General features: G+C 39.5%; 204 protein-coding genes, 1 tRNA gene, 5 pseudogenes and 1 riboswitch (1 of these 211 cut by a window edge). Of the genes and pseudogenes, 91 read left to right on the forward strand and 119 right to left on the reverse strand.

The genetic code is table 11. From position 1 onward, the window contains the following. Positions 1-50 precede the first annotated feature (50 nt). The 4 genes from J690_RS24810 to J690_RS12090 all read left to right on the forward strand — a co-directional run bounded on the left by J690_RS24810 (position 51) and on the right by J690_RS12090 (position 4,049). The gene (locus tag J690_RS24810) at positions 51-560 is read left to right on the forward strand and encodes a helix-turn-helix domain-containing protein (protein ID WP_002120495.1); all 510 of its coding nucleotides are present in this window, start codon (positions 51-53) and stop codon (positions 558-560) included. 32 nt (positions 561-592) lie between these two features. Continuing rightward, positions 593-1,435: an IS3 family transposase gene (locus J690_RS24815; RefSeq protein ID WP_230445321.1), complete on the forward strand. Its 843-nt coding sequence runs from the start codon at positions 593-595 to the stop codon at positions 1,433-1,435. A gap of 598 nt (positions 1,436-2,033) precedes the next feature. Then, positions 2,034-2,936, forward strand: coding sequence for a helix-turn-helix domain-containing protein (locus tag J690_RS12085; RefSeq protein ID WP_032036066.1), 903 nt, complete (start codon positions 2,034-2,036; stop codon positions 2,934-2,936). A gap of 111 nt (positions 2,937-3,047) precedes the next feature. Then, a complete protein-coding gene (locus J690_RS12090; protein WP_006580866.1) occupies positions 3,048-4,049 on the forward strand; it encodes an aldo/keto reductase in 1,002 nt (333 codons plus the stop codon). Positions 4,050-4,096: 47 nt separating this feature from the next. Here J690_RS12090 and J690_RS12095 read toward each other — a convergent pair whose 3' ends face one another. Both J690_RS12095 and J690_RS12100 read right to left on the reverse strand, forming a co-directional pair. Continuing rightward, on the reverse strand, positions 4,097-4,489 hold the full coding sequence (locus J690_RS12095; RefSeq protein ID WP_032036068.1) for a hypothetical protein: 393 nt from the start codon (positions 4,487-4,489) through the stop codon (positions 4,097-4,099). A 19-nt stretch (positions 4,490-4,508) separates the two neighbouring features. Beyond that, a complete protein-coding gene (locus J690_RS12100; protein ID WP_032036069.1) occupies positions 4,509-5,252 on the reverse strand; it encodes a hypothetical protein in 744 nt (247 codons plus the stop codon). A 229-nt stretch (positions 5,253-5,481) separates the two neighbouring features. On the opposite strand from J690_RS12100, the gene J690_RS12105 reads away from it, so the two are divergent. After that, positions 5,482-6,369 carry a DMT family transporter gene (locus J690_RS12105; RefSeq protein WP_032036071.1) on the forward strand — a complete coding sequence of 296 codons (888 nt, stop codon included), beginning with the start codon at positions 5,482-5,484 and terminating at the stop codon, positions 6,367-6,369. On the opposite strand, the gene sxtR is transcribed toward J690_RS12105, so the two are convergent. Next, positions 6,366-7,286, reverse strand: coding sequence for a multidrug efflux pump transcriptional activator SxtR (sxtR, locus tag J690_RS12110; protein WP_032036073.1), 921 nt, complete (start codon positions 7,284-7,286; stop codon positions 6,366-6,368). The genes J690_RS12105 and sxtR overlap by 4 nt on opposite strands. 140 nt (positions 7,287-7,426) lie before the next feature. Between sxtR and sxtP the strand changes: the two genes are divergently transcribed. Together sxtP and J690_RS12120 are read left to right on the forward strand one after the other, a co-directional pair. Beyond that, positions 7,427-8,671, forward strand: a complete 1,245-nt coding sequence (gene sxtP / locus J690_RS12115; RefSeq protein WP_032036074.1) for a multidrug efflux MFS transporter SxtP — start codon at positions 7,427-7,429, stop codon at positions 8,669-8,671. Positions 8,672-8,795: 124 nt separating this feature from the next. Then, a tRNA-Thr gene (locus J690_RS12120) sits at positions 8,796-8,871 on the forward strand. A 3-nt stretch (positions 8,872-8,874) separates the two neighbouring features. Here J690_RS12120 and J690_RS24275 read toward each other — a convergent pair. After that, positions 8,875-9,015, reverse strand: coding sequence for a hypothetical protein (locus J690_RS24275; protein ID WP_155762596.1), 141 nt, complete (start codon positions 9,013-9,015; stop codon positions 8,875-8,877). A 165-nt stretch (positions 9,016-9,180) separates the two neighbouring features. Here J690_RS24275 and J690_RS12125 point away from each other — a divergent pair, with 165 nt between their 5' ends. Continuing rightward, positions 9,181-9,564 carry a hypothetical protein gene (locus J690_RS12125; RefSeq protein ID WP_017387536.1) on the forward strand — a complete coding sequence of 128 codons (384 nt, stop codon included), beginning with the start codon at positions 9,181-9,183 and terminating at the stop codon, positions 9,562-9,564. Positions 9,565-10,098: 534 nt separating this feature from the next. On the opposite strand, the gene J690_RS12130 is transcribed toward J690_RS12125, so the two are convergent. The 4 genes from J690_RS12130 to J690_RS12145 form a co-directional block, all read right to left on the reverse strand. After that, positions 10,099-10,521, reverse strand: a complete 423-nt coding sequence (locus J690_RS12130) for a GFA family protein (RefSeq protein ID WP_032036076.1) — start codon at positions 10,519-10,521, stop codon at positions 10,099-10,101. Between the two features lie 8 nt (positions 10,522-10,529). Then, the gene (locus J690_RS12135) at positions 10,530-11,357 is read right to left on the reverse strand and encodes an SAM-dependent methyltransferase (protein WP_032036077.1); all 828 of its coding nucleotides are present in this window, start codon (positions 11,355-11,357) and stop codon (positions 10,530-10,532) included. 4 nt (positions 11,358-11,361) lie between these two features. Continuing rightward, positions 11,362-12,660: an FAD-dependent oxidoreductase gene (locus tag J690_RS12140; RefSeq protein WP_050598812.1), complete on the reverse strand. Its 1,299-nt coding sequence runs from the start codon at positions 12,658-12,660 to the stop codon at positions 11,362-11,364. 440 nt (positions 12,661-13,100) lie between these two features. After that, positions 13,101-13,973: a pirin family protein gene (locus J690_RS12145; protein ID WP_032036080.1), complete on the reverse strand. Its 873-nt coding sequence runs from the start codon at positions 13,971-13,973 to the stop codon at positions 13,101-13,103. 277 nt (positions 13,974-14,250) lie between these two features. Here J690_RS12145 and ycaC point away from each other — a divergent pair, with 277 nt between their 5' ends. Then, positions 14,251-14,877 carry an isochorismate family cysteine hydrolase YcaC gene (gene ycaC, locus J690_RS12150; protein WP_002052204.1) on the forward strand — a complete coding sequence of 209 codons (627 nt, stop codon included), beginning with the start codon at positions 14,251-14,253 and terminating at the stop codon, positions 14,875-14,877. 6 nt (positions 14,878-14,883) lie between these two features. Further along, on the forward strand, positions 14,884-15,873 hold the full coding sequence (locus J690_RS12155) for a LysR substrate-binding domain-containing protein (protein WP_032036081.1): 990 nt from the start codon (positions 14,884-14,886) through the stop codon (positions 15,871-15,873). A 104-nt stretch (positions 15,874-15,977) separates the two neighbouring features. On the opposite strand, the gene J690_RS12160 is transcribed toward J690_RS12155, so the two are convergent. Beyond that, positions 15,978-17,426, reverse strand: coding sequence for an NAD-dependent succinate-semialdehyde dehydrogenase (locus J690_RS12160; RefSeq protein ID WP_032036083.1), 1,449 nt, complete (start codon positions 17,424-17,426; stop codon positions 15,978-15,980). Continuing rightward, positions 17,423-18,715: a 4-aminobutyrate--2-oxoglutarate transaminase gene (gene gabT / locus J690_RS12165; RefSeq protein WP_000369968.1), complete on the reverse strand. Its 1,293-nt coding sequence runs from the start codon at positions 18,713-18,715 to the stop codon at positions 17,423-17,425. The genes J690_RS12160 and gabT overlap by 4 nt, the downstream gene beginning before the upstream one ends. A gap of 156 nt (positions 18,716-18,871) precedes the next feature. Between gabT and pdxR the strand changes: the two genes are divergently transcribed. Then, a complete protein-coding gene (pdxR, locus tag J690_RS12170; protein WP_032036086.1) occupies positions 18,872-20,371 on the forward strand; it encodes a MocR-like pyridoxine biosynthesis transcription factor PdxR in 1,500 nt (499 codons plus the stop codon). 66 nt (positions 20,372-20,437) lie between these two features. Here pdxR and J690_RS12175 read toward each other — a convergent pair whose 3' ends face one another. Together J690_RS12175 and J690_RS12180 are read right to left on the reverse strand one after the other, a co-directional pair. After that, positions 20,438-21,880, reverse strand: a complete 1,443-nt coding sequence (locus J690_RS12175) for an amino acid permease (protein WP_002117418.1) — start codon at positions 21,878-21,880, stop codon at positions 20,438-20,440. 305 nt (positions 21,881-22,185) lie between these two features. Further along, positions 22,186-22,734: a helix-turn-helix domain-containing protein gene (locus J690_RS12180; protein WP_002117406.1), complete on the reverse strand. Its 549-nt coding sequence runs from the start codon at positions 22,732-22,734 to the stop codon at positions 22,186-22,188. Positions 22,735-22,802: 68 nt separating this feature from the next. Here J690_RS12180 and J690_RS12185 point away from each other — a divergent pair, with 68 nt between their 5' ends. Further along, complete coding sequence (locus J690_RS12185; protein WP_005804464.1) at positions 22,803-23,498, forward strand: AzlC family ABC transporter permease; 696 nt, start codon at positions 22,803-22,805, stop codon at positions 23,496-23,498. Beyond that, complete coding sequence (locus J690_RS12190) at positions 23,495-23,818, forward strand: AzlD domain-containing protein (RefSeq protein ID WP_002117414.1); 324 nt, start codon at positions 23,495-23,497, stop codon at positions 23,816-23,818. The genes J690_RS12185 and J690_RS12190 overlap by 4 nt, the downstream gene beginning before the upstream one ends. Before the next feature lie 41 nt (positions 23,819-23,859). Here the strand turns inward: J690_RS12190 and ssb are convergent, their stop codons facing one another. The 3 genes from ssb to J690_RS12205 form a co-directional block, all read right to left on the reverse strand. After that, the gene (ssb, locus tag J690_RS12195) at positions 23,860-24,447 is read right to left on the reverse strand and encodes a single-stranded DNA-binding protein (RefSeq protein WP_005066890.1); all 588 of its coding nucleotides are present in this window, start codon (positions 24,445-24,447) and stop codon (positions 23,860-23,862) included. 51 nt (positions 24,448-24,498) lie between these two features. After that, complete coding sequence (locus J690_RS12200; RefSeq protein ID WP_032036088.1) at positions 24,499-25,863, reverse strand: MFS transporter; 1,365 nt, start codon at positions 25,861-25,863, stop codon at positions 24,499-24,501. A gap of 146 nt (positions 25,864-26,009) precedes the next feature. Next, positions 26,010-27,092 carry a DUF475 domain-containing protein gene (locus J690_RS12205; RefSeq protein ID WP_005066886.1) on the reverse strand — a complete coding sequence of 361 codons (1,083 nt, stop codon included), beginning with the start codon at positions 27,090-27,092 and terminating at the stop codon, positions 26,010-26,012. Between the two features lie 262 nt (positions 27,093-27,354). On the opposite strand from J690_RS12205, the gene tenA reads away from it, so the two are divergent. The 3 genes from tenA to J690_RS12220 all read left to right on the forward strand — a co-directional run bounded on the left by tenA (position 27,355) and on the right by J690_RS12220 (position 29,377). Next, a complete protein-coding gene (tenA, locus tag J690_RS12210; protein ID WP_032036090.1) occupies positions 27,355-28,029 on the forward strand; it encodes a thiaminase II in 675 nt (224 codons plus the stop codon). A gap of 66 nt (positions 28,030-28,095) precedes the next feature. Beyond that, positions 28,096-28,467, forward strand: coding sequence for a MerR family transcriptional regulator (locus tag J690_RS12215; RefSeq protein ID WP_017481792.1), 372 nt, complete (start codon positions 28,096-28,098; stop codon positions 28,465-28,467). Between the two features lie 103 nt (positions 28,468-28,570). Then, positions 28,571-29,377, forward strand: a complete 807-nt coding sequence (locus J690_RS12220; RefSeq protein ID WP_032036092.1) for an SDR family NAD(P)-dependent oxidoreductase — start codon at positions 28,571-28,573, stop codon at positions 29,375-29,377. A 42-nt stretch (positions 29,378-29,419) separates the two neighbouring features. Here the strand turns inward: J690_RS12220 and J690_RS12225 are convergent, their stop codons facing one another. The 4 genes from J690_RS12225 to J690_RS12240 all read right to left on the reverse strand — a co-directional run bounded on the left by J690_RS12225 (position 29,420) and on the right by J690_RS12240 (position 31,816). Continuing rightward, a complete protein-coding gene (locus tag J690_RS12225) occupies positions 29,420-29,761 on the reverse strand; it encodes a GlpM family protein (RefSeq protein ID WP_004789991.1) in 342 nt (113 codons plus the stop codon). Positions 29,762-29,813: 52 nt separating this feature from the next. Then, the gene (locus J690_RS12230; RefSeq protein ID WP_032036095.1) at positions 29,814-30,167 is read right to left on the reverse strand and encodes a DUF1304 domain-containing protein; all 354 of its coding nucleotides are present in this window, start codon (positions 30,165-30,167) and stop codon (positions 29,814-29,816) included. A gap of 65 nt (positions 30,168-30,232) precedes the next feature. After that, complete coding sequence (locus tag J690_RS12235) at positions 30,233-31,210, reverse strand: zinc-binding dehydrogenase (RefSeq protein ID WP_032036096.1); 978 nt, start codon at positions 31,208-31,210, stop codon at positions 30,233-30,235. Positions 31,211-31,213: 3 nt separating this feature from the next. Then, entirely contained in the window at positions 31,214-31,816 is a 603-nt protein-coding gene (locus J690_RS12240; protein ID WP_005804456.1) for a TetR/AcrR family transcriptional regulator, read from the reverse strand. 296 nt (positions 31,817-32,112) lie between these two features. On the opposite strand from J690_RS12240, the gene uvrA reads away from it, so the two are divergent. After that, positions 32,113-34,944 (forward strand): excinuclease ABC subunit UvrA, encoded by a 2,832-nt coding sequence (gene uvrA, locus J690_RS12245; protein WP_032036097.1) that lies wholly within the window; start codon positions 32,113-32,115, stop codon positions 34,942-34,944. Between the two features lie 71 nt (positions 34,945-35,015). Here uvrA and J690_RS12250 read toward each other — a convergent pair whose 3' ends face one another. Both J690_RS12250 and J690_RS12255 read right to left on the reverse strand, forming a co-directional pair. After that, positions 35,016-36,689, reverse strand: a complete 1,674-nt coding sequence (locus J690_RS12250) for a P-loop NTPase fold protein (protein ID WP_032036098.1) — start codon at positions 36,687-36,689, stop codon at positions 35,016-35,018. Positions 36,690-36,772: 83 nt separating this feature from the next. Beyond that, positions 36,773-38,482: a GGDEF domain-containing protein gene (locus J690_RS12255; RefSeq protein ID WP_032036100.1), complete on the reverse strand. Its 1,710-nt coding sequence runs from the start codon at positions 38,480-38,482 to the stop codon at positions 36,773-36,775. 1,009 nt (positions 38,483-39,491) lie between these two features. Between J690_RS12255 and omp33-36 the strand changes: the two genes are divergently transcribed. Further along, positions 39,492-40,391, forward strand: coding sequence for a porin Omp33-36 (gene omp33-36 / locus J690_RS12260; protein ID WP_032036102.1), 900 nt, complete (start codon positions 39,492-39,494; stop codon positions 40,389-40,391). Positions 40,392-40,450: 59 nt separating this feature from the next. Here omp33-36 and J690_RS12265 read toward each other — a convergent pair whose 3' ends face one another. The 4 genes from J690_RS12265 to J690_RS12280 all read right to left on the reverse strand — a co-directional run bounded on the left by J690_RS12265 (position 40,451) and on the right by J690_RS12280 (position 45,500). Then, entirely contained in the window at positions 40,451-42,418 is a 1,968-nt protein-coding gene (locus tag J690_RS12265) for a BCCT family transporter (protein ID WP_032036104.1), read from the reverse strand. A 166-nt stretch (positions 42,419-42,584) separates the two neighbouring features. Beyond that, positions 42,585-43,277, reverse strand: coding sequence for an ion channel (locus J690_RS12270; protein WP_032036105.1), 693 nt, complete (start codon positions 43,275-43,277; stop codon positions 42,585-42,587). Between the two features lie 173 nt (positions 43,278-43,450). Beyond that, the gene (locus J690_RS12275) at positions 43,451-45,166 is read right to left on the reverse strand and encodes a cation acetate symporter (RefSeq protein WP_032004976.1); all 1,716 of its coding nucleotides are present in this window, start codon (positions 45,164-45,166) and stop codon (positions 43,451-43,453) included. A gap of 1 nt (position 45,167) precedes the next feature. Beyond that, entirely contained in the window at positions 45,168-45,500 is a 333-nt protein-coding gene (locus J690_RS12280; protein WP_000372818.1) for a DUF485 domain-containing protein, read from the reverse strand. A gap of 181 nt (positions 45,501-45,681) precedes the next feature. Between J690_RS12280 and J690_RS12285 the strand changes: the two genes are divergently transcribed. Both J690_RS12285 and J690_RS12290 read left to right on the forward strand, forming a co-directional pair. Continuing rightward, positions 45,682-49,179, forward strand: coding sequence for a hybrid sensor histidine kinase/response regulator (locus J690_RS12285; protein WP_032036107.1), 3,498 nt, complete (start codon positions 45,682-45,684; stop codon positions 49,177-49,179). 389 nt (positions 49,180-49,568) lie between these two features. Next, a complete protein-coding gene (locus J690_RS12290; RefSeq protein WP_032006609.1) occupies positions 49,569-50,336 on the forward strand; it encodes a hypothetical protein in 768 nt (255 codons plus the stop codon). Between the two features lie 43 nt (positions 50,337-50,379). Here J690_RS12290 and J690_RS12295 read toward each other — a convergent pair whose 3' ends face one another. Then, positions 50,380-51,030: a response regulator gene (locus J690_RS12295; protein ID WP_032036108.1), complete on the reverse strand. Its 651-nt coding sequence runs from the start codon at positions 51,028-51,030 to the stop codon at positions 50,380-50,382. Between the two features lie 376 nt (positions 51,031-51,406). On the opposite strand from J690_RS12295, the gene msuE reads away from it, so the two are divergent. Continuing rightward, the gene (msuE, locus tag J690_RS12300; protein ID WP_032036111.1) at positions 51,407-52,144 is read left to right on the forward strand and encodes an FMN reductase; all 738 of its coding nucleotides are present in this window, start codon (positions 51,407-51,409) and stop codon (positions 52,142-52,144) included. 44 nt (positions 52,145-52,188) lie between these two features. Next, complete coding sequence (gene sfnG / locus J690_RS12305) at positions 52,189-53,301, forward strand: dimethylsulfone monooxygenase SfnG (RefSeq protein ID WP_032036113.1); 1,113 nt, start codon at positions 52,189-52,191, stop codon at positions 53,299-53,301. A gap of 94 nt (positions 53,302-53,395) precedes the next feature. On the opposite strand, the gene J690_RS12310 is transcribed toward sfnG, so the two are convergent. Then, positions 53,396-53,809, reverse strand: a complete 414-nt coding sequence (locus J690_RS12310; protein WP_005066843.1) for an Lrp/AsnC family transcriptional regulator — start codon at positions 53,807-53,809, stop codon at positions 53,396-53,398. Positions 53,810-53,914: 105 nt separating this feature from the next. Here J690_RS12310 and J690_RS12315 point away from each other — a divergent pair, with 105 nt between their 5' ends. After that, positions 53,915-54,457: a cysteine hydrolase family protein gene (locus tag J690_RS12315; RefSeq protein ID WP_032036114.1), complete on the forward strand. Its 543-nt coding sequence runs from the start codon at positions 53,915-53,917 to the stop codon at positions 54,455-54,457. Between the two features lie 41 nt (positions 54,458-54,498). On the opposite strand, the gene acs is transcribed toward J690_RS12315, so the two are convergent. Then, positions 54,499-56,448, reverse strand: coding sequence for an acetate--CoA ligase (gene acs, locus J690_RS12320; protein WP_032036116.1), 1,950 nt, complete (start codon positions 56,446-56,448; stop codon positions 54,499-54,501). A 294-nt stretch (positions 56,449-56,742) separates the two neighbouring features. Between acs and J690_RS12325 the strand changes: the two genes are divergently transcribed. Next, positions 56,743-57,318 carry a DUF805 domain-containing protein gene (locus J690_RS12325; protein ID WP_032036118.1) on the forward strand — a complete coding sequence of 192 codons (576 nt, stop codon included), beginning with the start codon at positions 56,743-56,745 and terminating at the stop codon, positions 57,316-57,318. Positions 57,319-57,431: 113 nt separating this feature from the next. Then, the gene (locus J690_RS12330; protein ID WP_002121934.1) at positions 57,432-58,412 is read left to right on the forward strand and encodes a mechanosensitive ion channel family protein; all 981 of its coding nucleotides are present in this window, start codon (positions 57,432-57,434) and stop codon (positions 58,410-58,412) included. Here J690_RS12330 and J690_RS12335 read toward each other — a convergent pair. The 5 genes from J690_RS12335 to prfB all read right to left on the reverse strand — a co-directional run bounded on the left by J690_RS12335 (position 58,392) and on the right by prfB (position 63,251). Next, complete coding sequence (locus tag J690_RS12335) at positions 58,392-59,099, reverse strand: 16S rRNA (uracil(1498)-N(3))-methyltransferase (protein WP_032036120.1); 708 nt, start codon at positions 59,097-59,099, stop codon at positions 58,392-58,394. The genes J690_RS12330 and J690_RS12335 overlap by 21 nt on opposite strands. Further along, the gene (locus tag J690_RS12340) at positions 59,096-60,388 is read right to left on the reverse strand and encodes a 3-deoxy-D-manno-octulosonic acid transferase (protein ID WP_032036122.1); all 1,293 of its coding nucleotides are present in this window, start codon (positions 60,386-60,388) and stop codon (positions 59,096-59,098) included. Before J690_RS12340 ends, J690_RS12335 begins: the two co-directional genes overlap by 4 nt. Positions 60,389-60,544: 156 nt before the next feature. After that, complete coding sequence (locus J690_RS12345; protein WP_005078650.1) at positions 60,545-61,603, reverse strand: alkene reductase; 1,059 nt, start codon at positions 61,601-61,603, stop codon at positions 60,545-60,547. Positions 61,604-61,631: 28 nt separating this feature from the next. Beyond that, positions 61,632-61,934, reverse strand: a complete 303-nt coding sequence (locus tag J690_RS12350; RefSeq protein WP_002121891.1) for an ArsR/SmtB family transcription factor — start codon at positions 61,932-61,934, stop codon at positions 61,632-61,634. Between the two features lie 221 nt (positions 61,935-62,155). Continuing rightward, positions 62,156-63,251 (reverse strand): peptide chain release factor 2 gene (prfB, locus tag J690_RS12355; protein WP_099475557.1). Its coding sequence is split into 2 segments (ribosomal slippage): positions 62,156-63,178 and positions 63,180-63,251, totalling 1,095 coding nucleotides; the frame shifts between segments, so codons are not numbered across the junction. 392 nt (positions 63,252-63,643) lie between these two features. Between prfB and J690_RS12360 the strand changes: the two genes are divergently transcribed. Continuing rightward, positions 63,644-64,411 (forward strand): putative porin, encoded by a 768-nt coding sequence (locus J690_RS12360; protein ID WP_005078653.1) that lies wholly within the window; start codon positions 63,644-63,646, stop codon positions 64,409-64,411. A 45-nt stretch (positions 64,412-64,456) separates the two neighbouring features. Here J690_RS12360 and recJ read toward each other — a convergent pair whose 3' ends face one another. The 5 genes from recJ to J690_RS12385 all read right to left on the reverse strand — a co-directional run bounded on the left by recJ (position 64,457) and on the right by J690_RS12385 (position 70,770). Further along, positions 64,457-66,157, reverse strand: coding sequence for a single-stranded-DNA-specific exonuclease RecJ (gene recJ / locus J690_RS12365; RefSeq protein WP_032036123.1), 1,701 nt, complete (start codon positions 66,155-66,157; stop codon positions 64,457-64,459). Continuing rightward, on the reverse strand, positions 66,158-66,814 hold the full coding sequence (gene pdxH / locus J690_RS12370) for a pyridoxamine 5'-phosphate oxidase (RefSeq protein WP_032004988.1): 657 nt from the start codon (positions 66,812-66,814) through the stop codon (positions 66,158-66,160). It abuts the gene before it with no gap. A gap of 10 nt (positions 66,815-66,824) precedes the next feature. Further along, the gene (glmM, locus tag J690_RS12375; RefSeq protein WP_032036125.1) at positions 66,825-68,162 is read right to left on the reverse strand and encodes a phosphoglucosamine mutase; all 1,338 of its coding nucleotides are present in this window, start codon (positions 68,160-68,162) and stop codon (positions 66,825-66,827) included. A gap of 149 nt (positions 68,163-68,311) precedes the next feature. Then, positions 68,312-69,778 carry an IMP dehydrogenase gene (guaB, locus tag J690_RS12380; RefSeq protein ID WP_032036126.1) on the reverse strand — a complete coding sequence of 489 codons (1,467 nt, stop codon included), beginning with the start codon at positions 69,776-69,778 and terminating at the stop codon, positions 68,312-68,314. Between the two features lie 194 nt (positions 69,779-69,972). Beyond that, on the reverse strand, positions 69,973-70,770 hold the full coding sequence (locus J690_RS12385) for an oxygen-binding di-iron domain-containing protein (RefSeq protein ID WP_017387567.1): 798 nt from the start codon (positions 70,768-70,770) through the stop codon (positions 69,973-69,975). 227 nt (positions 70,771-70,997) lie between these two features. Here J690_RS12385 and J690_RS12390 point away from each other — a divergent pair, with 227 nt between their 5' ends. Continuing rightward, a complete protein-coding gene (locus J690_RS12390) occupies positions 70,998-73,154 on the forward strand; it encodes a TonB-dependent siderophore receptor (RefSeq protein ID WP_032036127.1) in 2,157 nt (718 codons plus the stop codon). 59 nt (positions 73,155-73,213) lie between these two features. Here J690_RS12390 and J690_RS12395 read toward each other — a convergent pair whose 3' ends face one another. The 5 genes from J690_RS12395 to J690_RS12415 all read right to left on the reverse strand — a co-directional run bounded on the left by J690_RS12395 (position 73,214) and on the right by J690_RS12415 (position 80,096). Further along, complete coding sequence (locus J690_RS12395; RefSeq protein WP_005804434.1) at positions 73,214-73,789, reverse strand: TMEM165/GDT1 family protein; 576 nt, start codon at positions 73,787-73,789, stop codon at positions 73,214-73,216. Positions 73,790-73,804: 15 nt separating this feature from the next. Beyond that, positions 73,805-73,990, reverse strand: a riboswitch (yybP-ykoY riboswitch). 36 nt (positions 73,991-74,026) lie between these two features. Continuing rightward, positions 74,027-74,305 (reverse strand): hypothetical protein, encoded by a 279-nt coding sequence (locus J690_RS12400; RefSeq protein WP_032036129.1) that lies wholly within the window; start codon positions 74,303-74,305, stop codon positions 74,027-74,029. A 146-nt stretch (positions 74,306-74,451) separates the two neighbouring features. Next, positions 74,452-76,434: a 2-oxo acid dehydrogenase subunit E2 gene (locus J690_RS12405; RefSeq protein ID WP_032036131.1), complete on the reverse strand. Its 1,983-nt coding sequence runs from the start codon at positions 76,432-76,434 to the stop codon at positions 74,452-74,454. A gap of 2 nt (positions 76,435-76,436) precedes the next feature. Then, positions 76,437-79,154 (reverse strand): pyruvate dehydrogenase (acetyl-transferring), homodimeric type, encoded by a 2,718-nt coding sequence (aceE, locus tag J690_RS12410; protein WP_002121885.1) that lies wholly within the window; start codon positions 79,152-79,154, stop codon positions 76,437-76,439. A 249-nt stretch (positions 79,155-79,403) separates the two neighbouring features. Continuing rightward, positions 79,404-80,096 (reverse strand): M23 family metallopeptidase, encoded by a 693-nt coding sequence (locus J690_RS12415; RefSeq protein ID WP_002121983.1) that lies wholly within the window; start codon positions 80,094-80,096, stop codon positions 79,404-79,406. 100 nt (positions 80,097-80,196) lie between these two features. Between J690_RS12415 and J690_RS12420 the strand changes: the two genes are divergently transcribed. Beyond that, a complete protein-coding gene (locus J690_RS12420; RefSeq protein ID WP_002121887.1) occupies positions 80,197-80,643 on the forward strand; it encodes a DciA family protein in 447 nt (148 codons plus the stop codon). Positions 80,644-80,740: 97 nt separating this feature from the next. Here J690_RS12420 and lpxC read toward each other — a convergent pair whose 3' ends face one another. From lpxC to gshB, 8 genes are all read right to left on the reverse strand, one after another. After that, the gene (gene lpxC / locus J690_RS12425) at positions 80,741-81,643 is read right to left on the reverse strand and encodes a UDP-3-O-acyl-N-acetylglucosamine deacetylase (protein ID WP_032036133.1); all 903 of its coding nucleotides are present in this window, start codon (positions 81,641-81,643) and stop codon (positions 80,741-80,743) included. A gap of 110 nt (positions 81,644-81,753) precedes the next feature. After that, complete coding sequence (gene ftsZ / locus J690_RS12430) at positions 81,754-82,929, reverse strand: cell division protein FtsZ (protein WP_002121912.1); 1,176 nt, start codon at positions 82,927-82,929, stop codon at positions 81,754-81,756. A gap of 164 nt (positions 82,930-83,093) precedes the next feature. Next, complete coding sequence (gene ftsA, locus J690_RS12435) at positions 83,094-84,356, reverse strand: cell division protein FtsA (protein WP_002122057.1); 1,263 nt, start codon at positions 84,354-84,356, stop codon at positions 83,094-83,096. A gap of 60 nt (positions 84,357-84,416) precedes the next feature. After that, entirely contained in the window at positions 84,417-85,271 is an 855-nt protein-coding gene (locus tag J690_RS12440) for a cell division protein FtsQ/DivIB (protein WP_014207933.1), read from the reverse strand. 2 nt (positions 85,272-85,273) lie between these two features. Next, entirely contained in the window at positions 85,274-86,200 is a 927-nt protein-coding gene (locus J690_RS12445; RefSeq protein WP_032036135.1) for a D-alanine--D-alanine ligase, read from the reverse strand. A gap of 37 nt (positions 86,201-86,237) precedes the next feature. Continuing rightward, positions 86,238-87,686, reverse strand: coding sequence for a UDP-N-acetylmuramate--L-alanine ligase (gene murC / locus J690_RS12450; protein ID WP_032036136.1), 1,449 nt, complete (start codon positions 87,684-87,686; stop codon positions 86,238-86,240). Between the two features lie 11 nt (positions 87,687-87,697). Next, entirely contained in the window at positions 87,698-88,795 is a 1,098-nt protein-coding gene (gene murG, locus J690_RS12455; protein WP_032036138.1) for an undecaprenyldiphospho-muramoylpentapeptide beta-N-acetylglucosaminyltransferase, read from the reverse strand. A 237-nt stretch (positions 88,796-89,032) separates the two neighbouring features. Beyond that, entirely contained in the window at positions 89,033-89,977 is a 945-nt protein-coding gene (gene gshB / locus J690_RS12460) for a glutathione synthase (RefSeq protein WP_032036139.1), read from the reverse strand. Between the two features lie 160 nt (positions 89,978-90,137). Here gshB and J690_RS0104350 point away from each other — a divergent pair. Both J690_RS0104350 and J690_RS12465 read left to right on the forward strand, forming a co-directional pair. Further along, positions 90,138-90,348: pseudogene (locus J690_RS0104350) on the forward strand (DUF1737 domain-containing protein). A 230-nt stretch (positions 90,349-90,578) separates the two neighbouring features. Further along, positions 90,579-92,768 (forward strand): TonB-dependent receptor, encoded by a 2,190-nt coding sequence (locus J690_RS12465; protein ID WP_032036140.1) that lies wholly within the window; start codon positions 90,579-90,581, stop codon positions 92,766-92,768. Positions 92,769-93,202: 434 nt separating this feature from the next. Here J690_RS12465 and J690_RS12470 read toward each other — a convergent pair whose 3' ends face one another. From J690_RS12470 to pyrE, 3 genes are all read right to left on the reverse strand, one after another. Beyond that, entirely contained in the window at positions 93,203-94,042 is an 840-nt protein-coding gene (locus J690_RS12470) for a sterol desaturase family protein (RefSeq protein WP_032036143.1), read from the reverse strand. Positions 94,043-94,139: 97 nt separating this feature from the next. Beyond that, positions 94,140-94,907, reverse strand: a complete 768-nt coding sequence (locus tag J690_RS12475; RefSeq protein WP_050688050.1) for a helix-turn-helix domain-containing protein — start codon at positions 94,905-94,907, stop codon at positions 94,140-94,142. Positions 94,908-95,274: 367 nt separating this feature from the next. Next, positions 95,275-95,925 carry an orotate phosphoribosyltransferase gene (gene pyrE, locus J690_RS12480; protein WP_000211305.1) on the reverse strand — a complete coding sequence of 217 codons (651 nt, stop codon included), beginning with the start codon at positions 95,923-95,925 and terminating at the stop codon, positions 95,275-95,277. Positions 95,926-95,963: 38 nt separating this feature from the next. Here pyrE and J690_RS12485 point away from each other — a divergent pair, with 38 nt between their 5' ends. Continuing rightward, positions 95,964-96,788, forward strand: a complete 825-nt coding sequence (locus J690_RS12485; protein ID WP_002122009.1) for an exodeoxyribonuclease III — start codon at positions 95,964-95,966, stop codon at positions 96,786-96,788. A gap of 451 nt (positions 96,789-97,239) precedes the next feature. Then, the gene (locus tag J690_RS12490; RefSeq protein ID WP_032036146.1) at positions 97,240-97,590 is read left to right on the forward strand and encodes an arsenate reductase; all 351 of its coding nucleotides are present in this window, start codon (positions 97,240-97,242) and stop codon (positions 97,588-97,590) included. A gap of 38 nt (positions 97,591-97,628) precedes the next feature. Here the strand turns inward: J690_RS12490 and J690_RS12495 are convergent, their stop codons facing one another. Beyond that, entirely contained in the window at positions 97,629-98,066 is a 438-nt protein-coding gene (locus J690_RS12495) for a DUF2147 domain-containing protein (protein WP_002121971.1), read from the reverse strand. Between the two features lie 152 nt (positions 98,067-98,218). Between J690_RS12495 and J690_RS12500 the strand changes: the two genes are divergently transcribed. Beyond that, positions 98,219-99,130 carry an alpha/beta hydrolase gene (locus J690_RS12500; protein ID WP_032036148.1) on the forward strand — a complete coding sequence of 304 codons (912 nt, stop codon included), beginning with the start codon at positions 98,219-98,221 and terminating at the stop codon, positions 99,128-99,130. Between the two features lie 174 nt (positions 99,131-99,304). Next, entirely contained in the window at positions 99,305-100,498 is a 1,194-nt protein-coding gene (locus J690_RS12505) for a GGDEF domain-containing protein (protein ID WP_032036150.1), read from the forward strand. Here the strand turns inward: J690_RS12505 and dsbD are convergent. The 4 genes from dsbD to J690_RS12525 form a co-directional block, all read right to left on the reverse strand. Continuing rightward, a complete protein-coding gene (gene dsbD, locus J690_RS12510; RefSeq protein WP_032036152.1) occupies positions 100,493-102,319 on the reverse strand; it encodes a protein-disulfide reductase DsbD in 1,827 nt (608 codons plus the stop codon). The two genes, J690_RS12505 and dsbD, sit on opposite strands and share 6 nt — an antisense overlap. A gap of 18 nt (positions 102,320-102,337) precedes the next feature. Continuing rightward, positions 102,338-103,105 (reverse strand): transporter, encoded by a 768-nt coding sequence (locus J690_RS12515; RefSeq protein ID WP_032036153.1) that lies wholly within the window; start codon positions 103,103-103,105, stop codon positions 102,338-102,340. Between the two features lie 12 nt (positions 103,106-103,117). After that, entirely contained in the window at positions 103,118-103,663 is a 546-nt protein-coding gene (locus tag J690_RS12520; RefSeq protein ID WP_005066773.1) for an ankyrin repeat domain-containing protein, read from the reverse strand. A gap of 153 nt (positions 103,664-103,816) precedes the next feature. Next, positions 103,817-104,167 (reverse strand): HPF/RaiA family ribosome-associated protein, encoded by a 351-nt coding sequence (locus J690_RS12525; RefSeq protein ID WP_001019316.1) that lies wholly within the window; start codon positions 104,165-104,167, stop codon positions 103,817-103,819. A gap of 252 nt (positions 104,168-104,419) precedes the next feature. On the opposite strand from J690_RS12525, the gene puuE reads away from it, so the two are divergent. From puuE to J690_RS12550, 5 genes are all read left to right on the forward strand, one after another. Further along, positions 104,420-105,385: an allantoinase PuuE gene (puuE, locus tag J690_RS12530; RefSeq protein WP_032036155.1), complete on the forward strand. Its 966-nt coding sequence runs from the start codon at positions 104,420-104,422 to the stop codon at positions 105,383-105,385. A 99-nt stretch (positions 105,386-105,484) separates the two neighbouring features. Then, complete coding sequence (uraD, locus tag J690_RS12535; RefSeq protein ID WP_032036157.1) at positions 105,485-105,988, forward strand: 2-oxo-4-hydroxy-4-carboxy-5-ureidoimidazoline decarboxylase; 504 nt, start codon at positions 105,485-105,487, stop codon at positions 105,986-105,988. Next, positions 105,985-106,308 carry a hydroxyisourate hydrolase gene (uraH, locus tag J690_RS12540; protein WP_005066767.1) on the forward strand — a complete coding sequence of 108 codons (324 nt, stop codon included), beginning with the start codon at positions 105,985-105,987 and terminating at the stop codon, positions 106,306-106,308. Before uraD ends, uraH begins: the two co-directional genes overlap by 4 nt. Positions 106,309-106,332: 24 nt before the next feature. After that, complete coding sequence (locus tag J690_RS12545; RefSeq protein ID WP_032036159.1) at positions 106,333-107,700, forward strand: nucleobase:cation symporter-2 family protein; 1,368 nt, start codon at positions 106,333-106,335, stop codon at positions 107,698-107,700. 121 nt (positions 107,701-107,821) lie between these two features. Beyond that, the gene (locus J690_RS12550; protein ID WP_032036160.1) at positions 107,822-108,547 is read left to right on the forward strand and encodes an outer membrane protein OmpK; all 726 of its coding nucleotides are present in this window, start codon (positions 107,822-107,824) and stop codon (positions 108,545-108,547) included. 53 nt (positions 108,548-108,600) lie between these two features. Here J690_RS12550 and hpxO read toward each other — a convergent pair whose 3' ends face one another. Then, a complete protein-coding gene (gene hpxO, locus J690_RS12555) occupies positions 108,601-109,758 on the reverse strand; it encodes an FAD-dependent urate hydroxylase HpxO (RefSeq protein ID WP_005078689.1) in 1,158 nt (385 codons plus the stop codon). Positions 109,759-109,957: 199 nt separating this feature from the next. Here hpxO and alc point away from each other — a divergent pair, with 199 nt between their 5' ends. Together alc and J690_RS12565 are read left to right on the forward strand one after the other, a co-directional pair. Further along, positions 109,958-110,968, forward strand: a complete 1,011-nt coding sequence (alc, locus tag J690_RS12560; protein ID WP_002121874.1) for an allantoicase — start codon at positions 109,958-109,960, stop codon at positions 110,966-110,968. Further along, on the forward strand, positions 110,965-111,468 hold the full coding sequence (locus tag J690_RS12565) for an ureidoglycolate lyase (protein WP_032036161.1): 504 nt from the start codon (positions 110,965-110,967) through the stop codon (positions 111,466-111,468). The genes alc and J690_RS12565 overlap by 4 nt, the downstream gene beginning before the upstream one ends. Positions 111,469-111,729: 261 nt before the next feature. On the opposite strand, the gene J690_RS12570 is transcribed toward J690_RS12565, so the two are convergent. From J690_RS12570 to J690_RS12615, 10 genes are all read right to left on the reverse strand, one after another. Continuing rightward, a complete protein-coding gene (locus tag J690_RS12570; RefSeq protein WP_032036162.1) occupies positions 111,730-112,194 on the reverse strand; it encodes a 3'-5' exonuclease family protein in 465 nt (154 codons plus the stop codon). 109 nt (positions 112,195-112,303) lie between these two features. Beyond that, the gene (locus J690_RS12575; protein ID WP_081405153.1) at positions 112,304-114,250 is read right to left on the reverse strand and encodes an ATP-binding protein; all 1,947 of its coding nucleotides are present in this window, start codon (positions 114,248-114,250) and stop codon (positions 112,304-112,306) included. After that, entirely contained in the window at positions 114,250-115,506 is a 1,257-nt protein-coding gene (locus tag J690_RS12580) for a DNA cytosine methyltransferase (RefSeq protein WP_032036167.1), read from the reverse strand. The genes J690_RS12575 and J690_RS12580 overlap by 1 nt, the downstream gene beginning before the upstream one ends. A gap of 157 nt (positions 115,507-115,663) precedes the next feature. After that, entirely contained in the window at positions 115,664-117,121 is a 1,458-nt protein-coding gene (locus tag J690_RS12585) for a TniQ family protein (protein ID WP_032036168.1), read from the reverse strand. A 67-nt stretch (positions 117,122-117,188) separates the two neighbouring features. Beyond that, entirely contained in the window at positions 117,189-117,707 is a 519-nt protein-coding gene (locus J690_RS12590; protein WP_032036169.1) for a hypothetical protein, read from the reverse strand. Between the two features lie 28 nt (positions 117,708-117,735). Continuing rightward, a complete protein-coding gene (locus J690_RS12595; protein WP_171073732.1) occupies positions 117,736-118,731 on the reverse strand; it encodes a TniB family NTP-binding protein in 996 nt (331 codons plus the stop codon). Continuing rightward, positions 118,731-120,647 (reverse strand): Mu transposase C-terminal domain-containing protein, encoded by a 1,917-nt coding sequence (locus J690_RS12600; RefSeq protein ID WP_032036172.1) that lies wholly within the window; start codon positions 120,645-120,647, stop codon positions 118,731-118,733. Before J690_RS12600 ends, J690_RS12595 begins: the two co-directional genes overlap by 1 nt. Further along, positions 120,637-121,272, reverse strand: a complete 636-nt coding sequence (locus J690_RS12605; RefSeq protein ID WP_050688049.1) for a TnsA endonuclease N-terminal domain-containing protein — start codon at positions 121,270-121,272, stop codon at positions 120,637-120,639. Before J690_RS12605 ends, J690_RS12600 begins: the two co-directional genes overlap by 11 nt. A gap of 113 nt (positions 121,273-121,385) precedes the next feature. Beyond that, positions 121,386-123,269 carry a DNA topoisomerase IV subunit B gene (gene parE / locus J690_RS12610; RefSeq protein ID WP_032036175.1) on the reverse strand — a complete coding sequence of 628 codons (1,884 nt, stop codon included), beginning with the start codon at positions 123,267-123,269 and terminating at the stop codon, positions 121,386-121,388. A gap of 14 nt (positions 123,270-123,283) precedes the next feature. Further along, positions 123,284-123,865, reverse strand: a complete 582-nt coding sequence (locus J690_RS12615) for a YqiA/YcfP family alpha/beta fold hydrolase (protein WP_017387585.1) — start codon at positions 123,863-123,865, stop codon at positions 123,284-123,286. 211 nt (positions 123,866-124,076) lie between these two features. On the opposite strand from J690_RS12615, the gene J690_RS12620 reads away from it, so the two are divergent. Further along, a complete protein-coding gene (locus J690_RS12620; RefSeq protein WP_032036178.1) occupies positions 124,077-125,420 on the forward strand; it encodes a PGAP1-like alpha/beta domain-containing protein in 1,344 nt (447 codons plus the stop codon). Between the two features lie 32 nt (positions 125,421-125,452). Here J690_RS12620 and J690_RS0104360 read toward each other — a convergent pair. Continuing rightward, positions 125,453-126,116 (reverse strand): annotated as a pseudogene (locus J690_RS0104360) (hypothetical protein). Positions 126,117-126,274: 158 nt separating this feature from the next. Between J690_RS0104360 and J690_RS12625 the strand changes: the two are divergent. After that, a pseudogene (locus tag J690_RS12625) lies at positions 126,275-126,930 on the forward strand (haloacid dehalogenase-like hydrolase). Positions 126,931-127,067: 137 nt separating this feature from the next. Here J690_RS12625 and J690_RS23835 read toward each other — a convergent pair. The 6 genes from J690_RS23835 to gshA all read right to left on the reverse strand — a co-directional run bounded on the left by J690_RS23835 (position 127,068) and on the right by gshA (position 136,295). After that, the gene (locus J690_RS23835) at positions 127,068-127,757 is read right to left on the reverse strand and encodes a hypothetical protein (RefSeq protein ID WP_081405154.1); all 690 of its coding nucleotides are present in this window, start codon (positions 127,755-127,757) and stop codon (positions 127,068-127,070) included. Positions 127,758-127,760: 3 nt separating this feature from the next. Beyond that, positions 127,761-130,121, reverse strand: a complete 2,361-nt coding sequence (locus J690_RS12630; protein ID WP_032036180.1) for a hypothetical protein — start codon at positions 130,119-130,121, stop codon at positions 127,761-127,763. Next, on the reverse strand, positions 130,118-130,681 hold the full coding sequence (locus J690_RS12635; protein ID WP_000482373.1) for a hypothetical protein: 564 nt from the start codon (positions 130,679-130,681) through the stop codon (positions 130,118-130,120). The genes J690_RS12630 and J690_RS12635 overlap by 4 nt, the downstream gene beginning before the upstream one ends. A gap of 11 nt (positions 130,682-130,692) precedes the next feature. After that, on the reverse strand, positions 130,693-134,022 hold the full coding sequence (locus J690_RS12640; protein ID WP_032036183.1) for a type VI secretion system Vgr family protein: 3,330 nt from the start codon (positions 134,020-134,022) through the stop codon (positions 130,693-130,695). Positions 134,023-134,179: 157 nt separating this feature from the next. Beyond that, on the reverse strand, positions 134,180-134,701 hold the full coding sequence (locus J690_RS12645; RefSeq protein ID WP_032036185.1) for a disulfide bond formation protein B: 522 nt from the start codon (positions 134,699-134,701) through the stop codon (positions 134,180-134,182). Between the two features lie 16 nt (positions 134,702-134,717). Further along, positions 134,718-136,295, reverse strand: a complete 1,578-nt coding sequence (gene gshA / locus J690_RS12650) for a glutamate--cysteine ligase (protein ID WP_032036187.1) — start codon at positions 136,293-136,295, stop codon at positions 134,718-134,720. 168 nt (positions 136,296-136,463) lie between these two features. Here gshA and J690_RS12655 point away from each other — a divergent pair, with 168 nt between their 5' ends. The 5 genes from J690_RS12655 (at position 136,464) to J690_RS12675 (ending at position 141,607) form a co-directional block, all read left to right on the forward strand. After that, positions 136,464-137,003, forward strand: coding sequence for a DUF924 family protein (locus J690_RS12655; RefSeq protein ID WP_032036190.1), 540 nt, complete (start codon positions 136,464-136,466; stop codon positions 137,001-137,003). 59 nt (positions 137,004-137,062) lie between these two features. Beyond that, complete coding sequence (locus J690_RS12660) at positions 137,063-137,626, forward strand: CC0125/CC1285 family lipoprotein (RefSeq protein ID WP_032036192.1); 564 nt, start codon at positions 137,063-137,065, stop codon at positions 137,624-137,626. A gap of 13 nt (positions 137,627-137,639) precedes the next feature. Continuing rightward, positions 137,640-138,950 carry a DUF445 domain-containing protein gene (locus tag J690_RS12665; protein ID WP_017387594.1) on the forward strand — a complete coding sequence of 437 codons (1,311 nt, stop codon included), beginning with the start codon at positions 137,640-137,642 and terminating at the stop codon, positions 138,948-138,950. Between the two features lie 28 nt (positions 138,951-138,978). After that, positions 138,979-140,133, forward strand: coding sequence for a pyridoxal phosphate-dependent aminotransferase (locus J690_RS12670; protein ID WP_032036194.1), 1,155 nt, complete (start codon positions 138,979-138,981; stop codon positions 140,131-140,133). A 106-nt stretch (positions 140,134-140,239) separates the two neighbouring features. Beyond that, positions 140,240-141,607, forward strand: coding sequence for an MATE family efflux transporter (locus J690_RS12675; protein ID WP_032005022.1), 1,368 nt, complete (start codon positions 140,240-140,242; stop codon positions 141,605-141,607). A 57-nt stretch (positions 141,608-141,664) separates the two neighbouring features. Here the strand turns inward: J690_RS12675 and J690_RS12680 are convergent, their stop codons facing one another. After that, on the reverse strand, positions 141,665-142,498 hold the full coding sequence (locus J690_RS12680) for an SDR family NAD(P)-dependent oxidoreductase (RefSeq protein ID WP_002121857.1): 834 nt from the start codon (positions 142,496-142,498) through the stop codon (positions 141,665-141,667). Between the two features lie 212 nt (positions 142,499-142,710). On the opposite strand from J690_RS12680, the gene J690_RS12685 reads away from it, so the two are divergent. From J690_RS12685 to phoR, 3 genes are all read left to right on the forward strand, one after another. Continuing rightward, positions 142,711-143,382, forward strand: a complete 672-nt coding sequence (locus tag J690_RS12685) for a TetR/AcrR family transcriptional regulator (RefSeq protein WP_031949648.1) — start codon at positions 142,711-142,713, stop codon at positions 143,380-143,382. A 254-nt stretch (positions 143,383-143,636) separates the two neighbouring features. Then, the gene (gene phoB / locus J690_RS12690; RefSeq protein ID WP_000650776.1) at positions 143,637-144,347 is read left to right on the forward strand and encodes a phosphate regulon transcriptional regulator PhoB; all 711 of its coding nucleotides are present in this window, start codon (positions 143,637-143,639) and stop codon (positions 144,345-144,347) included. A 9-nt stretch (positions 144,348-144,356) separates the two neighbouring features. Then, positions 144,357-145,715, forward strand: a complete 1,359-nt coding sequence (gene phoR, locus J690_RS12695; RefSeq protein ID WP_032036195.1) for a phosphate regulon sensor histidine kinase PhoR — start codon at positions 144,357-144,359, stop codon at positions 145,713-145,715. 68 nt (positions 145,716-145,783) lie between these two features. On the opposite strand, the gene J690_RS12700 is transcribed toward phoR, so the two are convergent. Next, positions 145,784-146,980 carry an alpha/beta fold hydrolase gene (locus J690_RS12700; RefSeq protein WP_032036197.1) on the reverse strand — a complete coding sequence of 399 codons (1,197 nt, stop codon included), beginning with the start codon at positions 146,978-146,980 and terminating at the stop codon, positions 145,784-145,786. Positions 146,981-147,221: 241 nt separating this feature from the next. On the opposite strand from J690_RS12700, the gene J690_RS12705 reads away from it, so the two are divergent. Next, on the forward strand, positions 147,222-147,980 hold the full coding sequence (locus J690_RS12705) for an AcfC family putative adhesin (RefSeq protein WP_032036199.1): 759 nt from the start codon (positions 147,222-147,224) through the stop codon (positions 147,978-147,980). Positions 147,981-148,051: 71 nt separating this feature from the next. Here J690_RS12705 and J690_RS0104375 read toward each other — a convergent pair whose 3' ends face one another. The 5 genes and pseudogenes from J690_RS0104375 to pncB form a co-directional block, all read right to left on the reverse strand. Next, the gene (locus tag J690_RS0104375; RefSeq protein ID WP_032036202.1) at positions 148,052-148,471 is read right to left on the reverse strand and encodes a hypothetical protein; all 420 of its coding nucleotides are present in this window, start codon (positions 148,469-148,471) and stop codon (positions 148,052-148,054) included. Positions 148,472-148,601: 130 nt separating this feature from the next. Then, positions 148,602-149,823 (reverse strand): annotated as a pseudogene (locus tag J690_RS0104380) (acetamidase/formamidase family protein). 428 nt (positions 149,824-150,251) lie between these two features. Further along, positions 150,252-151,103, reverse strand: coding sequence for an archaetidylserine decarboxylase (asd, locus tag J690_RS12710; RefSeq protein WP_014207963.1), 852 nt, complete (start codon positions 151,101-151,103; stop codon positions 150,252-150,254). Further along, on the reverse strand, positions 151,100-151,948 hold the full coding sequence (locus J690_RS12715) for a sulfurtransferase (RefSeq protein WP_032036203.1): 849 nt from the start codon (positions 151,946-151,948) through the stop codon (positions 151,100-151,102). Before J690_RS12715 ends, asd begins: the two co-directional genes overlap by 4 nt. A gap of 148 nt (positions 151,949-152,096) precedes the next feature. Continuing rightward, positions 152,097-153,311 carry a nicotinate phosphoribosyltransferase gene (pncB, locus tag J690_RS12720; protein WP_017481841.1) on the reverse strand — a complete coding sequence of 405 codons (1,215 nt, stop codon included), beginning with the start codon at positions 153,309-153,311 and terminating at the stop codon, positions 152,097-152,099. Positions 153,312-153,479: 168 nt separating this feature from the next. Here pncB and dtd point away from each other — a divergent pair, with 168 nt between their 5' ends. Continuing rightward, on the forward strand, positions 153,480-153,923 hold the full coding sequence (gene dtd / locus J690_RS12725) for a D-aminoacyl-tRNA deacylase (RefSeq protein WP_002119296.1): 444 nt from the start codon (positions 153,480-153,482) through the stop codon (positions 153,921-153,923). A 44-nt stretch (positions 153,924-153,967) separates the two neighbouring features. Here the strand turns inward: dtd and J690_RS12730 are convergent, their stop codons facing one another. Further along, positions 153,968-154,447 (reverse strand): hypothetical protein, encoded by a 480-nt coding sequence (locus J690_RS12730; protein WP_002119134.1) that lies wholly within the window; start codon positions 154,445-154,447, stop codon positions 153,968-153,970. A 251-nt stretch (positions 154,448-154,698) separates the two neighbouring features. Beyond that, on the reverse strand, positions 154,699-155,034 hold the full coding sequence (aciT, locus tag J690_RS12735; protein WP_002119105.1) for a ciprofloxacin tolerance protein AciT: 336 nt from the start codon (positions 155,032-155,034) through the stop codon (positions 154,699-154,701). A 113-nt stretch (positions 155,035-155,147) separates the two neighbouring features. On the opposite strand from aciT, the gene J690_RS24700 reads away from it, so the two are divergent. Continuing rightward, the gene (locus tag J690_RS24700) at positions 155,148-155,420 is read left to right on the forward strand and encodes a hypothetical protein (RefSeq protein ID WP_025465982.1); all 273 of its coding nucleotides are present in this window, start codon (positions 155,148-155,150) and stop codon (positions 155,418-155,420) included. Between the two features lie 23 nt (positions 155,421-155,443). Here J690_RS24700 and serB read toward each other — a convergent pair whose 3' ends face one another. Then, positions 155,444-156,667, reverse strand: a complete 1,224-nt coding sequence (gene serB, locus J690_RS12740) for a phosphoserine phosphatase SerB (protein ID WP_032036206.1) — start codon at positions 156,665-156,667, stop codon at positions 155,444-155,446. Positions 156,668-156,726: 59 nt separating this feature from the next. Here serB and J690_RS12745 point away from each other — a divergent pair, with 59 nt between their 5' ends. The 8 genes from J690_RS12745 (at position 156,727) to glmS (ending at position 164,989) form a co-directional block, all read left to right on the forward strand. Next, positions 156,727-158,034: a hypothetical protein gene (locus J690_RS12745; RefSeq protein ID WP_081405155.1), complete on the forward strand. Its 1,308-nt coding sequence runs from the start codon at positions 156,727-156,729 to the stop codon at positions 158,032-158,034. 239 nt (positions 158,035-158,273) lie between these two features. Further along, positions 158,274-159,395 (forward strand): bifunctional 3,4-dihydroxy-2-butanone-4-phosphate synthase/GTP cyclohydrolase II, encoded by a 1,122-nt coding sequence (ribBA, locus tag J690_RS12750; protein ID WP_032036211.1) that lies wholly within the window; start codon positions 158,274-158,276, stop codon positions 159,393-159,395. A gap of 11 nt (positions 159,396-159,406) precedes the next feature. Continuing rightward, the gene (ribH, locus tag J690_RS12755) at positions 159,407-159,877 is read left to right on the forward strand and encodes a 6,7-dimethyl-8-ribityllumazine synthase (RefSeq protein WP_002119264.1); all 471 of its coding nucleotides are present in this window, start codon (positions 159,407-159,409) and stop codon (positions 159,875-159,877) included. A 3-nt stretch (positions 159,878-159,880) separates the two neighbouring features. Then, positions 159,881-160,330: a transcription antitermination factor NusB gene (nusB, locus tag J690_RS12760; protein ID WP_002119137.1), complete on the forward strand. Its 450-nt coding sequence runs from the start codon at positions 159,881-159,883 to the stop codon at positions 160,328-160,330. Between the two features lie 16 nt (positions 160,331-160,346). Next, a complete protein-coding gene (gene thiL, locus J690_RS12765) occupies positions 160,347-161,264 on the forward strand; it encodes a thiamine-phosphate kinase (protein WP_017481844.1) in 918 nt (305 codons plus the stop codon). Continuing rightward, positions 161,242-161,757 carry a phosphatidylglycerophosphatase A family protein gene (locus J690_RS12770; RefSeq protein WP_032036213.1) on the forward strand — a complete coding sequence of 172 codons (516 nt, stop codon included), beginning with the start codon at positions 161,242-161,244 and terminating at the stop codon, positions 161,755-161,757. The genes thiL and J690_RS12770 overlap by 23 nt, the downstream gene beginning before the upstream one ends. Before the next feature lie 16 nt (positions 161,758-161,773). Continuing rightward, complete coding sequence (glmU, locus tag J690_RS12775) at positions 161,774-163,138, forward strand: bifunctional UDP-N-acetylglucosamine diphosphorylase/glucosamine-1-phosphate N-acetyltransferase GlmU (RefSeq protein WP_032036215.1); 1,365 nt, start codon at positions 161,774-161,776, stop codon at positions 163,136-163,138. Positions 163,139-163,150: 12 nt separating this feature from the next. Then, complete coding sequence (glmS, locus tag J690_RS12780; RefSeq protein WP_032036216.1) at positions 163,151-164,989, forward strand: glutamine--fructose-6-phosphate transaminase (isomerizing); 1,839 nt, start codon at positions 163,151-163,153, stop codon at positions 164,987-164,989. A 239-nt stretch (positions 164,990-165,228) separates the two neighbouring features. On the opposite strand, the pseudogene J690_RS23845 reads toward glmS, so the two are convergent. Beyond that, a pseudogene (locus J690_RS23845) lies at positions 165,229-165,527 on the reverse strand (hypothetical protein). Positions 165,528-166,425: 898 nt separating this feature from the next. On the opposite strand from J690_RS23845, the gene J690_RS12785 reads away from it, so the two are divergent. Then, positions 166,426-167,049: a LysE family translocator gene (locus tag J690_RS12785; protein ID WP_032036218.1), complete on the forward strand. Its 624-nt coding sequence runs from the start codon at positions 166,426-166,428 to the stop codon at positions 167,047-167,049. Here the strand turns inward: J690_RS12785 and murI are convergent. The 10 genes from murI to hutC form a co-directional block, all read right to left on the reverse strand. Further along, positions 167,036-167,836, reverse strand: a complete 801-nt coding sequence (murI, locus tag J690_RS12790; RefSeq protein WP_032036220.1) for a glutamate racemase — start codon at positions 167,834-167,836, stop codon at positions 167,036-167,038. The genes J690_RS12785 and murI overlap by 14 nt on opposite strands. A 23-nt stretch (positions 167,837-167,859) precedes the next feature. After that, positions 167,860-168,498: an HAD family hydrolase gene (locus J690_RS12795; RefSeq protein ID WP_005804362.1), complete on the reverse strand. Its 639-nt coding sequence runs from the start codon at positions 168,496-168,498 to the stop codon at positions 167,860-167,862. 104 nt (positions 168,499-168,602) lie between these two features. Next, positions 168,603-170,429 carry a DUF885 domain-containing protein gene (locus J690_RS12800; protein ID WP_032036221.1) on the reverse strand — a complete coding sequence of 609 codons (1,827 nt, stop codon included), beginning with the start codon at positions 170,427-170,429 and terminating at the stop codon, positions 168,603-168,605. A 254-nt stretch (positions 170,430-170,683) separates the two neighbouring features. Further along, positions 170,684-171,604, reverse strand: a complete 921-nt coding sequence (gene hutG, locus J690_RS12805) for a formimidoylglutamase (RefSeq protein WP_032036222.1) — start codon at positions 171,602-171,604, stop codon at positions 170,684-170,686. 10 nt (positions 171,605-171,614) lie between these two features. Then, complete coding sequence (gene hutI, locus J690_RS12810) at positions 171,615-172,820, reverse strand: imidazolonepropionase (protein ID WP_032036224.1); 1,206 nt, start codon at positions 172,818-172,820, stop codon at positions 171,615-171,617. 51 nt (positions 172,821-172,871) lie between these two features. Then, a complete protein-coding gene (locus J690_RS12815; protein WP_032036226.1) occupies positions 172,872-174,284 on the reverse strand; it encodes an amino acid permease in 1,413 nt (470 codons plus the stop codon). Between the two features lie 64 nt (positions 174,285-174,348). Then, the gene (hutH, locus tag J690_RS12820; protein ID WP_032036229.1) at positions 174,349-175,887 is read right to left on the reverse strand and encodes a histidine ammonia-lyase; all 1,539 of its coding nucleotides are present in this window, start codon (positions 175,885-175,887) and stop codon (positions 174,349-174,351) included. 87 nt (positions 175,888-175,974) lie between these two features. Beyond that, positions 175,975-177,642: a urocanate hydratase gene (gene hutU / locus J690_RS12825; protein WP_014207979.1), complete on the reverse strand. Its 1,668-nt coding sequence runs from the start codon at positions 177,640-177,642 to the stop codon at positions 175,975-175,977. 260 nt (positions 177,643-177,902) lie between these two features. Then, positions 177,903-178,478 carry a HutD/Ves family protein gene (locus J690_RS12830; RefSeq protein WP_032036231.1) on the reverse strand — a complete coding sequence of 192 codons (576 nt, stop codon included), beginning with the start codon at positions 178,476-178,478 and terminating at the stop codon, positions 177,903-177,905. Continuing rightward, positions 178,475-179,227 (reverse strand): histidine utilization repressor, encoded by a 753-nt coding sequence (gene hutC / locus J690_RS12835; protein ID WP_032036233.1) that lies wholly within the window; start codon positions 179,225-179,227, stop codon positions 178,475-178,477. The genes J690_RS12830 and hutC overlap by 4 nt, the downstream gene beginning before the upstream one ends. Before the next feature lie 353 nt (positions 179,228-179,580). On the opposite strand from hutC, the gene J690_RS12840 reads away from it, so the two are divergent. Beyond that, on the forward strand, positions 179,581-180,693 hold the full coding sequence (locus J690_RS12840) for an acyltransferase family protein (RefSeq protein ID WP_032036234.1): 1,113 nt from the start codon (positions 179,581-179,583) through the stop codon (positions 180,691-180,693). Positions 180,694-180,726: 33 nt separating this feature from the next. On the opposite strand, the gene zigA is transcribed toward J690_RS12840, so the two are convergent. The 3 genes from zigA to J690_RS12855 form a co-directional block, all read right to left on the reverse strand. Beyond that, positions 180,727-181,992: a zinc metallochaperone GTPase ZigA gene (gene zigA / locus J690_RS12845; RefSeq protein ID WP_081405156.1), complete on the reverse strand. Its 1,266-nt coding sequence runs from the start codon at positions 181,990-181,992 to the stop codon at positions 180,727-180,729. 142 nt (positions 181,993-182,134) lie between these two features. Continuing rightward, positions 182,135-182,821, reverse strand: a complete 687-nt coding sequence (gene zrlA, locus J690_RS12850; protein WP_032036239.1) for a D-Ala-D-Ala carboxypeptidase ZrlA — start codon at positions 182,819-182,821, stop codon at positions 182,135-182,137. A 164-nt stretch (positions 182,822-182,985) separates the two neighbouring features. Then, positions 182,986-184,374: an amino acid permease gene (locus J690_RS12855; protein ID WP_002119258.1), complete on the reverse strand. Its 1,389-nt coding sequence runs from the start codon at positions 184,372-184,374 to the stop codon at positions 182,986-182,988. Between the two features lie 356 nt (positions 184,375-184,730). Between J690_RS12855 and fahA the strand changes: the two genes are divergently transcribed. From fahA to J690_RS12875, 4 genes are all read left to right on the forward strand, one after another. Beyond that, entirely contained in the window at positions 184,731-186,038 is a 1,308-nt protein-coding gene (fahA, locus tag J690_RS12860; protein WP_032036241.1) for a fumarylacetoacetase, read from the forward strand. Further along, complete coding sequence (maiA, locus tag J690_RS12865; RefSeq protein ID WP_032036244.1) at positions 186,025-186,657, forward strand: maleylacetoacetate isomerase; 633 nt, start codon at positions 186,025-186,027, stop codon at positions 186,655-186,657. Before fahA ends, maiA begins: the two co-directional genes overlap by 14 nt. 17 nt (positions 186,658-186,674) lie before the next feature. After that, complete coding sequence (locus tag J690_RS12870) at positions 186,675-187,223, forward strand: VOC family protein (protein WP_032036246.1); 549 nt, start codon at positions 186,675-186,677, stop codon at positions 187,221-187,223. A 294-nt stretch (positions 187,224-187,517) separates the two neighbouring features. Then, positions 187,518-188,297: an IclR family transcriptional regulator gene (locus J690_RS12875; protein WP_032036248.1), complete on the forward strand. Its 780-nt coding sequence runs from the start codon at positions 187,518-187,520 to the stop codon at positions 188,295-188,297. Positions 188,298-188,367: 70 nt separating this feature from the next. Here the strand turns inward: J690_RS12875 and hppD are convergent, their stop codons facing one another. Then, positions 188,368-189,423, reverse strand: a complete 1,056-nt coding sequence (hppD, locus tag J690_RS12880) for a 4-hydroxyphenylpyruvate dioxygenase (RefSeq protein WP_032036250.1) — start codon at positions 189,421-189,423, stop codon at positions 188,368-188,370. Positions 189,424-189,950: 527 nt separating this feature from the next. Between hppD and J690_RS12885 the strand changes: the two genes are divergently transcribed. Continuing rightward, a complete protein-coding gene (locus J690_RS12885) occupies positions 189,951-190,421 on the forward strand; it encodes a 2-thiouracil desulfurase family protein (protein ID WP_032036252.1) in 471 nt (156 codons plus the stop codon). A gap of 20 nt (positions 190,422-190,441) precedes the next feature. Here J690_RS12885 and J690_RS12890 read toward each other — a convergent pair whose 3' ends face one another. From J690_RS12890 to pncA, 3 genes are all read right to left on the reverse strand, one after another. Next, positions 190,442-191,785: an MATE family efflux transporter gene (locus J690_RS12890; RefSeq protein ID WP_032036253.1), complete on the reverse strand. Its 1,344-nt coding sequence runs from the start codon at positions 191,783-191,785 to the stop codon at positions 190,442-190,444. A gap of 176 nt (positions 191,786-191,961) precedes the next feature. Further along, the gene (locus J690_RS12895; protein WP_032036255.1) at positions 191,962-192,900 is read right to left on the reverse strand and encodes a bile acid:sodium symporter family protein; all 939 of its coding nucleotides are present in this window, start codon (positions 192,898-192,900) and stop codon (positions 191,962-191,964) included. A 40-nt stretch (positions 192,901-192,940) separates the two neighbouring features. After that, the gene (gene pncA, locus J690_RS12900) at positions 192,941-193,585 is read right to left on the reverse strand and encodes a bifunctional nicotinamidase/pyrazinamidase (protein ID WP_032036257.1); all 645 of its coding nucleotides are present in this window, start codon (positions 193,583-193,585) and stop codon (positions 192,941-192,943) included. A 328-nt stretch (positions 193,586-193,913) separates the two neighbouring features. On the opposite strand from pncA, the gene dapA reads away from it, so the two are divergent. The 5 genes from dapA to J690_RS12925 all read left to right on the forward strand — a co-directional run bounded on the left by dapA (position 193,914) and on the right by J690_RS12925 (position 197,563). Beyond that, positions 193,914-194,807, forward strand: coding sequence for a 4-hydroxy-tetrahydrodipicolinate synthase (gene dapA / locus J690_RS12905; RefSeq protein ID WP_005804343.1), 894 nt, complete (start codon positions 193,914-193,916; stop codon positions 194,805-194,807). Positions 194,808-194,822: 15 nt separating this feature from the next. Then, positions 194,823-195,425: a hypothetical protein gene (locus J690_RS12910; RefSeq protein WP_002119179.1), complete on the forward strand. Its 603-nt coding sequence runs from the start codon at positions 194,823-194,825 to the stop codon at positions 195,423-195,425. A 36-nt stretch (positions 195,426-195,461) separates the two neighbouring features. After that, on the forward strand, positions 195,462-196,181 hold the full coding sequence (purC, locus tag J690_RS12915) for a phosphoribosylaminoimidazolesuccinocarboxamide synthase (RefSeq protein WP_002119240.1): 720 nt from the start codon (positions 195,462-195,464) through the stop codon (positions 196,179-196,181). A 192-nt stretch (positions 196,182-196,373) separates the two neighbouring features. Further along, the gene (locus J690_RS12920) at positions 196,374-196,577 is read left to right on the forward strand and encodes a hypothetical protein (RefSeq protein WP_032036259.1); all 204 of its coding nucleotides are present in this window, start codon (positions 196,374-196,376) and stop codon (positions 196,575-196,577) included. 149 nt (positions 196,578-196,726) lie between these two features. Further along, the gene (locus J690_RS12925; RefSeq protein ID WP_032036261.1) at positions 196,727-197,563 is read left to right on the forward strand and encodes a formate/nitrite transporter family protein; all 837 of its coding nucleotides are present in this window, start codon (positions 196,727-196,729) and stop codon (positions 197,561-197,563) included. A 13-nt stretch (positions 197,564-197,576) separates the two neighbouring features. Here J690_RS12925 and J690_RS12930 read toward each other — a convergent pair whose 3' ends face one another. The 3 genes from J690_RS12930 to J690_RS12940 all read right to left on the reverse strand — a co-directional run bounded on the left by J690_RS12930 (position 197,577) and on the right by J690_RS12940 (position 200,688). Next, the gene (locus J690_RS12930; RefSeq protein WP_017481876.1) at positions 197,577-198,842 is read right to left on the reverse strand and encodes a replication-associated recombination protein A; all 1,266 of its coding nucleotides are present in this window, start codon (positions 198,840-198,842) and stop codon (positions 197,577-197,579) included. 105 nt (positions 198,843-198,947) lie between these two features. Then, positions 198,948-200,120 carry a PQQ-dependent sugar dehydrogenase gene (locus tag J690_RS12935; RefSeq protein WP_032036262.1) on the reverse strand — a complete coding sequence of 391 codons (1,173 nt, stop codon included), beginning with the start codon at positions 200,118-200,120 and terminating at the stop codon, positions 198,948-198,950. 109 nt (positions 200,121-200,229) lie between these two features. After that, entirely contained in the window at positions 200,230-200,688 is a 459-nt protein-coding gene (locus J690_RS12940; protein ID WP_002119281.1) for a YcgN family cysteine cluster protein, read from the reverse strand. Positions 200,689-200,881: 193 nt separating this feature from the next. Here J690_RS12940 and J690_RS12945 point away from each other — a divergent pair, with 193 nt between their 5' ends. The 8 genes from J690_RS12945 (at position 200,882) to ahr (ending at position 206,168) form a co-directional block, all read left to right on the forward strand. Continuing rightward, positions 200,882-201,040 carry a DUF1328 domain-containing protein gene (locus tag J690_RS12945; protein WP_002053759.1) on the forward strand — a complete coding sequence of 53 codons (159 nt, stop codon included), beginning with the start codon at positions 200,882-200,884 and terminating at the stop codon, positions 201,038-201,040. Positions 201,041-201,211: 171 nt separating this feature from the next. Further along, complete coding sequence (locus J690_RS12950; protein ID WP_002119163.1) at positions 201,212-201,949, forward strand: dienelactone hydrolase family protein; 738 nt, start codon at positions 201,212-201,214, stop codon at positions 201,947-201,949. A 184-nt stretch (positions 201,950-202,133) separates the two neighbouring features. Then, on the forward strand, positions 202,134-202,445 hold the full coding sequence (locus J690_RS12955) for an HIT family protein (protein WP_032036264.1): 312 nt from the start codon (positions 202,134-202,136) through the stop codon (positions 202,443-202,445). Between the two features lie 191 nt (positions 202,446-202,636). Then, positions 202,637-203,671, forward strand: coding sequence for an A/G-specific adenine glycosylase (mutY, locus tag J690_RS12960; RefSeq protein ID WP_032036265.1), 1,035 nt, complete (start codon positions 202,637-202,639; stop codon positions 203,669-203,671). A 47-nt stretch (positions 203,672-203,718) separates the two neighbouring features. After that, positions 203,719-204,255, forward strand: a complete 537-nt coding sequence (locus J690_RS12965) for a M23 family metallopeptidase (RefSeq protein ID WP_002119177.1) — start codon at positions 203,719-203,721, stop codon at positions 204,253-204,255. A gap of 9 nt (positions 204,256-204,264) precedes the next feature. Next, positions 204,265-204,510 (forward strand): hypothetical protein, encoded by a 246-nt coding sequence (locus J690_RS12970; protein ID WP_005066589.1) that lies wholly within the window; start codon positions 204,265-204,267, stop codon positions 204,508-204,510. A gap of 30 nt (positions 204,511-204,540) precedes the next feature. Next, positions 204,541-205,101 carry a DNA-3-methyladenine glycosylase I gene (locus J690_RS12975; RefSeq protein ID WP_032036267.1) on the forward strand — a complete coding sequence of 187 codons (561 nt, stop codon included), beginning with the start codon at positions 204,541-204,543 and terminating at the stop codon, positions 205,099-205,101. A gap of 38 nt (positions 205,102-205,139) precedes the next feature. After that, positions 205,140-206,168, forward strand: a complete 1,029-nt coding sequence (gene ahr / locus J690_RS12980) for an NADPH-dependent aldehyde reductase Ahr (RefSeq protein ID WP_032036269.1) — start codon at positions 205,140-205,142, stop codon at positions 206,166-206,168. A gap of 2 nt (positions 206,169-206,170) precedes the next feature. Here ahr and J690_RS12985 read toward each other — a convergent pair whose 3' ends face one another. Beyond that, the gene (locus tag J690_RS12985) at positions 206,171-207,595 is read right to left on the reverse strand and encodes an aminotransferase-like domain-containing protein (RefSeq protein ID WP_032036271.1); all 1,425 of its coding nucleotides are present in this window, start codon (positions 207,593-207,595) and stop codon (positions 206,171-206,173) included. 90 nt (positions 207,596-207,685) lie between these two features. Here J690_RS12985 and J690_RS12990 point away from each other — a divergent pair, with 90 nt between their 5' ends. Further along, on the forward strand, positions 207,686-208,060 hold the full coding sequence (locus tag J690_RS12990) for a hypothetical protein (protein WP_032036274.1): 375 nt from the start codon (positions 207,686-207,688) through the stop codon (positions 208,058-208,060). Here the strand turns inward: J690_RS12990 and J690_RS12995 are convergent. Then, entirely contained in the window at positions 208,044-208,946 is a 903-nt protein-coding gene (locus J690_RS12995) for a LysR family transcriptional regulator (protein ID WP_017386200.1), read from the reverse strand. The two genes, J690_RS12990 and J690_RS12995, sit on opposite strands and share 17 nt — an antisense overlap. A gap of 120 nt (positions 208,947-209,066) precedes the next feature. Here J690_RS12995 and dkgB point away from each other — a divergent pair, with 120 nt between their 5' ends. Both dkgB and J690_RS13005 read left to right on the forward strand, forming a co-directional pair. After that, positions 209,067-209,870: a 2,5-didehydrogluconate reductase DkgB gene (gene dkgB / locus J690_RS13000; RefSeq protein WP_032036277.1), complete on the forward strand. Its 804-nt coding sequence runs from the start codon at positions 209,067-209,069 to the stop codon at positions 209,868-209,870. A 4-nt stretch (positions 209,871-209,874) separates the two neighbouring features. Next, the gene (locus tag J690_RS13005) at positions 209,875-211,065 is read left to right on the forward strand and encodes an MFS transporter (protein WP_032036280.1); all 1,191 of its coding nucleotides are present in this window, start codon (positions 209,875-209,877) and stop codon (positions 211,063-211,065) included. 40 nt (positions 211,066-211,105) lie between these two features. Here the strand turns inward: J690_RS13005 and J690_RS13010 are convergent, their stop codons facing one another. Then, positions 211,106-211,759, reverse strand: a complete 654-nt coding sequence (locus J690_RS13010; RefSeq protein WP_002119284.1) for an START domain-containing protein — start codon at positions 211,757-211,759, stop codon at positions 211,106-211,108. 50 nt (positions 211,760-211,809) lie between these two features. Continuing rightward, positions 211,810-212,631, reverse strand: coding sequence for a 4-hydroxy-tetrahydrodipicolinate reductase (dapB, locus tag J690_RS13015; RefSeq protein WP_002119175.1), 822 nt, complete (start codon positions 212,629-212,631; stop codon positions 211,810-211,812). 183 nt (positions 212,632-212,814) lie between these two features. Here dapB and J690_RS13020 point away from each other — a divergent pair, with 183 nt between their 5' ends. Further along, entirely contained in the window at positions 212,815-213,168 is a 354-nt protein-coding gene (locus J690_RS13020; RefSeq protein ID WP_014208005.1) for a hypothetical protein, read from the forward strand. Positions 213,169-213,282: 114 nt separating this feature from the next. On the opposite strand, the gene dnaJ is transcribed toward J690_RS13020, so the two are convergent. The 4 genes from dnaJ to J690_RS13040 all read right to left on the reverse strand — a co-directional run bounded on the left by dnaJ (position 213,283) and on the right by J690_RS13040 (position 219,244). Beyond that, a complete protein-coding gene (gene dnaJ, locus J690_RS13025; protein WP_002119101.1) occupies positions 213,283-214,395 on the reverse strand; it encodes a molecular chaperone DnaJ in 1,113 nt (370 codons plus the stop codon). Positions 214,396-214,498: 103 nt separating this feature from the next. Then, complete coding sequence (locus J690_RS13030; RefSeq protein WP_002119294.1) at positions 214,499-214,876, reverse strand: membrane protein; 378 nt, start codon at positions 214,874-214,876, stop codon at positions 214,499-214,501. 139 nt (positions 214,877-215,015) lie between these two features. Continuing rightward, the gene (locus J690_RS13035; RefSeq protein WP_032036283.1) at positions 215,016-218,141 is read right to left on the reverse strand and encodes an efflux RND transporter permease subunit; all 3,126 of its coding nucleotides are present in this window, start codon (positions 218,139-218,141) and stop codon (positions 215,016-215,018) included. Continuing rightward, positions 218,138-219,244, reverse strand: a complete 1,107-nt coding sequence (locus J690_RS13040) for an efflux RND transporter periplasmic adaptor subunit (protein ID WP_032036286.1) — start codon at positions 219,242-219,244, stop codon at positions 218,138-218,140. Before J690_RS13040 ends, J690_RS13035 begins: the two co-directional genes overlap by 4 nt. A gap of 149 nt (positions 219,245-219,393) precedes the next feature. On the opposite strand from J690_RS13040, the gene J690_RS13045 reads away from it, so the two are divergent. From J690_RS13045 to J690_RS13060, 4 genes are all read left to right on the forward strand, one after another. After that, a complete protein-coding gene (locus J690_RS13045) occupies positions 219,394-220,017 on the forward strand; it encodes a TetR/AcrR family transcriptional regulator (protein WP_032036289.1) in 624 nt (207 codons plus the stop codon). A gap of 170 nt (positions 220,018-220,187) precedes the next feature. Next, a complete protein-coding gene (gene ppc / locus J690_RS13050) occupies positions 220,188-222,872 on the forward strand; it encodes a phosphoenolpyruvate carboxylase (protein ID WP_032036292.1) in 2,685 nt (894 codons plus the stop codon). A gap of 297 nt (positions 222,873-223,169) precedes the next feature. Continuing rightward, complete coding sequence (locus J690_RS13055) at positions 223,170-224,465, forward strand: solute carrier family 23 protein (protein WP_002119102.1); 1,296 nt, start codon at positions 223,170-223,172, stop codon at positions 224,463-224,465. Positions 224,466-224,545: 80 nt separating this feature from the next. After that, the gene (locus J690_RS13060; protein WP_032005068.1) at positions 224,546-225,436 is read left to right on the forward strand and encodes a LysR family transcriptional regulator; all 891 of its coding nucleotides are present in this window, start codon (positions 224,546-224,548) and stop codon (positions 225,434-225,436) included. A gap of 8 nt (positions 225,437-225,444) precedes the next feature. Here J690_RS13060 and J690_RS13065 read toward each other — a convergent pair whose 3' ends face one another. The 3 genes from J690_RS13065 to ilvD all read right to left on the reverse strand — a co-directional run bounded on the left by J690_RS13065 (position 225,445) and on the right by ilvD (position 229,686). Then, positions 225,445-226,176, reverse strand: coding sequence for a sulfite exporter TauE/SafE family protein (locus J690_RS13065; protein WP_032036294.1), 732 nt, complete (start codon positions 226,174-226,176; stop codon positions 225,445-225,447). A 77-nt stretch (positions 226,177-226,253) separates the two neighbouring features. Continuing rightward, entirely contained in the window at positions 226,254-227,543 is a 1,290-nt protein-coding gene (locus tag J690_RS13070) for a hypothetical protein (protein ID WP_032036295.1), read from the reverse strand. 313 nt (positions 227,544-227,856) lie between these two features. Continuing rightward, a complete protein-coding gene (ilvD, locus tag J690_RS13075) occupies positions 227,857-229,686 on the reverse strand; it encodes a dihydroxy-acid dehydratase (RefSeq protein ID WP_013196516.1) in 1,830 nt (609 codons plus the stop codon). Between the two features lie 347 nt (positions 229,687-230,033). Between ilvD and fmt the strand changes: the two genes are divergently transcribed. Beyond that, positions 230,034-230,686, forward strand: partial view of a methionyl-tRNA formyltransferase gene (gene fmt / locus J690_RS13080; RefSeq protein ID WP_032036296.1) — the 5' portion only. It continues 310 nt past the right edge of the window; the window shows 653 of its 963 coding nt (coding positions 1-653); its start codon is at positions 230,034-230,036; its stop codon lies beyond the right edge, outside the window.

The raw sequence follows: 230,686 nt of genomic DNA on the forward strand, positions 1-230,686 counted from the left end.
CTGAACTGCACCCCATAAGTTAGACTTTTAAAACTTATGAGGTGTGCTCTATGCCAATTCCGAAGCATTCAAAAGAGTTAAAATTAAAAGTCATTCAAGCTTATTTAGAGGGAAGTAAAGGATATAAAATCCTTTCACAAGAATTTAATGTAGATCTCCAAACCATCCGCTTATGGATTGAAAACTATAAGGCACAAGGTGAAGATGGCCTGAATGTTAAAACTAAAAAAACCTACTACTCTTCCGAATTTAAAATCAAGGCTGTACAAATGCTTCTTGATAAGATACCGGTAAGAGAAGTTAGAAGACGGTTAAATCTGAGCGGGACGTCAATTTTAAGAAGGTGGCTAGCTCAGTATCATAAAGAAGGGATTGCTGGGTTTAATACCACGAGGATTTATACCAATATGCTTAAACAAGATAAAACTAAAATAACCAAGTCTGTAAAAGATGACAAAGATAAATCTCAGCAGGAGCTCATTGATGAAGTGACCGCTTTACGAGCAGAGGTTGCCTTTTTAAAAAAGCTAAAAGCCTTAAAACTGAAGCAACGTACCTAAATTCAATTTCTACTGCAGACAGTGTTCAAGTTATTTCAGAATTAAGGCAAATTTATCCATTAAAGCTCTTACTCAGTATTGCCAAGATCGCTCGTAGTACTTATTTCTATCACATGAAAGCTGTACGCTCTAAGGATAAATATACTGAGTTAAAACAGCAGATCAAGTCCATATATCACAAGCATAAGGGATGCTATGGCTATCGTAGAATTACTCTTGCTCTGAAAAGTACAGGAATAATAATCAACCATAAATGTGTATATCGTCTTATGAAAACTATGGGACTTAAATCACGTATCAGAGCACTAAAATATCGCTCATATAAAAGTGGTTGTGTCGGGATGGTGGCCGATAACATTATGCAACGGCAATTTAAAGCGAACCGTCCCAACCAGAAATGGGCAACTGATGTGACGGAATTTAATGTTAACGGTGAAAAACTTTATCTATCACCAATTATAGATTTATTTAATGGGGAAATTATTACCTTCCGGATCCAACGTAAACTCAATTATGAGTTAGTGAAAGATATGCTCATTCATGCTTTAGCTAAACTTAAGCGACATGAGAAACCAATTCTCCATTCAGATCAAGGATGGCAATATCAAATGGCTCATTATCAACAGCAATTAAAGCAACATGGTTTAATTCAAAGTATGTCTCGTAAAGGAAATTGCTTAGATAATGCTGTAATAGAAAGCTTCTTTGGAATATTAAAATCGGAGTGCTTTCATGGTGAAAAATTTCAATCAACTGATGAGTTAGAGAAAACTATACGAGAGTACATTCATTATTATAATCATGAGAGAATCAAGGTGAAGCTACAAGGTTTATCCCCTGTACAATATAGAAACCAGTTTTTAAAAACTGCTTAACTAACTGTCCAACTTTATGGGGTCAGATCACCCTACCGCAACATGAGGGGGACGAACGAGTTCGCCACCAAAAAGAGAACTTTTTGATGTCTTGTGTGTTATATCGATCTGTCAAAATCGACTGGCAATGTGGCCAGCAGGCAAAGGATAATCCGCGTGTTTTGGAGTGTCAATGTAAGGTTGAATAGAAATTGGTTAAATAATTATTGTTGTTTATTCAATTAGATATTTAAGCTAAAAAGACCTTCAACTTAAATTTAACGATATCATCATAATAGTAAAATTGGTGGCAGAACGAAAAGAGGTTAGCAGACTGGACACACAGAACCAGTACACTCGAAAGTGTCCCCTTATCGCTCTACCCTAGAGTAGTTTGCAGACAAAGAATAATTCTCAAGTTTTCAAGTGTCAACGTTCATATATTATTAATTTATAAAATATTTTTATTTCTATTGGCTCATTTTTTCATTGTTAATTTATCATTCATTTTCAAAACTGCTGAAATGACCTGATTGATCACGCTATAAATAAAAGCTACAGTAAATAAAGTTTGAATTTTATAACTTTAAATAAATTGATAATGCATGCAGGCAAAGACATGGAAACCATACATGATTTTTATCGCCGCTTTTCTTTAACCAGAGATAGCGATTACTCGGTTCCATCGACGTCGTTTGGACATTTCAACGTGTTCCAACGCGATGCCTGCTCGTTTCTCACACCTTATAGCCGCCGCGATTATTATAAAATTTCACTGGTTTTAGGCACAGGTGAACTTCACTATGCTAACCGCTGGATACGAGTCGACCGCCCTGCTTTGCTGTTTTCAAACCCGATGGTGCCCTACGCATGGGAAATTAATTCGCCTGAACAGGCAGGCTGGTTTTGTCTATTTACCGAAGAGTTTGTAAACCAAGAATCGCGACAAAGCTTTTTAAAAGACTCACCGCTATTTAAAGTCGACGGCGACCCGCTATATTTTTTAAACGACCAACAAGTTGAAGAAATTTCATTTATTTTCAAAAAGATGATGAATGAAATAAATTCAGACTATATTCATAAATACAACGTTTTAAGAAACTATTTGCACCTGATTGTGCATGAAGCCATGAAAATGCAACCAACCCAACAGTTTGAAAAACATAGCAATGCTGCGGTTCGGATTTGCCACTTATTCTTTGAATTATTAGAACGCCAGTTCCCGATCGACTCACCCCATTTTCAGCTTAAACTCAAAACGGCAAATGACTATGCATATGGTCTGTCGGTGCATGTGAACCATTTAAACCGCGCTGTAAAAGAAGCCACAGGTAAAACTACGTCTGAGCATATTAGCTCGCGTATTACGCAAGAAGCCAAAGCACTGCTGCAACACACCAGTTGGAATATTTCCGAAATTGCTTATAGCTTAGGCTTTGAATATTCAGCGTATTTCACTAATTTCTTTAAGAAAAATACGGGCTTTTCACCTAAAAAGTTCCGCGCAGACTGTGTGGCCTAAAAACAGATTGTTTGAATTTTATAATTATTGGTTTGAATGTTATACGTTAGTTTGAGCTAAAGCATTTTATAGTTTTTCTACTCAAGTGATTCTGCAAAAAGAGTGTGAAAAATGAAATATAGAACTTTAGGACAAACAGGCGAAAAAGTATCAGCACTTGGTTTAGGTTGCATGGGAATGAGCTTTGCCTATGGTGCCTCAGACGACACACAAAGCATTGCAACTCTAGAAAAGGCCTTAGACCTCGGTATTAACTTTTGGGACACCGCCGACATGTACGGCAACGGCGCAAATGAAGTATTGCTCTCAAAAGTTTTAGAAAAACACCGCGACAAAGTGTTTTTGGCGACCAAATTTGGCTTCCGCTATAAAGAAGACAACCTCAACCCCCAAAACTCTTTAGAGTCTTATATCGACGGCTCACCTGAGTGGATTAAAGTTGCGGTCGAAAACAGTTTAAGACGCTTAAATACAGACGTGATTGATTTGTATTATGCGCACCGCATTGACCCAAATGTTCCGGTTGAAGATACTATTGGCGCAATGGCTGACTTGGTCAAACAAGGTAAAGTTCGTTACCTAGGGCTCAGTGAAGCGTCGGCTGAAACCATTCGTAAAGCACATGCGATTCATCCGATTGCAGCAGTTCAACATGAATATTCGCTACTTACCCGTGAGTTTGAGCAAACCCATTTACAGACCATTCGCGAGTTAGGCATTAGCCTTGTGCCGTATTCACCGCTGTCACGTGGTTTAATCACCAATACGCTTGATGTGGGTAGCCTAGACGAAAACGATTTCCGTCGTCAGTTGCCACGCTATCAAGGCGATAACTGGAAAAATAACCAAAGCTTAGCGCAGGCATTTAGCGAATTTGCTCAAAGCAAAAACGCGACAGCCGCTCAACTGGCTTTGGCTTGGATTTTGGCGCAAGGTGATGACATTATTCCAATTCCGGGTACGCGTAAAATTGAGCGACTTGTGGAAAATGCCGGTGCTGTAGACCTTCATTTAACAGCGGCAGACTTGGCAGAAATTGAAGCGATTATCGCGAGATATCCAAACATGGGCGCACGCTATAACGCTCAGCAACTTGCTGCGGTCAATCATTAAAATCTAAGCTATAAAAAAAGTCCGACTTAGTGTCGGACTTTTTTAATTTAGTCTTTGCTATATGTGCCTTGCTGGCGTCCACCTTCCCAGATCGCATCTAAGGATTTATCCGAAATCGTTAGGCTTTCAGGGAATATACTTAAATCCTTTTTAAATTTAGAGTCTGGTTTTAAACCAATACAGTCCCTGTTTTTCCACCATGTGCCTTCAGCATATTGATCTAAAGCACCAACAGCGAGCATCCATTGAAACTTGCCGTTTGGTTGAAGTAAAAGTTCCGAACCAACTTCCATCACGCCATTTAAATAATAGTGCCCACTCCAAGCCTCGTCAGCTTTTTGGAATTTCACTTCTTTACAGGTGCTGGTTGGCTCTGCATAAATTTGAGCAGAAAAAATAACCGTTGAAAGAAGAAGTAGAGGCGCAAATATATTTTTCATTATTGTGTTCCTATAGTTTTTATTTTCCAGACTCAACTTTTAAATAAGTTCCGTCTGCATATACGTTATGCCCAAAGCCACAACCTGACTCGCCTTCGCTTTGTTTGACCTGAATATAATTTCCTAATTTCGCGTTAGATTTAAAATCGAGCTGAATGCGGCAGTCTTCATTTTTATAAACCGTTTGCTTTTTATTAGTCGGCATTTTGGTGTCGAACTCACCCATGTTTGGGCCATAAATTAAGCTTCTAAGTCCCATATATAAACCGGCATAGCTGATTGCATATTGGCCCTGCTTACGACTTACCGTGATGTGATCCCACTCACCAAAACCTGAGTAACGCACATATTCACCTGATAGGTCATTTGAGGCTTTAGGCGCAGGTAATTGCTTAAGATTAAACTGACTAGATTTTGATTTTTCATCAAGCATAAACCATGCTCTTGCCCAAAGTGGCTGACCCAATTTGGCATAGGCTAAGCCCACGTTATTGTTGGCAACTTCAATATCTCGGTCAGTAAATTTAACTGTGGCTTCATCTTCATTGGCCTTACAAAAAGCAGTCCAAGAGGCTTGATTCTGGAAATTTTCGAGCGCTTTTTTATATTGTTTTTGGTCGTAGAATTTCTTACCTAAACTCGCGTATTGCTTCACTTTATTACAGCTTTGTTGTAGCTCTTGTTCATAAGAAAACTCTGCATGCGTGACCGCCAAAGCCGAAAGTGTAAGAACCGCGCAGCCTGTAATAATTGATTTAATCATTTTTAAAATTCTTTAATAATTAACTAATTATATAATATGAGCTGGCGCTCTAAATCACAATTATTTGAAACAAAAGTCTATAGAATGCCTTTAGTCTTGAGTAAGAATTTATTAAATCAATTCAAAATAAATCATTGAAAATATTAAGCGTTAATTGGTTATTTATGTTGAATATTCATCCAAAAAATATTGTAGACTGCATCCGTAAAACTTAGGAAGAATTATAAGAGTGAATAATCTAATTATTGGAAGCCTATTTGCGCTTTGTGCAGCTGCACTCAATGCCTCTATTGGTGTAATTAGTAAATTACTCATGCACAGTGGTTTAAACCCACAAGACATTGCCTTTTTAAAAACCATTATCGCCTTTTTCTTTTTAAGTGTGTTTTTATTTAAAGTGCCAGTCAGCCAAAAGCTTGCCTTTATTAGCAGCACACCAAGTAAACTCAGCGTTTTTACTCAAATTGCCATATGTGCTTTTTTAGGGATTTTCTCTTTATTCTTTTTCGAAACCATTGCCTATAACCACGGTGCAGCAGCCAATGTGGTGGTGGTCCTCATGGCTTCGGCTGCCATCTCCGCCCTATTTTTTGGTCGATTCATTTTAAAAGAAAGCATCTACATTCATTCGCTTATTGGAACATTATTGGCTGTCGCGGGGATTAGTATCATTTCGTGGAAAGGTGAAAATAGCCTTTTAATGCTGATTAACGCTTCTATTGCCGGTACAGGTTATGGCCTATTTTCGGTTTTAGTTAAAAAGTTCAAATTAAATGGCGGGCTGTTTCTTACCAAGTATTTATTGTTATTTGGCAGTGTTTATCTTGCCGTTCCGTTTTTAATTAATTTTCACAGTATTAATTTTAATAGTGACATTGTTTTAGGCTTGATTGGTTTAGCTGTTCTACCAACCATCCTCGGCTTTTTCTGTACAACCAAAGCGTTGTCTTATATGAGTGCCGCAAAGGTACAAGTGACCGAACTTTCTGAACCGATTTTTGCAGCACTGATGGCTTGGGTTTTCATTCATGAACAACCGACTTTATCGTCTTTATATGGCGCGATTTTTATTATTTTCGGCATCTTTTTAATGAACAGAACGCCAAAATCAAACTAGCCGATTTCATCTATTTTGCTGGCGTGGTGACAAGCCACTTGCACCACACTGGCAAAATTAATTGCCATTTGCGAAGGGTTATGTTTCTTATAAGCAAGCCCTAAGCCCACCGTAGGGACAGGGGCTTTAAAAGAGCGATAAGCAACACCCTGTATTTGCAATTGTTTGGTCGATTCAGGAACCAAAGACACTCCTAAATTTGCAGATACCAACGATAAAATCGACACAATTTGCGGGGCATTTTGTCCAATTTTTGGTTCAAAACCACGCTCATGGCAGGCTTGTTTAATCGCATCAAAAAGCCCTGCACTAATGGAAGGTGGCGAGACAATAAAATCAAGCTCTCGTAGCGCTGTTAAATCAATTTCTGATGATGCATCGTCGAGTTGAAAAGTCTCGGAAGGCAAAGCAGCAATGAGAGATTCTGCTAATAATTCTTGAATAATTAAACTATCTGGAATATTTCGTGGCGAACGAATAATTGCGACATCTAAGCGGTCTTCGAGCAATAAATCGATGAGAAGTAAGGTGTTGGCTTCTTCAAGCTTTAAATTCACTTTCGGATATTGCTGCTGAAAATAGCGAACGCATTTAGGAATTAAAGGGTTCAACATTGAAGTACCTGTAAAGCCTAATCGCAATTGGCCCACTTCTCCATTTGCCACTTGTTTAACTAAGCTCGCTGCATCTTCTACACGCTGCTGTACAGGCTGAATGGCATTTAAAAAGGCAAGCCCTGCTTCGGTCAGCTCCACCCCATGAGGTGATCGAATAAATAAATCTGCACCCAGCTCTTCTTCTAAGTCTCGTATTTGCATGCTTAAAGGCGGCTGGCTCATGTTTAAGCGTTGCGCAGTTTTGGTAAAGTTTTTTTCTTCTGCTACCGCTAAAAAGTAGCGTATATGTCTTAGTTCCATTGCTATATATAAAACATATCATGATCCATTGTTAAATATATTAGAAAAATACCACTCAAATTGCTAATTTTAATTTATCGAATTTTCTCGATGCAGTATGCCCCCAAAGCACTGCACTTTCTTTCTGTCATGGTCATGATATGAGTTCTTCATCTACACCCAGTACTTTAAGTACTGAGGCAACTTCTGTTCTTTCCCGTGAGTGGATTCACAAAGGGACTAAAGCCTATAAACACGCAGGATTTGCTTTATTCCTCGTAGGTTTTGCCAGTTTCTCACTGATTTATTGTGTACAGCCACTCTTACCTGCATTTAGCCAAAGCTTCCAGATTAGTCCTGCGAGTAGCTCTTTAGCACTGTCATTAACGACTGCCTTTTTGGCGATTTCGATTGTGCTATCGAGTGCTTTTTCACAAGCCCTTGGCCGCCGCGGCGTGATCTTTACGTCAATGCTGTGTGCCGCAATTTTAAATATTGTCTCGATGTTTACACCGAACTGGCACAGTTTACTGATAGCACGCGCTTTAGAAGGTTTACTGCTCGGCGGCGTGCCAGCAGTGACAATGGCTTGGATTGCCGAAGAAATTGCACCTGAGCACCTAGGTAAAACTATGGGTTTATATATTGCAGGTACGGCTTTTGGTGGCATGATGGGCCGTGTCGGCATGGGTATTTTGGTTGAATATTTTTCGTGGCGCACTGCCTTAGGCTTACTTGGGGCAATCTGTTTTATTTGCTCAATTGCTTTTTTAAAACTACTTCCTGCTTCGCGTAATTTTGTGCAGAAAAAAGGGCTGAATTTAGGGTTTCACATGCAAATGTGGCGTGCTCATTTAAGCAATACAAAATTATTACGCCTGTTTGCCATTGGGTTCTTGCTCACTAGTGTGTTTGTGACCTTGTTTAACTATGCCACTTTCCGTTTAAGCGGCGCGCCTTATTTACTGAGCCAAACACAAATTAGCCTTATTTTCTTGTCGTATAGCTTTGGTATGATGTCTTCATCGTTGGCAGGTAGCTTAGCCGATCGCTTTGGCAAAAAAACCATGATGATGAGTAGTTTTGCGCTCATGATTGTGGGTAGCCTTATGACCCTGCTCACTTCTCTTTTCGGCATTATTATTGGTATTGCATTTATTACTACGGGTTTCTTTATTACCCACTCACTTACAAGTAGTTCTGTGGGAGCCGAAAGCAAACAAGCTAAAGCACATGCTAGTTCACTGTACTTACTGTTTTACTATATGGGTTCAAGTATTGTTGGTTCGGCAGGTGGTTGGTTCTGGCTGCACGGTGGCTGGAGTGCGATTGTTGGCTTAACCGTTGTACTGTCGTTACTTGGGATATTTTTAGTCATTTATACAAAACACGCGAAAGCGAATTAATGTGTTGAAACCCTAACTTTTTCAGGCTAAACCATATGAGAATTTAAAAATGATATGAAAAAATTTAAATGCTCATTTTTTGGCTTGTAATTTTTTTAAGAAACTGTAAAATTCACTCCACGTTGCCGGCATAGCTCAGTTGGTAGAGCAACTGACTTGTAATCAGTAGGTCCACAGTTCGAATCCGTGTGCCGGCACCATCATCAAACCTCATGAATATTTGATTTATGGGGTTTTTTGTTGTCTGTGGTTTTAGGCATAGTATCTTCATACTGTTTTGAATGAAGGTATTTACCTAAAATTTTATTATAAACTCGAGCTTCAAAATATTTTTCTAAAACCAATTTATTGTTTTAACAGAAAAATATGCGTTCTTAATTTATAAAAAAATATAATTTTAAAATAAGAAATATGAAAAAGATAAGATTATAATGCGCCACCAAATAAGGTCATATAAATAAGACCTATTTTATAAACTTTAATTCATTAAGATACCAATACGGAAAAGTATGAAACTTCGCTTTATTTTACCTGCTTTATTTCTAGCATTCCCTTTAACAACATATGCTCAAGAAACTACATCTCAACCTCAAATTCAAACCATTGCAAACCCACCTATTTGCTTAATTGAGGGGACTCCTTCAGCAGAGCACTATAAATCTATTAAACGTATTAAAGCCGCGAAAGGAACTTATGGTGGCTTTGAAGAAGTAAAACCTAAATTAGCTAACGTTGCCCGTAAATATGGTGCAGATGTCGTAATTAATTATCACCAAAGCCAAAGATTTGGTTTCTGGCCTTGGCGTATTGTTCGCCCAGTACTCACAGGTACTGCTGTGAAATGGAATACACCATTTAACTGTGCTGCCTTAGGTGGTAAAGAAATTCGTTAATAAGAAATGAAAAAAGCCCAACATCCTGTTGGGCTTTTTTCGTATTTCGTTACTAGGTACACTTCCTGTAATACCTCACGTCCTGATGCTTAAACTTATTATTGTTGTTTTACGTTTCGAAACTTCCTGTTCCTGACGAACTCATCATAGGCAATTCATCACGTCATAAAAAGACGCCAATTTCCCGAATGTATGTACGAAAAAGCGTACATGGTTCTTTTAAATTTAAAACTTGATTTACTATCATTGAAATAAAAATATGAATTTATAAACAAGTTCTGTTCGTCAATTAAATAAGAAGACGATATAATGAGATTATTACTTTATTTCTAAAATAAATTTAAAATAACAAGGAACGAGATGTTTACTTTGCCATCAAATATTTTTCAGCCCTTAGCGCTCATACTCGCCTGCCTTATTTTCATTGTAAGTAAAATGCCGCAGCTAAAATATAGAAAAACTATATTATTTCTAGCTATTGGTAACCTTACTTTAGTGATTATTTTAGGGATATTTGGCTTTTTTAATTAAGCTTTATTTCTTGCTCTTCTCTATCATTTTTTCAAAGTGTTTAAGGTTTGGGTTCAGTGTATCCCATTCATAGGCTTGGCTCACAAACACCTCTGCTCTAGGCTGATACAGGCTCGGGTCATCCAAAGTACCTGCACGTATTGAAATCATTTCAGGCGCAATTTCAGGTAAGCCAAAAAGCTGAGAACCACACGTCGGGCAAAACGCTCTTTTAATAGGTCGGCCAGAAGATCCCAAAGTCTCAAAATATTTAAGCTCACCATTCACTTTTAATTCAGACTGGTGAAAAAAAGCGATTGGTGCATATGCTGAACCTGTGGCCTTTTGGCAATCTCGACAGTGGCAATTAAAGCTATAACGTGGCTCTGCTTCACTTTGGTAGCTCACAGCTCCACATAAACACGATCCTTGATATTTGGCTGACATAGCTCATCCTATTTTTTTATTGCTGTGATTTGAATATAACGTACATATCCATTTTGGTAGAGTTGTTGGCATAACTTTGCAGTCATTTGAATTTTAAAATTTGCCAATCCTCGGCTTTGCTTTTGTCCTTGTTGATTTTGAATATATTGCGAAAAACCGAGTAACACTTGCTCAGATAAATCTTCAATTTGAATATCGACAAAACCTTGTTGTTCCAAGGTAGTTCTCAGCATTTTTTCATTTGGCACAGCATCCCAAGCGACATTTGCTGCTTTGAGTAAATAACGATGCTTTTGTTCTTGTAGAGCGGTCATGTTTTGACATGAATCGGCACGCATTAGATAGTGAAAACCTAATCGTCCTTTTGAATTTAAAACTGGAGCGATGGAATCTAGAAATGAATTTAAATTGCTGTGATAAGCGGCATCAATACACATCACCACATCGAAGCATTGTTTAAATTCAAATTGTTTTAAATTTAAAAATGAACCACAAAAAATCTGGCTTATTTCAGGAATAAGTTTTTGAATTTTATGAACACATTGGGCTTGTAAGTCAACTGCACTGAGGCTTTTAGGCTGATAATGCTGTAACCAGTGCAACAAACTTGCACCCTGTCCGCATCCTAAATCTAAGAGATAATCTTTTGAATTTAAATTGACAGCTTGTGCCAAATGGTCAGCCAATTGGCAACAAGCTTCACGGTAGTTTTGAGTGTTTTTCCAAAAACCCAAATTTGTCCAAGCAAGCTCTTGATCATCCCCTAAGCTTGATGCATCAATTGCATATTTATGGGGAATGAATTGAGAGAGAGCTACTCGAACTTTTGTTTTCACAATTTTAGTAGCCGAGTTCTGGGGCAACTTCCACCTTAGGTTTTAAGCCTACAAATGGTAAAGGTGCACCTAAAATTTCAGCAATATGCATGGCAGAAGTAACTGCTGACTCTAAAATTGGCAAGCCATCACACGACCATGAACCACAGTAGAATACTTTACGGCTTGGGTCTAAATGACGTTGTTGCAATTCTTTGTTTAAAGCAACCGTTTGTGAGTCTACAACCGCACGCGTTAAAGTCACTTTTGAAATAACTTTTTTAGGGTCAATATCAACCACTGGACGCCAAGTTTGGAATACAGGATTTTTACCCACGAGTGTTGGCTCAACCGCATTCATCCAAACTGTAAATTGCTGACGCGTAAACTTACGGTCCATCATATAGCTCAGCACTGACCAGTCCTTACGGCGTGGCGGCATGACTGTCGCATCGGTATGAATCACAAGATCGCCTTGTTCAAAGCGGAATTGCTTAAGCAAGTTCATATCTTCTGCAAACTGTTCAGGATTTAAAAACTCATCGATTTTAGACGTTGGCGTTGCAACAATCACTCGATCAAATAAGTTTTGTTCACCTTGGCTGTTTTCAACCAGTACTTTTTCGCCTTGTTGCTCAACTTTCTTAATTGCCGATCCGCTATGAATATCGATGTCTTTAATCAAGCTATCTACAAATGCAGGTGTACCACCCTTCATGCGCAATAACATGTCGCCATCAGTTAAGTGACGTAAAAACTCAAGTAAGTTTTTTGCAGGCCAATCGCCAATTGTTTTCGGATTACACGTACAGATTGTATAGAGCACTGGCATAACCACACCATGCCAGAATACTTCCTCAATATCGTTCTGATTAATAAATTCAGCGAGGGTAATATCTTGATTTTTAGATTTGAAAAACTGGTGAATCGCAGTTTTTAATTGCAACATCCCTTTCACAAGACGCCAGCCATATTGCTGGATGCCTTTACGGTTATTGATAATCGGGAAATTACCAATACGGCTACGAGATGTCGTTAACCATGTTTCCGTACGATCTTCGAATAACCAGCTACATGACATATAAGTACGAACTGGAAAGGTTTTAATGCCTAAATGAGCAGCAAGGCTGAGTGTATTTTTCCATAAGTGAGGATTCATCACACGTAGCGGTGCATCAATAATTCCACCATCGAACTCAATGCTATGGCTATCCATTCCCCGGCCAGGAAGTGCTTCAAATATCGTGATCGTATGCCCTGCATCTTTCAGAATTCTTGCTGCCGCAAGACCTGCCATTCCACTGCCAATAATTGCGATATTCAAAATGATGTCCCATTTTTCGAGAATTTTTTTGATTATCACTCATACCCCAAAAAAACACCGTATTAAAAACTACCAGATTTTTATTTTTTGCATCAATTTATATAGAAAATATTTAGCTGCTAAGCAGATCAAGTTTTTATATTTTTTTACAAAATCAGAGAAGCCGATAAAACCTTATATTTTTTGAAAATTTAAAAAAAATCTTTTAAATAAAATAAGATAATTTAACTATTTTTATATCATTTGTTTTACAAGAATCTTTTTTTAATATATTATTAAGTCATAATAATGAGAAGCAAATCACATAAAACAATGCCGCAACAACAATGAAAACCATCATAAAAACAGAATCTTTACAGCGAAAAAGCCCGCTATTCACACTTGATAGCGGGCTTTTTATTACTTTGTTTTTAGAGGTTATTCAAATGCAATTCGGCAATTTATGCTTCTTGCATGATTGAACCGAATTTTCCACGATTAAAATCATTAATCGCTTCCATAATCTCAGCTTTGGTATTCATGACGAATGGACCATAACCTTCAATCGGTTCATTGAGTGGTTGACCAGTCAACACTAAAAATTTAGTGTCTTCTTCTGCATTTAAACTAAACTCAACCCCCTCACGAGACAAAATCGCAACGGTTTTACCTTCAAGACGGTTTGCATCATTGACCACAACCGCACCATCTAATATCACAACAAGCGTGGTGTGACCTTCAGGTACATAGAGGGTATGTTTTTGGCCTTTAGCCAATTTACCATCCCATACATTTAATGGACTAAATGTAGTTGCAGCACCTTTTGCATCTGCATATTCACCTGCAATCACGCGCAAATGACTACCTTGTTCGTCTAGTGCAATGTCTGGAATATCTTTCGCTTCAATCGCTTGGTATTTTCCAGGCGTCATTTTTGAATGAGCAGGTAAATTTACCCACAATTGCACCATTTCAAACAGACCACCATGCTCTGCAAATTCAGGAGAATGGAACTCTTCATGCAAAACACCTGCACCCGCAGTCATCCATTGCACATCACCGGTTTTAATAGTTCCGCCGCCGCCGCTTGAGTCTTTATGAGTCACTTCACCTTGGTAGGCGATGGTCACTGTTTCAAAGCCACGGTGAGGATGCGAACCTACGCCTTGCTGTTCAGTCGTTGGCGAGAATGTATAAGGCGCTGCATAATCGAGTAGCAAAAATGGGCTTAGGGTTTGGCCTAAACGGTCATAAGAGAATAGGTTATATACAGGGAAACCATCACCCACCCAATGCATGTGGTTATTTTGATATGCACCAAGAAATTTCTTCATCTGATCTCTCCTATATATGTAGGATTTTCTTGAACTGGTATTGATTTTACGCCTCAATAATTGCAGTTTATAGATCAGGATTAGCAACACATTATTTCATCTATGAGACAATCATAGAATTTAATGTGCTCTTTTTAAGATCGTCCTATTTTTAAAATTCTTAATCCTATTTTTTAGACTTAATCACGACATAAAACTCAACTAGCATAATTTTAGGCAATAACGACCTACTCAATAATTTTTGATTATTTATTTTGATAACACGAGGACATAAAAAATGGCTCAAGATTACGTGCGTTTAGACAAGGATAATGCTGCGGTTCTTTTAGTTGACCATCAAGCAGGTTTACTTTCTTTAGTTCGAGATATCGACCCAGATAAATTTAAAAACAATGTATTAGCACTTGCTGATGCTGCTAAATATTTTAATCTACCGACTATTCTGACCACTAGTTTTGAGAACGGTCCAAATGGTCCTTTAGTCCCAGAATTGAAAGAACTTTTCCCAGATGCACCTTTTATTCCACGTCCTGGTCAAATCAATGCTTGGGACAATGAAGACTTCGTAAAAGCTGTCAAAGCGACAGGTAAAAAACAACTGATTATTGCAGGGGTAGTGACTGAGGTCTGTGTGGCATTCCCAGCTTTATCTGCACTCGCAGAAGGTTTTGAAGTGTTTGTGATTACCGATGCTTCTGGTACTTTCAACGAATTAACCCGTGATGCTGCTTGGGACCGTATGTCAAAAGCAGGTGCTCAGCTGATGACTTGGTTTGGTATGGCGTGTGAGTTACACCGCGACTGGCGTAATGATGTGGAAGGTCTAGGTGCACTCTTCTCAAATCATATTCCTGATTATCGCAACCTGATGACAAGCTATAGCTTTAATACCTCACAAAAATAAGTTCTATTGCCAAGATTAGAGTGCCTTAAGCGCTCTAATCTTAAATTTAAATGGATTGATCGGACATTGATAAGCTCTTTTGATGATTTTTATTATTTTTATTTAGTCGTAAAACACGGCGGCTTTAGTGCAGCCAGTGATGCTGAAAATATTAGTAAATCTAAACTCAGCCGACGCATTATTGACCTTGAAAATAAATTTAATGTCAGCCTGATTCAAAGGACAACACGTCATTTTAAGGTGACCGATTTAGGCCAAGAGTTTTATGAGGAATGCTGCAAGGTTATTACTCAAGTTGAATGTGCAGAAAACGTGTTATTAAAGCAAAAAAGTGAACCTCAAGGTTTGGTAAAAGTAAGTTGCCCACCTTTAATGATGCATTTTCAAATTAGAAAAATTTTAAATCAGTTTTTAAAAATCTACCCAAAAGTTGAAATCGCGCTTGAGCTAACAAGCCGTCGAGTAGATATCTTGCATGATGACATCGACCTCGCGATTCGTACCAATTTTGAACCCAATGAAGATTCGAATTTAATTGTTCGTGATGTGATTAAAACCGATCACTGTCTGGTGGCTTCGCCTGAATTACTGCAAGGTCGCACCATTAAGCATTATTCCGAATTACAGGACTTTCCAAGTATTAGCTTAGGCACACAAAAGCAAAATTATATTTGGCATTTATGCAATATACGTAATGGTGAATCGGTTGATGTGCCTTATCAACCACGTATTAAAAGTAATGACTTGGCTGGTGTTTACTATGCCGTAATGGATGGTTTAGGTATTGCAGATCTTCCTTTTTTAACCGTTGAATCGGAAATTCGTAAAGGAACACTGGTTCATATTCTTCCTGACTGGAAGTCGAATATTGGTATGCTACAACTGGTTTATGTGTCTAGAAAAGGACAACGTCTGGTGGTCGAAAAACTCATTGAAACCCTCATTGAAGAACTCAGACGCTTACCCGAAAGCCATGAAGGATATTTGCCGACTTAAATAAAAAACCGGTCATGAATGGGCATGACCGGTTTTTTTGTGAAACATCACATGCAGTATAACTGCATGTTTTCGTTCAGAACAAAGCGAACTCGCTTTATCCCTTACTCAGATAAGTCTACGCAGAGGTATTTCATTTCGACATATTCTTCGATGCCGAATTTTGAACCTTCACGACCTAGACCTGACTGTTTTACGCCGCCAAACGGAGCAACTTCGTTTGAAATCGCGCCCGTGTTAATGCCGACCATACCGTACTCAAGTGCCTCCCCTACTCGCCATTGACGAGCTGTGCTTTGAGTAAACAAATAAGCAGCTAAACCAAACTCGGTATCGTTCGCCATTGCCACTGCTTCATCTTCAGTTTTAAAGCGGAACAATGGGGCAAGTGGACCAAAAGTTTCTTCTTTAGATACTTTCATGTCTTGCGTTACGCCAGTTAACACAGTCGGTTCAAAGAATGTACCGCCAAGTGCTGAACGCTGGCCACCGATACGAACAGTTGCACCTTTCTCAGTAGCATCAGCAATATGAGACTGCACTTTAGCAATCGCATCTTCATCAATTAAAGGCCCTTGAGTTGAACCTTCTTGACGGCCATCGCCAACTTTAAGCTTAGACACAGCTTCAACCAAACGCTCTGCCAACGCATCGTAAATGCCATCTTGAACATAAATACGGTTAGCACACACACAGGTTTGACCGCTGTTACGATATTTACTTGCCATGATGCCCTGAACCGCTTGTTCAAGGTTGGCATCATCAAATACCAGTACCGGTGCGTTACCACCCAGTTCAAGCGAAAGCTTTTTAATGGTTGGCGCACATTGTTGCATCAAGATACGGCCAACTTGCGTTGAACCAGTAAAGCTTAACTTACGAACAATATCGCTTTCGCAAAGGGTTTTACCGACTTCAACTGCATCACCACTAATGTTAATTAAAACATCTGCTGGTAAGCCTGCCTGTAACGCCAAAACTTCAAGCGCATAGGCAGTTAACGGCGTTTGCTCTGCCGGTTTAACCAACATTGAACAACCTGCAGCAATGGCTGGACCTGCTTTACGCGTAATCATGGCAGCCGGGAAGTTCCACGGCGTAATTGCAGCTGTAACACCAATCGCTTGTTTAATCACGAGCAGACGTTGGTTTGGCAACGTAGGTGTTAAGACTTCACCATCGATACGACGCGCTTGCTCGGCAAACCAGCGAATGAATGATGCTGCATAACCAATTTCACCACGTGCTTCTGCCAATGGTTTACCTTGCTCAGCTGTTAAGATTTGAGCCAGATTTTCTTTGTGCTCAAGCATGAGGTTGTACCATGCCAATAGCACATCAGCACGCGCCAAGGCAGTTTGCTTTTTCCAAGCAGCCTGCGCTTTTGCTGAACGGTTAATTGTGGCTTCAACTCCTGCACGGTCATAGGTTTTTACCCATGCCAAAGTTTCACCCGTAGCAGCATCCTTCACCTCGATATAGTCATTTGATGCAGGTGCTTCTAATGAAATATCAGGATGTTTTAATAAATACTGCAAATTATTTTGAATCATGCAGATTGCTCCATTGCTTTTGCACTACCTGCTTTTAGTGTCGCAAAACCTTGTTTCAAGATATCAAGACCTTGACGGAATTGCTCAGCAGGAATGGTTAATGGATATAAGAAACGAATTACATTACCGTATTTACCACAAGTAAGAAGTAACAACCCGTTTTCCATTGCATAGTTTTGTACAACTTTTGCTTGTTCAGCAGTCTCCAGTTCTACTGCAACCATTGAGCCCAATGCACGAATATCAGTGACCACGTCACCTGTTGCTTGCTGAATATCTTTAAGCGTAGCAACTAACTCAGCGCCTAATTCATTTGCACGGTCGCATAGGTTTTCTTCTTCAATCGCGTCAATCACGGCATGCGCAGCTGCAACCGCAATCGGGCTACCTGCATAAGTACCGCCTAGACCACCCGGGTTTGGTGCATCCATGACTTCTGCACGGCCCACAACACCCGAAATAGGGAAACCGCCGCCCAAGCTTTTCGCCATCGTGATGAGGTCTGCTTTAGTTTCATAATGGTTCATCGCAAATAACTTACCAGTACGAGCAAAACCAGATTGCACTTCATCAGCGACAAGTAAAATACCGTGCTTATCACAAATTGCACGTAAACGTTTTAAGAACTCGGCTGGCACCACATTGAAACCGCCTTCACCTTGTACTGGCTCTAGCACAATTGCTGCAACGTCATGTGGTGCAATATCTTCACTGAAAATATCTTCAACGCTTTCAATTGCCGCATCTACTGAAATACCTTTAGCAGGTACTGGGTAACGTGCGTGGAACACACCCGCTGGCATTACACCGAAATCACGTTTGTAAGGCGCAGTTTTACCTGTCATTGCCATCGTCATGAATGAACGGCCGTGGAAACCGTTACCAAACGTGATAATGCCGTGACGACCTGTGTAACAACGAGCAATCTTCACTGCATTTTCAACTGCTTCTGCACCTGTTGTGAAAAAAGCAGACTTTGCAGGACCAGCAATTGGCGCGCGTTCATTAATACGCTCAGCTAAAGCGACATAGCTTTCATATGGTGTTACTTGATAGGCAGTATGCGTAAATTTAGTAAGTTGTTCAGTCACCGCTGCAATCACTTTAGGGTGGCGATGGCCTGTGTTTAAAACCGCGATACCACCAGCAAAGTCGATAAATTGGTTGCCTTCCTTGTCCCAAAGCGTGGCATTTTCAGCTTTTTCCGCATACCACTGACACATCACGCCTACACCACGTGGAGTTGCTTGCTGTTTACGTACGTTAAGTGCAGAATGTTGATTATCCATTTGATTCCCTCATATTTTCATCATCAGTTGCAGCTTTGGTTTCTTGCATCCTGTGCTTAATTTTCAGGGTGCTTTACAACGACTGCCTATGCATGTAATTTCGCTCGTCTGATGCCAACTGACGAGAGCCACTTTTTAACTGTAGGAGAGAGCCAATTGCGTAGTTTACTTGGAGATCATTTGCTGCAACGACTCCAACAGGACACTGAAGGGAAACTACATCAACGCCTTTTCCGTTGCCTGCGTGGTGCCATTATTGATGGAGTGATCCAGCCTAAGACTCGTCTACCTGCATCACGCGATTTAGCCAGTGAAATTCATGTTTCGAGAAATACCGTTCTTAGTGCCTACGAACAACTACAGGCCGAAGGCTATTTAGAAGCACGGACAGGACATGGCACATGGGTTGCCGAAAAGTTACCAGAGAGTTTTTTAAATACACAAAACAAGAAAAAAGTAGTTTCTAGCCCAAATATTCAAAGTTCTTACGCCCTCTCACAGCGTGGCTCAAACTTATTGGGCTATGCCGCAGCGTCGCCACACCAATGGGGCGCTTTTGTGCCGGGAGCACCGGATGTGACTGAGTTCCCACATCATATTTTTAGTCGTATTCAAGCACGCTTAAGCCGAGAGCCTGACATTAACCGTTTAATTTATAGTAATGCTGGTGGATGTATTGAGCTTCGAAGTGCATTGGCAGATTACTTACGTGTTGCGCGTTCAGTCCAGTGCGATGCAGACCAGATTATTATTACCGAAGGCATCCACCAAGCTATTGATTTAGTCTCACGTGCGCTCAGTGATATAGGAGATAAAATCTGGATTGAAGACCCTGCTTATTGGGGAATGCGTAATACGTTACGTATCAATGGTCTCGATATTCAGCCGATGCCTGTCGATGCTGAAGGTATTATTCCTGAGGAAAATCCAGCAAAGCCTCCTAAACTGATTTTTGTCACACCTTCACACCAATATCCGCTTGGCTCTCATTTAAGCCTAAACCGCCGACGTAAATTGATTGAAATTGCCCGTCAGCACAATAGCTGGATTGTCGAAGATGACTATGACAGTGAGTTCCGTTTCTCGGGTCAGCCTTATCCATCTTTACAAGGTTTAGAAAATGATGCGCCTGTGCTGTACATGGGCACGTTTAGTAAAACTATTTATCCATCATTAAGAATTGGTTATTTAGTCGTACCTAAGCCGTTATTCTCGCCATTACGCATTGTGGCAGCCGAGCTTTATCGTGGTGGGCACTTGCTTGAGCAAAAAGCCCTAGCTGAATTTATTCGTGAAGGCCATTATGAAGCACATATTCGCCGTATGCGCCTACTTTATGGCAAGCGCCGCGACTACTTGGTGAGCTTAATTCAACGTTATCTTGGTCCCGAATTTATTCATGAATATGATGAAGCGGCAGGATTACATCTGGTTTTAAAACTACCAAACTCTTGCGATGATGTCGCCATTGCAGCCACAGCACTTGAACGTGGTGTTAAAGTTCGCCCTCTTTCACAATACTACATGCAGTCGCATGCACATGCCGAACGTGGACTGCTCATGGGCTTTGCCTGTGTAAATGAAAAAGATATGGTGATGGCTTTTGGGGTCTTGCTTCAATGCTTACGTGAAGCAGGCGTACCTACGCTGAATTAACTATTCTCTCGTATCAAAACAAACAAAAAAAGAGCCTCACAGTGAGGCTCTTTTCTATTTAAAAATTTAAACTAACTTTTCTTCATGACTATGAGTTAAATGGGTCGCTCTACGATCTTTACCCCAACCTAGCTTTTCAGACAGCAAACCGAAGAACACAATAATGCCGAACAGCGCTGTGGTGTAAATCACTTCTTTAAAATAGGTGCCTTCAATCAACATGGTAAGAATTGCACCAATAATTGCAAAGATCACCACATAAGTTAGATAAGGGAACATCCACATTTTAAAGTCAATTTTCACGCCTTCAGCCTCTAACTTTTTACGCATACGAAGCTGAGAATAAGCAATAGTCAGGTAAACATACAGTGTTGCTGCACCTGTTGTTAACATGAAAAAGTCATAAACATTCATACTCTCGGTTGCAGTTAAAACTACGGCAATCACAGAGAAGAAGCATGACACAATCACGCCTACCCAAGGACTACTTTTACTGTTTACAGAGCCAAAACTTTTCGGTGCATCACCACGTTTAGCTAAAGAGAACAACATACGTGAACACGTATAAAGAGCTGAGTTAAAGCAACTACATACTGAGGTTAGAACCACGAAGTTTACGATATGGCGCGCGCCAGGAATGCCTAGTGCAGACAACGTTACGCTATAGGTTCCCCAAGTTGAATCTTTCAAAAGTTCATTGTTGTGGGGAATCAAACATACCGCAACGAACATTGAACCAACGTAGAATAAAATAATTCGCCAAACCACCGAGTTTGATGCTTTACGAATTTCTTTCGATGGATTTGCCGACTCTGCTGCCGCTACCGTAACAATTTCAGCACCAATGTAGGCAAACATGACTCCAAGCAAAGCTGTGATAACGGATGAGCCGCCATTTGGCATAAAGCCTTGAGAAGTTAAATTACTAATACCAGAAGCAGCTGGATTACCCCAAGGCCACAAATGCATGATGGCTAAACTACCAATCACAAGGAAAATAACAATCGCGATGACTTTGATGAGGGCGAACCAAAACTCAAATTCACCATAGTTTTTCACGTTTTGTAAATTAACGACAACCAGTGCACCAATCACTACGACCATATAGACCCAGATCGGTATAAACGGGAACCAATTGTTTAGAATTTTACCTGCCACATAAGCTTCCCACCCCATGAGCATGGCCAGTGTACACCAGTACAACCAGCCAATTGAGAAACCTGCCCAACGGCCAATCGCACGGTCAGCATAAGTTGAAAAAGAGCCACTATCAGGGTTTAAAACGGCCATCTCGCCTAACATACGCATGATGAACCAAACGAGTAGACCACCTAAAGCGTAAGTCAAGAAAACTACAGGTCCAGTATTGTAAATAATACTGCCTGAGCCCACGAATAGAGAACCACCAATAACCCCTGCAATCGAGATCATCGTTAAGTGGCGTGATTTGAGTCCATGTTTTAAACTTTGGGAGTGATTGGCTTCAGAACCATTTTGATGAGCTGCCATATCATTTTCCTTAATATATGGAGGATATCGGCTAGTCTCGGAAATCCTCCGAAGCCAAAAAATATCCCCTAAAAATTTAGCCGTTCTGCCCAATTCCTAAAACAGAAAATTCACTGAGCTTATCCGGCGCTTCCGTATGCATACTTCCAATAGCTTTAATTTGTCGTTTCGGCACTCAAGAAACGAGAGCCATTTTTGGAATAAAAGAGAGAGCCAATTGCAAAATTTATACGCAAAATTGGCCCTTTTTGTAGGGGATGCTGGTAAATGGCTTTTAGTTTTTATTTTAATCAGATTGAATTTCTTTAGTTTTGTTCAGAAATTAATAATGCTTTTGTACCAGTTTCTAATGCTCTAAATATATGTTTCTGGTCAGCTGGATAACAAATATAGTCTCCAACTCCAAGCTCAACAGCTTCATCAATTAAGCCCACTAAAGCTTTACCTTCAACCACAATAATATGCTCCACAGAACCAACTGGATGCGGCTCTGAAAGACGGTCTTCGCCCGGCTCAACAATCAGTAAATACACATCTCGACGGGCATGTGGCGGACAAGTCGCTAACAAAATTGCTTTGTAATTGGCAATCTCAGAACTCACTGTTGGCCCATCGCCACAGCGAATCACTTGTACCTGATTGCTTGGTTCTTCCATCAACCGTGCAAATGGAATATTGAGCGCAACACAAAGTGCCCATAAGGTTTCAATGCTAGGGTTACCTTGGCCCGCTTCTAATTGTGAAAGAGTCGATTTGGCAACACCTGCACGACGAGCAACCTCTGCCAATGAAAGCCCTGCTCTTTGACGTTCACGCGTTAAACCTTTAGCAATAATTTCAATTGGCTGAGACATTCACCACATCCGTTCTATAAAAAAAACGATCGTTCGTTTTGACAAAACAATCAGACTTATTCATTATAATGGAAAATCGTTCGTTATATCATGCTATGTCCACATACTCTCTGATTAAAAAACTTAGTAAAGACACTACCCGCTCGATTTTCTTTGTATGTCTAGCGACGAGTGTCGTTGGTATGTCTTTAGGTTCACTCGCTGCAAGTTATGGCTTAGCGCTCTGGATCCCGCTTTGTCTATCCGTGTTTGTGCTCGCAGGAACTGCTGAATTTATCTTTATTGGTTTCTTGGCTGTAGGTGGTAGCCCAATTGCAGCTGCGATTGCAGGACTACTCGTCAATTTAAGACATCTACCTTTTGGTATTGCGGTCAATGAACTAATCCGTGGCAAATACTCTCGATATTTCGGGGCTCATATCATGAACGATGAAAGCGTTTTGTTTGGCATGGCACAGCCCGATTTCGAAACAAAAAAGGCTGCTTACTGGTTATGTGGTATATGCATTATGCTCAGTTGGCCACTGGGTGTAACGGCGGGGTATTTCATTGGAAGTGCTATTCCAGACCCAAAAACATTCGGCTTAGATGCCATTTTCCCAGCAATTTTAATTGCACTTACTTTTAATGCTTTAAAGAATAAATCCACTCGAAAAGCTGCATTTGCTGGATCAACTTTAGCGCTGATCACCACGCCCTTTTTGGCCTCAGGACTTCCAATTCTGATTTCACTTTTTGGCTTAATATTTGGTAGAAAGAAATGAGTCAACAATTACTAATTATTTTAGGTATAGGCTTGCTAGCACTTGGAACGTATGGGATTCGCTTTGCTGGGTTTCACTTAGGTGCCAAGTTCTCATTTTCTGAAAAATACCAAGTTTTACTCTCAAACGGTGCGACTGTTTTGCTCTGTGCGATTGCAGTGACGACAACATTTTTTGAAGGTCAACATTTTGCGGGTTTCGCGCGTATATTTGGTGTTGGCTTAGCACTGTTCTTGGTTTGGAAAAAAGTACCGCTGTTATTAGTGATTTGCTTGGCAGCTGCTGGCACGGCACTTATACGTTTGCTTGGAATTGAGTAATAAAAAAAGGCGAGATAAACTCGCCTTTTTTGAAACTTTGATTAGAACGGTAAATCGTCGTCTAAATCAGCTGGTGCAGAAGCTGGTTGTTGCGGAGCTTTAGGCGCAAAACCACCCGCTTGAGGGTTGCTTCCACCATTACCGAAACCACCTTGGTTACCATAACCACCGCTGTTTTGGCCATAGCCGCCACCTTGGTTGTTATTATTTTGATAACCATTACCACCTTGTTGAGGTGCGTTAAAACGTGGTTGGTTAAAATCATTACCGCCAGCGAAACCTTGTTCACCTTGTTGACGAGCATCTAACATTTGCATCTGGTCGCCACGGATTTCTGTAGTGTAACGCTCTTGGCCATTTTGGTCTGTCCACTGACGTGTACGTAATGAACCTTCAATATAAACCTTAGAACCTTTACGCAAAAACTGCTGAGCAATTTCCCCTAAACGGTTATGCAAAACAATACGGTGCCATTCTGTTTGTTCTTTACGTTCACCGGTATTTTTATCAGTCCAAGCTTCACTTGTCGCGATTGAAAATTGGGTCAACGAGCCCCCATTTGGAAAAGTTTTTGTTTCAGGATCACGACCCAAAGTACCAACCAAAATAACCTTATTTACACCACGCATTAGCTGTCTTCATCCTATACATTTCTATGTTTTACTTTATAAGAGTTATGCTTAAATGGCTACCTCTTTACCGAACAACTGCGTTAAATCACGTCGCGCAGCATCATCTAGAGACTGTTTATCGACTTTAATATAAGCAACTTGCTGGTCAGGCATCACCACAACTTCTTCGATACCACGAATTGCCAATAGCTGTGTGGTCCACTCATTCACCTGTTGCACTTGCGGCAATGGCAACACAATCGATGACAAATACCGCGGCTGAGCTAAACCAAAACTAATTAGCAACCATATTATAGCAATCCCTGCTAAGACACTCCATCCAATCGCAGTATTATGTAACATCAATAATTGACCACCTAGTGTGCCACCAAAAAAAGCGCCTAAAAACTGACTACTGGCATTTACGCCCATAGCCGTTGCTTTTGACTGAATTGGAGCAGATTTTGACAGCCAAGAAGGCAATAAAGCCTCCATCACATTAAATGCAATAAAGAAAATTCCTAAGCCAGCGAGTAATACATATTTTGATTGATAACCAAATATGAGCAGCAGCAAACCTGCAATAATCCCTGTAATTGCTGTTAAGAAAATCCCGCGCATTTTGCGATATTTTTCAGCAATGATGATGCTTGGAAATGCAAAGAACAGGCTAATGACTAACAGCGGCAAATACACCAAACCATGGCTCGCCAAAGGAATATGCGCAAACTCGATGAGCTGTGAAGGCACATAAATAAACATGGCTGTCAGCAATAAATGCAATGCAAAAACCGAAACGTGTAAACGGTTTAAATCACCCATTTGAATGACTTGCTTAAGCTGTGCCATGTAGCCTTGCTGATAATTACGATGATGGCGAGTGACTTTAGGTACAAGCAATAACATCGCAATCGCAATTAAGCCCATAATGGTCGTGACAAAGAATAAGCCAGAAATGCCGACAAGGCTTGTGAGCCAAGGCCCAAGGCTAAACGCCACTACAAAAGACAGACCAATACTCATGCCCATGGCAGCCATGGCTTTAGTACGCTGCTCTTCACGCGTCACATCGGCTAAAAGCGCCATCACGACTGCTGAAACTGCACCAGCACCAGCGATAGCACGGCCAATAATTACACCATAAATGGTGTCAGATAAACCCGCAATTGCACCACCAATCGCAAACAGTAATAGACCAAATACTACAAGCGGTTTACGGCTAAAACGGTCTGCCAGTAAGCTAAATGGAATTTGTAAAATCGCCTGACTTAAGCCGTAAACCCCGACAGCCAAACCAATGAGTGCTGGAGTCGCATATTGATATGACTGCCCAACTACAGCAAAGACAGGAATAATCATGAACAAGCCCAACATGCGTAGCGCAAAAATACTACTTAAGGCAAAAGTTGAGCGACGTTCCAAAGCATTCATCATATCAATACACGTTATCAAACTAGGTAAATTATAAGCCGATTCGTTTCTAAAAATACGGAACACCTTATTTAAAATAACGATTTGGGCTTAAAAAAATAAAGAGGCATTTAGCCTCTTTATTCTATCGAACTTTACTGAAAATTAGCTTAAGGCGATTGTTGCTCACGCTTTGAATATTGAATTGAAGCAATAACCGCCCAAACAATAAACGCTACACCAATTAAACCAGTAACAACTTCAGGTACATGTACGCCTGTACCACTTGCAATCATAATGAATGCTAAAGCACCGATCGCATAATGCGCACCATGTTCTAAGAACACATAGGCATCTAGTGTGCCTTTTTCAACAAGGTAAACTGTCATTGAACGGACAAAAATAGCGCCGATCGCAAGGCCCAGCATAATCACGACAACATCGCTAGTAATTGCAAAGGCACCGATCACACCGTCAAAACTGAATGATGCATCTAATACTTCAAGATATAAGAAACCACCTATACCCGCTTTAACTACGCCAGAAGCAGCGCCCGATCCATCTTTCATAATAGCATTGCCATCTTCGTCAATTTCAGGCTCACCACCTAACATATGACTTAATACTTCAACGCCAATATAAACCACAATGCCCCAAATCCCAGCCATAGTCACCACAAGGCGCTGCGACTCATCAACATTTGCTGCCATAATTAACATCGCAATGAGAGCAATAAAGACAGACATTGCTGGTACGCTTGCTAAACTAGAAAGTTTAGCTTCAAGCCATCTGAACCAATGGGTTTCTTTTTCTTCATCAAAGAAGAAGTTTAAGAATACCAGTAATAGGAATGTTCCACCAAAAGCCGAAATTTCAGCGTGATGTGCCATTAAACGTTCAGAATAGGTTTTCGGATCATTGAGTGCCAATTTAGCTACTTCAATCATTCCCATATCCGCAGTCACGGCAACAATCGCCACCGGGAAAATTAAACGCATACCAAAAACGGCGATTAAAATACCTACCGTTAAAAAGAGCATTTTCCAGAACGGATCCCAGTTACGTAGAACCGATGCATTTACGACAGCATTGTCAAAAGATAAAGAGACCTCCATTACAGCTAAAATGGCTGTAATGGTTAAAGCTTTAAGCATGGTAGACACGCCCGCTTCAGGTCCGTGGGTAAAACCCCAATACGCGGATAGTGCTAAACACACCACCGTAAAAAATATCGAAAATCGGAAATGCTTCATGGATCAGACCTATACCAAGAATAAATTTAATCTTTCTTAAAAACCGCCGCTATTATATCGATAATTAACCACAAAACGATGTTGTTTTGTGCCGTTATTCCCTTTACTTTATCTCTCTGTTTAATAAAGAAATTTATAATATTTAATTAACTCATTAATCGTATTAAATATTTTCTTTCGATATATCTATCATTATTATTTTTGTATTTTAAAATTGATTTAAAATCTGGTTCAGCTGTCTTAATTTAAATGGAATGTTTTTATGCTTTTTTCTCAAGAACTTTGGCAACGTAATTTAAATTTATATCAAAAAATTCTAGACCTGCCTTTTAATCAGGAACTTGCTAACGGTACTTTAGATAAAGAAGCTTTTTGTCATTATGTTATTCAAGATGCTCAATATTTAGTGGCCTATGGTCGTGTGCTTGCGGTTGCAGCAGCTAAGGCGTTTGAGGCTGACGATATTATGCAATTTTCAGATGCAGCTAAAATTGCGATTGTGGTGGAGCGTAGTTTGCATGATGACTTCATGAAAAACTTTGGAGTAACCAAAGAAGAATTTAAAAATACACCATTAACTTTGGCAGGCCACCACTACACTTCATTTTTAACAGCAACTGCTTGGTCTGAGAGCTACCCTGTTGTACTCGCTGCACTTTTACCGTGCTTCTGGATTTATGCCGAAGTTGGCAAAGATATTGTAAATAAATCAATTCCAAATAACCCTTACCAAGCATGGATTGATACCTATGCAGGCGAAGAGTTCCATACCGCTGTTCGCAATGTGATTGCGACGGTAGATAAAGTTGCAGTACGTTGTGATGCCGACACTTTAGAAAAAATGCATGCCGCTTACACCATGGGTGCAAAACTTGAATGGTTATTTTGGGACAGTGCCTACCACCAAAGACAATGGTTAGGTTTAGATCACATTTAAAACTTCAAAAGAATCGGTCAGTGCACTTAATAGCCTGATCGATTTTCAATAAAATGCGAGACAGATATGTATATCGGCGAATTAGCGGCTTTGACTGGTGCCACTCCTAAAGCCATTCGGCATTATGAGAAATTAGGCTTACTGCCAGTCGCAAAAAGAAAAGGCAATTATCGTATTTATGAAGAGATTGATGTTCAATCGGTTAAGATGATTCGCCTTGCACAAGCTGTTGGATTTAGCCTTTCCGAGCTTTATGACCTGTCAGCTTTAAAATATAAAAATAATCGTTTTCCTGTAGAAACTGCACAGCAGCTTATTCAAAAAAAGAACCAACAAATTATTGAGCAAAAAGAAGCTTTAAGCCGTTTGCAAAAAGATTTAAAACAACTAGAAGATGAGATTATTCAAACTTATATTACCAATAAGATTTCTGCTTAAAACAGTTTATTAAAATCTGAAAATAGCTTTCAAAATGAGTGCTTGACTCTGCCCTTAGGGACAAGGTTTATGGTAATAGCTTCTTTTATTACGGACCAATAAAATGAGCACTCACCTTTCTTCATTTAAAAATTCAACAGCATTAATCACAGGCGCATCTTCAGGAATAGGCAAAGCCTATGCACAAGAACTTGCATCTTTAGGAATTCATCTCATTTTAACGTCTCGCTCCGAACAGAAGCTAAATGATTTAGCGGATGAACTTAAAAAAAAATATAACGTGAATATTGAGGTGATCGTTTTAGATTTAGCTCAACCCAATTCAGCTCAAAGCTTATTTGATGAAGTACAAGCTAGAAAATTAACGGTAGAGATTTTAATTAACAACGCAGGATTTGGTAAATGGACTAAATTTCTAGATCAATCTGTATCTACTTATCAAGAAATGATTACGCTAAATATCAGCAGTGTATCGTCTTTATGTTATTTATTTTTGCCCCACATGCTTGCGAACAAAAAAGGCATCATGATTAATATTTCATCTACAGGTGCGTTTCAACCTCTGCCTTATATTGCTGTGTATGGGGCAACTAAATCTTATGTATTGCAATTTACTGAGGCTCTTGCAGGAGAATACGGCTCTTCAGGAGTTAAATTTCTGGCGGTTTGTCCGGGCAATACCGAAACCAATTTTACTCAGGTCGCAAATGCCGATACGAGTGGTATGAAAAGCTCTACAGTTGAGGACGTTGTGTCTGCAACGGTTAAAGCATTAGATAAGAATAAAGCAACAGTTGTGGTGGGATGTAGCAACTATTTGACGTCTCAATTGCCCCGAATTCTTTCTCGCCAAAAGATGATTAATTTAGTTGAAGGTATGCTCAAAACCCGTGTTGTTGAGCATTCATAAAAATAGTTCAATTTAAAAGATTAAGGGATTTCTCTTAATCTTTTAATGTTGAAATAGCTGCCAGCCATAAATTAAACCTGCCGCAGCCACGACCCAACATAGAGTTGCTAATCCTAGACAAGACCACATCGACATCCGTGTTGCCAGCACATAAACAGCAACTAAATAAATGGCATAGGGAATAAGTGACCATAGACCAAACAGAGCCGTTTTTTGTAATGCCTCCGCCCCTTTTTGCTGATAAACAATCACGTGAGCAATCAAAGCAAAGGTAGGAAAAAGTGGGACTAAACCTGCAATATAAAATGCCTTACTTTTCGATAAAATCGAAATAATGAGGACAACCCCAGCCCCCAGCATACACTTTAAAAATAACGCCCACATGCGCTGATCCTATCTGGTCATTTCCATTTCAAAACGCTGTATTTTGCGCTTTTTAAAGAAAATTAACAGCGACCAAAGCAATTAAAGCAGGAACTGCCTGAATATAAATAATCTTTTTGCTGGCAGTCAGACCACCATAAATACCTGCAATCAGTACACAACCTAAAAAGAAATTAGCAATTGATGTTGCAAATGGTGCATCTACCAATAAAGACCAAAACAAACCCGCCGCTAAAAAGCCATTATAAAGACCTTGGTTCTGTGCCATGACTTTGGTGAGTTTTGCTTTTTCGGCATTATTTCCAAAGGCTTTCATGCCATAAGGTTTATCCCAAAAAAACATCTCTAACACTAAAATATAGACATGTAATATTGCGATAAGCGCAATGAATATTTGCCCGATCATACAATTTTCCTTTTTATTTTAAAGATATGAAAAAAGATCAGTCTCTCGACTGATCTTTTAATGTGTTACGGTTTTAACAACACTTTGCCTTGACGAGCACCTTGCGTTGCTCTTTGAGCGGCAGTTTTAATCTCATCAAAACTAAATACACCTTCTACAGGCAGAATTAATTTTTTCTGTGTCGCTAGTGTCAGCAGCTCAACGATCAGTTCCTTTTTACGAGCTGCTGGCATTTCTTTATTGACCACACTCGCCCAGAAACCTTTTACTGTCGCTTGTTTGAAAATCAAATCGCCCGATGAAATCTGCATGGTTTCGCCAGTCATACTGCCAAACGAAACGAGCAGGCTATTTTCACTGAGTAAATTCAGCATTTCACCACTTGCTGTTCCACCAATCGAGTCCACACCAGCAATAAGAGGTTGGTCACCATGAATTTGTTCAACTTGCTCTTTCCAATTCGGCTGATCAGTCGCAACAACATGTTTAATACCTAATGCTTGCATTTCAGCAATTGCATCAGTACGACGGACCAGATTAATCACAGGTAAACCACGAGCCTGCGCAATCATGGCAACTGTTTTACCTACTGCACCATTCGCTGTGTTTTGAATGAGCCATTGACCCGGTTGAACGTTAACAAAGTCGAGTAGCATGAGGGCACTAATTGGCATACCAATCAGCTGTGCTGCTGTTTCATCATCAATTTCATTATTGAGTGGAATAAGCCCTTGTGCTGGTGCAATAAAGTATTCAGCCCAACTGCCATGCACAGCCGCAACTGCAATACGTTGCCCTACCTGTACATGAGTAACGCCTTCGCCCAACGCATCAACAATACCAACTGCCTCACTGCCACCAATCGCAGGTAAGGTTGGTTTATAGCCATAACTTCCGCGTACTGTCCATACATCATGATTATGAATTGGAGACATGATAGTTTTAATACGCACTTCGCCTGCTTTTGGTTCTGGCTTAGGCATATCCGCCTGCTCTAAAACGTCTACAGGCTCGCCAAAATTACCATGGATAATACTTCGCATTCTTTACTCCTCTATCGGTTTTATGAGTTGTTGGGTCGTTTCTAAAGCTAGATGTAGATGTGCTTTGTCTTGCGACAATTTTGTGAGTAAAGCAGCACCTAACCATAACTGATACATGACTTGCGCAGTTTTTAAAGGCTCAATATGTTTTGGAATTGATCCTTCTTGTTGCCCTTCTTTGAGTAGCAAAGCCAAACGTTGCGTTAGTTTGTGCACGCCATCATTGAGAATTTGACGCATGTCTTCTGACAAGTCAGAAACCTCTGCCGCCAACTTCACAATCAGACAGTTTTCAGCCCAACTACCGTTTACAGGATCATCAATCCATGCCTGCCATAAGGCCATTAAACGAGCATGGGCACTTTGCTCACTGCGTTGCCAAAGTTGTTCCATACGAACTTTATAATCAGCCATATATTGCTCGAGCAATGCACAGCCAAATGCCTCTTTCGAAGCAAAGTAGTGATAGAACGAACCTTTGGGTACGTCACAAGCCTTTAAGATTTCTTGTAAACCAACACCAACAAAACCTTTACGTAGTACCAGTTCAAAACTGGTATCTAGAATGTGTTGTCGTGTAGTCTCACTTTTATTTAATCGTTTCATGCAAACATCATAAACAACTATTAGACCAGTCGTCTAGTAAAGTTATGTTGCTGGTTAAAATTTGCTTAGAGTAGAAATCTGAAGTGAGGAATGTTAAAAATACAACCTGCTTAATTAAACAAATTTTGTCGATTGTCGTTTAACCGTCACAATTTGTCGCTTTAAATCATTTTGTACCACTTGAACAATTTTAAATCGTTATCATATATAGGGTCTGTTGTTTATAACCAGTCACACCTCTCTGCGACTAAGCAATCAGCACCTAAATTTTCATCAATATATAATTGAGATGTTTTATGAGCCAAAGTCATATCCGTATTCGAGGCGCACGTACCCATAATTTAAAAAATGTGTCTCTCGATATTCCACGCGACAAATTTGTGGTAATTACGGGGTTATCAGGTTCAGGAAAATCTTCTCTTGCCTTCGATACCCTGTATGCCGAAGGACAACGCCGTTACGTCGAATCGCTTTCAGCATATGCCCGTCAGTTTTTATCTCAAATGGAAAAGCCTGAAGTCGACTCGATTGAAGGTTTATCCCCAGCGATTGCCATTGAGAAAAAATCTCCCAGCCATAACCCACGTTCAACGGTTGGTACGATTACCGAAATTTATGACTATTTGCGTTTGCTTTATGCACGTGTTGGTACCCCTTACTGCCCTGAACATGACTTACCAATGGTTGCGCAAACTGTTTCTGAAATGGTCGATGCGGTAAAAACGCTTGAAGAAGGCACAGCACTTATGTTGCTTGCCCCTGTCGTTCGTGAGCGTAAAGGTGAGTACAGTAACCTGTTCGAACAACTACAAGGCCAAGGTTTTGTTCGTGCCCGTGTGGATGGCGAAATCATTGATATTGATACACCACCAGAACTCGACAAAAAGAAAAAACATACCATTGAAGTTGTAGTTGACCGCTTTAAAGTACGTGAAGACTTAGGTAACCGTATTGCAGAATCATTTGAAACCGCACTACGTTTAGGTGGCGATATTGCAGTTTTATCATGGATGAATGGCGAACACCCAGATCGCGTCTTTTCTGCAAAACACTCGTGTCCTGAATGTGATCGCGCTGTCGCAGAGCTTGAGCCACGTTTGTTTTCATTTAACAACCCGTTCGGTGCCTGCCCTGTTTGTGATGGTTTAGGTACACGCAGTCATTTTAGTTCTGAAAAGCTCATTCCAAATCCTGACCTTGCAATTAGTGAAGGGGCTATTCGTGGATGGGATCGTCAGCGTCCATATTATTATTCGATGCTGCAAAAAGTTGCCGATCATTTTGGTTTAAAACTTGATACGCCTTGGAATCAGCTAGATAAAGATACTCAAAAGAAATTCTTACAAGGTACGGGCAAAGAAAAAGTTGATTTAAGCTATATCGACGAACGTGGCCGCAAACACACTCGCGTGCAACCATTTGAAGGAATTTTGCCGCACCTTGAACGTCGTTACCGTGAAACTGAAAGTAACTATGTACGTGATGATTTAGCTCAGTACCTTTCTAATGCAGCGTGTGATGCATGTGATGGTTCACGTCTTAATGAAATTTCACGTCATGTTCGTGTGAAAGACAAAACCATTGCTGACATTACCTGCATGTCGATTGGTGATGCTGAAAGCTACTATCAAGGCTTAAACCTTGAAGGTGCTAAAGGCGAAATCGCAGATAAAATCTTTAAAGAGATTCGAGAGCGTTTACATTTCTTGGTGAGTGTGGGACTTAACTATTTAAGTCTAGCTCGCTCTGCCGAAACCCTATCTGGTGGTGAAGCACAGCGTATCCGTTTAGCTTCGCAGATTGGTGCAGGTTTAATGGGCGTCATGTATGTGCTTGATGAACCTTCAATTGGTCTACATCAACGCGATAATGATCGTTTATTGCAAACGCTCATTCGCTTACGTGATTTAGGTAACACGGTATTAGTCGTTGAACACGATGAAGATGCAATCCGTGCTGCTGACCATATTATTGATATCGGTCCAGGCGCTGGTGTACACGGAGGTGTGATTATTGCCGAAGGTACTTATGATGAATTGGCTAAACATGCTGATTCTCTTACAGGACAGTATCTCTCTGGCAAACTCAAAATTGAAGTACCCAAAAAACGGACTCAATCACCACGTCCAGATGAGGTCATCAAACTCTCTGGGGCAAGTGGTCACAACTTAAAAAATGTCGATTTAACGATTCCGCTCGGCATTATGACTTGTGTGACTGGCGTTTCAGGTTCGGGTAAATCGACGTTGATTAACCGCACACTACTTCCATTAGCAGCGACACAGCTTAACGGTGCAACGACTTTAACAGCCGAGAAGTTTGACTCAATTGATGGGCTTCAACATCTAGATAAAGTTGTTGATATTGACCAAAGCCCGATTGGCCGTACACCGCGTTCTAACCCAGCGACTTATACAGGGTTATTTACGCCAATCCGTGAGTTATTTGCTCAAACCCCAGAAGCGAAAGCGCGTGGTTATAGTGCGGGTCGTTTCTCGTTTAACGTAAAAGGCGGACGCTGTGAAGCCTGTGAAGGCGACGGCATGATTAAAGTCGCAATGCACTTCTTACCAGACATGTATGTTCCATGCGATGCATGTCATGGCAAACGTTATAACCGTGAAACGCTTGAAGTCGGCTATAAAGGCAAAAACATTTCTGATGTTCTAGAAATGACTGTCGAAGATGCTGCTGAATTCTTTAGTGCCATTCCAGTCATCCACCGCCGCTTAGAAACCTTAACTCAGGTGGGCTTAGGCTATATTCGTTTAGGTCAAGCAGCTACGACCTTATCGGGTGGTGAAGCGCAACGTGTAAAACTTGCACGTGAGTTAGCAAAACGAGATACGGGTAAAACTTTATATATCTTGGATGAACCAACAACAGGTCTACATTTCCATGATATTGCCAAGTTACTCGATATTTTGCATGAGCTACGTAACAAAGGTAATACCATTGTGGTGATTGAACATAACCTTGATGTGATTAAAACAGCCGATTGGGTTGTCGACTTAGGTCCTGAAGGTGGTTCGGGCGGTGGTATGATCATTGCCGAAGGTACACCTGAACAAGTGGCAGAAGTTGAGATTTCCCATACTGGCCGCTTCTTAAAACCAATGTTGAAGTAATTTTCTGACTCCTTTTCTTCTAACTTCGTTCTTTAATGTGTGAGGTTAGAAGAAAATGGATAATAAATTCTTTAAGTCTTTGTCATTAAATGATTTTCAATAATATCCTGCATATATCTTTTTTTAAATTCTGATTCCTGACCAATTTTCTGTAGAACCCTTACAATTATTGAATCTATAGAATCATCTTCCCTTGTTATTAAATATAATCTTTTTAAATACTGTATTAGGCTATCATTTCCTTCAATGAAAAAAGTTTCCTGATAAATTTCTTCAGTCAAATATTTAAACCATTCATCAAATGAAAATTTTCGTAACTGATCCTTATCATTTTCACTTTTAAAATTACCCCACTTTAAAAAATAAGACGCGATCTCACTTAAAGTTTTTTCTTCAACATGATTTTTAGCTAGATCATCAATATATCTATAAAAAATATTACTTTCATAACCCCATAATTGTCGCTCTTTATTTGCATGTGTAATCGATCTTGATAAGTCTGAGTGAATATAGCTTATGATTCCTGCTTTAAACTGTTCAGCTTTATCGTAAGTCGGTAAATATTTATGCAGAATTTCATACATAAATGCAGAATTGTGAAATCCCTCTATTGCTAAATATTTAACCTCTAATGAAGCAATGTATTCAAGATCCTTCTCATCTAACTCCAAATCATGTCGTTTTTCAAAAATCCTCCAAATCTTATTCCTAATATTTTGATTTTCATCAGAAATTAACTCAGAATTAGCTAACCTATTTAATTCATTAAAATTAATAATATCTCGCTGCTCGAACCATTTTTTAAATTCGATTAACCACTCGTCCTCACGATTGAATGAGTAAGATATATTTTGTAATTTTTCATAAATTTGTTTCTTTATAGGGCTCCAAGCTTCTCTCTCCTTTTCGGTAACATATTTACAATCATCCCAACTATATTCAAAGTTTGGAAAATCTTGAATTAAGTAACCTTGTAAAATCCGAATTAAGATAATTTCTTTTGTTGAATAGGCAATATCTTTTGTTAGCTCAGTAAGAAAGTGTCGAAATAATTTAATCACTTTTTGAAAGAAGCGAAAATTATGAATTTCTAATTTTTCAGCAAAATCAATCATTAGGTTAATTAATTTCTCATCGATACCTTTAGTATTCTCCCGAATCAAAGGTTCAACAGAGTTTAAGATTATTGTTTCATCAACTAACTTCTCTTTGTAATCACCATATTTATTCTTATTTTCAGCCTCTGTTTTATCTTCATCTAAGATCAAAATAATTTGACAATTTTTTTCTAATTTTAGATAGTTTGCCAAACCCATAACATCTTTAATATCTAATTTATCAGACATTCGCTCGAAGTCATCAAAGCAAATGATGGCATCTTTGACCTGATTAAACATCAAACTATCAAAAATTTTGGTAGGAATACTCAAACCAAAGTGTGAAACTCTTGTATCTTTAAAAATAGAAGGTAATCCTCGAATCCATCTAGGAATTTCTAAAGTGGAATGATTATTTTCGATATTGCAATAAATATGCGTTTTCAAATCACTCAATGACTGAAGACCAAATAATGATACGTATACATATTTCTTTTTAAAGTTATCCCTTTCTATAAACTTTTTCCAAAAAAAAGTCTTACCAACTCCCCAAGGTCCTGTAATAGCAATTGCTGTACCAATTTTTTCATTTTTGATATTAGTTTCTAATAATTCTTTTAATCTTTGTTCTTTATCTAATATATTCATAATTCAGTATATTTCAAACCAATAGATATCTAATAAACCACAGATAATTTGATTTTTCAAAATAAGGTCCATAAGGGTTTGATCTACCCCTCAACTGCATTCCGACCTCGGGCCTTAGCTCTTAATAGTGAACGGTCAGCTTTCTCTAAAAGATCTATCCAACTCGACGCGCCTATGGCAAAACCAATACTGACAGAGACATGCAATTTTTCATCTGAACCAGATAAACAAATTTCTTCTAAAGAAATCGCAATCCGAATTTTCTCTGCTAAAAGTCGAGCATCTACAAATTGTACTTGCTCTAATAATATTAAAAATTCATCCCCCCCATAACGAACAATTAAATCCGAACTTCGAATATTTTGCTTTAATTGCTCGGCAATACTGACAATGACGCGATCACCTACAATATGGCCGTATTGGTCGTTCACCTGTTTAAAACGATCTATATCGATAATCATTAAACAGGTTTGCGTAAATTTTTGAGGGTAACTTTCAACAATTTTTAAATATTCAGATAAAGCTAAACGATTGGAGACTCCGGTGAGTGGATCAGTATTGGCAATATTCTTTAACTGAAATTCAAAAGCGTCCCGTTGTTGCAACATACGTTGTAATCGGTCAATTGCTTCGAATAAGGAAAAAAATTCACCTTTGGTGGCGACATTCATCTCATCTTTACAATGATCAGAACTATGCGATAAATCTAAAATTAAAGTTCTCGCTTTAATTAAAGGCGAAAATACTCGTCTTTGCGCATATATCAGAGTAAGTAATGCAGTGGCCAAAGAAATTAGAGAAATAAATAAAGTTAAAAAGAAACCATTTCGAGCAATTGCATTTTCTTGAGTGGCAATGACTACACTCTCATTAAGAATATAACTCTGCAAATCAACCACCGTAGTAAATTTGCCTACGATTGCTTCAGTTAACTGTGTACCACTTAAAAAATATGGTTCGCCCTTTTGACTTTCTTCTAATAGCCTTTCTACAATCGGTATACCCTGGTCTATAAACTCTGCTTTCACTCTAGAATATAAGCGACGGTATTCTGGAGTTTTTGCCTGTTCAGGCTGTAAGGTATCGACCAAAATCCATAAATATCTAGCTTGATGTTGAGTTTGTAATGAACGTGCACGATTATTACTTGGAATCTCTTCATTAAAACTGACGGGAGCAATAATGTTAGATGCCATACGCCCAGCCTGATCACGCATATCAGTCAGCACAATAATAAGCGTAAAATAATTAGAAATGCGGCTGTCTTTACTTTTTAACTGCAACATTAGTTTTTGCAGTATTTCCCTACAATTATCCCATGCGCCAAACATTCCTAAAATGGCATTATCCAGTTGAACAGAAGTTCTTGCTGTATATGGAGTTTCACCGTAATAATCAACGACACGTCGGGCTTGTCTAAGATTTTCTTTAAAATTGGTTTGGAGCTCATTGGCTAAGGAAACATAACCAGCTTGTTTTAAAATTAAAATGCTTGTATCAATTTGCGCATCAACGATTAAACGAAACTTTTTTAGTTCTTGCTGATTTTTTACCAAATCATGAGGACCACTCGACATCATTTTATTAGCAGGAGCACGTTCCTTAGAAACTTTATAGGCAATATCGGCTATTGCTCTTAAACTTTTTATTTCAGCTAGGGCTTGTCTAGTTTTTATATAATCCTGATAGCTTCCCACAATAAGAGGTACTGCCATGAATAATAAGGATAAAATAATAACCAGCATAAAAAAGAACAGTCGATTACTAATATGCTCTGAACGTAATCCTGACATTTCTAGCTGGTACTCCGTAAATGTCCTGCCATTTTTAATACGATATAAATTAGGCTTAAATCCATCCTAGCATTTTAATAACTAAAATTTCATCATTAACCCCTTCATTTCTTTTTTAATAATTATACGATCCCTAAATTTTGTCAGCTTAAATAACAAATGAATCGAAAAATTGAATGCTTTTTATAAAAAAACTCTATTTTACAGATTAAAGATTTTTAATCATGATAGTAAAAACAGTATTTACTTGTCCTCTTGGATGCCTCTCCCAGCATCCACTGCCCAGCTTTAAGCTGGGCTCTTTTTGGCCTCTTATTTTTTCAATAAAATTCACATAACTCTTATTTTAATTTTTAGATTTTCTTACAGATAAAAAAAAGCTCAACCTTGGGGAAAGCTGAGCTCGTAAAATCTGATGTGTTCTACACATCGTATCTGGGCAAGCACTTTAAATCCTAAAAAACGTTAGGCAGTGAACTTTGCAATCGAATTATGTGATTTACTTCTACCTTTGTAAAGTTGATTAAATTAATCAGGATTAAAATTTTAATCGTTTTTTCAACTTAAAATAGAGATTTCTTTTATTTTATTCACTTATATAATAATTAAGAATAGTTAAATTTTTTAGTTAAACTAATCCAAATATTGTTAACTATTCCTCAAAATAAAACGAATTTGACAATAAAATGGCGATTTTTTATTCATATTGTAAACACAGCTATATTTTTGTGAATGTTAAAACCGATTAATGCAATCTATTTTTCCAATCACAATTGTAATATCTTTTTAACATTTACTTCTTAATTCTTAATGAAATATAATTATTAGCTTATTGTAAATGTTCATTTTTTTATCAGGTTGACAAACCACTTTTCATTTGATTAGTTTTTCACCAATTTTAACATAAGTGTCAAATATCTTTAACATTACCTTTTCTAGATTATTGACTTCATAAATTGTTACAATACAATGACCCCAGCTTTATCTCTTGTTAATGCTGGAAATGATTATGAAAAAACTTGGTTTAGCCACTGCTGTATTATTAGCCATGACCGGTGCTCATGCTTATCAATTTGAAGTTCAAGGTCAATCTGAATATGTTGACACAACTGCAAACGATAAAAACTTCACTGGTGACGTTGCTGGTACATTCTATTTAAAAAATGTTGATACCGCTAAGGGTCCTTTAGCTGAAGCAGCTTTCTTGAACCAAGCTTCTAGCGTATCTTTAGGTTATAGCTACCAACAGTATGACCAAAACAACTTAAACTACCACGTAGGTACATACGGTGTTAAAGGTGAGGCTTACGTTCCTACTCCTTACCTTCCTGTATATGCTAGCGCAACTTATAACCACACTGATGTTGATGGTAAAAACAACTTCTCTCATGATGACAACGGCGACCGTTATGCATTAGAAGTTGGTGCTATGTTGTTACCTAACTTCTTGATGACTGTTGGTTATACAAGTGTTGCTAACCAATTCGCTTTAGATAACTTCGGTATCATCAGCAACGGTATCTACACTGCTGCGAACCAAACTGCTGCGATTCAAGACGACCAAGATGCTGTTACAGCTCGTGCTAAATATGTAGGTCCAATCGATGGAACTAACATGGCAATTGGTTTTGAAGCTGCTGGTGCTTTCGGTCAAGAAAACCAATACGGTTTGAAAACTGACCTTTACTTAACTCCTAAGTTAAGCGTTGGCGCTTCTTTCGTTGGTAACGATGGTTCAGCTGACATCAAAGGCAATGACCTTGGTGAATTCCGTCAAGCTTGGGGTGGTAACGTAAACTACTTCATTACTCCAGCTGTAGCAGTTGGTGCATCGTACATGAAAGCTGACGTTAAAAAGTCTAGCTACGATACACAAACTATCGGCTTAAATGCTAAATTCCGTTTCTAATTTAATTTAGAAATCGAATTAAAAAAGGACTCGATTGAGTCCTTTTTTTACAGCTAAATTTAGCTTCGTACAATATTTAAGAAATATAAATGGCGTTCATATTGATCAATAATGTCTTGGATCAAATCTTCTTGAGTCCAATCCATTACATCATAGTTCTGCCCACCCTCTCTTAAAAATACTTCGGCTTGGAAATATTGCCCATCTTCGGCTTCAGTACGTCCAATTAAAAAACTTGGTGGCACTGTTTCACGTGAAACAACTTTATAAATAAAATTAATTTCATTGTGATGATCGACTCGAAGCTGCATCCCATCCTCAAGTTGAGTAATTGAAACTTCTAACTGACGGCGTCTAAATTCATGTTTGATATTTTCAAACGCACGAGCCACTTGTTTTTCGATATATTCTCTAACCTCTTCTTCACTATGAGGATAGTGCATGATTAAACCTAGCCGCTGTTGCCAGCTTCTTGGATTATGAATGGCACGTGGGGTAATTCGAGCTTCCTGAATTGCTTGCATTTTCGTGACATCAAGATGCAATGCTTTTATTAATCCCCAACTCATGAACAGCATAACCACAGTAAATGGCAATGCGCTCATAATGATTGAAGATTGAAGCGCAGCCAAACCACCGACTAACAATAAAATAATGGCGAGTACAGCCATCAGTACTGTCCAGAACAAACGCTGCCAAGTTGGTGAATTTTCAGTTTTTGCAGTTAAGTAGTCCGTCACCAATGCCCCTGAGTCAGCAGAAGTCACAAAGAATAAAACGACTAAAACGGTAGCCAAAATATTCATGACACCTGACCACGGTAAGTGTCCTAAAAACTCGAATAGAGCTACTGATGAGTCTTGCTGAACAGCCTGAATGAGAGTGGTTTGATGTTCATGAATAATGCTAAATAATGCAGCGTTTCCTAAAAAGCCCATCCAGATAATGGTAAAGCCTGTCGGGATGAGGAGAACCCCTACAATAAATTCTCGAATGGTACGACCACGTGAAACCCTTGCGATAAACATACCCACAAATGGCGACCAAGAAATCCACCAAGCCCAATATAAAATTGTCCAACCACCAATCCATCCATTCGGCTGATAAGCGTATAAATTGAAGGTCATGGTAAAAAGATTAGAGATATATTGCCCAGTGTTTTGAATAGTAGTCTGGAGTAAATAAATACTAGGACCAGCAATAAAAACAAAGGCTAATAATATTAACGCTAAGACTAAGTTTAGCTCTGATAAGCGTTTCACCCCTTTATCTAGACCTAAGAACACAGACAAGGAAGCTAAAATGCTCACAAAAATAATCAGTAATACTTGAATATGGGTGCTTTGCTCGACACCGAACAAATAATGTAAACCCGAGTTAATCTGGGTAACGCCAAACCCGAGAGAAGTTGCTACACCAAATACCGTACCAATGGTCGCGAATATATCGATGCTGTCGCCCCAAGGCCCATAAATCTTTTTACCAATGAGAGGATAAAGGGCTGAACGGGTCTTTAACGGTAAATTATGTCGATAAGCAAAATAAGCCAATGCCAATCCGACCACTGCGTAAATAGCCCACGCATGTAACCCCCAGTGGAAGAAGGTCACCCTTAATGCTTGCTGTGCCGCCTCAATAGTCTGAGCATCTCCACTCGGTGGATTAACATAATGCATGACAGGTTCGGCAACTCCGAAGAACATGAGACCGATACCCATCCCTGCTGTAAAAAGCATGGCAAACCAAGACCCATTATTATATTCAGGCTGACTATGGTCAGGTCCTAATTTAATTCGACCTATTGAAGAACAGGCGATATAAATTAATAAGATGAGAAAGAAGGCTACAGATAAAACATAAAACCAGCTAAATGAATCGGTGATCCATTGTTTTAATTGCTGCGTTAGAAGTTCAAAAGAACTCGGGGCGATCACAACAACTGCCAAAAACAAAGCAATGATAATGACCGTACCAAAAAATACGTTAGGATTAACGTTTGCGAACCAACCTGGTTGTTTGGAAGGCATAACTCCTCCATGTTATTTTAATGAAAAGTGACAGGCATAAAGCCAATAAAGACATTCACAGAATGAACAAAGTTAAATCTTTCAATAGAGAAAGCCGATAATACTTTAAATAAACTTAAATAATATTGCAGTTACAAAGGTGTAAAAAATTAAAACACCTTCTCCTTTATTTGTCAGAATCCTTCTTTGTTGGATGGGCAATGTACTGTAGAGCAATTAAACGTGTGACAATCAAAGCAAGATACATCACACCACAAAACATTTGTAGCATGGCCAAAACGCGTGCTGGTGGACTAAGCGGCATTAAATCAGATAAGCCTGTTGCTGACTGTAAGCTAAAGCTTAAAAACAGTAGATCTAACCAAGTCTGCAAATGATGAACATTGTTTGGATTTTGGAAGCTAGCCGGAATCAATAGCTGACAAATGTTGTAGAGGAATGCAAAGCCCCAAGCAAGCAAAGTAAAAACCGCGGCGGCTGCAAATAATTCATCTCTTGTTAAATATCGATCAGCAAACATATAACGAAATAAACCGTAAGCAGCCGAAAAGTAAGCTAGCGCTTCACAGCTATGGGCAAAAATCTGGATCGTTAAATTGTTATAGCCTAATAAAATAAAGACTGAGGATATAATCGCTCCACTGACAAAAGTTAATCCCAGAAAAGTAAACATTGGGGTTTGACGAATGACCTTGGCAATAATAAGTAAGGCAAGCACTCCTAAAGCCCACGTTAGGGTCCGGTAAAATACATCATGAAAAGTGAGCATGGCCAAAATGAGTAGGATAAATTGCACAAGCAGCAGCCATGCAGAAGGTAGCAGTCGAAAGCTCGCCCAGAATTCCATAATAGATCGCATTTAATTATTTTCCTTTTTCATTATGTTTTGAATTATAGGAAATCATACTGTACAAAAAATAGGACAAACAAGTTGTTCTTTATTAAAGAGCTTCTTTCACTTTAATGTATGAGATCAACAAAAAAAGCCCCGCAGGGCTTTTAATGAAAATAGATATTTAATCCATTTTGATTTTAGTGATCTGAGGCACCAGAAGCACCGATACCTGTCATTGAACGAACGTATTGGGCATCGAATGCAGCACGCTCTTTTTTAGCACGTGCAGAGTTGTCAGTCACCGAGAAGAACCAACAGCAAAGGAATGACAATGGCATAGCAAATAATGCAGGACCATTGAATGGGTTAACTGGTGTATCAGAGATTTTTAAAGTATCTACCCAAACCGCTTTAGACAGAACAATAAGGACTACCGCTGTTACAAGACCAACCACACCACCGATAACTGCACCACGAGTAGTTAAACCTTTCCAGAACATTGAAAGAACAAGAATTGGGAAGTTTGCACAACATGCCACAGAGAACGCTAAGCCCACCATGAATGCTACGTTTTGCTTTTCAAACAAGATACCCAAAATCATGGCAAAGATTGCTAAACCAAGTGTCGCAATTTTTGACATACGAAGTTCTGAAGCTGGAGTCGTTTGACCTTTCTTGAATACGTTAGCGTATAAGTCGTGTGAGATTGCAGATGCACCTGAAAGTGTTAAACCAGCAACAACAGCAAGAATCGTTGCGAACGCTACTGCTGAAATGAAGCCCATGAATAAGTCACCGCCTAAAGCGTCACTTAAATGCACGGCTGCCATGTTATTACCACCAACAAGCTCAAGCTTGCCTGATACTGCCATTTTCGCAACATCAAGGAACTGTGGGTTGTTTGATACGAAAAGGATCGCACCGAAACCAATAATGAAAGTTAAAAGATAGAAGTAACCAATGAAACCTGTCGCAACCACAACTGATTTACGCGCTTCTTTTGCATCTTTTACAGTGAAGAAACGCATAAGAATATGTGGAAGACCCGCTGTACCAAACATGAGTGCCAAGCCAAGAGATAATGCATCAATCGGGTTTGCGGCAAGTTTACCTGGACCCATAATTTTTGCAGCTTCCTCAAAGCTTACGCTGTGAACTTTACTGAATACTTCAATTGATTGAGTGAACATGTTGCTGAAGCTGAAACCAACCGCTTTCATCACCATGAATGCCATGAAAGTCGCACCACTAAGCAACATAACCGCTTTAATGATCTGTACCCATGTTGTTGCCAACATGCCACCAAAGATCACATATGCCATCATTAATAGACCAACGATGACAACAGCGATGTTGTAGTTCAAACCAAATAGTAATTTGATGAGCTGGCCCGCGCCTACCATTTGAGCGATCAAGTAGAATGCTACAACAACAAGCGAGCTCAAGGCAGCTAAGGTACGGACTGGTTTTTCTTCAAGACGGAATGACACTACATCTGAAAGGTTGTATTTACCAAGGTTACGTAAACGCTCTGCAACCAAGAATAAAACGATTGGCCAACCTACCATAAACCCAAGAGAATAAAGTAAGCCATCAAAACCCGAACTAAACACCATCGCGGAAATACCGAGGAAAGATGCTGCTGACATATAGTCACCGGCAATTGCCAATCCGTTTTGGAAACCGCTGATTCCGCCCCCTGCGGTATAGAAATCTTGTGCTGATTGAGTTTGCTTTGCCGCCCACTTAGTAATAAACAAAGTGAAACCAACAAAGATGACAAACATGATGATAGCGTGCCAGTTGGTGGCTTGCTGTTCGGCTTCACCCAAATCTGGACCAGCCATAGCAACAGTTGAATATAGCGATGCTGCTGCCAATAAGGCTTTCGCTTTTAATGAATTCCATTTCATATTAGTGTAATCCTTTCTCATGCGTGATGGCTTCAACTTCCTTCAACGCTTCTTCACTCAACTGGTCAAGGGTGTTGTTTGCGATATAGGAATACACGCCACACAGTAGGAAAGATAAAACAATAATTCCTAAGCCTAGTGGAATACCCCATGTCGTTACACCACCACTAAATGAACTCATTAAAAATTCTTTGTTGTAGCCAACAAGTAGCATAAAGCCCACATAAAGCACTAACATAATGATTGTGAGCGTCCAGCTTAATGCACTTTTTTTCTTGACCATCTTTTGAAACTTTGGATTGCGTAGAATCTGTTCTACTTGGCTTTGATCCATAACCAAACTCCTTGCCTGTGCCCAACCTTGGTCACTTTTTTAATAGTAGTTTCTCATTATTAAAATTAGCAAAATAACGTGTAATTCGTAACTTAGACTTTGGTCGTTAAAATTTAATCAATTTATAGCTTTGTTTCTGCTTGCGGTATGATAGGCGCAAGGTTTTAATCATGTAGGTCATATGAACAGCTGGCTGATTATCGGGGTACTCACTCTTTATATAGCACTCTTATTCATTTGTGCTTTTTTTGGCGAGAAGCATGCTAGTCGCCTGAGTACACGTGGTCGGATGTTCTTATTTAGTTTGACCTTAGGTGTTTACTGTTCATCTTGGACATTTTACGGTGCAACCGGAGCTGCCGTCCGAGAAGGCGTCATTTTCTTACCTATTTATTTAGGTCCGCTGTTATTTGTTTGGTTTGGTTACGATATCTGGCGACGTTTAGGCCGAGTACGTCAGCACCACGCGATTTCCTCAATTGCCGACTTTGTTGCTGCGCGTTATGGCAAAAGCGGGGTATTGGCATCGCTGGTTACGATCTTGGCAGTTGTTGCGATTATTCCCTACCTCGCCCTACAGTTACGCGCAATTGCCTTAAGCACATCAGTCATATTAGAGCAAAATGCTCATATTCATACGACCACCAATAGCGTTTTGCTTTTAACCAGTGTCCTTGCGATCTTAGCCATGATCTTCGGTACAAGGCAAATTGCAAACACCGAACAGCATGGCGGCCTCATGTTAGCCGTTGCATTTGAATCTTTTGTAAAATTATTCGCCCTAATCTGTGTCGCTTTATTTTTTATTTTTGAAGCACCCGCGAACTTAGTACAAGTTTCGGCCGACGTAAACCAAACCTTCCAAGAAGTTCAGTTATTTGGGGTACCTGAAACGTTCTGGATTCAGACATTATTGGCAGGTCTCGCAATTATCTGTTTACCCCGTCAATTTCATGTGGCTGTTGTCGAATTACGCGATGAAAAGCACATTCGCGGTGCACGTAAATGGTTTGCGGCTTATCTCATTTTAACGATTTTAGCTATTATCCCGATTGCAAGCTGGGCTTTGCATGCAGCGCCAAAATTCCTAACTGTGCCTGATGTGGCAGTACTCTCATTACCATTGAGTTATAACCAAGAATGGTTAGCCCTACTGGCCTTTTTAGGTGGGTTCTCTGCCTCAACAGGCATGTTACTGGTGTCATCAGTTGCATTATCTATCATGCTCAGTAACGACTTGATTATGCCCGCACTATGGCGTTTTAAGCTGCTATCACGTCACGATAAACATTTACCTAAAGTTCTTAAATTCAGCCGTCGTATTAGTATTGTCGCGGTGATGTTACTTGGCTTTTTATTCTTCCATTTCTTTAATGATATTAACCAGCTTTCAGTATTTGGTTTATTGGCATTTAGTGCGGTTGCTCAATTCGCTCCTGCACTAATTGGTGGATTGTATTGGCGAGGTGGAAGTCGCCAAGGCGTTTATGCAGGTCTTATTGTTGGATTCTTAATGTGGAGTTACACATTACTATTTCCAACCATCTTACGTAGTTTGCCGGAAGCCTATCAAGAAACAGCCCAAAGTATTTTGCTTTTTGGTCCTTTGGGAATTAATGCATTACGTCCAGAATCACTTTTTGGCTTTGAGTCATTTGCACCTTTAACCCACGGCGTTATTTGGTCGCTTGGTTTAAATATTGTTTTATATATTTGGATTTCTAAACTTTACCGCCCAAGTGTGGCAGAACAAATTCAGGCAGAAAGCTTTTTTTATTATGAAACTAAGCCCCTGCCATCACCGCATACCTCTACCGATTTAACTTATTTACCGCACGATGCTGCACGTTTAAAAGTAGGCGATTTATTTGCGCTTGCTAAAAGAATTACGGGTGAGCAACCCACAACACAAGCGTTCGAGAACTTTTGTGAACAAAATCATCTCACGCTCAACCCGAATAGTATCGCCAATGGCATGTGGTGGCGATTCACCGAACAATATCTAGCTGGCATTATCGGCGCAGCCTCTGCCCGTACTTTGCTCACTACAGCAATGATCAATAATGGTCTGGCATTAGGCCAAGTCGCCAATATTTTAGACCAAGCCTCGCAATGGCAACGTTTCAATCAAAATTTGCTGATGACCATGATTGACCACATGACCCAAGGGGTAAGTGTGGTTGATAAAAACATGTGTTTGGTGGCTTGGAATAACCAATATTTAAAACTATTTGGCTACCCTAAAGATTTAGTTTATGTGGGTTGTCCAATTGCCGATCTGATTCGTTATAACGCTGAACGCGGCGAATGTGGCCCTGGTTCAGTCGAAGAACATGTTCGTAAACGCTTACACTGGATGAAAGTCGGAAGTGCGCATGAATTTGAACGAATCCGTAAAGACGGACGCGTTATTCAAATGCGCGGTAATCCTATTTCAGGTGGTGGCTTTGTGACTACCTTCGCCGACATTACGGCTTTCCGTGCGAATGAGGCAATACTGGAAGCCCGTGTAAAAGACCGAACCCAACAACTTGCCGATGCCTTAACCGAGCAACAGCTCGCGCGCGAACAAGCCGATATGGCCAATATGTCAAAAAGCCGCTTTATTGCTGCGGCAAGTCATGACTTATTACAACCTATGCACGCTGCTCGTCTGTTTAGTACGGTTCTTGAACAAAGCATTGCGACCGAAGAAGATCGTCAAACTTTGCAACAACTTGACCGTGCTCTATATGGTGCAGAAAGTATGCTCTCTGCCCTGCTCGATATTGCACGTTTGGAAGGCGGTACCATACAGCCAAAAAGACAGCCTTATCCTCTGCACGATTTATTAAGCGACCTTGAACTACAGTTTAAGTCGATTGCTGCACAGCGAAATATTTCATTAAAAGTTCACGATGTATCATTCTGGATTGACACAGATCCACAGTGGATACGACGCATTATTCAAAACTTTGTAAGTAATGCTTTACGATATACAGCCAAAGGCCGAGTGATTGTTGGTGTATTACGTTCAGCACAAAAACCTGGACACATTCGAATTGGTGTCTGGGATACAGGTCCCGGAATTGCCGAAGAGCAACGTATTAAACTATTTCAAGAATTCGAACGCTGTGGGCATTTATCACCGTGGGGTGAGCAAGGTTTAGGTTTGGGTCTTGCTATTGTGCAACGCATGACTGGTTTGTTGAATTATCCAGTCCATGTCTATTCACAACTCGATAAAGGCTCCTGCTTTATGATTGAGGTTCCGGTGGTAGAAGCTCCAAAAATAATAACCCCAACCGTACAGGCAGTACCTTTAAAAACCAAAGCCTATCGGATTTTATGTTTAGACAATGATGAAACCATTCTTGAGGGTATGAGTAGCTTATTAGGTCGATGGGGGTATGAGGTTTTTAAAGCCACTGAACCGGAACAAGCACTTGAAATTATTCAAAAAGAAAATATTCAAGTCTGGCTTATCGATCAGCATTTAAATAACAACCAACTCGGTGTCGATTTTATTTTGCAAAATCGTCAACATGATGTTCCTGTTGCTTTAATTACTGCTGACTCTCATCCTGAGTTACCTCAACAATTGAAAGAGCTGAATATTGTTTTACTCAAAAAACCACTTAAGCCTGCTTCTCTAAGAGCATGGTTATCGGGACTTAAAATTGCCAGTGAGGTAGATTAAATATTTTCTGTCCCAAACCTTTTAATAAATTTGGGAGAGATTTTTGGCAAAAATTATTGGCCTAATTTAAGCCAATAGGCAGAACTGCTCAAAAAGTCTACTTTTGTTGATTAAATAATTGGCCAAACTTTCCAATAGTCCTTTTTCTATGGCAAAGCTCACCTTTTTTGTAAGTGAACACTTGTACACTTAGTTACAATTTCATAAGCTACTGTTTTTTAAAATTATAATTAGACAAAAACAACCATATACGACTTTAGTCGTATTCTACTTGCATTCTTCATGACACATAAATATTCAAAACCAATTTATTCTATGTACAGCTATTTTTATAACCCATTTCCATATTAAGCACCCCTGCTCACGAATTAATGCAAAGGACAATTGCCATGAATATTTCTGATAACAGCCCACAAGGCCAACTTTCGTCTCAACAGTTTTATCGTCAATACAGTGCCAATGCTTTACTTCCTGAATTAGATTGGCAAAGTATTTTCCCTCACAGCAAGCTCAATGAAGCAAACATTAAAGCGTTAAATACAATTTATCAGTGCGCCGTCCCCCTCGCACTTAATGTATTTCATGATCTAAATTTTGATGTATTTGCACCTGCGGCTTATCATCCGCAAGGTTTAGGTTTATTTGATAAATTGGCTCAACAAGAAGAAAATTTCTTAAAAGTTCTTAGCGCTGAAAGTGAAAATCTTGACCATGACACACGTCATCAAATCTGGAGCATGCTACTCCGTGGAGGCGCTGTACTCGTTTTCAAAGCTTGGCTTGGCCATGTCAAACTCGGCGAGAATCAGTTAGATATGACTCAGTTTGATGAATTATCGGATTTACTCTTTATTAAAACGCATCCAGATCAACTTGCTGAACGACTACATGTTGATGAAAAAGCAAAACTCGACCATATCTTCTTGATGTATGGCAATGATATTTTTCTTGATCGCTTCAACAGTCTAGAAACAGCTGCTTTGTTTGTTGATTTAGGCGTTTATGATGCAGCCTTCTTAAGCCTACGTGATGACCGTGTGGCTGAATATTTAAAAATGAAAGGCTATGTGACTCAAGAACAAATTGATGATTTGCAATGCGCGCTTAACCCATTGTACTGCGACAGCCTAACACCAAAGCAAGATTGCCTTGCATAAGTGGTACACATAAAAAAGACCTCAATCGAGGTCTTTTTTCTTTTTAGATTTTTTTATCTTCAATATTGAGTGCGCTAATGGCCAATACGGCTTTTGTACGGTTTTGCACACCTAATTTTCTAAAGATAGCCGTTACGTGAGCTTTAATCGTTGCTTCTGAAACATCAAGCTCATATGCGATTTGTTTATTTAACAAACCCTCCGCAACCATCATCAACACACGGAATTGCTGAGGTGTTAATGATTGAATACGTTCAGCTAAAGCAGTTTCATCTGCTGCTCTCGGGTCAAGGTTAAGATTAGATGGCAAGTTCGGTGGCAACCAGATATCACCCTCTAAGACTTGACGAATCGCTTCGCCAATATGACTTGGATGAGCCGACTTAGGAATATAACCCATCGCACCATGAGCGATTGCACGCTGAATGATTGAAGTTTCTTCATGTGCAGAAACCACAATAATCGGAATAGATGGATACTGTGCTCTTACATAAACCAGAGCCGAAAAGCCTGAAGCACCCGGTAAATTTAAATCGAGTAATACTAGATCAGGTTCTGCCCCATTTTCCAAACGCTCATAAAACTCATCAACCGAGGCTGTTTCATGAATTTGTGCCTGTGGCAGGCTATAACGTACTGCTTGAATTAAAGCATGACGAAACAAAGGATGATCATCAACGATTAAAATATTCATAAGCGATTAAAGTAATCTTGAGCATAAGTATGGCCTATTGTAACCCTACTATTTAGATGAAAGATACGTTCATCTTATCCATTTTTATGCAAAATGTTGATAAATGCAGAACTTAGCCAAGATTTTCAGATGTTTTTTAACTTTTAATCAAAATTAATCTGTTTTTTATATAAGCTTCCTTTTTATTATAAAAAATATATCACCTATAATTATATAAAATAAAAACAGCAACTTAATAGAAAAACAAAGTGTAAAAATCCACTATTTACCTTTTATATTTAAAACTGATAAGGTTGACCAATTTCGTTATTTTACAGTTTACCGTCGTTGTTGATTAATAAGTCCAATCTCTTATTTTAGGCTTAGGAACCAAATTATGACTGGTATCACATCACCAAAACCTTTAAATATCGTTGCTGTTTCTGGTGGATTAAATCCCCCATCTAAAACGGAAAGTCTGGTTCAAGCCATTCTTGATGAATTATCAGAAGCAATCGATATTAAAGTTCACTTTATTAAATTAAGCGAAATCGGGCCTCTATTAGGCGGCGCATTTTATCGCAATCAACTTCCACAGCGCGTACAAGATGACCTTGCCGCAGTTGAAGCAGCAGATGCTTTAATTGTAGGTACACCCGTTTACCGTGCTTCTTTTACAGGTCTTTTCAAACATTTCTTCGATTTTGTTGAACAGACTGCTTTAGTCGATGTGCCTGTACTTTTAGCAGCATCGGGCGGTAGTGATCGTCATGCACTCGTACTTGAACATCAACTTCGCCCATTGTTCAGTTTCTTCCAAGCACAAACTTTACCAATTGGCGTATATGCGACAGATCGTGACTTTACCCCTGAATATACAGTGAAAAGCGAGCAATTATCAGACCGGATTACGTTAGCAGTGGCACGCGCATTGCCAATTTTAGAATGGGCGCCGGCGAAAGGTAAACGTGCTGAAGTGGTTAAATCTAAATCACAGCAAGCAAATCAAGAGCTTGGTATTAACAAGCAAATTGAGCAAGAAGAAGTATTACCTTCAGCAGCTGTACCAAACCTTGATGCGGCAGAATCTCGTTTGCATCACAAGTCTGGCAAATCATTAACGCATGTTGCCTAAGCGCAATATAGCTAAATAAAAAGAACGAATGGGGAGAGCGAACCATGACGCAATTACAACAACCAATTAAATTTGCTTATTGGGTACCAAACGTAAGCGGTGGCCTTGTAGTGAGTAACATCGAACAGCGTACAGACTGGAGTTATGACTACAATGTTCGACTTGCACAGGCTGCCGAAAACAATGGTTTTGAATATGCGCTCACCCAAATTCGTTTTACGGCTGGGTACGGGGCAGAAAACCAACATGAATCGGTAAGTTTCAGTCATGCATTACTAGCAAAAACTGAAAAATTAAAGGTCATCGCGGCTATTCTGCCCGGCCCTTGGAAACCGGCACTTGCCGCTAAACAACTTGCAACGATTGATTATTTAACTCAAGGCCGTATTGCGATTAACGTAGTGAGTGGCTGGTTCAGAGGAGAGTTTGATGCCATTGGTGAAGAGTGGCCTGAGCATGATGAACGTTATGTTCGCTCCGAAGAATTTATTCGCACGCTAAAAGGAATCTGGACCACCGACAACTATAGTTTCGATGGTAAATACTATCAGTTTCAAAACTACACGCTTAAACCAAAACCTCTGCAAAAACCGCATATTGAAGTCTTTCAAGGTGGCAGTTCACGTGCCGCACGTGACATGGCTTCACGTGTATCTGATTGGTATTTCACCAACGGTAATACGGTAGAAGAAATTCAAAAACAAGTTGAAGATATTCGTACTAAAGCAAAAGCCAATAACCATCATGTCAAAATTGGGGTAAATGCATTCATCATTGCCAGAGATATCGAAGAAGAAGCAAAAGCGGTACTCCAAGAAATTATTGATAAAGCCAATACTGAAGCGGTAAATGCATTTGGAGATGCTACACGTGAAGCAGGTGCTGCTTCACCAGAGCAACAAGGTAACTGGGCAAAATCAAGTTTTGAAGACTTAGTGCAATACAACGATGGCTTTAAAACCAATTTAATTGGTACACCACAACAAATTGCTGAGCGTATTGTGGCACTTAAAAATGTAGGTGTTGATTTGATTTTGTCTGGATTCTTACATTTTATTGAAGAGGTGGAATATTTTGGAGAAAAGGTTCTACCACTCGTTCGCCAGTTAGAACTTCAACAGGAGAAGGAGGTAGAAATCCAAGCTAAATCAGCCTAAAAAACCCCAGTTAAAACAGCGCAAGATAATAAAAACAATAAATTAAAAATAAAGAATTTATTGGCTCCAAGACTCGGCTTGGGGGCTTTATTTTTTAGGATTTCTCGACTTCTCGAATCACAGTTTCAACTGAGTAACGGCACCATTTTGAAAGTTTCTCGATAAATTCATTTAATGCTGCTGGTTCAAAATGGCTTACGATCATATAGCAAGCATTACCCATGACTTTAAAGCATTCATCGATTTGCTCGTATTGCTTCACTAAATTTTCAATTTCTTCAAATGCGCGTTGTTCATTTAAATGCAAATGAATAAATTGCTTATGCGAATATTGCACGGCAATGGTGTAGTTTTTGATAACACCAGCATCCATTAACTGAGCAATTCGAGCGCCCACCGCCTGCCCTGTTCGATGGACACGCTGCCCAATTTCTTTATTTGTCAGACGAGAATCTTGTTTAAGCAATGCAATAATTTTTAGATCAATCGGGTCTAATTCAATATTCATTTTTCATGGCGAAAGAAAACTAGCGTTAATGCTTTCATAGGACTATAGCCGATTTTTCAAGCAGAGAATAATCTTGTTTTATCTCATATCAACAAGAGTGACCTCATGAAACAAGCTCTATTAGTTATCGATGTACAAAATGATTATTTTAAAAATGGCAAAATGGAATTGGTTGGGCCAGATCAAGCGCTCGATAAAATAAAGCAGCTTGAACAATATTTTAACGAGAAAAACTTACCGATTATTTATGTACAACATATTAACCCACCACAAGCGAGTTTCTTTCAAGAAAATACAGATGGGGTTTTACTTCATCCTGAACTTAGTGCTGATAGGGATTCATTAATCGTGACAAAGCATTATCCAAACAGTTTTTTAGAGACCAATTTAGAAGAACTCTTAAAAGCACATCAAATTGAGCAACTCGTGATTACAGGCATGATGACGCATATGTGTATTGATTCAGGTACACGTGCAGCCAAAGAACTTGGCTATCAACCCATCTTAATTGCAGATGCAACCGCAACTCGCGATTTAAGCCATGACGGAAAAACTGTAAAAGCTGAAGACGTACAAACTGCTTTTTTAACTGCGCTTAGTACGTTTGCAAATGTACAAAATACTGCTGACTTTTTAGCAAGCTCTTAATAGAAAGCAATAAGAAAGCCCCAGATGGGGCTTTCTTAAAATTAGTTCTGCTTATCAGGATAAACCGTTGCAATTAACTGATCTACCACAGCAGGCTCAGCTAAGGTTGAAGTATCACCCAAACTATCTAATTCATTCGCTGCAATTTTTCTTAAAATACGGCGCATGATTTTACCCGAACGGGTTTTAGGTAATGCTGGTGCCCAATGCAACGCATCAGGTGAGGCCACAGGTCCAAGCACTTTACGTACCCAGTTGATTAACTCTTTACGCAGCTCTTCCGATTCTGCAACACCTGCCTGTAAGGTCACGAAAGTACAAATACCTTGTCCTTTAATATCATGAGGCATGCCCACCACTGCTGCTTCTGCGACTGATTCATGCGAAACAAGAGCACTTTCAATTTCAGCAGTACCCAGACGATGACCTGAAACGTTTAAGACGTCGTCAACACGACCTGTGATCCAGTAATAGCCATCTTCATCACGGCGAGCACCATCACCTGTAAAATAAGTATTTTTAAAGGTCGAGAAATAAGCTTCAATAAAGCGGTCCGGATCACCCCAAATGGTACGCATCTGGCCTGGCCATGAATCTTTAATCACAAGGTTACCTTCAACCGCACCTTCTAGCTCATTACCCTCACCATCTACAATGGCGGGTTGAATACCAAATAACGGACGTGTTGCTGAACCCGGTTTTAAGGCTGTTGCTCCCGGCAATGGAGCAATCAAAATACCGCCTGTTTCGGTTTGCCACCATGTATCAACAATCGGGCAGCGGCCTTCACCAACAACATTGTAGTACCAATTCCAAGCTTCAGGATTAATAGGTTCACCGACCGAACCAAGTAAACGCAGGCTGCTACGGTTACTTTCACGTACAAACGAATCACCTTCTCGCATCATGGCGCGAATCGCAGTTGGTGCTGTATATAAAATAGAAACTTTGTGCTTATCGACCACATGACCAAGACGTGCCCATGTTGGATATTGAGGTACACCTTCAAACATTAAGGTCGTGGTACCATTTGCTAGCGGTCCATAAATTAGATAACTATGCCCTGTAATCCAGCCAATATCGGCTGTACACCAATACACATCATCTTGTTTTAAATCAAATACCTCTTTAAAGGTACTGGTTACATAAACTAAGTAACCGCCTGTCGTATGTAACACACCTTTCGGTTTACCTGTTGAGCCCGATGTATAGAGAATAAATAAAGGGTCTTCTGCCTTCATTGGTTCTGGAGGACAATTGGCATCCACTTCCATAATAATGAGGTGATACCACAAATCACGGCCCGGCTTCATTTCAATTGGGTTTGCATTACGGTAAACCACAATCACATTTTCAACACACTCAGTACCCGGCAATGCTAAAGCCAAATCAACATTTTCTTTGAGTGGTAATAGTTTTCCGGCACGTAGACTTGAGTCTGCGGTAATCACGAGTTTAGCTTGGCTGTCTTCAATACGACTTGCTAAAGAATCTGGCGAGAACCCACCAAATACCACACAGTGAACAGCACCAATACGGGCACAGGCCAACATGGCAATTGCAGCCTCAGTCACCATTGGCATATACAGTACAACGCGGTCACCTTTACCAATGCCATATTTCTTTAAAACGTTGGCAAAACGGCAGACTTCATCGTGTAATTCTTTATAAGAAACGATTTTATGACGAGAAGGATGGTCCCCTTCCCAAATAATTGCAGGTTTATGTGGATGTTCTTTAAGATGCCTGTCTAGGCAGTTTGCTGACACGTTCAACTCACCATCAGCAAACCATTCAATTTTGAAATTGTCTTTGTCAAAACTGGTATTTTTAACTTGGGTAAATGGCTTTATCCAATCGACAATTTTAGCTTGCTCTGCCCAAAATTCATCTGGGTTCTCGATAGAGTGTTGATAACGTTTAAAGTAGTCTGCTTCAACAGTACGAGCTGTTTTTTTAAATTCCTCTGGTACTGGATAGATCTCATTCATACGCAACTTCCTTGATCTTGTGCATCCCATCTCGAGACTGTGGCTATTATTTTACTGGATCTTATTTGCATGCCTTTGCAGTATGATGACTCTTTCAAAGCCTAGACAATGCGACTTTGGTCATATATTAACCACTTACTCAAGCATACGAAATTATGAACATTTTTATAAAATTAAGTTGATTTAAAACATTTGTCTATAGCTTTTACTTTTATAATTTTTTCAATATTTGATGGTTTTGATCATCAACAAAGATTATTTTGTCTCTCATATGCAACCTAGGAATAAAATAATATGTTTGCCCAAACGACTTCCTCACGCCCACCACAGCTGCCTTTAAAAGATAGCCCTTTTTCAATTCATGGCCGTTTTAACCGTATGAGTTATTTAGGTGGATATGGACTGATTTATTTAGTCACAATCGTGGGTTATTTTATTCTGGCCTCCTTTCTTGGGAGTTTTCAGCTTTCAAGTAATTTATTTAATTTTGAGTTTTATAGCTCTCTTTCTGGCCTCAGTGCTTTGGTAGTCTGGGCTTTTTGGCTATTCCTGATTTATTTAAATGTTGTTCTCGTCGTGCGACGTTTGCATGATCTAAATAAAAGTGGTTGGATGGGATTACTACTATTCATTCCAGTTGTTCAGTTCTTTTTTATGATTTATTTACTACTTGCCTCAGGTACAGCAGGTCCAAATCAATATGGTCCAGCTCGACCATCAACGTTCATAGAAAAGTTAATGGCTTGGTTTATTTTATTCGCTATTTTAATTAGCCTTATTTCTACGGCAGGCTTTTTTTACTACTTCTCTGGCACCGATACTATTCAAACCCCGTCACAAATCTTACAAAAAGGAACGGAATACTTTTAATTAAAAAACACTTTATTATTCAGATGAACTCATTATAGTAGGCGCACATTTTATCTCCTACTATGATGGAAGCCGATCATCGCTTTCATAACTTTTTAAAATAGAGACTTGTCGTGGCTGATGAACAAAAATCCTTAACGGATGTTGCAAAAAATACAGGCGAACTTTTGCAAGAAGCAGGTACTAAAACCACTCAAACGGTTTTAGCCCATACCGAAAAGTATCATGATGCCTATACCACTATTGATAAAATCGTGGATAGCTTCTGGGAACGTGTGCCTTATATTTGTATTGCGATTATCGTTTTTATTATTTTTTGGCTACTCACCAAATTATTTAAGTTCTTTGTTCGTAAAACCTTAGAAAATCGCTCTTATACGCGCCAAAACCTAGTGTTGGTTCTAAACCGTGTGGGAAGTACGACAATTTTATTTTTTGGATTCTTAATTGCACTTGTCATCATGATCCCGGGTTTTACACCAGGACAACTCATGAGTGCGTTAGGAATCGGTTCGGTCGCAATTGGTTTCGCATTTAAAGATATTTTCCAAAACTTGCTTTCAGGTATTTTGATTTTATTGAGCGAACCGTTCCGTATTGGCGACTCAATCGTGGTCAATTCACTTGAAGGAACTGTTGAAGATATCCAAATTCGTGCAACATTCTTACGCTCTCCAGATGGCCGTCGTATTGTTATTCCAAATGCCACTGTTTATACGAGTGCTTTAACTGTAAATACGGCTTATCAGCAACGACGTTGTGAGTTTGTAGTCGGCATTGGATATGACGACGATGAACAAAAAGCTAAACAGATTATTTTAGATATTCTTAATAATGACCGAAATGTACTCAGTCAGCCGGCTTTCTCGGTTAACGTTACAGCTTTGGCAGATTTCTCGGTTAACCTGACTGTACGTTGGTGGGTTGATACCACTGAAACTGATATGTCCTCATCTACAAGCACAATCCAAGCTCAAGTCAAACAAGCTTTTAATGAGAACGGAATTAATATTCCTTACCCAATTCAGGAATTAAAAATGGCTTCAAATCAGCCACTTTTAAACCCAGAAGCATCAACTAAAGAGACGACCTAAAATATAAGAAATAGACGTTTCAGTTCTTAAAATACGGTTGCCTAAGCTCACAGCTTGGCAGCCGTTTTTTGTGAGCAAATCAACTTCATAGGAAATAAAGCCGCCTTCGGGTCCAACGACTACACTGCACGCATGCGGAATATTAACTGGCATGCTCTGCTCGGCATACGGATGAGCCACATAGGCGGGACTTTCCTTTGAAATTAAGTTTGGTAAAACATCTTCAACAAAAGGTTTAAAGCGTTTATATAATTGAATTTCAGGAACAATGGTGTCGCCTGCTTGCTCAAGCCCTAAAGTCACATAGTTATCAAGTTGTTGCAAAAATGGAGTTTGCCAATAGCTTTTATCTACCCGATAACTATGAATCAAACTAATTCTTTCAACACCTAGAGTCACACTATCCATAATTAAACGGCGTAAAACTTTGGGCCTTGGTAACGCTACGATTAAATGTACTGGAAGTTTTGCAGGTACAACTTCTTCAGTAATAGGCCGTATACAAACTTCTTGCTCATTCATCGAAACAATTTCAGTGATATAGCGTGCACCATTACGAACACCAACTTTTAGATTTTGGCCCACCGTAATATCAAGATGTTCACGTAAATGCTGCAATTGGCGTTTTGAACGGATTAACCATAAATCTGACTGAACATCGTCAGGTTCTAGTAAAACGATATTCATGGTTTTTCGGCCAAATACCGGTTAATTACACCAATATGCTTTTGTAATGAACCTTGGTTACGTTGTAAGACTTTATGCGCCTGCTCTACCACCTGCTTTGCTTCTTCAGGCTCGGCTAAACATGCCCTCCAGATTGCTACAACTTGCTCAGCGTCTTGAGCAATGAGCACCCCATTTTCATCAATAAATTCATCAACAATGGTTTGGAAATTAAAGTAACGAGGTCCAATTACGGTCGGTACATTTAAAACCATAGGCTCCAAAATATTATGCCCACCGCCCGGTTCATTAAGTGATCCACCCACAAAACACACCTGACTTAGGGCGTACCATAACCAAAGCTCCCCCATACTATCGGCTAGATAAACCTGTGTACTCGTATGAATACTTTGGTTCAAGCTTCTACGATGAGTAATTAAATCTAGGTTTTGGCAAATTTCAAAGACTTCGTCGAAACGTTCAGGATGTCGAGGTACGACAATACAAACTAACTCTGGATCTGACCTTAAATAAGGCTGAAGTACTTGCAAAATTTGTAGTTCTTCGGGTGCATGTGTACTGGCAATTGTCAGTACTTTTCGTTGGCCCAAATACCATAGCTGGTATAGCTTTGCTGCCTGATTTATAAATGCTTCTGGTGCGTGAATATCAAATTTAATATTTCCAACCACCTGACTTTTTTGTTGATCTAAACCAAGTTCTACATAACGTTGTCGAGTCGCATTATCTTGTGCCAGCACCCAGTCAATTTGTTTCAGCATTCCTGCAGTTAGCCCTGAAACGCGGCTATAACCTTTTGCTGATTTTTCTGATAATCGCGCATTTAATAATAAACAAGGAACCTGTTCTAGCTTGGCTTGATCAATTAAATTTGGCCAAAGCTCAGTCTCAACCAATGCTAAAAGTTTTGGCTGATACAACTCAAAGAATTGTTTTAAAAGATGCTTTTGATCAACAGGCAAATAAACAGCTTGAAATAAATCTAAATACGGCGCTTTTAAAAATAATGATTTGGCACGCGCCTGACCAGTTTTAGTCGTATTAGTCACTAGAACAGGCTGACCGAGTTTAAGATAATGCTCGATTAAAGGCTGGGCAGCATTGGTTTCTCCAACCGAAACAGCATGGAACCAAATTGCTCTTACATTTTTCGGAGACTCAAACGGCCCAAATCTTTCAAGACATTCCTGATTATATAACTCCTGGCTTTCTGCACGTCTTTTTATCCGCCATTGGTAAAAAGGTTTTAATAAATGGAGTGCGGTGTTGTACCAAAATGGGGTCGCCAAGCGGTTTGCCTCAAATAGTCAAAGTTTAAAACTGGGGAAAATATAACATAGATAGAAAAAATGGCAGAGTTTCGATACCTAAACTCTACCATTACAAGAAAAGCGATTTACTGAGCCCATAAATTAAAGAGGTCAGTAAATCATCTGTTCAAAAAATTACGAAGCTTCTAGTGCTGGATAGTCTGTATAACCTTCAGCACCTTTAGCATATAAAGTTGTTGGTTGAAGTTCATTTAATGGCAAGTCTTTTTCTAAACGCTGTAAAAGATCTGGGTTAGCAATATATGCTTTACCAAAAGATACAGCATCTGCCTGACCTTCACGCAAGATACGTTTTGCTGATTCTGGTGTTAGATTCTCATTGGCAATCCATACACCATTAAATTTTTCGCGAAGTTTAGGACTAATACTATCAGCAGCTTCATATTCACGAGAGAAAATGAAAGCAACATTACGTTGGTTAAGTTGTTCCACTACATAACCAAAAGTTGCTAATGGGTTTTCATCACCCATATCGTGTGAATCACCACGCGGTGCAATATGAACACCTACTCGGCCAGCGCCCCACACTTCAATAAATGCATCAACGACTTCTAATAATAAACGTGCACGGTTCTCAACAGGACCACCGTATTCATCATCACGTTGGTTGGTATTACTTTGAAGGAACTGGTCAATTAAATAACCATTTGCTGCGTGTAATTCAACACCATCAAAACCTGCTGCTTTAGCCAGTTCTGCTGAATGTTTGTACTGAGCAATAACTTCTTGAATCTCTTCAATTGAAAGTGCACGCGGTGTTACATACGGACGTTTAGGACGTAATAAACTCACTTCACCCGCAGGTTGAATTGCACTTGGTGCAACAGGAATCTCACCATCTAAAAGTTCAGGATGCGAAATACGGCCTACATGCCAAAGTTGAGCTACAATTTTTGAACCTTGAGCATGAACTGCCTCAATAATTTTATTCCAAGCTTGTGCCTGCTCTTGTGACCATAATCCTGGGGTATCTGCGTAACCCACAGTTTTTGAACCAATTACTGTTGCTTCGGTCAAAATTAGACCAGCATTTGCACGTTGTTGATAGTATTCAACCATTAAATCATTAGGCACTCGGCTTTCACCACTACGCGCACGCGTTAATGGAGCCATTACCAATCGATTTTTGATTTCAAAATCACCAACCGTTAAAGGAGTATTGAGTTCAGCCATAATCGCCTCGACTTACACTTTTAATAATTTAAAGTGTTTGTTTTAAATGTTCGATATATTGCTGAATCAAAGCTTCGTTACGTGAAAAATAAGACCATTGACCATATTTTTGGACCTGAATAAGCCCCGCCTGTTGTAACACAGACAAATGATTAGACATCGTAGACTGAGCTACTTTACCCAAACGTTCAATATGACCTGCGCAAACACCCTTCTCAAAACTACCACCACACTCTTCCACCGGTAAATAATGCGCAGGTTCTTTTAACCATTGCAAAATTTGCCGACGTAGAGGGTTGGAAAGGGCTTTGCTAATTGCATCAATATCCATAGGCTCAACACGTCTTTTAAACGAACAAAGCTTTGTTCAGCATTTCGAAAACATAATATCGCATTTTTTCGATATTCATATCTATTTTTTTCGATATTCATATCGCATTTTTTCGATTAACATTCGAAGGCTGAACTGCTTTGCCGTTTTAATCGCTAAAAATCCAAGAGTTCTACATATTCATAGATGAACTGTATTTAAACTAAAAGTTCAGCAGACTCTTATAAACCTTGTTTTAAACTCGCTTCGATAAAACGATCAAGGTCACCATCAAGAACAGCACCTGTATTAGAGTTTTCAACACCCGTACGTAAATCTTTAATACGAGAATCATCTAATACATATGAACGAATTTGGCTTCCCCAACCGATATCAGACTTAGAGTCTTCTAGAGCTTGAGCTGCTTCATTACGTTTTTGCATTTCCAATTCGTACAAACGTGCACGTAACTGTTTCCATGCGTGGTCACGGTTAGCATGTTGCGAACGCTGGTTCTGACACGCTACTACAATACCTGTTGGGATGTGAGTCAAACGCACAGCCGAGTCGGTTTTGTTAATATGCTGACCACCTGCACCAGATGCACGGTATGTATCGGTACGAACATCAGAAGGATTGATATCAATTTCAATATTGTCATCAACCTCTGGGGAAATAAATACCGCAGAGAATGAAGTGTGACGACGGTTGCCACTGTCAAATGGTGATTTACGAACTAAACGGTGTACACCTGACTCTGTGCGTAACCAACCGTAGGCATATTCACCTTCCACACGTATAGTTGCTGATTTAATACCAGCTACGTCACCGTCAGACACTTCCATAAGTTCTGCTTTAAAGCCATGACGTTCAATCCAGCGCATATACATGCGTAAAAGCATAGACGCCCAATCTTGTGCTTCAGTACCACCTGAACCTGATTGAATCTCTACATAGCAAGGATTCGGGTCCATCGGGTTGCTAAACATACGACGGAATTCAAGTTTAGCCAGTTCATCTTCGGCAGCACCAAGCTCAGACTGAACATCTTCAAGCAGGCTTTCATCGTCGGCTTCTACAGCCAAATCTAACATCGCTTTTGCATCTTCAAGCTGTGTAGATAAGCCATCCAATACATTAATAACGTTTTCTAGTTCACCTTTTTCTTTCGCCATCGCCTGAGCGCGGCTTTGATCATTCCAGATCGCAGGATCTTCTAACTCACGTAAAACTTCTTCTAAACGTTCTTTTTTCAGATCGTAGTCAAAGATACCCCCGTAGTGTTTGGCTACGATCAGTTAAGTCTTTCAATTGGTTTAGATAAGGATTAATTTCCACGCGAGTGTTCCCATAAGAGCAGATAAACAGTCAATTATTTTAGCATAGCTGCGGTTATCTACGAACCCGCTTTGTATTTCTCATCATATTTCATCAATTTGATTTATAAATTTTCTTCAGTTCAATTTAAGATTAATTGGTAACATCCTCATACAAAATTGGGTACTTTTACAGCATTTTTTATGATCTACACAAAATATCCTCAATTTTAATAAAATAAAACATTATGATTTTATATTTTAAAATCAATATCTTAAATTAAATTAGTTTACATAAATAGCACACGGTTACAGTACGGTTACTTGCGCAAGATTGACGACAAAGCTTTTTCGTCTAGACTAAAAGTTGTAACAAAACATTTATAAAATCGCTTTTTAGAGGGGAGAGATTCCATGAAAAAACTAGCAATTGCATCAGCTCTTTTATCTGCACTCGCAGTGAGTGGCGCAGCAAACGCTTACCAAGCTGAAGTTGGTGGTTCTTACAATTATCTTGATCCAGACAACGGTAGCAGCGTAAGTAAATTCGGTGTTGACGGGACTTATTACTTTAATCCTGTTCAAACTCGTAATGCTCCACTTGCTGAAGCAGCTTTCTTAAGCCGTGCAAGTAACGTTAACGCCCTTATCAACTATGGCGATAACAGCGGTACAAAAGATACTCAATATGGCGTAGGTGTTGAATATTACGTTCCTAACTCAGATTTCTACCTTAGCGGTGATGTAGGTCGAAATGAGCGTGAAGTCGACAACACTAATATTGACAGCAAAGTAACTACTTATGCAGCTGAAGTAGGTTATTTACCAGCTCCAGGTTTATTACTTGCTCTAGGTGTTAAAGGCTACGACGAAAAAGACGGTAAAGACGGCGCTGATCCAACAGTTCGTGCTAAATACGTAACTCAAGTAGGCCAACATGACGTAAACCTTGAAGCGTTCGGTGCGTTCGGTGACCTAGACGAATATAAAGTTCGTGGTGACTACTACATCGACAAAACTTTAAGTGTTGGTGCTGATTACTACAACAACGACTTAACTGATAAAGATGAATTTGGTATCAATGCTAAAAAATTCTTAAATCAGCAAGTAAGTGTTGAAGGCCGTGTTGGATTTGGTGATAACGACAACACTTATGGTGTTCGTGCAGCATACCGCTTCTAATCAAGCCTAAAGTCATAAAAAATCCGCTCAATTGAGCGGATTTTTTTATTGGTTTAAATGTACGATGCGTAATTGTAAATTCACATTGCCATTAAATGCATTACGATCTATTTCATAGACCAAATGTACATAATCCCGCATTGGGTCAAACTCAAAACGGCCCACTGCATTAAAAGCAATTGCATCAAAACTGTATTGGTCGAGTGCTAATTTAAGCTTCAAATGCGTTTCTTTAAGCCAGCGATAATCAACAACTTTAAAATGTCCTTCAAATTGTGGGAAAGGGAATTTTTGTCCCCACGGTCCTAACTGTTCTATCCAGTCTAAAGTGTCGAGTTGTAAGGCAGAAGCAGGGAGTTCTCCATCTGTCCATAACGTTGCTTGAAACAGAGATTCGTCCATGGTTGCAATACAGCCAACAAAAACAGTTTTAAAAGCTTCAAAGTTTTCTTTACGTATAGTTAAACCCGCTGCTGCTGCATGACCACCGAAATGACTCACCAATTCTGGATGTTGTTCAGCAACCTGTTCAATCGTATCTCGAATATGCACGCCATCAATTGAACGTGCAGACCCTTTTATATGAATACCATCTTCATCAGGTGCAAACACAATAGTGGGACGATGAAACTGCTCTTTTAAACGCCCCGCTACAATCCCAATCACACCTTGATGCCAGTTTTCTTCGAAGAGTATAAGAGCTGGAGGAACGTCTTCCTTTGAGAGCTGCAAGCTATCTAAAGCAGACAAGGCTTGTTGCTTCATCTCCCCTTCGATTTGACGGCGCTCTATATTTAATTGATTTAACTGTCTCGCGATTGGATAGGCAGATTCCATAGTGTCAGCTAATAAACATTCAATGCCTATACGCATGCTCTCCATGCGTCCAGCAGCGTTAATACGCGGACCCAAAACAAAACCTAAATCTTGTGCACGCAAAGATGATGCCTCACGGCCAGCAATATCTAGCAACGCCAATATTCCGGCTCGGCATTGATGTTGTTGAATACGTTTTACACCTGCATCGACCAAAATACGGTTGTTATAATCTAGAACAGCAACATCCGCATAAGTTCCTAAAGCAACCAAGTCTAGATATTGAGTGACTTTACTTGTACTTTTGTTTTGCTTGTTACGTAAACTTGCTAAATTGGCCAGCACATAAAATGCAACTCCAACACCTGCAAGCGCCTTACTTGGGAACTCACAACCTAACTGATTTGGGTTTACAACTGCTTCTGCAAGCGGTGTTTCTTTAGTGGTTAAATGGTGATCTGTAATAACCACTTGCATGCCCAGTGCGTGTGCCGCATCAACACCAGCATGGCTGGAAATCCCATTATCGACAGTAATTAATAAATCGGGTTGATAAGTTTGATGTGCAAGCTCTGCAATTGCTGGAGTAAGTCCATAACCGTATTTAAATCGGTCTGGAACCAAATAGTCGACTTGTGCTCCCATATCGCGAAGCACCAATACCATTAACGCTGTACTGGTTGCTCCATCGGCATCGTAATCACCGACAATAACAATTTTTTTCTGCTCATCAATAGCTTGATCTATTAATGCCACAGCAGTTTCTAATCCCTTGAGCTGTGGAGCTAATAAATTCTTAAGCTTTAATTCTAATTCCTGTTCAGATTGTACCCCACGCCTTGCCAAAATTTCGGCAATAAACGGAGGCACGCCCTGAAACTGTTCAGGGCGTGTCAATAAAGGTCTTTGTTTGATTTGTATTTTTGTCATTTAAGGCATCAGTCGGTGCAACGTCCATTGACCGTCGATTTTTTCATAACTCAAGCGGTCATGTAAACGATTTGGTCGTCCTTGCCAGAATTCATAATAATCTGGCTGCAAACGATAACCTCCCCAGAACTCTGGCTTATCAAGCACTTCACGACTTGTAACTTGCTGTTGTAAATCTTGAAAACGTTGCTGTAACAGCTCTCGGCTTTCAATCTTACCACTTTGCGGCGTACTGATATGCGCTGCAATCTGGCTATCACGTGGTCGTTTACGATAGTAATCTGTAGACTCTTGCTCAGCAATTTTGACTACATGACCACCAACTCGCACCTGACGCTCTAGACTTGGCCAGTAAAATAATAATTCGGCATATGGATTTTCTGCCAAATCGATACCTTTCTGACTGTCGTAGTTAGTATAAAAATCATACCCAGCTTCTGTAGCCCCACGTAACAAAACTGTTCGAACATGAGGTCTGCCATTCGCACTTGCTGTCGCTAATGACATTGCATAGGGTTCATGCAAATTGGCTGCTAGAGCATGGTTAAACCAACCAAGAAACTGCTGATGAGGACTAGATTCAACTTGCCCCTCATGCAATTCTCCTTGCTCGTAGCTTAACCGTAATTCACTTAAATCTTTAATGACATCACTCATGTCATGCACCTTATGCGACTTGTGCTTGTGAACGAACTGAATCGGCTAAATGCTGAGCTAAAGCATTCACTTCTTGCTCATCATCACCTTCGACCATAACACGAATTACAGGCTCTGTTCCTGACTTACGAATCAAGATTCGTCCACGCCCTTTGAGCTGTGCTTCTGCTTTATCAAATTCAGTAACCAATGCCGGAATAGAGTACGGATCCAGCATTTGTTCTAAACGTACATTCACAAGAATTTGTGGGAATAGTTTAAAGTCTTGAACCAGTTCATGAAGAGCCTTATTTTGCTCGACCATCACGGTTAAAACTTGAAGTGCTGCAATAATCGCATCACCTGTCGTACTCTTGTCTAAAGTTAGAATATGACCAGATGGTTCCCCACCAGTAACCCAACCATTTTCTTCTAGGGCTTGTAATACATAACGGTCACCAACCTTAGCACGTACAAAACCAACATTCGCTTTTTCAAGTGCGACTTCGAGTGCCATGTTACTCATGACAGTACCCACTACGCCTGCTGGCTTATTTTGAGCCTGAGTCGCTAAAATATATAAGATATGGTCACCATCAATTAAGTTACCAAACTTATCGACCATCACGACACGGTCAGCATCACCATCAAAGGCAATCCCTAAATCTGCTTCGTGCTCAACTACAGCTTTTTGTAGTTTTTCAGGATGTGTTGAACCACAACCTTCATTAATATTTAAACCATCTGGCTCATTATATAAAGCAACAACTTTTGCCCCTAACTCACGGAAAACCGAAGGACCAACGCTATACGCCGCACCATGAGCACAGTCCAACACAATCTTTAAATTATTTAAGTCAAAGTGGTAAGGGAAAGTAGATTTACAAAATTCGATATAGCGACCATTCGCATCATTTACACGAACACTTTTACCTAAGTTTGCCGTGTCCTCAATAAACAAATCTTTTTCTAATTCGAGGTTAATTTCTTCTTGTAGAGCATCTGGTAATTTTTTACCTTCGCTTGAGAAAAATTTAATACCATTATCAAAATATGGGTTATGTGATGCAGAAATCACGATACCTGCATGCGCATGTAAAGCACGAGTAAGGTGCGCAATTGCTGGGGTCGGTAATGGGCCAAGCAAATGAACATATACGCCAGCAGCGTTTACCCCCGCCTGCAAAGCAGACTCTAAAATATAACCAGATAAACGAGTGTCTTTTCCTAATACAACAAGTGGCTTATTTTTTGGACTCGTTCGTTTTAATACCTTCCCTGCAGCAAAACCGAGTTTTAAAGCAAACTCTGGAGTAATAGGCATTTGCCCAAATTTTCCACGAATACCATCCGTTCCAAAATAACTCATAGCTTATCTCATTTTTACGCCACTTCAGCCGTGGCTTACTTCATATATGGCAATTCCGCCATATCTCTTTTCGTCAGATTTACTTTACACCAAAAACAAAAAGCCGTCAGTGTAATGACGGCTTTCTTCATTGTTTTGGTTACGAAAATCTAACCAACACGATAGTTTGGAGCTTCTTTAGTAATCGTTACATCATGAACATGTGACTCAGACATGCCTGCTGAAGTAATTTTCACAAATTTCGCATTTTGGCGAAGATCTTCAATCACAGCTGAACCTGTATAACCCATCGATGAACGTAAACCACCCATCATTTGATGAACGATGTTACCCATTGGGCCTTTATATGGAACACGGCCTTCGATTCCTTCTGGTACTAACTTCTCAGCACCCGCTTTTGAATCTTGGAAATAACGGTCAGCAGAACCAGTTGCTCCCGCCATTGCACCTAATGAACCCATACCACGATATGCTTTGTAGTAACGACCTTGGAAAAACTCAACTTCGCCCGGCGCTTCTTCAGTACCCGCAAGTAATGAACCAACCATGATCGTACTTGCACCCGCACCGATCGCTTTTGCCATATCGCCAGAGAAGCGGATACCGCCATCTGCAATTAAAGGAATTTGATCTTTTAGTGCACTAGCAACGCTGTCAATCGAAGAAATTTGTGGCATACCGATACCAGCCACAATACGTGTTGTACAGATAGAACCAGGGCCAATACCTACTTTTACAGCATCTGCACCTGCATCTAATAATGCTAATGCAGCATCACCAGTTGCAATATTGCCACCAATCACTTGTACTTGAGGGAAGTTTTGTTTCACCCAACGTACACGTTCAATTACACCAGCAGAGTGGCCATGCGCTGTATCAACAACAATTACGTCAACACCAGCTTCAACCAATGCTTCCACACGACTTGGTGTATCAGCACCAGTACCTACCGCAGCACCAACACGTAAACGACCAAGATCATCTTTACAACTGTTTGGATAGCTCTCAGCTTTGCGGAAGTCAGTTACTGTAATTAAGCCTTTAAGTTCGTTGCTCTCACCAACGACTAAGACTTTTTCAATACGGTGTTTTTGCAATAATGCTTGAATATTTTCTTTAGACTCGCCTTCACGTACAGTTACTAAACGATCTTGGCCTGTCATGATGTTGCTAACAGGTTGTTCTAAATTGGTTTCAAAACGCGTATCACGGCCTGTCACAATACCAACAACCTTGCCGTCTTTAACAACAGGTACACCGCTAATGTTATTAGCGCTGGTAATTGCGATGAGTTCACGTACTGTAGTTTCAGGCGTTACAGTGATAGGATCTTTCACCATACCCGCTTCGAATTTTTTCACACGGCGTACTTCTGCAGCTTGAGCAGCAATATCCATGTTTTTGTGCAAAATCCCGATACCACCATTTTGTGACATAGCAATCGCCATACGTGACTCAGTCACTGTATCCATTGCAGCTGAAACTAATGGGATATTTAAATGAATGCCGCGAGTTAAACGTGTCTTTAAAGAGACATCTTTTGGGAGAACAGTAGAGTAGGCAGGAAGTAATAAGACATCATCGAAGGTTAGCGCTTCTTGAACGATGGTCAGCATAACAATCTCACTGGTAAATTCCGTGAGCTATTATAAACAAATTTCAATGCAATTTTCATATTATCTTTGCCTTTTTCAGCAATAGATATAGAGCTTCTCCAAATAATTCCCACTTATTATAGTTTTAACGTTATTTTTTAATCGAGGTTTTTGCAACCCAGAATTTTATCTGGGTTGATCATTAGTCATAATATTTAGGTAGGACAGCTAAAAATTTGCTCAGTCATTAAATCTACGCCGCATGGCAAGGTCTCAATCCAGTCTAAAAACTGATTGACCATTTCTTTACCCATAAATGGACTACCGTGCTGAGGCACAATCATTTCAATATCCATTTGGCGCACCATATTGACCCACAAACGGATAACTTTGTTGGAACACATATAGCGTTGGTGAAAAGCCTTCATTTTCATGACATGCGTATCGAAATCTTTTAAAGGCTGATTAGCATCTTCAACAATCGAGGCACCCATATCGCCAGAAAACAGAATCTTAGCAACTGGATCATAAAACTGAAAATTACCCACCGAATGTAAGAAGTGAGCGGGAACTACCACAAGCTTGGATTCTCCTAGAGTAATCACTTGGCCGCGGTCAGGTAATTCAATAAGACGATCTTCCCAATTCCCTTTCATACGCTCACTCATAAATGAGGAATTTAGGTGCGGTAAAAAACGTGCCCATAATTTTGATGCAACGACTTTAGCATCGGTATAAACCAGCCAGCGTGGCATTGAAGTAATAATGTCCGGATCTTGATGCGAGGCCATCACATAGTCTAGATTTTTCAAACGTGTATATTTATTTAATTCCATCGTTAATGGAACATAGGTCAAATCGCCACCCGGATCGATTACAGCAGCGCGCTCATGGTCAATAATTAAAAATTGATTGGCTTGGATGCCTTCCCCTTTAACCAAGCTGGTAAAACTAATACATTTATGTACGCCATTATCAAATAATATCTGCGATGTTGTTTTTTCAAACCCCATACAATTCCCCAAAAAAACTTTAAATATTAGATATTTTTATATCCATACTAAAATAAAGGGATTCAGTAACTCTTGCAATAAACTACTTTATTTTTCTAATAATATTTTAAAATTGATTTTGCTTTTCTTATTTTATAAATGAATCATAATGTTATTTTAAATTAACCCACAATAAATTAAAATAATTCTCATTATCAAATTTATTTTTTGTGCTGCTTAGGCCTCCCATGAATCAACCCTTCCGTTTTTCAACATCAAAAACATTGTTAGCAGTTGCTATTTTTACTTCGATGACAGCAAGTCACGCTGAAGAAATAACAGAACAACAAAATTCGACCAGTGTTCTTCCCACGATTTCTGTTCAAGCGCAAAAAGAAAGTACTTCACCTTATGTCGCAACGAAAGCAAACTCTGCCTTAAAATCAGATGCACCCTTATTTAAAACTGCTCAGTCGGTTTCGGTAGTAACCCGCGAACAGCTTGACCAGAAACAAGCAAGAACTTTAGCAGATGCACTTGAAGGTGTCGCAGGCGTAGAAGCTGGGAAACTTGGTCGTCGTGGTTGGGATGATTTTGTTATTCGAGGACAAACTTCTTCTGATTCAGTTTATGTAGATGGCTTAAGAGTAGGCCAGAATACGTATGTTGCTACTGAGTTATCAGGCATGGATCAGGTACAAGTTTTAAAAGGGCCTGCATCTATTAATTTTGGTTTGGTTGCTCCAGGAGGTATGGTCAACTTAGTGACTAAACGCCCTCAAGCTGAAAGCTTTGCTCGGGCCACTATGACTTATGGCAGCTACAACCTTAAAGAAGGAACGTTTGATTTAAACTATAGTCCTAATAATAGTGAAAAAGGTGCTTTCCGTTTAAATGGTCGTATCTCTGACCAAGATGACCCAACAGATTATGTGTATTTTAAAAATTACTACATCTCTCCCTCTTATAACTTTGACTTAGGGGATAACACTGATCTATCTGTCATCGCAAGCTATCAGCATCGCGAATACATCCGTCAACAAGGGTTACCTGTCATTGGTACATTAAAAGATAACCCTAACGGCGCTATAGACCGAAGTTTATATATTGGCGATCCTAATTTTGGTAAATATGAAGCCGATGTTTACCGCACAGGTTACACCTTTAAACACGCTTTTGATAACGGTTGGAACTTTAATCAGAACTTTGCCGTACAAAAAACTGAAATGGATGGTACCGCTGTCTTTGCTCGTACAGGTAACAACTTTTGGGTAAAAAATAAACAAGGTGAAATCGACTACACAACCATTAGCCGTAAAAATAATAGCCGCCACCAAATTATTGATAATTTAAGCTTTGCCATCGATAACCGTTTCAATAAACAGTTTGATTTATATGGCATGCAACACGACCTTAATATTGGAGTAGACGCTTTTCAGGAAAAAAGTGATTACACTAATGATAAATACGATATTGGCGATTTAAATATCTATAACCCCGTTTACGGTCAAAATGTAAAATTGACTCAAAATGTTCGTGATATCAACCGTCTCAAATATTTAGGGCTTTATTTACGTGACCGCATTCAGCTTAATGACCAATTACTTTTAAGCTTATCTGGTCGTCAAGACTGGGCTCAAACTCAAACTACAAGTTTGGTGACTGGCAGTACAAGTAAGCAAACAGACAATGCATTTACGGGCAGCGCCTCTGTCATGTATACCCTTAATGACATTGTGGCTCCTTATGTCAGCTATGCCACTTCATTTACCCCAAATAGCGGTACTGATGTAAATAACAATCCGTTCAAACCTGAAGAAGGGAAACAGGTTGAAGTCGGAATGAAATTACAAAGCCCAGATCAACGAGTTCAAGGTGCTATCGCCTGGTATGACCTAAAACGTCAGAATGTTGTAGTTAATGACCCAATCAATACGAGTGAGAAAGTTCAGCGTGGCGAACAATTAACTCGTGGTATCGAGACTGAGCTCAGCGCAGAAATTTTAGAGGGTTTAAAATTAACAGCTGCCTATACCTACACAATTGATGCTGAAATTAGTAAAGATGCAAACGCGAGCAATGTAGGAAAAGCACTCGACAATATTCCTGACCATGCTTATAGCTTATCAGCGCGCTATAAATTTGACCCTGCCTCAAAACTCGGTTGGTATGTCGGCGGTGGATTCCGAGGTGAAACTTATAAAACTATGGATAAGCTAGATGTCCATATTCCAGGCTATACCGTATTTGATACAGAAGCTGGCTATGATGCAGGACATTGGGGTGCCCAACTTGCGATCCGCAATCTATTCGATAAAGATTACTATGCAGGTGCCTTAAATGAAAATTTGGTGACTTTAGGTAATCCACGTCAAATTAACTTTACTGTGAAATTTAACTATTAAAATTACCTATAAAAAAACGCACTCGATTCGAGTGCGTTTTTTTGGCAGCTTAAAATGCGTTAGAAGAAATAATGCTGTACTAAAGTAGAGATACCTACAATTAAGAAAATAGCAGCACCAATTTTATGAATGAGCGAGATGGATAAACGTTCAGCCAATTTATTACCAATAAATACAGCTGGTGCATTGGCAATCATCATTCCTAGGGTTGTACCTAACATCACCCAAAAGATGCTATCGTAACGTGCAGCTAAAGCGACTGTTGCTATTTGGGTTTTATCGCCAATTTCAGCCAAGAAAAATAAAATAAAGGTTGCGCCAAAAACACCAAACTTTTGCCATCTATTAATACTATCTGTTTCATCATCGAGCTTATCTGGAATAAGCATCCAGAACGCCATACCAATGAAACCAGCTGCAAGGACCCAGACTAAAATTTCGGGGCTCAGCACGGTCGTAATCCACTGTCCAAGTACAGCAGAAATACCATGATTAATTAGAGTCGCTAAAAGAATAGCAATAAGAATAGGGATTGGCTTACGAAAACGTGCAGACAGTAAAAGGGCCAATAATTGGGTTTTATCGCCCATTTCAGCGAGGGCAACAATTGAAGTAGAAATCAAAAATTCTTGCATGTCGTTTCTCTGGCTAGCATAAATGCCCATGACCTACCCCTCCTGCTAGCCAAATATCTGCAGAGTGGTAAATCAAAGGTCTTGCCAACTCGGAAACGATGAGACGTTTAAGCTATGATGACCATGTTCTGTTGAACAATTATGTTGATCATCACCTATTCATTTAGAAATGAATAGCGGCTACTCCCCAATGAAGTATGCGTTTATTATATTCGAGTAGTTCTATTTTTCAAACATTCAGGCGAAAAATTTTATCCACGCCCAAACTAACAATCGTCCTAGACCCAATAATAAAGCTAAACAAATACTTAAATTAATAAATCCAAAATTATTAATGCCAGTTACGTGCTGAGATTGAAATTCAAATGGCAAAATAAGCATTGCTACAAATACTTCCAAGCCCATTGCAACGTAAGTCATCCATTCCCAAGGAAAGTGTAAAACACTCACCCACAATCCCATTAATAAAAATACAATTAATAGAATCGGCACCATGATTTTTAACAATCCTACCATTTATTCTTTCTCCTTTACCGACTAACGAGAAATTTCTCCTCTCTCGACACTTCATTTTTCGTCTTTAGATTAACTTAAAACCAATTAAATTAAATATCAAAATAAAACCCCGCCGAAGCGAGGTTTTAATGATTCATTTAAAAATATTAGATTAATAAAGTACGAATATCTTTAAGAAGTTTCGTAAGTTTATTTGTAAAGCGAGCTGCATCTGCACCATTAATTACACGGTGGTCATAAGACAATGACAACGGCAACATTAAACGCGGATCAAAGTCTTTACCATTCCATACTGGCTGCATTGTTGCAGGTGAAATACCTAAAATTGCAACTTGTGGCCAGTTCACAAGAGGTGTAAATGCTGTACCACCAATTGCGCCTAAACTTGAAATGGTGAAATTCGCACCTTGCAAATCTTTCGGTGTTAATTTCTTATCACGCGCTTTTTGACCTAACACACCCAATTCAACTGCAATTTGCTTAATTGATTTTTGGTCTGGGTTACGAAGTACTGGCACAGTTAAACCATCAGGTGTTGCTACCGCAATTCCCATATGGATTTCATTGCGCAAGAGCACTGATTTACCGTCATCAGATAGATGACCTGCAAACTCACGCTCTTCTTTTAACAAGTACGCAACCGCTTTGATAATGAATGCCATAATTGTCAGGCTGATACCTTCTTTTTTGAAGTTGCCTTTCAGTTCATTACGCCAATCTTCTAACTCAGTAATATCAGCCAAATCAAACTGGGTGACTTGCGGAATAAAGTTGTTCAACGACAATTGCGGAATTGATACTTGCTGCAAACGCGTCAGTACTTTTTCTTCCACACCACCAAACGCAGTAAAGTCAGGAAGCTTTGGCAAACCCGAAACCGCTGGTGCAGCCGCAGCAACTGGCGCCGCTTGCGGTGCAGTTAAACGACTCTTCACATAAGCAAAGATATCTTCTTTAACAACACGGCCATGCTCACCAGAAGTTTTAACTTGTGACAAAATCACGCCAAGTTCACGAGCAAGCTTACGAACGGCAGGGCCTGCATATACTTTAGCATTTTCAGCTTCTTGCTCTTTCGTTAACTTATCAGCACCAGATGTTGACGCTACAGGCGCAGACTGAGTCGCAGCAGGAGCTGCTGCTTTAGGCGCTGCTGCCTGCGGAGCTGGAGCTGATTCTGCTTTCGCCGCTGGTGCAGCAGCAGATGCTTGGCCTTCAGCTTCAATTGTTGCCAGCAATACACCTTGTGAAACTTGTTGGCCTGCTTGCAAGTGAATTGCTTTCACAACACCAGCAACAGTACTTGGAACTTCCACAGTTGCTTTATCTGACTCAACAACAACAAGGCTTTGGTCTACATCAACTTTGTCACCAACCTGAACCAAGATTTCAGCAACAACTGCTTTATCTACACCCAAATCAGGAACGTTAATATCAACCGGTCCAGATTGAGTAGCAGTCGATGCTACAGTTTGAGCTGGTGCAGGTGCTGCCGCTGGAGCTGCTGTTGTAGAAGCAGGTGCCTCAGCTGGTGCACTAGATGCAGACGTTGTTTTTACTTGAATAAGAACAACACCTTCTTTAACTGTATCGCCTTCTTTAACTTGAATGCTTTCTACAGTACCTGCAACATTGCTTGGTACTTCTACAGTTGCTTTGTCAGACTCAACCACAACGATGCTTTGTTCAACATCAATCTGTTCGCCAACTTTTACTAAAATTTCACCAACTAGCGCTTTTTCAACACCAATATCGGGAACTTGAACTTCAACCACTTGGCTAGTGGTTGCCGTTGCTGGTTGAGCAGCAGTTGAAGGCTGTTGAGCCGCTGCCGGTGCTGCTGTTTGTTCAGCTGCTGGTGCAGCTTTTGGAGCTTCTTCTGCTTGAGCTACTGGTGCAGCACCCTCAGCTTCAAGTTCAAGCAATACCGTACCTTCAGTTACGCTATCACCTTCTTTGATTAAGATGCTTTTTACCACACCTGCTGAAGTACTAGGCACTTCAACAGAGGCTTTATCTGACTCAAGCAAAACAAGGCTGTCATTTTCTGCAATGCTGTCGCCAACTTTTACTAAAATTTCAGCAACAACTGCTTTATCTACACCAATATCAGGGGTCTTAATTTGCATGCTTAGTTCCCCTCACCTGTTTGCGTTTCATTATATTCAGCAACTGCCTGAACTTCTGGATGCGCTTGAGGAGCCCATGCCACTGGACGGTCAGTATCTAACTCAAAGTTAGAAATTGCGTCTTTAACTAAACGTGCATCCACTTCACCTTCGTCAGCTAATTTTTTCAAAGTAGCAACAACGATATGTGCAGCATCAACACCAAAGAAACTACGTAAATTAGCACGTGTATCTGAACGACCGTATCCATCTGTACCTAATGCAACAAATGGGCGACCATCTGGAAGATAAGCACGGATTTGTTCGCTGTAAGCACGCATATGGTCTGTTGCTGAAACAACGATACCTTCTGTGCCACGTAACTGTTTAGATACCCAAGACTCTTTCACTTCTTCAGAAAGTGGGTGTAAACGGTTGTATTCTTCACATGCCATACCATCACGTGACAACTCATTGAAGCTTGTTACACTCCAAACGTTTGAATGGATTTGGTATTCATCACGTAAGATTTTCGCAGCTTTGATTACTTCACGAAGAATTACACCTGAACCAAGTAATTGGACAGTTGCTTTTTCATCTTTTTCGAACAAGTACATACCACGTTTAATGCCTTCCTCAGCGCCTTCAGGCATTGCAGGATGCTCGTAGTTTTCGTTCATTACAGTTAAGTAGTAGAACACACGCTCTTGGTTCACATACATACGTTGCAAACCGTCATGTACGATTACAGCTAATTCATAACCAAAACATGGATCATAAGATACACAGTTTGGAATTGTGTTCGCCAAGATATGTGAATGACCATCTTGGTGCTGTAGACCTTCACCGTTCAACGTTGTACGACCAGCAGTTGCACCTAATAAGAAACCTTGAGCTTGCGCATCACCAGCTGCCCACGCAATGTCACCAATACGTTGGAAACCGAACATTGAGTAGTACATATACATTGGAATCATTGGCAAGTTATTCGTTGAATAACTTGTTGCCAACGCAGCCCATGCACTCATTGCACCAGCTTCGTTAATCCCTTCTTGAAGCATGTGACCGTCACTTGCTTCACGGTAATGCATTAATTGTTCTTGGTCTTCTGGAGTATATTTTTGGCCGTGAGCAGCATAAATACCAAGCTGACGGAACATACCTTCTAGACCAAAAGTACGTGCTTCATCTGGAACGATTGGTACTACGCGGTCTTTAATCGCTTTTTCTTTGAGTAAAGAAGCAATTAAACGAACCATCACCATAGTGGTAGATTGTTCTTTACCACCTGAACCATTTAATACAGCATCAAATACAGATAATTCAGGAATCGCTAAAATTTCACTCTCTTTACGACGTGCAGGTAGGTAACCACCTAACGCTTCACGACGCGCCTTCATATACTTCATTTCTGGAGAGTTTTCACTCGGGCGGTAGAATGGAAGCTCTTCTAACTTATCGTCTGTAAATGGAAGATTGAAACGGTCACGTACATATTTCAAAGAGTCGATCTGCATTTTTTTGATTTGGTGAGTTTTGTTCACCGCTTCAATTTCTTCAGACAAACCGTAACCTTTAACAGTTTTCGCAAGAATAACTGTTGGTTGACCTTTAGCTTTCATTGCTTCTGCATAGGCAGCAAACACTTTGTAAGGGTCGTGACCACCACGGTTGAGATTATCGATGTCTTCATCGCTTAAATCTTTTACAAGTTCCGCAGCTTCTGGGTACTTGCCAAAGAATTTCTCACGTGTATATGCACCACCTTTCACTTGATAGCGTTGGTATTCACCATCAACTGTCTCTTCCATTACCGCTTTTAAAGCGCCTGTGCTGTCTTTTGCAAGCAGTGGATCCCAATGACGGCCCCATACCACTTTAATAACACGCCAGCCCGCACCACGGAATAAAGATTCTAGTTCTTGAATGATTTTACCGTTACCACGTACAGGACCATCTAAACGCTGTAAGTTACAGTTAACAACCCAGATAAGGTTATCAAGCTTTTCACGACCAGCAAGTGAAATAGCACCAGTACTTTCTGGCTCATCCATCTCGCCATCGCCAAGATAAGCCCAAACTTTACGATCTTCTTCTTTGATCAAGCCACGGTTCATCAAATATTTTTGAATATGTGCTTGATAAATCGACATGATTGGACCAAGACCCATTGATACGGTTGGGAATTGCCAATAGTCAGGCATTAAATATGGATGCGGATAGCTTGGTAAACCGTTACCGCCAACTTCACGGCGGAAATTACTTAACTGTTCTTCAGTTAAACGTCCTTCAAGGAATGAACGTGCATAAATACCAGGAGCACAGTGCCCTTGGTAATAAATCATATCTCCGCCAAAGCTATTGCTGTTTGCGCGGAAGAAATGGTTAAAACCTACGTCATATAATGTTGCACTTGATGCGAAGCTCGCCAAGTGTCCACCTAAATCATCACCTGTTTTATTCGCGCGAAGTACCATTGCTAAGGCATTCCAACGAATCAATGCACGAATACGGCGTTCCATATCTTGGTCGCCCGGCATTGCAGGTTGTTCTTCAACAGAAATTGTATTTAAGTAAGGTGTATTGAGACGTTGAATTGGAACATGCTTAGCAATTGCTTGTTGGTAAAGTTTTTCCAACAAGAATGCCGCTCGTTCAGTTCCCATATGTTGTAAAACTGAATCGAATGCATCTTGCCATTCTTGGGTTTCTTGTGCGTCGGAGTCACCGTAAAACGCCATAATTCACCTGTTCCTTGTTCTCTAATCTACTTTGTATTTTTACCACGTTTTACCCCTTTCAAGTTATTGCCTCGGGTGAATGTGAGGGGGCCCTATTATTTTCTGAATGAATAGTCATTGACCGAGCAGTAAACAAAATAACAAAAAAACGCCAATAATGGCGTTTTTTTATACAATCTTTGCGTTAAAAAAGGTTTAGCTTAGTTTTAGATTCATAAATTTAATAACCTTACCTTTTTAACTATGCTTTTATGGAAGCATCGCCAAGTAAGTAGTTGGGTTCTTACGTTGACCATCTTTTACTACTTCATAGTGCAAATGTGGACCAGTACAGCGACCTGTACACCCTACATTAGCAATATGTTCACCGGCAGAGACTTGGTCGCCTACACGCACCATTAGACGTGAAGCATGAGCATAACGCGTTAAATAACCATTGCCGTGGTTAATTTCAACATATTGACCATAGCCAGTGCCCCAGCCAGATTTAGTTACAATACCTGGGCCTGTAGCATAGATTGGCGTGCCACTCGGAGCAGCCATATCTAATCCGCCATGATGTTCTGCACGACCACCCATAGTGCGGCCACCAAAGTTTGAAGAAACTCGTACAGTATCAGGAAGAGGGTGAGAAACTAACCAAGAGTAAGAATTTGAAGAAGAGGCATTAAAAGAATTTTTTGCGGTTGTGTTACCGTACTTCTTTGCGAGCGACTCATTGTTGAGTTCAACTGTTTTTTGGCGTAAGGTCACTGAAACTTTCGCACTCGCCGGAAGATCTAAATCATCGGGATGAGTATATGAACCTTGAGATAATGTTTTTGATAGCTGTTCCAATCGATCTGAGTCAGTAGATTGGTTAATTGTTTGATAATCTGCAAAAGCAACTGATGCTGCCGAAGCGGCAAGTGAAAACGCTAATAAAATACGACGCGTGTGCATAAAAACCTCTTGAAACTGTTCTTACTCAAGTTCCTTATGATCTCTTCCTTGATATCGATTGAAATGAACGCTTAAGATTAAGACAAGAATCCATCCGAGAATGACCATGTCTAAACCCGATAACGTTTTTCAACAAACCGGAAAACACATAAAAACAGGAAACCTTACGTTTCTAACAACGCAAGTCGCGCAATGGCAAAGACTTACGAAAATTATCCAACCCTTATTGCCCCAACCAGAACAATGGCAGGTCGTGTGTTATCAAAATGGCTCTTTAATCATTACTGGTGAAAATCAAGCGATGATTAGTCAACTCAGTTATTTACAGAACCAATATGTATCTAAATTATCTCAGCTTGAAGGGTTAAAAGACTTACAACGAATTCAGGTCCGATTGAGAAATAAAAATATTCCAAATACACCCTCATCTGAGCCATCTAAACCCATTCCCCCGGAAACACAAGAAATGTTACGTAGTGCAGCCGACTTCGTGAGCGACCCTAAGCTTAGCCAAGCTTTACTACGTTTGGCAAGCAATAAAAAATGACGAGCTTTCTATTTCTTAATTAGAATCATTATTATTATGTGATTATAATCACACTTTTTAATGTTACATTATAACGTAGCCAAGCAAAGACAAGGACTTATGTCACGCTCACATATGGAATTGGACATTGACTCTCGTCATCAAATGTTACAATTTCATAATTACTCGGATCACTTTGAACATTGCGTAACAACTGATTATTTAAAGCATGTCCTGATTTATAGCCATCAAACTTGGCAATAATTTGATGACCAAGCAAATACAAATCACCAACTGCATCTAAAATCTTATGTCTAACAAATTCATCGGCGAAACGTAAGCCTTCTTCGTTGACGACCCCTGTATCATCTACACCAATTGCATTATCTAAGCTTGCGCCTAGTGCTAAATTGTTTGCCTTCAGGTAGTCCAAATCTTTCATGAAACCAAAAGTACGTGCTTCACTGACTTCATAAACAAACGTTTCAGTCGAAAAATCGATAGTCGCAGATTGATATTCTTTAGCAAATGCAGGATGGTCAAAATCAATCGTGAAATTTAATTGAAAACCATTGTGAGGGCTAAAAATTGCTTTCTTATCATCGATAAGTGCTTCAACTGGTTTTAATATTCTTATGAATTTTTTCGGTGCATCCAATTCACGCAATCCACCTTGCATTAAAAGGTAAATAAATGGACCAGCACTTCCATCCATAATTGGAACTTCAGAAGCAGATACCTCAACAATCAGGTTATCAATTCCTAAACCTGCAATCGCACTCATTACATGCTCAATTGTGCCTACTTTTATATCTCCGGTTATCAAGTTGGAGCACATAAAAGCTTCTTGAATGAGCAATGCATTAGCAGGGATATCGACTGGCGGATCCAAATCGATACGGCGAAATACAATACCCCCATCCACGGTATGTGGAATGAAATTGATCATCACTTTTTGACCGCTATGAAGACCTATTCCACTCGCTTTTACCACACGATTGAGAGTACGCTGTTTCACCATGCTTTGTAACTTCTTTTTTAAAACCGCTATACGTTAGCATATTTAGTCATTGATCAAAAATAAAAAAAGGCAGTGTTTAAACACTGCCCTTCATTCAATCTAACGATAATTTACTTACGTTGCTGATTTTTCAAGTAATCTTGAATACTCATTGGAGAAGAACGCGGAGTAGAACTTGCTGTGCTACTGACTTCATTATCGGCGTTTTGACGCTTATTAATTGCAGGAACGTCATCTTCATCAACAGATTGAGCTGATTGAGACGATGCATGGCTTACCGTATTACGTTTTCTTGGTTCAGCATCTGCTGCATTACGAGTTAAACCAGTTGCAATCACTGTTACACGTAATTCATCACGTGCATCTGGATCAAATACTGTCCCGTAGAAGATTTCACCTTCATCAAGGTCAACAATCTGGTTCACAACATCAGTAATGATTTCTGTTTCACGTAACGTAATATCATCACCACCCGTAATGTTAATTAACACACCTTTGGCATTAATAATATTAACATTATCAAGTAATGGACTACGGATCGCTTGTTCAGCAGCTTGACGTGCACGATCTTCACCACGACCTAAACCAGCACCCATCATTGCGTAACCGCGAGTACTCATTGCAGTTTTCAAATCGGCAAAGTCAAGGTTAATGTGACCACGGTTAACAACCAAGTCAAAGATACTACGTACGGCATTTAACAATACATCATCAGCTTTTTTATAAGCATCTTTCATTGAAATATCGCCATATACGCTCAATAAGCGTTGGTTAGGGATAATAATCAATGAGTCAACATGTGCTTCAAGTGCTTCAATACCGCGTTCAGCAGATTTTAAACGACGACGGCCTTCAAAGTTAAATGGAGTTGTAACTACGCCAACGGTCAAAATACCCATTTCTTTAGCAACTTCAGCCACAACAGGCGCTGCACCCGTACCCGTACCACCACCCATACCAGCGGTAACGAAAACCATATCGGTACCTTCAAGGTGGTGACGAATGATTTCACGGCTTTCTTCTGCTGCAACTTGCCCTACTTCAGGGTTAGCACCAGCACCTAGACCACGTGTACTTTGCTCGCCTAACTGAATTTTGAAAGGTGCATTCATACAGTCCAGTGCTTGTTTGTCTGTATTGGCACAAACGAATTTAACACCTTGAATATCAGACTGCACCATATGTTGAACGGCATTACCGCCACCACCACCTACACCAAATACAGTGAAACGGGCTTGACCGTTGCCATCGTTTAGTTCATCTTCTATAAATTCAAATGAGGCCATGACCTTTAGGGTTCCTAATACATTATGGCAGTCACTTCAGCCCGTATACTGCCTTGATTTTCAAAAATAACTAATTTTAAGAATGCTGTGCAATACCAACCTTGTCAAGTACAGCGGTTTTCTCTTACAACTTCCTAACAATTCTACCAATAAATACATACATCCTAAAAAATGGCTTTTAACTTGCTATTAAACGCATTCCAGCCATTTACCATTCGTTCCCATACCGAACGGTCATTTGCCTCTTCAGGCTCTTCAACAGCATCTTGCAACTCACTTTGGCTAAACATGAGCAAACCAGCTGCTGTTGCATACATAGAACGACGTAAGGCTGCTTGATGTTGATCATCAGCATAAACCTGTAACGGCGGATTACCCAAATGTGCAGATACACCCAACATACGACGAGCTAAACTCACCATACCTTCTATTTGACAAGCATCCCCTGTCAATACTACCCCATGGTATAAACCATGAATTGCACCACTTTGTTCGAGTTCATCGCGAATCTGGCTAAAGATCTCTTCATAACGGGCAATAATAATTTCTGACAACTCAATTCGGCTAATTGTTTGAGGGCCATCAATTCCTTCTACCTGAATCATGTGATCTGGCTTAACAGCACTTAAATCGACACAACCATGCAGAATTTTAATTCGTTCAGCTTCTTCTGTCGTAGTTTGCAATACAGCTGCAATATCACGTGTAACGTGCTCACCACCGCGTTGCAATGTACGTGCTAGAGCTAAACGTCCATCTAGATAAACAGCAAGATTGGTAATGCCTGCGCCAATATCAACCAGACAAACACCATACTCTTTTTCATCTTTAAGCAAGCTTGCCTCAGCGGTTGCCAGACAAGACACCACCATTTTTTCAACCCCGATATTTGCACCTTTCATGGCACGATCAAGGTTTTGCATAGTCGCTATAGGCATCATCATTAACTGATAATGTCCAGTCATACTATGGGCAGTCATATTAATTGGATTCTGCACCCATTCAGCAGAATCACCTAATTCAAAGCCTAACGGCACTGCACTTGCTAAATAGTAATCAGAAGTCACATGACTTGCTTTTGCCAATTCTAACGCGCGCACGACTTCATTTGTTGTAATCACATGTGCTGGATTAGATACTGGTGTGCGACCAGAGGCATAAAAACTTTGCAACTCGGTACTCGGAATAGATACCCATGCGCTATGAATGCGACATTCGGCCATATTTTCCGCTTCAGCAACAGCATTTTTAATCGCAGCAATGACTTTATCGAGGCTTACAATTTTTCCTTTATTCATGCCTCGATTGCGAGCAGTTGCCATACCGATAACTTGAATGTTATCCGGCGCATGAATTTTTCCAATCAAAACTGAAACTTTATGCGTCCCAATGTCAATCGCAACAACTGAGGGAACAGCTTCACTCATCACTCATACCATTTCTTTGTTGTTTAATACCAGGCAAATTGCCTATTTTAAAGCCACGTATTATGGCTTTGCTTTTGTTCCACCTGCAATGCTTGTGTCATCACTCGTTACAACAAACTGACCATTCACAATTTTAGGTGGTGTTGCGTTCTTCCATTGAATAGATAATCCATTACGATATCGCAAATCAATGGCTGAGATTTTCGACCACACCGGTTTTAAGTCAGATTGTGCCAGATGACTTAAACGTTGCAACTTATTCATTGTTTGATCTTGGTCAACAATAATACGTAAACCAGAATCAAATTGCATAAACCAAGTCATTCGCTCAGTCAGATATAACTCTTTTAAGCGTAAATTAACAGGATGGAATAATTGATTAATTTCATTATAGCGTCGCATCATCATTTTTGACTGACTTACCGGCCCATGAAGCAACGGAAGTTCAGGATGAATTGTCGGCTCCGCCTCACTAAATACATCGCCTCCATCGCTTAACAAGCGACCTGTTCCCCAACGGGCGATAGCATGTCGAGGCATGACACGAACACGAATACCATTGGGCCAAGCACGAGATACAACAACTCGGTCTACCCATGAAATTTCTAATGTTTTGTCACGAATCTGTTCTAAATCAGATGTGAAATAATTCGCTTTTATAATTGGAGCAACATGTTGCATCACTTGTTGGGTTTCAACAGAAGATGCTGAACCTACAACTTCTAGTTTTGCAACTGTTGCATCTGTAATAACTTTATATAACCCATAAATTCCGACTGCCAGCACTACAAAAGCAATAACCAACAGCACCCATCCACCAGCATTCGCAAGCTTCTGCTTACGCGTAGGCGGTTTATCATGAATAGAGGTGATGGCCGCACGTTTACGGCGCATGGAAGCCGGAAGTTGTGCCATATTTAAGCCGTACCTTCCAATGTTTGCTCAAGAATCGCAACACACAATTCATCAAAGCTATAACCAACAGCTTTAGCAGCTTTTGGAACTAAAGAGTGGCTGGGCATACCTGGAACAGTGTTTACTTCTAAAAGCCAGAAATTGCCTTGCTCATCCTGCATCGCATCAATACGGCCCCAGCCTTCTGCACCTACCGCCTGAAAAGCACGTAAACACAATGCTTGTAGGTTTTTCTCTTCAGCCTCACTCAGACCACAAGGGATACCATACTCTACATCGTTACGTTGATATTTCGCTTCATAGTCATAGAAAGCAACATCTGCTGGTGGTTGCAAACGAATAACGGGTAAAGGCTGTCCATTGAGGAATGAAATTGTGAATTCACGACCAGTGATCCATTTTTCTGCCATCACCACAGCATCGTGCTGAGTCGCCTTTTCAATTGCTGCAGCAAAGTCTTCTGCTTTCTCAACCTTACTCATGCCGACACTTGAGCCTTCATGTACAGGTTTGATAATGACAGGTAAGCCTAACTCAGCAATCACCGCATCTAAATCTGTTTCTTTAGTAATAATGCGATATGGCGCTGTAGGTAAATCGCTACCTTGCCAGATTTGCTTGGTTTTAACTTTATCCATGCCAATAGCAGAACCTTGCACACCTGTTCCTGTATAAGGCAGATTTAACCATTCAAGTACACCTTGAATCTGGCCATCTTCACCCCCGCGACCATGCAATACAATAAATGCACGATCATAATTTACAAGTTCAGTCACACTGCGGTCTTGTGGATCAAATGCTTCAGCCTGAACACCTGAACGTAACAAAGCGTCCAAAACTGCCTGACCACTATCCAAAGACACAGCACGCTCAGCCGATTTCCCACCAAATAACACGGCAACTTTGCCGAATTTTGTAGCATTTGACACGTTTAAATCCTTAACCCGATAATTCAATACTTTTTGTTTATTTCACATACAAATGGTGTTGCGCAAGTTCTACTGAAATTGCTCCCACGTTACCCGCACCTTGCGTTAATAACAAGTCATTTGGTTGTAACACATTTTGCATGATGTTTTGCAAATTACCTTCCACCGGATCGACCAAAATTGGTTCTACTTGTCCGCGTAAACGAATACTACGCGCTAAAGTACGGCTGTCTGCACCCACAATAGGCTTTTCACCAGCAGGGTAAACTTCCAACAATAATAATTGATCGACTTGAGAGAGCACTTCAATGAAGTCATCAAAACAATCGCGGGTACGAGAATAACGATGTGGTTGGAACAACATAACCAAACGACGATCTGGATGACTTTGACGAGCAGCTTTAATTGTTGCTTCTACTTCTTTCGGATGATGTCCATAGTCATCAACCAACTTAACGTTGCCATCAGCAAGTTCAAATTCACCTTGCACTTGGAAGCGGCGGCCAACACCACTAAATCCTTCTAATGCACGGCTAATTGCATCATCAGAAACACCTTCATCTGTGGCAACACCAATTGCTGCCAAGGCATTTAAAACATTATGTAAGCCTGGTTGATTAATTGTTAAACGCAATGGTTCACGACCTTTACGTAACACAGTGAAGTGCGATTGCATACCATCTTGTTCAATATCAACTGCACGAATGTCATTATCTTCATTAAAACCATAAGTAATGACCGGACGGCCTACACGCGGCAGAATTTCACGAATGTTTGCATCATCCCCACAAACTACAGCAAAGCCATAAAATGGTAAGTTATGAAGGAACTGTACAAACGTATCTTTTAATTTATCAAAGCTTCCTTCATAGGTATCCATATGGTCAGCATCGATATTGGTTACGATCGCTGCCATTGGTTGCAAATAAAGGAAAGATGCATCTGATTCATCAGCTTCAGCCACGATGAAACGGCTTTCACCTAACGCTGCATTTACGCCTGTACTGTTAAGTAAGCCGCCAATAACATAAGTTGGATCAAGGTTTTCTTCCGCCAACATCGTCGTCAAAAGACTTGTAGTTGTGGTTTTACCATGTGTCCCAGCCACAGCAATACCGTGACGGTAACGCATAAGCTCACCTAGCATTTCTGCACGACGTACAATTGGAATACGCTGTTCAATTGCAGCTTTAATTTCCGGATTTTCCGGATCAATTGCTGTAGAAACTACAAGCACATTGGCATTTTTAATATTTTCTGGTTGATGGCCAATATAAACTTTGATGCCATTTTTCTCTAATTGTTCTGTAGTTTTAGACGCTTTAATGTCTGAACCGGAAATTTTATAGCCTTGGTTACCCAAAACCTCTGCAATGCCACACATCCCAGCGCCACCGATCCCCACAAAATGAATGTGTTTAATACGGCGCATTTCAGGCACTTTAATCAGTTTTTTTGCTTGGTTCGCAGCTGTTGATGGAGACATAGTAAATCCGATTACATTTTTTGGATAAGATCAACCACATGCTGAGTCGCATTTGGTTGGGCATGTTGACGCGCTTTCACTGCCATTTCAGTAAGTAATTGGCGGTTCATCAGCGAAGTGAACAATTCATTTAAAACATCTGGCGTCATGGTCGATTGCTGGCAAATTTTCGCAGCACCGACATCCGCCAGAAATTTGGCATTTGCAGTTTGATGGTCATCAACTGCTATAGGGAGTGGTACAAAAACTGCGGCCACACCTGCTGTTGCAACTTCTGTTACTGTGAGTGCTCCAGCTCGGCAAATAATTAAATCCGCTTCACTATAAGCTTTTGCCATATCTTCAATAAACGGCAAAACGTGTACAGTTAAATTAGCTGGTGCATCTGCATAAAGTGCTTGAGTTGCCTCAACTTGTTGCTGACCACACTGGTGAAAAATATTGAGTGGAACTTGTAATTGTTTTAATGCTGGAGGTAAGCGTTCATTGAGTGCTTTGGCACCTAAAGAACCACCAACAATTAGAATATTGAGAGGCTGTCCTGCTTGCGCACGCTCATCATAACGCCACTTTGGGCTTAAAATATCTGTGATTTCATGACGTACAGGATTTCCTGTTGTAACGACTTTTCCACCCGCAGGAAATGTATTTGGAAATGCTTCACATACGACTTTAGCAACACGAGACAACTGCGCATTGGTAAAACCAGCAACTGCATTTTGTTCGTGAATAAGTACAGGAATACCTAACAAACGTGCGGCCAAACCACCCGGCCCCGCAACATAACCGCCAAAGCCTGCAACTGCATCAACTTTAAGCTGTTTCATATAACGCATTGCGCTTAAAGTGGCTTTTAAAATTTTAAAAGGTGCAGCAATTTTACGGACTAATCCGTTGCCACGAACACCTTGAATATCAATTTGATATATTGGAATATTTTGATCTTTTAATAATCGGTTTTCCATACCTGTTGGCGTGGCTAACCATGAAACCTGACAACCTTGTTGTTGAAGTTTTTTGGCTACGGCGAGGGCTGGAAAAACATGTCCACCTGTACCGGCAGCCATCATCATGACATGTTTAGGTTTGCTTTGCTGTGAATCGGTCACGGTCTAATTCTTCAACTCAAAAAACAATGGAAATTGTCATCTATTTTTGTAGCCGTTTATTTTAATCCTAAAGCTTCATTAACGAAAAGCTAATTTCACTCGTTTATAACAGAAAGATGTGCTTTTTTGAAAATATGCCTACAAAGCTGTGGTGTATTTAGTATTGTTATTTTATTAATTCATATATTTTCAGGTGATTTCCAATAAATACCGCTGAAAATCACCTGAAATAAATAATTAAGCTGTGCGACCAGCTTCTAATACATCAAATAAATCATCGGCAATTGATGTACCAAATTGAGCATCAATTTCACGAATACAGGTTGGGCTAGTGACATTAATTTCAGTGACATAATTACCAATCACATCTAAGCCTACAAAAATCAAACCTTTTTCGCGTAGGAAAGGGCCAATTTTAGCAGCAATCAGCTTATCGTTTTCAGTAAGCGGACGCGCTTGGCCTAAACCACCTGCCGCCAAGTTACCGCGTACTTCACCATTTTGTGGAATACGAGCTAGACAGTAAGGAACAGGTTCACCATTCACCATTAAAATACGCTTATCCCCTTCTACAATTTCAGGAATATAACGCTGAGCCATAATTGGACGAGTACCTAGCTCTGTAAGCATTTCTAGGGTAGAACCAATATTTACACCGTCTTGGTATAAACGGAAAATTCCCATACCGCCCATACCATCAAGTGGCTTAACAATCACATCACCATGTTCTTTAATAAATTCACGAATTAAACTTTGCTGTGATGTCACAAGTGTAGGTACTTGTAGCTCTGGAAATTGCGTTGCAAAAAGTTTTTCGTTGCAATCACGTAATGATTGAGGTTTATTAATAATCCATGAACCTTCACGCTCAGCTTGCTCAAGCACATAAGTCGTATAAACAAAATTCATGTCAAACGGCGGGGCTTTACGCATGAGCACAACATCGTAAGCCGCGATAGATTCTTTTTTCTTTTCGCCTAACTCATAGTAATGGTTGTAATCTTCGAACACCTTTAACGGTGAAATGAGGCCGTAAGCTTTGCCTTGATCGATATATAAATCTTGTTGTAATGCATAACCTAATTCATGTCCACGACGGCTCGCCGCCCACAACATTGCCATGGTTGAATCCTTTTTAAGGTTTACGGTTTCAATCGGATCCATGACGACAAGTACACGCATGCTCAAGCTCTTCTTAAAATTTAAATTAGCATGAGTATAACTGAGATTTTTCACTGGTTTTTCTTAATTTCAGTAAAACCTTATCGGTTATTTCTTTATCTTGAATTAAGCTAAATTCAGTTAAACTATGATCATAAAATATTATTTTTAAAGGCTAAACATGAAACTTTATCGCTATTTAACTGGTCCTGATGACTCTGCTTTTTGTGCGAGTAACTAAAGCTCTGAATCATGGTTGGGAGTTATATGAAGCACCCACTATGACCTTTAACGGCACGCATGTCATTGTGGGACAAGCAATTTGCAAAACAATTGATGAAAATTATGATCCAGAAATGGATATTTTAGATGTTCTCAAAAATAACGCGTAATTCCAGAAGGGTGCTTTTAATCGATGAAAAGTCCCCTTTAAAACCCAATTAACAAGAAAAACTAATGAGTCAACTCATACAATTCATTTGATTTGCTAATTAACTTATTAAAAATCAGTTATTAAAAAATAAATATGTCATTTTTTAAGATAATAGTTCTTTTATTCTAAACAATTAAATGATTATAATTATCATTTATACTTTTATTTTTGTTAATTGATTTTATTTTTATGTTAAGAATTTCTATACCATCTCCCCAAATGAAGCGTCTTTTCCCGCTGAGCGTACTCAGTTTAATGATCTTGAATATTCAAGGTGCCTACGCAGAGGAACCGACTGATTCAGCCGCAAAAGTGGCAGCTACCATGCCTACCATAAAAATTGAGGCCATGAGTGAGCTCGATCCAATTAAAAGTTATATCGACTATGATAAAGCCAATGTCACACGCAATGGTTTAGACAAAAAAGATATTCCTCAAACCGTTGATACAATTGATGTTCAGAAATATAAAATTTATGGCTCAAATGATTTAAGCGTTATGCTACAAGGCACTCCAGGCGTATCAACCAGTTACGATATGCGTGGTGATGGCATCACGATTCGTGGCTTTGGTGCCGATACAGGTGATATTTACCGTGATGGTATACGTGAAAGCGGACAAGTACGTCGTAGTACAGCAAATATCGAACGTATTGAAATTTTAAAAGGCCCCGCCTCTGTTTTATATGGCCGTAGTGCTGGCGGCGGGGTTGTGAATATGGTGAGTAAATTCGCCAATTTTGACTCTAAAAGTTCAGTTGGTGCATACGCAGGTTCTTACGACAACTACGGAACAACGGCTGACATTAACCAAGTACTTAATGACAATTTAGCAATACGTTTGACTGGAGAATATGGTGAATCAGGGAGCTTCCGCTCCGGCATTGAAAATAAAATTGAAATGTTTTCACCAAGTTTCACTTATAAAAATGATGATGGAACTCTCACTTGGACTACACAATATACCTATGACAAATTAGGTCGTGTACCTGATCGCGGACCATCACGTGACATTCTGCCTGCAGGGACTTCAATTAAAATGGGATTTGCCCAAGACGGCGATTATGTTGATGATATTTTGCAAGTGGTCCGCACCGATGTGAATTATCAATATGCGCCTGACTGGAACTTTCACTGGGCAGCAAGTTACCGACAAGCAGAACAAAACTTTGACCACTTTTATTTTGGAACTTATTGTGGTTTAGATGGTAAAAACTCAAAGAATGAGTCTTGTACTAAAAAAGGTTACGTCGACCAAATTTACTACTGGCAACAAACCAGCAATAAGACCACCACCAATACATTTGATATTAAGGGCAAGTTCAAAACAGGCTCACTTGAACATCAAATTATGATGGGTACAGACTGGACATATGAACAACGAGAGCCACGTCTAGCCAATAAAACTCAAAATGGGTCAGCCATTTATGGTTACGTTAATCCAATCACTGGTGAACGAGAGTACAGTCGTGGCAATGGACCATTAAAGATTAGTCAGCATAACTATAATGAAGGCACAACTTACGGCGTATTTATTCAAGATTTAATTGGTCTAAATGCCCAACTTAAACTCATGCTGGGCGTCCGCTACGATTACTTTGACTTTTCAACCACCAACAAGCTGACAAAAGAACACCGTAATGTAAAAGATGGCAGCTTTAGCCCAAATGTTGGTTTGGTATGGCAACCGCTTCCTGAACATAGCTTTTATACGTCTTACTCTAAAAGCTTTGCTCCATTTGGCGGACAAATGGGTGTTAACCAAGTTACTGGAAACACCGATGTCACAAAAATGGATAAAGAACCTCAATATAACGAGCAATATGAAGTTGGGGTAAAAAGCGAATGGTTAGATAATCGTTTAAATACTCAATTTTCTGTCTTTGATATTCGTAAAAATAATATTCGCTATAAACCAAATCCTAATGAGCAACCAGAAGTATGGGCAACTGCGGGTCAGCATCAATCTCGTGGTCTTGAATTTAGCTTTATTGGCCGCGTACTTGATAATGTCTTTGTGCGCGGTGGTTATGGCTACACAGATGCAAAAGTAAAAGAAGATAAACAAAAACCTGAACAAGAAGGCAACTATTTAGCCAACACATCTAAAAACACGGGTAATTTATTTGTTCGCTATTTACCAACTGAACAGTGGTATACCGAAGTGGGCGTGACCTATGTCGGGGCTTATTATCCAAATATTAATAATCAAGTAAAAATGGAAGGCTTTAACCGTGTCGATGCAGCGATTGGCTATAGTGCAGATCCATGGAATGTCACACTTGCGGTGAATAATCTAACCAATAAAGAGTACTGGCGTTCAGACAGTATGCCAGGCACACCACGTAATGTGTTATTGCGTTTGAATTATCAGTTCTAAAAAAAATATTAAAAAGGCATACCCCTATTTAGAGGTATGCCTTTTTCTTTTTAGATACCGTATTTTTCGCGATAAGCTTGCATGTTTGCTAGCGCTTCTTTTTTCAGCTTTGGGATGACTGAACAAGGATACAAAGAGAAATTAGGCATGATGCTAGAGTGTAAAAAGTGTGATGAGAAAGATTTCGTAGATTCGCCATTATGTTAAATGAACTATTAAATAAGGCTAAACTCAAGATAGCTCAGCACGGTACTTTTTAAAATTAAAAGTCATATACCAATTGGCATTTGCTGTGATTTCTCACCAACCCTTCAGTTTGTCGTTTAGTTACTTCAACTTCTATCCATGAAAATTTAAATCATCAATACCTGATAATTCTAAAGTTATTGATGATTTAATTAGACCATTTCATAGTCCAAGAACTATGATTACAGCTACTTTTTAAATGGCCACAACAACTGCTTGAAATATCGATTCGATATAGGGGTACGAATGCCCAAACTATCTGCGGAAACTGCTTTTTCTTCGTAGTGAAAAGTGCCAAAAATATGATCCCAAATCACAAAAACCTCGGCAAAATTTTTACTGCCAAAGCCCTGTTTATGGTGCCAACGATGTACTTCAGCAACAGCAAATACATGTTTTAATGGCCCTGCCCGATAGTCTAAGTTGGCGTGTTGAAAACTTAAATGTACCGCAGTAAAGGTTAGCCAACAACCTACCAGCAAGGTTGGTGCCCCTAATATCGTTAACACCAATAAACTAGGTGTTGCTAGTGCAATCGCACTTAATGGATGACGTTTTTCACCATTTAACCAATATAAGCGTTTAGGTTGATGATGAATGGCATGTAATTTCCACAACCAGCGCCGACGATGACTCAGTTTATGCATATACCATAAACCAAAATCGATAATTATCCCCACCAGTAAAAATTGTACCCATATTGGCCATTGAATAGGCCATAATTTAGAAAAAAACTCGAATTTAAGGATAAATTGTAAAATTGTTGCGGTTATTAGAATAAGTGCTACATTAAAAATCGCATGAAAAATGTCAGTGAATGTATCCTCTTGATCATGTAACCATTTTTGCTGATATGGCAAAAAGCGCTCTAACATTGCAACCATAGCGCTAATGGATACAATGCATACTAGTGCGGATGGCCAATAGGGTATTTTTTGATAAGCCATCAATAATACTATTGCTAAGGTCGTAACAGATAAAATCGGATAACTCAAATAACGTATAAAAAAATGACTATACTTTAGCATGATGATGTCCTCTATTTAGATTGATCACTACCATGCAGGATTGTTTGATGTTTAAATTGAATAAAACGGCTATATTTTATTTAAAAAGTGAATTTACTTAAGATTCAGGCAACAAGATCATCTTGTTTTGAATGTTTTTGACAGCCGAAGGTGGTATACCAAACATTTGCATACAGGTTCTAGAAAAATGTGCTTGATCGGTAAAGCCACTCTGATACGCTGCTGCAGTTAAATTATTTTCTTCATGTAGATTTTTAAGTGCAATAATCAAGCGTAACCACTTGCGATAACTACGTAATGAGATACCAAAATGGGAATTGAACCAATGTGCTAGACGACTTTCAGATAAATGATGTAACGCTGCCAGCTCCTGACGTGAAGGAACATGATTATATAATAGATGTTGATAGATATAGCCATTCATTAATTGAGCACGTTCACTAGCGACCATACAATCAAAATAGCACTGTAATTGAGCAAAGGCGTTGGTAATATTATTAGTATGCAAAAAATAAAGCCGCAATTGCTCCAGAAGCGTTGTTGGCAGTATTTGTATCTGAGAAGTTGAGGCAAAAAATTGGTGTATAGCCTGCCCTAAATAATAAGTTCCATCCAAATAAATCGAGCAATACTTGCCTTTCTGTAACTGATGCACAGTATTTGCTGGAATGAAAAAACCCCTACCCGTATATAACTGCTCGTATCCAATAATCTGCATAGATTGTAGTGGATCTAGGGGAAAAGTGATCTGATGCGCAAGATGTCGATGTGGTCTGTTATCTCCTGCTTGTCCACAAAAATAACCGTAACCCAAACCAATAGCCATCTGACCTTGCCAATGTGATAGCTGCTCTTTTTTTATCATGTTCATATTTTACAAGATTAACGCTAAAATTGAATGCTTCATAAAGATATTTAAATAATTCAGTTATATTAGTATTGAGATGGAATATATAAAATTTAAGAGTCCTCAAAAATAAAAACTTGATTTCTTTTAATTTAAGAAATTCTAGAGTTAACATAATGCAGTCATAATAAATTCTTTTTAAATCAATTTCTTATTTCACTTACTAAAACCCAGTCAACTCGATCGGGCTTTTTCATGATTTTTCACGTTCCACGACTATGATTCAACCCATTTTTTTCAAATTTAATAAGATCTACTCAACAATTTAATCCTCTGATAAATGAAAAAGGAAGCCATCGCTTCCTTTTTTCAATTCAATATAGACTTAGATACCATATTTTTCACGATAAGCTTGCATATTTGCTAACGCTTCTTTTTCGCCTTTCGCTTCCAAATAATCCATTAAATCTTTCATGGTAATCAGTGCATGCACAGGGATTTCTAATTCTTTTTGAACTTCTTGAATTGCGGAAAGTTCACCTTGACCACGTTCTTGACGATCTAGCGCAACCAACACACCCGCAATAGTTGCACCAGCATTTTTTAAAATTGTTACCACTTCGCGAATCGCTGTACCTGCGGTAATTACGTCGTCAATAATCCAGACTTTTTTACCTTCAACCGCAGCACCAACTAATACACCGCCTTCACCATGATCTTTTGCTTCTTTACGGTTAAAGCCCCATGGCACACTTTTGTTATGGACTTGAGACAAAGCAACAGCTGTCGCTGCTACAAACGGAATGCCTTTATAAGCTGGTCCAAAAATCACATCAACATTTTCACATTGTGTTAATTTATCAGCATAGCCTTGCGCTAAAAGAGATAAAGCTTCACCATCGTTGAGTAGGCCTGCATTAAAAAAATAAGGACTCACGCGTCCAGATTTTAAAGTAAACTCACCAAATTTAAGCACACCGCGTGATAATGCGAGTTCGATAAATGCTTGCGGGTGAAATGACACAGGCGTTGTCATGAGGTGCTCCAAATTCACAATTGAGGTTAAATTTTCGCATGATACCAAAGGATCAGTATCCAAGTGATGTAAAAATTCTTCGAGTCGTTTCCATTAACGTAAATGGCTTACGTTCTTCAGTGACGAAAGGCTTACTTGAATGGTTAGAACAATCAGATGCCGATGTCGTATGCATGCAGGAAAGCCGCATTACCCATGAACAATGGACTGAGAAATTTAGACCCGAGGGATGGCATACCCATCTCTTTCCAGCAGAGCGTGCAGGTTACGCGGGGACTGCGATATATAGCCGCCTACCCTTCGTCTCTGTTAAAGATGGTTTAGGGTTTGAGCTGGCTGACAGTCAAGGCCGCTTTATTTCTGCGGAATTCGATTTAGGTTTGTCACATCCAGTACATATTGCATCATTATACTTACCTTCGGGCTCAAGTGGTGAAGAAGCGCAAGCACGTAAAGATTTATTTTTAGGTGAATACGCAAAAATCTTGAAACAATGGCGTGATGAAAACAAGTCAGTCATCATTTGTGGTGACTACAACATTGTTCATAAACGAATAGATATCAAAAACTGGTCAGGTAACCAGAAATCTTCTGGTTGTTTACCACATGAACGTGCGTGGCTTGACCATATCTATGATGAACTTGGCTATGTCGATACCTTCCGTGTAGTTCGCACAGAAGCAGAACTTTATTCATGGTGGTCAAATCGCGGTCAAGCTCGTGCAAAAAATGTAGGGTGGCGTATTGATTACCATGCATGCTCGCCAGACTGGAAAGCACGTACAATTAACGCATGGGTTTATAAAGATCAATGGTTTAGCGACCATGCACCCGTTATTATCGACTATAAAATTCAAGAATAAGTGAACACTCGTTCACTTACATTGTCGTTTTCGCTTACAGCATATGTCGTTTTTGAGTATTTTTCTTACACAGCTTTAACGGCATTATAGCCCCACGGCACAGGGAAGCAGTCAGGATGACGCAAAAGGATAGGACGCCGTAGGAAGATAAAATAAACTTATGATAAGTTTATTTGCAAGGATGTGACATTGGACGTTGAAATGAGACCCGCATGATCAGGATGATTAAATGCGGGTTTTCTCTTTTCTGTCTCTTATTTTGCGCTAAGTTCTTTTAGTTTTAACTTCTTCTTATTAAGCTCATTATTACCATGTCTTATGACAATAACATGACATTTTTCTTTCGATTAATCATTAATTTTCATTTGTTTTAAAAGTATCGGTATAAGTAGTGCTTCAAAGCTTTTTGGGTTAGGCTGTGTGCTCTCTCTTTTTGACATGGTCCGATAAAATGTTAAAAATTTATGGAATTAAAAACTGTAACTCAATGAAAAAAGCATTTGATGCCTTACAGGCTAAAGGGCTTAACTATGATTTTCATGATTATAAAAAACAAGGCATTGATGCAGATACTTTAAAAATCTGGTTAAAAGAAATTGGAAAAGATACCGTTCTCAACAAAAAAGGAACGACTTGGCGCAAGCTTTCAGAAGAAGAACAAAACCGTGCTCTAAGCAGTGAAGATCACCTGATTGAAGCACTCATTGCTCAACCAAGTTTGATTAAAAGACCTGTTTTAAAAACTTCACAGGGTTTTATTGTGGGTTTTGATGAAACCGCTTATCAAAATATACAAGGCTAAAAAAACGAGCCATTTGGCTCGTTTTTTTATTAAAACTTTTAGTTCGCGCGAATCCATGTTTGGTTACGACCAAGTGCAGAAACGCCAATATAACCACGTAATTTAAGCTTTTTGCCGCCATCGGTTAACTCACCTTTCAGTTTGTAAGTTTTACCTGATTTTGGGTCTAAAATCGTACCGTTTTCATAACTGTTACCACCTACATTTTTTAAATTATGTACAATGGTGACACCTTTAAGCGGTTTGTTTTTGTACGGACCTTCACATTTTGTACAAGCGTTTTCTTCACCTGGTGTCAAAATGTTTTGGATGGTTGCAGTTAGGGTTCCGTCCTTCTGTTCCGTAAATTTCACTACGGCTTTTGGCTTGTTGGTCTGATCATCAATCGTTTTCCATACCGTTCCATTGAGTGAATCAGCCGCATTGGCAAATGCAGCCATACCAATGAGTCCTAAAGCTAAAGCAATCTTTTTCATTTTTGTAATATCCTTGGGTCTTTCAAGATTTTCAGTATTCAGAAGTCGCAAAGATATTGCAATTTTTGAATGTGACTGTTTCGTGTAACCTTGTAATCTTGCAAAATAAAATTTACAAGAAAACAAGAAACTAGCATAAAAATGGATGCTATATGAATATATCAAATGTTTGGAAATATTATTTTACAGAAACTTTTCTTAAAACAACAATTCGTAAGCCAAGCCAGCTAAATTTGCCAGCTACTGCCTTACGCCCTGTACTAGATCAGATGTGTCGTGCTTTTCCACGTCAAAAAAATGTTTCTGTGCGCCCGATTCGACTAGCAGGTATTAAAGGTGAAGAAATCAAACCGCAAGATTCTGCGACTCAACTGATTTTTCACATTCACGGCGGTGCTTTTTTCCTTGGTAGTGTCAAAACACATCATGCTTTTATGACGGATTTAGCTGCCCGTACTCAAATGCAGATTATTCATGTGGACTATCCGCTTGCACCTGAACATCCATACCCTGAGGCAACTGAAGCTCTGTATGACATCTATCAATCTTTAGTGGTGCAAGGCATTCAGCCGAAAGATATTATTTTATCGGGTGATTCATGCGGGGCAAATTTAGCGTTAGCACTTTGCTTACGTTTGAAAGAACAACCTGAACTCATGCCGAGTGGCCTGATCTTGTTGTCTCCTTTTTTGGATTTAACACTCACGAGTGAGTCTCTTCGGTTTAACAAAAAGCACGACGCCTTATTATCTATTGAAGCCCTACAAACAGGTACTCAGTACTATATAGGCAATCATATCGCAGCTGATGACCCACGTGTTTCACCTATCTTCGATGACTTGCATGGCCTACCACCTACTTTAGTTCAAGTGGGTTCTAAAGAAATCTTATTAGACGATGCCAAGCGTTTTAGAGAAAAAGCTGAAGAGGCTGGCGTTAAAGTTCAATTCAAACTTTATACGGGCATGTGGCATAACTTCCAGATGTTCAATGCGTGGTTTGATGAAGCAAAACAAGCATTGGCAGATATTGCTGAATTTGCCCACGAACTGGATAAAACTTAATTTATTTATAAATGATGTGAATAGGCCTCAAAACTTTTCACATCATTTTCTTTATAAAAAGTCATCATATATAAATTGAAAATCATGTTATGTTTAAAATATAAATTATTGAAAAAATCCAATTTTAGGATGGTCTAACGAAGAGGCATCTATATTTAGGAGCCCTTATTTATTATGAAAAATCGTTTAATCACTTATCCCGTAAATAGAATAAAACAGGTGATAATCGATTTCATCCACAATAATCACATCATCAACTGGACGCCATTACAAAAAAGCGCACTGATGCTCACACTTGCTTGCGCAATGAATTTCAGTTGGATTTTATGGAAAGGCTATATTTTAATTACACCAAGTGTTTGGCAATGGGCAAATCTGCCTTTAGTTGAATCACAAATCTGGCTCAATTTATTTACCTTATTTTTATTAGTCCTTTTGATTATTCCATGTTACCGCTACAAAAATGATGATTGGGCTCAAAAAGTTATTCCTTTCATTAGCGTGCAGTTCTTTGCACTTATGCTATGTCATGATGGATATTTAATTGGCAGTATCAGCCCTGCCACTATGGTCGGTTATGTGGGTACGATTGGGGTGGGTTTGGTGTTATTTGACCGTAAAATTGTTTATAGCGCTCTTGTACCTGCGACAATTATTTTAACTGTATGTACATATTTAAGTATGATAGGTGCTTTAGCGTATGCACCTCTATTTAATTTTAGAGCCATGGATCATGCCCAAACCAATTCTTTCTGGTTAGGAAGTATGGCTTTTTTTATTATGCCTATTTTATTGGCCTGTTTTGTTTTATTTGAAATATTACTCACCCAATGGCGTCAGCGAGAAACTTATATTCAACGTTTAAGCCAAATCGACCCATTAACTAATGTATTAAATAGACGTAGTTTAAACATGCATTTGGAGTCGCTACACCAACAACAATTTGATTATGCTGTGGTACTTCTTGATATCGATCATTTTAAAAAAATTAATGATATATACGGCCACCATCAAGGTGATCAGGTCTTAATTGAAATTGCTCAATGTCTTTCTGAGAATTTACGTAGCGAGGACATTATTGGTCGATTTGGTGGAGAAGAATTTATTTTATTACTCCCTCACACCGATATTATTCAAGCAGAGAAAATTGCTGAGCGTTGTCGCCAAGCCTTGCAAGAATTACCTGTTTTTACCGCTCAAAATAATCCTATTCACATTAGCGCGAGTTTTGGAATAAGCAGTTCAGCTTTTGCACAAGATCCTTATCTAGTTATTCGGCAGGCTGACCAAGCACTTTATGCGGTAAAAGCTTCGGGACGTAATCAGGTACGTACATTTCATCAGACCGAAACTATTGATACCTTATGATTCTTTTAGTTTTGCCAAACTCGCGAGTTGCTGCAAAAGCTCTTGCTGACTAAAAGCGCCCGTTAAACGTAAAGCACGAATCTCTTTTTGCTCTGGACTTAAAAATAAATAGGTCGGTGGTCCTAAAATATTCCACTGCTTGAGTAGCGCTTCATGCGACTGATCATAATGGCTCAAATCAAGCTTAATTAAATAATAAGGTGCAAGAGCAGATTGAACCTCTGGTGCTTTTAAAATACGGTGCTCAATTGGCTGGCAGGCAACACACCAATCTGCGTAGATATCAACCACAATAGCCCGATCAGTAGGCGCTGCCGCTAAAATTTTTTCAAAGTCCGCTGCTGTTGTTGCAATATGCCACTCGGCCATGTGGGCAGAACTTTGCAAAGTTCGATTTTGAATATGTTGATATTGGTTATAGGCTACAAAAGGTGTAACGATTAATAATAAAATCGCGTAGAGCCATTGTAGTTGCCCCTTTTTCCAGAAAAACTGATAAACGGCATAGGCGATAAAAGCAAGACCTAATACGAGGCTAAGCACTTGCATGCCCAAATCTGGCAGTAAAGGACGAATAAAATAAAGACTTAATCCCAACATCAGAAAAGCAAAAATCACTTTAATCTGATGCATCCAGTCGCCCGCTTTAGGCAAGAATTTTGCCCCTAAAATACTTGCCAGCAATAGCGGAATTCCCATTCCAAAGCCTAGGCAGAATAAAAGCAAAGCACCTTGCCACTGATTTTGCGTTTGAGAAATAAATAATAAAGTTCCAGCGAGAGGTGCGGTCATACAAGGCCCCACCAAAAGCGCAGAAACGACACCCATAACCCCAGCACCGACCAAAGTACCGCCTTGTTGCATTGACTGAATACGGTCAAGTCGATTTAACCATGTCTGAGGTAAACGAAGCTCAAACAAACCAAATAAGTTCAGAGCAAAAACAATAAACAGCAAACTAAAAGCAATTAAAGTTGCTGGCTGTTGTAACCAGCGTTGGAAATTTAAACCTGCCGAAGAAGCAATTAAACCCAAGCCTGCATAAACGAATGCCATGCTACACACAAAAGTAAGCGCAATGGTCCAAGCTTTTAAACCTTTATGATCCCGAATGATGAGTGAAGTTAAAATAGGAAGCATCGGTAAAGAACATGGCGTAAATGCGAGCAACATTCCTAAACCTAAAAATAATAAAACTCCATACCAAAGCGAGTGTTCAATTAACTTGGCTGACCAGATCTGATCTTGCGCAATTTGAGGTGTAGTTGTATCAGCTGCTGTCTCTGTACTCTGCTCTTTTTCTAAAAATTCTGAACCCGAGGAAGTGTCGGATTGTGTATTCGCTAAATCTAGTAATCGTTTTGGCGCTGTTCCTGCTTGGTTTTGCACACCCACCAAGCCATCTGCATCGGTTTGAAACTCAATGGTTTGAGGTGGATAACAAATACGGTCTTTGGCACAGCCCTGCCAAGTCACACTATAGTGCTCTGAAGGCTTAGTCTTAATTTGGAAATTAACTTGATGATAGTAAACCTGACTTTGCCCATAATTTTCATCATATTGGGCAACCGCTTTAGGTAACTTTAAAGTTAAAGGTTGAGTACCTTGTTGTACGGAAAATTTATGCTGATAAAGATAGTAATTTGGCTGAATCTGCCAAGACAAACTCGCAGTATGCGGCTCAGAAGATTCAACCGAAAATGAAAAAGCTTGTTCGGGCGAGAGTAGCTTATCTTGCGCAGAAACCAACTGGCTAAACATGCAAACAGCAACTGCTAGAAAATAAAGAATTCCCTGATGAATAAGCTTTTTCATTAACATAAATTTAAATTGCTTCGATTAGAACAAGAATGCCACGCCTAAGCCACCGTTGTAGCTCTTGTCTTGACCCTCTAAATCAACCCCGATACTTGCATCGAGCTGAGTACGATCATTTACTGCGTAGACTAAACCTGTTCCTAGACCATATTCGTAGTCTTGGCTTTCAGCTTTACGGTAAATGAACTCAGAATAACCTGACAGCTTACCTGCGATTTTATAATCAATCGTCGGGATTGCAGTTACTGCCCAGTTACTATTTTGTACTTCGTAGCGCATGGTAATTGATGTGCCTACTAAGTCATTATATTTATAAGCGACTGCTGAACTTAGGCTATAAATATCGTCATGTGCAGTAAATTCATCATTTCCAGTGGCAATGATCGCTTCAGCTAACACAGCCATTGATAAATTTTCATCGTTTAGATCAATTGCTTTTTTCAAACCGATGCTGACATCACCAAAACCTGATTTATCATGTTTTTTACCAGCACGTTTAGTTTGAGTCCATGCTGGACCTTGCCAACCTAATTGTAATTCCAAACCATCAGCTAAACCGGTACGGAATAACATATCTTCATTTACAGTTACGGTTTTTTCTTTGACGCCATCAACCGTTGATTCTGTATAAGTTGCACTTGGCAAACCTTGTTCCCAAGCCAATTTACCAACTGGAGTAATCCCTGTTCCAAAGCCAGCACCTGGGCGGTCAAAAGAGAACTCTGCAGCAAAAGTACTTCCTGCGGCAACAGTGGTCAAAGCAAAAGTTAAAATTTGAAATGTTCTCATTCTATTATCCAATCAAGTAGTTAGTTCTTTTGACATTTTTGCCCCATGTTGGCGCAATAATTCTAATGTTTCACGCTCTTCTTGAAGCGCTTCTGACCAATCTATTTCATCAAAGTCACAATCAAAGAACAACTGACTGATTGAAGATAAAATAGTGAGTCCTTCTTCATCGCGTGTGTTTGGATCAACTTTTTCATTTAATAAACGTTGAACGGCTGGCGCACATGCCGAGCTTGCCGCATCCCATAAAGGACCATAAAACTCTTCCGCATCCCAAAGGTGTACATTCGCTTTGGCTTGAATCAAAGCTTCGAGAATATCGAGGTAAACTTGTAATGATTGTTGCTTTTCTTCTTTTGATAGTGGTGTACCCGCTTCATAAGCTTCTGATACATCTTCCCACCATTTAAAAATTCCATCACAAATGATTGATACAGGTGGCCCTTGTTCCGGATCAATAAAGTTCGGATCAAGTCCTTCAGCAAGTAATTTTTGCACTTGCGCGAGTTCTAATTCTTCTATGGCTTTAATTAAAGCTTGCTGCTGGGTGGTTAACATGACCATCTCTCAAAAATATATTAGGACTATTATGCCTAATCTCTTCTGAAGATTTTAGAGGTTGATTGCATCGCATTGCAAACCTAATGTTGTGAATAGTTTTATTTTCATCAAATATAAAAAAAGCCCCGAAGGGCTTTTTAGCATTTTAAATTAAACTTCATCATCAATGAATTCTGGTTGACCACCTCTCGGGTGTTCTTTTTTCTCAAAAGTATGTTCAAGGCTACGTTTTAATTTTTCAATCGCGCCATGAATCGAGGCGTCAATATTTCCTGCTTTATGATGTACTGCAACTGGTTTCAAACCTGAAGGACGCGCTTCAATCATACAGTGGATATCTTTGTCACCACCTTTGTCCCCATTTTCATCACTAAAGTGAACCGAAAAATGCGTAATACGTTCGCTATGACGTTGGAATTCTTGAGTAAGTTCTGCACGTACATAAGTAATTAAACGTTCGCTGTTATGGATGTTTTTATCTGTGCGGATTTCAATATTCATAAATACCATCCTCTCTTTCTTACTGTGGATCTTTTCTATGCAAAACTTTTTTATGTTGGCATGTTTTAAGCATGCATGAACTGACTTCAATTGTACATTTTGATGGTGTAATGGTTTGTTATCTCCTGACTTAAACGTACTGCTTTTAATTTATTTTGAAGATCTTCATACCTTCAATATCAGTCCATCTATAAAAATATGCAAGCTGATTTTTTAAATTTTTATGAAAAATTGAACAAAAGGAGAGCAATCGTGTCCAAATCTTATCTATCTGGAGCAGAGCTTATTGAGCAAATCCAGAAGTCTCCTTATTCACGTGATTTAATCGGATATCACGGACAACCACCACAAGTTAAATGGCCTAATAATGCCAAGGTTGCTGTGCAATTTGTGCTTAATTATGAAGAAGGTGGCGAAAAACATATAGAGCATGGCGATGAGGGCTCCGAACAGTTTTTATCAGAGATTATTGGCGCTGCAAGTTACCCAGCTAAACATATGTCGATGGACTCTATGTACGAATATGGTTCACGTGCTGGTTTTTGGCGCATTCATAGTGAATTCCAAAAGCGCAAACTTCCAATGACCATTTTTGGGGTTGCAATGGCACTTGCTCGCAACCCTTATATTGTAGAAGCGATTATGCAAGCTGATTATGATGTGGTTTCTCATGGTTACCGCTGGCTTCACTATCAAGATACCGATATTGAAGTCGAAAAACAGCATATGGAGCAGGCTTTAACTGTCTTAGAAAACCTGTTTGAAAATAAAGTGATAGGTTGGTACACCGGACGTGACAGCCCCAATACACGTCAGTTACTCGCAGAGTTTCCACAAATACAATATGACTCAGATTATTATGGTGATGACCTGCCTTTTTGGACAACGCTTACCAATGCTGATGGCGCATCACGTCCTCATCTGATTATTCCTTACACTTTAGAATGTAACGACATGAAGTTCTGTTCACCAGGCGGATTTAATAGTTCAGAACAGTTTTTTCAATATTTGAAAGATAGTTTTGATGTGTTGTATGCAGAGGGAGAAACTGCACCAAAAATGATGTCGATTGGAATGCATTGCCGCATTTTAGGGCGTCCGGGCCGTTTTAAAGCACTACAGAAATTTCTCGACTATATTCAAATGCACGATCGGGTCTGGATATGTCGTCGTCAGGAAATTGCTGAACATTGGTATAAAAATCACATAACTAAATAATTGATTTTTAATTTTCAAAATCCTTAAGCGAATTAAAACTCGCTATTGGCACTGTTATTGCTAAAACTCTATATCAAGATAACGAGTTTAGGAATAACAGTGTTTTTAGCCGAGTTTAATCAAGCCCCACCAGAACAACTCAAGACTTTGTTAAAAAACTGTGTCCACATTCAAGCATGGGCCGAAAAAATCATCTCAAATCGTCCCTATTCAACAAAAGCATCTCTTTTGGAATATGCAGAACAGTTAAGTCAAATGTGGTCATGGCAAGAGATACTGGCGGCTTTAGCAACCCATCCAAAAATTGGTGAACGCCAAGCTAAAAAACAACTCAATGCAAAAGAGCAAGATTTTTCATCTAAAGAACAAGCTGGCATTTCTTTAGATGAACTAACACAACAAGCTCTGCTTCAAGGTAATCTTGATTATGAACAAAAGTTTGGCTTTATTTTTTTAATTAAAGCGGCAGGCCTCAGTAGCGATGAAATTTTAAAAAAGCTACATGAACGACTACAAAACGACTTAGCTATCGAAAAAAAAATTGTATATGAGCAACTTGCAGCGATTGCTCTATTACGTCTATCTCAGGAAATACAAGCATGATCAGCACTCATATTTTAGATACGAATTTAGGTAAACCAGCTGCAGACGTAGAAGTGAAGTTGTTTCATGCAGCAACCCATGAGCTGATAGCGACAGCAACCACTAATCAAGATGGTCGAGTGAGTGATTTTGGAATAACAGACTTTGCAGAAGGTGCTTATCAGCTTGAATTTGAAATTGCTCCTTATTTTTCATCGCAGCAAGTCAAAACTTTTTTCCCGCGTGTTTGTATCCAATTTTTTATAGAAGACATCAATCAGCATTACCACATTCCATTACTGATCAGTCCGTTTGCTTACTCCACTTATCGCGGTAGCTAACTCAATTATAAATAGGAGAAAAATATGAATCATCAGCAAAAAAATGTGATTTCTCCAGAGCATGAATATTTAGGAATTTCCAAAAGTTTTGCTTACGGCTTACAGCATGTGCTGACCATGTATGGTGGCATTGTAGCCCCGCCTTTGATTATTGGAACGGCAGCTGGCTTAAGCTCAGCACAAATCGGAATGTTAATTGCAGCGGCCCTATTTGTAGGTGGATTGGCAACCCTGATCCAAACAATCGGAACCAAATATTTAGGCGCAAAATTACCTCTGGTACAGGGTGTATCTTTTGCGGGTGTGGCCACCATGGTCGCCATTATCACTACAGGCGGTGGTTTACCTGCTGTCTACGGCGCGGTCATTGCCGCCTCTCTAATTGGACTATGCCTTGCACCTTACTTTTCAAAAATTATTCGTTTTTTCCCACCTGTTGTGACCGGATGCGTTATCACGATTATTGGTCTGTCTTTGTTACCTGTTGCAATTCGCTGGATGATGGGTGGCAACAACAAAGCGCTCGACTGGGGTAGCGTAGAAAATATCTCTTTGGCACTGTTGACCTTAGGCATTGTGATTGTTCTAAATATGCTGCCGCAAGCAAGCATTCGACGTTTATCAATTTTGTTGGCTATTGTGGCTGGTACTACCCTCGCCTACTTCATGGGGTTTGGTGATTTTAGTCAGGTGAGTTCAGGCGCATGGCTCCAATTTCCACACTTATTTGCATTTGGTTTACCGACTTTCGAGCTAAGTGCAATTTTATCGATGCTAATCGTTACCTTAGTGATTATGACGGAAACCACAGCCGATATTATTGCTGTCGGAGACATTGTAGGAACTGAAGTCGATTCAAAACGTATCGCCAATGGCGTACGTGCCGATATGTTTTCGAGTGCTTTTGCGCCTATCTTTGGTTCTTTCATGCAAAGTGCTTTTGCCCAAAATGTTGGACTGGTTGCGATTACAGGCATCAAAAGCCGCTTTGTAGTCGCAGCAGGCGGTGTCATTCTGATTATTTTGGGTCTACTACCTATTATGGGTCGTTTGATTGCAGCGATTCCAATGCCCGTACTTGGTGGTGCAGGTTTGGTCTTGTTTGGGTCGGTTGCAGCGAGTGGAATTCGCACTTTGGCAAAAATAGATTATAACGATCAGAAAAATTTAATTATTGTCGCAACCGCTTTATCAGCTGGGATGATCCCAATTATTAACCATGAGTTTTATGCTCATTTCCCAGTTTGGGTACAAACTTTGTTCCATTCGGGCATTAGTTCAACATGTATCTTTGCTATCTTATTGAATTTATTATTTAATCATTTACCCTCATTTCGTAGCTCGCGTACTCCACATTTAAGCCAAACAATAAATACAAGAAATACTCATTAAAGATTTAATTTTTAGCGCCCCACTTCGGTGGGCTTTTTTTTAACCGTTGATCAAATTTGGCTTCATTTTTGCTTAAGACCCTGTATCCTTAGCGTGCTTTATTTGGGGGGAGATCATTTAAATGCAATTAAAGCAACTTGCGGCGACTTGTGCCTTGTTATCTGCAACTGCCATGGTTCAGGCGAAACCAATCTGGCAAGATTTTAGTGTGACTGGACTTTATGGTGAAAACTATGAAGTTGTAGATGACAAAGAAACCACGATTACTTTGGAATATGCAGCAAAAGTTAAATACGCTGATGTGTTTTTCTTTATGGACCGCATGCGTGGTGAAAATGACCACAAGAGTACTTACTTTGAGTTATCACCACGTCTAAGTTTAGGCGAAGTGTCTGGTAAAAAACTGTCGTATGGCCCAATCAAAGATGTACTCATTAGTACTACTTGGGAAGGTAACAGTGAAGACGGCAACAACTTCGACAACTTCCTTTATGGTTTTGCAGTTGATTTAGATATCCCATATTTCCAATATGCAAATTTAAACTTCTACCGTGCAAACAATGAGAACACTGACGACGATTATCAAATGACGTTCGTTTATGGTATTCCATTTAAACTCGCATCTGAAGATTTCTTGGTAGATGGTTTCCTTGATTGGTCAACTGCTGAAGGCGACCATGCGAGCGAGTTGAACTGGACAACTCAGTGGAAATGGAATGTAGGTAAACACATTTCTCCTGATACACGCCTATACCTCGGTATCGAGCACTCAGTGTGGAATAATAAATTTGGCCTTCAAGGTCGAGATGAAAATAACGTTAGTGCACTGGTTAAATACCACTTCTAAAATCCGAATTTAGAAGATAAAACAGCAAGGAAAATTCCTTGCTGTTTTTGTTTTTAATCAAGTGGATTACCCACAATATTGCTAATAATTCCCTGCATAATATGTCCACCTTGTTCACGACGTAATTCTTCATACCATGCTTGTGTAACGGCTTCATCTTTCATATGCGTCACATCACAACGTTTGCGTGCACGAAGTACCAATTCATTAGCACGTTCATTGCGCTTGTTTTGATAACGTCGCAAAGCATCTTCTAGCCCTAAAGTGTTAATTTGCAGAGAACGCGCTAAATAAATCGCGTCTTCCATGGCCTGGCAACCGCCTTGCCCAATATCAGGTGTCGTGCTGTGTGCAGCATCACCCAAAATCACCACGCGACCTTTATAAAATTGAGTGAACGGTTCAATATCATGTATTTCTACCCGGTTAGTCTTTTGCGGGTCTAAGCGTTCAATAAGCTGCTGTACGGGTTGACACCAATCAACAAAATATTGTTTTAAAAGTTTTTTATATTCATCTCGATTATTATCTAACCCTGCTGGTAAAGGCACATCTAAAAAGAAATAGAACTTTCCATCTGCAACTGGCATTAAAGAAGCTCGCTTGCCTTCGCCCACATAAGTCGTCCATTGCTGGGCTGGAGCCAAATCTTCAGAGATCTCAACCAAACCATTCCAATTTACATATCCCGCATAACGGCGCTGCACTTGCTGACCGAGCACATAAGTCCGTGTAAGTGAATGCGTACCATCGGCCCCAATTAATAGATCAGCCTGCGTTGAACTGCCATCTGCAAAATGGACCTCCACATAATCAGCTTTGTCTTCAAGGCTGACCATTTTTTTGCCTAGATAAATCTGATCACGACCAAATTCATCCATCAACATATTTTGTAAATCAGCACGTGCAACCGGATAAGGTCTTTGGCCCACTTCTTCAATTAATGGCAGTAAACTGAATTGTGTCATCACATCTCCAGTTAAACCGTCCACATAGGCCAAATCATCCATTTGTCCACCAAGTTTGGCGATTTTGTCAGTTAATCCCAGATAGTTCAGACATTTCACACCATTCGACCACAGCGAAATTGCCGCGCCGACAGGAAGAATTTTTTCAGTTTGTTCAAAAATGCGAACTTGGTGACCAAATTTCTTTAATGCAATGCCTGTGGTTAGACCTCCCATTCCTGCACCAATAATCACCACATTCATAACACGCTCCTATAGATATTCACCTATAGGGTGCTTATGCTAAAAACATGCCATCGTTCAAAATTTATTTAGCTTTTCCACAAAACTGGCATGCACCATGCTTATATATTTACGTGTAAAACTCGTCTCAGCACACTCCGTGTTGGCGCAGTTTTAAATGAAAAATCATGTTTTTAACAAGAAATACGGATACTCCATTATGGCAACATTGCACGCTCCAGCATTTGAACTTCCTGAGATTTTGAATACTAAAACCAATTTGGCAGATGCTCGAATTGGTGCACAAGTCATTGAGTGTTCAGATGATTTCTTTGCTGAAGCAAAACGTATGCTGCAATTTGATGCACCTATTTTTGTTGAAGATAAATTTGATGACAACGGCAAATGGATGGATGGATGGGAGACGCGCCGTAAACGTCACGCAGGTTATGATTGGTGTATCGTGAAGTTAGGCGTAAGTGGAAAAATCACTGCTCTTGATATTGATACCAGCTTTTTTACAGGAAATTATCCTGCATCTGCATCATTAGAAGCATGTTATGCACCAAATGGGGACCTGACAGGGGCAAAATGGGAGAATGTTTTAGGAAATACTGAACTAGGCCCGAGCCAGCATCATATTTTTATGGTCAATAATGATGCACTTTTCACTCATATACGCCTTAATATTTTCCCAGATGGCGGTATTGCCCGTTTACGTGTCTATGGTGATGTTCATATTCAGGTAACTGACAGTGAACAAACTCTCGATTTATTGGCTCTCGAAAATGGTGGCCGTGTAGTTGCCTATAGTGATGCTCATTTTGGACACCCGCGTAATTTGATTAACCCAGGCCGCGGAGTCAATATGGGCGATGGATGGGAAACCAAACGCCGCCGTGCTCCGGGTTATGACTGGTGTATTCTTGCGTTGGGTAAGAGCGGAAAAATTGAGAAACTTGAAATTGATACGGCTCATTTTAAAGGGAATTTCCCTGCCCAAGTATCTATTCAGGCGGTTTACCTTGAAAACGCAACCGATGCACAGTTAATTCCTCAAAGTATGTTCTGGTCTTACTTACTAGAAGCCCAACCGATGCAAATGGATCATATTCATGAATATGTGAATGAGATTTTACAACATGAAAAAATCTCGCATATTCGTATTAACATGATTCCAGATGGTGGTATTAGCCGTGTTCGTTTATGGGGGAAAATTGCCAAGTCATGATAATGAAGAATGTTCAAATTCAGCCCTTAACAATTGAAAACTTTCAGCCCTTTGGAGAAGTCATCTGTTGCGACGGGCATGACTTTTTTCATATTAACGATGCCCACACTGAGCGCTATCATGCGCTCGTTGAAACTGAAATTGAAGGGGAAGCAAAGGCAGGAATTAGTATTTTCCGTAATATTAAAGCCAGTGTGCTGCCTTTAGAGATTTCAATGTTAGAGCGCCATCCAAAAGGCTCTCAGGCATTTATTCCACTACAACAACAAAAGTTTTTAATTATCGTGGCACCCGCTTTGGACGAAAATACTCCTGATATTTCAAAGTTATGTGCTTTTATTTCAAACGGACAGCAAAGCATCAATTATCGGGCAGGCACATGGCATCATCCTTTGCTTACCTTTGAGGCACCAAGTGATTTTGCAGTAGTAGATCGAATTGGAGGTGGAGCGAATTGTGATATTTTTCAATTCCCACAGGCTATAAAAATTACGACCTAAATTAAAATATACAGATCTGTCTATTTTAATTTAATATTAGAAATCGTTGTGGTGATTTCCAACAATTTAGATTTACATAAAAAAATCCCCGCCAATTGAGCGGGGATTTTTTACGCCTTTTTAGTGTCAGTTGTAGGATAACTTTATAAAAAAATGGCCTAGTACGCGCTCAACTAAGCCTTTTGAAGCATAAGTCTATAAATTAAATTGTAGGATAAGATTATAAAAAGCCACTTTTTTGTGGCTAATTTCAATGCCAACTCACTTTACAATTTTATGAGCGTACTTCAACGCATAATCTTTGCTCAAAGCTCTAGCATCAGCTAATGCATTGTGAGGAATCATAGAGTTCTTCGTAGTGAGTGACAAATCGAGTAAGAAACCTAATACTGGAACATTGATACATTGCCCTTGTCCTAAGAGCAAAATACGGTTAAATAACTCTATATCTGAAGGATAGTCAGCTACGATAGTAATATCGCCATCTTCCTGATTATTTACTTCCCATAAGAAGCTGCATAACTTATTAACTAATTCCCACATAGGAATAGCTGATTGCCCTAAAATTGGCAGTACGTGTTTTTCAACAAAGGGACTAGGATTTTTACAACCCACCACTTCATAAAACTCATATTTACCGTCAACAGATACTAAACCTAATGAAATCAACTCACCTGTACCTTGATCATGCCAGCCATTAAATTCACAATCCAAGAATAAATGCATTTTTCAACTCCTATCAAAGATAGATTGAAAAAGGGGAAAATATCCCCTTTAGAAAAAATTATGAAAGCATATCGAAAGTAACTCGAGTGGTTCTACTTATCTATACAATTTAAGAATTTAGCTCCTTATGTTTTTCAATAAATTCTTTATGATACGATTTGGATTGTTGTAGCAACTCTGTGTATGTTTTAGCAAAAACTTTACCAGATGAACGATAAGTATCTATTTTGTCTTGAACTAAATAATCATCTTTAATCGTTCCACCAACTATATAACTAACAACATTAGATATAGCTAGCTCCGTTTTAAATTTTTGTTTAACAAATGCTTGATAATGATTAGCCTGTTCCAAAGCTTTGAGATCAATTTCATACTCGCTATGTTTTATTTCGACAATATACAGAACTTGTCCTAAAAAATTTGTACAAAGAAAATCAATTCTTCTGTCTTTTTCTTCTAAATCTTCTTCAGGAAATTTTTCTTTCAAAATTTTTGAAAATCTAACTTCGTCTTCAAACTCTAGAATTCGAGGGTCAATTAACCAAGGAAAATCTTTTAAAAAATTATGAAGAGTAGGCACTTCTTTCGTATAACAATTAATATATTGCTCAAATTTATTAATTACTTCAATTCGTGTTTGTGCAAGACTTGAATATTGTTTATTTTCGACAATTTTCCAATCATCAAGATAACTTAATAATTTAACTTTGTTTTCATCAGTAATATCTAGCTCAGCAATACTTGATGCATACTCTTTAAAGTCATCATTATTAAACTTAGCAATTACATTTTTAGTAACGTTTAGTGCAATATCATTGTCAATATTAGGTGCAGACAAAATCGGGTCTATGATTTTTTTCCCTAAATCACGCTGATGAGATGGTAAATTATCAACAAATTTCTGAACATCAACATCCTGCTTTGCTAATTCTTTAGATCTTTCTTCTCCCCTTTTTTTTCTCCATTCACCATTTAGTTTTTTAATAATTTCTTGAAGATACTCTTTTAATTCTTTTGTTAGATCATTCTCCCAATTTAAAGAGTGACGATCTGTGGAAATAAGATCTTCATCTTCATCATCAATAAAGTCGATGGCTAAATAACCAGTAACATAGGTATGAAATTGATCATTATCACGAGCTCCATAAAACTCTGCTTGGTTTACAATCTTGCCTCTCGAGGTTAAGTAAATACCCCTCATATCCTGTGAACTAATAGGAGTTTTAGTAGTAATAATTTTTCCAGTAATAGAAGATTTATTATCATACTTATAGTTTGTTAAGCTATCCTCAGGAAAGTCCCAAGAGAATTGTACATTTAATCCTTGAAATTTTAATTCATTAGTAATTAATAACTCTCCATCTTTTAAAATCAAAGACTCTTTCTTTTTCAAATTTTTATCTTTGAGCATCACATTCAGTTGATCAAAAATTGTAAACTTTTTAGCAAGACTAATAGCAATATTAACCGTATCAAAATCAGTTTTCCGTCTAATATTTTGCAGAATAATTTTCGTGGAGCTTGATTCTTCAGTCGGTTGATTTTTTATATTTACTACAGGAGTATATATTCCACTGGATGAACTTAAAATTTGTTTTAAATCCATCGTGAAACTGTTTTTTAAATTATTTTTTACTGATATTACAGTAACAAGATCGCATATCCCAAATACTGAAAGTTTACCAAGACCTTTTTTTCCAATTGGTTTCCGACCCTTAGGAGATAGTGAAGTTTCTTCACGACGATTTCTTCCAATTACAAGATATTTCTCATTTAATTCTTCAAATGTCATACCATGACCATCATCCGAGTATATGATTTCTTTACCATTTTCATTGTTAAATGAGATAGTTACATTTTCTGCATCAGCGTCCCATGAATTAGATACTAATTCTGATAATACGCTTGGTAATTGTGAATAAAGAGATACCCCTAAGTGTTGGATAGTCTTTGGGTCAAAACTTAATTCAAGATTACTTTTTTCAACTGTTTCAGTTGTTTGTTCAGATTCTTTTATATTTTGATTTGAAGCATTTGATAGCAAAGAGTTTTCCATTACCAATCCCTTAATAGTTGTTCTGCAATTTTTTGTGCAAGTAAAACAGGTACTGCATTCCCAATTTGTTTAAAAGCACTAGTTCGTGCAGGTTTTCCTGAAACATTCTCAAAATAGTAATCATCAGGAAAACTTTGAATTCTTGCCGCTTCTCTAGGTGTTAATGAACGGTTTTGTTCAATATCAGGATGAATATAGTGATGCCCATCCTTAGAAATATGTGCAACTACAGTATGGCAGGCAGTTAAATCACCAGCAACAACTTTGAACCGATCTACAAATGAATTTCTACCTTTATGACTTTTTAAATATTCAGGTAAATCATCATAATGTAATCGTCTTTTCTCAGTATTCCATAAATTGACGACATGCTGATAAATTTCTAAATCTTGTTTGGAATGTGGACGAGCTTCATGCCATGTTAGAGGAAGACTTGAACAAATTTGAGCCCGTTCAAGCCATTCTGACGGCTTAGTGATCGGTTCTAATGGCATAGTTTGACCTCCACCAGCAGGTATTGGAGGAAGGTCTTTTAATAGATCCCACACATTAGCTTGTGGCAGCCATTGTTCTGGTTCAGGATAAAAAGATTTCTTACTGCGGTGCCCTCGTTTGCCTACCAAAATAATGCGTTTACGATTTTGAAGAACACCATATTCATTTGCAGAAAGTACTCGATACTCAATTGTATAACCTATTTCGACAAACAAGGCTTTCATCTTATCAAAATAGAGTTCACTATTAGAGTCTACGGCAGTCAAAAGGCCCAGCACATTTTCAAAAACAAAATATTTAGGTTTATATTTTTTCAAAAATTCAGCGTAGTAAACATATAGATGATTCCTTGGATCATTGACCATATTACTGCGTGAACGGCCTACAAGAGAATAAGCCTGACAAGGTGGGCCACCAATGATTAGATCTAATTTTGAATTACCTAATTGAGCATCCACTTTTTTAAATATAGATTTAAGAGTATCAGGGCCAATAACCTCGTTAATAATAGAGTCTATTTCATTCGAAGGAATAGCATCGTAAAGTTCCTGACGAGTTATTTCATTTTTCAAATATTTTGAATATTTATCTATCGAGTTATTATTTTTAAGCCAATGAAATGCTTGGCGTGTTTTAAGTGTAAAGCATGCTGAAGCATCTGCTTCTACATGGGCGATTGGCTTGAACCCAGCACGGATAAACCCTTCAGACAGACCGCCAGCACCAGCAAATAAGTCAAGAAATTTTCGAGTGCTAGACATATGAGAACATAAAAACAAATAATTGCCAGGATACCAGGAAATTTAAAATTTAGCAAAAATATAGTGACTAATTTAAAAGGCTCAAACCCTAGCACCTCAACAGTTTCTATTCGCAAATCTATGGGTTCTTACTATCAATCTTTAGTTGTCTAAAATGCTATTTGAAAGCAAAATCCGTAAATTGCTTGCAACTTAAAGGATGATCAACATCGAAGGAATACCCAAATTCAATCTCCCCAACTTGCATAGCTAGAACTAATCGAACTATTGAGTAACCTCTACGCTGCATACTTCTCATTGATAGCGATCCCAATGGCGGAGTACTCTTCCGCGCTTTGTAGCATAAACTCGCTATCAGTTCTTGGCATTGTACTTTATCAATGATCCAATCTCGGTTGAAAGTATCTGGGCGCTGAAGCGTATGTAATATACCTGCATCTAACAATTGCTTTAGCTGATATCTTGTGAGCTGTAATGTCTCACAAGCCTCATCCATCGTCCAATTTGAGGATATCTGTATTGCAAGACCCTCAACCTGTTCGCGGGAATAGTGTTTTTTCTCTTCAAAAATACTAGGTGTGAGCTTTTGTTGTTGTACTAATTTATCCACTCTATCTGGATGACAATTAAGAATTTTGGCAGCTTCTTTTTTGGAAATAATATTTCGTTCTAGGGTAGTTAACTGGATGCGTGTTATACGCTTCGGCTCTAAGACACTAGGCCAATAATTCTCTATGTAACGGTCAAATTCAACTTTTATCCGAGCAATCCCCTTGTTTTCACTCTGACGATGTAGGGACTCATATAAATCCCTAAAATGTTTATGTAGGCCACCAACACCTTTCTTGCTCATCGGATGCTCAAGATATTGGTTGAGAAACTTGTAGTAATCATCTGGCCAATTCTCAAGCATTGCCCATACGTACTGATAATGTTGAACAAGCTCACCATTCGTTATTGAAAGAGATTGAAACGAACCATCTAATAACCTTGATCTATAATGAGCAATAAAATGAATTAAGCTAAGAGATTCTCGGAGCTCCAAACCTTGCAAAATTTCAGGGCAAGAAATTCCATTTCCTCCTTGTAATAGTGCTTCAATATATTGGCTGAGTTTGATTGCCTCAGACGGAGCAACATCACTTAATGAATTAATAACATCAGTATCATCAAACTTATTTAAATACCTACGATACCAATTCAACCGTTTGCCAGTACCAGAATGCATATCTATCAATAATTTTCCATGTCGCACACATGCAAGGTATGGTAATAAGCTCCATTCAAATCTACAGAATCCAAATTCTTCAATACAATCTGGGCAGACCTTTGGATACTTCACAAGTAGATAGGGGGTATCAATGACGTGTTGAAAAGAATGAAATATTGGCTCAATTTTAGAGGAACAACTTGTTAACCCAAGCTGTAACAAATACACAGTAAGATCAAACTCACCAGTTAAAATCTGATGAACTGGTACACGATTATTTTTCCAAGCCAAACCAGCGTGACGCAGTAAATGACCTATGTGCTTAAAGCCATTTTTCTCTGATATTCGAATCAAATAACTAACTAAGCATTCATTTGGTTCGATTCTAGGTCTGGCGAGAAGCATCTCAATGATCTCACAATCGATAGTAAAGTATCCAATACCCACCAAAATCTTAAGACTATCAGTCTATCTATAGATATTTCTTTATCAATCCATATTTCTTTGAAGATAAAGTTCCTTCTGGAATTAGATCAGCGAAATAAATCCTATCTGACAGAGGTGAAGTATTTAGCCCAAGCTTACTCATAGAACACTGTATCAAACCACAATATTCTTCTTTATTTTTAGTTTTAAATAATTGCTGTAATGGCTCATATTTTTTACTAGTAAAAGTCGGCCCTACACATGGATATTCAGCTATCTGACTCCACGACCAGTTTTCTGGGTATCGATCAAGGCACCTGAAACATTGTGTCCGCATAATATCTGGCTCTTCTACTTGATCAATACCAAGTTCAATATAAAGCCCAGAAATAATTCTAAATATATTAATACTATCAATAGAATAGATGTAATACCGTTTTCTAGAGGAATTTATTAGAAATTTTTTAAAGGCTTGGATATCAGTGAAACCATTTTTCTTTCCCAAATCTTTCAAGTAATCACTAAATTTTTGCTGATCATTTGGTCGTAATCGATCAAGTAACACAATGCTTCACCTTGAAACAATTTATCATTTATCCTGCCAAACAATACACTTTATTGCTTTTTGATACGCCAAACTCAATATATTCAGCATCGATGATCGCATTTTTATTTGCCCTATACCCAAAATGCCAATCTGAATGAACAATGAGCTCTCTCAAAACCAACTTCTCAATAGGCTGTAAAAAAGCATTATTTCGCTCATCAATACCATAGCTGCTAAGAACCTCAGCAAACAAATCAGTATCTACCTTCATATCTTCCATTTCAGACATCATCTTAGCATCTCGCACAATATTAACCGTAGTTGCTAGATTTCCACTCGTTGCGCTAAAAAACCTTAGCGACATTGTAACTTCTTCCAATTTAATCTTTTTAGACAACCCATATGCTTCTGATAGGCACATCAAAAGTCTTCTGTAATCATCACGATCCTCGTTACTACTGATCCTAAAGGGTGGAATGGTATAACGGTATGATATTCGACGTGCTAATTGCTGATTCGATTCAACAAGATATCTACTCCAAGGCATTCCCATAAAAATAATCGGTATTTCAGTATCATTGATTAGATCTTTAAATAAATCTGCAATTCCTGTAACAACCTTTGCACTACGACGTTCAATGATCACTTGAATTTCATCAAGGATTAGCAACTCGATACCAACCACTTTAAGTAGCGTAATCAATCGCTCATAAAGCTCACCTTTGTTTCTCGCACCCCGTCCGCACTGTGGATCACCAATAGTAACTAACAACGATCTTAGGAATTCTTCTGGTGTAGAAACTGATCTTAGTTCGTAGTGTAGAACGGGGATATGTGTTCGCTCCGCTTGTTCTATTTTCGGGTTATTCTTTGCATAATATTTTGCTAACTCAGATTTCCCACTCCCAGATTCTCCAGTTACCAACATGCAAGAAGCAACACCGTATTTTTTCTTCTTATTACGCAAAGAGTCAAATAAATTCACCATCTTCGTAAGGAATGGACTTTTAATGAATGGATGATCCTCGAAAGTAGTTCTCATTAGCCCATACTCCATCCATTTAAGCTGAGATTATCTCCATCATCCTCAAAATCAACTTTCATCTTACGATGTGAATTATCCACTACGAGGCTGATATTAGGGACACCTGTTTTATCTGACCTTGCGGCTTTAGATGTTGTTACTTGCTTATTTCTTCGAGCATTTCTTGCATGATATTCTTCACGTTCTTTAGCAAGCTGAACTTTGGTCTTTTGGAGATTCAAGTTATCAAATTTGGATTGTCGAGCAACTTTTGCAGCAGCTCGAATCTTCTTATGCTCAAACTCAGAAAGATTAGAGGCATAAGAATATTTCAGGCAATCTACTTTTAAATAGACCTTGTTAATCTGATCTAGCACCAAGATATAACCAATATCAAAAGGATTGTATTTAACAGTTACCTCTCTAGGCCCATCTCTTCTATATAAGTCTTTGAGAAGGCTTGAGTCATAGTTCATCGAAAAAATTTCTATGCCACCTTTATGTAGCGTACGTGTAGTAGTAGCCAATAAAATAGTAGTCAACTCTTCTTTATCTTCTACTGGTACTGGAAAGCATTCCTCCGAACTAGCCCAAATTTCATAAGGTGTTAAATCTGAGTCTTCTAAAGGTGTATGGTGATAATCTTCTGTCACCCACTTCACGAAATAGCGTTTAAACTCTGAAAATGTGAGCACAGCTTCCTGCCTTGCATCATAGCCATCTCCACATTTACCAATTTTTCTGACCACACCAGGCAAATCATCAAGTACCAGTGCATTGACTATACCGAAGAAACGTTCAATACGACTTTTATAATTACCTTTACGAATCGGACAATACTGAAAAACTGCCCCTAATTCATCTGCAACAGCAATAAACTTCTGTCCCCAAAACTCATTACCATTGTCTGTTACAAGTGTAGAAGGAACACCGTGAGCAGGCCACAAACTGTTTAATCCCAACTCTTTCATGCAATCATCTTTTGGTAAAAACGCATTCAAACAAGCCAAACAAACTGACGCATATGAAGGCTCTTCAAAAGACATTTGAAATCCAAGTAACATTCCAGAGTAATGGTCTATCAAAGCAGTAATATAAGGCCGACCAAGTAAGGTTTTATAATCATCATGCAGAACATGAATATCCAACTGAGTGTGATCAAGCTCAATACGTTCCAAGACTCTAGTAGTAGTTATTCCACTTAATGCTTTGGCTAGTTCAGCCTGCAAAACTCGAGCTCCATGTCTCCCTTTTCTCTTAGTTTGGTACAGTCCACGTAAAACACGGTCCTGAACAGTGTGATATGTTGGTTTCTGAAGTGGTGCATCAGGGTGATCTAAATTGTGTGACATAATTTTAGCTTCAACATTACGAACCACCGAAGCCATTGACGACTGGCTAAGTGTGTAATATCGCTTTGCAGCATCTTCAATAATTTCAATAACTTTTGTATCGATCTTAGGAGTTCTATGACCTTTAAATCGATGCTTAGGATAAAGACCTCGTATCTTTAGACCTGCTTCGACAAAACTAGCGTACCAACTTCTTACTGATTGCCAATGTGGTGCTTTCTCACCTAATTCTAAAGCAACTTCATCTATCGTATTTCTGGCACTTTTCTCAGTGATTTTGCTAATACCATTTTCCTGAAGCCGTTTGATATATCTATATTTTCTATTAGTTTCACGCTGCTCAATTTCTGAAAGATCAATAAACTTAAGATCGCCAAAATCTCGTGATTCCGCAAGAAATTTGATGCCTCCTGAAGTATAAACTGTACCTAGTTCTTCTCGACTCAATCTAAATACGGTCCCATTCTCAATATCTACTAAAACGACTTCTGCTTTTCCTACAGACCGGACCATAGCACGATGACAAGGAATACCCTTGTTAAATTCAATGATTACACCTTGTTCCCATAACTCAGCAGACATAGAATTTCACCTCTGTTGTCATACTTAATGGCTCAGAGTTCATATCAAATCGCAAATACCCTAGCGCAATCCATGAATATATTTCCCTCAAGTGTGCACGGTCACCAAGCCTCTTCACTAACTGTGCTAATGGCATCGAATCATAAATATCTTCTGCACACTGCTGAAGATTCTTCATTTTTAATAAGGGGCGTTTTTTATATTGATAAAGCTTTTCATAGTTTGATAGTAATGGCTGCTGATAGATTTCAATTTCACTCACGATCAAAAAATCAGTATTAGTATCATTTAAAAAATTATTAAAGCGAGAAAAAAGAGATTGATAGTGTTCATTTTGAGTATATTCAGAAGGTTTGACCTCCACATACTTCCTAACACCAGAAGTATAAAGAATTTCAAAATCAGGTGTATAGATACTACACTCACCATCATTATCAGGAACTTCAAATTTTCGAGGTTGCGGGAAATATGTCTCTACCTCAGCGTCAAACTCTAAATGAAGGCAATATTTCGACTCTAAGATGGACTCAACAAGAATTGTCTTTCCATCATTAGCCTTTATTGAAGGGAAACGAACAATATTTTTAACAGCAGATTTCTGAATTTTGCGTGCAGGGCTATTCATTTTCTAGCTTATCCTGAACTTCCTTGTTCAAATTATAAGCTTTTTTATAAGTTTATCCTACATAATTTATAGACTATTCCTACAATTTTATAAACTTATCCTACAATCTACATTTAGACAGTGATATCAGCTAAGTTACCCTTCTGCTCAAGCCACTGCTTACGATCTGCCGAACGTTTTTTCGCAAGTAACTTGTCGAGTAAACCTGCCGTTAGATGCACATCATCTAGATCGAGCTGTACTAAACGACGTGTGTTCGGATCCATAGTCGTTTCACGCAATTGAATCGCGTTCATCTCACCCAATCCCTTGAATCGGGTAATTTGCGGATTACGATTACCTTTAATATTTTTCAAAATTGTTTCAAGTTCATCATCATCAAGCGCGTAATGAACATCTTTACCAATGTCGATACGGAACAATGGTGGCATTGCCACATACAAATGTCCTTCTTCAACCAATGCTGGAAAATGTTTAACGAATAAAGCGCAAAGCAAAGTCGCAATGTGTAAACCGTCCGAGTCGGCATCGGCCAAAATACAGATTTTACCGTAACGGAGTTCAGATAAATCATCACTGCCCGGATCTACACCAATCGCAATGGCAATGTCGTGGACCTCTTGAGAAGCCAATACTTCATCTGAAGAAACTTCCCACGTATTTAAGATTTTTCCACGAATCGGCATGATCGCCTGAAAGTTTTTATCGCGCGCTTGCTTGGCACTACCGCCAGCAGAGTCGCCCTCGACAATAAATAACTCACTGTCTTCACGTGTTTGACCAACACAATCTGCCAACTTACCCGGCAATGCAGGGCCGGAAACAATTTTTTTACGCTCGACTTTCTTTGCTGCTTTTAAACGGCGACCTGCTTTAGAAATTGCCATTTCTGCCAACTGCATAGCAATTTCAGCATGTTGGTTGAGCCAGAGCGCGAAAGCATCTTTAGCAATATTTAAAACAATATTTGATGCTTCACGACTCGAAAGACGCTCTTTGGTTTGACCTGAAAACTGCGGTTCTTGGAACTTGAGCGACAATATATAGTTCACGCCATCCCAAACATCTTCTGCCGAAAGTTTAAGGTTTCGTGGTAGCAAATTACGCAATTCACAGAACTCGCGCAATGCTTCGGTAACCCCAGAGCGCAAACCGTTCACATGAGTACCGCCTTGTGCAGTCGGAATTAAGTTGACGTAACTTTCTTGAACCTGTTCACCACCTTCCACATTCCAACAAATCGCAAATTCACATGCCGCTCGGTCTGCCTGACCGCTGCTCACAAATGCAGGGTTTGGCAAAATTTCGCGGTCTTGCAATTCATCCATCAAATAATCGACGAGGCCATTTTCAAATTGCCATTCGATTTTTTCATCGTTAATTTGATCGATATAAGTAATTTTTAAACCAGCAGCTAAAACAGCTTTGGCTTTTAAATTGTGTTTCAGTGCTTTTAACGCAAATTTTGGACTATCAAAATATTTAGCTTCTGGCCAAAAATGTACAGTTGTACCCGTCGCGCGCTTTGGAGCTTTCCCTTCGATAACAGCTAAAGGTGCTACTGGTTCACCCTGCTCAAAGGCCATTTGGTATAGGTTACCCTGACGTTGAACTTCGACCTCAACACGTGTAGATAAAGCGTTTACAACCGAAATCCCCACACCATGTAAACCACCTGAAAACTGATAGTTATCGGTACTGAATTTACCGCCTGCGTGGAGCTTGGTCAGAATGATTTCGATACCACTTTGACCATATTCAGGGTGAATATCGACTGGCATACCACGGCCATTATCTTCAACCGACAACGAACCATCTTTATAAACCGTGACACATATTTTGTCGGCATGACCAGCTAATGCTTCATCAACAGCATTATCAATAACTTCTTGGGCTAAATGGTTAGGTCGAGTCGTATCGGTATACATCCCTGGACGACGACGAACAGGGTCTAAACCAGAAAGAACTTCAAGCGATTGAGCCGTATATTGTGTCACGTTGTACGTTTTCCTTATTTGATGGTGTGCGCAAAGAATTCGATCACTAACGGTAATTTTTCTTCAAAATCTTCCATAGCATGATTGCCATGAGCATCCGTCAAAATCAATGAGGATGGCGTTGCAGCACTATAATAGCGTTGTGCTTGACGATAATCCAAAATTTCGTCGCCTTGTTGCAATAAGACGAGTATTTTGTCGGCATTTTCAGGTTGTTTCAGTTCCAGTTGTTGTAACTGCCGTAACTGAACATGGTCAATTGACCATTGATCATTCACCACATAGGGCATACTTTCAACTTGAAATAACTCATCAAACAGTTTCCATGGTTGCATAGCAGGGTTAATCAGTACAGCTGGAACATTATATTTTGCGACAAAATATGTCGCAAAAAACCCGCCAAGGCTACTACCAACTAAAGCCACGTCTTGTAACGATTCAATAAGCGCTGAAACTTGCTCAACCACTAGATCAGGAGATCTGTTTAAATCTGGCAAATGCACATTTATGCCCAATTCGCTACAATACTGCTTAAGGCTCAGCCCTTTAATTGAAAGAGAGCTACTATTAAAGCCATGGAGGTAGATAATATTCATATATTTTCCCTCTAAATTGAGAATAAACTCACATTTTTGTTCTCAGTTTGTATATAAAAACACTATTGTCAGACAAGAAAAACCACTCAACTAACCATTCATCAGTATTTTAAAAACATGTGTTATTTAAACTACTAAGATGGAAACGTTAGCTGCCGTTGATAAAAAGTACAGCTTAAAACGTCGGTTATAACGTATATGGGGAAAAGATATGCCGAGCTTAACACCACTACATGAAACTTATTGTAAATGGGATCGTACGCCACCTAGTCAGGCAGACGTATTAGAAGGTTTAGCTCAACTGTTCAGTACCAGCTTAAATGGTGTACATGAATTAATTCAAGTTATTAATATTGAAGTATTAAAAAATGCTTTTGGTGTGAGCACACAAAATGCTAAAAACTTTCAAAAACGACCATTTGTGCAAAAGGCATATCAGTTTTCTTATGGCGCTTTACAAAAATATGGGAGTTGTTTTTTAGCGCCAAGCTTACGTCATATTATTGAAAAATATCCTACACTTCACGAAAAACCACTGACCCCAAGCCTACATTTTTTAGTCGGCATTTTGAATGGGATTTTTGGGGATTATCTACTGAAACAGCATAGCCCCCTCGCCTTACCCATGGTGCTATATGATCACTACGGTGCAATACAACAAGGGGAACTTGCAGGCCGTATCGTGATTTTAGCTCATGGTTTATGTATGAACCATCTGACTTGGTCAAATGCACACTATGGCGGCATTGGTGAGCGCCTGTTAGCGCAGCGTGACCATAACACCATGTTGTATTTAAATTACAATACAGGCCGACGTATTTCAGCCAATGGACGCAGTTTTTCGAACTTATTAGAAGACTTGGTACAACGTAATCCAAGAATTACCAGCATCGATATCATTGGCCATAGTATGGGCGGGCTAGTCTCTCGTAGTGCCTTGTTTTATGGCAAACAAAATATGTATCAATGGATCCATATGGTCGAGAATCTAGTCTGTATTGGCTCTCCACATCATGGGGCAGTCTTAGAGCGCTTTGGCTTTACCATACAAGATAAACTTGGGGCTTTCCCTTTTGTCGGCTTACTCGGTCAACTGGTTAATATTCGGAGTAATGGTATTTTAGACCTACGCCACGGCAGCGTTCGTGATGATGATTGGGAACATATGGATGCCCGTATTGGTATGATGGATGATAACCGCGCCCCTGCTCCGCTACCTTCCCATATCAACACCTTTTTAGTGGCAGGGACCTTAGAATTTGAAAAGGGGCGCAATAAAGCGTTGACCGTAATTGGCGACTACTTAGTGAGTGTAAAAAGCGCGCTAGGCGAACACCCTAACCCACGTTTTCAGCTTAAAGTTCCAGACTCACATAAAGCGGTGTTTTATGGCTTAAATCACTTTGAAATTCAGTATCATTCAAGTGTTGCCGAACAGATCACTCGCTGGTTATATCCTCATGTGAATGATTACGTTCAAGAAGGTATTCAAACCCATATTATTGATATGCCGAACTATAAGCTCGAAGATTTAGAAGGGATTGTAGAGACGTAAAAAAAAGCCCAACTTATGTTGGGCTTTTTTAATTAATTAGCTTTTGTAGCAGAAAGAGCACCTATCGTTTCGCATCCCAAAGTAGAGGAAATACATTTTAAGTTACTGTTAAAAACAGTTTTGACAGATTGTATTTTCCCTGTTTTATAAGATTTTATATTTGCCAAATAAATATATTGTCCTTTTTTTGAATCATATGTTAACTGATCTCCTTGTAAGATATCTGTCGACTTACTTTTATCCTCACTATCTGAATTTAAAACCGGTAATTCAATAAATTTATTATTTACGACATTATAAAAATATGCATTTGCAGTGAAATTTTTATATGGTTCTTTTACATAATCTATATTACTATTTTCTCGAATTCTAAAAGCTATAATATTTTTATCATTGTACAATAATGTAAAGTCAACATTAGATTTTAAAGGAACTTTACTTTCAAAAATATTATACACTTCTTTCCGATTTAAGATTTGAACTCCATATTTTTTTTAAAGAATATTTAATCTCTTTTTTAGTTTTATTAATATTACCAAAATCCCCTAATTTAATTTTTAAATTAGGATTTATAACTGTATATTTATTATAAGAATCTATGTATTCTATAGGTGAATTTATTTGGGTGGAATCTTGTAAATAGTCATTCCACTCATCTACATTTGCAAATGTGTTACTAGAAAGAACCAAAAAAATAAAGAATAAAAATTTTTCATTAGATTAGTTTATAAATAATCAGATCAAACCATTATAACAAAATTACAATAAACTATTTTATAAATTAATAAAGTAAATATTAAAATCTCCTTTTTAAAAACTAATTCTTATCACTACTACTAAATTTAGAGAAACATATGAAGGAAATCGTTGTGTTTGACTTGGACGGGAATTACTATCGGGTGACTCTACAAAGGCATGGTTAACAGATAAATTGAAATCTAATATTTTTAGATTTATCTCTGCACTTATTGTAACGCCCATCGCTTTGCCTCTTATGAAATTTAAGAAATATAAATCTAAAGGTGCTTCATTGTACTTATGGATTGCAACATATGGTTTGATTGAAGAAGAATTAGAATATAGCTTTAAGAATTTCTCTAAGAATATCAAAGAAACTACTTCTAGTTCATTATATTGGTTTGAGCAAGGTATAGCCGAGGTTAAAGATCATTTAGCCAATGGAAGAACTGTGTTTATTGCCACGGCTGCACCAGAAAAGTTAGCGAATGTTTTACTCGAATCTATTAATCTAGATGTACAAATTATTGGTACTCCTCTACAAACGAAACTAGGAGGATGGATAAGTGGGATACATTGCAGGTCTGAAGAAAAAGTAAGAAGATTGAATAAGCTTGATATCAAACAACCTTGGTTTGCAACATACAGTGATGATATTGAAGATGACTTACCTATTTTGATGGGTGCCAAAAAGCCCTACTTAATTAATAGTGATAACAACAAAATTAAAAATTTAAAAATCAAAAATTTAAAAATATTAAATTGGGCTTAAAAGTTATGATATGAATATTGTTAATATAAACTTTCTAACGACTAAATAAAGATAGTATAGGCACTTTTAGTAATAAAAGTGCCTATGCTATTTAAATTAAATTTCTATTTATAGAGAATATTATCAGATACTTTTCATTAATTTTCTTTATACTTATTTCTTAAATCTAACAAACCTTTATTATATATTTTTTCATTTTCAGTACACGATGCTTGTAAGTTCATATCTAGGTAAGTATAACGATGTAACAACTTTTCTTCATTATTTTGCCCTCCAAAAATATTAAAATGTGCACCTTCACTTGAAAAACATTCAGTTATAATATTAGGAATTCCATCCCCTATCAAATCAACTCCTCTAATTTTATTATTTTTATATAAAATCTGACCCTTATTTAATTCAAAGCCATAGCCTCGAACTAACTCCTTACTTCTCTTATTAATATTATAAAAATAATTAGGCTCATCTGTAACAAAAGCTAATTCTGAAACACAATCACTACTATCTTTTTTCAATATTGGATTCACAATATCATATTTAAATTTTTCGTCCTCTTTATAGATAATTACGATATCTTTATTAAGAGGTTTTTCACTTACTATACAACCTTCATCAGAATCTAATAATAAATAAATCTTATTGTCTAACATTTTTTTTATATCTTTACTAATCTGTAATTTCTCTACTGAAGGTAATTTTTTTTGTGGCATCTCGACTTTATGTTGTTCAGTAGGTTTAACATGAGTAGTCTCACTTAAATGTTTATTATCACAACCACTTAAGCCCAATCCCAATAAACACATACCAATTAATGTTTTGTAAATCACTTTTTACCTACCTGTCTCTGACCAATGAGGTGCATCTTTACTACCATACCAAATTACACCATATTTTTTGCCTAATTGAGTTAATGTTGCCCAACTTGTAATTTTTATACTTTCACCATCAATAGTCACAACTTTTCCAATATAATTAGATATTCTCATATCTACTGCTTTTTTTCTATTATGGTTTGAAGAGCCTGGTTTACCTACTGGATTCTTGCCTATACCATATTTTTTATACATTGCTTTTGCTGCTTTTATTGCTTCAGTTTTATTTCCTTTATGTGTCCAATCAATATTTACTCCCGGAAATGGAGGTACTTTATCTACAGCAATTTCTCCTCTTGCTATCGCTGTAGAATAATACATTAAATAACTTCTTTCAGATGGACGCCAAGTTGTATTAATTACGACACTGATACCGGCATTTTTCATGCCATTAATAAATTTTGAAGCGTTGGTTTTGAAAGGCTCAGCTAAATCACTTAAACTATTACTTTGTAAGAACAAGCTACACCAATCCACTCCGCTAACTTTTAGTTGAGATGAATCCGACTTAGTAACATTAATAGATATAGGTTTCATATCTTTTTGTAATGTTACTTGAGTCAATAGGTTAGTATTTTCAAATATTTTTATTGTTTGTCCGGCTTGGCCCTTATGTATTTTTGTACCTAGACCGCTAACACCGCTTATATGAGAGTTTTTATTTCCTTTATACTCAATTATATATTCACAATTACTAACTAATTGTTTAGTTATTTTGTCATAAGTTAAAATTTTAAACTCTATATCACTATTATCTATAACAATAGTTTTAGGATGGCCTTCTGTACTGGTTTTTACTTTTTCATCTCTCTTAGGGGTAGAGTCATGAGTTTCAACTGGCTTATCAACTAGTCGCTTATGTTTAGCTGAAGGAATTGGTTGTTTAGATTGAGATATTTCTACAACTTTAGTCCCTGTCTTTATATTTTTTGATGCTTGCTCTATTGCTGAGGAATCAACATCGATAACACGAAGCGATTTATTTTTATCAACTTTGATAGTTAATAAATTCCGTTCATCTCTTAATTTATAATTCAGTTCGAATCCTGGCATTGCACTAACAGTTATCTTTCCATTACCATCAGTCTTTTTTTGCTTTATCTGATTTCTATATTTTTGAATTAAATTCAAATTCGTTATAGGTTTTTTCGTATCTCTATGTCTGAACAGGATATTAAAAGTATGTAAATTAATCTTTATAATCTTTTCACCCATCCCCTCTTGTGCTGTAAAACGAATAATTTCTTGTTTTGAGTCCAGCCCACTAATTAAAACTGTAATCTCCTCACCACTTAACGCTACTAAGTTATTTTCAATACCATTAGTACCTACACTATGCTTCTTTTCAGCATTTTTATATTTTAAAAAATAGGAAAAATTTGATATTACCTTATTTTCACTATCTATGATCTTAATACTAAAATTAACATTTTTTTGTTTAGTATTATTCTCACCCTCTTCTGCTTTTTTTTCATTATTTACTTCAGCTTTGGTGTCTTTTTTTACAGATTCTTGCTTTTGACTAGGTGATGTCTGTTGGTTATGTATGTCAGTTTGAGATTTTATTCCACTACGACCACTTGCAACAACTATAACCGAAGAATGATTTTTCCCATCAGCAATTAATAAAATTTCTTTATTATTATTATCAACCGCTTGAACACCATTAATAGTAAATCTTGCTCCCCAACCATCTTTCACAAGAAATGATCTAATTTTACCTTGATTATCAGTAACTAAATTACTTAACGCTGGTACTACTTTTGTTTTCTTGTACCCAATACTTACACTAGAATTAGCAAGTACATTAGCACTTCTATCAACAAATTGAACATAGAAACGTGATGTACCTTTATATCTATACCAACGCATATCATCATTTTCTGTTCCTTTTATTTTTACTTCTTCAGTCAAGGAACTTTTAGCGAAATCTGGAACTAGTGAAGTATATTTTTCTGGATTTTTCTTATGTAAAGCTGCTTGAGCTTTAGGGCTGAAATATAATACAACTCCATTTGTTATATCCTCTTCCAGTCCTTGATAAATTGGTGATATTGCTTCAATAATATCTTGGGTATGATCAGATATATTCCCCGAATACATTTCTGTCACAGCTTTTTTAAAAGGTGGATTTTTATCAGTAATAGCATCGAAATTCTTTTTTAAAATATCATTAACATTTCTTGCATTAAGCCACTCTGCAAAACCAATCCTATTTTTTATACAGTGCGCCACAACTTTCCAAGTGGTTGGACTGCATCCTCCAGCTTCTCCTGCCACAGTCCCAACAAACTTTATAAATTCTTCTGAATAACTCATTTACTGTTACTTCCACAAGGATTTTGGATTTTCTTTTTAAATAGAATTTTACCATAATCATTTGCAATTAAATTGAGCTCTCCAGTATTATCAAAATGAGACATCTCACTAAAATCACTGTAATAATTAAATTTTGATGGAAGAATATTGAATTTCTTTTCACTTAAGTCTATTAAAATTCTTTTATTATTAGTGAACATCTTTTTTGCATATATTTTCTTTTTACGACTATCACTTTCTATAATACATTTAGACTTAATATCAAAACTAATCAACTCCTCAGTATAGTCTTCCTCATGTTTTCCAATAAAGTAATGTCCTACACAAGGTGAACCACATGAACTTACTACATGAAAGATGTCTTCATTAACTTTTTCAATACTTGGTGATTTTATATCGTGTAATAAAATATTTTTTTTACCATTTGCTGTTAGAACAACATTACAACTTGTCTCGTATTCGTCCGTACATTGTGAAATAAGATTAAAATCTTCTTTTGCATAACTTTTCAGTGAAAATAAAACCAAAAAGAGGCAAACAATATTTTGTTTATTAAACATCAGTCAATCTCCTAATCATTATATGTATGCTCATGATCAATTCCACATCCACAGCCATCAATCTCCTCACCATCTAGTGATTCAGCTTCCTGTCCAAGCATCAGCTCTTTAATTTCTGTTAAATAAGCTCCTGGGACTAAAGCGAGTTCTACATTATCAACAGAATCGCTGTAAACTCTCGCGCTACTTTCTTGCTCAAACTCATATACAGCTTCAATTTTCTTAGAATGATTAATTAATTTATACTTCATATTTTTTAATATTTTAGTATCAAATATTTGGCTTAAATCAAATCTCATACTATACATCCCAGTTGCCGGCATTTTCGGCAACTCAGCATTTACTGTTGCTCCACTCGTAAACAAATGCTGCCCAGCTTTACTTTCAAACTTACCACCTGTTGTTGAAAATACGCCATCCGCATTAATTTTGAGCTGAGATCCACCCGCTGTTAAAACAATTTCTTTTGGACTGGTAAGCTCGATTTTTTCTTCCGTAGAAATGAGCTTAATGACCTTTTTAGCGATTGCTTCAATGGCATCGTCTTGTGCTTGTAGTTCGAGCTTTCCTTTTGCTGCATAAGCACGGAAACCCTTTTGCGCGGCAAACAAGCTTATTTTGTCTTGCGCATGCCCAATGATATTTTTCTGTGCACTTAAGTTAATTGAGCCACTAGCACTTTCTGCAATATCTTGCGAAGCTTGCAAAATGATATTTTCAGGTGTCGTCAATGCAATGCCATTTGGCGATGCTAATAACATCAAGGCTTGTCTAAAAATTTTGCCTTGTTCTTGCTGTTTAGTATCGGAACTACTTTCCAAACCTTGGGTATAACCTTCCATAAAGCCTTGCAAAGAGCTTAATGCTTTAGAAGGTGATACTTCCAATTTACTGCCTTTACTAAACGTTCCGCATACACTCATCATGTCAAAGTCTTTAGTCTCGACATTCGCTAAGATTTTTCCAACCTCTTGAATACTTTCAAATGGATTTTTATGAATGCGGTCTTTAATACTGGTAAGTTTTCCTTTAACGATGTCAGCACCATGCTCTTCAACATTTTCGATAAATGCTTTTAAGTTTTCTACCGCATCTCTGGCATCACTAAAGAAAGAATTAAATTCGTCTACAACTCCTTTTGCATTTCCCCCTAGCGCACCAATATCTTGAATAAAGCCACCACAGTCTTTTAAAGCGTGAATAGGATCGTTATTAATTCCTTCTTTAAATAGATTCACCGTACTATTTAACGCCTGTCCTGTAGTTTTTAGCTCAAGTGACTGGATAAATTTGGGTAAGCGATTAATTACATTCAAAGCATCAGTTTGTTGCTTTGCTGCAACTTCACTGAGCATTTTCATGCTTTCATAACCTTGTGAAAGTAAGGATTGTGCTTGTGCGGCCTCTAGATGGTCTGCAATCGCTTGCTCTTGTGCATAGGTACTAATGAGCATGCCTTTACCCGCACGCACAGCTCCCCAAGCGTCTGTTCTAAGCTCAAAGCCTTCACCACGGCCTTGGCTTGTCGCTTGTTCTTTAGGATGGCTTAAATTACCTAAATTCAACTGTGTTGCCGCATGGCTACTTTGTAGTTGAGTACTAATTTGCCCTGTTGTGTCATCAAAGCGTAATTGGTTGAAGCCACTTCCATTGATTTCCTGACTGCGTATGCCACTTAGCTTTTTAGTATCAGGAAGTTGCCCTTTTACATCGAATTTAGTTGGTGAGCGCTGCGCTTCATGGATGCGCCCAGTCACAAATGGACGGTCAATATTGCCATCAAAGAAGTCAATGACCACCATTTCACCAATACGTGGCAAGAAGCGTGCTCCATAGCCCTCGCCTGCCCAAGGAGTCAGTACATCCACCCAAGCCGAGTCGGTATCATTATCATTGCTACCTGCGCCACCATCATGCCCATGATCATCACTACGAGTAAATAGAAAACGCACCTTAATGCGCCCCCATTCATCAACATGAATAGTCTCTCCCTCTGGCCCCACGACTTTGGCTCTTTGCGGGTAAGCAATTGGGCGATGCTGTTCTGGATTATATTCAGGTGCAGTTTTAATTTGACGGCGTATTAGGGTCAGCTCATTACCTTGGCGCTCAATATCATCATAACCATATTTATCCCAACGACTTTGGGTTAATAACTGGCTAACTTGCTGATGTAAATCTTTTGGTAAGTTATTTTGGTTATAGAAATTTTTAGCAATGATTAAGAACTCTTGATCTGCTCCTTCATGCTGATCAATTTCAGGATGCTCCTGTAAATTAAACCAATAGCCGACTTGACTATCACGGACGCTACTATAAGCCTTAAAATATTTGGCTCGACTCGCGTACATATCCGTAAATTGCTGATTCAATTTCTCTAGCTGATTACTACTTGAAGCAGTGGCCTGATCTTCCCCTTTCAAATCTTGCATCCAAGCTGGACTCATATGCCATGCTTGTTCAAGACTCAAACTCGCTGAATCAAATTGCTCTGAATGTAGGTGTGTAGTGATAACTGAACCTACACCTTCTTCATGTGCTAGAGCATCAGGTTGCCAACGCTGCACATGTACAGCAGTCGGCTGTAAAGACCGCACTGCAACAAAACCTGTAATACTATCTTGATATTCTGTTGCACTACTTCTGTGATAGCGAATACTACGGCGTGCTAAAGCTTGGTACTGGCTATTGTCATCAATGAGTCTTAGTTTTTGAGGTTGTATAGGTGCAGTAAAATGAGGAACAAAAAGTTCGGCTTCGTCAATTAGCCAGCTAACGCCTTCACTTCGCCACAAGCGTGTAAGAAAGTCATAGTCAGACTCATTGTGCTGCATGATAAATGGGCGAATATCATAACTCTGGCTTAACCCACTAAGATCGAGACTTAAACTTGTCGCAAATAGCTGACTTTTTTCTTGCCACTCTTTAAATAAAACTTCCGTGACTTCAATAATACTTTTATTCATGAAAACACGGCTATTACGGCGCTTGTGCCATAAGTTTGTCGCGTCTTTTAAGGTCAATTTATAAAGCGTTAAAGCACCGTCACTCTGGCCATAACTCGCTTCAGTCACAATTCCTGTAGTCCGAAATAATTGTCCAGAATCAGTGACCTGATCAACGGCAACTTGCACACCTATAAACTGCTTCAATGCAATTTGGGCACTCGTTGAAAGGCAGATCAACTCAGCGTCCAATCCCCCATTTAGCTGATGTTGGCCTTCTATACGTTGTAAAAAAACTTGGCTATTGAGTAGTTCATTAGAAAATTGCACATGGACGGCACGTTTCTGCGCACTTAACCCTATTTTTTCCAAAACATTAAAGATATTAAAAAGCATTTTTTTATAATCATAAGGATATAAAACGGCTGCACTTTATAAAAAACAGACCTATCTGTCTACATCATTATTCTTTTTTTTAATTTGTTTTCTTATATTTTGACCTATTCCTAAGCAATAAAAAGCCCAACATAGTGTTGGGCTTTTTTAAAGAGCTTTAAACTCTTTTTTTGGTTGTCTTAAATACTGGATAAAAACGGAACAACTGCCATAAACAGACCAGTAATAGTAAGAGGAAATAGACCAATGACCAAACTGGTAAAGATTGACCTAAAAAGGTCCAATCAATTGCTGCACATTCACCTGACCCCGACAATACTTCTTGTAAAACCGTTTTCATTGGTAAGGCATCAATTAAATAATTTAAACCTGGGCCACAGCTTGGTACTTGATCTGGTGGTAAATGTTGCAACCAGACATGACGTCCTGCCACACCCACTGACCATAAAATTCCAATGCCTGCTAAAAATGCATAAAAACGTTTAACCGCATTGGAAACTGGGTTATGCAAAAAGGCTATGAGTGCTACAAGGCCCATCGCCATTAAGCCAACACGTTGAAAAATACAGAGCGGACATGGCTCTAAACCTTTTACATGTTCCAGATACAACGCAAAAGACATGCCGACTATACTTGCTAAAACAAGTAGTCCACTCACCAAACGGTAACTTAATCGCATGTAAAACCTCGTTTTATTATCGATATTGTTCAAGATATTGATCAAAACTGATCTTGGTATCTTGCTCAAGTTTTTCTTGCTGCTGTAAAGATTGCGCAGCCAACTGTTCAAAATGTTTCAAAGTTTCCACACTAAGCTCATGCTGTTCATAACTTTCAGCATGTAACTGAGCCATGTGGCTACCAAAACTCCAAGTTCCACCATGCTTTAACGTATCGTCAATGACATGGGCAGATAAAGTTTCATCAACTTCATCAATTCGTGCTTGCATGACCGCCAAAGCTGAACCATACAAGTCTGTTGCATAGGTCTGATCGAGTAGCTGTGCACAATCTTGCATTTTTACAATATGTAAACGTGCCCAATCTTCGATGTGATATGACCCAGTTAAATCTGTAATGGTTGCGTTTGGCGCTCGACCTCGGTTGACCACCTCTGTCTGGTTTTTCTCAACCAAGTCTTGCTCAGAACATAACAAGTCTGGGCTATCACTTAACAAACAATAAAGTGCTAAGACTTCAAGAAAGCCTGCTGTCGTTTCATCAACGCCAATTGCCGAGTATGGATTTACATCTACAGCACGTAACTCAACATAGCCCACGCCTCGATTTTTTAAAGCTTGAGACGGTGTTTCACCTGCTTGAGGCACCTGTTTTGGACGTACTAGACTGTAATATTCATTCTCAATCTGCAAAACATGATCATTAATTTGCAACGGCTCACCAGATGCATCATTTAACCCTAAACGGCTAAATGGTGGGTAAGGAGAATGAACGGCTTTTTGTAAACCATCCAGATAGCCAGACAAATTGTTGTAATGAATACCTAAGCTTTTTTGGGCTGAGTTTTGATAGCCCAATCGCCCCATACGGAGTGCTGTAGCATACGGTAAATAGTATGAACCTTTGATTAAAGGCAACAAATGATGTTTGTGTCCGGTCAAGAAACAACGACATACTGTTGGACTCGCGCCCACCAAGAACATGACCAATGGTGTTAAACGAATAAAATTACGAATAAGGCCAAAATAACGATGGCTACGGTAATCCTGCAAACTTAATGATTTTAATTGTTCGTCAGTTTCATGAGCTTGTAGCTCAGCAAAAAGTGTATCTGGGAAAGATAAGTTGTAATGCACCCCTGAAATGGTCTGCATACGACGACCATATCGAATTCCTAACCCACGGCGATATAGTGTTTTAAAACGACCAATATTAGAGGTGCCGTACTGCGCTAGACGAATGCGTTCTTCATTGTCGTCTAACATACATGGCATAGACAGCGGCCAGAGTTTTTCACCATTTTCTAAATGATGATGCACAACCGCATGAATATCGGTGAGCTCGTGCAGAGCTTCTTCAATGGTTGCCTTAGGTGAAGTAATAAACTCCATCAACGCTTCTGAATAATCAGTCGTAATTTTTGGATGTGTTAACGCCGAACCTAGTGCCTTCGGATGTAACTCTTGTGATAAGAACCCATTACTTTGCATACGTAGGCTTTCACGCTCTATTCCACGTAACATGCCTTGTAGTAGCGACGAATCCACCCAAGCAGGAATAACTGATTGAGATGGTGTAGTGGGTTGACTCATGCATTTGCTCGCTTATTAAAGATCACTATATACAAAATCGTGAGATGATACGGTTACTTATATAATCACATCATTCCAGTTTGGCAATTTTTATCACAATCTTGTTATTTAAGACACGAAAGAATTGTGATTTTATTGAAGAATAATTGCTAAAGAGTTGTCAATATCATGAACGAACAAGACATTTTAAACTTCTGGTTTTCTCCTGAACACCGTTCACTTTGGTTTGCAAAAAGTGATGATTTTGACAAAAAAATCCGTGAAAATTTTTCTGATGTTCATCGACAGGCAACTCAAGCAGAACTCTGGTCTTGGCGAAAAACAGCAGAAGGTCGTTTGGCAGAGATTATTGTACTAGACCAGTTTTCTCGCAACATCTATCGTGATCAGCCCCAATCTTTTGCCTATGACAGCTTGGCATTAGCTTTGGCACAAGAAGCAATTAGTTTGCAACTCGATGCACAGCTTAATCCAGAGCAACGCTCTTTTTTATATATGCCGTTTATGCATAGTGAATCAAAATTGATCCATGAATTTGCCTTGAAACTATTTCAACGTCTTGGCAATGAAATTAACTTAAGCTTTGAGAAAAAGCATAAAGTCATTATTGATCGATTTGGACGCTATCCTCATCGCAATACCATTCTTGGACGTGTTTCTACTCCAGAGGAAACCGATTTTTTATTAGAACCGAACAGTAGTTTTTAAAGCTTCTTAATTTTTAATGCTGAGTCATCTTTGTTTTAATGCTCAGCTGGGAGTTCACCATGAAATATCTCTCTCTTTGTTTAGCCTTAGGCACTGCCTTAACCTTAACTGCTTGCGCAACGACTCCAAGTAAACCAAAAACCTTTGATCAACTTGGCCAGTTTTCCGCATACCCTTTAAATGCGCAAACGTTTCGTATTAGTTTCCAAGCCGATCCGAATATGAGTTACGGTGCAGCTGAAGAAATCACTTTGGTAAAATCAGCGCAAACGACCGTACAAAAAGGTTTCCGCTTTTTTAAAGTACTGAATGACCCAAGTAACCAAAGTCAGAAACCACCACGTCAGGCTGTGGTTTATCCATCTGCTCCAAGCTTTTATCCTTATGGCTATGGTCGTCGCTATCCGGGTTTCTGGCATGATCCGTTCTATGATTTCCCCCAAGTGGTCAATATCGACCCTGTTCAAGTGTCGTATACTATTGAATGTTATCGGGATCAAAAGCAGGCTCCTCAAGATGCTTTTGATGCAATGTTAATTCTCAAATCTATCGGACAAAAATATGGATTGAGTCCGACAGGAGAATTATTGCCACCGCCCGAGCCTCCAGTAAAACAAAAATGAATAGGATAAATTTATGAGCATGGCAGAAGAAGTTCACCACGTGCCCAGTCTTAAACGTAGTAAATATTTTGCTACCCTAGCGCTGATCATCGTCGTTGTGCTGTGGATTGCACTGATGGTAGCCGACCGTTTTCTGCCAGAGTACACAGGTTTTATTCATATTTTGATGCTAGGGGCCGAAGCAGGTGTAGTGGGTGGTCTAGCCGATTGGTATGCGATTACAGTTCTGTTTAGGAACCCTTTTGGTAAGTTACCGATTCCTAAGTTTTTACGGGACCATACCGAGATTATTCCGCGTAACAAAGCACGGATTGCAGAGTCAATGGGCCGTTTTGTACAGGAAAATTTTCTTTCGCCTCAAGTGGTCGAAAAAAGCTTAGAAAAAACAGACTTAAGCCTCGCAATTGGTCAATGGTTGGCAAGTCCGCAAAACAATACGCAAGTGGTGCAGCTCATTCAGCAAACTGTACCGAAAATTTTTGAATTTGTGAGCCAAGAGCAAATCGCTAATTTCGTGCAAAACAACAGCGTGCAATGGGTACGTAATACCCAAGTCAACAAACTCGCCAGTGAAATGCTACGTGCAGTCTTGGAAAATGATTTCCACCAAGATGTTTTACAACGTGGTCTCGATATTGCCCATGAGTGGGTGGTACAAAACCCAGATAAAACCCGTGAATTAACCCGAAAAATGTTTAAAGCACTGGGGGTCTGGTCACTTGCAAGAGGTGCAAGCTGGATTGGTATTGATGTTCAACAACGTACCATCGACTCATTGGTTGAAAAAGTAGAATCCATGCTGGCCGACCATGAACACCCATGGCGACAAGAAATTGAAACGATTGCACATTCACTCATGCTGGAGTTAGCGAAACCCGATAGTGTTGCCAGTCAACGCCTTAACAGCGGTAAAGATGCACTCCTTGATAGTCCTCAAGTTCTAAATTTTATTAGTGGTGCTGTCACTATTTTGTGTGATGCCATTAAAGAAGATTTAATGAAAGAAGACTCTGGTATTGCAATGAACCTGCGAGCTGCGATTCAGCAGTTGGGTGAAAATCTCGTTCAAAATGTAAAAGTACGTGAAGTTCTCAACAAAGAAATGACAGGACTTGCCATGAACTTTACGGATCAATATAGCCATAAAATCATACGCTATGTGAGTGAACGCATTCATGAATGGGATTCACGTGAAATGATCGGGAAAATTGAAAATGAAGTCGGTGGCGACTTGCATATGATCCGAGTAAATGGTGTTGTAGTGGGTGCATTTATTGGTTTGACACTCGGTGTAATTCGGGCAGTGATTGAGTCAATTTTATAACTTTAAATATTTTTAATAAGAGAACAATATGCTTCAGCTACAGTCAAAATTGGCCACTCAAGGCGTGACTATTTTTAGTACGATGACGGCACTTGCACATCGTCTAGGTGCACTCAACCTGTCACAAGGCTTTCCAGATTTTCCAGCGCCACAAGCCTTACTTGAAGCCTTATCTCAAGCGACTTTAGCTGGACATAATCAGTACCCGCCTGGCGATGGTATTCTCGGTTTACGGGAGCAACTCGCTTTACAATTTCAGCAACGTGATCAACTTCAACTTGATCCGGTTACTCAAATCACTATTACTCCTGGCGCAACCATTGCAATTTTTTGTGCCATACAAGCCTGCATCAATGCAGGTGATGAAGTCATTATTTTTGACCCAAGTTATGATAGTTATGGCCCTTCTGTCGAGTTAGCAGGCGGTAAAGCTGTTCATATTGCGTTGCAAGCACCTGACTTTAAGGTGAACTGGCAACAAGTTAAAGATTTGATTAATGACAAAACCCGTATGATTGTGGTGAATACGCCCCATAATCCAACCGGTACGATCTGGGCAAAACAAGACTGGTTAGAACTCATTGAACTGATTCAAGATAAAAATATTCTGGTTTTATCCGATGAGGTCTATGAACACTTAGTTTTTGATGGTCAACAACACTTTAGTGCATTGCATTTTCCAGAGCTCAGAGAGCGTAGTTTTGTGATTGGTTCTTTTGGAAAAACCTTTCACGTGACAGGATGGAAAACGGGTTACTGCGTCGCTTCACCTGAGCTAATGCGTTTATTCCGCCAGATTTATCAATATGCGAATTTCTGTGGCACGACTCCTTGTCAGATTGCGCTAGCGCAATATATGGAGCAACATCCAGAACATATTCAAGAGCTTTCTCAGTTTTACCAAACGAAAAGAGATCGATTTAATCAGGCAATTCACAATAGCCGTTTTTTACTAAAACCTTCTCAAGGTACTTATTTCCAAAACCTTGATTACAGTCAAATTCGTCCCGACTTAAACGATGTGGAAATGTGCCAGTTTCTTGCCGAGCAACACAAGATTGTGGCAATTCCAGTTTCGGTTTTCTACGAGCAAGCGCCTGAGTCTTTACGCTTGATTCGATTCTGCTTTGCTAAAAATGATGAGACTCTGCAAAAAGCAGGAGAAATTTTGAATCAATGTTAATAAATTTAGCCACTTAGCACTGTAAAAATACTACAAGTCATTCGCTCCAACTATACTAAGTTGAATATCCGCCCAGCTCAACAAAGAGATGGGCGATGGAGAACACATGCCACCAAGACAGTCCTTAATTCAACAGCAAAATCTATGGAAAACATTTTTTGTTTTCTTGCTACCTTTGATTGCTACCAATATTTTGCAGAACTTGTCAGGAACTATTAACACCATCTTTGTTGGTCAAATGATGGGAGTTGATGCGATTGCTGCCGTCTCGGTTTTTTTTCCTATTTTGTTTTTGCTCCTCGCTTTTATTATCGGGATTTCAACGGGTACTACTGTTTTAGTAGGGCAAGCATGGGGCGCGCAAAATATAGAAAAAGTCCAAAGTGTAGTTGGTTCTACCCTGTTTATGACCATCATTGGTGGAATTATTACCGCGATTATCGGTGTGTTTTTCGCCCATGATATTTTGGAGCTTTTAGGTACAGATCCCAAGGTAATGCATCTTTCTTTGCCTTATGTGCAATGGATGCTGGCAGGTAGTCCACTTCTGTTCGTTTATATTATCTATACCTCAATTTTACGTGGTGTGGGAGACAGTACGACCCCTTTACTGGCCCTTGCTTTAACCAGTGTAATTGGTTTAGTGATTACCCCAATATTACTTAAAGGTTATTTTGGCTTACCTGCTCTTGGGATTATTGCTCCAGCAATCGCAACGATCACGGGTTATGTGGCTATTTTGATTTTTCTCGCGATTTATCTAAATAAGAAAAATCATCCACTTCGCCCGAATCGTCAGCTTCTGCAACATATCCGTCATAATCCAGAACTAAGCAAAATCATATTACGCTTAGGCGTCCCAACTGGTATTCAAATGATTACGACCTCAATGGCGGGTTTAGTTATTGTTGGGTTGGTTAACCATTATGGTTCACATGCTACAGCAGCGTATGGTGCAGTGAATCAGGTGCTCAACTATATTCAGTTTCCAGCGATTTCGATCTCCATCGCAGCCTCAATTTTTGCAGCGCAAGCGATTGGTGCGGGTAAATCAGATCTATTAGCACGAGTAACTCGCACGGCTCTGGGAATGAACTTTTTATTTACAGGTGCCTTAATTGCACTTGGTTATCTATTTTCAAAATATTTAATGGCTTTGTTTATTACCGACCCAACTGTGGTGGTGTTAGGTCAACAGCTGTTATTTATTGTACTTTGGGCAATTTTATTCTTTGGCGCAGGTGCCATTTTTGCATCTATCATGCGTGCGAGCGGCACCGTGACTGTTCCAATGCTGATTAATATCTCTGCCATTTTATTTATTGAAATTCCATGTGCTTACTGGTTTAGCTCAATGTGGGGGCTTAAAGGCATTTGGGTTGCCTATGCCTTGGCATTTGTCAGTCTATGTATTATTCAAGGCTTGTATTATCAATTTATCTGGAAGAAAAAGACGATCAAAGTTCTTATTTAGAACCATCCAAGCCACATAAAAAAAGCCATCATTTGATGGCTTTTTTTAATTTGAATCTTATTTCATCCATTTGGTCACAACGGTTGAAGCACGTTGATATCCTGTTGGGAACAAACGCTGCAATGCATCAAGAAATTTTGCATCACTACCAATCAATAAACGGCGTTTATTTTTCAAAACGGCATCCAGGATTTGACGTGCCGCTTCTTCTGGTGGGGTACGTAGGAACTTATCAAAGTTTTGAATCGATTTAGCTGGGTCCATACCTAAAGTACTCAAGCTATCACTCATTTTTGCAGCTTTAGCAATATTGGTGCGAATTCCCCCCGGATGTACGCACAAAGAACTCACGCCACTTTTTTCAATATCCAACTCTTGGCGTAACGATTCGGTAAAGCCGCGTACAGCAAATTTAGTTGCATTATAGCCAGATTGGGTTGGTTGAGCAGTCAGACCAAATAAGCTCGAGATGTTAATAATGTGCCCATCTTGAGTTTGCTTAATGAACGGTAAAAATTCTTTCGTACCGTACACAACACCCCAGAAGTTAATTCCAACAATCCATTCTAAATCTTCGTAGGTCGCACCTTCGACAGTTGAACCTAATGCAACGCCAGCATTGTTAAAAATCAGGTTAACAGAACCGTGATCTTGCACAGTTTCTTGTGCCCACTGCTTTACTGCTTCACGATCAGATACATCAAGCTTTTTGGTGGTAACAGTAATATTACTGTATGGCTTTAAAAGCTCGACAGTTTGTTGTAATCCTTTTTCATTAATATCACTCAACGAAAGATGGCAGCCTTGTTTTGCCAAAAGAATTGCTAACTGTTGCCCAATGCCAGAACCCGCGCCCGTAATTGCAGCGACTTTGTTTTTAAAATTTTTCATTGTCCATCCTTTGTTTTTCGATATTTGCACAGTCGGTTCATTGCATGTGCAGTTCAGACATCTTCAATATAATTTTGACAATATCCATTGTCAATATAGTACACTGTAATTTCAGATAGAATGGCACAATTCTTCTGAGGGCTTTATCATAGTGAGCATATTTGGCCAAAACCTATAAATTAGGACACCATTCTTTAGGAAACGACTTATTTATGGCGACTAACGACTCAACCAGTAAAAAGAAAACAAAAAGTGTGAGTAAAGAACGTCAGTTCAAAGGGTTATCTCTATCTGAACGTAAAGAGGCACGCCGTGAAAAACTGATTGAAGCAGGTATTGCGACCTACGGAACGCTCGGTTTTTTTTCAGTGACGGTAAAAGATGTTTGCCAAGAGGCAAAACTCACAGAACGTTATTTTTATGAATCATTTAAGAAAAGTGAAGATTTATTCCAAACCATCTTTTTAAAAATGATTGAAGAATTACAGCAAAATCTGATGCAAGCCGTGATTAAAGCTGCACCCGATCCAGAAAAAATGGTCGATGCGGGTTTAAGAGCACTGCTGACCACCTTAAAAGATGATCCAAGATTAGCTCGTATTATCTATGTAGATGCAGTTTTGGTACAAGAGTTACATAATCAGGCCACCATTCAAGAAACGCTTGCGCAATTTGATCGCATGATTCAGGCCTTTGTTATGCTAACCATGCCGCAAATTCAACACCATGAAAATGAGCTCTCTTTAATTGCAACTGGCTTGAATGGATATGTCACTCAAATTGCGATTCGATGGGTCATGGGAGGATTTGAGCAGTCTCTTGAGCAGGTTTTAACCGCATGCCGTATTGTTTTCTTATCCCTATTAGCCCAAGTTTCAAAATAATATTAAAGTTTTTTGACAGCTAATAATCTGAAAAACCGGTTAAGCAATTATGATAATAAGCCATTGAATGAATTTAAGAAGTTTAAAGTTTATATGTCATCATTTGGTCATACCTTTGCCTTGGTTTTGTCACAAATTATTGCTAAATTCAATTTTATAGACTTTTCTGCAATGAAATTGTCATAATTAATCTTTGTAATAAGCCTGTCATAACTACAAAACGGTTCACCGTTAAATCTATAGGATATTGCGCTGTGAAAGATGACTATATTTTAATTGTCGATGATGAGCTCCCTATTCGTGAAATGATCCATACTTCTTTGGACATGGCAGGCTTTCAGTGTTTACAGGCTGAAGATGCCAAACAGGCTCATCAAATTATCGTCGACCAACGTCCGGCGCTTATCTTGCTTGATTGGATGTTACCTGGAGGCGTAAGTGGTGTCGATTTATGTCGCCGCTTAAAACGAGATGAAAACCTAGCAGAAATTCCAGTCATTATGTTGACTGCTCGCGGAGAAGAAGACCACAAAGTACAGGGTCTTGACGCAGGTGCAGATGACTACATGACTAAGCCTTTTTCAACACGTGAACTGGTTTCACGTATTAAGGCAGTTCTTCGCCGTGCAAATGCATTAAGTGGTGAAAAAACAATTGATGCCAATGGTTTAATTCTTGATCCTGTAAGCCAGCGTGTTAGCTTTGGTAACAGTATTTTAGATATGGGCCCAACTGAATATCGCTTACTTGCGTTTTTTATGACCCATCCAGAACGTGCCTATACGCGTGCCCAGTTGCTCGATCAGGTATGGGGCGGTAATGTATATATTGAAGACCGCACTATCGATGTGCATATCCGTCGTTTACGTAAAGTGTTAGAACCTTTTGGTGTTGACCGATTTGTTCAGACTGTACGTGGAACTGGCTACCGTTTCTCAACACGTGCAGATTTAGCCGCAGGTTAACCAAGATTTATGTATGAACCCTACCCCGTCCCTGAACAGGTACGTGAACAAAAGCTTTCTCGCTACAGTAGTTTATGGACGTTTGCCAAACAAGATTTACGGCTTTTATTATTTTTTCTAATTATTGCCGGTTTAGTCGGTTTCGGTATTGGGTATTTCTGGAGCTGTATTTTTATCGCCTTCGTGGTGTTTTTTACACTCCAGTTGCGTTCTTTATATCTGGTCAATGACTGGATTGCGAATAAACCTTATGACGTTCCTCCAAACCTTAACGGGATTTGGGGGGCATTGTTATTTAATGTTTACCGTGCCCAGCGCCAAGAACGAATTGTTCAGGCGGAAATGGTCGGTTTAATTGACCGGGCTCAGTCTTCATTAGTTGCTCTTGCTGAAGCGGTTGTACTCATTGATGACCAACATCAAATCGAGTGGTGGAACCCTGCTGCCGAACGTTTGTTAGGAATCAGCCCTCTCGATCGTGGTCGTAACTTATTAACGATTTTACGTCAGCCGACCTTTATTGAATATTTTAACAATATTGATCAGGCACCTGATGGAATTAAGCTTCACTCAAATTTTGACGATGACCGCTATGTGCAGGTTAAGCTCACAAGATTTGGTGGAGAAAGTCGTTTATTGGTGGCTTACGATGTGACGCGTATGCATAACCTTGAGCAAATGCGTAAAGACTTTGTCGATAATATTTCGCATGAACTTCGTACGCCATTAACGGTGCTCAGTGGTTATATCGAAACCTTTACCGATCAGGAAGATATTAGCCCACGCTGGAAACGTGCATTTGACCAGATGCAATCACAAACTAAACGTATGAATGCGTTGGTCAATGATTTACTACTGTTATCAAATTTAGAAAATAATAAGAAAATTGCAAAAAACCAGATTATTGAAATGCCGAGTTTAATGAATCAATTATTTGATGATGCTCAGGCCTACAATGCCGATTATGGACATACGCTCAATTTACATATTGATAGCCACTGTGACCTGATTGGTTCCGACATAGAAATTGCCAGCGCATTTAGTAATTTAATTACCAATGCCATCAAGTACACGCCAAAAGGTGGAACCATTACCATTGGCTGGCATGATGATGGTGAACATGCATACTTTAGTGTGCAAGACACAGGCATCGGAATTAACCCTAAACATTTGCCACGACTGACTGAACGCTTCTATCGTGTTGATAGCGACCGTAGTCGTCAAACAGGTGGAACAGGTTTAGGCTTGGCAATTGTAAAACATGTGCTGATGCAACACGGCGCTTATTTAGATGTGCAGTCTAAAGAAAACGAAGGATCAACATTTACCGCAGTTTTTCCAAAAGAAAGACTATATAACATGACCTAAATTTGCCCCTCTCACATTCAAAAAGCCGACTTATGAAAAGTCGGCTTTTTTGTATTATTTAAACCAATTTACTTAGAATTCGAGCAATACGATTTTGTCTGATTTTTCTCTATGACATTTAAAAAGTGAGTGGCAAACGTATTACTTTGACGCAGTGCATCACGATGATCTCCACCATCAATCGTTTGATAAATAGTTGGTTTTTTTAATTTACATAGCTGTTGGTAATAAGCAGATGTCCCTCTAGGGTCGACTAAATGATCTTTAGAACCCTGAACAATCATTAACGGTACGGTAGGCACCATATTTTCAATAGACTGCTGTTTTAAATAAGCCAAAAGAGGTTTTAAATCTGCATTAGGGCGAAATATGCTAGAAGGAGACTTCTTCAAATCAGATTGAAGTTCAGATAAACAGCGGCTACGTGCTTGAGTTAGCACCGTATTCATTTCTGGACTGACTAAGTTTTCAGGAACAATGCTTGGTTCTGCTGCTTGTGCTCCCAATAACACAATTGGGAAAAAAGCAGCCACACTAGGTTCTGGGTTCGGATTAGTTTTCACATATTCTGCAATGCCTTCATATTGATAGCCGCCTGGCGCAAGAGCGATTGCCCCTTTTAAATCTAATTCGGGAGCATCTTTTTGACCATAGGCAGACACTGCAATTGCTGCAGCCCCGCCTTGACTATGTCCCATCACCAACCACTGTTTATTAAAGCTCTTGGGCTTAAGCAAATGTAATGCCCGCACTGCATCGACCACCGTATGCAGTTGGCTCTTTGCATTCATATAGGGATGTGCGCCTAATGTGCCTAAGCCTTGATAGTCAGGCGCGACAACTGCATAGCCACGTGCAAGCCAACCATCTAAAGCTTTGGAAGCAACTTCTTGATATGAATGAACTGGCCCACCCACATAGTCGCCCGAAGGTGCACAAGTATCAGCAACTCCAGTCGTACCATGTGCCCAAGCCAGTATCGGCCAGCCATTTTTTGGCGGTGTTCCTTTTGGTAATAAAATAAAAGCCGATGCAACAATAGGTTCGCCCTGAATACCTCGACTACGATAATTGACCAACAAACGCTGATCTGCATGAGGAAACAAATCCGTCACAGCTTGCTGTTCTAGCGACAATATTGAACCCGGTTTTTCGCTCACAATTTGCTTACCCAAATCTGTAATTGGAGCAGCCATAGCAGAACCAGATGCCAAACAAATACTGCTAAATAAAATTTTTAAAAAAGAATTACTTTTTCTAATCAAGGGATTACTCCTCTATTATTTACATTACATCTATTTAAATAATTAATTTATAAAATATAAATTACCATAGAATCTTCTATATTTATATTCAACTCAAAATAATTTACATTTATATAGTCTCTTAAAATCTCATTAAATATATTTTAAAGAATATGTATTATAAATATCGTTGCAAAAATTAATCCAATTTCAATAATAAAAAATATATGCTGATATTTTCTTAATTACGATAGCGATTAAAATGCCAAAACAAAAATTTATACCCTACCTGATTTTTCTTATTCTCGGTTCTCTATCTATCCATAGTTTTGCAGATGTACAAGTATATGGTCCGGGTGGGCCAGCACCTGCTATGAAAGAAGCCGCCAAACAATTCACCAATAAGACAGGAATAGCAGTTCATGTGACTTCTGGTCCTACTACTCAATGGTCTGAAAAGGCGAAACTAGATGCAGATGTTATCTATAGTGGTTCCGAAGCCATGATGTCTGATTTCGAAAATACATTTTCTGAGCAAATTATAAAAGACTCGGTAGAACCTTTATATTTACGCCCCGCAGCGATTTTAGTGAGAAAAGGAAATCCTAAAAATATTAAAGGATTTAAAGACCTCGCTAAATCTGGCGTTAAGGTTTTAGTTACACATGGTGCAGGTCAAGTTGGTATGTGGGAAGATATTGCTGGCAGAACCGGAAATATCCAATTAACAAAAGCTTTTCGAAAGAATATTGTTACCTATGCAGCCAACACAGGTATTGCCAAGAAAAACTGGGAAGAAAATAGCAGCTATGATGCTTGGTTAGTCTTTAATATTTGGGGAGTTAGTAACCCAGATGTTGGACAAATTATTCCTATCGAACCAGAGCTAGTTGTCTATCGCGACACAGGTGTAGCCTTGACTAAACATAGTTTAAAAGATGCCGAGGCTAAACGTTTTGTAGAGTTCTTATCGTCTCAGCAAGGTAATACTATTTTCAAAAAATATGGTTGGACTAAATAATTAAAAAGGGAGCCAAGCTCCCTTTTATTTTTTAAAATTATTCACTCTAGTTCACCTAGAATATATTCGTTTCAAATTAAATATACGCCTACAGCATATAAACTTCCCAGCATTAGACAAAAAGCTGAGCTGACATACCAAAATAAATCACTATTACCAACAAATTTTGACTTTAACCATGGAAAAGCAAAACCACGGATAAGAAACACTGTTGCAACAAGCGACAAAATAATTTTGGTAAAAGGTAATACCTGTACTCCCCTTGCTGCAAAGAAGGCATACATAGAACATATAGTTAGAATTAAGCCCACAGTTATAGCTGTAAAATTAGGATACCAGTGCCCTCTTTCGACCATCTGAACAATACTTTTCCCAGCTCCTAAAAACCGAAAACCATTTGCTCCCCAGAACACACAAACAAAATGAAGTAATGCGGCACAGAATGTTAATAGCGCAGCAAGATATAATAGAACGTTCGGAAGTGATTGCATTAGATTTTATACTAATCAATATATATGAGATTTATTATACTTAATTATAAAATATATAAAACTTATAAATAGTTAAAATAAAATTAACTTGGTATTTAATATTTTAAATACCAAGCTTAGGTCATCTTAATTATTTACTCTCAAACTCTTTAAAATCAGCTTTTCTAATTTTTGCATGGATCCCTTTGGTTTTATCTACTACTTGTGAAACTTCAAAATCAGTTGCGGCACTTAAATAGGCGTACGCTGTCGCTTCATCAATACCGTATTCTTGGTTTAAGAAACGAATGGCTTCACGTGTAGATTTCTTCATCGCTTCATCAAGATCTTCATCAAGTCCCGGTGTAATCCAAAACTCAGCATTTTCAGCTAAAGGTTGTTTTAGCTCTTTGCCCGGTATTTTGTCCTTACCTGCTTTGAGTAAGGTAAATTTCAGTGTGGCGCGGGCTGAAGCTTCTAGTGCCGTTAATGCCACTTCCCCCATCGCCTTGCGCGAAATGACTATCACCCGTATAGAATAATGCACCTTTAACCTGAACAGGATAATACGCAGTTGAACCTGCACCTAGTTCATTAATATCAATATTTCCACCATACATTGCAGGCGGTACAGAGTGAACAGGCTCAGAAGTATTGGCTGCTACCCCCATGATTCCCATAAAAGGATACAGCGGGAAACGTATTGATTTACCAGATTCTGTTTTTAATACACCTTCGTACTCACCTTTAGCATTTTTTTCAATTGGTGTGAAAATTGAGACATTTCCATAGCGTTCAGGATGCTCAGCCGATGCATTTTCTTGCTTTGCTTTTTTAGGAAATTCCCCGACTAAAGCACCTTTACCATGTCGATTTGAAATAACACCGTAAGGTACACGCGGCTCAACTTTAAGTACCTCAACTTTCAAAATATCACCGGGCTGTGCGCCTTCAATTGCAACAGGGCCTGTCACAATATGTGGCCCATCTTTATGAAAATCATGCTTTAAATTTGACTGCGTAATTGTTTTTGCATCTTCCAAGATTTCATTAGATTTGACACCTTTCGATTGAAAGAACTTTTCAGCATTACGCCCTTGGTCTTCAAGCAAACCTTCATGAGAAACCGTGTCAAACGTCACAACACTACCCGACGGAACGGTAAGGACGGGTTTGGCATCCCGATTCGGTAAATAACCCCATGTAATGGTATTTAAAGTAGATGGAACATAATAATTACCTTTATATTCGCCACTTTGAAGTTGAGTAGGTTGTTTTGAAATTTGATTTAAAACTTTAAAATCATTGGCATGAGTGAGTGAAATACAAAGTACAGATAAAACTGAAGCTGTCAGACATTTAACTTTTAACATGATTTCAGAACCTAAAAAATATGAAAGTTACAGTAAAGTCCTGAATAATTAGCAAGTATTGTGCCAAGGCTAAAGTTGTGTAATATCTAAAAAGCGCTTTATGCTTATAAAAAAACTAAATAAATTTTTTAGATTTAATAACTTATCTTCAAATAAAATTAAAACCTCGACTTAAGTCTAACTTAAGTATTTCATTCTATTTTTATTTATTAATTTTTAATCATATTAATATTTTTGCTCTTTTCAGATACATATTTATAGACTAGCTTATATAACGTACTCATTTAGATCACTTAATAATAATTATATTTCTATATAATATAAATCCAAACATAATTATATATTTTACTTTTATATAATTTAAATCAAAAAAAACCCTGAATAATTAAAGTCAGGGTTTACTTGTTTTTAGGGAGCTATATAACGGACTAAACGGTATGTCCCATGCGCTCGCCCATTACAACTACAGACTCAGCTTTAAAACGTTGTTCCCATTCGATCTTATCTTTTTCAAATAAAATAACAGCTGTAGAACCTAAATAAAAACGTCCAAGCTCAGCACCTTTCTCTAGCTTTAACTGATGATGTTGTAATTCGATACGGCCTGAAGGTTTTACCTTGCCTGTTGCCACAGTTTCAATACCAGCAACAATCATCGCACCTACTAGAACAACAGCCATACGGCCAAGTTCAGTATCGAACAAACACACCATGCGTTCATTACGAGCAAATAATCCCGGTACATTTTCAGCAGTGACCTGATTTACTGAAAATAGCTCGCCTGGCACATATAATGTTTCTGTTAATGTCCCGGCAAACGGCATATGAACACGATGGTAATCACGCGGTGATAAATAAACTGTCGCGAACTCACCGTCTTGGAATGGTTGAGCAAGTTGTGGATCGCCAATGAGTTTCTCTACAGAGAAACTTTGACCTTTTGCTTGAAAGACTTCACCCGCAGTAATTTTACCAATTTGGGAAATTGCGCCATCTGCTGGGGACACGATGCTATCTGCATTTTCATCAATCAGACGTACACCTTCTTTTAATGCACGGGTAAAAAAGTCATTAAAAGATTTATATTTCAGAGCATTGCCTTGTTCAGCAATCGATAAATCAATCCCATATTTAGCTTTAAACGCATGAATAACAGCGTTTTTCACAACTGGATTTTCACTCGCAGCAACTTTACCTACCACACGGCTCAATTGATGCTGTGGTACAAGGTTTTGTGCCTTAATAAATAATTCTTTTTTTAATCGAGATGTGAAACTCACGACGGTGATTCTCCAGTAATAATAGGACTATCGAGGCGATTGCCCCATTCACTCCACGCACCATCATAGGCTTTTGCTTCCCAGCCCAAGAGTTTAGCCAGAATATAGGCCAAACCGGAACGGTGATGTGACTGGCAGTACACAACTACAGGTTGTTGTAAATCGAACCCAAGTTGTTCAAGGCGCTGCCGCGTGCGTTCAAGCGGATGCAATTTTAGATGATTTTGACGATTAAGTGCAGTACTCCATTCAAAATGGAGGGCATTTGGAATGTGACCGCCGCGTCGCGCTGCTAAACGGACACCACTATATTCATCACTCGTGCGACAATCCCACAATTGCACACTTTCTCGCTCAACTTGTTTGCGTAACTCTTCATAGTTCACTCGGAACTGCGCAGCATGTGATAAATCAATCTGAATTAAGTCTGTAACAGGAGAAACTTTTTCGACTTCTGCTGTAGTAGGTAAGCCTCCACCTAACCATGCATGGATACCGCCGTTAATTAAACTGGTACGGGTAAATCCTAGGCAATGCAAATTCCAGATTAAACGCCCAGCCCATGCCCCACCTTCATCGTCATAAACCACAACATGATGATTAGGTGAAATATTCAATTTTTCAATCAGTGCTTGCAAACCCGCTTCATCTGGCAAAACACCAGTGGCTTCTTCTTGTTGAGCCACTAACCATTTAGGCTGTAAATGAATGGCATGTGGAATATGGAGTTGTTCATAAACCGATGCACGGCTCAAATCTATAATGCGAATATATTCATTGCCTAAATAAGGCACTAATTCTTCTGCTTCTATTAATAAATCGAGTTTAAAATCAGGGAGTGTCATCGTCATGGTTTCTTTTTATACCAGCTTATTTTCAATCTTAGCATAAGCATATATCTAACAAACTCTGATTTTCTGCTACGCTTTAGCAGAAAATCAGATATTAGCATTCTCACTTTTAAAAATAAAAAATAGTGAGACTACTTTTTACTTAAACCACTTCTTCAAGTTCTTCGATTTCAAAAACCTGACGTAAATAGGCCAAGAAAGTATCGTTGTCAGTCATGGTTTTACCCGGACTATCAGAGATCTTCGCAACTGACTGACCATTACATTCAACCAGTTTCAACACAATATTCAGTGGCTTTTGCCCCATATCGTTGGTTAAATTAGTTCCAATACCGAAACTCACCTGAAAACGATCTTTAAAGTATTGATGCAACTCCCATGCCTTTGGCAAATTAAGGCCATCGCTAAAGGTCAGCATTTTGGTTTTGGTATCAATTTTTAATTTACGATAGTGCGCATAAGCCTTATCACCCCATTCATACGGGTCGCCACTGTCATGACGTAAGCCATCAAATAGTTTGGCAAAATACAGGTCAAAGTCGCGTAAGAAAGCATCCATCCCTACCACATCAGTTAGGGCAATTCCTAAATCTCCACGGTACTCTTGTACCCACGTTTCTAAAGCAGCTTTTTGGAAATCACGCAAACGTACATCAAGTGCCTGAAATGCTTGTAGGAATTCATGTGCCATAGTCCCGATCGGTGTAATGTTAAGCTCTTTAGCCAGCAACACATTACTTGTACCACGGAACACATTTGGTACAGTTTTATGAAATGCTGCTACTACATGTTTTTGCCAATCAAAACTATAACGACGACGTGTACCAAAATCAGAAACTAAAAACGGTGGATCGTTTGGCTGTTGAGATTTTTCATATTGCTGAATCAAATCGAGTTTTGCTTGTAAACGGCGTTCGCCTTCAGCCCAAACTTGATCTGTTTTGATACGGCTAAAATACAACTCGTTTACAATGGCTAGGACAAAAATCTCGAACATCATCGCCTGAACCATCGGTCCTTCAATATGAATATCTAAACGACCTTCGGCATCAATACTAGCCTGAATAAAACGACGTTTGAGTTGGAATAATTCTAAGTAATCGACAAAGTCGCTTTTAATAAATCGTAATTTTCTTAAATATTGTAGCTCGTCTTCTTTATATTTGAGATTACATAAATGGTCGAGTTGCTCGTTTAAGTCATCCAAAATATCCACTAATGGATAGACTGTATCTTCTAAGTTTCTGCAACGAAAATGATAGACACTATGTGTTTGTGGGAATTTATGCAGAACCACTTGTAGCATCGTAAATTTGTACAAGTCTGTATCTAGTAAAGAATGGATAATTGGAGACATAGTCAATGATTATTCGCTTGCTTCTTAGCATTAAAGCATATTTTTATGGATGAATTACGAGGTTTTATACCATTGTTGCAGTTCCATGAAATTTCCTTTTAAAAATCATTTAATTTAAATTCTGCTAAACTACGTTAATTCAATTAATTATAGAAATTTGCTTTAACTATGCGCGCTTTAATACAACGAGTTCTTGAAGCTAAAGTGGTTGTAGACGGTGAAACTACAGGCGAAATCCAACACGGCCTACTGGTGTTTTTAGGCATTGGCCGAGATGATACTTTGGCTATTGGTCAAAAGCTTATTGATAAAATTTTGAAATATCGAATTTTTGATGATGAACAAGGCAAAATGGGCTGGAACGTGTCTCAAGCAAATGGTGGAATCTTGCTTGTGTCACAATTTACCTTGATGGCACAAACACAAAAAGGTCTGCGTCCAGACTTTGGCCCAGCAATGCCACCTAGCGACGCAAAAGCGTTATACGAACAATTGGTTGAATATGCACATTCTCAATTTGAAAACGTTCAAACCGGAATTTTTGCTGCGGATATGAAAGTTCATTTGATTAATGATGGTCCGGTGACATTCAATCTAGAAGTCGAAGCATAAATATAAAAAAACTCCCAAAATGGGAGTTTTTTTTTAGCTGGATATTAACGTCCAGTTTTCTCTTTAATAAAAGCACGTGCCTGACGTACTTTATCTTTTACTGGTTTTGGTAACTTAGGCGGAATGAGCTTAGCAACTTGGTTGAACCACACCAATAGGCTGAAGTCACCTTCCATTTTAATGCTACCGTCTTGCATACCCGTCATAAATGCTGTTGGGTCACCTTTGATCAAAGTTTTTACACCTTGCTCACTGTCTGCAAATTGCAAAATAAAATCAGCTTTTTCAGGTGCGCCTGCAACGGTATCAATCTGACCATTATTAATAATGATCTGACGTGCAACACCTAAATCTGTACCGATCTGAATACGGAATGCGCGGTCATGAATCAGTTCAATAAACTTAGGGCTAGTACGCGCCAACTGCTTCATACGCAGCACTAAACCTGCTACCAACAAATCTAATGGGTCTGTACTGACATCAACAAGAGGTAACTTGACTACAGGTATGGAAGAAAGTTTCATGAACATTCACGCCTATTGTATTTTTATGAAAACTTTAGAGCAAAACTTAGCAAGGACATACCATTGCCTGTGTTTTATGCATCAATTGATATTTTTTAGCTGGCAACGCAATCTAGATGAAACGTCAACAGACCCATCTATCGTAGCATAACTGGCTATTTTTTAATAAATGCTTTGTATAATAAAAATCACGTTTCGTAAATGAAAAAGGCATGCTGTGCATACCTTTTTACCGTTAGATAACAATTTAATTATCGGCTAGAACATTGCTGCTGATCATCTTCATATACTGGCGTGTGTTCTATATATTGGCGATTTGCCAATGCCTTTTGTGCTTGTTTATCCTCACGTAACAAAATAAATGTAACCATTACCATCGCTAGACTTAATGCAGTTAAATAACTATATGTGACTGGCATTTCAAAAGTGACTTGAACTCCAAAACGGACCACTTCCAATAGCCCCCAAAAGAACATCCCTGCAAGCATAAAACCAAGCCAACGACGGTAAGGAGAAAAGAAAACAGCAACAAGCGCGACAGCAATTAAGCTGAATCCGGCGATAGCGGCAAAATTCGCTGTTACCATAGAAACCTCCGTCTTAATGAAAACGTCTAAAAACATTCGGTCTTTAATACCCGACCTCATTCCAAAAACAACTTTAATTCATGATTTGTGTTGAAGCTTACGATGCATTATGGATGTTTTTTTTTAGAAAAAAAGACCCGTTTTTTCTTAATGCGACATACTTTGTCGCAACATTCTTTTGTCATTACATTTTTGTAAAATTCAAAAAGTTCGATTCCCTATATGGCATCAATTCTGGCGTGTCATTACAAAAAAATATGCTGTTTTTAAGGACCAAAATAAGTTTTTTTCAGATTTTTTTATTGCCTTTTTTCTGTGCAAAATTTTGTCATAACTTGCTTGTTTTTATGACTATTCTGCATAAAAAAAGCGCTACTCTGAAGTAGCGCTTAAAGCTTATCCATATAGGTTAAGCACGATTTAAATCTTTATCATGCATACCGAGTAAATAAAGCACACCATCTAAACCAACACTTGAAATCGCTTGATTTGCATTTTGGCGTACTAATGGTTTTGCACGATAAGCGACGCCTAAACCTGCAATCGCAAGCATCGGTAAATCGTTTGCACCATCGCCTACGGCCATCGCTTGCTCTAAAGAAATCCCCATTTTATTCGCAAGTTCGCGTAATAACTCAGCTTTACGGGCACCATCAACAATTGCACCTTTTACTTCGCCTGTTACGAAGCCGTCTTGCACATCTAAAATGTTAGCGTGAACTTCATCAATACCGAGTTTGCCTTGTAAATATTCAGCAAAATACTGGAATCCACCAGATAAAATTGCTGTTTTATAACCAAGTGCCTTTAAGGTCGAGATAAGACGTTCTGCACCTTCGGTAATGGTTAAACGCTCTGCAATTTTAGGTAAAACAGCAGCATCAAGCCCTTTTAATAATGCAACACGTGCACGGAAGCTTTGCTGGAAATCAAGCTCACCTTGCATCGCTCTTTCAGTAATTTCAGCAACTTGTGCGCCTACCCCTGCTTCAATCGCCAACTCATCAATCACTTCTTGTTCAATTAATGTTGAGTCCATATCGAAACACACCAAACGGCGATTACGGCGATAAGCGTTGTCTTCTTGAACAGCAACATCGATATTTAGTTCGCTTGAAAGAAGTAAACATGCAGCACGCATGGCTTGTGCATCTAAAGTTGGGCCGCTACTTAAACCAAACTGTACACAGGCACGACGTGGAAATTTGTTATCTCCTTCGAAGTCTACACGACCTGATAAACGTGTTACCGTTTCGATGTTAAAGCCTTGGCTAGACACAATTTTTGTAACTGCTTGTAAGTGTGCCGCAGTGAGTTCTGGGGCTAAAGCCGTGACGATATAACGAGTACGTCCGCCTTCACTTACCCATTGATCGTATTCTGCGCCCGTGATTGGTTTAAAGCGCACTGTTAAGCCAATATCATGTGCTAAAATCAGAATCTCTTTCATTGCCAATGCGGTCGCAGTTTCATTATCAGAAGCGACCACAATGCCTAATGTAAGTTGATTATGAATAACAGCCTGACCTACATCCAGTATTTGCAATGAATGTACGGATAGTACTTGCATTAATCGGGTAAACTGGTTTGGTTGGTCCGGTCCTAAAAAGGATATAAGAATGATTTCTCGCATGAATTGACTCTAGTCTGAGTGACAACTATTGTAAGAATCATAATCGAATTTCAATATAATTGCCTTGGAAGTTTAACTTGATTGCGCCTAGACAAGGGCTATTTGCTAGCCTACTGATCGTTAGTTTTGCATTGCATACCTTTTTATTGGTCATTGCAACGACACACCAGCTTAATGAAAACCGTGCGAGTCAAGGTCAGCTCATGACCAGTCAGCTCGTTGCAGACAGCTTATCTGAGCTTGAACCTGCTAATACGGTGTCTTTAGCTCTGATTGCCAATCGCTATGCGACCAATCCAAGTGTTGCGTCTATTCGCATTCTTGATGCGAACAAACAGGTTCTAGCAACGAGCGGAATTTCAAAAACCCGCCAAGGCGAAATTTTTGCTCGTGATGCCCTTCAAAATGAAAAGAAAGTGGGATCTATCGAAGTTACGTTGATTCAGCCAAGTATTGGAGAAATTCTTCGTACTCAATGGCTTGCAATTTTAGCTTCTCTGTTTTTGCATGTTTTATTGTGGCTTTCCTATCGCGCGATTGCTCGTCCCACACGAAGCGAATATTTTGCACGCATTAATGAAGAAAACCGCTTGAAGCATGAAATTCAGCAGTTAACTCAAGCATTGGCTCTAGAAAAACAAAATACGGTAACCTTGGTTGCACAAGCTCAGCAACAAGCTAAAGCGAAACCAGCAGCTCGCCAACAAGCCAAAAAAACTTCAGATTCAGCTGACCAACATACGTTGGCACTCAATATTCAGTTTTATGACCCTAAACAGTTATTAAGCAGTGTTAACCAATCGGTATCTGTTCCTTATTTCAAACTCTGCCAGCTCTTTTTAAACAAGAGTATTGAGTTATGCGTTAAGCATTACCAATTGAAACTCACAGATATTGAAGTAGTAGATGAGTTTAATGCCGAAGGCGCGACACTTGCGATTTCAACCTCTCATACGCATGCCGTAGAATGTCTGCTTATGATTGGAACCGTATTCCAATTACTTTCAGATGTTTTATATAAACGTTACCGTGAAGATAAACGTTTTGCACTGCAAACTCGTAGTGCAACATGTAATGCTGTAGAAGCTATGCAAATCGATGCAAAAGAAGCTGCTCAACGTTTAGCACAGCATCTTCACGCTAAAGAATCTGCTTTATATCTTGAGAATGAACAGCTCAAGGCGATTCAAGACAGCTATCAACTTGTTGCAATGCCAAACCCAAGCAATGTGATGACACGTCATGCATTTATGATCAATGGTATGAATGCAGAATGTGCTGAACTTGCTCAAAATATCCGGACTGAAATTTTAATGGGGAAAAAATCAATCCCACAAAATGATAGTCCAAGTAGTGCAGCTTCATAAAAAGTAACTACGCGCATCAGAACCTAGCCTTTTGGCTAGGTTTTTTTATTTAAATTCATAGCTTTTATTTAAAACTACTCCTTTTTCTTATGATTTATTTGTATAAATAAATCTCGATCTATTCTTAGATGTCACAAATTTGGATAAATCAGAATCATAGGCAAAATTCTCTAAACAGCGTAAACTATGCAAAATTTATTAAATAGAAATTGTCTTACGACAAAAAAAGGTGAAAGCGAATGCCGCTGAGTCGTGTTGAAGATCTTGTCGCCGATATTCGTGCAGGCAAAATGGTTATCTTGATGGATGACGAAGATCGCGAAAATGAAGGTGATCTTGTCATTGCAGCAACGCATGTTCGTCCTGAAGATATTAACTTCATGATTACCCATGCACGTGGTCTAGTTTGCCTAACGCTAAGCCGTGAGCGCTGTAAACAGTTAAACCTTCCATTGATGGTTGACCAAAACGGTGCTCAGCACAGTACAAACTTTACCTTATCAATCGAAGCCGCTGAAGGGATTACCACAGGTATTTCAGCAGCAGAGCGTGCACATACAATTCAAGCTGCTGTCGCAGCGCATGCAAAACCAACTGATATCGTACAGCCGGGTCATATTTTCCCGTTAATGGCTCAACCAGGCGGTGTTTTACATCGTGCAGGCCATACCGAAGCAGGTTGTGATTTAGCTCGTTTAGCAGGCCTTGAACCGGCTTCTGTCATTTGTGAAATCATTAATGAAGATGGCACAATGGCACGCCGTGCAGATTTAGAAATTTTTGCTGAGAAGCATGGCTTAAAAATTGGTACAATTGCGGACTTGATTCACTACCGCATGACTAATGAGCAAACGGTTGAACGTCTGGATCAAAAAACCATTCAAACAGAATATGGTTCATTTGAACTTTGTCGTTATCGTGAGATTGGTAACCCGGACATTCATTTGGCTTTAGTTAAAGGCGAGCCAAAAGAAGGTATTACAACAGTACGTGTGCATGGTTTTAGTCCAATTCGCGATTTGCTTAAGCTAAATAAAGCTGATGGTGAACCTGCGTGGAACTTAGACCGTGCCCTACAGACGATTGCAGCGAGTGATCGCGGTGTTTTAGTCTGGATCGGTCAAGATCATTTGCAAGACTTGGGACCAGCGTTGGATGATTTAAATAAGCCAAAACCGGTGAAATCCAATGCAGCACTTTCACATCAATATCAAACCATTGGTGTCGGTGCTCAAATTTTGCGTGACTTAGGTGTTGAAAAAATGAAGCTTCTTAGCTCACCATTACGTTTCAATGCTTTATCTGGCTTTAATTTAGAAGTAGTGGAATATGTCACTGCTGATCAAATCACAACGAAATAATCGAGGTTGCTATGGCAATTCGCCGTATTGAAGGTTTATTACATCTCGCAAGCGAAGGTCGTTATGCGATTTTAGTGGGTCGTTTCAACAGCTTTGTTGTTGAACACTTATTGGATGGTGCAATCGACACATTAAAACGTCACGGTGTAAATGAAGATAACATTACTGTTATTCATGCTCCTGGCGCATGGGAACTCCCGATTGTTGCTAAAAAATTAGCTACATCAAACCAGTTTGATGCCATTATCGCACTTGGCGCAGTTATTCGTGGTAGCACACCACACTTTGACTTCGTTGCAGGTGAATGTGCAAAAGGTTTAGGTGTAGTGGCGTTAGAAAGCAGCTTGCCTGTCATCAATGGTGTATTAACTACTGATAGCATCGAGCAAGCCATCGAACGTTCAGGTACAAAAGCAGGAAACAAAGGTAGCGAAGCTGCATTGACTGCTATTGAAATGGTTAATTTATTAAAGGCAATTTAAAGCATGTCTCAAACACTGCAAGCCGCTTATGCAGCAAAACGTAAAGCACGTCGTTTTGCTGTACAAGGTATTTATGAGTGGCAAATGAGTCACAACCCTGTACATGAAATCGAAGCACGCACCCGTGCTGAAAATGCAATGCACAAGGTAGACTTAAACTACTATCACGAACTGCTAACACAAGTGATTGCACAGCACGAAGATCTTGATGCATTACTTATTCCGGTTCTTGACCGTGAACTTAGTGCACTTGATGGTGTAGAGCTAGCAACATTACGCTTGGGTGCTTACGAGTTACGTGATCATTTAGAAGTACCTTACCGAGTAGTTCTAGATGAAGCTATTGAACTCGCTAAGCACTTTGGTGGAGCAGATAGCCATAAATATATTAATGGCGTTCTAGATCGTTTAAGTTCAACACTACGTAGTGCTGAAAAACAACAAGCAAACTAATAGGTTTGAAGTTGATATGGCTGAGTTTTCTATTATTGACCAGTACTTTAACAGACAATCTTATACAGATGTCACCTTGGGTATTGGAGATGACTCAGCCTTAATTACCCCTCCCGTAAACCAACAATTGGTGATCTGTGCAGATACACTCGTTGCTGGACGTCATTTTCCTCTTGATACTTCTGCCCATGCGATTGGCTGGAAAAGCGTAGCTGTCAATCTTTCAGATATTGCTGCCATGGGGGCAAAACCGCATAGTATTTTACTTGCGCTCAGCCTACCCACAATTGATCATGAATGGCTTGAAGGATTCAGTCAGGGAATTTATGACTGCTGTAATCAATTTGGGGTTGCTCTCATTGGTGGAGACACGACCCAAGGCCCTCATCTCACCATTACTGTTACGGCCATGGGCTGGATTGAAAGCGGACAAGCCGTGTTACGTTCAGGTGCCAAAGTCGGTGACTATGTTTGTGTGAGCGGTCAAGTTGGTGATGCAGCTTATGGTTTACAGCACCTAGGTCATCCATTACAAAAAAGACTGGACTACCCGACTCCACGTTGTCAACTTGGACAACAGTTGAAGGGATTAGCATCTAGTATGATTGATATTTCTGATGGATTAGCCCAAGATTTAGGCCATATATTAAAAGCTTCAAAGGTCGGTGCCCGATTACTTTTAGAAAAGTTACCGATTGATTCAACGCTAGAAGAATTACCAGAACAGCAGCGCTGGCAATATGCTTTGGCCGGTGGTGATGATTACGAGTTATGTTTTACAATAACACCGCAAAATTATGAAAAACTTTTGCAAAAACAACTAGACATTAAGATTACAATGATCGGAGAGATCGTTGAGCAAACACAACTAACTTTTGAGCACTTGGGTTCAGATTACCCATTGCAAATTCATGGATACCAACACTTTGCATAAGCCACCGATTCATTTTAAGGACATGTCTTGGTTCAACCGCTGCATCGTTTTCTGTGGAGTTGGTTTCGGATCTGGTCTCGCACCTAAAGCTCCCGGTACTTTTGGCTCTGCCTTTGCCCTACTCTTCATTCCAATCTGGTTATCGCTTGGCTTTAACTTAAGCTTGATCGCTATCCTCATCATGTCCTTGGTGGGAATTTATATTTGTGGTCAAACTGCAAAAGTTATTGATGTACACGATGATGGTCGAATTGTGTGGGACGAGTTTGCAGGTCAATCTATTACCTTTCTTCCTCTGCTTTATTTACAACAAATGAATTGGATGTGGGTGATTGGGGGATTTATATTATTTCGGATTTTCGATGTTTGGAAACCTTGGCCTATACGCGTTATTGATCGTCAAGTGCATGGTGGTTTTGGTATTATGCTTGACGATATTATTGCCGGTGTATGGGCTGCTCTTTGTACACTAATTATTATCCATTTGAGTTAAATCATTAGAGTTATACATGTCAACTACCGTCATTATTCTTGCTGCTGGCAAAGGAACGCGTATGCGTTCTCAGCTTCCTAAAGTACTACAACCTTTAGCGGGTCGCCCACTTTTAGGACATGTCATTCAAACAGCAAAAAAAATACACGCAGAAAATATTATTACGATTTATGGACATGGTGGTGACCACGTCAAACAAACTTTTGCACAAGAAAAGATTCAATGGGTTGAACAAGCAGAACAATTAGGTACAGGTCATGCGGTACAAATGACTTTACCAGTACTTCCTAAAGACGGTATTTCATTAATTCTTTATGGTGATGTACCTTTGGTACGTCAAACAACGCTAGAGCAACTTGTTGAAGTTTCAAATAAAACGGGCATTGGCATGATTACTTTACATGTCGACAACCCGACAGGTTATGGTCGTATCGTTCGTCAAGAAGGTAAGATTCAAGCGATTGTTGAGCATAAAGATGCAACAGAAGCTCAGCGTCAGATTCAAGAAATCAACACAGGTATTTACTGTGTTAGCAACGCAAAACTTCATGAGTGGTTGCCTAAACTTTCAAATGAAAATGCGCAAGGCGAATATTATCTAACTGACATCGTAGCAATGGCTGTTGCAGATGGTCTAGAAATCGCATCTATTCAACCAGAACTCGCTTTTGAAGTTGAAGGCGTCAATGACCGCTTACAACTTGCTGCACTTGAACGTGAGTTCCAGCAACAGCAAGCAAAAGAGCTTATGCAACAAGGCGTAACTTTTGCAGACCCTGCACGCTTTGACTTACGCGGTTCTGTGAAAGTTGGACATGACGTTCGTATTGACGTAAATGTGATTATTGAAGGTGACTGTGAACTGGGCGATTTTGTAGAAATCGGCGCTGGTTGTATTTTAAAGAACACCAAAATTGCAGCCGGAACTAAAGTTCAAGCCTATAGCGTTTTTGATGGTGCAGTTGTAGGCGAAAATGCTCAAATTGGACCATTTGCACGCTTACGCCCAGGCGCGAAATTGGCAAATGAAGTACATATCGGCAACTTTGTTGAAGTTAAAAACACAACGATTGGATTGGGCAGTAAAGCCAACCATTTCACTTATTTAGGTGATGCAGAAATCGGTGCTGAATCGAATATTGGGGCAGGTACGATTACTTGTAATTACGACGGTGCAAATAAACACAAAACCACTATTGGCGATGCCGTTTTTATCGGTTCTAATAGCTCGCTGGTTGCTCCGGTAACCATTGGGAATGGCGCAACAGTTGGTGCGGGTTCTGTGATTACGAAAGATGTAGCCGAACAAAGTCTCTCCTTTGAACGTGCGCAACAAATTTCAAAAGCAAATTATCAACGTCCCCAAAAGGTTAAAAAATAAGAGGATTGAAGTATGTGTGGTATCGTCGGAGGCGTTGCACAGCGTTGTGTAACCGAGATTTTAATTGAAGGTTTAAAACGTCTTGAATACCGCGGTTATGATTCTGCGGGTGTTGCTTTATTGAATAACCAACAAATTTTACGTGAGCGTCGTGTAGGTAAAGTAATCAATCTTGCAGATGCAGTGACTGAACACCAACTTACAGGAGCTATCGGGATCGCACATACCCGTTGGGCAACACACGGTAAACCAACTGAAAATAATGCTCACCCGCATATGTCTGGTAAGGTTGCTGTTGTACATAACGGTATCATTGAAAACTACCAAGAATTAAAAGACGACCTTCAAGCTTTAGGTTATGTTTTTACTTCTCAAACAGATACTGAAGTTGTTGCACACTTAGTTGCTGAAGCTCTAAAAAGCACAGGTAGCCTTTTAGATGCTGTTGAAACTGTTGTACCTCAGCTTAAAGGTGCTTACGCGCTAGGTATTATCCATAGCGATTATCCAGATGAACTGATTACTGTACGTGAAGGTTCACCACTCGTGATTGGTGTAGGTATTGGTGAAAACTTTATTAGTTCAGACCAACTTGCACTTTTGCCTGTAACTAACCGCTTTATGTACCTTGAAGAAGGCGATATTGCACGTCTTACACGTACTTCAATTGAAGTATTTGCAAATGGCGAACGCGTTGAGCGTCCAGTACGAGAGCTTGACGCAACTGTAAGTAGTGCATCAAAAGGTGAATACAAGCACTACATGCTCAAAGAAATTTATGAGCAACCAGAAGCAATCAAGCAAACGATTTCTCAAGCGCTTGATGGCAATAGCTTACGTGATGATTTCTTGAAAAATGCTGATGCAGATTTCAACAAAATTCAAAGCGTACAAATCATTGCGTGTGGTACAAGTTACCACTCAGGAATGATTGCGAAATATTGGTTTGAACAACTGATTGGCGTGCCTTGCCAAGTTGAAATCGCGAGTGAATTCCGCTATCGCACCCCTGTAATTGTTGAAAATACACTTTATATTTGTATTTCACAGTCAGGTGAAACTGCCGATACTTTAGCGGCACTACGTGAAACTCAAAAGCGTGCAAAAGCAAACAATATCGATATTCAGACTTTGACTATCTGTAACGTTGCTACGTCTTCAATGGTTCGTGAAACTGATCACCACTTATTGACGCTTGCTGGTCCTGAAATTGGTGTTGCTTCAACTAAAGCGTTCACGACTCAGCTCGCTGCGCTTATGTTGTTAATCTTGAAAATTGGTCAAGTAAAACAACGTATTAGCCCTGCTCTTCTTGAAGAAATTACGCGTGAGCTATGGCACAGCCCGAAAGTTATTCTTGATACGCTTAAACATGATCCAGAAATTTTGCGTTTGTCTGAATTATTCGTTGAAAAAAATCACTGCTTATTCTTAGGCCGTGGCACGAATTATCCAATCGCATTGGAAGGCGCATTAAAGCTAAAAGAAATTTCATATATTCATGCAGAAGGCTATGCAGCTGGTGAGTTAAAACACGGCCCATTAGCACTTGTTGATAATGAAATGCCGATCGTAATTCTTGCTCCAAATGATGAAATGCTTGATAAGCTAAAATCGAATATGGAAGAAGTTCAAGCACGTGGTGGTGAGCTATTTGTTTTCGCTGATGAAAATAGCGGAATCAATGGAAAAGACCGTCAACACGTTGTACATATTCCAGCAGTAAACGAATGGCTAGCTCCAATTGTTTATAGCGTACCAGTTCAGTTGTTGTCGTATCACGTTGCTGTATTACGTGGTACAGACGTTGACCAGCCACGTAACTTGGCGAAGTCAGTAACTGTAGAGTAATTCAAAAAATATCATTATTAAGGCATCACCTGCTTTAATAATTGATTGATTAAGCCCGATATGTATAACTGCATATCGGGCTTTTTTATTGCATTCATATCGCTACACAGACGCTTTTGCGTGTAAGAGAATCTAGTTTGATAGTAGAAAACTCCCCCTAGGCCCCTGAGTCACAATGGACTTTTACTTTTGCGCTGATTTAAAGTTTGAGAGATCATTGCGACACAGAGATAAAGGAGCTAAGCGAAATACTTAGCCCATTTCAGTTTTGTTGCAGTGTTGAATGCTGCTGAACAAGTTAGGGGCAAAGTCCTGTGGGAGAAAAGGACTTTGCAAGCTGGTGTGTTTTAAACGTTGCACGATTTGAGGTGAATACACTTGCGCGAGCTGTTGGCAAACACAATCGCAACTGGCTTGCATGTGTTCATCTGATAAACAAATTCTTTTAAATTACTGCTGAGCGTTCGCATCATCATTTGTAATACTGTAAGCACCGACCACAAGGTTTAAAAAACAATATAAATTTATGAAGTTTCATATTATTCTCATGATTATTTATATCTTTAGATAAAATAAAAATATAATTAATTCAAATATTAAAATAATTTTTAAATAATAATTAATCCTCCCATAAAAAACAGGAAAATAAAATAATTAAAATTTTAAAATAAAAATAATTTATAAATTTAAAAAATCAGATCGCAGAAAATCCATATTTTAAATAAATAAAATTATTAACTAAGAGAGAAAAATGAGTTTGAATAATGGCATGGCCAACTCCTTAAAAATGGAGTCCTACCACCAGATCACCGCGAATTAATTTATGGTGGCAGAACGAAAGAGGGTTGACAGACTGGTGCCCATAGAGACCAGCACGCACGGGGCGTCCCCCTTCCGTCCTACCGCAAAGAAAGGGGACGCAAGGGTCTAACGACTTATAGTAGAACTATAATCCGCTATGGGGACTTACGGTCTGTCAAAACCGTCTGGCAATGTAGGCCAGCAACGAGATAATAATCGGTATAATAAAGAACGTCAATTTATTTTAATAAAAAAGTTTAAATATAATAATTTTATTCATATTTAAATAATATTACTGTCTTTATTATATTTATGGCTTTTAATTAAATTTAAAATATAAACATGAGTTATATATATTTAGTTAATAAAATAGATTGATCGTTAATTCTAATTTAATAGTTTGTATAAATATATACGATGAGAAAAGTTAAGTATAAAAAATATCTTAATCTAGGTACTCTGAGCTTAGAGTTTTGTAATTGAGATTTTTTGATAGTGACTCTAAAAGTTAGATCAAGTTATTTTGAGTTTTTATAGCCATAAATCTGATTATAAAATTGAAATACTTATAAATTTCATATACTTTAAATTGTTTAAAATTCACTCAAAAATAGTAACAATAAGATAGGTAAAACATGATTTCTTTAGAGCTTTTCATTACATTTTTAATTACTACAATTATTTTTGCTTATATTCCGGGTCCAGCAATGCTGTATACCGCTGCACAGACGCTTTCTCGTGGTAGAAAATCTGGTTTGATGGCTGCATTTGGAATTTTCGTAGGAGGTTGTTTTCATATCATAGCGGCGTCTTTAGGCTTAACGACCATCTTTCAAATCATTCCAAAACTCTATGATATTATTAAAATTTTAGGTGCTTTGTATTTAGTTTGGTTAGGCATTAAATTAATTAGATCGACCTCGTCCCCGACTCTTCAGCAAAATGTTGAAAATGGTCAGTTATCTTTGAGGCAGAGCATTCTGGTCGAAGTTTTAAACCCTAAAACCGCTATTTTTTATATCGCTTTTTTACCTCAATTTATTAATACCTCATTAGATTTTCCAGTTTGGTCTCAGTTCATCATTTTAGGGCTGATTGTGAATCTGATCTTTGTTTCTGCTGATGTGGTTTGTGTGTTTTTAGCCAATTACATTAGTCAAAAATTAACTAAATCGAAGAAGCCCCAAAAATCTATGTTAGTGATGGGTGGACTCATTTTTATGGGGCTAGGCGTTTTTCTTGGCTTTAAAAATCAGTAGTTTCTACAGGTAAATGTTTACCTAACAAAGAAAAAGTAACGTCCGCAACTTCCAACGGGTCTGAACTGGTCCAAATAATATGATTTCCCTCATTTGGACTTTCAGAACTTAAATGATATTGATTGAGCTGCCGAATTAATTGCGCTGTTACAGCTTCCGAAGGCTCAATAATTTGGATATCACGACCTACAATTTCCTGAATCGTGTCTGAGACAAATGGATAGTGTGTGCATCCTAAAATAATCGTATCGACTTTTTGCTCGACTAACGGCGCCAAAATATTTTCTAAATAATCCTTAACTTCCGCGGTATGTGCTTTGCCCGTTTCAATTTTTTCGGCCAAACCAATACAAGGTACTAAAGACACTTTGATATTTTGTGCGTAAGTTTCGATTAAATTCTTGAGATTTTTTCCCTTAACCGTCGTTGCAGTTGCCAAAACCGCAATATGCTTACTTTGAGTGATTGCCACTGCGGGTTTTACGGCGGGTTCTATGGCAATAAGTGGCACATTAATTTGCGCTCTAATCGTTTCAATCGCTACAGCGGTCATGGTGTTACAAGCAACCACAATCGCTTTGCAATTCCCGTCATTTATAAGATTTGAGATTAAGTGAGTGGTTCTTGAAACAATCCAGTCGCTTTCTTTGTCTCCATACGGGACATATTTCGAATCAGCGAAATAGATAATATCTTCATTCGGAAGAGCCTGCCGAATATGCTTAAAGAGAGACAACCCGCCTAAACCAGAGTCAATCATTCCAATCGGGTTGTTATTGTTATTCATTGTTTGTCCTGTATTTCATATATTTAGAAAAATTCTTTCATGGTTGCCAAGTCATTGAGCACGACTTTGGGCTGAATGGTTTTTAATTTTTCAGCCGATGTATAACCCCAACCTACCGCAGCAAAATCAATGCCTGCTTTATGTGCAGCTTCGCCATCAGTCGTTTGGTCTCCGACATAAATGGCCTGCTCTTTATTTAAATTCAAAATATTGAGAACACGCTTAATTCGTTTAGCTTTGCCAAATATAGACGAGCCACCATCAATATGGCTAAAAAGTTCACATAGTTCTGTACCGAGAATACTTTGACAGTTTTCTTTAGAGTTTGAAGTAATAATTGCGAGCGTATATCCCCGATTATGTAGTTCAATTAAGTGGTCCCGCATGCCTTCAAACATGTAAACTTCTTGGTCTCTTTCTTTCATTAAACGAATGAAATCTTTGGCAATCCAAGGCAGTTTCCACCTAGAAACATTCATCTCTTTCATAATTTCTTTTGGTGAAAGATGTTTGTACTGCTCTACTTCATGTAGCTCTACAGATTTAAATTTATGTTTCTTGGCAAGCTGATTTAAAGCACCTAAAAAGAAGCTAAAGGAGTCGACTAAAGTACCGTCCATATCAAAAATAATAGCTTGGTATTCTTTTAAAGATTTTTCCATTTTAAAGTTCTGAAATAAAATATATTTTTTATAATTATATTCTGTTTTCTATTGGTTTTTAAATCAGGCCCAATGAGGACCTGACCTAAATTTTGATTTTTATTTTAAGCTGCCGCTTTTTGTTCCTTAATCCAATTTTTAATACGTGCATCCAGAATATTTAAAGGCAATGTTCCTGCATTTAAAATCATGTCATGGAATGCTTTGATATCAAAACGGTCTCCAAGCTCCTGTTTGGCGAGCTCCCGTAGCTCTAAAATTTTCAGTTGTCCCATCTTATATGCTAATGCTTGGGCAGGAATAGCAATATAGCGATCTGCCTCTGCCTGAATATCTGGTTCATCTAACGCGGAATGTTCTCTCATAAAATCAATCATTTGCTGACGGGTCCATTTTTTATAATGTACCCCAGTGTCAACCACTAGACGACAAGCACGGAACAAATCACTCGATAGTCTTCCATAGTCTGAAAGCGGGTCTTTATAGAAACCAACATCTTTACCCAATTGCTCTGCGTAAAGTGCCCATCCTTCAATATAAGCTGTATGGTTGGGTTGCTTTCGGAACATCGGTAAATTTGGCAGATTTTGGGCAATATCAATCTGCATATGGTGCCCAGGAATCGCCTCATGATAAGCGGTCGCTTCCATTGATATTTTGGAACGTTCAGAGAAGTCGCCAGTATTTACATACACCTGTCCGGGACGTGAACCATCAGGCGTGCCTTGGTGATACTCCGCACCTGCCGCTTCTTTTTCTCGATATTGCTCTACAGGTAAAACTTCGACTTTATTTTTTGGTAATAAACCAAAGAGCTTCGGCAACTCTGGCTGCATTTGGGCAATATATCCTCGATAAATCTCTAAAATTTCTTCACGGGATTTGGGGAAAACAGCGGGATTTGTTTTTAAGGATTGTTGGAAACTTTTTAAGTCATTGAAACCTTGTGCTTTGGCAATTTTCAGCATTTCCGCTTCTATACGAGCAACTTCTTTTAATCCGAGCTGATGAATAGTTTCAGGGCTTTCAGAGGTTGTCGTATTGTTTTCTACATAAAAGCGATAGAGCTCGTCACCGTTTGGCAAGCTCCATATACCCTCGTGTTGTCGTCCATAGGGGAAGTAATCTTTCTGAATAAACGTCCCGAGTTTTTGATAGGCAGGCCGAACATTCTGATCTATGACTTGTAGCACTTCACGGCTTAAACGCTCTTGTTCTGCTTTCGAAATATTTTTTGGAAATTGCTTTAATGGAGAGGCAAAAACACTGTCCTTCCCTGCGGGAGTCGCAATGCTATTAATCTGCTTTGCCACCTTTTCAATTAAATATTTGGGTGGCATCAAACCATCTTTTTGGCCTTGTTTCGCTAACTGAATACCTTGCTCAAGAATAAGAGGAATTTGTTTTAAACGAGAAATATAGTCTTGATATTGCTTAGCATTATCAAATGGAATCGAACTAATAAATCCCGGAAATTGTAAATGTAGCCCCCACATTTGATTAAAAGGCATCTCATACAATTTCAAATCATAATTTTTAAGTGTTTCTTTCAACTGATAAATCATTAAATCTTTATTTAATTGATCAGTTGCTGAAAACCCAGTGCTATCAATTGCTTCAAAACGTTTTAAAAAATTTTGCGTACTTTTTTTATCTTTCTCGATCTGATTTTTTGAAAGCTCAGTCCATCGATTGTTGTAGCGTAAATCTCCTAAAACGGTTGCAGTTTCAGGACTATTTTTCAAAGTGTATTCCCACTGTTCCTGTAAAAGTTGGTTTAAAGCTTTCACCCGAACAGAGACATTACTGTTTTGTTTAGATTGTGATTTTTCGATGGTATTTGTATTTATTTCGGGGGTTGCAGCATTAGAAGAATGAGACATCCAAAATAAAACACTGATACAAGCCAATTGTAAGGTTCTGTTTTTCATTTAATTATCCAGAAATATTTAACAAAGGTTAAAATAAAGACAAAACAAATTACGTGCCAAGCAGCATATAAAATGGTGTAAAAATCGAGTATTTTTTTAACTAAATGATTTTATAAATTAATTTTCTTTTTAATTATATTATTTATAGTTGCTATCTATATTCCACATCTGACTTTAATAGACCAAGAAATTAAAAAAAAGTGCACATGAACGATCTCAGTGCACTTTTGAATTTCTACATTAAAAATTGTTTCTCAAGAAAACAAATATTGATAAACAATATACGCAGCCAGTTTTGCTGTTCTATTGTCTAAATCAAATTTTGGATTGCACTCAGCAATATCTAAAAGTTTAATTTTTCCAGTCTCTTGAATATGCTTAAAAATCGCTTCAAAAGTGGCTAAATCAATTCCTTTAACAGCTGGTGCACTGACCCCCGGTGCAACCGCAGCCGCGAAGACATCTAAATCAATCGTAACGTACAAACAGTCTACTTTTTCAATAAAAGCGTCAACTGCCGCGAGCACGTTGTTTAGGTTAAAAATATTAACCTCATGATCGCGTAAATATGAACAATTCAGCGCATCGGCAGTATCAAACAAAACTTTAGTATTGGCATGGTTGGCGACCCCAATACATAAATAATTAAATTGTTTTTGATGCTGTTCTGAAAGTCGAGCTGCCTGTAAAAATGGTGTTCCAGAGGTGGCATGCTCTGCTTCACGTAAATCAAAATGGGCATCGAAATTAATAATGCCTATTTTTTTATCTGGTGCGTGGGCTTGTACATATTGGAACAGACCACTAAAGCTACCAAATGCAACTTCATGTCCACCGCCCAATACAATCGGCTTTAAACCATTTTGCAAGCTGTTTGCGACTTGCTCCGCCAACTCAGTTTGGGCTTGCTCTAAATTGTCATATTCGCAGGTCACTGTACCCAAATCGACAATACTGACTGGGCGATGAATCGGTAAATTAGCCAGTTGAGTACGGATTGCATCTGGTGCATCGGCAGCACCGACTCGCCCCTTGTTACGCTTCACGCCTTCATCAGAGCTAAAACCAATCAGGGCAAATTCAGTAGGTTGGGTTTTGTTCATGATATGGTGAATACGTTGGTGTGCTTCACCCTCGCCATCATGACGGCCTTGCCATTTAAATGTGTGATTCATGTGCCACCGTCTAAAAAATAACTTCTTGTCCATGCTGAACGACTCGCTTAGGCAAATCTCCGCCCAGCCAGTAAACAATTTCAGATGGATGCTCAATATCCCAAGCCACAAAGTCAGCGACTTTACCTTGCTCTAAACTGCCGTGTGTTTGCTCTAAACCGAGCGCTTGTGCAGCATGAATGGTGACACCTGCTAAGGCTTGCTCAGGCGTTAAGCGAAAAAGTGTGCTGCCCATATTGAGCATTAAACGTAAAGAAAGTGCTGGAGATGTACCCGGGTTTAAATCACTCGATAGCGCAATACGCACGCCATGTTTAATGAGGCTTTCAATCGGTGGATATTGTGTTTCACGCAATAAATAAAAGGCACCCGGTAATAACACTGCAACCGTGCCCGACTCTGCCATGGCTTTGACATCGTCTTCGGTCATGTACTCTAAATGGTCAGCCGACAAAGCATGATAACGTGCTGCCAAACTTGAGCCACCTAGCGATGAGAGCTGCTCAGCATGGAGCTTAACGGGCAAACCTAATGATTGTGCCGTTTTAAAAACACGTTCAACCTGAGCTGGTGAAAATGCCAAATGCTCGCAGAATGCATCTACTGCATCGACTAAGCCTTCAGCATGCAGTTTAGGCAGCATTTCTGTACATATATGCTCGATATAAGCATCGCTTTGGTCTTTGTACTCTGGCGGTAACGCATGTGCAGCTAAACATGTGCTTTTGACCGTCATTGGTAAAGCTTCACCAATTTGACGGATCACACGCAGCATCTTGCGTTCATTTTCGTAATTGAGTCCGTAGCCAGATTTGATCTCGATGGTTGTAACGCCGTCTTGTTGCATACAGCGAATACGCTTAAGAGCTGATTTCAGTAATTGTTCTTCGCTGGCTTCACGCGTTGCACGCACTGTACTGGCAATGCCGCCACCGCTTGCTGCAATTTCAGCATAACTCACGCCTTGTAAGCGCTTTTCAAACTCAACACTACGGTTACCACCAAATACACTATGCGTATGACAGTCGATCAACCCCGGGGTTACCCAAGCGCCATTTAAATTAACTGTTTCGGAATAAGTGTCGGCAGGAAGTTGTTGTTGTTTTCCAATCCAGTGAATCAGATGCCCTTCTGTGACTATTGCTGCATCTTCAATATAGGAATATTGCCCATTTTGCATGGTCGCAATGTGGCAATTTTGCCAAAGTTTTTTCATTCGCCTTTCCTCAAAACTGCCCAACAGTAAAGCTATTGGGCAGTTGACTTGTTAGCTTTCTATCTCAATATTTTGCGGAATTGAATTATTTTGCTTTCCCGAATTTTGCTGAGGTTTGACCCAAATACGATAAGCGATCATTAACAGAACAAGCCATGTGATTCCTACATAAATTGCAGGACGTGAATCTGGGAAATAACCCATCATGACTAAAATGAATACCATAAAACCAATTGCAAACGCAGGAGCATACGGCCAACCAATAACGGGGAAATCCAATGCCTTAATTTCAGCAGTAGACAACTTACGGCGCATCGCGACTTGCGAAAGCAAGATCATGAGCCACACCCAAACGGTTGCGAAAGTTGCAATTGAGGCAATGATCATGAATACATTTTCAGGAATCAGGTAGTTCAGCACTACACCAATTAATAGCACGCCAGCCATAACCACTACAGTCATCCATGGCACACCATTACGTGATAATTTCTGGAAAACTCGAGGCGCTTGACCACGGTTTGCCATGCCATAAAGCATACGACCAGCACCAAATACATCACTATTAATCGCTGAAACAGCAGCAGTAATCACGACAATATTTAAAATTGTAGCTGCTGATTGAATGCCCAAATTCTCAAAAATCTGTACAAATGGACTACCTTGGCTACCAATTTGATTCCATGGGAAAATCGACATCAGTACAAAAATGGTCAACACATAGAAAAGTAAAATACGTACTGGAACTGCATTAATTGCTTTTGGTAAAGTGGTTTTCGGATCTTGTGATTCACCTGCTGTAATACCAATAATTTCGATACCACCGAAAGCAAATACAACCACAGATAAGCATGCAACTAAGCCGGCAATCCCATGCGGCATAAAGCCATCATAAATCCATAAGTTTTGAATACCCGGTACCACACTGCTATGGTCAGCATGGAAGCCGTAGAACATTAAACCGATTCCACCTAAAATCATGGCAACAATGGCGCTCACCTTGACAATAGAAAGCCAAAACTCGAGTTCGCCAAAGACTTTAACGTGAATGAGGTTAATTGCACCCAAGAACATAATCAGGGATAAAATCCAGATCCACCGTGGTACATCGGGATACCAGAACCCCATGTAAATACCAAAAGCAGTGACATCAGCCAACGCCACAATGATCATCTCAAAAACATAAGTCCAGCCTGTCGTAAAGCCAGCCAATGGACCAATGTACTGTGATGCATAGTGGCTAAATGAACCAGAGACAGGGTTTTGGACAGCCATTTCACCCAATGCGCGCATAACGATATAAATTGCAATCCCTGCAACGATATACGCCAGTAATACTGAAGGCCCTGCCATTTTAATTGCAGTTGCCGAACCATAGAAAAGCCCAGTTCCAATTGCTGAGCCCAATGCCAAGAAACGAATGTGGCGGGGGTTTAAACCCCGCTGTAGTGTGGGGTTTTGTGACATTATAATCTCCAATCCTTGAGGATATTTAGTTAGATTCGGCCACTCCATGTGACCGTTTTATCAATCACACTTCAGATAAACTAGGGAGTAGTTTTGGAATAATTAACTCGTTTAAGCAGCCGCTTGAGAGTAATTCACTTGCTTGCTCAATATCAGGAGCAAAGAAACGGTCTTCACTGTAGTAAGGCACTTGAGCGCGCAAGATTTTACGAGCTTGTTCAAGTTTAGGCGAGCTTTTTAGGCCTTCACGGAAGTCTAGACCCTGACAAGCGCCTAACCATTCAACAGCTAAAATGCCACGGACGTTGTCAGCCATATACCAAAGACGTTTACCCGCATTCGGAGCCATTGATACATGGTCTTCTTGGTTAGCTGAAGTTGGCAAGCTATCCACACTTGCCGGATGTGCAAGCGCTTTATTGTCACTTGCAAGAGCAGCAGCGGTAACTTGAGCAATCATAAAGCCCGAGTTAACACCACCATTTGCCACCAAGAACGGTGGAAGTTGTGACATGTGACGGTCCATCATCATCGAAATACGACGTTCAGACAGTGAACCAATTTCTGCAATTGCCAAAGCTAGATTATCAGCCGCCATTGCTACAGGTTCTGCATGGAAGTTACCACCAGAAATCACGTCACCTTGTTCAGCAAAAACAAGCGGGTTATCAGATACAGCATTCGCTTCAATTTCTAGTACTTCAGCAGCCTGACGGATTTGGGTTAAACATGCACCCATCACCTGTGGTTGGCAACGTAAAGAGTATGGGTCTTGAACTTTGCTACAGTCTTCGTGTGAATGTGCAATTTCACTCGAGTCTGTTAAGAGATCACGATAAGCCGCAGCTACATCAATTTGACCACGTTGACCACGTACTTCATGAATACGAGCATCAAATGGTGCACGTGAACCCAGCATTGCTTCAACGCTTAAGCCACCACAAACTGTTGCAGCTGCAAATAAATCTTCCGCTTCAAATAAGCCGCGTAAAGCATAAGCGGTCGAAACTTGTGTACCATTTAAAAGTGCTAAACCTTCTTTAGCTGCTAAAGAAATAGGTTCTAAGCCTGCAACTTTTAAAGCTTCAACTGCTGGTAACCATTCACCTTTATAACGCGCCTTACCTTCACCAAGTAACACTAAAGACATGTGTGCAAGTGGTGCCAAGTCACCTGAAGCGCCTACTGAACCTTTCAGTGGAATGTGTGGGTAAACTTCGGCATTAATTAAAGCCAACAAAGCATCAATCACTTTACGACGAATACCAGAGAAACCACGCGCCAACCTATTTGCTTTCAATAGAATAATTAAACGAACCATTGCATCATCAAGTGCTTCACCTACCCCTGCCGCATGCGAAAGAACCAATGAACGCTGTAATTTTTCTAAATCTTCAGGAGCAATTTTGGTTGAAGCAAGTAAGCCAAAGCCTGTATTAATGCCGTAAGCTGTACGTCCTTCATTTACAATTTTCTCAACGCAAGCCACGCTTGCATTAATTGCAGATGAAGCACTTTCATCTAATTTAACTTTGATCGGGTTGAGGTAGGCTTGACGTAAATCGGCTAAGGTCAGTTTTCCCGGTTGGATCAATAATTCCATGTTGGCTTCCTAATTTTTTGCACTATATTCTGCTGAGACGGTGCTTTTCACAATTGCAAAAAGCACCGCCAGTTCTTCCGTGTATTTTTATTGCGTGATCATTGGCAAGTGTAGGCCTTGCTCTTTCGCACAGTTAATCGCAATTTCATAACCTGCATCGGCATGACGCATAACACCTGTTGCAGGGTCATTGGTCAGTACGCGAGCAATACGTGCAGCAGCTTCATCTGTACCATCACACACAATCACAACGCCTGAGTGTTGAGAGAAGCCCATACCTACACCACCACCGTGATGTAAAGACACCCAAGTTGCGCCGCCTGCTGTATTTAACAATGCATTTAATAAAGGCCAGTCTGATACTGCATCTGAGCCGTCTTGCATTGCTTCAGTTTCACGGTTTGGACTTGCAACTGAACCTGAGTCTAAATGGTCACGACCAATCACAACTGGTGCAGACAATTCACCGCTACGAACCATTTCGTTAAATGCCAAACCAAGTTTTGCACGTAAGCCTAAACCTACCCAGCAAATACGCGCTGGTAAGCCTTGAAAGCTAATACGTTCACGTGCCATGTCTAACCAGTGATGTAAATGTTCATCATCAGGAATTAACTCTTTAACTTTGGCATCTGTTTTATAAATGTCTTCTGGATCACCAGAAAGCGCTGCCCAACGGAATGGACCAATACCACGGCAGAACAATGGACGGATGTATGCAGGTACGAAGCCTGGGAAATCAAAAGCGTTTGCTACACCTTCTTCTTTCGCCATTTGACGGATGTTATTACCATAGTCAAATGTTGGAACACCCATTTTTTGGAAATCAAGCATCGCTTGTACGTGCTTCGCCATCGACTGTTTTGCAGCTTTTACAACAGCTTCCGGTTCAGTTTTCGCACGTGCACGGTATTCATCCCAAGTCCAGCCTACTGGTAAGTAGCCATTAAGTGGATCGTGTGCACTTGTTTGGTCAGTCACCATGTCTGGACGTACACCACGACGTACCAGCTCAGGTAAAATTTCAGCAGCGTTACCATGAAGCGCAATTGAAATTGCTTTACCTTCTTTTGTATAACGGTCAATACGCGCTAAAGCGTCGTCTAAATCAGTCGCTTGTTCGTCTACATAACGGGTACGTAAACGGAAATCGATACTTGCTTGTTGGCATTCGATGTTTAAAGAACACGCACCTGCAAGTGTTGCAGCTAAAGGCTGAGCGCCACCCATACCACCTAAACCTGCGGTAAGAACCCAACGGCCTTTTAAATCACCGTTGTAGTGTTGGCGGCCTGCTTCAACGAAAGTTTCATAAGTACCTTGTACAATACCTTGGCTACCAATGTAGATCCATGAACCTGCTGTCATTTGACCGTACATTGCAAGTGCTTTTGCGTCTAACTCGTTGAAGTGTTCCCAGTTTGCCCAGTGCGGTACAAGGTTTGAGTTTGCAATTAAAACGCGTGGTGCATCTTTATGAGTTTTAAATACACCTACTGGCTTACCTGATTGAACTAATAACGTTTCATCAGTTTCAAGATTTTTTAAAGTATCTACAATTTTGTCGAAACATTCCCAGTTTCGTGCTGCACGGCCAATACCACCGTATACAACCAACTCTTTCGGGTTTTCTGCAACGTCTGGATCAAGGTTATTCATCAACATACGTAATGGAGCTTCAGTTAACCAACTTTTAGCCGTCAATTCAGTGCCGCGTGGCGCACGAATTTCTACATCACGAAATTTTGTTGTCATTGTTGTCACAGGCGGACTCCTTCCTTTGAGCTTACATCAGCAGAACATCACTTGTTTCTGCATTTGTATAGTAATGTATTAACTTGTATATACATCTATATACTACACAAATATTTTTTGGCGTGAAGAGGGTTAGTTATATTTTTTTGAAAAAATCAAATAAGTTTATGAATTAAATTAATTTATTTTTATATTTGGCATAAAAAAAGCACATATCTTTTCACGAGACATGTGCTTTTTAAGTAGTAAATTATATTGTTTTATCGTTGAACTAGCTCCATGACATAGCAGCTTTTGAGTTGTTTTTTGGGAAAACTAATCGGTGTCACGCCAGCGTTTTTCTCAATTTTTAGTGTTTCTTGAGCAGCAAGCTGAACGGAATGATCATCAACCTTCACTTCCGTTTCACTACCCTGATTAAAAATGAAAATCAGGTCTGCCGAACTGATAAATGCCTGCTCCGCTGCATCATTCAACCACTGAAAACGAGCATGAAACTTTGCAGGATCATAAATTAAATTTAAATCTCGAATTGCACCGTCGACCAGTTCACTTTGGACCTGACTCTCGCCATGGAAAGCAAAAATATCACCTTGGTTCAGCTTTTTGGCAGGAAGATCATCGACATGCAATACCATACCCTGTCCATCGAGTACGCTAATAATGCGCTGCTTATTGGGAAATAGTGAAAATGGTCCAGAAGTGGTCACATCTGCCGTCGAAATACGCCACTCAAAGTCTCCTTCACCTTGGCTTCTGGCAATTTCTAAAGTAAAACCTGCACCATTTTTCCAAAGCATTTTTGTATATTGATCGGCCCTGATCAATTCAATCATGGGTTAAATTTCCCTTCGAGATAATAGCGGCTACCCGGATAAACCAAACGCGCACTTGAAATAAGTTGTTTATTTGACCATGTACGGCGACGGATGAGTAAACACGGTTCAGCTTTGGTAATCTTCAACCATTTACACTCTTGAGGAGATGCTAAAACTGCCTCAACAATATGCTCACCTTCTGACACAGGTGCTTTTGCCATGAGGTAAGCATTCGGGGTAATGGTTTTAAAATCTTGTTCTAAATAATCTGGAATCAGTGCTGCATCAACTAAACGATCTTCGACCTGAACAGGTACATCATTTTCATAATGCACAATAATCGAATGAAATAATCTTTGCCCTTCACGAGTCTGCATTAACACGCTTTGCTCTGCATTTGCATAAACTTGTTCTAGGACTAAAACTTCAGCGTGGTGCTTATGGTTTCGTGCAATAATCTCATCGGCAATATTATTAATTTGAAAAAGTGCAGTTCGGCCTTGCCCTTCAGCTACGAAAGAACCAACGCCCTGAATTCGAACGAGTAAGCCTTCTGTTGTTAACTCACGTAGCGCACGGTTTACCGTCATACGACTACAACCAAGTTGATTAACGAGTTCACTTTCCGAAGGAATTTTTTTATTTACAGCCCACGAACCTTCATAAATCTTTTGTGAAATCAGCTGTTTGACTCGCTGATATAAAGGAACTGGACTATCAGCTTCAATCGAAAGCTCAGTATGTTCTTGTTTTGATGTTCTGGGCATAACTAATTACTCAAAAAGGCAGCAGGCAAAAAGGTATTTTAGTTGACATGCTATGTATATACAACCACATACAACATGTTAATTTATGAATTAAATAGATTTTAAAAAGCTTAAAAAACAAACATCGCTCAATAAGAGCTAATTTAAAGTTTTATGTAGAAAAATTCAAATATATTAAGATTTTATCAATATTTATTTAATAATTATTTCTGCTATGCCTTAGCTCAATTCAAAGAAGCAAAAATATAGTCTTTTTTAGTTTACGAAATGATGCTTAAAATTTTTATTTAAAATAACTGATCGATAGTATTCTTCTGCCACACAGTATATTAATAAAACTGGAAGCACATCGAATGCGTAATTATAAAATAGATATTCTTCGAGGAATTTCTATCCTTTTGGTTCTTTTACACCATTTTAATATTCCCTATAAACTTAAAGATACATGGTTAGGTTTTGATTTCTTAGGTGAAGCATTTAGCACAGTCATCGCAAGAAACGGAAATTATGGCGTCACCATGTTTTTTGTGATTTCGGGTTTTTTAATTACCCATCACACTTTAAAACGAGACAAACAATTTTCTGCAATTAACCTCAAGCATTTTTATATCCGACGGGCAGCACGTATTTTACCGTGTCTGGTATTACTCATTTTAGGTGTAAGTGTACTTGGTTCGTTTGACTTAAAACCCTTTATGAACCAAGCCCCGAATGGCATTGAGGTTTCCTATCCTTTAACCATATTTGCAGCCTTAACTTTCTGGATGAATATCCTGATTATTAAATTCGGTTGGGTAAACTATGCTTTGGGTGTGTTGTGGTCACTCTCTGTAGAAGAAGTTTTTTACTTTGTTTTTCCATTATTGTGCCTGCTCACGCGTAGTAATAAGGTCTTTATTGCTGTATTGATTGGGGTAATTCTTTACGGACCTTATTTTAGATCTCTCCATTTTGGAGAAGAAAGCGGCGCTTATTTATATCATTATTTTTCAAGTTTTGATGGCATAGCAGTTGGTTGTTTAACTGCCATTTTTTCTCATACATATCGACCAGACTGGACTTATAAAAAACCTCTTTCGTGGTTGATTATTTTGAGTATGACCGCTCTATATTTATATGCACCAATTAAAGAAGTCAGTACATGGGGTATCAGCTTATTTGCTTTTGCTACAGGCTTACTTATTTTGTGTTTTCAGCATCCTTCCGAAACGCAAGCGCATAACTTATTTACCAAAGTGATGGTCTGGTTAGGGCAAAGAAGTTACGAAACTTATTTGTTTCATCTGGTTGTATTGGGCCTTATGAAAGTTGCGTTTATTCCTGCTCAAACCGACTCTAGCATCAAAATTATGCTTTTAATTAGCTATCTGGTTTTGACTTTTATCATCAGCGTAGCGATTGAAAAATATTATTCCACACCACTTAACAGCTATATTCGAAAGGTTTTTATTAAAGATAAATCATAAAATAAAGCCCCTTTTAAATAGGGGCTTTATTAATTAAGCAATCAACATCGTTTCATCATCTTGCTTAAAAGGATTAGACCAGCTCTGCCATGCTTGTGGCCCTAAAGCCATTTCTTCATCGTTTAACAAGCAGCGATCTAAGCGTTGTATTAAGGCTTGCTCATCCATTTGCATACCAATTAACACCAGCTCCTGACGGGCATCACCTGTGCGAGCATCCCAATTTTTCTTAATTTCTTCAATGCTGGCTAGGTCACTCGGCCAGTCTTCTTCTGCAACGGCGGCCCACCAATAACCTGCCAAGCCGTGTCGAGCCATTGCACCTGCTTGTGACCATGAATAAGCCAATGTCGGTTCAGCAGCCAACCAGAAAAAGCCTTTGGAGCGCACGACTCCCGGCCATTCAGCATGAACCAAATCATAAAAACGCTCTGGATGGAAAGGTCGGCGAGCGCGGTAAACAAAGCTGCTGATTCCATACTCTTCAGTCTCTGGCGTATGCTCACCACGTAACTCTTTTAACCAGCCTGGTGCTTGGGCAGCTTCATCAAAATCGAATAATTGCGTATTTAAAATTTTATCTAAAGCGATCTTTCCAAATTGAGCAATTTCAATTCGGGCACGCGGGTTTAGAGTTCTTAAAATGGCGATAAGCTGGTCTTGCTGAGCCCGATCAATCAGATCAATTTTATTCAGCATAATCACATCACAAAACTCAATCTGATCAACAAGCAAGTCGACTACAGTTCTTTCATCTTGCTCACCTAATGATTCACCACGTTGTTGCAGTGAGTCAACTGAACTGTAGTCTTTAAGAAAGTTAAAAGCATCGACTACCGTAACCATAGTGTCGAGTCGAGCGAACTCATTGAGTGAGTTTCCATCTTCATCTTCAAAAGTAAAAGTTTCTGCTACTGGCAACGGTTCTGAAATGCCTGTTGACTCAATCACCAATTGGTCAAAGCGTCCTTCATCAGCTAGCCGTTTAACCTCAACCAATAAATCTTCGCGTAACGTACAACAGATACAGCCATTACTCATTTCAACCAGCTTTTCATCCGTTCTTGAAAGCTCTGCCCCACCTTCGCGTACTAATGCCGCATCAATATTCACCTCAGACATATCATTGACAATCACGGCAATACGGCGGCATTCACGATTATTTAAAATATGGTTGAGTAATGTGGTTTTTCCTGCACCTAAAAAGCCTGATAAAACAGTGACGGGAAGCTTGGCAAATGAGTTGGCGATTGCAGTGCGCATGGCTTGATCTCTTCGAATAATATTTAAACTGATCATGGCTGGCCATTTAGATATGGCCAGATCACAGGCGTAATCTATTTCTAAACCACAACAATGTTATGTTATAACATAACTATTGATCAAGTTTTTATTCCGCTTTTATTTAAATCAATTTACTTAGTCGTTGAAAAAATTGCTTTTATAGTCCCTGACAAATTGAGGTTTTGTAGTGATGGTCAGGCCCCCATGCACGGAATCCTTGGCTATCAATATGGATTTGTCCTGAAGCATAAACACCTAGTCCCATATTAAGCGCTTGGCCTTTTGTGGCCCAAAACTGACAAAGTTTGGTTTTAGTTTGCTGAATATTAAACTGGTCTAAATCACTCGGCTGTTCTGGGCCAATTCGAAAATCAAGCGCTGCATTAAAGACATGTCGAGAAGCATCAGCACCACCTGCACAGCGGTTTAGAGACAACGCTCGGTAGACCGAAGTCACTTCAAAATCATTAATTACGCCATCATCAACTAACGCTTTTAAAATGCTAAGCGTCGGAACAATATTGGACCAAATCTCCCGTGGTGGCACCGCATAAGGCTCAACTCCACATTTTTGCCAATCTCGAGCTGAGCTTAATAATTCATGGTCTGGAACTAAATTCGCAAGCCCTTTTTGCTTAAGAAATTGCTTGTAAGCTTGTACAGCCTGTCGATGGTCTGCTGAAGCTAACCACGCAACATACGCCTCGGGTTGAGGCTGTATTTTGACCACTGGTTTTGTAGGTTGAGGTAAAGGTGTTTGGGTATGCAGAGGGGTTGTTGGCTTGGGTGTTTGAGTGCTACATGCTGTGAGAGATAATAAGATTAAACCGAAATAACGCTTCATAAATATGCTCTATCTTCACCAAAAATGGGAAAATTGCTCATCATTAAATTAATGAAATGTTATATTATAACAATAATAAAATCCTTTAACTTCTGTTGCGAAATTTTAAAAATAAAAAAAGGACGCCTGTCAGACCTCCTTTTTAGATACAACTCAATAATTTATTAAATATCCGCCTCTAAGGCAGGTACAGACTGCTCAGCTTTCAATTTTCGGCGTTTAAATTGGTACGCTACCATCAAACACAAAATCCAACCAGGAATCATCATGACTGCAACACGCATATCTGGTGTTAAAGACATTACGACCAAAATACCAAGCATAAATAGTATGCATAGATAGTTGCTAAACGGATACATAAAGCTTGGGAACTTCGTTGTTTGCCCTTGGCGCTGCATATATTTGCGGAATTTTAAATGCGTCCATGAAATTACAACCCAGTTAATTACAATCGCTGCAACCACCAGCATCATGAGTAAACCAAATGCTTTTTCAGGGAAAATATAGTTTAACAGTACACATAAAATAGTGACTGCCGCTGAAAGGATCACAGCATTGGTTGGAATACCGCGCTTATTAATACGTGCAAATACTTTTGGTGCATTTCCTTGTTGCGCAAGGCCTAACAACATACGGCTACTGCAATAACTTGTGCCGTTATAAACTGAAACCGCTGCTGTCAAAATGACAAAGTTCAATAACGTTGCAATGCCTTGGCTATCTAAAGAAGCAAAGACCATTACAAACGGACTACCGCCTTGTGCCATTTGGTTCCATGGGAACAGCGAGAATAAAACAAAAAGCGTCGCAATATAGAAAATCAAAATACGGTAAATAATTTGATTCACAGCTTTAGGTAAAGTTTTATCAGGGTCACGTGCTTCAGCTGCAGTAATACCGAAAAGCTCAATACCACCGAAAGCAAAAATAATGACTGCCATTGCCATGACTAAGCCTTCAACACCAAACGGGAAGAAACCGCCAAGTGCCCAGAGGTTCGAAATGCTTGCCTGTGGACCTGCTGTGCCTGTTGCAAGTAAATATGAACCAAAGCCAATCATTGCAAGAATGGCTAAGATTTTGACAATAGAAAACCAAAATTCCATTTCGCCAAAAAACTTAACGTGTAGCAAATTAATGCCGTTAATTAAGACAAAGAAGGCTAAAGCAGATGCCCACGTCGGGATTTGCGGCCACCAATATTGAATGTAAAGACCAATTGCGCTTAGTTCTGCCATACAGACAAGAACATTGAGTACCCAATAGTTCCATCCTGACATGAACCCTGCAAATGGTCCCCAATATTTGTAGGCAAAATGACTAAAAGATCCACTAACTGGCTCTTCTACCACCATTTCACCAAGCTGACGCATCATTAAAAAAGCAATAAATCCTGCAATGGCATAACCGAGGATGACCGATGGACCTGCTAATTTAATCGATTGTGATATACCAAGAAAAAGCCCTGTGCCAATCGCCCCACCCAATGCAATAAGCTGGATGTGCCGATTACTCAAACCATGTTTCAGGTTTCCTTGCTCTTGTGCTGACATATGATTATTCTCATCCGTGTCACGTAATTTTTTTCCAATAAATTACGTATATCATAAATTGATCAAACTTTCATAGAGATTCATGAAAAAATAATTGCGTGACTTTTCTCATGACCGCGAATGAAAACAGAAAATACAAGAAATGACAATTATTATGAAATGTGTAATTAAATTATGTATTGCGTAATTTGATGAATTCAGTATTATAGAGATATGAAGCAATTGGTTGTGCTCGGTCTATATCAAACTCATAAGACAAAAGATGATCTAAGCAAAGGTTAAAACTTATTGAGTAGCTCAGTCCTAGACCGAACTTTTATTTGTATAAGACCCGAGATAAAGACAAGGAAGCGAAAATGGAACAAAAACTAAACTCTTTTATTGAAGTTTCACCTCAATCAGATTTCACTATTCATAATTTGCCTTACGGTGTTTTTAGCAGAGCTAACGAAAGTGAGCGTCAAGTTGGTGTAGCTATTGGTGATTGGGTGATTGATCTCGCTGCTCTTGAAAAGCACGGTCTTTTAAAACTTTCAGAACAAGACACATATTTTAACCAGCCTACACTCAATAAATTTATTGAGTCTGGTAAAGCCAACTGGTCAAAAGCTCGTAAGACACTACAGTCTCTTCTCTCGGTTGAAAATTTAACACTTCAAGAAAATGAAGCATTACGCCAAGAAGTTTTAGTTAAGCAAGACAGCGTTACTTTGCATTTACCTCTTCAGGTGCCTGGTTATACCGATTTCTATTCTTCTAAAGAGCATGCAACCAATGTAGGCTGTATGTTCCGCGACCCTAAAAATGCTTTACTGCCAAACTGGACTGAATTGCCTGTTGGTTATAACGGCCGTGCTAGCTCTGTTGTAGTCAGTGGCACTCAAGTCGTGCGTCCATCTGGACAAATTAAACTTCCTAATGAAGAGCGCCCAGTTTTTTCTGCATCGCGTAAACTCGATTTTGAACTTGAAACAGCATTTGTTATTGGTAAACCAACAGAGCTTGCCCAGCCGATCTCGATTGAAAATGCTTGGGATCATATTTTTGGAATGGTATTACTCAATGACTGGTCAGCACGCGATATCCAGCAATGGGAATATGTGCCTTTAGGCCCTTTCAATTCAAAATCATTTGCTAGTGCCATCTCACCTTGGGTAGTCACACTTGAAGCACTTGAGCCATTTAAAGTGGAAGGCCCAAAACAAGAGCCTAAACCTTTAGCGTATTTACAAGAAAATATCGCGAATAGTTATGACATTAATTTGAGTGTTGAAATTCAAAGCCCGAAATCGGCACAAGCTGACGTGATTTGCCAAACTAATTTCAAATATATGTACTGGTCTATGGCTCAGCAGCTCACTCACCACACCATTGGCGGCTGTAACGTTCAGGTTGGTGATTTAATGGGTTCAGGTACTATTTCAGGTTCTACACCAGATTCGTATGGCAGCTTGCTTGAGCTTACATGGAACACCACCAAGCCTTTAACACTTGCCAATGGTGAAACTCGTGGTTTCTTGCAAGACGGCGATACACTCATTATGAAAGGTCACTGTGAGAAAAATGGTATTCGCATTGGCTTCGGTGAAGTTCGAAATACAGTCCTTCCTGCATTAAATTTCGATTTTGCAGAAACTTCGGAGCCTGACTATGAAGCTGTATAGTTACTTTCGTAGCTCTGCAGCCTACAGAGTACGGATTGGTCTAAACATTAAAGGTTTAGCTTATGAGACTGTTCCAGTTCATCTGGTAAAAAATGAACAGCAAAGCGAAGACTATTTAAAGTTAAACCGTAGTGCTCTAGTTCCGACTTTAATTGACGGCGATTTAACCTTGTCTCAATCGTTAAGTATTTTGGAATATCTAGATGAACAATATCCAGAAACCAAATTACTTCCAAATGATGTGCAAGAGAGAGCAAAAGTTCGCGCTTTTGCTCAAGCAATCGCTTGCGATATTCATCCATTAAATAACTTACGCGTACTGAAATATTTAAAAAATGACTTAAATGTTTCAGATGAGCAGAAAAATTATTGGTATCAGCACTGGATTATTGAAGGCTTTCAAAATCTCGAACAGCAACTTCAAGATTCAAATGGACAATTTTGCTTTGGACAACAAGCAACTATTGCCGATTGCTGCCTGATTCCACAGGTCTACAACGCGAAACGCTTCAAGATTGATTTATCTGCGTTTCCAAAAATTGAATCGATTTATCACCATTGTTTGTCTATCCCAGCCTTTTATAACGCGGCGCCAGAACAACAACCAGATTGGGAATAGTAAAAAGGAGTTTTAATATGACATTTGCCATTAAAAAAATACATCACGTTGCATATCGTTGTAAGGATGCGAAAGAGACGGTTGAGTGGTATAAAAAAATGCTCAATATGGATTTCATTTTAGCTTTTGCTGAGGACCATGTGCCGTCAACTAAAGCCTTTGACCCATATATGCATTTATTCTTAGATGCAGGACAAGGCAACGTTTTGGCATTTTTTGAATTGCCAACTCAACCAGAAATGGGCCGAGATGAAAATACGCCTCAATGGGTACAGCATATTGCTTTTGAAGTTGAAGACTTAAATGCGTTGATGGCTGCCAAGCAACATTTAGAAGAAAATGATGTGAAAGTCTTAGGTGTGACTAACCATGGCATTTTCCACTCAATTTACTTCTTCGATCCAAATGGTCATCGTTTAGAACTGACTTATAACGATGCTCATGCTGAAGAAAAAATTGCAAAAATTACTGAAGAAATGAAAACTGAAATGCTAGAGGAATGGAGCAAAACCAAACGCGCTCCACACCACACTCATTTCTTGCATGAAGAAGAGTTAGGAACCTAATTTTTAAAGAGCGCACTAAAAAATCGGCATTGATTAGAATTGTTTTAAGAGCAGTTCTATATCAATGCCGATTTATATTATTTAAAACCGCTAAATTTCTAGAAAATTACGCTATAAATAAGAGCATAGTGATTTTAGAAAGTTGTTGGTTATTAAACATGTCAATTTCGCTAATAGAAAAAGGTGATTTCTATTTTTCACTAGGCTCAGGCATGATGTAAAACGCGCCAATTTCAATTTATGTTTTGATCGTCACTGTTTAACAGTTGAAGTAAATTTATTAAGGGTATTTAAATGATTGAAGAAAAAGTATCTGGGGGGGTTCAATCACTTGAAGTCGGTTTATCTGTACTAAACGCCCTTTTGGAACACAATCAACCTATTATTCTCAAAGATCTGTCTAGCAAGCTAGAAATGCATCCTGCCAAAGTGCATCGCTATCTAGTCAGCCTTATTCGCATGGAATATGCAAAACAACTTGATGATGGGCAATATGCCCTAGGTGATCAGGCATGGCGCTTAGGTCTCAACTGTGTCCAGCATAGCGACACACTACAGCTGGTACAGCATTTAATTTACGACCTACAAAACAAAATTGGTTGCGGTATACAAATTAGTAAATGGTCACCAAAAGGCCCTGTCGTGGTTCAGTCGATTGAATCAAACCACCCTATTTCAATTGTGACTAAAGTCGGCTCGATTATGCCTTTAGTCAATTCTGCTGCGGGACGTCTATTTGCTTCTTATCTTCCAGAACATTTTGTTCGTCCCTTAATGGAAACAGAATGGCAAAAACATCAAGAGCTTGGTCTGCACATCGCACCGCAAAACTGGCAAGCGTTTACAGAGCTTAAAGACACCATTCGCCAGCAACAAATGTCGGCAGCGAAAGGCGATTTATTGACAGGAATTAATGCGGTAGGTTTACCTGTATTTAACTCAAACCAGAGTATTGAGTTTTGTATTGTCGCACTAGACAGTGAAATGTTTTTACCAGTCGACCCTCACAGTAAAACGATTGAAATCTTGAAAAATGAAGTGAACCTCATCAATCAATATATTAAAAGTCGCTAATCAATAGTCATAAAAAAACCAAGAGATCAAACTCTTGGTTTTTTTAGATCAGGAATAAAGCTCAGCTTATTTATTTAGTTTCTAAAACACCACGGCGAATCTGGTCACGTTCAATCGACTCAAATAACGCTTTGAAGTTACCTTCACCAAAGCCATCATCATCTTTACGTTGAATAAATTCAAAGAAAACTGGACCAATCATGTTTTCAGAGAAAATTTGCAATAACAGCTTTTTCTGACCGTCTTTAGTATTACCATCAAGCAAAATACCGCGCTGTTTTAATTCATCAGTCGGCTCACCATGATCAGGTAAACGTTCTGGTAGCATTTCATAATAGGTATTTGGCGGTGGTGTCATAAATTTCAGACCGAGACCTTTTAACTTATCCCAAGTCGAGATTAAGTCATCACAAATAAACGCGATATGCTGAATACCTTCGCCATTAAAGTCAGATAGGAACTCTGCAATTTGGCCGTTTCCTTTGTCTGAATCTTCGTTTAACGGAATACGGATCTTACCGTCTGGTGCTGTTAATGCTTTAGACGTTAAACCTGTATATTCACCTTTAATATCAAAGTAGCGAATTTCTTGGAAGTTAAAGATTTTTTCATAGAAGTTTGCCCAATACTCCATACGGCCTTTGTAGACGTTATGAGTTAAGTGGTCAATCTCATTTAAGCCTGCCCCTACTGGACGTTTCTCGGCATCATCAAAGAAAACAAAGTCATTTTCATAAATATCACGGTCAACTAAAAAGATTGGCATACCACCAATACCTTTGATTGCCGGGATGTTGAGCTCCATTGGCCCAACTTTTGAATACATTGGTTCAGCACCAAGTTCTACTGCTTTTTGGAAAGCTTTTGCTGCATCACGTGTTTTAAAACCCATCGCACAAGCAGATGGACCATGTTCATTAAAGAAGAATGAAGCATAAGATTCTGGCTGATAATTCAGGATAATATTGATATTTCCTTGACGCCATAAGTACGCTTCTTTCGATTTATGCTTGGCTACTTTTGAAAAGCCGATTGTCTCAAAAACTGGATCTAATTCATTTTCTTTTGAAACAAACTCAATAAATGCAAAACCGCATAATTCTAATGGGTTCTCTAAAATATCCATCTAGTTTCCCTCTGGTGATTACCTGTTCCGTTTATCTCTATTGCTGATGAACTCAGCTCCTTTCTCTATAGAATACGTAATCATTGGGTGAGTATTTGAACCGTCAAAATGCCTTAACCCAACGCATCCTATGAGAAAAAAACGAATCATTAAAATGAAGATATGATGAGCGTGGAGCCTTTGATGATGAATTTCCGTTCCATGTGGTGTTTATTTTCCATACACACTGTCCTTTGTTATCTAAAAGTACGATTGAGATTTTTCAATAAACCCTTAAAAATCGTCTTTTCCTAAAAATCATTTATAGATTTATGGAGACCAACATCCTTGTTGGATCTCCAATGGCCATTTACCTTGAATTAGATGCTACTAAAAACAAATAAATTATGCAATACATAACTTAATTATGAATTGCATAATTTTAGTAATCTTTTAATTTGCCTGTTTTAAAATCAATTGTCATATTCGATATTCTGTTTATGATTCTTTATCTTCAAAAATCTCTCTTGCTTTGAGTTTGGAAAACTATGCTTTTAGTCAGCGCATGTTTAATTGGTGAACCTGTTCGATATGATGGTAAATCCTGTCCAAATACCCGACTTAAGCAGCTATTAATCAATAAAAAAGCCCAAGCATTATGCCCAGAGCTATTAGGTGGTTTTACCACTCCCCGTTTACCCGCAGAAATTGTGGGCGGAACAGGTCAAGATGTGCTTGATGGCAAAGCAAGAATTACTGATTCATCTGGTTTAGATGTGACAGAGTTATATTTAAAAGGTGCTTATCGCACCCTAGAAGTTGCGCAGCAAATAAAAGCAACTTGTGTGGTTTTAAAAGAGAATAGCCCATCTTGTGGTAGCCAAAAAATTTATAACGGTACTTTTCAAGGTGAGAAAATTACGGGAGCTGGAATCACCACGGCGCTTTTGCAGCGCCACGGCTTTGAAGTAATTTCTGAAAATGAGATTGAAGATTGGTTAGTAGAACATCCTCTTTAAGAGTGTGTTGATCTGCCTAATCAAAAACCTCTTAATTGTTTTCTAAAATGGAAACAGATGGCACTCATTAGAAAAGCCACTAAATAACTTATGGCAGCCATCCACCAGAAACCATAAATTCCCATCGCAGAAATCGAGATATCTTGCCAATGCAGTCCTTTATAGGCCATCCACCAACCACCGCCTAATCCGAAACATAACACCACGACCAAGAAAATCAGCATTGGTAAAATCGACACATCCCAACAACGCAGCAAAGAGGTCAATAACGTCATTAAGCCATCTAGAAAGTGAGACATACAGACAATCAACAGCAGTGATGCAGCCAAAATCTGAACAGCCAAATCATCTGAATAAAAGGTGACAATTAAGTCCCTCCCCAGCCATAAACACAGGGATAGACTGCCGCTTACTGCCATAATCACCCATATACTTTGTCTGGCAATTTTGTTTGCTTCTTCCATGTTTCCGCTGCCCACAGATCGTGACACTAAAATGCTATAAGCCGAGGCAATTGACGAAGGAAAAATAAACATGAAGCCGCCAGTACTTGCGACAATTTGATGTGCCGCTGACACCACACTCCCAAAAGGCAAAATCAGAATAGCAACCGAACAAAATGCAACGACGTCCATCAACGCCATAATTGCTGTCGGGATACCTATTTTTAAAATCATACGCAGACTTTGGCGGCTATCTTCAACTGACTGTTCGGGATGCTCAATAAAGATGTATCCTTTCTCTAGGAAAAACAGGTAGTAAACAGCCAACATAAACCACCGTACAATGAGAGTAGCTAACAAAGCCCCTATGGCACCGAGTGGCGGAATTGAAAATGAAGCGACACCATAAATCAAAAGATAGGACAACATAATTTTAAGAATGAAGAAAATACTATCTGATACTAAAACCTTATGCGCATTTTCAGTGACCTGAGACAAAGCTGTAAATAAGCGCATCAGTAAATGGGCAGGTAAAATAAATACCAAAGCCCAAATACAGTTTTTAGTAATTGAAACAACATGTTCAGATGCTCCAAACAATTTTGGTAAATCACGGAACAAGTAAAGCAAGCCAATACTCAGCAATGCCGAACATAACATCAGCCAGATGCCTTGAATAAAAATTTGACGAATGCGTGGTATGTCATGGGAACCATAAGCTTCTGAAAGCTTGAGCATCACACCTTGCAGAATCCCCATACCAATGACATAAACCACTGTATATAAAGATAAGGTCACCGATAATGCTGCTACATGATCGTTACTAAAATGCCCTACATAAGCAATATCAATCAATCCACTTAAAACTAGAATTAAATTGCTTGAGAGCATGGGAATAAATAATTTAAAAATCTGGTTCATCTAGAAAATGCCTTATTTTTCTTTACGATTTATACTCATATTCACGTTATTTTTAGTGCATCAATTCAAAGCAAAAGACATACCAGTTCTAGCTTTAACTCCCCTAAAATATGCTTTAAATAAAAAGGCCAAACTATTCGTTTGGCCTTCTTTTGTCATGTATATTGTTTATACAGTTATTCTTGTTTGTGTTTACTTGCCCAATAAGTCGCAAGTGCAGGCCCAGAAATATTATGCCAAAGACTGAAAATCGCGCTTGGTACAGCTGTAATTGGAGAAGCAGCAAAATGGACTGCTGCAAGTGCAACACCTAAGCCTGAGTTTTGCATTCCGACTTCTACAGCAATTGCTTTACTGTCCGCATAAGGTAATTTAAAGAAACGTGCCGCGGTAAAACCTAATAAATAGCCAAGCCCATTATGTAAGATCACCACAGCCAAAATGAGCAAGCCAGACTGTAAAATTGCTGCTTTGCTTCCACCAATAATCGCGGCCACAATCGCTACAATTGCAATGACTGAAACTAAAGGCATGACTTGAATATAAGATTCGACCTGACGTTTAAGCCATGTTCTTAAAATCAAACCAACGATAATAGGTAGTAGTACCACCTGCAAAATCGAAATAAACATCGAAGCCGCATCAATCTTTAACCATTGGCTGGCAAGCAGATAGAAAATCGCAGGCGTTAATACAGGTGCTAAAAGCGTTGATACCGATGTACAAGCGACCGATAAAGCCACGTTACCTTTGGCCATATAGGTAATCACGTTTGAAGCCGTTCCCCCGGGGCAACAACCTACCAAAATAACGCCGACCGCAATTTCAGGAGGCAAATTAAATAATTTACATAGAACATATGCCAAGCCCGGCATCACCACAAACTGCGCAACCACCCCAATCAATACCGCTTTAGGGCTTTGTAATACCCCTTTAAAGTCATCGACGGTCATGGTCATTCCCATACCAAGCATAATAATGCCCAAAATCCATGGAATGTAAGCTTTAAGCCAGACAAAAAATTCAGGCTGCCATAGCGCTAGTGCTGCAAAAACAATGACCCATAAGGCAAAAGTTTTTTGAATAAATTGGGTAAAGCGCAGGAATGCAGACATACTTTCTATCCCTAAAAATTAAAATACTAGACCAATAGACTTAGCGCCCGCTCAACAGATCAGTCGACTGAATACGGACAACACCTTGTTGTTGCATGGTTTGCCAAGCTTGTTCTAACGAACCATTCAGATCAATCCCTTTACAAGCATCTTCAACCACTAAAGTTTTAAAACCTTGCTTAACTGCATCTAAAGCAGTCCATGCTACACAAAAGTCCGTAGCAATTCCGACCACATAAACCGTATCAATACCGCGCTCTTTTAGATAACCCGTTAAACCCGTCGTTGTAGAGTGATCAGCTTCTATAAAAGCCGAGTAGCTATCAATATGTGCATGAAAACCTTTTCGGATAATCAGTTGAGCTGTCGGAATATTTAAATCAGGATGAAACTCCGCATCTTGAGTACCTTGTACACAATGCTTAGGCCAAAGCACCTGCTGTCCATAGTCGAGTTCAATGGTTCCAAATGGTTGCTTGCCAAAATGATTGGCTGCAAAAGAGATATGATTATCCGGGTGCCAGTCCTGAGTCAGGACGACATTTTCAAAACAACCAGCAAGTTGGTTAATCGTTGGAATAATTCTATCGGCATCAGCAACTGCTAAATTTCCACCCGGTGTAAAACCATTTTGTACATCAACTACGATTAAAACCGCATTTTGTGGTTGTTTATTCATTTTCATGTCATCTTCAATCCCAACTGGGGAATTGCATTCTATCTTGCCACAAAAATAGCCAATATTAAGTAAGGCTCAGCTGAATCCGACTGTATTGTTGTGTTTAGTGGGTGTTCTTAATGCGCAATAACGAAAACATCCTATCTTTTCCTCAAGTTTACATCGCGATTATCCGTTAGGCGTATTGTTCTTATGCGTCTGATCAGTCATAATTTGCATAATTGTCATTCAACAATCTGTTATTGTTAGAACTGGACAATCAAAATACTGCAACCATCCCACATTTTGTTTTTCTTACCTCAGATTCGGATGGATAAATAGGATATTTTTAAAAATGACTCAGCAAGCACAGACCATTCAAGGCTCAATCGTCGCAATCGTCACACCCATGTTGAAAGACGGCGGTGTAGATTGGAAGGGTCTTGAGAAGCTGGTTGAGTGGCACATAGAACAAGGTACAAACAGTATTGTAGCCGTCGGTACAACCGGCGAAGCCTCAACATTGAGCATGGAAGAGCACACACAGGTTATTAAAGAAATTATTCGTGTAGCCAATAAACGTATTCCAATTATTGCCGGTACTGGTGCAAACTCAACCCGTGAAGCAATCGAATTAACTAAAGCTGCTAAAGACCTCGGTGCTGATGCAGCTTTACTTGTAACACCATATTATAACAAGCCAACCCAAGAAGGCCTTTACCAACACTATAAAGCGATTGCTGAAGCTGTTGAATTACCGCTTATTCTCTATAACGTACCTGGTCGTACTGGCGTAGACCTTTCAAACGACACAGCTGTACGTTTAGCAGAGATCTCGAATATTGTCGGCATTAAAGATGCAACAGGTGACGTACCTCGTGGTAAAGCTTTAATTGAGGCGTTAAACGGCAAGATGGCTGTGTACTCAGGTGATGATGAGACAGCATGGGAACTTATGCTTCTTGGCGCTGACGGCAACATCTCGGTTACTGCAAATATTGCACCTAAAGCAATGAGTGAAGTATGTGCTGTTGCGATTGCCAAAGATGAACAACAAGCGAAGACGCTTAACAATAAGATTGCAAATTTACACAATATTCTATTTTGCGAATCAAACCCAATTCCTGTGAAATGGGCACTACATGAGATGGGACTGATTGATACTGGTATTCGCTTACCACTCACTCCTCTCGCTGAGCAATATCGCGAACCTCTCCGCAATGCCCTAAAAGATGCGGGAATTATTTAATAAGAGCAATTTATGATGCAATTACGTCTTGGTTTAGTCCTTGCAGTTTCAGCCTTAAGTTTAGCTGGTTGTGGTCGCTTCGCAATTAATAATCACTCTTTAGATTATAAAAATGCCAAGCAACTTGCCCCGCTTGAATATCCTGCCGATGCAACTGTACGACCAGCGACACCTTTGTATCCTGCACCAACTGTAGAACAGCGCGCTATCGATAACGCACCGAAGTTTGAAAATAAGCGTGGCAACCGCTATGCACTGCCACGCCCTGAACAAACGCAAGGTAATGCGACACTAGATGCCTCTGCTCAAACGACGACTGCGCTTGGACGTCCTCAGCTTGTGACTGACGGTAATAAAAATCCGTTGTTAAAAGTTGATGGAAATACAGCCGAGATCTGGCAATACACCAAAGCTACGTTAAGTACTTTAAATTTCAACATCATCGCTCAAGGCAGTAATCAAGCGACGATTAAAGTAAATGACAATACTTATGTGCTTAAACTTACTGGTGTAGGTTCTAGTCATACTCTTGCTCTATTTAATGTAGATAACACTTTTGCAAGCCCAGATGTGGCTGCTGAAGTGTTAAACCAGATTTACCAAAATTGGCCAGCCTAGTCGTTTACTAGGCATTTTTTTTAAAAAGGTTCCCTCATGTTAAAACAAACCTTGCTCTATACTGGTAAAGCAAAATCTGTATATGAAACAGACAATGCCGACCATCTGATTTTAGTCTTTCGTGATGATGCCTCTGCGTTCAACGGCGAAAAAATCGAACAACTAGATCGTAAAGGCAAGGTGAACAACCGTTTTAACGCCTTCATTATGGAAAAACTTGCTGCTGCGGGTATTGAAACGCATTTTGAAAAATTGCTTTCTCCAACTGAAGTGCTTGTTAAAAAACTTCAAATGATTCCAGTTGAATGTGTAATTCGTAACTACGCAGCTGGTTCTCTATGCCGTCGCTTAGGTGTAGAAGAAGGTAAAGAGTTAACTCCTCCTACATTTGAATTGTTCTATAAAGATGACGGTCTAGGCGACCCAATGGTTAACGAATCTCAAGCGATTGCTTTAGGTTGGGCGACTGCTGAACAGTTAGAACAAATGAAAGTTTTAACTTATAAGGTAAACGATGTATTAAAAGCATTATTTGCTGAAGGCAACATGATTTTGGTGGACTTCAAGCTTGAATTCGGTGTTTTCCATGACCGCATCGTGCTTGGTGATGAGTTCTCTCCAGACGGCTGCCGTTTATGGGATAAAGACTCTAAGAAGAAACTCGACAAAGACCGTTTCCGTCAAGGTTTAGGCGGTGTTGTTGAAGCTTATGAAGAAGTTGCTGCTCGTTTAGGCGTAGATTTATCTGATATCTAATCAGTAAAACTTCATAAAAAAACCGGGCTAAAGCCCGGTTTTTTTATATTCAGCGCTATGCGCCCCAAACAATGTAGACAGATTTGTCTATTTCAATAAATTAACACTTGCATAAGCTTAATTTAAAACACTAAAATCTAAAAAAACACAAAGCACTTCACAATAATTAAATTTAAAAACTCGGATGAACCTATGGAATTATCTAAGCTTGAAAAGAGATTAATGAATCATCCAATCCATTTTGGTGAAAATCCTTTGGTCTTATTAAACAACTTTAGCACTTCTGCCTTAAAACAAGGATGGAGCGAAGCTGAAGTAGAAACCGTCATTTCTGAAGCTTCTCAAGGTGACTATATGGCGCTCATCCGTACTTTAAGAGCTTATACTTTTCTTTAATCTTATTGTTGATGATCCAGCCATTGTGCATTCAATTTATAAAAAGACACATAAAGCTGTTATGAATAGACTAGATTTATCCTGAACACTGCCTTAACAATAAATAAAACAATAAATATAAGATATTTATTCAGTGAGGAGTAAACCTGATGGACCATGAAATAGAGGAAAAGAAAGTCGAGAAAACTTTAAGCTGGCGTGAAAAAATGGCAGTCGAAGAACATGAGAAACTGTCACCTCGTCTAGTTTATGAAATTATCCGCCGTGATGGTGCCGAAGAGCTTGATCGTCCAACAACTGCACTGATCTTTTCAGGGATTGCCGCGGGTTTAGTCATCAGTTTTTCATTTGTATTTAAAGCGATTATTGCTGCTTATCTCCCAACTGATGCAGTCTGGACCGATTTAATCACTAATGTGGGTTATACCATTGGGTTTCTAATCGCTATATTGAGTCACATGCAACTCTTTACTGAGAATACGATCACCACAGTTGTGCCTTTATTTAATCCCTTTACTTTCGATAAATTACGAGCAGTGGGCCGCTTATGGGGCATTGTGATTCTATGCAACATTATTGGAACAGCTTTGGCGAGTTTATTTTTCCTAACTACCCACCTGTTTACGCCAGATATTGACAAAACACTGGATGAACTCGCACATCATGTGGGTTCCTTTTCTGCAACCCAGAATCTGCTCAAAGGCATTATGTCAGGGCTGTTAATTGCTGCCTTGGTCTGGATGTTGCCTTCAGTCAGTAATAAGTTTCTGCTCATCTTTTTCATGACGTATCTGATAGGACTGGGTGACTTTACCCATGTAGTGGTTGGTTCTACAGAAATGTCCTATCTGGTCTGGCAAGGAGAAGCTTCTATTAGCAAGTATCTGTTTACTTTCCTCATCCCTACCACTATCGGCAATATTATTGGCGGTACAGGTGTGTTCACGCTACTGATTTATGGTCAGGTCACTAAAGAGCTGGAATAGCATAAAGCGGGAACTATTGTTCCTGCTGCCATCTGCGTTGCTGTAAACGCTCACCTTCAACCTCACGCTTATTCCTTGCAGACTCATAGAGTTTGGTTCCCTTCAACTCAGGCGGCAAATAGTCTTGCAGCACAAAGTGCTCAGGGTAATCATGAGGATAGAGATAATTAATACCATAGCCTTGCTGTTTCATCAGCTTGGTTGGCGCATTTCTCAAATGTAAAGGCACAGGTAAATTTGCTGTTTTTTCAGCAAGTTCTAGAGCCTTATTAATCGCTAAATAAGTACTATTACTTTTTGCACTTGTTGCTAGGTAAACTGCTGTTTGGCCTAGAATAATTCGAGCCTCAGGCATACCTACCGCTTGTACAGAGCGGAAACACTCACCTGCAAGCAATAGCGCATTTGGATTAGAGTTTCCGATGTCTTCTGAGGCTGCAATCAGCATACGTCTTGCAATAAAAACCGGATCTTCTCCGCCTTTAAGCATACGAGCCATCCAATATAGCGTTGCATCTGGATCACTGCCTCGAATTGATTTAATAAAGGCAGAAACAAGGTCGTAATGCTGCTCGCCCGATTTGTCATAACGCGCAATATTTTGTTGCGCGACTTTCACTACTACCGCATTGGTAATCGTGTTTTCAATTTCTGGTTCAAAGGTGCTTGCAATCAAGTCCAGTAAATTAAGCGCTTTACGTGCATCACCTGCTGCGAACTGAATGAGTGCATCATATTCTTCAATATGGATATAACGTTCTTTTAAGAATTTATCGCTTTGAAGTGCATTGTTGAGTAGTGTCTGAATTGCCTCACTGTCTAAACTATTTAAAGTATAGACCTGACAGCGTGATAAAAGTGCGCTATTCACTTCAAAAGACGGGTTTTCAGTGGTCGCACCAATTAAAGTAATTTTGCCTTTTTCAACTGCACCCAATAAAGCATCTTGCTGTGATTTATTAAAACGATGAATTTCGTCAATAAAAACCACAGGTGTCAGTAAATCACCACTTTCTGCAATCACTTCACGTAATTCTTTTACGCCCGTATTCAGCGCAGACAAGCTCACAAATGGACGGTCTATCGCCTGTGCCAAAAGTAAAGCAATCGTTGTTTTACCAACGCCTGGTGGGCCCCAAAAAATAATAGAAGGCAAATGTCCCTGATCAATCATTTGACGTAAGGGCGCATGTTCACCTAATAAATGATCTTGCCCAATAATTTCAGACAAGTCTCTTGGGCGCAGGCGTTCGGGAAGTGGAATATGGGTGTCTGACATCTCAAATAGCTTTATCGTCTTTTCACTATAGTCTATTGTGTCTCACAGAAATCTACAATTTGAATCTATGAGACACGTCCTTTATTTACAGGCTCTTGCTTAGCATTAAGAGGGTTTCTTACTCAGCTTGAGTAAACGCGCATTTGAGCCATCTTCAATCACCCAAATCGAACCATCTTGTGCTTCATGCAACCCACGAATACGTTTTTTCATATCCAATCTTTGCACTTCTTTCACGGGCTTATGCTCTAAATCCACCACAATAATCGCTTCGGAAGATAACCCGCCAATTAAGGCTTTATTTTGCCATGCAGGAAATTGTTGTCCGCGATAAATGATCATACTCGATGGAGAGATAACAGGAGTCCAGTCAATTTCTGGTGCTTTAAACTCTGGCCGAGTGTGATGATCTGGAATAGGTTGGCCCGAATAATGGTCTCCATTTGAAACGATTGGATAACCATAATTTTCACCTTTAGTAATAATATTAAGCTCATCACCACCTTTAGGCCCCATCTCAACCACCCACAGCTGTCCTTGGCGGTCAAAAGCCATACCTAACGGGTTACGGTGTCCCAGTGACCATATTTCAGCAGTGACCCCGCCTTGCTTATAAAAAGGGTTACCTACAGCCGCGGTGCCATCCTCATTTAAACGCAAGATTTTACCTAAGTTACTTTTCATGTTTTGGGCAGGATCAAACTTTTGTCGCTCACCTGAACTGACCCACAGCTTACCATCTGTACCAAAAAGCATGCGATGTCCATAATGGCCTTGTCCCGAGACTTTAGGTACTTGCTGCCAAATCTGCTTTATATCGGTGAGTTTTGGCTGATTAGGATGAGATAAATCTAGTTTCGCACGTGAAATCACTGCGCCAGATCCACCTTGCCCTTTTGTAGCGTAGCTGAGATAAACCCAATGATTCTTGGCAAAGTCAGGGTGTAAAATGACATCTCCTAAACCACCCTGTCCTCCATAGTTCACCGCTGGAACACCTTGCACATCCAATATTTGCTTATTTTTAGGGTTAAAAATTTTTAATTTACCTTGCCGTTCAGTCACTAATAAACGCTGATCAGGCAGACTGGTCACAGCCCAAGGCTCATTAAAATCTGAGACTGCTTCAACCTGATAAGTTTGTTTGATGGCAACAGACTGATCTGCTTTTGCAGTCGTATTTTGTTCAGGATTTTTTGAATTGGTATTATTAGACCCACAGGCCATTAACAAAAAAAAGCTACTACATAATAAGGGGGCTGCTAATCGTCTCATCATTTTTATCTCCTTTGTTTTTATTGTTATATTACGGAGATGAGCAAAAAAATTACGATAAAAGTGTTACTTTATTATACGCTGTAATCAAACATTCTCTTTTAAGACTAAATTAGCGCACCCATCGCACAATATAATCTTCAAGATCATCTTCATGGACATCAACTTCAGAAATACAACGTCCTGCAACTGACTTTTTCGCCTTAACCACGCTTTGTCTCGAACCCGTATTTAAATAATGCCAAGAAGGTAAATTCTTACCTTCATTCAAGCGCTTATAGGCACAGCTTGAAGGCAACCAGTGGATTGTTTTTAAAGACTCTACCGTTAATTGTAGGCAGTCAGGTACTTGCTGCTGACGATTCGGATAGTCCGTGCAACGCCCTGTACCACAATCAAGTAACTTACAGGCCACTTTGGTATAAGCCACCTCATGTGTATCTTCATCTTCTAGTTTTACCAGACAGCATAAACCACAGCCATCACATAAAGCTTCCCACTCAGCCTGAGTCAGTTGCTCTAACGGATAGTTTTTCCAAAAGAGTGGTCGAAGTGAGGTCTCGGTAGACATAATCTTTTAACAGCTGATGAGATAAAATGATGTATCAGTATAGCATTGAAGTGGTCTGTACTAAAAAAGAAGCTGTATTTATGACATCACAAAATGATTGTTTAATATACATTTCAACCACATAAACGACACATTCCGAGTAAAAAACACGCTATATAGTTAAATGACAATGAAAAATAAGGAGGACAGCATTATGTTCCGTTGGGCGATAATTTTTGCAGTAATTGCACTCATTGCCAGTCTATTAGGGTTTGGTGGTGTTGCAGGGCTATCTAAAGACTTTGCCGTGATTTTATTAGTTGTAGCTGTAATTCTAGCTGTAATTGGGTTCATTTCTCGAGGCCGAACTTAATTTAATCATGATCACATAAAAAGAAGGAACTGGTTTCCTTCTTTTTTATTGCTTATAGCTTTGTATCTTTTTCTTTTGATGTAGATTTTTACATAGTTATTTATTTTAGTTCTTAATTTTTATGCTTTAATCAAGCGTATTTAAATCGATTTAAATTTCAGGATTAATGTCATGAGTACTGCAATTAAAACCCGTGAAATTCAATATACTGCACCAGATGGTAGCCATTTAATTGGTTACTTTGCGGCTCCAGATAGCGAAACACCTGTTGCGGGTGTGATTGTTGCTCCTGAGTGGTGGGGACGTAACGAATATACAGAGCAACGCGCACGTGAACTTGCTGAACACGGCTATGCTGCGCTTGCAATTGATATGTATGGTGATAAAAAAGTTACAACGACCGCAGCTCAAGCCTATGAATGGATGATGCAGACATTTGAAGAGTTAGACACGGTGACTGATCGTGCCAATGCTGGGCTTCAAACTTTAGCTGCTCAGCCAGAAGTAAACAGTGAAAAAATTGCCGCTGTCGGTTACTGCTATGGTGGTAAAGTCGTATTAGATCTTGCGCGTTCAGGTGCTCCACTAAAAGCAACTGCAACTTTCCATGGCACATTAACGCCTAAAGCTCCTGCTCAAAAAGGCGACATTCAAGGTGAAGTTTTAGTTCTACATGGTGAATTAGACAGTATGGTCACCTTAGAAGATGTTGCTAATTTTGAAAAAGAGATGCAAGCTGCTGAGGTTAAACATGAAGTAGTGGTTTTAGAAGGTGCTAAACATGGCTTTAGTAACCCGCTTGCCGATGAAAGAGCTAAAGCGAACGGTGTGGACCTTGGCTACAATAGCGAAGCGGAAAAACAAGGCCTTGCTAAAATGTATGCTTTATTAGATCGTACGCTAAAATAAAAGAAGCAAATTTGGAGCAAATGATTTTTTTGCATTTGCTCCCTTAAATGTTTATGACTTTGCAATATTTTTACTGTATTTTTTAAACCATACTTCAATAACTATACTCCCGTTGAGCTAGAGCAAAGCCTAGTCTTATTTCCCGCACTCGGGGTTTAATGGAATAACATGAGAGGATACAACAATGACTGACAAGAAATGTCCGTATTGCGAATTTGATGAATATGACATCATTGATAAGAATGAATTTGCTGTAATTTTGCCTGATTCTAATCCGTTATCTAAAGGCCACTGTGTAGTAACACCACTGCGCCATGTTAGTTCTTTTTTTGACATTACGTCTAAAGAACATCAAGGCTTACTGACACTTCTTGAAATTGCCCGTCATGAGACACAGCTTCGCCATCAGCCAGATGGCTTTCATATTGGTTTTAATGATGGTGAAGTTTTTGGAAAAACTTCAGATCATTTCCACATTCATGTCATTCCTTACTAAAAAACCCAGCCGTTGAAACTTGATCAACGTTGGGGTGTACAAAAGGATTAATCCTTTTTACCCATAGAACAGGGACTAAATTTTTGATGTAGTCCCTGTTTTTATATGTCCATTTTCTTCATTTGCTTTAAACAAAATTTCACCCAAATTTCAGCTATAATTTAGCCCTTACTTCTCTTCTATAGCTGTTCATGCCTGAATTTTCTTTTTCTGATGCCCTCTTAAACTGGTTCGATCAACATGGTCGTCACGATTTGCCTTGGCAAGTTGCCGATGATCCGTACAAAGTTTGGGTTTCTGAAATTATGCTACAACAGACTCAGGTGAAAACGGTCTTGCAATATTTTGACCGCTTTATGGAGCGCTTTCCAACGGTAGACGCTTTAGGTCATGCAACTTGGGATGAAGTAGCACCTTATTGGGCAGGTCTTGGCTATTACGCTCGTGCACGCAATTTGCATAAAGCGGCTGGTCTTGTCACGCAGCAAGGTAAATTTCCTGAAACGCTAGAAGAATGGATTGCGTTACCTGGCATTGGTCGCTCTACCGCAGGCGCGCTCATGTCTTTAGGTTTACGTCAGTACGGTGTCATCATGGATGGCAACGTGAAACGCGTCTTAGCTCGTTTCTTTGCAATTGAAGATGATTTAAGCAAACCACAGCACGAGCGTGAAATGTGGAAACTGGCTGAAGAGCTTTGCCCTACACATCGCAATCATGACTACACTCAAGCGATTATGGATCTCGGCGCAACCATCTGTACGCCTAAAAAACCGCTATGTTTATATTGTCCAATGCAAGCTCATTGTCAGGCTTATCAGCAAGGGTTAGAACAAGAATTACCTTTTAAAAAACCGAAAAAAACACCGCCTGTTAAAACAGCAGATGTTCTTATTATTCAGTGCGAAGGTGAATGGTTCTGGCAGCAACGCCAAGCTCATGGTCTATGGGGCGGTTTATTCTGTTTACCTATTTTAGAAAATGAACATGAACGACTGAGCATAAGCCAACAATTCAAACTACAGCCTCAAGCACAAACTTTTCAGATCAGCCATAGCTTCACTCATTTCACATGGTTACTTAATGCTCATGTGTTCCACGTGGAACCTGATCAAAAAGAACATCTGGCGATTGAACTTGAAGGCCAATGGTTGAGTCCGGAACAAGCTATTGCCAAAGGTGTTCCAACCGCCATGAAAAAATTGATCTCGAAAAGCCGTTCATGACATAGTGAGCAAAATAATTTTGATATGGTTGTGACAGGGAGTATTTTGTGCGACGTTTTGTTTCTCATTTCTCACTTGGTTTTCTGATTATTCTATTGGCTGCTTGTGCCAGTGCACCTAAAAAACCTGCCCCACTTCCACCCGCTCAAGTCATCAAACTCAAAAGTATGCAGCTTCCAAGTCGACTACCTGTACCTGTAAAAGGTATTGACCGTGATGAATTAAAAGACACATGGGGAGCTGCTCGGAGTCAGGGCCGTAGTCACGAAGGAATTGATATTTTGGCTCCACGTGGAACCAAAGTGTACAGTGCAACCGAAGGACTCGTTGCAGATCTTCGCAATAACAACTTAGGTGGCAAAGTCATCTGGATTTTAGGTCCAGCCGGGACATGGCATTATTATGCTCATCTTGATGGTCACAAACGTGGCTTAAATGTGGGTGACTATGTCAAAAAGGGCGACCTCATTGGCTATGTCGGCAATACGGGCAATGCACGTTATACTTCACCTCATCTTCATTATGGTCTTTACTTAGATGGTAAAGGTCGTGGTGCTGTTAATCCTTATTCATATTTACGCTAGGAACATTTTATGTCGGAAGCGCTGATCAATCGCTTAGTAGAGTTTGCCGAGTCTGGCAACCAGCAAAAGATCGTTTTAAATGGCAATAGCTATCAAGGCTGGATCATGGAAATCAGCGATGATGCCCTACTGATCAGTACCGGTTTTTCAGACAAAGTTGGCAAAGACTTTTGGCTAAAGTTTGAAGACTTAACACAAGCAGAACTGTATTATTGGGATACTCGCCCGAATGAATGGGTGCTATTTAAACTTTAAAATTCTAAGATAAATATAAGGAGCATTATCATGGAAACTCAACGTTGCGGATGGTGTTCCGACGATCCACTCTATATTGCTTACCATGATGAAGAATGGGGTAAACCCGAACACGACGAAGCACGATTATTTGAAATGCTCTGTCTTGAAGGTCAGCAAGCCGGCCTATCATGGATTACCGTACTGAAAAAAAGAGAAAGCTACCGTCAACACTTTTTTAATCATCCGATTGCAGACATTGCTTCATTTACAGATGATTTTTTAGAACTAAAATTATCCGATGCTGGCTTAATTCGTCACTTTGGTAAACTCAAAGCCATTCGTGATAATGCTATTGCTTGGCAAGCGCTCAAAGTACAAGTTGGTGATGTTCCTACATGGCTTTGGCAGTTTGTAGATGCAGCTCCACAAAACAATGATGTTGTAGATTATCGTAAGGCCCCTGCTCAAACTGAACTCAGCGTAAAACTTTCCAAGAATCTTAAAAAGAATGGTTTCAAATTTGTTGGCCCAACCACCTGCTATGCTTTTATGCAGGCAGTAGGCATGGTCGATGATCATGAAAACGATTGTCAATTTAAAGCTTCATAACCCACCAGAACGGTTCAAAGCCGCTTAAGGAGTTTCCGATGAGCAATAATACGATTCAAGCTTATGCTGCAATGCAGGCAGGTGAAAAACTGGTTCCCTATCAATTTGACGCAGGTGAATTACAACCGCATCAGGTTGAGGTAAAAGTTGAATATTGTGGTTTATGTCATTCTGATATTTCTGTTTTAAATAATGAATGGCGTTCGACCGTGTACCCTGTGGTTGCAGGTCATGAAATTATTGGACGAATTGTTGCTTTGGGCTCAGAAGCCAAAGGTCTACAAATTGGACAGCGTGTCGGTATTGGTTGGACAGCTGAAAGTTGCCAAGCCTGTGATGAATGTATTGGTGGTCAGCAAGTACTGTGTACAGGTGGGAATGTTGCAACAATCGTGGGGCATGCTGGTGGCTTTGCTGATAAAGTCCGTGCAGGTTGGCAATGGACCATTCCCCTCCCTGAAAATTTAGATGCTGAAAGTGCAGGTCCTTTACTGTGTGGCGGAATTACCGTTTTTGATCCACTACTCAAACACAAAATTCAGGCAACGCATCATGTGGGTGTAATTGGCATTGGTGGTTTAGGCCATATAGCCATTAAGCTACTTAAAGCATGGGGCTGTGAAATCACTGCTTTTAGTTCTAACCCAGATAAAACGGAAGAACTCAAAGCAATGGGAGCGGACCATGTGGTAAATAGTCGCGATACAGAGGCAGTAAAAGCTCAAAAAGGTAAATTCGATCTATTGCTAAGTACCGTGAATGTGACTCTAAATTGGTCTGCTTTTATTGCAACACTGGCACCAAACGGAACCTTACATTTCTTAGGTCTTACGCTTGAGCCTGTTCCTGTTTCTGTTGGTTCTCTTATGGGTGGTGCCAAGTCAGTGACTGGTTCACCTACAGGCTCACCTGCTGCACTACGTCAGCTTTTAAAGTTTGCTGCACGCAAAAAAATTGCGCCTCAAATTGAGCTATTTCCAATGTCACAGCTCAATGAAGCAATTGAACGTCTACACTCGGGTCAGGCACGCTACCGCATTGTGCTTAAAGCAGACTTTGCAGAATAAGGCTAACTCACTGATTTAATTTGTTGTCGTGACCAGTCCGCCAAATCTTTAATGGCTTGGCGGACATCTCCTGTTAGCTCATGACCTGCATTTAAACGAATAAAATGCCGATAGCGCTCATCCTCCCCAAAAACATGCCCGGGAACTACGGTAATTCCATGAGATTTTGCAGTGTAATAGAGCGCCAAACTATCTACGGTTTTAGGTAACTGCATCCATAAGGCATAACCCCCATCTGGTTGACTCAGTGCAATTGGAATACCTTCAAAGGCATTTAAAATACAACTACGATACTCCTCGACTTGCCGCATCAAATTCGGTCTTAACTGCTCTAAATGCTCCCTGTAACCACGACTATAAATAAAATCAGCTAGGCCTAATTGTAGCGGTGTATTGACCCCTATATTACTGGCTACCAGCTCAAGCCTTAAATGTTGTAGCTTCGCACTTAAACAGAACCACCCTACGCGATACGCACTCGACAAAGATTTAGATACCGACCCACACCAAATTACATAGCCTTCACGGTCCCAATAGCGTATAGGTAATGGTCGCTCACCACTGTAGCCACACTCTCCATAAATATCATCTTCGATAATAAAGCACTGATACTTTGCTGCTAACTCGGCAATCTTTTGTTTTTCTGTATTACTTAAACAGTATCCCAATGGGTTCTGATAGTTGGCTGTCATTAAGCAAACTTTAGCTAAACCCTGCTTCATAAATGATTCTAAGCGCTCAAGATCGATACCACGATGATGCGCTGGAATTTCAATGATCTGTCGTTTTAAACTTGCTATAAGCTGTAGTTGTCCATTAAAAGTAGGCGTCGGAATTAAAATACTATCGCCTACTTCTGTTAGATGTTGAATCACCAAAGACAAAGCAGGCATGCAGCCATTGGTAATAAAAATATCTTCTACCGCGATAAAAATCCCATCTTCACGCCAATGATCAGATAATGCTTTTCTTAGTTGCTCATGCCCTTGTTTATTACAATAAAGAAAGTCTTGAGGCTGACAATTTTTTAAAGCTCGTTGAATAGAACGACGTAAACCTTCTACTGGAATAAAATGAGGCGTTAACTGAATAGAGCCTAATGGTACAAGATGGCTTTGTAAGGCAGCTTCCTGAATTTGATTATGCAATTCCAGATTTGAAACTTGTCGAGGTAAAGACAAGAAATCTGGACTTTCAGGAATGGGTCCGGATTGTGCACGAGCTACCACAAAATAACCTGACTTTGGCTTTACATAAATAAGCCCCCTCGCCTCAAGTAACTCATAACAACTTTTTGCTGTACTTAAACTAATGCTGTGCTGACGAGCAAAATCTCGTAAAGAAATAAGTTTCTGATGAGGTTTAAGCTCATCTTGATAAATACGATGTGCTAATTGATTGGCAAGAACCTGATATTGGAAAGTCATTCTGTGCTGCTTTTTTAAAAATTTCTGTATCTGTACTGGTTTATAGAACACCTTTAGGCTGTAGAAATCAACTCAGAAAGTAGCAAGGTCATGAAATTAAAAGCTATATTGTTATTTACTATTGTTTTAGCTGGTTGCCAACAACAACCAAAAGATGAGCAGTACAGACATACTGTTTGCCAAAGCCTCATAGAAGGTTATTTAAAAATGACAAATCAACAAGACTATAAAATGGAGCAACGCACTGATGAAAAGACCAGTACGATTTCTCATTATCAATATAAACGGAATAGCTCAAATGAAGTTGTAATGGTGAACTCGGTTTATTCAACTTTGTATTTTAGCTGCCGAGAACAGCAAAAAAGCTATTTTCTGTCTCAACATTCATCACAAGGACAAACGACCCCACTTTTAGAAGTTCATTTTCCAACTGACAGTTACACTACTTTTAGAGAGCGTTTTTAAAACCGTCTTTTAACTGTTCTGCCAAAAACTCAATAAATAAACGAATTCGTTTTGGTAGATGCTCTTGTTGATAATACACAGCATGGATGCTTTGGTATTGATGTTCAATTTGGTCTTCAAATAAAGCAATCAATCGCCCTTCTTCAATATCTTTCCAAATTTCAAATTCAGATAGTCGTGCAATACCATGTCCTCTAATCGTCAACTGACGTACCGTCTCGCCACTTGATGCTTTAATTTTTGATTGTGCAAAAAAATATTCATCACCAACTTTAATCGGCCAACTATTGATATATGCAGGCCTGGTAAAACCAATCAAATCATGTTGTTCAAGCTGTTCAGGTTGTGTCGGTGTACCCTTAATTGCTAAATACTCAGGGCTTGCAACGATAAATAAGCGACTTTTACATACTAATTTGGCATGAAGACTTGAATCATTAAGTTCTCCGAATCGGAATGCAACATCGGTTTTATGTTGCAGTAGATCAATCACCTGATCATTACTATTTAACTCAATTTCAATGTTTGGATAGCACTCACGAAACTTATGCATTAATGGCGCAATTACGTGTAAGACAAACGGCGTTGCCGAATCAATGCGAATGAGTCCCGCAGTCCCCTGATCAGATTTTTGTAGTTCTTCTTCAGCCGCATTTAGCTCATTTAAGATTTTACGGGCCTTTACCAGAAACTGTTGCCCTTCTTGAGTGAGTTTTAATTTACGTGTCGTTCGTTCTAACAAAGTCACATCTAACTTAGCTTCTAGGCGCGTTAAAGATCGACTGACTCCTGAAGGCGTTTGTTTTAAATGTTCTGCCGCCGCAACAAAAGAGCCCGTATCAACGATTGCGATAAACGCGACCAGCTCTTCAATTGTTGATTTCATGTCTTATTCCATTATTGACTAATGATCAAAGATATTTTGCTTATTCATCTATTTTTTCGCAACAATAAAAAAAGCAAAATGCACATCAAGTTAAATGATTATTCAAATTTAGGTAAACACATGAATATCCCACGTTTTGGTCTAGGAACTTTCCGTCTTAAAGAACAAGCAGTTATTGATTCTGTTAAAACTGCTTTAGACGTAGGTTACCGTGTCATTGATACTGCTCAAATTTATGATAATGAAGCAGCGATTGGTCAAGCGATTGCCGAAAGCGGTGTATCACGTCAGGACTTATTTTTAACCACAAAAATCTGGGTAGATAATTTTGCTCAAGATAAGTTTATTCCAAGCTTAAAAGAAAGCTTAGAAAAGCTTCGTACTGACCATGTTGACCTCACTTTGATCCATTGGCCAGCACCGGACTTAGGCGTTTCGATTCCTGAAGTTATGAAGCTTTTACTTGAAGCAAAACAACAGGGCTTAACTAAACAAATTGGTATTTCAAACTTCAATATTGAGCTTACTCAACAAGCAATTGACACAATTGGTGTAGAGCATATTGCAACAAACCAGATTGAGCTAAGCCCTTATCTTCAAAACCATAAGCTTGTAAATTTCTTACAAGAGAAGAATATTGATGTGACTTCATATATGACGCTTGCCTACGGCAAAGTGCTTCAAGACCCAGTTCTCGCTGAAATTGCAGCAGCGCATAAAGCAACAACAGCACAAATTGCACTAGCATGGGCATTGCAACGTGGTTTTGCAGTCATTCCATCTTCGACTAAACGTGAAAACCTGATTAGCAACTTAAAAGCACAGGATATCGAGTTAACTTCAGCTGAAATGCAAATGATTGCCGAACTTGATCGTAACAGTCGTGAAGTTAGCCCAGAGCCATGGGCACCAGTTTGGGACTAAACTCATGAACACTCAATCAAATACGGCGTTCTCGTTATTGGCATTGGCAATTGGTGCCTTTGCCATTGGCACCACGGAATTCTCTCCAATGGGATTGTTGCCGAATATCGCTAATGATTTAGGGATTTCAATTCCAACGGCAGGGATGTTAATTACGGGTTATGCACTTGGCGTCATGCTAGGTGCCCCATTCATGACCCTATGGTTTGGTGGTTTTGCACGACGTAATGCGCTTATTTTGCTGATGGCGATCTTTACGGTCGGTAACCTAATCGCAGCGTTTTCACCAAGTTATATGAGCTTATTAGGTGCACGTCTTATTACAAGCCTGAACCACGGTGCCTTTTTCGGGATTGGCTCTGTTGTAGCGGCAAGCATTGTGCCCGCACATAAACAGGCCAGTGCTGTAGCCACCATGTTTATGGGCTTAACCATTGCTAATATTGGTGGTGTACCTTTAGCAACATGGGTTGGGCAAAACATTGGCTGGCGTATGTCTTTCCTTGCGATTTCTTTGCTTGGTGTGATTACCATGCTCGCTTTATGGAAAGCGCTCCCACAAGGTATGGTTGCCCAAAAACCAAATGTGAAAGCTGAATTGAAGGTATTAACGCGTACTCCTGTGGTTCTTGCACTGCTCACCACCGTACTCGGTGCAGGTGCAATGTTTACGCTCTACACCTATATTGCGCCAAGTTTGACTGAGTTTACCCATGCTTCACCTACCTTCATTACGTTCATGTTGGTGCTGATTGGTGTCGGTTTCTCAATTGGTAACCATTTAGGCGGACGTTTTGCAGATTTGTCCATTAATAAAACTTTGATTGGTTTCTTGGTTCTGTTAATTGTGATGATGGTGACTTTCCCAATCCTTGCGCAAAGCCAGATTGGAGCAGCAATTGCATTAGTGATCTGGGGTGCAGCAACCTTTGCTTTAGTACCACCTTTGCAAATGCGTGTAATGTCAGTCGCTCATGAAGCACCGGGACTTGCCTCTTCAGTAAATATCGGTGCGTTTAACTTAGGTAATGCCGTAGGTGCAGCAGCAGGCGCGTTAGTACTCGATCTAGGTTGGGGTTATAGCGCAGTATCATTTGCTGGAGCATTACTGGCTGGCTTAGGTTTGCTATTGGTTTTATTTCAAATCAAACGCGAAAGTAACCCTGCACAAGCTTTACAGCAGTGTTCAGATTAATAAAAAAGCGCCTGATCTCAGGCGCTTTTTTTTAAACTATTTATTTTAAAATATCTGGTAATTTAGGGTGTTCATAAATCGGACTGGTCACTTCCCGCTTCATTTTCAGCAACATCTGGTAAGGTTGCTGTTGAACAAACATATTTACAAAGCTCAACGGAATTGCACCAGCAGGATCAGCATAACCACTGGTGGTTACTTTCACCTTATTATTTGCAAGTTTCTGGAATGTCCAATCCCCTTCATAGCGTGTTAAGCGCACTACATCAGGTTGTATCGGATAATTTCCACTAATTGCAGTATTTTTAATTGTCACAACGCCATTTGCAGCCTTGCTCATTTTTCCTTTTACAACCACATCGCGATCTTTCAAAGGAAACGGAAAATCCAACACCATGTATAGTGTGAACTCACCTTTTTTCTCATCTTGAGACAACATTTCAACTTTGCCCATATAAGGCACCCACTGGTCAGCACGATTTACATCTAAAATCACAGCGACAGCGCGTTCAAGTGGCACATCAAATGTCGTTTCAGCCTTATATTGAAAGACTGGATTATCAGTTTTTTGATAGGTCCAGACTTTAATATTATTGCGGTCTAAGCTGAGTTTAGCTTTTTCTGTAGAAGCAGCCCCCGTCCAGAGGCTGCTTAAGCAAAGAAGAGTGGTCAAGGCAATTTGTTTTTTATTCATGTTCTGCTCTATCTTGTTTTTCTCGCTACACATGGAATACGGACAGGGTTTTAAACCTGTACGTCGTTCAATCCTAAAACATCTTTCATGTCATATTTACGCGCTTCACGGCCTACAACCCATGCAGCAGCTCGCACTGCACCAGCAGCAAAGTTCATGCGGTTAGTTGCTTTATGAGTCACTTCAACGCGCTCACCTTCACCAATAAACATCACAGTGTGTTCGCCAACGATGTCACCACCACGAATGGTTTCAAAGCCAATCGTTTGACGGTCACGTGGGCCTGTATGCCCTTCACGGCCATACACAGCAACTTCTTTTAAGTTACGACCTAAAGTATCTGCAATTGCTTCGCCCATCATTAATGCTGTACCTGACGGCGCATCTACTTTATGACGGTGGTGAGCTTCAATCACTTCAATATCTACTGTATCGCCAAATACTTTTGCTGCAAGCTCAAGTAACTTGATTGATACATTTACGCCCACTGAATAGTTCGCAGCGTAAACCACTGGGGTATGCGTAGCAACTTCGTCTAACTCAGCTTTTTGCTCATCTGACATACCTGTTGTACCAATAACCATGGCAACCCCAGCTTCACGGCAAAGCTTTAAATGCTGAGCCGTTGCAACTGGTGCAGTAAAATCAATGATTACATCGCAGTCTTTAAGAACTTCTGCCAAGTTTCCTGAAACCTTCACACCCACTGAACCAATACCAGCAAGCTCACCTGCATCAGTGCCCACCAAACTACTTTCCGGACGCTCTACCGCAGCAGCTAATTGATAGCCTGCCTGTTGAACTGCTTGAATAAGCGTACGGCCCATACGACCGCCTGCACCTAAAATACCAATGCGTGGAGCTGCTGACATAATCTTCCCAATCTTCGGTTTTACGTAATTTACCTACTATATCAAAACTCTTTGCTCATCTTAAAAAGTAAAAATTATTTTTTGAGTTGGGACGAAATTTAATCTGTTTTCACAAAAGTTAAAGAATTGATCGGCAGACTACGGAGCCACGAATGAGAAAAAGATGACTATAAGGAGTTCAGCATGCATTCGAGAATTATTGGCTTTACAGTAATGATGGGGATTATGAGTTCAGTGGCATTTGCAGAGCCTGCAATCCAGCCAGAAGACACATTAGAAAGTTTATCTAAAGCGCGTATTACAACAAACGTAAATACTCAAACAGCAACGCCTACAGCTCAAACAAGCGATGCCAATGCTGAGGTTAAAGTTGAAGATATTGACCCAATTATTGGTGAAACAATAGCAGAAGCACCTAAAGCAGCTGTACAGGCAGAAGCAGTAGCCGCACCAGTGATCGAAAATGCTCCTACTCTTGCTTCTGGCGAACCGACTGTAAGTGTTGATGACATTGATGTTGCTCACCCTACAGAGTAAACAGACGTAATTTTCTTTTAAGCAGAATAAAAATAATAAAATGAATCAGCGCAATAAAAAGGCGGATATTTTATCAATATCCGCCTTCTTTTTAATTTCTTATATAATCAAGTATTAATCGAACAAACGATCAAAGAATGATTTTTTCTTCGGTGAAGAAGCACTGTCTTCGCCATCAAAAGAAGCTTGCAACTCTTTAAGTAATTCACGTTGACGAGAATTTAAGTTGACTGGTGTTTCTACCACAATACGGCAGAGTAAATCACCGACCATGCTACTACGTACTGGACGAACGCCTTTGCCACGTAAACGGAATAATTTACCTGTTTGAGTTCCCTCAGGAATTTTCAGGCTAACACGGCCTTCCAAAGTTGGAATTTCAATTTCTTTACCAAGTGCAGCATCAGCAATGCTCACTGGTACGTCCATATAAAGATCTGCGCCATCACGTTGGAAAATTTCGTGTTCACGAACGACGACTTCAACGTACAAGTCACCTGATTGGCCATCACGAATAGCTTCGCCTTTACCACTCAAACGAACGCGATCACCATTATCTACACCCGCTGGAATGGTAACTTCCAACGTTTGTTGACGGTCAGCCACACCTGAACCATGACATGCCTGACAAGGGTTTTTAATAATTTTACCTTGACCACGACACGTACCACATGTTTGTTGTACAGAGAAGAAACCTTGCTGCATACGAACTTGTCCTGAACCATGACAAGTTTTACAGGTTTCAACATCTTTTGGATTTTTAGAACCTTTACCATCACACACATCACATGGTGCTGGAGCAGTAAAGGTAATGGTTTTTTTAACCCCTTTTACAGCTTCTTCAAGGGTAAGTTCCATTACATAGCGTAAATCTGATCCGCGACGTTGACGCTGTTGACGTCCACCACCACCGAATGCGCCACCGAAGATATCACCGAACTGGCTAAAAATATCTTCTGCACTAAATCCGCCGAAGCCACCACCGCCCCCGCCAAAGCCACCTTCGAACGCGTTATGTCCCATGCGATCGTACATGCTACGCTTTTCGCTGTCCGATAAAACTTCATAAGCTTCAGCAGCTTCCTTAAATTTCTCTTCAGCTTCGGCATTGTCAGGGTTTCTATCAGGATGATATTTCATCGCCAATTTACGGTAGGCTTTTTTGATCTCATCATCACTTGCGGTTTTTGAAACGCCTAAAACCTCATAATAATCACGTTTAGCCATTTTTGGCGGTGCTCCTCACGGAATTTTATCAATACTCTATTGCCGACTAAATGGGGGGCTTTAGCCGAATTTACAAGGGGGAAATGTTTAAAAAATAGATATATTAAAAAACTGCCTTATTTTTTAAATATTTAGATAAGCCTTTTAACCATGCATTTAATAGAAATAACCACGCAATAGCGCTAAAAACTACGCCAGCAACCGTAGAGGCTGTGACCCAGAGGTTACTGTCCCATGCAAAGAAGAAGAGCGGAATAAACCAGACAACAGCAAAAATTGCCATAAATAGAAATAGAATCGCATTGCGCATAATCCATAGCGCATGCGCATGAATCCAAACTTCTGCATTATCTACAACTGCCACTTTACGAGCGACCAAATAAGCAAAGGCCGCAAAAATAACCGTAAACAATGCAAGAAACATGAACGCATAAGAAATTACTATATAGCGGCGATGCTGTTCGATATGGTCTTGCCCCATCTGTATTTCACCTCAATTCACTGCATTTTGCCTATTTTTTATGCAGTGAAATAATCCTGTATTTTTTGTGTAAAGACAGGTGCTACTATATTGGAGTTTTCAATATTTCGCACCTTTATTCACAAAAAATTTATGTATTTTATGCGGTTTTTTTCACCTTAAACCACGCTGCGTAGAGTGCAGGTAGGAAAAATAATGTCAGTAAGGTGGCAACAATCAATCCACCCATGATCGCAACAGCCATCGGACCAAAGAAAATACTTCGAGAAAGTGGAATCATGGCCAGAACAGCGGCTAAAGCAGTCAAAATAATTGGACGGAATCGTCGCACTGTCGCTTCAATAATTGCTTCCCAAGTTGGATGTCCCGCTTGTCGGTCCTGCTCAATTTGATCAATCAAAATAAGCGAGTTACGCATGATCATGCCAGAGAGCGCAATTGTGCCCAACATGGCCACAAAGCCAAATGGTTTGTTAAATAAGAGTAAGAATAAAACAACACCAATTAAACCCAGTGGAGCTGTTAATAACACGATGGTCGAGCGAGACAAGCTTTTGAGCTGAATCATTAGTAATGTCATGACTACTGCCAAGAAGAGTGGCATACCCGCATTCACAGAATCTTGCCCACGTGCAGACTCTTCTACGGTTCCACCCACTTCAATGAGATAGCCACTTGGCAATTCAGCACGTAACTTATCCATTGATTCAGCTAACTCATCCACAACGGTAGCAGGCTGTAAATTGGTACGAATATCTGCGCGAACAGTAATCGTCGGTAAGCGGTTACGATGCCAGATCAAACCATCTTCAAACTTATACTCAATCTTCGCGATTTGAGCTAAAGGTACAGTGGTTCCATTGTTCGTTGGCACAGCTAAGCTTGCCAGTGAAGCCACTTCAACGCGCTCTGCTTGGTCCCCGCGTAAGCGAATTTCAATGAGTTCACGTTTTTCACGATATTGCTCAATCGCACTACCTGTAATTGATGCATTAATGAAGTTCGCTAAATCCAGACTAGAGACACCCATTTGTCGAGCACGGTCTTGATCAATTTGAATAGAAATGATCTTACTTGGCTCGCCCCAATCTAAATGCACATTGGTGGTATTCGGGTTTTCACTCATTACTCTAGCGACTTGCTGCGCTTCTTTACGTACCAGATTTAAATCTTCACCTGACACACGATATTGCAATGGATAACCCACAGGTGGGCCATTTTCGAGTAATGACACACGAGTACGGACTTGTGGGAGTAACTGCTTAATTTGTGTTTCTAACGAACGACGAATGTCATCACGATCATCAAGCGATGATGCGAGTACAACAAACTGAGCAAAGCTGGCTTGCGGTAATTGCTGGTCTAAAGGTAAATAAAAACGTGGTGAACCTGTCCCTACATAGGCCACATAGTTATCAATACCTTTTTGTTTAGACAAGAATTTTTCAACCTTTTTTACAGCTTGTTCTGTTGCTGTTAAAGAAGCACCTTCTTCAAGCTTTAAATCGACTAAAATCTCAGCACGGTTTGAAGGCGGGAAAAACTGCTGAGGTACCATCTTAAACATCAGCACAGAGAGCACAAAAATCCCCACCGTCGTTGCAATCACGGTTTTACGATAGGTCACACAAAACTCGACCATCTTTCTAAAACGTAAATAGAAACTAGATTGATAAGGATCGTAATGATGGTCCTGTGAAATTGCCACAGTTTGCGGTTGTGGTTTTTTAGTTAATCTTGCCCACAAACGGACATACCAAGGGGCCTGATGTCCTAACTTGGTAAAGTCTGGTAATAGCTTTTCACCTAAATAAGGTACGAATAAAACTGCCGCGATCCAAGACACCAATAAAGCAATGGTCACAACCTGAAAGATAGAGCGTGTGTATTCACCTGTACTAGACTGAGCCGTAGCAATCGGTAAAAAACCTGCCGCGGTAATCAATGTTCCCGTGAGCATCGGAAATGCGGTAGTTTTCCACGCAAATCCGGCGGCTTTAATCCGGCTATAGCCCTGCTCCATCTTAATGGCCATCATCTCGACGGCGATAATGGCGTCATCGACTAACAGACCTAACGCCAAGATCAAAGCACCAAGTGAAATCTTATGCAGTCCGACATCGAATAAACTCATACCGGCAAAGGTCATTGCTAAAACTAATGGAATAGAAAAAGCGACCACCAATCCCGTACGGAAGCCTAAAGAGAAAAAACTCACTAACAAGACAATAATGACTGCTTCAGCGAGTACCTTCACAAACTCATGAATACTGCGTTGTACTGCTACAGGTTGGTCAGAAACTTTTTGCAATTTCATGCCAAGTGGCAAGGTCTTTTGCAGTTGGGCAAATTCTGTTTCTAGATTTTTACCAAGGGCAATAATGTCACCGCCTTTACGCATCGAAACGGCAATGCCAATACCATTTTCACCCATGAAACGCATACGTGGTTGAGCAGGCTGACTAAAACCACGATAAACATCAGCAACGTCACCAAGCTGGATGGTTTTATCACCGACCAATAAAGGTGTTTTTTTAATTTCATCAATGTTTTGTAGATGACCACTTACTCTAATTTGAATACGGTCTGTACCCGTTTCAAAAAAGCCAGCACTTGCCATACTATTTTGCTTTTGTAAGGCTTCTTGAATCGCGGTAACTGGAATTCCGAGCTGTACCGCTTTAGTGTTAGAAATCTCAACCCAGATTTTTTGGTCTTGTAGACCAATCAATTCGACCTTACTGACATCTTTGACTCGTTGAAGCTGTAATTGCAAACGATCTGCATATTCTTTCAAAAGTGCATAGTCAAAGTCTTTGCCTGTCAGTACATAAATATTACCGAAAGTGTCCCCAAATTCATCGTTAAAAAATGGGCCTTGTACACCGTTTGGCAGTTCATGGCGAATATCATTCACCTTCTTACGAACGTTATACCAAACGTCAGGGATCTGTGCCGATGTCAGCGAGTCCTTGGCAACAAACGTAACCATCGACTCCCCCGGGCGGGAGTAAGCCATGATCTTGTCATATTGACCTGTGGTCATCAGTTCCTTTTCGATACGGTCAGTCACCAGCGTTGAAACTTCTTTCGCTGTTGCTCCCGGCCAATAGGTTTGTACGACCATGACTTTAAAGGTAAATGGTGGGTCTTCACTTTGTGAGAGTTTTGAATAAGAGATCGCACCGATAATGCCAAGTAACAGCATAAAATAAAGGACAATACCTTTATTATTTAATGCCCATTCCGAGAGATTGAATTTCATGGCTGGTTTGCTCCCTGAATTTTCACCGCACGATTTTCACGGTCAATCGGGGGAATCTTCTGCTTATCGCGTAGCAAATGCACACCACCAATCACCACCCAATCATTTGGCGTTAAACCAGATAGCACGGGTACACTGTCTCTACCATATGCACCAACCGTAACAGGTACTTTGCGTAAAGTTTGATTCGCATTAACAACCCAGACATAAGGCTGATTATCTGTTGCTGAAACACTCGAAAGTGGCACACTCATCACGTTGGTTTGAGTTGAGGTAAAAAATACGCGTGCACTTTGTCCAAGTTGGATAACAGACTGCCCTTCTTTGAGTGCAACTTTCACTGTAAAGGTACGAGACTGATCCGCCGCCGGAGAAACTTCGCGTACATATCCAGCAAACCTTTCATTCGGTTTAGACCACAAGGTGATCCAAGCACCTTGACCAACTTTAATCTCGCTAACCGCTTGTTCAGGAACACCAATAACAACTTCACGCTCTCCATCAATTGCAAGTTGATAAGCAGCTTGTCCTGCTGCAACCACTTGTCCAATTTCTATGTTTCGCGCAGTAATCCCCCCGTTTTTATTAGAAACGAGTTGGTTATAACCTGTCTGGTTAGCAGATACCTCATAGTTAGAACGCGCTTGCTGTAGCGCCGCTTGTGCCGCGTCATATTGATTTTTTACAGTGTCATATTGCGAACGGCTCACTGCATTAATCGGGAGTAATTGTTGAAAACGTTTAAGTTCATCTGCTGCTGTTTTTGCCGAAGCCTGTGCATTATCCAATTGGGCTTTAGCAGCATTTAATTGTAACTGAGCATCTGCAACATCGAGTTTTGCTAATATTTGCCCAACTTTAACTCGGTCGCCTACATCCACATAGCGCGCCGTAACTTGTCCACCAACCCGAAATGCCAAAGCCGTTTGTTGTCTAGCCTGCACATCCCCAGCATAGCTTTTTTGTTCATTGAGTGTGGTTAATGGCTGCGCCACCATCACATAGGGTATTTCTTCTGTTTTGGGTGCTTCTTTACTGCATCCCATTAATGTGACCGTACAAACAATCACCATACTCATGATGAGAGGTTTTAACAGATTCATATCTTATCGCTCTTATTCAAACTGATTTTTTAAGGCACAATATGCTTGCATCATAGTTTGTTTGTTTTTTAATTAATATACCTATGAGTACATTAATTAAAAAAAAACTTATAAATATTTATTTTTCTAAACTTTTATTAGAGGGTTTTGTGCAAACAGTTAATCAAAGTGGTCGCCCCAAAGATCTGGAAAAGCGTGCTCGTATCCTACAAGCCGCGAAAGCTATTTTTTTAAAATCCGGTTATCACGGTACTAGCATGAACCAGATTGCACAGGAAGCAGGCGTTACTAAACTCACGGTTTATAACCACTTTCAAGATAAAGTGAACCTGTTTATCTGCGCGATTACGGAAACTTGTGAAGAGACACTGTGCACTAAACAATTTGACTTAGATACATCGGCAGACTTCTATCAAACACTCTTTATTGTATGTTCACGTGCCTTACAAATTATTTATTCACCTGAAGCATTAAAGCTTGATCACGTATTGTTGGAGCTTGCAGCCGAACAGAACCCACTCGCCTTACAGTTTTTTGAAGCTTCACACACACGAATGGAGAATCAATTAGCTGAGTTTTTTCAAAAAGCTGCTCAATTAGGTTTCATTCAAGCCGATGATCCGATCTATCAAACAGAACTGCTTTTGACCTTATTGCTTGGTGTACGCCATCACAAGGTTTTACTGGGCATTACTGCTGCCCCAAATGCACAGGAGCTAGAGCAAATTATTCGCGACGCAATTGATTTATTCCTACTCAAATATCGGAATTAAACCAAAGTCCGATTGTCAAAAGTTGCGCTGAGTGCATGCCAGCTTTTAAGACACTACAAGCGAATTAAATGTTATTTTTTAAGCAAAAATTCACATTTTCTTACGCTCAAAGCTTGGAATGTTTGTTAATCGCGCTATATTCGATAAGAATAAGAACAGGAGAAAATAGCATGGTTCAGCAAATCGATGCGCCACTGCGTGAGGATGTCCGCTTACTTGGTAATTTGTTAGGTGAAACCCTAAAACAACATGCAGGACAAGAACTGTTTAATCAGATCGAGCAAATCCGTGCTCTTGCCAAAGGTGCACGTGATGGTCAAGCTGAAGCCGAAAAGCAACTAGAACAATTATTTTTAGAACTGCCCGATGAAGAGTTACTTCCTCTCACCCGCGCTTTTTCTCACTTCCTCAATTTTGCCAATATTGCCGAGCAATATCATGTGGTCCGTAGCCGCAGACAGGCAGAGTTTGATTCGGATGCAAACTCTCCGAATCCGCTGGTTCACTTATTTCAAAAATTTAAAGATAAAAGTATTTCAACAGAAAAACTATTCCAGCAAATTTGCGATCTTAAAATTGAGTTAGTACTTACGGCGCACCCAACTGAAGTGAGTCGTCGTACCCTGATTCAGAAATATGATGATATTAACGCATGTCTCTCGCAGCTTGATCAGCAAAAACTTACCCCACGCGAACGCCAAAATGCACTTGCGAATTTAAAGCAACAAATTAGTTCGGCTTGGCAAACAGATGAAATCAGACAGCATCGCCCAACTCCAGTCGATGAAGCAAAATGGGGATTTGCCACAATTGAGCAAACACTTTGGAATGCTGTACCTAAATTCATTCGCGAGTTAAATGAATTAGTTCAAGAAAACTGCCAACTCAATTTACCACTTAATATTGCACCAGTACGTTTCGCATCTTGGATGGGCGGAGACCGTGATGGCAACCCAAATGTTACCCATCAAATTACCCAAGAAGTGCTGTGGTTATCACGCTGGCAAGCTGCCGATCTCTATTTAAGAGATATCGAAAACTTACGTTGGGAACTTTCAATCCAGACGTGTTCTGAAGAAATGATTCAAGCAATTGGCAGCCAACATGCAGAACCTTATCGTGAATATTTACGTGCTACACGAGAGCGTTTAAAAGCAACTCGCCACTGGTTAGCTCAGCGTTTACAAGGCTTAGAAGCAGATGACAGCAATGTCATTAAAAGTAAAGACGAACTCTTACAGCCTTTATTGCTGTGCTATCGCTCTTTAATCGCCAGTAACCTACCTGAAATTGCGAATGGTCAACTGCTCGACTTTATCTACCGTGTGAACTGTTTTGGTATTGAATTACTTAAACTCGACATTCGCCAAGAATCAGGCCGTCATCGCCAAGCGATTTCAGCCATTACCGAATATTTAGGTTTAGGTAATTTTGAATCGTGGACTGAGCAAGCACGCCAAAACTTCCTCATTCAAGAATTACAAAGTAAACGCCCGCTTTTACCGAAATATATTAATGAACCTGAAGGCAGTTTGATTGGGCATCCAGATGTCCAAGAAGTATTTGCAACCATGCGTACTTTGGCAGACCAACCGCCTGAGTCTTTAGGGGCTTATATTATTTCTATGGCTGAATATCCAAGCGATGTTTTAGCGGTGTTGTTATTGCAAAAAGAAGCAGGTATTCAGCACCCTTTACGTGTAGTTCCCCTGTTTGAAACTTTAAAAGACTTAGATGGCGCTGCAACTACCATGAATACGCTGTTCAATATGCATTGGTATAAACAGCACATTCAGGGTAAACACGAAGTCATGATCGGTTACTCCGACTCAGCAAAAGATGCTGGCTTCATGTCTGCTAACTGGGCGCAATATCGTGCTCAAGAAGAGTTGACTGCAATTGCTCAAACACACGGCGTACAGTTGACCCTGTTCCATGGCCGTGGCGGTTCAATTAGTCGTGGTGGTGCTCCAACACAACAGGCACTATTTTCACAGCCGCCGGGTTCTATCTCTGGTGCAATCCGAGTCACAGAACAAGGTGAAATGATTCGCTTCAAGTTCGGTTTAGAAGGGATTGCCATGCAAAACCTTGAAATCTATACCGCCGCAACACTCGAAGCGACCTTATTACCTCCACCAGAGCCTAAGGCTGAGTGGCGTGAAATTATGAACCGTATGACTGATCATTCTGTTAAGGTTTATCGCCAAACAGTGCGTGAAAACCCACACTTTGTGAAGTATTTACGGACCGTTACGCCTGAACTTGAATTACAAATGTTGCCGCTAGGCTCACGTCCAGCAAAACGTAAAGTTAGTGGCGGCATCGAGTCTTTACGTGCGATTCCATGGGTATTTGCTTGGACACAAATTCGTTTGATGTTGCCTGCATGGCTAGGTACAGGTGCTGCCATTAATGAAGTGATTGCCGATCAGCAAAAAGCAACTCTTGATGAAATGCTTCAGCAATGGCCTTATTTCCAGACGCTGATTGATATGCTGGAAATGGTATTGTCTAAAGCCGATGCCAATATTGCACTCTATTACGAGTCTCATCTGACTGAAGATGAAGATTTAAAAGTGCTCGGCAACCAATTACGCCAACGCCTAAAAGATGCTGTACAAACTTTATTAACCTTAAAAGATGAATCAAAGCTTCTGAGTAATAATGATGTTCTTGATCAATCTATGCAGGTTCGTAAACCATACTTACTTCCTTTGCATCTTTTACAGGCTGAACTCATGAAGCGTCGTCGTGATTATCTTGCTGAGCGTCAGGCAGAAAACACCCCTGTTGACCATGCACTTATGGTGAGTATTGCGGGTATCGCTGCTGGCTTACGTAATACAGGCTAAGCTAATTTTACCAATCGTTTTATAAAGCAGTGCATCTTGATGTGCTGCTTTTTACTTGCAAAATTCTCTATTTTTCTTAAATTTTCCCCGATTTTCTATTTTTTTGAATATTTTTTAAAAATCATAAAATTAATATTTATGAGAAAAAAATAACTAAATACGCACATTTAGTTTTTTTAAAATTATACCAATCGTTAAAAAATAATTACTTTTCACTCATATACTTCTCTCTAAAGATTAAATGCACTCACAAGAAAGAGTATCATGGCAGCAATTAAAGAATAATGAGCTTATTTTATGTCCAATTGGTTTCCAAAATGGCAGCCTTACCAAGGTGATATTGACCATCGGCCAGTCTCTACCAATGAATATCTCCCGCCCGTTCAAAGTGCTGTTTTGGGTATTCAACATGCATTTGCTATGTTTGGAGCGACTGTTTTAGCACCCTTACTCATGGGTTTTAATCCTAACCTTGCTATTTTAATGTCTGGAATCTGTACCATTCTGTTTTTCTTAATTACAGGTGGTCGTGTTCCAAGTTACTTAGGATCAAGTTTTGCCTTTATTGGGGTGGTTGCAGCTGCAACTGGGCATATTACAGGTTCAGGTGCCAATCCAAATCTATCTATGGCTTTAGGTGGAATCGTAGCATGTGGTGTTTTTTATGCCATCATCGGTTTTATCGTGATGCTTACTGGTACACGCTGGATTGAAAAACTCATGCCGCCTGTGGTGACTGGTGCCATTGTGATGATTATTGGTCTGAACCTTGCACCTGTTACGATTAAAGGTGTTGCAGGCCAACCATTTGAAATGTGGATGGCCTTAATTACCGTACTTTGTATGGGTAGTATTGCAGTCTTTACTCGTGGCCTGTTGCAACGCTTGCTTCTGTTGATTGGTTTGATCTTGGCGTATGTGATTTATGCCATCACCACCAATGGGCTAGGTTTAGGTAAACCAATCGATTTTAGCCAGATCTCACAAGCCGCATGGTTTGGGATTCCAAGCTTTTCGCATCCTACTTTTGACACGAATGCTATGCTAATTATTGCGCCCGTTGCGCTTATCTTAGTAGCAGAAAATCTAGGACATATTAAAGCTGTTGGCGCGATGACTGGTGAAAACCTGACTCCACAATTAGGTAAAGCATTTGTTGCAGATGGTTTGGCGACAACATTATCTGGTAGTGTCGGCGCTCCAGGGATGACTACTTACGGTGAAAACATTGGTGTGATGGCAGTCACTCGTGTGTACTCAACCATTGTTTTTGTGATCGCAGGTGTCTTTGCAATTTTCTTAGGTTTATCTCCAAAATTTGGTGCGGTAATTAGTACTATTCCAAGTGCTGTTTTAACAGGCGCGTCTATTGTCGTGTTTGGTTTAATTACCATTGCCGGTGCAAAAATCTGGATTGAAAACAAAGTTGATTTTTCTAACAATAAAAATCTAATTGTAGCTTCGGTCACGATTATTTTAGGTGCTGGTAACTTTGAATTATTGTTTGGTAATTTCAATTTAGGTGGTATTGGTACCGCAACTTTTGCAGCCATTATTTTAAATTGGCTGTTTAGTTTAAAAGATAAAACCTAAATTCAAAAAGGCAGCGCAAGCTGCCTTTTTTTATTACGATTTAGTATGATGACTTTTTAGCCTTCAATACGTTCCCTGTCATGCGTTTTGATTTTTTTGATTTACAGCTAGTACTTCATATTGTCTCTACGGGTAGCCTAACCAAAGGTGCTGACCGCTCTGCAATTTCACTTCAAGCTGCCAGCGAACGCATTAAAAAACTCGAACAATATTTTGAAACGCCCTTATTTATTCGCCACACGACGGGAGTGGAGCTCACCACAGCAGGACACGCTTTTGTAGAGCATGCTCGTCAGCTTATGACACAAAAAGAGCAGCTTGAACAAGAAATGCAGCGTTTTAGGCCGCCTACAACAGAGTCATTAACGCTTTGGTGTAACTCTTCTGCTCAAAGCGAATATTTGCCTCCGTTATTACCGCAATATTTGGTGCTTCATCCCGAAATGAACATTGATTTACACGAGGCAGAAAGTTCAGAAATTGTAGAGGCATTAACGCAAGGAGTTGCAAATCTTGGGCTGGTCTCAAGTTTTTTTGATACCAGACATTTGCAAACTAAAGAATTTGCTAGTGATCCATTAGTTCTGATTTGTCCTCCTACTCACAATTTAGCTCAACACCAAGAGCTGAATTTGGTAGAGGCTTTAAGTTATGGTTTTATTGGTCTTAAACCCCACCATTCGTTGCAACAGTCCATCGAAACTCAAGCTAAGCTATTGGGCTTTAACATACAGTACCGTTTGCGCTTACCTAATTTTGGCGCGATTGCTGAGGTAGTCGCCAAAGGCGTCGGAATTGCAATTATGCCGGCTCGTGCTGCCCAGCGTTTGCAATCGGACTATGACTTTCATTCCATTCAACTACTAGGTGCGTGGGCAAATCGTAAACTGCTTTTGACCACACAAAATTTCAATCAGCTACCTAATAGTTATAAACAATTTGCCGATTTTTTATTGCAACATCGCCCTTAAAAATTGGCTTAATGCAAAATCATATAAAGCCCTAATGACACCAAACCTATAAAAAAGATACGGCGAAATAACTGCTCATTTAACCGATAACGGATTTTTTTACCTAAGCACATTCCAACGAGCGCCGCCAACAATGCAGCGAAAGATAAACGATAATCTAATGTCATTCCCGACATAGGGTTGTGGTGTAAAAAGACTGCAAGACAAATGGTAGAAACAGTAAACGTTAGTCCTAAAGCCTGAACCAACTCATCACGCTTTAAATGTAAAGACTGCAAATAAGGAACGATTGGAATAATAATGACACCAGTTGCTACAGTCACTGCCCCGCCGATATATCCAATAATCGGTGATAGCCAACGTTCATACTTTCCTAAGTGTGGAAGTTTCTTCACGCACAAACCATAGAGTCCATATAAGGCCAACATACAGCCTAATAAAATTTCACTACTATGCCCATGACTTTGACTTAGAGTAGGTAAAAAGCTCCATATTGAACCTACTATAATGCCGACAAGCAACGTCCAGAAACGGCGAATAAAAGCCCAGACATGTCCTTCAGCAAAAAGCTGCCAAACGTTGGTGACCATTGAAGGGACAATGAGCAGAGATGCTGCCTGAAAAGGGCTCATTGCGATGGTGAGTAAGCCCATCGATACCGCGGGCAATCCTAAACCGATCATGCCTTTAATCATGCCAGCGAAGGCAAAGACCACTATAATAATTGCTAAAAAAGTCACTGTTTATCTCCGATTCCTTAAAGGATATGCTACGGAAAAAACAGGTACTGCCCTATTCTTGTTTTTAGGAGTAGGCCTCAATTAAAAGTTGAGGCTGTTTTATATTTTTCTTCTAATACATTGCTAAAAATACTTTCGATCATCCACACACGATACAAGCTATTAAATACGTAGGTCTGACCATCAATACGCAGCTCTAAAACCGGTAAATCAGGCTGATGCTTGTCTTTGCAAAGTGCATCATTCTGCGCCAAAACAGATTGCACATCTTGGTCGGTTAGCTGCTCAATCCCAAGTTGCTGCTGTAACTGTTGAAAATGTTTTAAGAAAGATAAATCTTTTCCTTTCGTCCAAACTGCCTGCAATATTGTAAAAATTGTATCGATTTGCTGATTCTCTTGCACACTATAGAAAAGCTTTGCCATCTCTAATGTGCTTTCCTCAGTAGGGCGACAAAATGGCGTAAAGGCCACACCTGTTCGTTTAGAAACACGTGTCGCCAAACTCCAGTCAAACCAATCTCGACCTTGATAACTTAAGGGGTAAACTTTTAGTTGAATATCATAATAATCAGCCAGCTCTTCTTTAATATAGGCAAGTAACAACCAGCTCATTGGATCTTCTAAAGCAATATAGATATCAAGCTCAGGATGAAGTGTTTGAATCTCGGTGAGTGCCTCAGCATCATTAATCAAATGTTCACGCCATTCGATATGATTAATTAAAAAAATTGGATTACCCGTCAGTAATTTTTGCTGCTTCAGACGACGAGTTAAACGTAGTAAATCATCTACTGCGTGATATTTACGTCCACCAAATTCAAAGTATGCCGCGGGTACAGGCTCATCCGTAAAAATGCGTTCTGAAAAATGTTGAGGAAGCTGATGTTTAACTGCCATGGCATGTAAAGTACGCAACTTTCCATATTGTTGCTGCCAAAGCATGTGGAAAATATCTTCTAGTAAATGGAAGAAATTCTGACCTTGTAATGGGGTTCTTTTTAATATGACTGCCGCTTGTTTTAAAGATTCTGGGCTTGGGATTTCTGGAAATTCATCGAAACCGAAACGATGTTGTTTGGCTAATATCTTGGCATCATTTAGACAATAATTCTGCCACTCATCATGCGACATACTGTTTGGAGGTTCAGAAGCTGTATGCGAAATAATAATTTTTAAAGGCTTAAGTTCATCACTTAAAATTTCATCTAGCTGAGACAATTGCTGAACAGCCAAATAGCTATACACATCATCAAGTCGTAAATAAATACTTAAACCATTTTCCGTGGGTAACACCGCTTGACGAGAAGGCTTTTGGTAAAACCAGCTCGATCGAATAGGGTCAAACCAACGGCGTAGCAGTGACATGAGTTGTGCCTCTAAAAAATAAATCCTAAGCGAGATCAAAGATTGTTTTGATCATAGTGCAAGGTAAAACAGTAGTCGAGATTGAAATATAACTACCTTAGTTTACGCAGAAAATAAGTCATGTTTTTAGCAAGTTTCTACGTAGGTGAAGATTTTATCACCATTTTATGGCAAACCCATAGAATGATCTAAAAACACCTTTTTCTACAAGCTGATTTTTTTTACCAGACATGAAAAATGCACCCTTAACATGATAGCAATTCATCGTGTTAAAGGGTGCATGATTCCTAATCAATTATTAAAATTGAATATTTTATAGAACGCGTACAGCTCCTTTCGCTGCACTTGTTGTATGCATTGCATAAACTTTTAACGCTTTTGATACTTTACGTTTACGTTCTTCTTTCGGATGCCAGCCTTTCGCTTCTTGCACTGTACGACGATGTGCCATAGTCGCATCATCAACGTTTAAGTGAATCGTACGGTTTGGAATATCGATTTCAATGGTATCGCCATCTTCAACCAAACCAATTGCACCACCTTCAGCCGCTTCTGGCGAAACGTGTCCAATTGAAAGACCTGATGAACCACCAGAGAAACGACCATCTGTTACCAATGCACAGTCTTTTCCTAAACCTTTCGATTTAAGGTAGCTGGTTGGGTAAAGCATTTCTTGCATGCCTGGACCGCCACGTGGACCTTCGTAACGAATCACCACCACATCACCAGCTTTAATGTCATGACCCAAAATTGCATCTACAGCCGCATCTTGGCTCTCAAATACACGTGCTGTGCCCGTAAATTTCAAGATCGATTCATCAACACCCGCAGTTTTCACGATACAACCATCAAGCGCGATGTTGCCGTATAGAACTGCTAAACCGCCATCTTTAGAGAAAGCATGTTCTGCATTACGGATAACGCCTTTTTCACGGTCGCCATCTAATGTTGAATAATAGCGATTTTGTGAGAATGCAACTTGAGTTGGAACACCACCTGGTGATGAACGATAGAATTCATAAACGTCTGCATCTTCAGTACGGATAATGTCCCACTTATCTAATGCATCTTTTAAAGTTTTCTCATGTACAGTCGGCACTGATACATCAAGCAACTTCGCACGATCAAGCTCACCTAAGATCGCCATAATGCCACCCGCACGGTGAACATCTTCCATATGAACGTCTTGTTTTGCAGGCGCTACTTTAGACAGTACAGGAACTCGACGTGATAATTCGTCAATATCGTCCATTGTAAAATCGACTTCTGCTTCACTTGCCGCAGCCAATAAATGCAGAACCGTATTAGTTGAACCACCCATTGCAATATCAAGAGTCATCGCATTTTTAAATGCAGCCTTGGTTGCAATTGAACGAGGTAAAATGCTTGCATCTTCTTGTTCATAATAGCGCTTAGCCAATTCAACAATAAGCTGACCTGCTTTTAAGAATAATTTTTTACGGTTTGCATGCGTCGCAACAATCGAACCATTACCCGGTAAAGATAAACCTAAAGCTTCTGTTAAACAGTTCATCGAGTTTGCAGTGAACATACCTGAACATGAACCACATGTTGGACATGCTGAACGTTCAAATTCTTCAACTTCTTCGTCTGTATAACTTTCATCAGCCGCAACAACCATTGCATCAACAAGGTCAATCGCTTTTTCATTACCGCGGAACTTAACCTTACCAGCTTCCATTGGTCCGCCAGACACGAAAACAACAGGAATATTCAGACGCATCGCAGCCATGAGCATTCCCGGAGTAATCTTGTCACAGTTTGAAATACACACCATGGCATCTGCACAGTGTGCATTCACCATATATTCAACTGAGTCAGCAATCAAATCACGTGATGGTAGTGAATAAAGCATGCCGTCATGCCCCATTGCGATCCCATCATCAACTGCAATCGTATTGAACTCTTTAGCAACACCACCTGCTGCCTGAATTTCTGCTGCGACAAGCTGCCCTAGATCTTTAAGATGTACATGGCCCGGCACAAATTGAGTAAATGAGTTGACCACCGCAATAATCGGTTTGCCGAAATCCTCATCTTTCATTCCTGTTGCACGCCATAAGCCACGTGCGCCAGCCATATTTCTTCCGTGTGTCGATGTTTTTGAACGATAGTCAGGCATTAGTGTTTCCAACAAGTTGTGCTTGAGCGGAATTTTTCCCGCTCTGGCGAATGATACTGATATAGCGTTAGATCAGTCGGAATATTGACTCATCATCATAATTTGATCATTCTCCATTCTATAGAAGCAAATAATATTCGGAAAGCCAAGAACAGTAATAGACAGTCAATATTTAGCAAAACTTACATGAATAATTTTTTATTTTTTCATAACCTTTTTTTATCAATAAAAGTTTTTCAATAATTTTTTGTTCACTATTTAAAAACTAAAATGCTCAATCGCCATGATTTTAGGGCTTCAATCGTTTTTCACGTATACTACGCCTAAACTCTTTTTGGATTGCATTTGTGAAAATTATTTTTGCTGGCACCCCCGAATTTGCTGCAACAGCATTGGCGGCTTTATTAAAAACTTCCCATGAAATTATCGCGGTTTATACTCAGCCAGATCGTAAATCGGGTCGTGGACAAAAACTAACGCCATCTCCTGTAAAACAACTTGCACTTGAGCATAATATCCCTGTTTATCAACCCCTTCACTTCAAAGCATCTACAGAAGAAGGTTTAGCGGCTCAACAAGAACTGGCAGCTTTAGGCGCAGATGTGATGGTGGTTGCAGCCTATGGTTTAATTCTTCCACAAACTGTGCTCGATACACCGAAATATGGCTGTTTAAATATTCACGGCTCACTATTACCACGCTGGCGCGGTGCAGCACCAATTCAGCGTGCGATTGCAACAGGTGATGAAGAAACCGGAATCACAATCATGCAGATGGCTGCTGGTTTAGATACAGGCGATATGATGTATAAAACATACTGCCCAATTACTGCCGAAGATACCTCAGCGACTTTGCATGACAAACTCGCAGCTCAAGGTGCAACAGCAATTTGTGCGGTACTTGAGTCAGAAGAAACACTACAAAAATATTTGGCAGAACGCGAAGTTCAAGACGAAAGCTTAACGGTCTATGCTCATAAACTCGTAAAGTCAGAAGCTCG

It is taken from the genome of Acinetobacter sp. 742879 (assembly GCF_000588535.1).
Taxonomy (GTDB): Bacteria; Pseudomonadota; Gammaproteobacteria; order Pseudomonadales; family Moraxellaceae; genus Acinetobacter; species Acinetobacter pittii.

Coding starts and splice junctions, on each gene's coding strand:
- J690_RS24810 (WP_002120495.1), top strand. CDS start 51: ATGCCAATTCCGAAGCATTCAAAAGAGTTAAAATTAAAAGTCATTCAA.
- J690_RS12085 (WP_032036066.1), top strand. CDS start 2,034: ATGGAAACCATACATGATTTTTATCGCCGCTTTTCTTTAACCAGAGAT.
- J690_RS12090 (WP_006580866.1), top strand. CDS start 3,048: ATGAAATATAGAACTTTAGGACAAACAGGCGAAAAAGTATCAGCACTT.
- J690_RS12095 (WP_032036068.1), bottom strand. CDS start 4,489: ATGAAAAATATATTTGCGCCTCTACTTCTTCTTTCAACGGTTATTTTT.
- J690_RS12100 (WP_032036069.1), bottom strand. CDS start 5,252: ATGATTAAATCAATTATTACAGGCTGCGCGGTTCTTACACTTTCGGCT.
- sxtR (WP_032036073.1), bottom strand. CDS start 7,286: ATGGAACTAAGACATATACGCTACTTTTTAGCGGTAGCAGAAGAAAAA.
- sxtP (WP_032036074.1), top strand. CDS start 7,427: ATGAGTTCTTCATCTACACCCAGTACTTTAAGTACTGAGGCAACTTCT.
- J690_RS12125 (WP_017387536.1), top strand. CDS start 9,181: ATGAAACTTCGCTTTATTTTACCTGCTTTATTTCTAGCATTCCCTTTA.
- J690_RS12130 (WP_032036076.1), bottom strand. CDS start 10,521: ATGTCAGCCAAATATCAAGGATCGTGTTTATGTGGAGCTGTGAGCTAC.
- J690_RS12145 (WP_032036080.1), bottom strand. CDS start 13,973: ATGAAGAAATTTCTTGGTGCATATCAAAATAACCACATGCATTGGGTG.
- ycaC (WP_002052204.1), top strand. CDS start 14,251: ATGGCTCAAGATTACGTGCGTTTAGACAAGGATAATGCTGCGGTTCTT.
- J690_RS12160 (WP_032036083.1), bottom strand. CDS start 17,426: ATGATTCAAAATAATTTGCAGTATTTATTAAAACATCCTGATATTTCA.
- gabT (WP_000369968.1), bottom strand. CDS start 18,715: ATGGATAATCAACATTCTGCACTTAACGTACGTAAACAGCAAGCAACT.
- J690_RS12175 (WP_002117418.1), bottom strand. CDS start 21,880: ATGGCAGCTCATCAAAATGGTTCTGAAGCCAATCACTCCCAAAGTTTA.
- J690_RS12180 (WP_002117406.1), bottom strand. CDS start 22,734: ATGTCTCAGCCAATTGAAATTATTGCTAAAGGTTTAACGCGTGAACGT.
- J690_RS12185 (WP_005804464.1), top strand. CDS start 22,803: ATGGAAAATCGTTCGTTATATCATGCTATGTCCACATACTCTCTGATT.
- J690_RS12190 (WP_002117414.1), top strand. CDS start 23,495: ATGAGTCAACAATTACTAATTATTTTAGGTATAGGCTTGCTAGCACTT.
- ssb (WP_005066890.1), bottom strand. CDS start 24,447: ATGCGTGGTGTAAATAAGGTTATTTTGGTTGGTACTTTGGGTCGTGAT.
- J690_RS12200 (WP_032036088.1), bottom strand. CDS start 25,863: ATGATGAATGCTTTGGAACGTCGCTCAACTTTTGCCTTAAGTAGTATT.
- J690_RS12205 (WP_005066886.1), bottom strand. CDS start 27,092: ATGAAGCATTTCCGATTTTCGATATTTTTTACGGTGGTGTGTTTAGCA.
- tenA (WP_032036090.1), top strand. CDS start 27,355: ATGCTTTTTTCTCAAGAACTTTGGCAACGTAATTTAAATTTATATCAA.
- J690_RS12215 (WP_017481792.1), top strand. CDS start 28,096: ATGTATATCGGCGAATTAGCGGCTTTGACTGGTGCCACTCCTAAAGCC.
- J690_RS12220 (WP_032036092.1), top strand. CDS start 28,571: ATGAGCACTCACCTTTCTTCATTTAAAAATTCAACAGCATTAATCACA.
- J690_RS12225 (WP_004789991.1), bottom strand. CDS start 29,761: ATGTGGGCGTTATTTTTAAAGTGTATGCTGGGGGCTGGGGTTGTCCTC.
- J690_RS12230 (WP_032036095.1), bottom strand. CDS start 30,167: ATGATCGGGCAAATATTCATTGCGCTTATCGCAATATTACATGTCTAT.
- J690_RS12235 (WP_032036096.1), bottom strand. CDS start 31,210: ATGCGAAGTATTATCCATGGTAATTTTGGCGAGCCTGTAGACGTTTTA.
- J690_RS12240 (WP_005804456.1), bottom strand. CDS start 31,816: ATGAAACGATTAAATAAAAGTGAGACTACACGACAACACATTCTAGAT.
- uvrA (WP_032036097.1), top strand. CDS start 32,113: ATGAGCCAAAGTCATATCCGTATTCGAGGCGCACGTACCCATAATTTA.
- J690_RS12250 (WP_032036098.1), bottom strand. CDS start 36,689: ATGAATATATTAGATAAAGAACAAAGATTAAAAGAATTATTAGAAACT.
- J690_RS12255 (WP_032036100.1), bottom strand. CDS start 38,482: ATGTCAGGATTACGTTCAGAGCATATTAGTAATCGACTGTTCTTTTTT.
- omp33-36 (WP_032036102.1), top strand. CDS start 39,492: ATGAAAAAACTTGGTTTAGCCACTGCTGTATTATTAGCCATGACCGGT.
- J690_RS12265 (WP_032036104.1), bottom strand. CDS start 42,418: ATGCCTTCCAAACAACCAGGTTGGTTCGCAAACGTTAATCCTAACGTA.
- J690_RS12270 (WP_032036105.1), bottom strand. CDS start 43,277: ATGCGATCTATTATGGAATTCTGGGCGAGCTTTCGACTGCTACCTTCT.
- J690_RS12275 (WP_032004976.1), bottom strand. CDS start 45,166: ATGAAATGGAATTCATTAAAAGCGAAAGCCTTATTGGCAGCAGCATCG.
- J690_RS12280 (WP_000372818.1), bottom strand. CDS start 45,500: ATGGATCAAAGCCAAGTAGAACAGATTCTACGCAATCCAAAGTTTCAA.
- J690_RS12285 (WP_032036107.1), top strand. CDS start 45,682: ATGAACAGCTGGCTGATTATCGGGGTACTCACTCTTTATATAGCACTC.
- J690_RS12290 (WP_032006609.1), top strand. CDS start 49,569: ATGAATATTTCTGATAACAGCCCACAAGGCCAACTTTCGTCTCAACAG.
- J690_RS12295 (WP_032036108.1), bottom strand. CDS start 51,030: ATGAATATTTTAATCGTTGATGATCATCCTTTGTTTCGTCATGCTTTA.
- msuE (WP_032036111.1), top strand. CDS start 51,407: ATGACTGGTATCACATCACCAAAACCTTTAAATATCGTTGCTGTTTCT.
- sfnG (WP_032036113.1), top strand. CDS start 52,189: ATGACGCAATTACAACAACCAATTAAATTTGCTTATTGGGTACCAAAC.
- J690_RS12310 (WP_005066843.1), bottom strand. CDS start 53,809: ATGAATATTGAATTAGACCCGATTGATCTAAAAATTATTGCATTGCTT.
- J690_RS12315 (WP_032036114.1), top strand. CDS start 53,915: ATGAAACAAGCTCTATTAGTTATCGATGTACAAAATGATTATTTTAAA.
- acs (WP_032036116.1), bottom strand. CDS start 56,448: ATGAATGAGATCTATCCAGTACCAGAGGAATTTAAAAAAACAGCTCGT.
- J690_RS12325 (WP_032036118.1), top strand. CDS start 56,743: ATGTTTGCCCAAACGACTTCCTCACGCCCACCACAGCTGCCTTTAAAA.
- J690_RS12335 (WP_032036120.1), bottom strand. CDS start 59,099: ATGAATATCGTTTTACTAGAACCTGACGATGTTCAGTCAGATTTATGG.
- J690_RS12345 (WP_005078650.1), bottom strand. CDS start 61,603: ATGGCTGAACTCAATACTCCTTTAACGGTTGGTGATTTTGAAATCAAA.
- J690_RS12350 (WP_002121891.1), bottom strand. CDS start 61,934: ATGGATATTGATGCAATTAGCAAAGCCCTTTCCAACCCTCTACGTCGG.
- J690_RS12360 (WP_005078653.1), top strand. CDS start 63,644: ATGAAAAAACTAGCAATTGCATCAGCTCTTTTATCTGCACTCGCAGTG.
- recJ (WP_032036123.1), bottom strand. CDS start 66,157: ATGACAAAAATACAAATCAAACAAAGACCTTTATTGACACGCCCTGAA.
- pdxH (WP_032004988.1), bottom strand. CDS start 66,814: ATGAGTGATGTCATTAAAGATTTAAGTGAATTACGGTTAAGCTACGAG.
- glmM (WP_032036125.1), bottom strand. CDS start 68,162: ATGAGTTATTTTGGAACGGATGGTATTCGTGGAAAATTTGGGCAAATG.
- guaB (WP_032036126.1), bottom strand. CDS start 69,778: ATGCTGACCATCGTTCAAGAAGCGCTAACCTTCGATGATGTCTTATTA.
- J690_RS12385 (WP_017387567.1), bottom strand. CDS start 70,770: ATGGGGTTTGAAAAAACAACATCGCAGATATTATTTGATAATGGCGTA.
- J690_RS12390 (WP_032036127.1), top strand. CDS start 70,998: ATGAATCAACCCTTCCGTTTTTCAACATCAAAAACATTGTTAGCAGTT.
- J690_RS12395 (WP_005804434.1), bottom strand. CDS start 73,789: ATGCAAGAATTTTTGATTTCTACTTCAATTGTTGCCCTCGCTGAAATG.
- J690_RS12400 (WP_032036129.1), bottom strand. CDS start 74,305: ATGGTAGGATTGTTAAAAATCATGGTGCCGATTCTATTAATTGTATTT.
- J690_RS12405 (WP_032036131.1), bottom strand. CDS start 76,434: ATGCAAATTAAGACCCCTGATATTGGTGTAGATAAAGCAGTTGTTGCT.
- aceE (WP_002121885.1), bottom strand. CDS start 79,154: ATGGCGTTTTACGGTGACTCCGACGCACAAGAAACCCAAGAATGGCAA.
- J690_RS12415 (WP_002121983.1), bottom strand. CDS start 80,096: ATGCACACGCGTCGTATTTTATTAGCGTTTTCACTTGCCGCTTCGGCA.
- J690_RS12420 (WP_002121887.1), top strand. CDS start 80,197: ATGACCATGTCTAAACCCGATAACGTTTTTCAACAAACCGGAAAACAC.
- lpxC (WP_032036133.1), bottom strand. CDS start 81,643: ATGGTGAAACAGCGTACTCTCAATCGTGTGGTAAAAGCGAGTGGAATA.
- ftsZ (WP_002121912.1), bottom strand. CDS start 82,929: ATGGCCTCATTTGAATTTATAGAAGATGAACTAAACGATGGCAACGGT.
- ftsA (WP_002122057.1), bottom strand. CDS start 84,356: ATGAGTGAAGCTGTTCCCTCAGTTGTTGCGATTGACATTGGGACGCAT.
- J690_RS12440 (WP_014207933.1), bottom strand. CDS start 85,271: ATGGCACAACTTCCGGCTTCCATGCGCCGTAAACGTGCGGCCATCACC.
- murC (WP_032036136.1), bottom strand. CDS start 87,686: ATGTCTCCATCAACAGCTGCGAACCAAGCAAAAAAACTGATTAAAGTG.
- gshB (WP_032036139.1), bottom strand. CDS start 89,977: ATGCGTGTACTTGTCGTCATGGATCCGATTGAAACCGTAAACCTTAAA.
- J690_RS12465 (WP_032036140.1), top strand. CDS start 90,579: ATGTTAAGAATTTCTATACCATCTCCCCAAATGAAGCGTCTTTTCCCG.
- J690_RS12470 (WP_032036143.1), bottom strand. CDS start 94,042: ATGCTAAAGTATAGTCATTTTTTTATACGTTATTTGAGTTATCCGATT.
- J690_RS12475 (WP_050688050.1), bottom strand. CDS start 94,907: ATGATAAAAAAAGAGCAGCTATCACATTGGCAAGGTCAGATGGCTATT.
- pyrE (WP_000211305.1), bottom strand. CDS start 95,925: ATGACAACGCCTGTGTCATTTCACCCGCAAGCATTTATCGAACTCGCA.
- J690_RS12485 (WP_002122009.1), top strand. CDS start 95,964: ATGATACCAAAGGATCAGTATCCAAGTGATGTAAAAATTCTTCGAGTC.
- J690_RS12490 (WP_032036146.1), top strand. CDS start 97,240: ATGTTAAAAATTTATGGAATTAAAAACTGTAACTCAATGAAAAAAGCA.
- J690_RS12495 (WP_002121971.1), bottom strand. CDS start 98,066: ATGAAAAAGATTGCTTTAGCTTTAGGACTCATTGGTATGGCTGCATTT.
- J690_RS12500 (WP_032036148.1), top strand. CDS start 98,219: ATGAATATATCAAATGTTTGGAAATATTATTTTACAGAAACTTTTCTT.
- J690_RS12505 (WP_032036150.1), top strand. CDS start 99,305: ATGAAAAATCGTTTAATCACTTATCCCGTAAATAGAATAAAACAGGTG.
- dsbD (WP_032036152.1), bottom strand. CDS start 102,319: ATGTTAATGAAAAAGCTTATTCATCAGGGAATTCTTTATTTTCTAGCA.
- J690_RS12515 (WP_032036153.1), bottom strand. CDS start 103,105: ATGAGAACATTTCAAATTTTAACTTTTGCTTTGACCACTGTTGCCGCA.
- J690_RS12520 (WP_005066773.1), bottom strand. CDS start 103,663: ATGTTAACCACCCAGCAGCAAGCTTTAATTAAAGCCATAGAAGAATTA.
- J690_RS12525 (WP_001019316.1), bottom strand. CDS start 104,167: ATGAATATTGAAATCCGCACAGATAAAAACATCCATAACAGCGAACGT.
- uraH (WP_005066767.1), top strand. CDS start 105,985: ATGATCAGCACTCATATTTTAGATACGAATTTAGGTAAACCAGCTGCA.
- J690_RS12545 (WP_032036159.1), top strand. CDS start 106,333: ATGAATCATCAGCAAAAAAATGTGATTTCTCCAGAGCATGAATATTTA.
- J690_RS12550 (WP_032036160.1), top strand. CDS start 107,822: ATGCAATTAAAGCAACTTGCGGCGACTTGTGCCTTGTTATCTGCAACT.
- hpxO (WP_005078689.1), bottom strand. CDS start 109,758: ATGAATGTGGTGATTATTGGTGCAGGAATGGGAGGTCTAACCACAGGC.
- alc (WP_002121874.1), top strand. CDS start 109,958: ATGGCAACATTGCACGCTCCAGCATTTGAACTTCCTGAGATTTTGAAT.
- J690_RS12565 (WP_032036161.1), top strand. CDS start 110,965: ATGATAATGAAGAATGTTCAAATTCAGCCCTTAACAATTGAAAACTTT.
- J690_RS12570 (WP_032036162.1), bottom strand. CDS start 112,194: ATGCATTTATTCTTGGATTGTGAATTTAATGGCTGGCATGATCAAGGT.
- J690_RS12575 (WP_081405153.1), bottom strand. CDS start 114,250: ATGGAAAACTCTTTGCTATCAAATGCTTCAAATCAAAATATAAAAGAA.
- J690_RS12580 (WP_032036167.1), bottom strand. CDS start 115,506: ATGTCTAGCACTCGAAAATTTCTTGACTTATTTGCTGGTGCTGGCGGT.
- J690_RS12585 (WP_032036168.1), bottom strand. CDS start 117,121: ATGCTTCTCGCCAGACCTAGAATCGAACCAAATGAATGCTTAGTTAGT.
- J690_RS12595 (WP_171073732.1), bottom strand. CDS start 118,731: ATGAGAACTACTTTCGAGGATCATCCATTCATTAAAAGTCCATTCCTT.
- J690_RS12600 (WP_032036172.1), bottom strand. CDS start 120,647: ATGTCTGCTGAGTTATGGGAACAAGGTGTAATCATTGAATTTAACAAG.
- J690_RS12605 (WP_050688049.1), bottom strand. CDS start 121,272: ATGAATAGCCCTGCACGCAAAATTCAGAAATCTGCTGTTAAAAATATT.
- J690_RS12615 (WP_017387585.1), bottom strand. CDS start 123,865: ATGAATATTATCTACCTCCATGGCTTTAATAGTAGCTCTCTTTCAATT.
- J690_RS12620 (WP_032036178.1), top strand. CDS start 124,077: ATGCCGAGCTTAACACCACTACATGAAACTTATTGTAAATGGGATCGT.
- J690_RS12630 (WP_032036180.1), bottom strand. CDS start 130,121: ATGAGTTATTCAGAAGAATTTATAAAGTTTGTTGGGACTGTGGCAGGA.
- J690_RS12635 (WP_000482373.1), bottom strand. CDS start 130,681: ATGTTTAATAAACAAAATATTGTTTGCCTCTTTTTGGTTTTATTTTCA.
- J690_RS12640 (WP_032036183.1), bottom strand. CDS start 134,022: ATGCTTTTTAATATCTTTAATGTTTTGGAAAAAATAGGGTTAAGTGCG.
- J690_RS12645 (WP_032036185.1), bottom strand. CDS start 134,701: ATGCGATTAAGTTACCGTTTGGTGAGTGGACTACTTGTTTTAGCAAGT.
- gshA (WP_032036187.1), bottom strand. CDS start 136,295: ATGAGTCAACCCACTACACCATCTCAATCAGTTATTCCTGCTTGGGTG.
- J690_RS12655 (WP_032036190.1), top strand. CDS start 136,464: ATGAACGAACAAGACATTTTAAACTTCTGGTTTTCTCCTGAACACCGT.
- J690_RS12660 (WP_032036192.1), top strand. CDS start 137,063: ATGAAATATCTCTCTCTTTGTTTAGCCTTAGGCACTGCCTTAACCTTA.
- J690_RS12665 (WP_017387594.1), top strand. CDS start 137,640: ATGAGCATGGCAGAAGAAGTTCACCACGTGCCCAGTCTTAAACGTAGT.
- J690_RS12670 (WP_032036194.1), top strand. CDS start 138,979: ATGCTTCAGCTACAGTCAAAATTGGCCACTCAAGGCGTGACTATTTTT.
- J690_RS12675 (WP_032005022.1), top strand. CDS start 140,240: ATGCCACCAAGACAGTCCTTAATTCAACAGCAAAATCTATGGAAAACA.
- J690_RS12680 (WP_002121857.1), bottom strand. CDS start 142,498: ATGAAAAATTTTAAAAACAAAGTCGCTGCAATTACGGGCGCGGGTTCT.
- J690_RS12685 (WP_031949648.1), top strand. CDS start 142,711: ATGGCGACTAACGACTCAACCAGTAAAAAGAAAACAAAAAGTGTGAGT.
- phoR (WP_032036195.1), top strand. CDS start 144,357: ATGTATGAACCCTACCCCGTCCCTGAACAGGTACGTGAACAAAAGCTT.
- J690_RS12705 (WP_032036199.1), top strand. CDS start 147,222: ATGCCAAAACAAAAATTTATACCCTACCTGATTTTTCTTATTCTCGGT.
- J690_RS0104375 (WP_032036202.1), bottom strand. CDS start 148,471: ATGCAATCACTTCCGAACGTTCTATTATATCTTGCTGCGCTATTAACA.
- J690_RS12715 (WP_032036203.1), bottom strand. CDS start 151,948: ATGACACTCCCTGATTTTAAACTCGATTTATTAATAGAAGCAGAAGAA.
- pncB (WP_017481841.1), bottom strand. CDS start 153,311: ATGTCTCCAATTATCCATTCTTTACTAGATACAGACTTGTACAAATTT.
- dtd (WP_002119296.1), top strand. CDS start 153,480: ATGCGCGCTTTAATACAACGAGTTCTTGAAGCTAAAGTGGTTGTAGAC.
- J690_RS12730 (WP_002119134.1), bottom strand. CDS start 154,447: ATGAAACTTTCTTCCATACCTGTAGTCAAGTTACCTCTTGTTGATGTC.
- aciT (WP_002119105.1), bottom strand. CDS start 155,034: ATGGTAACAGCGAATTTTGCCGCTATCGCCGGATTCAGCTTAATTGCT.
- J690_RS24700 (WP_025465982.1), top strand. CDS start 155,148: ATGTTTTTTTTTAGAAAAAAAGACCCGTTTTTTCTTAATGCGACATAC.
- serB (WP_032036206.1), bottom strand. CDS start 156,667: ATGCGAGAAATCATTCTTATATCCTTTTTAGGACCGGACCAACCAAAC.
- ribBA (WP_032036211.1), top strand. CDS start 158,274: ATGCCGCTGAGTCGTGTTGAAGATCTTGTCGCCGATATTCGTGCAGGC.
- ribH (WP_002119264.1), top strand. CDS start 159,407: ATGGCAATTCGCCGTATTGAAGGTTTATTACATCTCGCAAGCGAAGGT.
- nusB (WP_002119137.1), top strand. CDS start 159,881: ATGTCTCAAACACTGCAAGCCGCTTATGCAGCAAAACGTAAAGCACGT.
- thiL (WP_017481844.1), top strand. CDS start 160,347: ATGGCTGAGTTTTCTATTATTGACCAGTACTTTAACAGACAATCTTAT.
- J690_RS12770 (WP_032036213.1), top strand. CDS start 161,242: ATGGATACCAACACTTTGCATAAGCCACCGATTCATTTTAAGGACATG.
- glmU (WP_032036215.1), top strand. CDS start 161,774: ATGTCAACTACCGTCATTATTCTTGCTGCTGGCAAAGGAACGCGTATG.
- glmS (WP_032036216.1), top strand. CDS start 163,151: ATGTGTGGTATCGTCGGAGGCGTTGCACAGCGTTGTGTAACCGAGATT.
- J690_RS12785 (WP_032036218.1), top strand. CDS start 166,426: ATGATTTCTTTAGAGCTTTTCATTACATTTTTAATTACTACAATTATT.
- murI (WP_032036220.1), bottom strand. CDS start 167,836: ATGAATAACAATAACAACCCGATTGGAATGATTGACTCTGGTTTAGGC.
- J690_RS12795 (WP_005804362.1), bottom strand. CDS start 168,498: ATGGAAAAATCTTTAAAAGAATACCAAGCTATTATTTTTGATATGGAC.
- J690_RS12800 (WP_032036221.1), bottom strand. CDS start 170,429: ATGAAAAACAGAACCTTACAATTGGCTTGTATCAGTGTTTTATTTTGG.
- hutG (WP_032036222.1), bottom strand. CDS start 171,604: ATGAATCACACATTTAAATGGCAAGGCCGTCATGATGGCGAGGGTGAA.
- hutI (WP_032036224.1), bottom strand. CDS start 172,820: ATGAAAAAACTTTGGCAAAATTGCCACATTGCGACCATGCAAAATGGG.
- J690_RS12815 (WP_032036226.1), bottom strand. CDS start 174,284: ATGTCACAAAACCCCACACTACAGCGGGGTTTAAACCCCCGCCACATT.
- hutH (WP_032036229.1), bottom strand. CDS start 175,887: ATGGAATTATTGATCCAACCGGGAAAACTGACCTTAGCCGATTTACGT.
- hutU (WP_014207979.1), bottom strand. CDS start 177,642: ATGACAACAAAATTTCGTGATGTAGAAATTCGTGCGCCACGCGGCACT.
- J690_RS12830 (WP_032036231.1), bottom strand. CDS start 178,478: ATGATTGAATTGATCAGGGCCGATCAATATACAAAAATGCTTTGGAAA.
- hutC (WP_032036233.1), bottom strand. CDS start 179,227: ATGCCCAGAACATCAAAACAAGAACATACTGAGCTTTCGATTGAAGCT.
- J690_RS12840 (WP_032036234.1), top strand. CDS start 179,581: ATGCGTAATTATAAAATAGATATTCTTCGAGGAATTTCTATCCTTTTG.
- zigA (WP_081405156.1), bottom strand. CDS start 181,992: ATGATCAGTTTAAATATTATTCGAAGAGATCAAGCCATGCGCACTGCA.
- zrlA (WP_032036239.1), bottom strand. CDS start 182,821: ATGAAGCGTTATTTCGGTTTAATCTTATTATCTCTCACAGCATGTAGC.
- J690_RS12855 (WP_002119258.1), bottom strand. CDS start 184,374: ATGTCAGCACAAGAGCAAGGAAACCTGAAACATGGTTTGAGTAATCGG.
- fahA (WP_032036241.1), top strand. CDS start 184,731: ATGGAACAAAAACTAAACTCTTTTATTGAAGTTTCACCTCAATCAGAT.
- maiA (WP_032036244.1), top strand. CDS start 186,025: ATGAAGCTGTATAGTTACTTTCGTAGCTCTGCAGCCTACAGAGTACGG.
- J690_RS12870 (WP_032036246.1), top strand. CDS start 186,675: ATGACATTTGCCATTAAAAAAATACATCACGTTGCATATCGTTGTAAG.
- J690_RS12875 (WP_032036248.1), top strand. CDS start 187,518: ATGATTGAAGAAAAAGTATCTGGGGGGGTTCAATCACTTGAAGTCGGT.
- hppD (WP_032036250.1), bottom strand. CDS start 189,423: ATGGATATTTTAGAGAACCCATTAGAATTATGCGGTTTTGCATTTATT.
- J690_RS12885 (WP_032036252.1), top strand. CDS start 189,951: ATGCTTTTAGTCAGCGCATGTTTAATTGGTGAACCTGTTCGATATGAT.
- J690_RS12890 (WP_032036253.1), bottom strand. CDS start 191,785: ATGAACCAGATTTTTAAATTATTTATTCCCATGCTCTCAAGCAATTTA.
- J690_RS12895 (WP_032036255.1), bottom strand. CDS start 192,900: ATGTCTGCATTCCTGCGCTTTACCCAATTTATTCAAAAAACTTTTGCC.
- pncA (WP_032036257.1), bottom strand. CDS start 193,585: ATGAAAATGAATAAACAACCACAAAATGCGGTTTTAATCGTAGTTGAT.
- dapA (WP_005804343.1), top strand. CDS start 193,914: ATGACTCAGCAAGCACAGACCATTCAAGGCTCAATCGTCGCAATCGTC.
- J690_RS12910 (WP_002119179.1), top strand. CDS start 194,823: ATGCAATTACGTCTTGGTTTAGTCCTTGCAGTTTCAGCCTTAAGTTTA.
- purC (WP_002119240.1), top strand. CDS start 195,462: ATGTTAAAACAAACCTTGCTCTATACTGGTAAAGCAAAATCTGTATAT.
- J690_RS12920 (WP_032036259.1), top strand. CDS start 196,374: ATGGAATTATCTAAGCTTGAAAAGAGATTAATGAATCATCCAATCCAT.
- J690_RS12925 (WP_032036261.1), top strand. CDS start 196,727: ATGGACCATGAAATAGAGGAAAAGAAAGTCGAGAAAACTTTAAGCTGG.
- J690_RS12930 (WP_017481876.1), bottom strand. CDS start 198,842: ATGTCAGACACCCATATTCCACTTCCCGAACGCCTGCGCCCAAGAGAC.
- J690_RS12935 (WP_032036262.1), bottom strand. CDS start 200,120: ATGATGAGACGATTAGCAGCCCCCTTATTATGTAGTAGCTTTTTTTTG.
- J690_RS12940 (WP_002119281.1), bottom strand. CDS start 200,688: ATGTCTACCGAGACCTCACTTCGACCACTCTTTTGGAAAAACTATCCG.
- J690_RS12945 (WP_002053759.1), top strand. CDS start 200,882: ATGTTCCGTTGGGCGATAATTTTTGCAGTAATTGCACTCATTGCCAGT.
- J690_RS12950 (WP_002119163.1), top strand. CDS start 201,212: ATGAGTACTGCAATTAAAACCCGTGAAATTCAATATACTGCACCAGAT.
- J690_RS12955 (WP_032036264.1), top strand. CDS start 202,134: ATGACTGACAAGAAATGTCCGTATTGCGAATTTGATGAATATGACATC.
- mutY (WP_032036265.1), top strand. CDS start 202,637: ATGCCTGAATTTTCTTTTTCTGATGCCCTCTTAAACTGGTTCGATCAA.
- J690_RS12970 (WP_005066589.1), top strand. CDS start 204,265: ATGTCGGAAGCGCTGATCAATCGCTTAGTAGAGTTTGCCGAGTCTGGC.
- J690_RS12975 (WP_032036267.1), top strand. CDS start 204,541: ATGGAAACTCAACGTTGCGGATGGTGTTCCGACGATCCACTCTATATT.
- ahr (WP_032036269.1), top strand. CDS start 205,140: ATGAGCAATAATACGATTCAAGCTTATGCTGCAATGCAGGCAGGTGAA.
- J690_RS12985 (WP_032036271.1), bottom strand. CDS start 207,595: ATGACTTTCCAATATCAGGTTCTTGCCAATCAATTAGCACATCGTATT.
- J690_RS12990 (WP_032036274.1), top strand. CDS start 207,686: ATGAAATTAAAAGCTATATTGTTATTTACTATTGTTTTAGCTGGTTGC.
- J690_RS12995 (WP_017386200.1), bottom strand. CDS start 208,946: ATGAAATCAACAATTGAAGAGCTGGTCGCGTTTATCGCAATCGTTGAT.
- dkgB (WP_032036277.1), top strand. CDS start 209,067: ATGAATATCCCACGTTTTGGTCTAGGAACTTTCCGTCTTAAAGAACAA.
- J690_RS13005 (WP_032036280.1), top strand. CDS start 209,875: ATGAACACTCAATCAAATACGGCGTTCTCGTTATTGGCATTGGCAATT.
- J690_RS13010 (WP_002119284.1), bottom strand. CDS start 211,759: ATGAATAAAAAACAAATTGCCTTGACCACTCTTCTTTGCTTAAGCAGC.
- dapB (WP_002119175.1), bottom strand. CDS start 212,631: ATGTCAGCAGCTCCACGCATTGGTATTTTAGGTGCAGGCGGTCGTATG.
- J690_RS13020 (WP_014208005.1), top strand. CDS start 212,815: ATGCATTCGAGAATTATTGGCTTTACAGTAATGATGGGGATTATGAGT.
- dnaJ (WP_002119101.1), bottom strand. CDS start 214,395: ATGGCTAAACGTGATTATTATGAGGTTTTAGGCGTTTCAAAAACCGCA.
- J690_RS13030 (WP_002119294.1), bottom strand. CDS start 214,876: ATGGGGCAAGACCATATCGAACAGCATCGCCGCTATATAGTAATTTCT.
- J690_RS13035 (WP_032036283.1), bottom strand. CDS start 218,141: ATGAAATTCAATCTCTCGGAATGGGCATTAAATAATAAAGGTATTGTC.
- J690_RS13040 (WP_032036286.1), bottom strand. CDS start 219,244: ATGAATCTGTTAAAACCTCTCATCATGAGTATGGTGATTGTTTGTACG.
- ppc (WP_032036292.1), top strand. CDS start 220,188: ATGGTTCAGCAAATCGATGCGCCACTGCGTGAGGATGTCCGCTTACTT.
- J690_RS13055 (WP_002119102.1), top strand. CDS start 223,170: ATGTCCAATTGGTTTCCAAAATGGCAGCCTTACCAAGGTGATATTGAC.
- J690_RS13060 (WP_032005068.1), top strand. CDS start 224,546: ATGCGTTTTGATTTTTTTGATTTACAGCTAGTACTTCATATTGTCTCT.
- J690_RS13070 (WP_032036295.1), bottom strand. CDS start 227,543: ATGTCACTGCTACGCCGTTGGTTTGACCCTATTCGATCGAGCTGGTTT.
- ilvD (WP_013196516.1), bottom strand. CDS start 229,686: ATGCCTGACTATCGTTCAAAAACATCGACACACGGAAGAAATATGGCT.